This is a genomic window from Legionella sp. 227 (assembly GCF_043161935.1).
In the GTDB taxonomy this organism is placed as follows: domain Bacteria; phylum Pseudomonadota; class Gammaproteobacteria; order Legionellales; family Legionellaceae; genus Legionella; species Legionella sheltonii.
The window spans coordinates 1,444,730-1,612,500 of sequence record NZ_CP171154.1 but is presented as its reverse complement, the minus strand read 5'-3'; the positions used below and the strand labels follow the sequence as shown (position 1 = coordinate 1,612,500).

Genomic DNA, 167,771 nt, shown 5'->3' with positions numbered 1-167,771 from the left:
TGTTCCAGAAACAGAAACTCAGAACCTAGCCAATAATGGTGTTGCTTCCGACGTTCAAGATGTTCAAGAAGAAAAGAAAAACACGCCAGAGCAGACGAATCATGAAGATAAAGATTGGGCCCATATTATCCCTCATCTGAAACTTACTGGTTTAGCACTCAATGCGGCAGAAAATGCGGAATTAATTGCAAAGGATGGACGAGAAATCACGTTACGTGTGGCCAAAGGACATCAGTCCTTATTTACTCCAACGGTGTTCTCACGCCTTGAAGCAGCTCTAGGTCAATATTACCAGAATCCAATAAAAATTATTTTAAACAGTGATGAGTCGGTGCAAGCCTCTCCTGCTCAGCAGAAAGAGCAAGCAGCCCAACAAAAACAGCACAAAGCGGAAGTAGCATTGAACAATGATCCGATGTTCCAGCAACTTCAGCAAGAATTTTCAGCGAAACTGGTCAAAAATTCTATTGTCCCGCTAAAAGATGACTTATAATATAATGAATTTTTAAACCTAAACATATGAGGCCTTAATAATGGATATGAATCAAAATCTTGGCAACCTGATGAAAGAAGCGCAAAAAATGCAACAACGTATGCAAGAAGCGCAACAACAACTAAGTCAATTAGTAGTCACTGGTGAAGCTGGTGGTGGGATGGTTGTTATTAAAATGAATGGCCGACATGATGCTACCGAAGTGAAAATCAAACCTACAATGATGGAAGAAGATGTAGAAATGTTGGAAGATTTAGTTGCTGCTGCAATTAACGATGCCGTACGAAAAATTGAAAAAGCATCTAAAGAAAAAATCAGTCAATTGACCGCTGGTCTAAACATCCCAACTGACTTAATGGGCGGCGATAAGGAATAGTCCTAACGATGGATATGCTAAACCGCCTGGTAGAAGCGCTACGCTGTCTGCCAGGCGTAGGTCCAAAATCAGCACAGCGTATGGTGTTTCATTTACTCCAGCATCAAAGACAGAGAGGGTTACACCTTGCCTCATGTCTAGAGCAAGCGATGAACAACATTCATCATTGTGAACGCTGTGCTAATTATACAGAACAAACAGTTTGTACTCTCTGCCAAAATCCAAATCGGGATTCCTCCTTACTTTGTGTCGTAGAAAGCCCAGCTGATGTATCTGCTATAGAACAAAGCAACGCGTTTCAAGGGAAGTACTTCGTTCTCATGGGAAAAATATCTCCACTCGATGGATTAGGACCAGAAGACATTGGATTACCCCGACTTAAAAACCTTATCATCCAAGAACAAGTTAAAGAAGTGATATTGGCGTTAAGCCCCAGTATAGAAGGACAAACGACCATTCATTTTATTCACCAGCTTTTGCATAATCTGCCAATCAATATTACTCAATTGGCGCATGGTATTCCTTCTGGTGGAGAATTAGAGTTTTTAGATGGCAACACCATAGGGAACGCCCTTCGCAACAGAGCAATAATTCATGTTTAAAACAGTATTCCGCAGTAAATATCTTCTTATATTAATGCTTCTCATATCAGGGTTAGCAAATGCATCTTTTTATAAAAATTTGTGGCCAAAATGGGAAGTAAATAACCCTTTATCAAAAGAAGTGATTTCTCATAAACTTTGGCAAGATTTTCTAAATCGTCGTATCGTTACCAATGAAGAAAATATCAATCTGGTTGATTATGCCCACATGACTCAAACAGACTTAAATTTACTTAAAGACTATTTAAAGAGCATGTCTGAAGTAAATATTGATAATTACAATCGCGATGAACAATTGGCGTATTGGATTAATGTATACAATGCTCTTACGGTGCAAATTATAGCTAATTATTATCCAGTTACTTCAATCCAAGAAATTAATATTTCACCGGGATTATTCAGTATAGGCCCCTGGGGAGCTAATCTAATCACGGTAAGAGACACTTCTTTAACTTTAGATGACATTAATAACCGCATCATCAGAGCGATTTGGAATGATCCTCGCACTCATTATGCCTTAAGTAATGGCACGATTGGCGCACCTAATCTTAGTAGAAAAATCTATCAAGGAAAAATGCTTGAGGAACAATTAAATCAAGCTGCCTCAAATTATATTAACTCACTTAGAGGAGTTAATGTCATTGAGGGAAAACTCATTATCTCTAAATTATACGATTGGTATGAAGAGGATTTTGGTGGAAGCAAAAAAGATGTCATTTTTCATTTAGTACAATTCGCTAAAGAACCTTTACTAAGCCAACTCAAACACATAAACACCATTGACAGTTACATTTATAATTGGCATATAAACAGCCCTTCTCATGATCAGGAATAGATAGACTCACGCCATCTCGAGTATCACAGGGATCTCCCTCCAAACATTGCGCTACTGAGAGAAGATTACTCGTTATACTTGGGATAAGCTAATGTTCAACACGCTAAAATCACATCATTTTGGTCAATCTTACACAGTGCAAATAGCCCTAAAAATCGCAATAAAAATTACTTTAAACTAAGAAAAACAAGAGTATACTCGCTTATTTATCATGAGGAGGTGAACAAATGAATCGTGGTGGATTTTCATGGAAAAGATTGGTTGGCATCTCGGCCCTTAAAGCTAAAATTTCACGAAAAATTGGTATTCCACTGACTCAATCAGGTAGGGAAAAAAAGCTAGGCGCTTTAATCATTAAATATTTGCGTTCATTTCTTTTAGAAGCAAAGAAAAAATAATCAGGCGAATTAATCCTCTAGAACTGTGAAGCCTTCTCAAGATTGAGATCAAATGATGTGGCCTTAGAGCACCGATACACAGTAGATAAAGTATTCGAATATCGGTACTTAAATTGCCTCATTTGCTAAAATATTAGCGTTGCCAACAGGCTTCAATTAATCAGAACATTCAATAGATTGAAATAATTGTTCAATCACATTATCTGGAGTGATGGGAGTTTGTTGATAAATTCTTATTACTCTAAACACTGCATCGCGATTACGATCCCCTACATCGATGTTTGGATTAGCTAAATCATACCTATAAGTTGCAGCAAGCAAATGTCTATTTTTTAATTCGATTCGTAATGCTTCCAGAACACAGCATAAAGCATCGAATACTTTCAGCACCGTAATTCTTTCTTCTGTGTTTAGAATGGGTAACCAGTCGAATGTACTACCTTGTACGATTTTATAAAAAGTATAAAGCAAACAGCAAGTATCCTCATTAGCAAAAAAACCGTATAAATCCAAACACTCTGCAGAAGAACATTGATGGTACAAAATCACCATTTTTTCTCGAAAAATAACGGCACGTTGTTCTTGTTCTATCACTTCGGATAACAGATTTTGCTGTAGCATCATCACGGCATCGATTAAACGATTTGGGTTAAATGAGAATTTATAGGCCCGCTTAAGATCATGTAACCAATCACTAGCCTCAGGTTTTTCCTGACTTAGGCTCACATTTACTCTAAGTTTTTTAACTGCCGCCTGTATCAGTTGCCTGTGCTCTTCATTGATCTCGATGAGGATACCTTGAGGAGGTTCTTCATTATGTAAGAAATAATCAACAGTTGGAGTTAAATCATTTTTTAAGGCAACTCTATATAATTGTTGTTGTATTGATTCAATGTAATGATGCAATACCCCTAAACGCATTTGCACCGAAATGAGCTTTTCCGGATGTATTACATCAGTAAATAATTTGTCCGGGTAGAACTTGTAGAAGAAAATGGCATTAACCAAAGCAGCAAACTCTGGATTAGAAAAATATTCCAATACCATCTGTAGTTGCTCAACATTCCACTCATCAAATAGAGTAGCCCATGTAACCGGCACCTCATCATTTTTATTCAAAAAATCAAGCAATCCTTCCATCCACAAATTAAATTCTCGATTCGAGAATAATTGATGTGCTTCTTGCGACTGAGGATGGACTTGTTTCCGGGCCTGTTCTACAACAAACCAATTTGAAAATGGAGCACTTTTATGATTCATCCTCTCTCCTTGAGCGATGTCTTCAGATAATGAATTTTCTTAGCAGGGGAAAATGTAATGCTCTATTCCTCACAGGAAATATTTTATAATAGAACCGACTTACAGCTGCATAGAAAATCGATGGGCTTTCAGCTACTTTTTCTAGGATAATATCGAAAATAATTGCAAGTCTATATTAATCTTGACAAAATTATAGCGAATAGTGCTTAAAAAATCGGGAATAAATTAATGCCGCAACCCAGTTATCTATTATTTATTGATAACGATCCTGTGAGTGAGGATCTCAAAAAATACTTTGCTCAATTTAATATAAATATCGTGCAGCAACATCAATTAACTCCCATTCAAAACGGGTTAGGGAAAGTTGTTGCCATTTTAATTAGCTGGTCTATTTTAAAAAATAGACCGCAGGCCATTCATCAATTTTATACAGATTATCCAGTACCTTTATTGATTATTAATGATACTCCAGATGAGGAAGCCTGCATCAAAGTACTCGAAGCTGGAGCAGATGATTTTATTGTAAAGCCACTATTACCAAGAGAACTTCATGCACGCGTTAGTGCAATTAATCGACGGGTGTTACGCGCACAACAACAATCGGATCATGAGAAAGAGGTTCTTGTTTTTGCCAATTGGCGGCTTTATCCTGCATCCAGGCAAGTGTTCAGTAATGCGAATGAAGAATTATCATTAAGCGCTGGGGAATATGATTTGCTACTTACTTTTGTGCAACAACCCCAACGAATTTTGGATCGCGAACTCCTCCTGCAGATCACTAAAAACAGTGATTTAAATCCTTTTGATCGCAGAATTGATGTGCAAATAAGCAGGCTTCGCCAAAAGATAGAAGTTGATGCAAAAAAACCCGCCTTAATCAAAACCATTCGCAACGGAGGGTATATGTTCACAGCACAAGTAGTTACCTTAAAACAAAGTGATGAAATATAGCAGGTTAACACATCCACTGAATTACTTTTAAATATACTGTATATATTTTATACTTAGTATACACGGATTGTGAGGTGCTGCAATGGAGAGTACACAAGAACCCATTGATTATAAATCTATTTTTGAGTCTGCTCCTGGACTTTATCTTGTCTTAGATAGAGATTTTAAGATTATTGCTGCCAGCAATAATTATCTGCACGCCACTATGGTAACTAGAGAACAAATTATTGGGAAAAATATATTTGAAGTGTTTCCAGATAATCCAGAAGACCCTCAGGCAACTGGAGTAAGTAATTTAAACGATTCATTAAATAGAGTGTTAAAATATAAAACTCATGACACCATGGCAATCCAAAAATACGATATTCGCCGCCCTACCGAACAAGGCGGAGGATACGAAGAACGTTATTGGAGTCCGATAAATCTACCCGTTTTCGATAGCCATAAGAAAATTAAATATATTATTCATCGAGTCGAAGACGTCACAGAATACATTCAGCTAAAAAAAACTCGCTATGATCAACTAAAAGCAATGGAAGCGTTGCGTACCCGTGCCGGGGAGATGGAGATTGAAATTTATCAACGAGCACAAGAAATTCAAGTCATTAACAAAAAATTACAAGTTGCTAATTACAATTTAGCATCGCTTGATCAACTAAAAACACAATTTTTTGCGAATATTAGTCATGAATTACGTACCCCACTCATGTTAATTTTAGGCCCCATAGATACTTTGTTACGAGATAAAACTTTAGCGCCATCACAAGTCAAAAAAATACAATTAATGAAACAGAATGCACTTCTCTTATTAAAACATGTAAATGATTTATTAGATATTGCAAAATTTGATTCGGGTAGATTACAAATTAATTATTACAACATTGATTTTGTCCACCTTATTAAAAGGATTGTCTCTTTATTTGAGGCAGATATTGAAGCAAAAGGGTTGCATCTTTCTTATTCTCTACCCCCCAAATTATACATTCAAATCGATTATGAAAAAATCGAGCGTGTGATTATCAACTTGCTCTCCAATGCGATAAAATTTAGTCCATTTCATGGCACCATTAATCTGAAGCTCGATAAAATAAATGCGAATGCGGAGTTTTCCATTGAAGATAATGGCCCAGGGATTCCTTCAGAATATAGAGAAGCGATTTTTGAACGTTTCTTTCAAATGGAGGAAAGCATGGGGCATTCTGAAGGTACCGGATTGGGGCTAGCAATTGTAAAAAATTTTATCGAATTGCATCAGGGCAAAATTAAAGTGCAGCAATCAAAATTAGGTGGTGCGCTTTTTATCATGCAAATCCCGTTAAATGCTCCAGCAGATCAATTGGTGCATAGTGAACAACCCATGCACAAAACCATTGAAATCCCTCGCATTGTAAGCCAACGCAAAATAGTGACGAAGCAGCTTAATAGAGAAAATCATGCAAATCTACCTCTTGTTTTAGTGGTAGAAGATAATTTGACCATGAATGAATTTGTGTGTGAACTGTTAAGCAAAGAGTATCGTATCGCTAGTGCGCGAGACGGTAAAGAAGGTTTGGATAAGGCGATCAATTTACATCCTCAAGTAATCATTAGCGATATCATGATGCCCAATATGAACGGAATAGAAATGGTCCATGCAATAAGACAGCATTCGTCACTCCTGTCTACCCCTATTATGATTGTAACGGCGAAAGCAGACGATGAACTTTGTGTGCGCATGCTTCAAGAGGGTGCTCAAGATTATATGATTAAACCCTTCTCTACTGAAGAATTTAAAGCAAGAGTTGCCAATTTAATTTTAGTCAAACATGCAGAAGATGAATTGGAACGTTTTGTTTATTTAGCCGCGCATGATTTAAAATCACCCTTACCGGCAATCGAACATTTAGTTTCTTGGATTGAGGAAGATGTAGGCAATCAATTAACTTCCCAATCTCGAAAATATCTAACCTTCTTACGAAAGCGTGCTTATCGCATGTCTAATTTATTAGACGGGCTATTAAAATACACACAAGCCGGAACCATGCACTCAAAAGTTGAAAAAATTAATTTTCCCGAATTAGTAAACTCTGTCGCCCATAAAGTGGAAGCTGCAAATGACTTTAATATTTGTTGTGAGCATTGTGATTTTACGGTCGTGGCAGAAAGAAAACTATTACAAGAAGTAATATATGAACTGATTGATAATGGAGTAAAACACCACCATCTTCAGAAAGGGCACATTCAAGTGGGTGTTGCGGAAAAAAATGATTATTATGAATTTTTTGTCGCCGATGATGGGCCTGGTATTGAGCGCGCATATCAAGATCGGATTTTCCAACTTTTTCAAACCCTGCAACCCCGTGATGTTTTAGAAAGCTGCGGGGTTGGGCTTAGCATTGCTAAGAAAATTGTTGAAGCTCAAGGAGGAAATATCGGTGTCAAATCAGATAAAAATCAGGGAGCAATATTTCATTTTACTTGGCCTAAACAAATTGGAGGTGCGGCGTGACTCATAGAATAGCAATCCCCCATATCTTGGTTGTTGATGATGATGAAATTGATCGCATCTATTTAGAAAGAGAACTTGGCAAATTAAATTTGCCCCTTACATTGCAAATAGCTCGAAATGGGATTGAAGCCTTAGATATCTTAACGAAGGATAATACTGAAACCCAAGCACTGCCTACGATCATTGTTTTAGATTTAATGATGCCTAAAATGAATGGTTTAGAATTTTTGCAATCTTTTCGCGCCCATGCAAAATTTAATAGTATACGAATTTTTGTTCTTACCACCTCCAATAACAACAAAGATAAGATCGCGACAGAACACTTTAATATTGATGGATATTTTATTAAGGATACACAATTTAAAGAATTTCTTAATCAGTGTAAAAATGTATTGGAACACTTACGAAAATAACTGCACTCAACCACGATCACCTCATCCCGAGAAGATTATGAAGAAGAATAATACCCTTATTTTATCATCATACTCATACCTAATCTCGATCCTGCATCGGCTCGGAATAGCATTCAATGAATAAGGTCATTATTTGCGCTTTTTACTCAATTTAAATACCTTTACACTTTTAATCGTATTATCGCCTACTTTTAATATTTCCATACGATAGTTTTCTATAGCCAAACATGAATCAGCTGGAGGAATATATCCAAGATGTTCTACGATTAGACCACTTAAGGTTTTAGGTCCTATCAAAGGTAAGTGCCATCCCATTAAACGATTTAAATGACGTAGTGTTAGACCGGCATCGACAATAACTGAGCCATCACTTTGGGGCGTAATCCCTCGACTTAATGCAGCGACATCCGTGGTAAACTCGCCTACGATTTCTTCAAGTATATCCTCCATAGTGACTAGACCCTGAATATTTCCATATTCATCCACGACAAAAGAACTACGTCTTTTCATTTTCCTGAAATTTAAAATCTGAAGGTTGAGAGGGGTTGCTTCAGGAATATAGTATGGTTTATCAGCCGCATTCAATAGGCTATTAAGATCCAACTCATTCTCAATAGCCAAATTAAGAACATCACGTACATGAATCATGCCGACCAAATCATCTATCGAATCTCGATATAAGGGCAAGCGGGTATGCTTAGCTGTTTCTAATTGATATAGAATTTCCGACCAAGGCTCCTCTATGTCAATGCCTACGATATCTGATTTAGGAATCATAATATCTTCGACTGTTGCTTGTTCGAGATCCAGAAGGCTAATTAACATACTTTTGTGCTCAACAGGTAGCAAACCTCCTGCTTCATGTACTACGGAACGTAATTCTTCGCCCGTCAATGATTCTTTTTGGATTTTATCGATTGAGACTCGAAATAAACGTAAAACTCCGTTGGACATAAAGCTGGTTATATATACCAGCGGCGCAAGAATCCATTGTAAAATTTGCAAGGGTAACGAAGTAGCAAATGCAACTTGCTGTGGATAAATAGCGGCAAATGTTTTGGGGATCATTTCAGCAAATACTAAAATCACCAGGGTTAAAAAGGCGGTAGCTATGGCAATTCCTGCATCACCATAAATATGTTGGCCGATCAATGTCGCTATTGTTGAAGCAAGAATATTAGCCAGGGTATTACCGATTAACACCACACTCAATAATCGATCAGGTCGAGAGAGTATTTGATTCACTCTTATTGCCTGTTTGTTTTCTTTCTTGACCAAATGTTTTAACTTATAGCGGTTTATCGACATCATACCGATTTCAGTGCCTGAAAAAAAAGCAGCCAAAAAAACTAAAAGAAGCAGTATGATGAACAATGTAGAAAGATGGTATGCCACCGAATTTCCTTAAGCTTTTATCACCCGGAATAAAGTACCATATGGTTTCAAAGAAAGCGAGATAGAGCAAGCAACAAGAGTGATGCAATAATCTAAGTCAGTGTTGGTCTTTGAAGGCATTAAAAAATTTTTAACGCCTTCAGGTACTGCGCTTTATACTCGACACCTTGTATAAAAAAGTTTTTGCGCCCATTCCTCAAAATTTGACTTGTTGCTCATTACGTTTAGCCATTTGTACATAATATCGCCATTTCCTTGGAGGCGGTGATCCATCCCTAATCAGACAACTGGGCCAATTCAGTGATGGATTCCTGCCTTCGCCGGAATGACAATATCTAGACTATACGGCATTACAGGCAATAGATTTTTCGTAAAAAGGAAAACAATTACCTATTTTTTCTCTTTATCGTTAAAACGAGCGACACTAGCCATAATTTCTTCGTAAGCGGCTTCAGGACCAACCCAACCATTCAGCTTAACCCATTTGCCCTCTTCTAAATCTTTATAATGGCTGAAAAAATGCTCTAAAGAGTTTAATAAATGCTGTGGAATGTCTTCATGAGTTTTGATTGCTTCATAAATTTTAGTAAGTTTGTTTGTCGGAACAGCTAAAATTTTAGCGTCCACACCAGACTCATCAGTCATTTTTAACATTCCAACTGGTCGACATGGAATTACTGAACCACCGACTAGAGGCACTGGAGTTACAACGAGGACATCAACAGGATCTCCATCTTCCGATAAGGTGTTAGGAACATAGCCATAATTGACAGGATAAAACATTGGTGTTGATAAAAAGCGGTCAACGAATAAAACCCCAGACTCTTTATTCACTTCATATTTTACAGGTTCACTGTGCATAGGGATTTCAATAATTACATTAATTTCTTTTGGCAAATCACGACCACTGCTAATCTTCATTAAACTCATTTATCCATCTCCCCTCTTGTCGAAGTAAAAATAACTCAGCATTAATTTAGCTTGAAATAAAAGCATAAAATATGTCTTATTAGCGCACTCACTATAAAAGCAATTCTCCTCATACAAAGCGATTTTCATTTTAAAAATGATCATTGCCCACATGTAGAATGACGCTATAAAGCGGCTATTATGCGAAAAAACACATTAAAAGGCAAAGAGAAGCTGTCGCATTATAAGTAATGCAATGTATAATAGCTCTTTTAATTCAAATGAGATTGCCTATGAATTGCTTGTTTTGCAAAATTGCACAAGGTGCAATCCCTGCATCAGTAGTTTATGAAGATAATGAGATAATGGCTTTTCATGATCTCAACCCGCAAGCTCCTAAACATCTGCTGATTATTCCAAAGCAACATATTGCTACACTGAATGAAGCCAGCGATGCGAACCAGGCCCTGTTGGGAAAAATGATTTTAGGGGCAAAAAAAATTGCTCAAACTGAAGGAATAAGTGACGCAGGATATCGATTAGTTTTCAATATTAATCCCGACGGTGGCCAAACAGTATATCATATTCATTTACATTTACTGGGCGGACGTCATATGACTTGGCCCCCAGGCTAGGAATTCACTATGGAAAAACTATATAAAGAACTGCTAACACAATTAGGTGAAGATATAACTCGGCAAGGATTGGTTGACACGCCTGCACGTGCTGCCAATGCTATCCGTTATTTGACCAAAGGCTATCACGAAAATTTAGATGACATCATCAATGATGCCCTTTTTGATTCGGACATGAACGAAATGGTTATCGTGAAGGATATAGAAATGTATTCAATGTGCGAACACCATTTACTCCCATTCCTTGGCAAATGTCATGTGGGATATATTCCTGACGGCAAAGTAATCGGATTATCAAAAATGGCACGCATTGTTGATTACTACGCTCGACGCTTGCAAATTCAGGAGCGCTTAACCACCGAAATTGCAAAATGCCTGGAATCAATTACTGGTGCACGAGGTGTGGCGGTAGTTATTGAAGCCAAGCATCTGTGCATGATGATGCGCGGTGTTGAAAAGCAAAACTCAGTAATGACCACTTCAGTGATGCTAGGTGAAATGCGTAATAACCCAACAAGTCGCGCTGAATTCTTAACGTTGACCCAAAGCAAGTAATCCTGCTTAAATTTCATGTCGAACATTATTCCAGCGGTAAGCATTTACGGAAGATGCTGTACCCTGAGAATATGCGCATTATGATAAAATATGATGCTAAGAGCAGGAGCCCCCTCATCGAAAACGTCTCAGGATAATGGAAGTGTGTAAGAGGTGGATTTAAATATTAGCCTGCAATTGGATTTGATGCGGAATGTCTCCTAACGGCACCGCGCTCTCTTCAATGAAATTAAGCTCTCCAACATCAAGATGTCAGAGAGCTTAGCAATCAAAGGTTACTCTTCTTCGCCTACACGATCACTTACACTGGGCGCGTCTTGATGTACTTCCTCAAGAGGCTCCGCTGCAGCTGATGTAGCTGGAGCGTCTGTTGCTCCTTCTGCTTGCGGCTTATCTTTCCACTCAAGCTTCACACGACCTTGTTTATCGATACCAGCAACAAAGACTTCAATTTCTTGGCCTTCTTGCAGTACAGATTCAACTTTTTGTGATCGATCACTGCAGATTTGAGAAATATGGAGTAAACCGTCTTTTCCAGGTAAAAGATTGATAAAAGCACCAAAATCCACAATCTTACTTACCTTACCCTGATAAGTATGACCAACCTCGATTTCGGCAATTAATGCTTTAATTTGCTTTTGTGCCTCTTCCAATGCATTCATATCTGGAGAAAATAATTGAACTACACCTGTATCATCGATATCTATAGAAACACCAGTGCTATCAATCAATCCTTTAATTGTTGCCCCGCCTTTACCAATAATAGTTCGAATCTTGTCTTCAGCAACTTTCATGGTAGTAATTCGAGGTGCATGTTGCGATAACTCTTCTCTATGCTCTGCTAATGCATTATTCATGACACCAAGAATATGCAGGCGACCAGCTAAAGCTTGATCCAGGGCTTGCTCCATAATTTCACTGGTTATCCCGTGGATTTTAATGTCCATTTGTAATGCTGTAATTCCCTGTTCTGTTCCAGCAACTTTAAAATCCATATCACCTAAATGGTCTTCATCACCTAATATATCCGTTAATACAGCATAGCGGTCACCCTCTTTAATCAAACCCATTGCTACCCCAGCAACAGGGGCTTTCAATGGAACGCCTGCATCCATCAATGCAAGGCTGGTACCACACACTGTAGCCATTGAGCTGGAACCGTTGGATTCAGTGATTTCAGAGACCACTCTTAATACATAAGGAAATTCATTTGCTTCTGGTAATACCGCCATAATAGCTCGTTTGGCTAAACGACCATGCCCAATTTCTCTTCGTTTGGGGCTGCCAACCATACCAGTCTCGCCTACTGAATAGGGAGGGAAATTGTAATGCAGCATAAAGCGATCTTTTGTTTCTCCAATAATATTGTCGAGAAGTTGTGCATCACGCTCATTACCTAAAGTAGCAACAACAATCGCTTGTGTCTCGCCGCGAGTAAATAAAACGGAGCCATGAGTTCTTTCCAAAAGTTTTGTACGAATCGCAATCGGACGAACTGTCTTATGATCACGTCCATCAATTCGTGGCTCGCCATCGAGAATTCGATTGCGCACAGTAGCACGTTCTATTTCAACAAACATAGAACCAATAACATCTGCCTTTAACTCATCATTTTCAGCTTGCAGGGCTGCGATTGTCTGATCTTTCAATTCACCCAAACGTTGGTAGCGCTCTTGTTTGTCTCTAATCAAGTATGCTGCCTCAACATCCTGTTTAACCATATCAGCAACTCGTTGTTGCAAATGGGTATCCACTTCTGGTGGGGTCCATTCCCAACGGGCTTTACCACCTTGCGCTGCCAGTTCTTCGATTGCCTTGATTACGTTCTTCATCATTTCATGACCGAACATAATCGCGCCACGCATAATGTCTTCGCTTAATTCTTTTGCTTCTGACTCTACCATCAAAATAGCATCTTTAGTTCCGGCAACAACTAAATCCAGTCTGGATTGCTCTAAGTCTTTACGACTCGGATTCAATAGGTAAATCCCATCCTTATAACCCACACGTGCAGCGCCAATTGGCCCATTAAAAGGCACGCCAGAAAGTGCTAATGCGGCAGAAGAGGCAACCATTGCCACAATATCTGCGGAAACTTCAGGATTTAAAGAAAGAACTGTCGCGATGACTTGGACTTCGTTACAAAAACCATCAGGGAATAAAGGTCGAATGGGGCGATCGATCAATCGTGAAATTAATGTCTCATTATCAGAGGGCCTACCTTCTCGTTTGTTAAATCCACCGGGGATTTTACCAACAGCATAAAATTTTTCTTGATAATTTACAGTCAGAGGAAAAAAATCATTTCCTTCCGCACCTTCTTTTTTACCAACTACCGTAGCTAATACTTGGGTGCCATTCATACTGGCTAATACTGCTCCATCAGCTTGTCGCGCAATTTCACCTGTTTCCAATATAAGAGTGTGGTCACCAAATGCTATTTCTTTTGTAAACTTAGCCACGTAATCTTCCTCATTAAGTAATTATAACGAAAAAAAGGCGCAGAAAATTGCGCCTTTATTTAAAGTATTTTTTAAAAAGTACATTTCTAAAGAAATGTGTTTGCTCATCAATCAATAAGAATCTCTCAGTTCCAGACTTTGGATTAATGTTTGATAGCGAGCTTCATCGTTTCGCTTTAAATATTTTAACAGCTTACGACGCTTATTAACGAGTTCTTGTAGTCCACGACGAGAATGGAAATCTTTTTTGTGCTCTTTAAAATGGTCAGTTAAATATTTAATGCGGCTTGTAATGATAGAAACCTGAACTTCAGGCGAACCAGTATCTTTATCGGAACGCTTGTATTCTTTAACGATTGCTGCTTTATCCGCGCTGCTTAGCGACATTATACACTCCCGGAACTACTAAGTATTCATTTAAAGGCGAACATTCTACCAAGGCATGTCCAACGAAACAAGTACTGAAAATTATTTTTGTGCAAAAAATTTCATATTTAACCGCGATTGTTTCTTTTATCACGTGATTACGACTAAAAAGAAAGCAATCGTTTCGCTTTAATATCACCTTGTGTATTTCGTTCACCTAACCCAATAAATTGTGCATTCTCATCATAAAGACGTACACAATCAGCTTCTCCAACATCTATTTTATTTGTTACTGTTCTGCCTTGACGGATAGTAACTACCTCGTCATCCAAAAGAGTTACTTGCTGTAAATGCTTTACTGCGATATCCATAGGAATTAAGCAATCCATTCTTTCGGACACAGACATTGCCTCTAATGCATCGAGCGAGTACATGGGCATATTATCTAAACCTGATGTATACACTCTATGTAATCGAGTCACATGAGCCCCTACACCTAAAACGTCACCTATATCCTCAACTAAGTTACGAATATAAGTTCCTTTGCTACAAGCCACTGTTAAAGAGAAGTGAACTCCATCGAAAGCAGTAAGCTGTAAATTACTAATCAGGATCTCTCGTGCTTTCCTCTCAATATTGATCCCTTCTCGAGCCAAACGATAAAGAGGGGTCCCATTGTGTTTTAAAGCGGAAAACATCGAAGGAATCTGCTTTATATGTCCCGTGTGTTGCTCCAATACATCCAATAATTGCGCTTCAGAAATAGTAAATGCATCCACACGCGCAGTCACTTCTCCTGTAGCATCAGCAGTATTCGTTTTAACACCCAGCAGTCCCGTAGTTTGGTAACATTTATCTGCATCAAGTAAAAACTGACATACTTTCGTCGCTTCACCGAAACAAAGTGGTAACATACCGGTAGCTAATGGATCTAAACTTCCCGTATGCCCTGCTTTTTGCGCCCCTAGCAGCCTTTTTGCTTTCTGTAAGGCAGTATTAGAGGTCATTCCTTCCGGTTTGTTCAGCAATAAAATTCCATCTATTGCTAAAGATTTATTCGCTTTCATTATCTTCTGAAGTCGGCGGATTTACTTCATCAATGAGTCGACTTAAACGTTGCCCGTACTCTATTGATTCGTCATATACAAAATGCAATTGAGGAACTGTGCGCAAGGTAATACTACGTGCTAAAGCGCTGCGCAAATAACTGGCAGCAGCATTTAAAATAGCTGTAACCATTTTTTTATCATCATTAAGCACGGTAAAATATACTTTGGCATGCCCTAAATCAGCAGCCACTTTGACTGCTGATATAGTCACAAATCCGGTTAAGCGCGGATCTTTTACTTCCATAGGTATTATCTGAGCTAGCTTCCGCTGAATCATTTCAGCGACACGATCTGTACGTTTAAAATTATGACCCATCTTTATAAATCACGCTTAATTTCTACTGTTTCATATACTTCTATTAGATCGCCTGGTTTTACATCATTGTAATTTTTGACGCCAATACCACATTCAAACCCTTGACGGACTTCAACCACATCATCTTTAAATCTTCTTAGTGATTCCAAAGTCCCCTCATAGATGACCACGTTAGCACGTAGTACACGAATAGGATTATTGCGCTTAATAACACCTTCAACGACCATACAACCTGCAATTGCACCAATTTTTGGTGATTTAAACACATCTCGAACTTCGGCAATACCAATAATTTCTTCTTTAAATTGTGGCGCAAGCATGCCTGTCAAAGCACCCTTGATCTGATCAACGATATCGTAAATAACACTATAATAATGCAGCGGCACTGATTCATGCTCTGCCAATTTCTTCGCGCTGCTATCGGCTCTGACATTAAAACCAACTAGAAGCGCATTAGAGGCTATAGCCAAATGCACATCCGATTCAGTGATACCGCCTACACCACTCGAAATAACTTCAACTTTAACTTCATCAGTAGATAATTTCACTAAAGCATCTGAAATTGCTTCAAGGGAACCTTGAACATCCGCTTTAAGAACTACATTTAGAACCTTAGATTCTCCGGCAGCCATGTTTTTCATGATGCCTTCAATGGTTGATTTTTGGCGTCTGGCAAGTTTTACATCACGGAATTTACCTTGACGGAATAAAGCCACTTCCCGTGCTTTTTTCTCGTCGGGAACAACAACCGCTTCATCTCCAGCATGAGGAATTGCTGATAGACCAAGAACTTCAACTGGAATTGATGGGCCAGCAGTATCAACCATATCCCCATTATCACCAACAAGAGCCCGTACTCGACCATACTGAAAACCAGCAAGTAAAATATCCCCTTTGTGTAAGGTTCCACTTTGTACCAGCACTGTTGCTACAGGTCCTCTACCTTTATCCAAGCGTGATTCAATCACTACGCCTTTAGCGGCACCATCAGTAACCGCGGTCAACTCTAGAACTTCCGATTGCAATAATATTGCATCAAGTAACTCATCAATACCCATACCTGATTTGGCTGAGATGTTGATAAACATCGTATCACCACCCCATGCTTCTGGAATTACTTCATGCACAGTTAATTCATTCATGACGCGATCAGGATCAGCATCTGGTTTATCCATTTTATTAATGGCAACGATGATCGGTACCTTGGCCGCTTTCGCATGTTGAATCGCTTCTACTGTTTGTGGCTTAACGCCATCATCGGCAGCTACGATCAAGATAACGATATCGGTGACTTTTGCTCCTCGAGCTCTCATTGCCGTAAATGCAGCATGGCCTGGAGTGTCTAAGAAAGTAATATCCCCTTTAGGCGTGCTCACATGGTAAGCACCAATATGTTGGGTAATACCACCGGCTTCACCAATAGCAACTTTCGTCCGACGGATATAATCCAGTAAAGAGGTTTTACCATGGTCCACATGTCCCATAATTGTAACTACTGGGGCTCTGGATTCGGTACGACTCCCCTTAGTAATCGACTCTCCTAGACCGACTTCAATTGCATCTTCTTTAATTACATGCGCCTTATGTCCCATCTCTTCAACAACAATGACTGCTGTTTCTTGATCAATAACCTGGTTTATGGTTGCCATTGCCCCAAGGGACATCATTATCTTAATGACTTCGGCAGCTTTTACAGACATTCTTTTTGCCAGCTCAGCTACAGTAACGGTTTCTGGGATTAAAACTTCTCTTACTACGGGTGCTGTAGGCAAGGCAAAGCCATGCGTTAATGACTCTTCGGCCTCTCTGAGTTTGTCTGATTTCTCAATACCCTTGCGCTTTTTAAATTTACTGCGTCCGCCGCGTCTATGTCCTTCTTGCTCTTCATCATCTCGTTCATAAGATGCTTGATATTTTGGTTTTTTCTTAACTTTTCTAAAATCTGATGCCTCTGATTCGGGGCCTTGATCAATATGCTTCTTTTTCGATTGTTTTTCTAATCGATGTTCTTCTTTGACTGCTATCGCTTCAATATCTTCAGGAGCAGTTGTATTTTCAACAGCTTCTGTAGCCAAGGGTTCCAAGAGATTATCAGTATTTTCTTCCTGTGGCGTTGCTTCCGACTCAAGTTCTTCCTGCATGTGCACCGGGGTCTCAGTAGCTTCAGCAGCTTGTTCAACTGCCTCAGCAGGAGCTTCAGATAAAACCTCTGGCGCAACTTCAGCTGGATGCTGTTCGGTAGCGATTTGATTTTCTTCAGGCAAAACCTCGGGTTCTTCAACCTCATGCTGCTCTATGATTGGAGCTCGCTTTACAAATACTTTTTTCTTACGAACTTCAACATTTACAGTTTTTCCACTATGAGCATCATGGCCAACCGTGACTTGTGATAAACTTTTTCGTCGTAAAGTAATTCTTTCAGGTGAAGCATTCACGTCACGCAGCGAAGCCCTCTTCAAATGATTGAGTAGGATTCGCTTTTGCTCTTCATTCACAGTCTGTTGGTCATCGGTAAAAGATAACCCTGCTTCCTGTAACTGGTTCAATAAGCGTTCAACCGGAATACCAACGACTTGAGCTAATTGTTTAACCGTCACATCCGCCATATTTTGATCCCCTTTCAGCAGTTCTATTCATCTTCAAAGACAGAGCTGCATAATTGCACTACATTAATTTATAATAAATCCATAGTCTCATAAAAACCATGGTTCTCTGGCCTTCATAATTAAAGCTCCGGCCTTTTCTTCTGTTATCCCATCAATTTCTAACAACTCATCTACAGATTGCTCCGCTAAATCTTCCATAGAGGTAATTCCCTTCGCAGCTAATTTATTAGCTAGCTCTTCAGTCATGCCTTCCATTGAGAGTAGTGATTCGTCAGGTGAACCAGATAGCTCTTTACCCGAAGAAAGAGCCATAGTGAGTAATTTATCGTTTGCTCGATTTCTTAGTTCTTCAACAATTTCTTCATCGAATTCATCAATTGCAAGCAACTCTTCTTTGGGAACATAAGCGATTTCCTCAAGCGAAGAAAAGCCATGTGCTACTAATAATGTAGCAATTTCTTCATCAATTTCCAGTGTAGTTGTAAATAACTTCACTATTTTACTGGACTCTTCCAAATTCTTATTTTCAAATTCGTCCGTAGTCATTACATTCAAAGTCCATCCTGTTAATTGGCTTGCCAATCGAACGTTTTGACCATTGCGACCAATTGCCTGAGATAATTGATCTTTTTCTACAGCTAAATCCATTGTATGAGTGTCTTCATCAACCACAATTGAAGAAATCTCTGCTGGAGCCATCGCATTAATGACTAATTGCGCAGGATTGTCATCCCATAAAATAATGTCTACACGCTCACCACCGAGTTCACTAGAAACAGCTTGAACACGTGCCCCACGCATACCAACACAGGCGCCTACAGGGTCAATCCGTCCGTCGTTAGTTTTTACTGCAATCTTGGCTCGGTTTCCTGGATCACGAGCAGCCGCTTTAACCTCAATAACGTTCTCACCAATTTCGGGTACTTCAATCCGGAAAAGCTCAATAAGCATTTCATTACGAGTACGGCTTACAAATAACTGCGGACCACGCGCTTGCGGGGTTATCTCATATAAATAAGCACGCACTCTATCATTCGGACGGAACATTTCATGAGGAAGCATCTCCGTGCGAGGTAAAAAAGCCTCTGCTTTACCACCTAAGTCAATGATAATATTATCTCGTGTTACTTTTTTAACAGTACCATAAATCAACTGGCCTAATTTGCTTCTAAATTGGTCAATGACGAGCTCACGCTCAGCTTCTCTAACCTTTTGCATGATCACTTGGCGGGCTGCCTGAGCTTCAATTCTGCCAAATTCAATTGAAGGGATCGATTCTTCGATACGATCTCCAATTTTTGCTGTCGGATTACGTTCTTTTGCTTGTTCGAGAGTTAATTGGCGGTCAGTATGTTCTAACTCATCATCATTCACTACATCCCAATACCGAAACGTTTCATAGTCACCTGTACGGGGATCTAGTTTAATTCGCACGCCTATATCTAAACCAAAGATCTTGCGAGTTGCAGACTCCAGTGCGGCCTGAATGGCAAGTATAATTACATCTTTACTTACACCTCTTTCGTTTGATAACGCCTCTGCAACTAGTAACAATTCTTTGCTCATTGTTCGCCTCTCTATACTGTCAAACTTGCTTTCACAATATTTGAAAAAAGTAATTCTTGATCTTCGTTATTTACATTAAGTACCAAAGAACTCTCAGATACTGAGACAATAGTACCTGTAAATTTACGCTTACCATCAACTGGTTTAAAAGTTTTTACTTGTATTTCATTCCCTATATAACGTTGATATTGCCAACTTTTAAATAGAGGTCTTGGAATGCCAGGTGATGATACTTCCAAGCTGTAATTCCCAGGAATTGGATCTTCAACATCAAGCAAAGCACTAACTTGATGACTCACCGCTTCACAGTCATCAATTCCTATTCCATCGGCCTTATCAATGTATATTCGCAATAAAGAATGCTTACCTTGCGAAAGATATTCACATCCCCAAAGTTCATAGCCCATATCATTGATTGCAGGCTCTAATATGTGTTCCAATTCATCTTGTATCATAGTATTAACAAACCAAAAAAGGGTACATGCCTAATACAAATACAATATAGTAACCTAAGTTCAGGGAAGGACTTAACTCTAGAAAGTGATTGTTGATAAAACTATGTTTCCGAGTACGGGCCTTGACTTTACTGGGCTACTACTATTTTTTTAGTGCAGTTACAAATTATACATAATAAAAAACCCCATGAATGGGGTTCTTAATAAGTGGTAGCGGGGGCAGGATTTGAACCTACGACCTTCGGGTTATGAGCCCGACGAGCTACCAGGCTGCTCCACCCCGCGTCAACTGATGGGAAGTATACTGAGAGTCGGCACTCTTAGCAAGTACTTTCGTACAGATTACAAATAAATATTGTTCTGCATTACAAAAAACGAGATTTTTCTAATGCAGAAGCGGATTATTTGTTATTCAGGAACCAAAAGCATTAATACACGCAACAATTAATGCGCCTGGAAAAATACCTAAATAAAGAAGTGATAAACAATTTAAAGAAAATACTAAAGTATTTCCCTTATTCATAATAACGGGTTCAACCTGTGTTGGTTTATCAAAATACATGATTTTAACAATTCTTAAGTAATAATAAGCACCAATTACTGTAAAGAATAAACCGACTACGGCTATCCAAGTCATTTGTGCATCGACCAATGCTTTAAGTACCAGTAATTTAGCAAAGAAACCAACGGTTGGAGGAACTCCTGCCAAAGAAAACATAATGATTAACATCATAAATGCTAACCATGGGCTTCTTTTGTTGAGGCCTTTCAAATCGTCAACACTATCAATTTCCATTCCTTGACTGGACATTAAAACAATCAAGCCAAAAGATGCTGCGGAAGTTATTGCATAAATCAAAATATAATAAAGTGCGGCAGAATAACCTGAGGCAGTCGCAGCTAAAATACCAAACAAAGCATATCCCATATGCGATATAGCTGAATAGGCTAGCAGCCGTTTAATACTGTTTTGTACAATCGCAAATAAATTCCCTAAGCCAGTTGAAAGCAGCGTCATGACTAATAAGATTTGCTGCCATTGCGTACTGAGATCTACCAAGCCAATAGTTAATAATCTAAAGGTCATACCCACAGCAGCAATTTTTGGTGCAGCACTGATAAATAAGGTAACTGATGTTGGAGCTCCTTGATATACATCTGGAACCCACATATGAAAGGGAACTGCCGCTAATTTAAATGCAATTCCAGATAAGATAAACACTAAAGCAAAAACAAGTAAGGTACTTTGCTGTTGCCAATTCGCGGCGATTGCATTAGCAACCTCCATTAAGTCAAGTTTTCCTGTCGCACCATAAATTAGGGAAATACCATATAAAAGCATTGCAGATGCAATTGAGCCCATTACAAAGTACTTCATTGCAGCTTCAGAAGCATCACTATCAGTTCGACGAATGGCTGTCATGGCATATAAAGGCAATGACAATAATTCCAAACCAAGGAAAATAGTCAACAGAGAATGTGCCGAAACAAGAAGCATCATCCCTAAAGTAGAAAACATTCCCAAAATATAGTAATCCCCTGAAGGCATTTGACGCTCATCGATATAATTTTTGGAATAGATAAAGCTCAACAATACCGTCAGATAAATAAAGAATTTCATTAAATTGGCAACATCATCGCTAATAAATAGACCATGTAGAGTAATGACTTTATACATGCCAATATAAAGGAAACTAACAACAGCAGCTAAAACCAAACCAATACACGATATAATATAGGCAATTGATTTATACCGATGCCGTAAAAATAAATCGGCAAGCAGCGCAATACACGCTGCAACCAACACGATCATTTCCGGAAGGGCTACATGGATATTTTCAAGTAATGCTGTCATATTGATTAACCTTGATTACAATTTTGATTGACTTGCTAATGCTAGAGTATGGCTTACTGTTTGATGTATGTACTCTAACAATGGCTTAGGATAAACCCCCATAGCGATTACCATCAAAGCAAGTAGAACATAAGCACTTAACTCAAAGCCCGAGAGGTCTTTTAATGCAGCAACCTTTTCATTTGCTACGGGACCGAAAATGACTCGTTTGTACATCCAAAGATTATAGCCGGCTGCAGTAATTAGAGTCGTAGCAGCCCAAAATGTTATCCAAAACCCGGCCTTCATTGACCCTAAAATCACCATGAATTCACCGACAAAACCGGAGGTGCCTGGCAAACCGGCATTTGCCATACAAAACAGCATAAAGAAAGAGGCAAATATCGGCATAGTATTCACTATTCCGCCCATGTCTGCTAAACGTCGAGTATGCATACGGTCATAAATGTAACCTACACCAGCAAAAAGTGCACTTGAGACAAAGGCGTGGGAAATCATGACTACAATCGCACCTTCTAATATTAGGCCCGCAGCACTTAATCCTGTTTGCTTGGCTATAGCAAAGATGGCAAAAGAACCTAATGTTACAAATCCCATATGCGAGATAGAGGAATATGCAATGAGTCGCTTCATATCTTTTTGAATAATTGCGACTAGCGCAATATAGACTATTGCAATTAAAGACAAGGCAATCATGACCCCTGCATAGCGATTGCATGCGTCTGGAACTATTGGCAGAGAAAAACGAATGAATCCGTAAGCACCGAGCTTTAATAATATTGCTGCCAGTACCACTGAGCCGCCTGCAGGGGCTTCGGTATGTGCATCCGGCAACCATGTATGAACTGGGAACATTGGGATTTTAATTGCAAACCCAAGAAAAAAAGCAATGAAAATCAGTGTTTGTGCAGTCATTCCTAACTTAATGGAATAGAGCGCTTCGATATTAAACGTGCCTGCTATATAGCCCATATACAAAAAGCTAGCTAACATAAGCACTGATCCCAAGAAGGTATATAGGAAAAATTTTATGGCGGCATAAACACGGTTATCGGACCCCCATATTCCAATAATCAGGTACATCGGGATAAGTGTTGCTTCCCAGAAGACATAGAATAAAATTGCATCTAGAGCTGAGAACACACCGACTAATAAACCTTGCATAATTAAAAATGCAGCTAAATATTGCGCAACTCTATTGGTAATACTTTCCCAGGTTGCCAAGATCACTACTAAATTTGTAAAAATACTCAGTACGATTAAGAGTAAGGACATCCCATCGATACCCAAGCTGTAGCTAATCCCTAAGGCAGGCATCCATGGAAATTCCTCCAAATATTGCATTCCCAATACTTTGGTGTCAAAACCTGCAACCAACGGGATACAAAGCAGCAAACAAAGTATTACAGTAAATAATGCCAAATAACGGGAAATATTCGGGCTTCGATCATCTCCAGCGAGAAGAACAAAAACACCGCCTATTACTGGCAACCAAATTAGTAAATTGAGCAAATAATGCATACCTTCACCCTATATTCAGCCGAGTATTAACCAGCATAAAAATCCAAGCAATCCAAAAACCATTACTGCTGCATAATGATACAGATAACCACTTTGTATAGCGCGACCTTTAGCTGAAAACCATCTAACAAGTCGACTGCTGCCGTTAACAAACATTCCATCGATGAGCTTTTGATCACCCACACTGTAAAATACAGTTCCTATACCCTTAGAACCTTTCACAAAGAATAAGTTGTTAAATGCATCAAATCCATATTTATTAACAAGTATCTTATAAATGAATGAAAATTTGCGTGCTAGATAACCTGGAATTGAGGGAACAGCGATATAACAAATCCATGCGATAGCTATCCCCGCTAAAGTTATCCAAAGGGTAAGTGAGTACACAGAATGCAACATACTTTCAAAAGGAGAAGTAACTTCATGTGCAAGCGCCGCCAAAACATTATGCTGAGGAAGAACAAACAAGGACGAACCTAAGATAGTCGGATTATCATAAAGCATAGGCATATACAGTATGTAACCCAAGATAATTGAAGGAATAGCAAGAAGCACGAGTGGCAACCATACAACCCATGGTGACTCATGAACATGACTCAAGGTATGTTCATCCATTCGTGGTTTGCCATGGAAGGTCATAAATAAAGACCTAAAGGTATATAATGCGGTTACACCTGCTCCAAGAAGTACACAGAAATAGGCATAGCCACTTCCAGGTATATGGGATAACTGTGCCGCTTCAATAATAGTATCTTTTGAATAAAACCCTGCCAATGGCGGTAGGGCACAGAGTGCCAGTGAGCCAATAACATAAGTTATATAAGTGATAGGCATTTTGTTCCATAAGCCCCCCATTTTTCGCATATCCTGTTCGTGATGCATTCCAATAATTACTGAACCGGCACCAAGGAATAAGAGAGCCTTGAAACATGCGTGAGTTAGAAGGTGAAACATTCCTGCACTATATGCAGAAGCACCCATTCCAACCATCATATAACCCAATTGAGACAATGTTGAATAAGCCACTACTCGCTTAATATCATTCATTACCAATGCTAAAATGCCGGTAAACAGTGCACCTGTTGCACCAATCACCAACACTACGCTTAACGCAGTAGTAGAAAATTCAATTAAGGGTGAAATACGCGCAATCATAAATACGCCTGCAGTAACCATGGTTGCAGCGTGAATAAGTGCAGAAATAGGTGTTGGACCTTCCATTGACTCAGGTAACCATACATGCAGAGGGACTTGTGCAGACTTACCCATAGCACCTACGTATAAAGCCAAACAGATCACGGTGACTAAAGACCAGGGGTGTCCATGAAATAACTCAATGCTTTGGCTTGATAAATAATTTACGCTTTTAAACACGGTTTCATAATCGACACTACCGGTATATGCGAAAACCAGAGCAATACCTATGAGAAAACCGAAATCACCAACTCGGTTCACAATAAATGCTTTAAGGCTACCTTCAATTGCTGACTCTTTTTGATACCAGAAGCCGATAAGTAGATATGAAACAAGACCTACACCTTCCCAACCAAAGAACAATTGCAAAAAGTTATTTGCGCTTACCAGCATCAGCATCATAAAGGTAAATAAAGAGATGTAACTAAAAAAGCGTTGATATCCGTCATCATCTGCCATATAGCCAATACTGTAGATATGCACCAGCAACGAGACAAAATTAACAGTCACCAGCATAACAACACTTAGGGGGTCAATCAAAAAACCTATGTTAAATTCAAAAGGAAGGATTAAGCCACCGCTGGCCCAATGATAAAGAACTGTGCTTTCAGTTGGAACGGCACCAGAAAACAGTTGCCAAGCAACATACAAAGAGACGACAAAAGAAATGGTGACACCAAGAATAGTAGCACTATGGGCCCCGGCTCGTCCTATTTGATTACGGAAGAAGCCAGCAATTATGGAGCCTGCCAAGGGAGCTAAAACAATTATTAAACAAAGTTGTTGGATACTCACAATGTTAACCTTTTAAATGATTCATCTTATCTACGTCAATATTGCCTCTATTTCTATAAAGCAACATCACTATCGCTAATCCTATTGCAGCTTCTGCAGCGGCAACTGTTAAAATAAAAAAGACAAAAACCTGACCACTAATCTCACTATAATAATGAGAAAATGCAATAAAATTAGTATTCACTGCAAGTAACATTAATTCGATACATACCAGCAATAAGATGATGTTCCTACGATTCATCATTATGCCAATAAGACCAAACCCGAATAAAATCGCACCTAAAATTAGGTAATTATTAACCGGTATCATATAGAATTCCCCAACATTATTTTTCTGCTTTCATATTAATTAATTCAACCCGTTCATTTCGACTTGTCAGAATCTGTTGTTTCACATTCTGTCTCTTCGACTTTCTCGGACCTCTATGCACCAGGGTAATTGCAGAAATAATTGCAATAAGCAACAATGCAGCGGCAATCTCAAAAGCCAGTAAATAATCGGTGTACAGAACCATACCTAAGGCTTCGGTATTTGATAATGGCTGTCCTGCAGGATTGTTTTGTGCCACATCAAAAAACTGGGTACTTAGGGGCGCTTGATTTTGTGTTTCAACATTCGACTTAAATGTACCTGCAGGTATAGATACCATTAAAAGTCCTGTTAATAACGCAACCAGAATCAAGCCAAAAGGTAAATAACGTTTGTAATGGTTTTTAATTACTTCAATATCAATATTGAGCATCATGACCACGAAGAGAAACAGTGTCATCACTGCCCCCACATAAACCAGTACCAGAATCAAGGCAAGAAATTCTGCTTCTGCAAGTATCCATAAAATGGCACTGGCAAAAAAAGTAAGTACAAGGAATAAAACACTACGCACAGGGTTGTCTTGTATGATCACCATAAAAGCAGCACCGACTGCTATAGCCGCAAAAATATAAAAAATAATTGGAACTAATAATTCATGCATACTGTACCCCGTTATCGATATTTTTCGTCAGCAGCTCGATCTGCTGCAAGTCTTGGCTCCAGCAAATCACCAAGCGCCAGGAGCTTTTCCTTAGTCATAATATTCTGACCACGTTCGCTAATATGGTAGTGAAGTACCGGTGTAACTACTATGGAATCTACAGGGCAAGATTCTTCACATAAACCACAATTAATGCATTTAAAAACATCGATATCATATCTCGTAGTTCGTCGAGACCCATCTTCACGAGGTTCTGCTTCGATAGTAATTGCCAATGCAGGACAAACAGCTTCACATAATTTGCAGGCGATACAGCGCTCTTCCCCATTAGGATAGCGGCGTAGGGCTAGCGCTCCTCTAAAGCGAGGAGATATGGGTGTTTGCTCTTCAGGGAATTGAACTGTGGTCTTTTTCTTAAAGAAATATTTACCAGTTAATTTTAAACCCTGCAATAATTCTATTAAAAGAAAACTGCGTACGTAGTATTTAATATATTGATATGCTTTTTTCATCGGCTTCTCTATTAACCATTAAAACCAAGGTTTAACATGTGTAACCACCATTAGCGCAGTTACAATAATCCAAACAATGGTGACCGGAATGAGTACTTTCCAACCTAAGCGCATAAGTTGGTCATAACGATAACGAGGAAAAGTAGCTCTTATCCATAAATACACATATAGGAAAAAGCTCACTTTTACGAGTAACCAAACAAAGCCAGGTACAACAAAAAATATATTTTCTAAGAAGGGAATTCCTTCAAAAGGTGACATCCATCCACCCATAAACATAATGCTGAGCAGTACAGAGACAAGAATCATGCTTGCATATTCTGACAAGAAGAATAGTGCGAATCCTATCCCTGAATACTCGACATGGAAACCAGCAACGATTTCAGATTCGCCTTCTGCCAGATCGAATGGCGCTCTATTGGTTTCAGCAATTCCAGCAATCCAGAATACAAAAAATAATGGAAGAAGAGGAATAAACCACCAGTGTAAAATCCCACCTCTTTGTGAATTAACAATATCTGTGAAATTCATGCTTCCGGCAGCTAATAGTACGCCCACTAAAGCAAAACCCATAGCAATTTCATAAGATACAGTTTGCGCTGTACTCCTTAAGGCACCAAACATTGCATATTTAGAGTTGGATGCCCAACCTGCGATCAGAACACCGTACACTCCCAGTGAACTCATAGCAAAAACGTAAAGTACCCCTGCATTAATATTGGCGAGAACCATACCTTCTTGAAAAGGAACCACCGCCCAACCAGCCAAAGCCGGAACCAATGCGAATAAGGGTGCGGCTATAAAAAGATATTTATTGGAACGGGTAGGGATAATAATTTCTTTAGTGATTAATTTAATTAAATCCGCAATGGGTTGGAGCAACCCCCTTAACCCAACACGATTCGGTCCTATACGTGTTTGTATATACCCAATAACCTTACGCTCTGCGTATATTAAATATGCAACACATAGTAGCAAAGGTACTACGATTACTAATATTTTAATGATGACCCAAATTAATATGCTAATATCTTGCAGCATTTTCTTACCTGCCTAGCGCTTAATAGTTATTGCAGCAAATGAATGACCCAAATCTACTGTTTCAGGCATCGCGTTTGCTACCCATACAACATCTGCCGCAATGCGTTCATCACGTTTTAGCGGCAATGTTATCTCAATATCTCCCTGAGATACAGTAGCAACATCTTCCAATTTCAATCGATCTGCTGTTAGAGGATTGATACGTATGCATGCTTGCTCAGCAGCTGCGCATAATTGCAGTTCTTTACTATTTCTGACAATTGCATCGCTGCGATAGAGTGGCCACTCTCCTACTCGAACTAACGATTGATTCATCATAGGTAGGCTCTCAGGATAATATGGTTTATATTCTTGCTCCATTGTGATTGCAACACTATTTTTAATTTCAGACAAAATATCTTCTGTTGACAAATAATCAAAGCCATCACAATGCAATAAATTACCTAATACTCTTAATATCTTCCATGCTGGTCTTGACTCGCCATACGGAGTCAAGGCTCCCTTGACAGTTTGCCAAGTATTATCAACATTAATGTAGGTTCCTGAGGTTTCAGCATAAGGAGCCATCGGTAAAATAACATCCGCATAGTCATGCATTGATTCATGATTGTAAGCAGACATTAATACTACAAACTCGGAAGCAAGCATCGATTGTCTTGCACCATAAGGATTAGCAAAATCAAACCCTGGCTCTACTCCCATTAGAAAATATCCTTTAAGTTTGGCATTTAACGCAGCCTGTACATCCATGCCTGGAGTAGAATCAGCCTTCCCAGCAGTTGTACGATGTGGAACCATGCCCGCCATCCAAGCACCAGCTGTATTGGCACCATGAGTAAGCCGGAGCACTTTGGCACCGCTTAATTTTTCAATATGGGAAATTAAAGTACGCAGTAACGCAGCTTCAGGGTGATTTTCACAGAGAGCACCCGTAATTAAGCACGCCTTCTCGTTCTTCAATGCTTTGGCAACTTTTTGAGTTGCCTTGTCTGGTTCAAGGCCTATTAATAATTTTTGTACTGGCGCGGGTAGCGTCTTGAGATCATCAGTAAGCGCTAAAGCAAGCTTGGCAAGTTGCATTGGCATTTCTAATGGTGAGACAATGAAACGCTCGCTTAGATCGAAACGATATTCAAAATCTACTGGGTTTATGGCATAAATGTCGGCACCATTACGATAAGCCTTACGCACCCTCACCCCTGCAAGCGGGACTTCACGATCAATATTACATCCGATCAATACAATCGTATTTTGTTGTTCTACTTCTGCATAAGTCAATGAACTTTTTGGAGTCGTTGCCTGAGTTTCTTGATCTCTAAAATCTACTTGTTGCAATCGGTGATCTAAATTATGAACACCTATTGCACGCATTAATTTTTGAAGCAAGTACAGTTCTTCTAATGTAGAAGAGCTTGATGCAAATGCTGCCACCTGTTCTGGGCCATTTTGTTTTATGACTCGTGCTAAGCCTTCTGCTGTAAATTTTAAAGCAGTTTCCCAATCTACGATTTCCCATTGGCCATTACGTTTAATTTGTGGCTGGCTTGCTCTTAGTGAACTCGTTAGTCCAAGGTAGCTAAATCGGTCGCGATCGGATAACCATGTTTCATTAATTACTTCATTCTCTTTAGGAACAACTCGCATTAACTGATTGCGGCGTGTATGTATATAGATATTAGAACCCAGACAGTCATGGGGCGCGACACCATCATGCTGGGTAAGTTCCCAAGCTCTCGCTGTAAAACGGTATGGTTTTGACGTTAAAGCGCCTACCGGGCACAAATCGATAATATTGCCAGAGACTTCTGATTTCATACTGTGCTGGACATAAGTTCCAATTTTCATGTGTTCGCCACGACCGGTTGCACCCAACTCTCTTAATCCCGCAATTTCCTCGCCAAAACGAACACAACGAGTACAATGGATGCAGCGAGTCATTTCTGTTGAAATCAGCTCACCTAAATTATCATCATCTACTGAACGTTTTGTTTCAGTATATTCTGATGCATCTGCGCCATATCCCATAGATACATCTTGCAGCTCGCACTCACCGCCTTGATCGCAAATAGGACAATCCAATGGGTGATTTATCAGGAGAAATTCCATAACCACTTTTTGAGAATGTAAGGCTTCTTTTGATTTGGTAAACACCTTCATTCCGTCAGTAATTGGAGTAGCACAGGCAGGAACTGGCTTGCGGCCATTTTCTACTTCAACTAGGCACATGCGGCAGTTTGCAGCCACAGATAATTTTTTATGATAACAAAAACGTGGAATATGAATGCCTGCTTCATCGGCAACTTCAATAATCATTTTACCGTTTTCTGCTTCAAATGTTTTACCGTCGATTTCAATAGTAGTAGTCATGGTCAAACCTTTTAATTATGCTGCGACAATTGAGCGTTTATGCTTAACGAAATATTCAAATTCATCGCGGAAATGCTTAACAAAACTTTGTACAGGCCAAGCTGCTGCCTCACCTAATGCACAAATAGTGCGTCCTTCGATATTATTCGCAACATTGATTAATTTCTCTACATCTCCAGGTTCTCCATGACCTTCTTTAATACGATGTAATAATCGGACTAACCAGCCGGTACCTTCGCGGCACGGCGTGCATTGACCGCAAGACTCATCCATATAGAATTCAGAAATACGATATAAGGCGTCAACCATACAGGTTGTTTCATCCATAATTATTACAGCACCTGAACCTAAGCCTGAGCCTGCTTTTTGAATGCTGTCATAATCCATATCGAGTTCCATCATGACATCACCAGGTAAAACTCGCATGGAGGTACCGCCAGGAATTACTGCTTTAATTTTTCGGCCTTTTATAACGCCACCAGCCAACTCAAGCAGTGTTTTAAATGGTGTTCCCAAAGGAATTTCATAATTACCAGGTTTATTAACATGGCCACTCACACTAAAACACTTAGTGCCGCCATTATTTGGCTTACCTAATTTTAGAAACCACTCACCGCCTTTTTCCATAATCACCGGTACAGAGGCAAAAGTTTCTGTATTATTAATCGTTGTAGGTTTGCCATATAAACCATAATTCGCTGGAAATGGCGGTTTAAATCTTGGCTGACCTTTTTTTCCTTCTAAAGAGTTGAGCAGTGCCGTTTCTTCCCCGCAAATATACGCACCGGCTCCCAAATGATTATACAAATCAAAATCAATACCCGAACCTAAAATATTCTTACCGAGTAAACCGGCTGCATAAGCTTCTTTTAATGCAGCTTCTGTACGCTCATAAGGCAACCAGAATTCGCCGCGAATGTAGTTATAGCCTACAGTGGAACCCATGGTATATCCGGCTATTGCCATTCCTTCGATGAGTTGGTGTGGATTTAAGGTAAGTATTTCTCGGTCCTTACATGTACCTGGCTCACCTTCGTCGGAATTACAGACTACATATTTTTGCACAGGAGTGTTACGGTTCATAAAACTCCATTTTAATCCTGTAGGGAATCCGGCACCGCCTCGTCCACGCAAAGCAGAAGTTTTTAATTCATCAATAATCGATTGTGGAGAAGTTTGCTCTTTTAATATTTTTCTCCATGCGCTGTATCCGCCAACACTTTCATAAGCAGATAGTGTCCAGGGCTCTGGTAGATGAAATGTTCGATAACAAACTTGATTTAGTTCAACCACGGCAACCACCTCTATCTTTTTATTGGTATTGTTCCAATACTTTATCTATAGATTCAGGAGTCAGATTCTCATGATAATCCTTGTCCACTTGCATCATTGGTGCGTTAACACAAGCACCTAAGCATTCAACAGATCTTAAGGTAAAGCGCCCATCATCTGTTGTTTGACCTAATTTAATGCCTAATTTTTTTTCTAAATGCTCAACAACTGCAGCTGAGTCACGCAGCATACATGAAATATTTGTACAAACATTAATTGAATGTCTGCCGACTTGTTTGAGTTCATACATCGTATAGAAACTGGCAACCTCGTAAACAGCAATAGGCGGCATATCAAGATAATCAGCTACAGCATCCATTAGTTCGGTGCTTAGGTGGCCATGTTCTTCTTGGACGATTCTCAATGCGCTCATTACCGCAGATTGCTTTTGATCCTGTGGATATTTTGCTACCCAATGATCTATGTCCTTTATTCTTTGAGCTGACACCAATTGATTTAATATTTTTGCTGAATTATCAGACATTTCTAAAAACCTTTTTAAATTGTAATTTTCTGGAACATCTTTTAACAATTATCAAAAATGATATCCCACAAATTAACGATCGATTTCACCAAATACTATATCCTGGCTCGCCAAAATTGCGACACCATCAGCGATCATATGTCCTCTTGTCATCGCATCGTAGCTGGACAGATGCGCAAATCCAGGAGCACGAATTTTCATTCTATAGGGTTTATTAGCACCATCAGATACCATATAAATACCAAATTCACCTTTAGGTGCCTCAACAGCGCTATACACTTCCCCAGCTGGCAAACAAAAACCTTCAGTAAACAGTTTAAAGTGATGGATTAAGGCTTCCATATCTTCTTTCATTTCAACGCGGCGCGGCGGGGTAATCTTATGATCATCAATGCGAACCGGACCGGGATTTGCTTTAAGCCATTCAATACATTGTCTCACGATGCGATTAGATTGCCTTAACTCTTCTACGCGAACTAAATAGCGATCATAGCAGTCACCAGTTTTACCTACTGGAATATCAAAATCCACACGATCATATACAGCATAACTCTGTTTCTTGCGCAGATCCCACGCAATTCCAGAACCACGAAGCATTGGGCCAGTAAAACCCCATTGCAAGGCTTCTTCCGGGGAAACAATACCGATATCTACAGTACGTTGTTTCCATATTCTATTGTCAGTTAACAAGGTTTCATATTCATCAACACAATGAGAAAAACGCTCAGTAAATGCCCATAGAAAATCAAGCAAAGTTCCGCTTCGATCTTCATTTAGTTTTTCAATTTCACGATCATTATGCCATCTTGATGCTTTATATTGAGGCATGGTGTCTGGCAGATCACGAGCAACGCCGCCAGGTCGATAATATTTAGCATGCATACGAGCCCCTGATACGGCTTCATAGCAATCAAAAAGGTCTTCGCGCTCTCTGAAACAATACAAAAATACAGTCATTGCTCCAATATCTAATGCAATAGCACCTAACCATAACAGGTGATTCAAAATTCGGGTTATTTCATCAAACATGGTACGAATGTATTGAGCACGAAGTGGGGCCTCAATACCTAAAAGCTTCTCTATAGCTCGTACGTAGGCGTGCTCATTACACATCATAGACACATAATCCAGTCGGTCCATGTAACCAATAGATTGAAGATAAGGCTTTGTCTCTGCCAATTTTTCTGTTGCACGATGAAGTAATCCTATATGTGGATCTGCGCGAACAATCGTCTCTCCTTCAAGTTCAAGAACCAAGCGCAATACACCATGTGCTGCTGGATGTTGTGGACCAAAGTTTAGAGTGTAATTCTTCAATTCAATCATTTTTTGCCCCTTTTATCACCAATATACCGGTTATCTTCGCGGATAACCTTGGGCACCAAAATTCTGGGCTCGATATCTACAGGTTCATAGATAACTTTTTCGAGTTTTGCGTCATAGCGCATTTCAACATGACCACTGAGTGGGAAATCTTTACGGAATGGGTGTCCGATAAATCCATAATCAGTCAATATGCGTCTTAAATCAGGATGTCCTTCAAACAAAATACCAAATAAGTCATAAGCTTCACGCTCAAACCAATTCGCGCCTTTCCACAAATGATGTACAGAAGGAACAATTAAATGAGACTCATCTACAAATACTTTAACGCGTAAACGATGATTTTTTTTGGTTGAAAGTAAATGGTAAACTACAGCAAAACGGGGTCTATCCAAAGTATACGCTTTAGCTTCTTGGCGTTCCACGCCTCGAGAGAAACCACTTTCTGTTGCTGATTCTGTTTCCCAATCATATTCACCATAGAGCAGGTAATCTACAGCACAAAGATCGATAAGTTGATCAAAAGAAAATGCGTCGAGATCACGCAATTCCAACATCATTGCTTTTAAATTTGATATACCACACTCAATAGTTACTTCATCATAAGCGACAGTAATATCATTAATATGGCTTGATAGTTCACTTTTGAGTTGTTCAACCAAAGAATCATTTTTTGTCATCTATTTGCACCTTTGATGATCTTAAGCTTCTAAGACTTTTTTATGCCTGATTTTGTTCTGCAATTGAATAATGCCATACAGCAATGCTTCCGCAGTTGGAGGACAACCTGGCACGTATACATCTACTGGGACAATACGATCACACCCTCGAACTACCGAGTAAGAGTAATGATAATATCCTCCACCGTTCGCACAAGAACCCATAGAAATAACCCATCGAGGGTCGGGCATTTGATCATACACTTTACGTAAAGCAGGAGCCATTTTATTGCATAAGGTACCGGCAACTATCATTACATCGGATTGACGTGGACTAGGACGGAAAATAATACCGAATCGATCCAGGTCATAACGTGCCGCACCAACGTGCATCATTTCTACTGCACAACATGCTAATCCAAAAGTCATAGGCCACATAGAACCACTACGTGCCCATCCGAGAAGTTTCTCGACTGAAGTCGTTACAAAGCCACTTTTTTGCAATTCTGCAACCGCCATAGCTAGCCTCTAAGCAGATAAATATTAATAAAAAATCACCTCTGACTGCTTCTTCTTGTTCGAAGTTGCGTTCAGAAGTGAATTTGGAACCTGTTTACAACGCTAGTGTCTTGGTCATCGTCCATCGATTTTTAAATATGCTTCTATTTATTCAAAAATCAGGCAATAGGCTCAATCTAGCGTATTGTCAACAAGCTCTACTTCGCACTCTTATTATCTATTCCCACTCGAGTGCGCCTCGTTTCCATTCATAAATAAAACCAATAACCAATAATCCTAAAAATAACATCATTCCAGCAAAACCAAACCAGCCAATTTTGCGTAAAACTAAGGCCCATGGAAAGAAAAATGCTGTTTCCAAATCAAAAATAATAAATAATATGGCTACAAGATAAAAACGAACATCAAATGGAATGTGTGAATTTTCAAAAGCTCCAAAGCCACATTCATAGGGAGAATTCTTGGCACTATCAGGCTTATGCTTTGAAAATAAGGCGCCTGCCCCAATCATTGCGATACCTAATGCCAATCCGACAATTATGAAAATGAGAACAGGTAAATATTGAGATAGCATTTTTTCACCTTGCACGGATTAAAATGGTGCCGAAGGCCGGACTCGAACCGGCACGGCTTTCGCCACCGCCCCCTCAAGACGGCGTGTCTACCAATTCCACCACTTCGGCATATTCTTTTTTGGACTGTTTACAGTTCTACTTCTTGACTTATCTGCCTTAATTTCTGCACTTCACTATCCTAAAATCAAGTCTTTTAAGTCAAGCAAGCCTAACGTGAACAAGCTCCATTAATTCTATTTTTAAGCCTTGGGGTACGCTCTTCAACGCAACTCAAGGAATCTTATTTATTCTTTTTACTGTTATCTACTGGCACTGGAATTGAATTCGCAGGTGCACTAGTTTGCTGAGGAATTACTTGTTGCTCTGTTTTTTGATATTGTACAGACACCAAGTAAGATAACAATAAACTGGTGACAAAAAAGGTCAATGCTAAGCCACCTGTTAACTTAAATAAAAACCCACCTGTTCCTTGGCTTCCAAATAATGTATTTGAAGCCCCAGATCCAAAAGCTGCACCGATATCAGCGCCTTTGCCATGTTGGATAAGAACCAAGCCTATTAAAACCACAGCAACGATTACATGAATCATTAATATCAATTGATACATTTCACAATTTCCACAAACTGTTTCGCGTTCAACGATGCACCGCCTACCAAACCACCATCTACATCTGGCATGGTAAATAATGCCCTGGCATTGTTTTCATTTACACTACCTCCATAGAGAAGTGATAAACGTTCGGCATCGCTATGATTAATCTCTGCAACCCGTCTTCTAATAAACTGATGTACTTCCTGCGCTTGTTCCGGTGATGCAGTTTTTCCTGTACCTATCGCCCAAACGGGTTCATAAGCTACAACACAATCACGAAAGCAATTTTTATCGTGTTCGCTTATTGCGAGCAATTGCTTGGCAATTACTTGCTCTGTTTGTCCTGCTTCACGTTCTTTTAGCGTTTCACCGACGCAAAGAACCGGTATCATACCATGTTCTTTTACATGGTGGAATTTTTGCGCTACAAAATTTTCATCTTCGTGAAAACAGTGTCTTCTCTCAGAATGTCCAACCAATACATAGCGACAGTTGAAATCCTTTAGCATAGGTGCTGATATCTCCCCAGTATACGCCCCAAAATCTTTTGGATAGATATTCTGGGCACCTATCTCAATTTTACAATCAGCAAGTATATCTCGAACCTTCGGGATATAAATAGCTGGTGGCATGACAATAACTTGGACATCATTAGTAGAATTTAGTAATTCTCTAAGCTCTTTACTTAGTTGAATCACCTGCTGCAGCTGACCATTCATCTTCCAGTTGCCAGCAACTATCTTATGTCTCATCTATGCCCCCACGCTTTCAATTGCGGACTATACCCAAAGTCATTGCTGATGTGTAGCCCTAAAGCGATTTTTTTATTTAAAGGTTTAGTAGATAAAAAGTCTATCCGACCTCTTTTATTACTGAAAACCCAAATTTCTCTCAATTTGGCTTATATCCTCACAGAGCTTCTGTGCATGCTGTCTCACTATAGATTCATTCATGCCTTCTACCATAACACGTAATAAGGGCTCGGTACCTGAAGGCCTGAGTAGCACTCTTCCTTCACCATTTAAGCTTGACTCTAAAGCCCTAACTACTTCGATCACTTGCGTATGTTCTGCAAGTAAGGTGGCGTAGTTGGTTTTTAAATTCACTAAGCTTTGCGGTAATAAATTAATCCCTTCAATGAGCTGCTGCAGGGATTTCCCCTGTTTTACCATAATCGAAAGTACTTGTAAGGCCGCCACGATGCCATCGCCTGTAGTGGTTTTATCCAAACAAACGATATGACCCGATGTTTCACCACCAATTTTCCAATCTTTTTCTCGCAAAGCCTCTAACACATATCGGTCGCCGACCCGTGTTCTTACGAAAGGAATACCTAAACTTTTAATCGCGATTTCTAGGCCATAGTTGCTCATTTGAGTACCAACTACACCGCCATTTAAGACACCACGCTGATGCCTATCTTTAGCAATAATATAAAGGATCTGATCTCCATCAATTAAACGACCATTAGCGTCGATTAATACCACACGATCCCCATCGCCATCTAAGCCAATGCCAATATCTGCACCCGTGCTTACAACTTTTTGCCTTAAAAGCTCAGGAGACGTTGAGCCGCAATCTTCATTGATATTAAAACCATCAGGACGATTGCCTATGGAAATAACTTGCGCACCAAGCTCTGAAAAAACATTAGGTGCAATGTGATAGGTCGCCCCATTTGCACAATCAACTACAATTTTTAAACCAGATAGTCTTGTTAAAGATGGAATAGTGGATTTGCAAAATTCGATGTAACGTCCGCTTGCATCGTTTATTCGCGTTGCCTTACCTAAATTTTGTGAGGGTACTGTCTGCATTTTCTTTTCGAGTTCTGCTTCAATTGCCAACTCAACACTATCGGGTAGTTTCCCCCCCTCTGAAGAAAAAAACTTGATTCCATTATCTTCAAAAAGGTTATGAGATGCACTGATCACAATCCCTGCATTGGCTCTAAGTGTTTGAGTCAGATAAGCGATAGCAGGCGTTGGCATAGGTCCTAATAAAGCAACATCGACGCCAGCAGCTGAGAGTCCTGCTTCTAAAGCAGACTCTAACATGTAACCTGATACCCTTGTATCTTTCCCAATAACTACTTTTTTGCGATGACCATTAGCCAGTACGCGGCCAACCGCCCAGCCTAATTTCAACACAAATTCAGGGTTAATATTGGATAAACCCACATGCCCCCGTATCCCATCAGTACCAAAATATTTACGTTGACTCATCCTTAACCACCTTCTTATTAAGAATTTATAGCTCGCGTGAGCTGCTAAACGTCCGCCTTACCAATCATGGTGATCATATGCAACGCTTGATTTGTTTCATCTACATCATGCGTTCTTATGATACTCGCACCTTTCAATGCTGCATAAACTGCGACCGCTATACTTCCTATCAACCGCTCACCCACCTCTTTAGCAAGTACTGCCCCAATTGTGCTTTTACGTGAAACCCCTAAAAGCAGCGGCATTGCAAATGTTGCAAAGCTATCAAGATTTTTGACTAAGAGCAAATTATCTTGTACTTGTTTTCCAAATCCAAAGCCTGGATCTAGGATTATATTTCTTTTTTTGATCCCCACACGCTCACACTCAGCAATACGTTCTGAAAAAAACTGCGTCACTTCTGTAAGCACACCATGTGGATAATAGGGCTGGTGTTGCATATTGTGAGGCTCTCCTTGCATGTGCATCAAACAAACTGGAACTGCAAGTTTCGCAGCCATTTCAAGCGCTCCTTGACTACGTAAAGCATAAACATCATTAATTAGGTTAGCGCCTGCGGATACTGCAGCCTCCATTACTTCGGGTTTATTTGTATCAATTGAGATGCAAACATCTGAATGAGCACGAATTTGTTCGATAACAGGAATAACACGCTTTAATTCAGCATCTATTGGAACAGACTGCGCTCCAGGTCGAGTAGATTGTCCCCCAATATCAATTAAATCAGCTCCCTGGCTAATTAAGTGAAATGCATGCTCACAAGCCCTGCCCATGGATAAAAATTTGCCTCCATCAGAAAAAGAGTCTGGAGTGACATTTAATATACCCATAATGAGTGGTTTTTCTGGGGAATTTTTTAAAATAGGTTGGCGTTCAAGCCAACCTGAAAATTGCTTTATGTTCACCTGCTTCTCTCACTAATAGTATCAGTGCTCTTCAGCAGGATTTACAATGACTTCATGCTCTGATGGTTTTTCTGGCGAGTTATTTACCACTTCGGCACCATCTAAAGGTTTTGATGAACCCCAATCTTCCGGAGGAGAAGGCTCTTTACCGGACATAATCTCTTGTATTTGCTTGAAGTCTATAGTTTCGTATTTAATTAGGCTTTGAGCCATTAAGTGCAATTTATCCATATTCGAAACCAGAATTTCCTTGGCACGCTTATAATTTCTATCAATGATTGCACGTACTTCATCATCAATTTGTTGCGCCGTTCTATCTGACATTTCCTTATGTTTATTCATTGAGCGACCTAAAAATACTTCTTCTTCTTCTTCGCCAAAAGTAAGTGGCCCCAAAGTTGATAAGCCCCAAGTTGTGACCATTTTACGCGCGATTTCAGTGGAACGCATAATGTCATTCGATGCACCGGTGGTCACGCTATCGACACCAAAGATAAGCTCTTCTGCAATTCGGCCACCAAATAAACTGGATAATTGGCTTTCCAGACGTCGTTTACTGTGACTGTATCTATCTTGTTCTGGTAAGAACATCGTCACACCCAGAGCACGGCCTCGTGGAATTATAGAGACTTTATAAACAGGATCATGCTCTGGGACACTTAAACCTACAATCGCATGACCGGCTTCATGGTAAGCAGTCAATTTTTTCTCATTATCATCCATCACCATAGAGCGCCGTTCAGCCCCCATCATGATTTTATCTTTTGCTTTATCCAGCTCTATCATGCTGACTTTACGTTTATTAGCACGAGCGGCAAATAAAGCGGCTTCGTTCACAAGATTTGCTAAATCTGCTCCTGAGAATCCTGGGGTACCTCGAGCAATCGCCATAATATCGACATTGCCATCAACTGGAACCTTTTGCAAATGCACTCTTAATATTTGTTCCCGACCTCGAATATCCGGTAAAGGAACTACAACCTGGCGATCAAAGCGGCCTGGACGTAATAATGCAGGGTCCAAAACATCCGGACGGTTTGTTGCTGCAACAACAATAACCCCTTCACTGCCTTCAAAACCATCCATCTCAACCAGCAATTGGTTTAGCGTTTGTTCACGTTCATCATGACCTCCGCCAAGACCAGCACCACGGTGGCGACCTACGGCATCAATTTCATCAATGAAAATAATGCAGGGCGCGTGTTTTTTAGCTTGTTCAAACATATCACGAACACGAGATGCACCAACACCAACAAACATTTCAACAAAATCTGAACCTGAAATGGTAAAGAATGGTACCTTAGCTTCACCAGCAACAGCTCGGGCTAAAAGAGTTTTACCAGTTCCAGGAGAACCAACTAATAATACACCGCGCGGAATACGTCCACCCAGATTTTGGAATTTGGTCGGGTCGCGTAAAAAATCAACTAATTCTTTCACTTCTTCTTTCGCTTCGTCGACTCCAGCTACATCCGCAAAAGTTACTTTAACTTGATCTTCACCAAGCAAGCGTGCACGTGAACGGCCAAAAGACATTGCCCCTCGGCCACCCCCGCCTTGCATCTGGCGCATGAAAAAAACCCATACCCCAATTAAAAGCAGCATAGGGAACCAGTTGATAAATAAATGGAGAAGGAAGCTTTCTTGTTGCTTTTCTTGGCCACTTACATCGACTTTGCTTTTCAATAATTCACCAAGCAATGCGTTATCTTGCATCGGCATGTATGTAACAAAACGTTTGTTATTTTTCGTCATCCCTTTGATGATTTTATCATCCTCAATGGTGACTGAATTAACCATACCTTGATCGACTTCTTTCAAAAACTGGCTGTAAGAGAGTTTCTCAGCGACCGAGTTTCGAGGGCCGAAATTACTGAAAACTGAAACAAGCACAATTGCTATAATCAGCCATAAAAATAAATTCTTAACCATGTCGTTCAAAGTATTAACCTCGTTAGTGACGTACAGCTTTATTTTATGATCGAATTCCTTTAGATCATAAAGTTACTATAAATTGTATCCCTTTGCCAGCAAATAGGTTTCTTTTGAGCGAGCTCGCGAAGCTGAAGGCTTCCGAATCACGACTTTCTCAAAAGAAGCTCTCGCCTGTTTTACTAAATCATCAAAGCCAACTCCATGAAAGATTTTAATAAGCATGGACCCACCAGGCTTTAACATTTTCTCCGCAAAATCAAAAGCCAGTTCCACCAAATACATGGCCCGGGGAATATCAATTGCTGCGGAGCCACTCATATTTGGGGCCATATCTGATAATAACAAGTCAACACTGCGCTCTGGAATTAGATCCATCAGTTTTTGCAACACTTCATCTTCTCGAAAATCACCGAGAATAACATCGACATCAGGTAAAGCATCCATAGGCAATATATCCAAAGCGACGATGCGGCCGCGTCCTTGTAACCGTTCAGATACATACTGAGTCCACCCTCCAGGGGCCGCCCCTAGATCAACTACAGTCATCCCAGGTTTAAGCAAAGACTCTTTCTCGTCTACCTCTTTTAATTTGTATACGGCACGGCTACGATAGCCTTCTGCTTGTGCTTTTTTTACATAAACATCATCAAAGTGCTCTTGCAACCACCGTTTACTGCTTTTCGTACGCTTCATAAATTTATTTATGAGTATCAGTTAAATCTATGATACTGAATTTCACTACCTTTTCCCAGCAAAACGTGCAATAATTTGCCATTTTATCAATCAACCTCCAAAATAATTGAATTATTGGAGGGTATTAAGGAAACGTTACAGTGGATACCGCACTCAAAAAAGCGCTTAAAGCCCAAGCACATCACTTAAAACCTGTCGTACTTCTTGGAGCCAAAGGATTAACTGAAGCAGTGATTGCAGAAACAGATGTTGCATTGCTTTCGCACGAATTAATTAAGGTAAAAATTAACGGTGCAGAAAAAGAAGACCGACTGATTATGGCAGGTGAGCTATGCCAGCAACTGCATGCAGAACTGATACAAATGATAGGTAATACCGTGATTATGTACCGTAAAAATGAAGAGAAACATAAGTGACAGAACTGCGAGTATTGTATACACTAGATTATTGTTTAGCAAAACACATATTCCCTTCAAAATCCAATCCCTAAATTAATTGTGAAAGGTGCGGGCAAATAAGGGTTATTAAATTATCGTATGGCCTATGATATTAAAATACATTCCAAATGCTCTGACTTTATTACGTCTCCTATTAATTGGGCCTTTTATATTTTATTTATACCATCATGAGTACACGATTGCTTTTTATTTATTTATATTTGCTGGATTAAGTGATGGTTTGGATGGCTTTTTAGCCCGAAGTTTTAACTGGCAAAGTTTTTTTGGTTCGTTCATTGATCCGCTCGCTGATAAATTATTAATTGCCACCAGCTTCATCTCTTTAGCCTTAATTGGCGTTTTGCCTTGGTGGCTAGTCATTTTAGTTTTCTTCAGAGATTTGACAATTTCCTTAGGGGTCCTGGCTTGGTATCAATTTATTCGCCGCAAACTGGACTTTCAACCCACATTACTCAGTAAGATTAATACAGCATTACAATTAACGCTTGTTACCTCGTGTTTATTTGAATTAGCTTATTTTGAATTTCCTCCCTACCTCCTTAATGTCTTGATCCTTTTAACGACGTTTACTACAGCAATTACTTATATTGATTATATCTGGACATGGGGCAGAAAAGCTTGGCCCAAAAAAGAACCATCATAATGAATAAGCAATTAGCACTGGCTATAAAATTAAATGATGAATCAACCCTAGCTGATTTCAATTGGGGTTCGAATAAACTCCTGCAGCAACAATTACATAACATGCTCACGCATAGAGAAGATCGGTTACTTTATCTGTGGGGCAATAAAGGTAGTGGAAAAACTCACTTATTGCAGGCATGTTGTCAAGCCGTTAATTCCACTCAAACCGCCATCTATCTCCCATTGACCCTTCTTAAAGAATGGGGACCGCAAACCATAGAAGGTGTGGAAGAACAAGAATTAATCTGTATCGATGATATAGACATGATTGCCAAAAATCCTGAATGGGAAGAAGCTTTATTCCATTTATACAATAAAATTAAAGACATGGAAAAAAGTACTTTAATCATTTCGGGAAATCAATCACCAACCACAATCCCCATCCAGTTAGCTGACTTACGCTCTAGATTAAGCTGGGGTTTGGTCATCCAGTTAATGGAATTAAACGATGAAGATAAAATTAATACCTTAAAACTGCATGCTTTAAAACGCGGATTTGATTTACCCAATAGTGTAGGGCAATTCCTCCTGAATCGATGTTCGCGAAACATGCATGATTTGCAAAATTTGCTTAATCGTTTGGATGATGCTTCCCTTGCCGCGCAACGAAAAATAACCATTCCTTTTGTAAAAGATATCTTAAATATATAACTTCAAAAAGCAGACCAAATTCCAATGAATGGATTGCTTGTATCGAATGTCAACAAGCTCTAGATGCAAAAACACAGGGTCTTATCTAAATTTTCCTGCTCACTGGAAATAGGCGGTAATAAATCCGGAGATTTAAGGAAGGAATAATAATTTGTGCTTGCTTTTATTTTAATGGCTGCCCGCTCCACCGTAGGCTCATCCTCGTTAACGCCAACACGGTCCCCTAACTGAGCCAGTCTATTTGCTAATCTGGATGCATTAATTATTTTTTTCTCTAAATTGGCGAGCTTTTTTGTTTCCTTTATTATCAAATCCTGATCACATAATTTCTGCACATTTTCTTCATTCAGGCCAAACCAGCTGCTCATTAACTTATTTAGTCCAGGGCGCTCAACATACCAATAAAGACTTAATGCGGCTATTCCAACTAGAGTACTAAAAATAATTACCGGCCAAAAAGTCGGAATTATTGAAGTGACAAAGAGACTGGATATGAAAAGTGCTACTGATTGGCCTGCAAAAAAACCGCCGCCAAAAAAAAGGACTGCGGACGCTCCTGAAATTAGAGTCTTGGCCATTTGCATGTCGTCACTATGAAGCGCCTGATCAAATTGCTTACTTGCCTCTGTCAGCGATTTAAAACGTGTTTGCAACATGGAAATTATTTTTTTTAATTGTTGTAAATCACTCGGAGACAACTCTGAATCTGAAAAATCGTATCTCTCGATTTTTTTTCTGATGGATTTAATCAACTGCAATTGCGACAAGTAGGCATCTAATAATTTATAAGCTTCGCTAAGCTTAACTCCCAAGGCATTTGATACTTTGACTAAATCAAACCCACAAAAAACGATTACAGAAAGAAATGAAAATACAAATCCAGCAGCAAGAATCACTGACGAGGACAACTCGAAAATGCTCAACATGGTAACAATACCATCAAATCCCTGACAAGCAGCGACCAAAATGCCTGCCGCGGTAAGTAATGCAAACTTGATTTTGTCTGTCACCGACTCGTCTTTATCTTCTTTGGGCAATTTGATGTCATCCCCTTTCATAGCTGCAAATAAATCGTGCAACAGCTCCTTTCTTAGGGAGACCATAATAAATTCGATTTTTTGTTGCTCTGCTTTTGACTTATTGGAATGACTTGGCTGTTCTTTTTTTAGCCAGCTCATCAACGTGGTCAGATCAACAGACGACGTAATAGAAGGAAGTTCATCGCGTTGGGCACCAGATGCTACCCAATACTTCCTTATCAATTTTTGAGAACGTAGGCTAATTAAGATGTTCATTTCTTTCTCATTATCGCAGTTGGGTGAAGACAAACTCAGTGCTTTAAAAAATCTTGTCTACGTCCCGTGCCTTGTTCCCAGGAGCCAGTGATGTTGGATTATTCTTGGATTCCGAGGACTGGCCACAGAACGTAGAAGTGGAATAAGCTTAGCGTTCCCTCAATTTAATGGCAGTAAACGATAGCCCCAGGGTCTAATATGGAATCTGGACGTTACCACGCTTCACCTCGATTACAACTTTTCAACTTTATTACCTAGTACTGCACAATAGTACAATAGAATCCATCCATATGAACACAGTTTATCCAATTTATCTTAAAAACTCCTTGATAAATATGGGGTTCTCAGCAATAAGATTGCAAATTATATAACTTCTTTGATTAACATATGGGCATGCAGTATAATTAATGTACGAACATTGACTAAGGAAGCGAACATGAAAAAACTTGTTATCGCAGCACTAGTGTTTGTACCTACACTCCTATTAAGTGGTTGTTATGTTTCCACTTATCCCGGAGGCTACTATTATTCTGGCTATTATCCAAGTTACTACTCAAGCTACTATTATCCAAGTGGTGGTTACTACTATTCTGGCTGGGGTCATCGAGGAAACTGGGGTTATTGGGGTGGTCGTGGCTGGTATGGTGGTCACGGTTGGCACGGTGGTGGCTGGCATGGCGGCTGGCATGGTTGGCACGGCGGCCACGGCCACTGGAGATAAGATTGAATCAGTTAACCTAAATTCGCGAGTGAATTTAGGTTAACATTATTCTTCCAAATTGGGACCTTGATTAAAATCATGGTGCTAGTCTGTTATTCTTTGTTCATGAAATGACTCAGCTCATGGTTCTACCATAAAGCACTTAGACACAGAGAACTCTACTTGTTGTGCTTCTTGGTGTAAGTCTGTCTTTTTCAACGCAATATAGCGACTTAATCGCGGCGATAATAACCACATCAGCAATGCAATAATTAAGGTGACAAGACCAATATAGGCAAATACATGGGTATAAATCATCAATGAGTCTACCCCAGGTTTAATGTGTTCGGGAAGTGCTGTATAAGAAGCGACGGTGGCACCAATAAATCCTGCTATCGCGGAAGTTAAAAACCACATCCCCATCACAAAACCGACGATTTGCGTGGGTACTAATTCTGCAACCATCGCGACACCCAGTGCAGATACCAACAATTCACCAAGACTTTGAAACAAATAACTTATGATTAACCACCAAGAAGAAACCATGCCCTGGTCTGTATAAAAATAACGTGCAAAAAAGAGCATTAAAAAGCTCACCCCACACATGGTCATCCCTAAAGAAAATTTATAAGGAATAGAAAACTGGATGCCTTTCTTATTGAGCAGATCATAAAAATAGGCCAAAACAGGACTCATTAATACAATCCAGATGGGATTTAATGCCTGAAAACTTTGTGCATCAATAGTGATGCCAAAGAAAACGGGGATTACATTATGTACTGCAAATAAATTTAACGAAGTTGGCATCTGTTGATATAAAGTAAAGAAAATGATTGCTTCCAACATCAAGGCCAAGGCGACCAGCATGCGTCTCCGGACAATTTTACTTTCTTTACGGGTCATAAAAAGATAATAAGCAATGACCGCAATGGTAATAAACCAAAATAAATTTTTAGCCAGCATCACATGTTGTAATAAATAAGCAGAACAGTCAGTAAGAATGAATATCCCAATTAATATCATCAGCCATTGAGAAAAGGATATTTTCCGTTTGTCAGCATCTGTATTGATGTGCTCAATGAATTGACGTTGCAGCCAATAGTTAGCCAATCCAATTAACAAACCGATTGCACTCATCAAATAAGCATATGAATAACCATAGCGACTCGCTATGGCTGGGCCTGCAAATAACGCAATCATACTGCCTAAGTTGATGGCCATATAGTATAAGGTAAAGCCGCCGTGCAAGCGGGGATCATTTTCTTGATAACACTTTGCCAGCAAATTCGATGGATTTGCTTTAAATAAGCCATTGCCAACACAAATTAGACCCAGCGCAAAGAAAACATGGGCTTTATCAGTAATCGCTAAAGAAAAATAACCTGCAGCCAAAACAACAAGACCAAGAACGATGGTGCGCTTGGTACCTAATAGCCTATCGCCCAAATAGCCGCCGACAACCACCATACCGTAAACTAAAGCTGAATAAGCACCGAACGTATAATAAGAAATCGTATCGTTGTAACCCAAATAACGAATAAAAAATAAAGTCAAAATCCCTTGTACAGTATAAAACCCAAACCGCTCCCATAACTCCAACATAAAAATCATGTGGAATGCACGAGGTTGCTCGCGAAGTATATTCACCATGAGTTTTCTTCCTTTGAGGGGTATGTTTTTAAATTAAAGGAGTTTTTAATTTTTTGCAATGCGCTTTAGTCTAAAAAAATAGATAAACAAAAATACATCAATATAATGGTTATCGGTTGAAAAAGTTAAGACAAGCCATTCATATTGGGTTGATACCCACTGATGATTGAAGGGTCAGCAGCGTTCTTTCCAGTTTGAAATAGTGGTGCTGTACTCGTTAATGAATAATCGATATCTTGGGGCGGCGCTATTTTGAAAATATCATGCGCATTTTCTTTGCTGCCCCAAAAACGCTCTAACATCAAATCCGTTGAAAGTTCATGATCAAGTTCATACGTATCAGCGTGCTCACTTTTTGCGGCATTGGAGTTGAACGTACTACGAATCCATCCACTTATAAATTGCGACAACGGTATTGCCAAACGAACCACAACAAAGGCAAGTGAAATAGCGGATACTGCAGTTAGTATTCCTAAACCTGCTAGCGGGGAAAATAGAGAGACAATCAAACCAATCAAGCCCAGTGCAGATAAACTAAAAGCAACGCTTTTAGTCATTACTTGCATCAAATTGGCATTCTCTAGTTTATTATTTAAATCGAATTCTTTTAACTTAAGTTCAAGTAAGTGTCTTTTTTGTGCCGCAAAAGCTTCTTGAAGCACTCCAATTTCAGTACATAGCGAAATCAACTCAAACTTAGTGCCCACTTCTTTTAATGCAATTGTCAATCCAACTGCCTTCTTCTGAATCTCTTCCATTTCAATTTCAGCACTGGCAAGCAATTTTCTAATTGCCCTTCTTTCTTTACTTACTTGATAGTATTCATGAAGGGTCTTCGCCAATAAAAACAAACTCAAAGCTAAGGAGATTGAAACTGTTGTAAAGGCAATGCCTACGGCTATGGCAGGGACAGCAATCGACGTGATGGCCAGGGCAAACAATACCCCAGAAATAAACCACTTCGCATTATTCTCCCGGGTTACCGGAATTTTTGTATTGAGTAGATAACAAGAAAGATAAATAAAAGGAATGAGTAGAAAATCTAATACAGCCACAATAATTGAGCCGGCACTCAATCCGCTAGTCAGTGATTCTGTTGGTGGAATATTCTGAAAGGTTCTAGCGGAAGAACCAATCTGCATCATTGCTTTGCTTGAATCACCTGTAGCTTTGATAATCTGTGAGATCAATACTACTTTTTTTGAGACTTTGTCAGAGTCGAACGTAGAAATCGAAAGTTCTGCATCATAATCGACTGAGCGCTGTATCTCCTTAAGAATTACAGCTGCTTCATGTATCGTATTCGCAATCTCAGACTCTATCATGCTCAGTAATAGCTCATTATGACGAAAAGATATAATATCCGATTTCGCTGCACTTGTGTAAATTTTTTTCACACTAAAAATGAGAACTTGCTAATCCAGCGTAAGTTCAACTATATTTCAGATAGATACTAAATAAATGCGATAAAAATAATCATTATGTCTAAAAAAGCCCTTTATTTGGCAGGTGGCGGCGCTCGAGGCGCCTATCAAGCAGGTGTTTTGAAAGCAATTGGCCATATTTTACAAGTAAAAACATTACCTTTTGAAATGGTGAGTGGGGTTAGTGTCGGGAGTATGAATGCGGCAGTACTTGCAGAAAACGCCGATGACTTCCCAACTGCACTTGATAAACTGGAGACCATTTGGAGTGAAATTCATTGCCAACAAGTATACCGAGCCAGTAATTTAGCATTAAGCAAATCTGTTGTGCGCAATATGAGCACAATGATGATTAAACAACGACAGGCGGCTCATCTACTGGACACGACGCCACTGAGAGAAATGATTGCTGATGGACTTGATTTCAACAAGATCGCGCAAAATATAAATAATGGATACCTCGATACTTTAGAAATAATCAGTAACTGTTATGAGACACGTCAAACTGTTTCTTTTTATGAACACAACCGTCCTGAGTTCGTAGACTGGAATTATCCACGACATGGAAGCAAACGGGTTAGTTTCCAGGCAGAACATATTTTAGCATCCAGTGCCTTGCCTTTATTTTTTCCCACAGTTTTGCTTGATGGCTTTCATTATGGAGATGGGAGTGTAGGCTTGGCTGCCCCTCTTCGTGGCTCCATTCGTTTCGAAGTAGATAAAATTCTAATTTTAGGAACTCGAGCACTGCCTACATTTGTTGAACAAGAAAATTTACGCAATCATGACGACATTCCCTTTTCTCATATTTTTGGAAACATGTTAAATGCGCTTTTTTTGGACAATCTTGACCGTGACATTGAAATGGTCAATCGCATGAACGAAATTGCCATGCTGCTGTCAATATGGAAAAAGCGCCGCTCCCCATGGCGTCCGATTACCACATTGCATTTACGTCCTAGTAAAGACCTTGCTCCTTTAGCACAAGCACACTTTAAAGCATTACCGACATTGCTTCGGTATCTTCTCAATTTCTTAGGAGAAAAAAAACATTCCGGCGATCTTTTAAGTTTTGTACTGTTTGAACGAGACTACACACGAGAATTGCTTGAGCTAGGATTCCAAGATACGATTAATAATGCCAAAGAAGTTATTGCCTTTTTTGAGTAACTCGCTCTAGGGCCCCGGGTTACGGCTTCATCTAACCCAGGCCACACATGTATCACAGCTGAGTTGATGTACGTAAAAACGTCAGGACCTCTTTGGTTTCCGGCATAATCTTATGCCAAATAAAAAAAGCCTCTGCAGCCTGTTCAACCAACATTCCTAAACCATCTGCCGCATCACAATTAAGTGCTCTAGCGTATTGAACAAAAGCAGTTGTGCTGTGTTGTTTGTAGGACAAATCATAACAAAATGGCTTGGCTGACATGCACTCATCAGGTAAAGCTATAAATTCCCCGGCCAAACTAGCGGAAGTTGCGTTAATCACTAAATCAAAGTGCCCTTTAATCTCATTAAAACCCACACATTTTGTTTGTGGAAAAGCTCGTTGAAATTCTTCCGCCTTAGCTAAGCTACGATTGGCAATAATCAGTTCCTTAGGACTATTTTCCAATAAGGGATGCACTATCCCACGTGCGGCCCCTCCAGCACCTAATATCAAGATACGCTTGCCTTCCACAGAAATATAATGATTCAGATCACGAATAAGCCCAATACCATCGGTATTATCTGCATGCAATTGGTTGCCTTCCATCCATAAGGTATTCGCTGCTCCAGCTTGATTACAACGAAAACTACGCTGCAGCGCCATTTCAAAAGCTCGTTGTTTGAAAGGTAAAGTAATATTGAGTCCCTTACCCTCTTGAGCAAAAAAATCAGATACTAACCGTTCAAAGGATGGGTCATCGGCCTTAATCTTTTCATAAGTCAGTTGTATGTTCACTTGTTTAGCAAAACATTGATGAATAACCGGAGATAAACTATGTGCAATAGGATTACCAATAACTGCAAAACGTTGAGACACCTTATCCTCCTATTATGGTTCAATGGAGATACCAAGCTATTGTAGCCTGGTTCGAAGCCGTATTGATTTTGAGATAGGAAATGAAGCTTCTAGCCTGGGTTACGGCTTCGCATAACTCAGGCTCTAGCACCAATCGATTCGCTAGCCTACCAGCAAACTTTTAGAAACAACCTCCGCTAAATCACGTGATAACTCCAGCTTTGCCAATTGTTGCAGTTGCTCTCGCATCAGCTCTTGTCTGGATTGGTCATAACGTTTCCAGCGCGTAAATGGATTGGCTAAACGGGCGGCAATTTGTGGGTTAATTTTATCCAGCGTCACTAACATTTCAGTTAGAAAACGATAGCCACTTCCATCTAAGGCATGAAAGTTTCGGGGATTTCCCATACAAAATGCGCCGATCAATGCGCGGACTTTATTTGGATTCTTAATACAAAAAGCAGAATGTTTGAGTAACACCTTAACATGGGTTAATGTTTCGGGGAGCTCACTCATCGCTTGAATGGCAAACCATTTATCTAATACCAGATCATTTTTAGACCATTGCTTATAAAAATCTTCAATGACCTGTTCACGCAACCCTTGATTGGTGGAATTAACCAGTAAAGAAAAACTGGCGATTTGATCAGTCATAGTTTGTGCGGCTATAAACTGCTGCTCACACCGTTCTAAAGTGGCAGCTTCTTTAGCTTTCATCATGAGCCATAAGCACACATTACGCAATTTTCTGCGCCCATAAGCAAGGCCATTCATGCGATGATCTTCAATTTGCCATAACTGTTGGTAGAGTGATTGGGCTGTTTCATATAAATACCATCCTAATTGCTGATGGAAAAAATCACGAACATTTTCCACGGCACTCACATCCACACTATCTAATTGCGTAGCAACGTCCTCAAAACCAGGGGGTGTGAGTAATTCTGCCCGTAAATCAGCATCCAGAGAATCATCAAGCAATACATGCTGCAAAGCAGAAATTAAAGCAGAAGGGATTTTCCATGTGTTAGCGGGTTGAGCCAAACATTCTTTTATGCTATTTAGAATCAGATTTTGCGCTGCATCCCACTTGGCAAACCCATCGGTTTCATAACGTAATAAAAAGAGTAGCTCGTCTTGACTCAAATCCTGTTTTAATTTAATCGGCGCAGAAAATTCACGTAATAATGAAATGACGGGTTTTTCCTTCAAGTCCGTAAAAGTAAAACTTTGTTCTTTTTCCTTTAATTCCAAAATATCTTTATCGACTGCTATCTGATGACCATGAGCATCAAATAGTGCAAACCGAATGGGGATATGAAATGGTTTTTTATCGTGGCACTCAGGAGTTGGCGGGCAATTTTGTTGCATCTTGATGGTTAGCTGTCCTTGCGCATATTCACTGCTCACAAGTACTTCTGGGGTTCCCGCTTGACTATACCATCGTTTAAATTGAGTTAAATCAAAGTGATTGGCATCTTCCATCGCCGCAACAAAATCATCAATAGTGACTGCCTGACCATCGTGACGTTTAAAATATAAATCCATACCCCGTCGAAAACCGTCTTTTCCAAGTAATGTATGCTGCATACGAATAACTTCAGCACCTTTATTATAAACGGTTGCGGTATAAAAATTATTGATTTCTTGATAAGACTCTGGTCGGACAGGATGCGCCATAGCACTCGCATCCTCAGGAAATTGCGCACTTCGTAACGCCCTAACATCCATAATCCGGTTAACATCTCGAGAATTCATATCTCGAGAAAACTCCTGATCCCGAAAAACAGTCAAGCCTTCTTTCAAACTTAACTGAAACCAATCGCGGCAGGTGACCCGATTGCCGGTCCAATTATGGAAATATTCATGGGCAACAACCCCTTCAACATCAGCGAAATCCTGATCCGTTGCGGTATCGGGTCGGGCGAGAATGTATTTAGAGTTAAAAATATTTAATCCTTTGTTCTCCATAGCACCCATATTAAAATCGCTGACTGCGACAATCATAAAAATATCGAGGTCATATTCACGACCATAGACCTCTTCATCCCAGCGCATGGATTTTTTCAATGATTCCATCGCGTGCATGCACTTATCTTCATTTCCTGGCTCAACATAAATACGTAAATCAATGGTACGCCCAGAGCTGGTCACGAATTTATCGCATATCCAAGCTAAATCACCTGCAACTAAAGCAAACAAATAGGATGGTTTTTTAAAGGGATCCTGCCAAATCACCCAATGACGCCCATCCGCAGTCGCCCCGGTGTCGATCAAATTTCCATTAGATAATAAAATTGGATACTGCTTTTTATCCGCTGAAATACGAGTTGTATAAGTCGTAAGTACATCTGGACGGTCAAGAAAATAAGTAATGCGGCGAAACCCCTCTGCCTCACATTGGGTACAAAACAAATGATTGGAACGATAAAGTCCAGATAATTGGGTGTTGTTTTGTGGGTAAATACGCGTGACTATCTTTAATGTAAACTCATCCGGACAATTTTCAATAATGAGTGCATCAGGTTGCAGGACATAGTTGGAGGGCTCCAGTTTTTGACCATTCATATGCACACTAACCAATTCCAGCTCATCACCATATAAGTGCAAAGAACCTTCATGTTGTCGAATTAATTTAAGTTCATTACTGACTAAAGCATGATCATCATAGAGGTCAAAATTTAAATTTACAGTCTCAATTGCAAAAAAAGGGGGCTGGTAGTTTTTTAAATAAACGGTCGTGTCAGGCATGATTAGTACATCCTTTGAAAAAAGCGATTAAGTTTATTGAGTTATATAACAATTTTCTTAGTTTAGCCTATAATGATTATAAAGGGGTAACTTCTTAGGTCAATCTTTATAAGTATTACGAAGTTAGCTGAAAATTTCACTTATTGCTTTTACCAATAAAATGCAATAAATGTAAAGAAACACAAGATATCCTTCATAAGGATAAAAGGGGATGGCATATGAATACTCAAGACTTTTTAACCAGCTATACCAAACGCTTTGTAGATAACAAAGAAGAAGAGATGAGTTTGGAGGAATACCTGGAATTGTGTAAAAATGACCCGTCTGCCTATGCCAATCCAGCGGAGCGCTTGCTCATGGCTATAGGCGAGCCTGAAATGATTGATACACGCCATGATCCTATTTTATCAAGAATTTTTTCCAATAAGATCATCCCACGATATACGGTATTCCAAGATTTTTATGGTATGGAAGAACCCATAGAGCAAATTGTCGGTTTTCTAAAGCACGCTGCTCAAGGCCTGGAAGAGACCAAACAAGTACTTTATCTTTTAGGACCTGTAGGAGGCGGTAAATCGTCTATTGCTGAAAAATTAAAAGATTTAATGGAGAAAATACCTTTTTATGCCATAAAAGGTTCACCTGTATTTGAATCGCCATTGTCTTTATTTAATCCAACTGAAGATGCCGAGTTACTCCAAGAACGTTTTGGAATCCCTTCTCGATACTTGCGTTACTTGATGTCACCTTGGGCAGTTAAAAGATTACATGAATACAATGGGGATATTAGTCAATTTAGAGTAGTTAAAGTCAGACCTTCGCGTTTAAAACAAATCGCTGTATCCAAAACAGAGCCTGGTGATGAAAACAATCAGGATATTTCATCTTTAGTAGGTAAAGTTGATATTCGTAAATTAGAAAACTTTTCCCAAGACGATCCTGATGCATACAGCTACTCTGGTGGACTGTGTCGCGCAAACCGTGGTCTTTTAGAATTTGTCGAAATGTTCAAAGCGCCAATCAAAGTATTGCATCCCTTATTAACGGCAACGCAGGAAGGCAATTACAATGCGACTGAAGGTTTATCTTCCATTCCATTCGAGGGAATTATTTTAGCGCATTCGAATGAATCTGAATGGCAATCATTTAGAAACAATAAAAACAATGAAGCATTTATAGATCGTATTAATATAGTGAAAGTGCCTTATTGTCTCCGAGTTTCTGAAGAAATTAAAATTTATCAAAAACTTATTGATAACAGTTCGCTAACTCATGCGCAATGCGCTCCAGGAACTTTGGACATGTTAGCGCAATTTTCAGTCTTAACTCGCTTAAAAGAACCTCAAAACTCCAGCATTTATTCTAAAATGCGTGTGTACAATGGAGAAAGCTTAAAAGATACTGATCCCAAAGCAAAATCATATCAAGAATATCGTGATTTTGCCGGCGTTGATGAAGGAATGAGTGGGGTATCCACTCGCTTTGCTTTCAAAATTCTTTCCAAGGTGTTCAATTTTGATCACAGTGAAGTTGCTGCAAACCCTGTCCATTTAATGTATGTATTAGAACGCCAAATTGAGCAAGAGCAATTTCCCCAGGAAGTACAGGAATCTTACTTAGGTTTCATCAAAGAATATTTGGCACCCAAGTATGTCGAATTTATTGGTAAGGAAATTCAAACAGCCTACTTAGAATCCTATTCTGAATACGGACAAAATATCTTTGACCGTTACATCACCTATGCTGATTTCTGGATTCAAGATCAGGATTATCGAGATCCTGATACCGGAGAAATATTTGACCGTGCTTTATTAAATCAAGAACTCGAAAAAATAGAAAAACCCGCAGGAATATCTAATCCGAAAGATTTTCGTAATGAAGTCGTAAACTTTGTTTTACGTGCTCGTGCCAATAATCGTGGTAAGAACCCAGTGTGGAATAGTTATGAAAAATTAAGATCCGTCATTGAGAAAAAGATGTTTACCAATACTGAGGATTTATTACCAGTAATTTCCTTCAATGCCAAAGCATCAGAAGATGATAAGAAAAAACATGAAGAGTTTATTTCTCGAATGATTGATAAAGGGTATACACGCAAACAAGTACGCTTGCTTTGTGAATGGTATTTGCGAGTACGTAAGTCACAATAATAAAACGCTTTCACTCCCATGAGAGAAAGCCAAGGGGTACTGCTATTTGTAGTTGAGAATCTACGTGATGACGCTTACTTGAGTAGGCTCTTACCCTTACTCAACTACAAATAGGTGTAAGATAAAAGATTATTTGGGGCTAAATTATGTCGCAATTGATTGATAGACGACAAAATGCAGGGAAAAAAAGTACGGTTAATCGCCAACGCTTTCTTCGTCGTTATAAAAATCAGATCAAACGAGCCGTCTCCGATGCTGTGGGCAAACGAAGTATCACCGAAATTGATCAAGGTGAGCAAATAACGATTCCAGCCAAAGATATTTCTGAGCCTATATTTCACCGGGGCCAAGGTGGACATATAGAACGAGTGCTCCCAGGAAATGATAATTTTATTACCGGCGATAGAATTAGAAGACCCAGTGGCAGCTCGGGTAGTGGCGGAGATGGTTCTAATGCCAGCGACAGTGGTGAAGGCGAAGATAATTTTGTTTTTGAATTGTCTCGGGAGGAATTTCTCGATCTGTACTTTGAAGATCTGGAATTACCCGATTTAATTAAGAAAGAATTGGCCCGCGTTAGCACCTTCAAAACAGTACGGGCAGGTGTAACCACCAGCGGTATTCCAAACAATATTAATGTGCTTCGTTCAATGAAACAAGCAACTGGGCGCCGAGTTGCCTTAGCCTCACCCTATAAAAGACAATTAAAAGAAGCGATAGAAGAATTAGAGCAACTGCAAGCACAACCCATTCAAGACACTGAACTCCTGAAAGACCTGCACAAAAAAATTGAATTCCTGAAAAGGAAAATACAAACCGTGCCGTTTATCGATACCATCGACCTACGCTACAACTTTCGGGTTCGTGTGCCTTCACCATCCACTCAAGCTGTCATGTTTTGTGTTATGGACGTATCAGGCTCCATGGATGAAGCGAAAAAAGACATCGCAAAACGCTTTTTTATTCTGCTTTACATGTTCCTTACCAAAAATTATGAAAAAATAGAATTGGTATTTATTCGGCACCATACATCCGCTAAAGAAGTGAATGAAGAAGAGTTTTTTTATTCTCGCGAAACAGGAGGCACTGTAGTTTCCAGTGCCTTGGAGCTTTTGAGTACGATTATTGAGACACGTTATCCTCCAGAGGCTTGGAATATTTATGTAGCCCAAGCATCGGATGGGGATAATTGGAATGCAGATTCCCCCTATTGCCAGGAATTACTGCAAGATAAAATTATGCCTTTATTACAATATTTTGCATACATAGAAATCATGCCACGCCATCATCAAAGTTTATGGGAAGTCTATCAACTGGTGAAAGAGTGCTACCCTAATTTTGCTATGGAGAACATTGATACGGTCGCAGACATCTATCCCGTATTTCATGAGCTATTTAAAAGGAAAACTGCATGAAAAAGAAGAAGCCATTATCCACTGGTGCAGAATGGACCTTTGAATTAATTCAAGACTACGATCGCGAAATTGCGCGCATTGCTAAAGATTTTAAGTTGGATACCTATCCCAATCAAATAGAAGTGATTACTGCTGAACAAATGATGGATGCTTACGCTTCCGTAGGCATGCCTATTGGTTATCATCATTGGTCTTTTGGCAAACATTTTGTCGGTGTTGAAAAAAGTTATAAACGGGGGCAAATGGGTTTGGCCTATGAACTCGTGATTAATTCAAATCCATGTATTTCTTATCTCATGGAAGAAAATACTATGGCCATGCAAGCTTTAGTGATTGCTCATGCTTGTTATGGCCATAACTCTTTTTTTAAAAATAATTATTTGTTTAAGATGTGGACCTCTGCAGATGCGATCATTGATTATTTAGTATTTGCACGAAAATACATCAGTGATTGCGAACAACGCTATGGCATCAATGAAGTGGAAGCAATTCTGGATGCCTGTCATGCACTGATGAACTATGGTGTGGATCGTTACAAGCACCCTGCTCCTTTATCCATACAGGAAGAAAAAATTCGCCAACAAAACCGCGAAATTTACATGCAATCCCAAGTCAATGAATTATGGCGAACTATCCCACAAAGTAGACAAGTCGCCGAAGAGACAAAGAAAAAACGCTTCCCTGAAGAACCACAAGAAAATATTTTATATTTTATTGAAAAAAATGCGCCCTTGTTAGAACCATGGCAAAGAGAGATCGTGCGTATCGTACGCAAGATGGCCCAATATTTTTATCCACAAGGCCAAACCAAGGTGATGAATGAAGGATGGGCCTGCTTTTGGCACTATACCATTTTACACGCACTGTATGATGAAGGGTTGGTTACCGATGAGTTTATGTTGGAAATCTTACAAAGCCATACCAACGTCATAATGCAACCGTCTTATAACAGTCCTTATTATAGTGGCATTAATCCCTACACTTTGGGATATCATATGATGCAGGACATCAAACGGATTTGTGAAAATCCTACAGAAGAGGATAAAGCATGGTTCCCTTATTTAGCCAATACCGATTGGCTAAGCAGCCTGGATAACGCCATGCGTCATTTCAAGGATGAAAGTTTTATTGCCCAATATTTATCACCTAAATTAATTCGCGATTTAAAATTATTTCATATCGTAGATGATGATCGCAGCCCGGATTTGTATGTTAATGCAATTCATAATGAGATAGGGTATCAAAAAATAAGAGAAGCATTATCACGGCAATACAATTTAGGTTACTTAGAACCTGATATTCAAGTTTATTCTGTTGACTTGCAAGGTGATCGCTCAATGACCTTACGATACACTCAGCAAAACAGAGTGCCTCTAGGTAATACTACCGTGGATGTGCTGAAGCATCTTTATTCCTTATGGAAATTTCCCATCGTTTTGCAAGCAGTCAACCCGGAAAATGAGATCACTGAAGAATATCATTGTCCACCATTGGCTAATGCACCAATTTAAACAGACAACAAATCCTTCGTGCTGAGCTAGTCATCCCGAACAAAGCGAGGGATCTCAGGGGTGCGGCATATACGTTATGGACAAATACTGTACTCTATTGAGGAGCCCCTTCGTCCTAAACTCCTCTGGATGACATGCTTTTGAAGCCCCCTGGGCTATTACATCTGTAAATAGGGCGTGGATGGCTGCGCTTCAGTAGCCTGGACACCCTCACTTGCCGGTTTCGAGAGTTTAGACAATTCATCTTGCCTTTGAACATCATGAACATTGTCTAGTAAACATTGCAAGCAATGTTGCGATGTAGGTCCTCGCACTTTGTTCTGGGCAGACTCTAACTCCTCTTCTGCGGCTTTGAAATTGGGGGGAGTCTCATTTAATGCCTCAGTAACTTTGTCTAACGCTATATCTATATTTATTTTATTATGACTACCCATTCTATACTTAGAAAACCATTGTCCCTTTATGTGGACAGCATAGGCTTCTTTTACACCTATAACAGCTTCTTTCAGGGTATTCAAATCTCTCTGCACTTTATCGGTTCCCCCTATTTCCAGATTCTTTACTGAATCAGGGAGAACTTCTCTCATCGCCCTCAAAGGATGAGCCGCAAGCGTATTTTTATCTGTACGAAAAGAATAGGTGTTCCCATAATATTGTCTAACGGGCTGAATAAAATAGCGTTGCGTCGAGGTTCGACTTACTGTGTCAGTTTCCAGCCTATAGTTACAAAATTGATTAAAAACAGACGCGGAAGAACTGCTATACAACCTTCGACCGTGAAATGAATCGACAGGTGCGGTATTAAACGTTCGAACATGTAAACGCCTTGTTTTTTTCAAGTCTGAATCTTGGTCATACGCTCGAGCTCCTACATATTGAGCCAAGTGTCCTCCTAGAGAATGTCCTACCAGGATTATTTCTCTGTTTGGATATTTTTCTTTTGTTTTTGTATAAAATGAAAAAGCCTCTTCCTGTAATTTTTTTCCTACGGTACCTGTCAACATTAAATTCATATTAGCAATCACATCTCTCATAGAGTCCGTCCCTCTAAAAGAAATGATAATAGGTGATTCGTTATCTTTTGGTTCAAGACGAACTGCAGTTAAGCCATTAGAATTTTTTACCTGGGCATTTGTTTTAACAGCTATTTCATAGCCTGATTTAGCAATATCATCTGTTAATTGCTTGGTAGAGACATACCCCTCACGAGGCTCTTCCCGCAAATCATTATTTTCCCCCACAACACGATAAACAAGATGTGCAGCGCTGAGTAATAATCCAAGATTACATTTGGGCATAGCAAATTCCTAAATACATACGGTCATTAGTTTACTGGACAAAATGAAAGCCAACTGTTTTTTATATATTCTATCACAATAATATTATTAATATATTAAGCGTTAGGCAAGTTTGTGGTTGGCTTTTTTAGGTGCGTAACGCATTGAAGGGATTTAGACTGCTGCCTCTTGAGCCAAGATGTGCTCAAGAGGCAGGGGCTTGGAAAATTGCCATCTGAAAATCCAGGTTACGGCTTCGCCTAACCCAGACTACAAAAATACTTAATTAGTTTTAACTTCTTCAGGAATTTCAGTACTCGCATACACCTTAATAGCCCCCTCCAGATAAGGATCCAGATTAAGCACAGCCCCGAAGGCTTTAGCGGCTACTTCATTTGTATAGAGATACCAATCACTGAGATCATCAGAATAATATTGAACAATCATCGGCTTAAAGAGTGCAAATGCAGCCTCATCGAAGTATCTTGTGCCAACGCCTGCTCTCACAAAATATTTGTTCCCTTTGAGTGCTTGATTAAGCAACTCTGCAGCTTCATCTGGAGAACTGGGTGCATTTGCTTCGACAGGCACAGAATCAGATGAATAAACCTTTACAGTAACTGCTAATTTATCCCCATATTCATGAACACGATTGATGAAAGAGGCTAATGCATGTGCTTTATCCTCATTACAAACAGTGACTTTGATTTCCATTTCAAGCCCATCACCAGTTAAATCACTCACCTTCACACATGGATCAGCATTTAAGGTCGCACTTAACTGATTATTTAATAGGTACCAGGGAGGAAGAAGCTTACCCGCACTTGCGGTGAACGTCATACTGCTTAATATGATACCCAGAAATAGCCCTAGTTTATTTACTGCTCGATTCATCATTACATCTCACATGTTATTAAAGAAAAAAACCACCTCATGCATTCATCTGTTTCTCAATCACTGCTGCCTACACCCCTCAACTTGTTCGTGGGTCTCATATTTAACACAGCATTCGGATCCCGCGGACAAGCCGCGGGACGCCGGAACAAAGTTACTCAGAAGCCATTTCAATCGCAAAAGCCAAGGCTAATTTAGAGAAATTAGTCATGTGCTCAAGGCTTAATCGGTCCATAGTATCTTGTGAACTATGAATGTAAGGATTGTGGTCTTCAAAATTAGACTCACAGGGGAACGCGGCTGGAATTCCCACCTCATCCCAAGAAGCATGGTCGCTGCAACCATAACCACATTCTGAATAAGCAACTGGAACCTGAACATAGGTGCTAATTAATTCGGCCACAAAATTGCTTAAGCTCTGGTCGGTGTAATCGGTAAATACCCACATGGTTGGATCTTTAGGATTTACACGATAGCCGGTCATATCAAACTGAATCGCGGCTTTTACTGGGATGGAGTTATCCATAAAGTGTTCGACGACATATTGGGAGCCGACTAAACCTCGTTCCTCAGCAGCATACCAAATAATGTAAATCGGACGTTTAAAGTTGGTATTTGACGATAATAAAACCCGTGTCATTTCCATAATTGATGAGGAACCACTTCCATCATCTCCAGCACCCGGCATACGACCATCAAGTGTATCCATATGGGCACCAATCACCACAGCAGGCGCATTGATGTCTTTACCGATGACCGTCACTAAAGAGGGTTGCTTATAATAACTGCCTGTTTTCACGAAAAATGAGCTTGTATCGGTACGACCACTCGCTTCAGCCATATCATCAAAGGTTTTTTTCAACCATTTTGCTGCATCGACGCCCGTATCCTTGGTCGCTGAACGGTTATGAAATGAAGTCAGGCGTATTAAAGTATTCCAGATATTAGATGGCAGCACATTCTGTAATGCCGCATTAACTTCATCTTGATGTTTGATTTCATAAACAGTGCTTGATGGTTGCGCTACTTTAATGGTTTTTTTCTGGAGGATTCGTTGTGCGGATTGCTTTTTTGCCGGCAGTAAAGAACCGATGATGTGGTGGCTTACATTCACAAAACGGCCACAATTCGCTTGATCGGCCAGATGAGTTAGCGCATTTACATCAGCTGCAGAAATATCAATAATCTTAAATTGTTTATTTTCTGCCAAGACTTCATAAGGAGTAGTAATTTTTGCTGCAAGACATTGAGGGACTTGCAACTGTTCATGAACAGGGGGTTTTGCTGCTAAAACAGGGGTACTAGCAAGCACCGATCCCACCGCAATATAAGTCATCCATTGATTCAAACGCATTTCTACTCCTAGGTTAAATTAAATTCTTAAAGGTGATTTTATCGTAAAAATCCACTTTACCTAAATTCCGCAGTTGGATCTACTGTTTAATTTACGTTTTCTTCAATAAAAAAATAACCACATGACTTATTTTTAATCTTATCGCTATTGATAATCATTTTCATTTGAGATACAGTTTTAAGCCCAATCCATTAGCTGAGCAAATAAATGGCAGTAAATAAAAAAAAGTTGAAAAAAATTCCTCGTTACCTTGCTCTGGGTTCCCTTACTGTAGGAGCTAGTTTAATTCTTGGCTTTTTAAGTTTTGGAGGGATGTATGCATTATATCCTGCTTTATTTTTAGCATTTGCTACTTTTGGCCTTTCAGTAGCCTATGAGGGTGAAATATATTTACAAAATATTAAGGGGGCTTTTAAAAAGTTATTTAAACAAAATTACTTAGAGAATCACCTGGCCAAAGAATATTTGCTGGAGCATTTCCCTCAACATCTTGATTCTAAGGAAACCCCTCAATTTTTCAGAGATTATGATATCCAACTCAAACTGCTCAGTGAGTTTAATCATAAACCACTCAATAAAGAGAGCAGAAAACGCAAAAAACAAATAGAAAAAACACTCGCGGATATGGAAAAATGGTTCGCCTTGCAATTATTTACAACCAAAGAAAAGAAAAAACAATCGGCTTACACTGAAGAATTAAGTCAATGGCTTAAAGACCATGAACAAAATGAATGGCAAGCACGTTTACAAAAACGCCAGTCCACATTTCAGATAGTTAAAGGGTTTAGTCTTCTCGCTGCAACATTTATGGGACTTGGTAGCACCTACCTCATTGTTGAAGCCTTTAGCGTGATTCCTTTGATAGCCGCCATTCCCTTTGCTTTTTGGCCCATTTTCATTGTGCCCATGGCTATCGTTGCTGGGGCTGCTTATGGAATGTTGATTTATAATACAGTTACCGATCTCATTAACAATGATACCCTCAACAAATGGTATACACGACTTCGCAATGATTTGAGCCAAGGCCTAACAGTTCGTAATCTATTTATGACTGCTATGGCTGTTCTTTTAGTAAGCTTAGCCATTGCACTTACTGTTTGTACCGCAGGTACCTGGTGGACTGTAGCGACCAGTGCACGTCCTTTATTTGAGTGGATGAAAAGAATGCCCAGTTTTGTTATGGGCGTGATTAATCCCATCATTACTGGATTATCCGCTATATTTTTTAACATACAAAACTCATTAGAATCCCTGGAAATGGTCTATGAGGCCACCGCTCCAGATGCAGATACGGATGCCAAAAAAAATACCAATATATTCCAGCGCACATACCAGGGAATCGCTGATGTATTCGCCCAGGTATGGAATACTGAGAATTGGTTGCAGCTACTTAACCCATTCCGCCTCCTATTAAAATTAACGATTACACCACTACGTATCCTGCTTTTTCTGGGGCATTTAGTGAGTGTTGCACTCACTTCAGATCGCATGCCCGGGGTGCCTCAAATAGTGTCTGCACTTGTAGCAATTATCTGTGAGGGATTCGAAGATGCTCATTATTTTGTTGGCGTGAATCAAAAAGCAAAAACATTATTGGAAGAGCGCCTAGGTTCTGAAGCAGACCATCAAAACGCAGATATTCCAACTTTTCTGCTCAAAGTTCTGGCTTCACCTTTGTATTTTCTCGCAGCAGGTTGGGATTGTTTGGCAAGTAAAATGAATCCTTCCGTCTCTGGCGATGCTTCCTCCTCGCAACCGAAGATACTTACTCTGGCAGAAGCATTGAATAAACAATTAGGTATTGAAAAAGAAGTAGAAGTCAAATTAGCCCAAGATGTAGAACGTCCATCGGCAGAATGGCAGGCTGAACATACTGTTTCTCTGATTGAAAAATATCAAAGAAAACATTTAGATACGATTTGGCTTGGCGATGAAATTGCTGGAGAGAAAAAAGCAGCACTCGAGAACTTGAAAACAGAAATTCGCCAAACAAATGGTTCCTCATTAGCGAGCGTACTTGCGAAGGCAAAAATGAATCCTGTTTATAATCAACATCGATTATTTGCGCTACAAGAAGATGAGCTCACTGCAACACAAGAATTTATTGCAGACTTACCAGAGCGCGTTAATGCAATTTAATGCATTTTCTTTCTTTAAAAATCCCTATCAACTCAATTGGTAGGGATGGCAATTTGAGTCACATTCCTTACTTTCATTTTTTTATTCTACAAAACAACCCACTGGATTTTCTATAGGGACGACGGCAACTCGAACTGAATTATCCTATTCAATCGAGGAAAACAAAGGCATCAAAATCTTAGGTGTCAGTTAAACCCACAATTTAATTTGGCTATAAAGCAAATGACTTGTGTTCTTATATAAGCAATAATGCACTAAAATTGAGATCGTTCAATTCATTGTCTAAGTCATTTATACACTATGAATTGAATATGATGTTGTTAGCTCAAATAAGCTTTTGGAGGAATCTGTTGCAAAAAATTCTACCTCACAGTATCGCTTTATTTTTTCTATTTATTGGTATTTGCTGTGCACAACAACGTGACATTGTAATTACCATTGATGACTTGCCTCTTGTTGATGCGCCCCCCCAGGCCATTGAACAGATGGTCCATAGCCTTGTGAAACATAAAGTTCCTGCAATCGCGTTTATCATTGGCAACCGAGTCAACCAAGAAACAGTAGCGCAATTTAAACTGTTTCAACGAAATGGATTAGAGTTGGGAAATCATACTTATTCCCATTTGAATTTAAAGCATGTTTCTTGCGAAAAATACATTGATGATTTGATTAAAGCAGATGTAATTCTTACCCATTATATGTCAAAGCCTAAATACTTTCGTTACCCATACCTTTCTGAAGGTAAATTGTGGCGGAAAAGTGTTATTCGTCACTATCTCAATGAGAATCATTATATTGTTGCCCCAGTCACAATTGACAGTAGAGACTTTGAGTTTAACGAAGAATTAGTTACACGCCTCAAACAAAATCCATCTGCCTCGATAACTGATTTTAAAACACGTTATCTTGAATATGTTTGGCAACGGACATTAACTGCTGAAAAAAATACTCCTGGCAAACAAGTCTTACTCATACATGCTAATTTACTGAACAGTTATTTTTTAGATGACTTATTGCAGATGTTTGAAGTGCATGGCTATCATTTTATTTCACTGGGTGAAGCATTAAAACCGCAATAAAATAGAGCTTAAGCTCGCTGCAAAACGCCCTATTCTTACCTTAGAAAAAGTCATGCCATTAAAGCAGGCTTCCTGAAGATTTGTGTTCTGTTGCCATTTCATTAGGCCCTATAACAATGTGGTAATTTCATTGTTATAGGCGCATCGGGGATGGATAAAGCACGGGGCACTTTAGCCAAGGCGTAATTTTGCATCACCTAGAATATGTAGCATATCTATCGCAACGGTGGCACCTACTAAAGCAGTTGTTTGAGCTACATCATAGGGCGGAGATACCTCAACAACATCCCCGCCAACCATGTTCAATCCCACTAGGCCCCATAAAATTTCTCGCTGCATTGCAGAGGATAATCCACCGGGCATGGGAGTTCCTGTACCAGGGGTGAATGCAGGATCCATGCAATCCACATCAAGGCTTATATAACATTTTCGATCGCCAACTATTTTTTTTATTTGTTCTACTACACCTTGGCTCCCCATTTGGAAACATTGATTTGCAGTAATTACATGTAATTTGGGGGTTTCTGGAACACTGGTACGAATGCCAATTTGAACAGAAGACTCAGGATCGATAAGTCCCTCTTTAGCTGCGTAATAAAACATGCTTCCATGAGTCAAATGAGGCATTTGAACTGTATCGGTATGTGCATCAAAATGGATTAATGATAGCTTTCCATGCTGACCTGCCAGCGCTTTTATAGCGGGATAAGCAACTAAGTGATCACCCCCCAATCCCAAGGTAAAAACACCGTGTGAGCACAGTTCACTGATAGCGGCTTCAACGTTTTCCAACATATGATTAATTTGACCAGGAAAAAAGCCAATATCCCCATAATCAATAATTTTAAATTTTTCATTTAATCGATAGGTATGGGGCCAACAAGTCCCAAGTATACTTAGATAGCATGAAAGATCTCGAATGCTTCGAGGTCCAAATCGTGCACCTGAGCGATTGAAAGTACTTAAATCAAAGGGGACTCCATAAACGGCAAGATCTACACCTTGGATAGTTCGTGTGTACTCCGATCTGAAGAATGTAGTAATACCTTCATAGGGTACTGATTTCGTTAGTATTGGTTTCTGTGAAGCAGGATCATTATGAGACATAATCAATTCATTCCATGTTATTTGATAGCGGGCGTGCTTATAACTTATAAATAGACTACGCAGTAAATTATAGACCAAATAGAATTGGATATCGCAAGAGGATGATAACTAATAACCAGTCATTTTTAAGAATATAATCCACTATAAACTATTGACCTGATCCCATAATTCATCAGAGATTTGCCGGCATTTTCTTGTGTTGCTCACCAGTGCCTAAACGCTATTTGGCTGAGTCTGGTTTATGTTATTCATCATAAAGCCAGCTGTTCACATCATTGGCCTTTAGGCAAATAACAGCCCTATATCATGCGCGCCTGCTTGTCAAAAACTCAGCATGGATGGTTACAAAAAGAGTTGGCATCGAAATCAAATGAAATCAATTTCTGCAAAGTCACATTAGTTGTAGTTACAAACTCTTTTATTTATGTCAAGATTCTTTCAGTGAAAACTCCCTAGTAATTACTTAATGCTGAGAAAGTAGCTATGCGAAAAAACTGAATGGGACCAACTACTTTTTAACTCAACTTATAGTTTATGGATTAACTGATGATGATAAAATATTTAAGGGATATAGTCGTTGCGTTTGCATTGATGGGGTGTCACATCGTTTACTCTGGAGGGAGTACGTTTTTTAATGTTTCTGCGACAGGGATTCCAGCCCAAGTGAATCTTACCCTATGCTTAAACGGAAAAAGAGCTGTTTCGTGTCAAAATTATAATGTTTCAGCCTTAACATTAAGTATTCTTACAACCATACCCAATCATACTTATCCACAAGCTGGGATCAAAATAAATACACCAGGCTATGCGCTCTCAGGTTGTCAATTGCAAGGCAATGGATATTGCCTCTTTTCGGTGAGTAACACGAAAGCAGCAATTATTCCGCTGACACCGCCGACATGCCAAGCGGATGTAATTGCTTTTACGCCTACAGTAACCCAAGTTAACAATCCTATTGGTAATACCCCAAACCCTTCACAGCAATTTACAATCAGTATGACCATGTGTAATTCGCAAGGAAAGCCAATTATTCCCAGCGAGAGCAACCCAATCCATGTGGATGTTTATGGTGCACCAGACGGAGTCATTGCGCCAACATCAACAACGACAAGCACTGGATCAGTAACTTTTGCCTACAGTGGCCAAGCATTTCCGAACAACATTTCGATCAATGCTTGGATTAGTGATAGTACCAATAATGGTGCCGCGCTTGGAGTAACCCAGGTGCTACAACAAAATACGCCGCCGTGTACTTATGGCAATACAAGTTATCAAGTACCATTAGTACAAACACTACCTAATGCCTTACAGGTAATGGCTGATGTAGGCTACAATGTGACGTCGGCAACAGATACTCTTACTCATTTCACGATTGATACGGGCTCTTTGGGAGTTATTGTTCCGAGCGATGAGCTTCCTAGAAATCCTAGCGTAATCGGTCCAGGGGCACCGGGTGTTAAATATTATGATAGCAGTGGCAATACTTATTCAGGAAATTACTACCTTGCACCGGTAAGAGTAAAAACTGTCAATGGAACCGTACAAACTTACCCTATTATGGTTCTTGGAATTGACAAAGCCTACTGTAGTGGCCCCACCACCAGGTCGTGCTATTCAAACCCACCCTTGCCCGATCTGCATTACCTGGGTGTTGGTTTTAACCGAAACAGTACTACCGCTGGAGATTTATTTAACTCGCCTACGGCTAATGCTTTTCTTCATTTAACCAATGCACAAAATGGAACCAATCTAAGTCCAGGTTATTACCTCACCCCAAATGATGGTATGACCGCTACAGGATTAGCTCTGGGTATTACTACCAATAATCAATACAATGTGGTCCAATTAACAGCTAACCCAAGCGTGCCGGGTGACTTTTATCCTCAGGCCGGGTGTTACAGTTTTCCCAACTCTCCGCTACCCAATCAGTTCTGTGGTACAGCGCTTCTCGATGTCGGCATTGACTCGATGTTCATAGACTTACCCAAAGCCCAATGGCCAGCAGGAACTTATAACTCAAGAGATGAGGTGCCTGCAGGAATAAATATGGCGATTTTAATGGGGGCATTAACTACACCAGCAATGCAATACCATTTTAGCGCAGTTGACGGTAATCCCCCGAGCAATAGTGCAACCCCTACTGTAGTGCAATGGATTGATAGTACGACGAGCGGCCAAATCTTCGTGAATACCGGTCGACGACCATTGTACCTTTACGACTATTTCTACAACGGCCAGTGTGGGCAGGTGGGCTTTAAACAGTTACCATAAATTTGGGGACGCACGAAAATAAATGTGTGCAAAAAGAAATGAAAATTCCGAAGACTCACGCCGATCTGCAGAGAATGCCCCTGAACACGTATTTCTGCAAACGGAGCAACATCTTCGGAATATCATTGAAAATGCCCCCACCGGCATTGTAACTATGTCTATTAACGGGGAGCTATTGCAAGTTAACCCCGCTTACTGTGAGATTACTGGTTATTTCAAGGAAGAGTTAGAAGGCATGAATTATAGAGTATTGAGCTTGGATGATGATCTCGCAGTAGATAACTATAATGTGCAGCAATTACTTGAAGGAAAAATCAACTCCTATAAGCTTGAAAAACTTTACCTCCGAAAAGATAGTAAAATTATATGGGTACAAGTCACTCGCTCACTCCTAAGAGATGATTCTACGGATAATCCACTTTATTTTATTGCCCAAGTAGAAGACATTACCTTGCGTAAAGAGGCTGAAAATACCCTAAAAACCAATGAAGCTTATCTCAGAAACATAGTCAAGTATGCGCCAGTAGGGATTGTAACTACATCACTTGATGGTCAATTATTAGACATTAATCCTGCTTATTGCAGAATTACGGGTTACGATAAAGAAGAGCTTGAACGGATGAATTATAAACAGCTCACTTATGTTGAAGATTTTTCAATTGATGCATTAAAAGTACAAGAATTGCTGGCTGGCAAAATTGCTTCTTATCAACTTGAAAAACGTTACGTACGTAGAGATCAAACGATTATTTGGGTATTAGCAATTCGCTCACTTGTTCGTGATAGCGACACCGATGACCCGTTATATTTTATTGCGCAAGTTGTAGATATTACTGAGCGCAAAAAAGCAGAGCACATGCTAAGAGAAAGTGAAGCACTATTCCGCTCCATTATAGACAACGCACCAATAGGTATGGCTATTCAATCGTTAGATGGTCAATTTTTACAAGTAAACCGTGCACTTTGTGAGCTCACCGGCTATAAAAAGGAAGCGTTAGAAAAATTAAGCCTGGATGATATTGTCTATCCTGATGACTTAGTAAACGAGAGTAATCCAATACAGCGCCTGATTGAAGGCAAAGATCGTTATTATCAAATTGAAAAACGCATCCGTAACAATGGGAGCTTTGCCTGGGTAGAAATTACCCGATCTATTTTGCGCAATACCCACACGGGTGCCCCATTATATTTTATTGTTCAAGTAGAAGACATCAATGAACAGATACTAAACAGGGAGAAAATTCGCTATCTCGCTTATCATGATATCTTAACGGGTTTACCCAACCGTCAGCTTTTGTATGAACAATTAATAAAGACACTTGCTCTTGCTAAACGGTATGAGCGCATTTTTGCGATTCTGTTTATTGATCTTGATAAGTTCAAAAATATTAATGATACATTTGGTCATGATGTAGGCGATAATCTGCTTAAAGAAGTGACATCAAGATTAAATAAATCCTTTCGTGCTAGTGATCTGCTTGCACGTACAGGAGGCGATGAGTTCATTCTGGTGCTTACAGAAATCAAAGCACCTCAAGACGCAGGGATTGTTGCGGAGAAAACCCTGAAAATCATCAGGAAGCCCATCATTATTTGCAACCAATCCATGCAAATTGGAGCCAGTATTGGCATTGTTACCTATCCTAAACATGGGCATGATATTACTGAGTTAATGAAAAAAGCGGATAGTGCAATGTATACCGCTAAATATGCGGGTGGAAATCAATATCATTTTTATTAAAAATTATTAAGTTGACTTATTGAAGCCTGGGATCTGCGACGCTATCCCCAGGCGACAAGGCAGATCGATTTATAATGAATTAATTACTCTGTAGTAATAATTCCTTAGCATGAGAACGCGTTTGCTCTGTTATGGTCAAGCCTCCCAACATACGCGCAATTTCATCAACTTTTTCAGCAGACTGTAACAAGGAAATCCTGGTAAAGGTTTCTTTATTATCGCTTCGCTTTTCAACCATAAAATGGTTATGCGCTGAGGCGGCAACCTGTGGTTGGTGTGTGACACAAAATACTTGTAACCGTTCACCCAATTTACGAAGCATCTGACCTACTAGGGCGGCTGTAGCACCACCAATACCTACATCCACTTCATCAAACAATAAAGTAGGTGTTGTCCCTTGTTGGGCAGTAATCATTTGTATGGACAAGCTAATTCGAGAAAGTTCACCGCCTGAAGCTACTTTACTGAGCGAATCGAGCTCCATACCCGGATTAGTGCATACTTTATATTCCACTTTATCCATTCCATGAACCTGCATTTTTTCTAGTGGAGTGATTTCGATTTCTACCCAGCCTTTAGGCATACCAAGCTGCTGAATGCTGCCTGTAATTTCCTTAGCCAATTTTTTTGCTTGTCCTTGCCGTTCTTTTCTTAATTTAAGGGCAGCAGCTTCATAGGCGGCAACCAGCTGACGATGTTCAATTTTTAATTGGGCCAACCTGCTCTCGCTGTCTTGCAAAGTATCTAACTCTTTTTGCAAGTTCGATGCATGCTCATGAAGTTGGCTGCTATCAATATGATATTTACGAGCGAGCTGGTGGAGTACACTCATCCGCGTTTCTATTTCATGCAACCGTTCAGGATCCAGATGGACACGATCCACAAATTGCTGCATTTCATCGATTGCTTCTTCGCATTGAATCAATGCACCATTAATTAATTCAAATGTATTTTTAATCGGTGCTTGTTCTGTTGGTAATTGACTTAGGAGCTGCAGAATCTGATTTAAGCCAGTACAAAGGTTAGGCTCATCTTCGGAATTCAATAATCCATGTATTTGCTGACTTTTTTGCAAATACTCTTTTGCGTGATGCAGCATTTGATGTTCTTGATACAACGTTTCAATTTCATTTTCATGCAAATTCAACGCTGATAATTCTTCAATTTGGAATTGTAATAATGCGATCCTATCCGCTTGCTGTTCCTGCCCCTGCAATACATCAATTTCTTGCTGAATTTTTTGACATTGTTTATAGAGCCGAGCCACCTCATCCAGCAAGAGCTGGTTCTTACCATATTGATCTAACTGTTGACGATGTGTTGTATGATGCATCAATGTTTGATGCTGGTGTTGTCCGTGAATATGGACCAGTTTTTCACTTAACTCTTTTACCTTTTGTAATGGAAAAGGTTGGCCGTTAATATAAGATTTGGATCGGCCTTCGGCATAAATCACTCGCCGTAAATAAATTTCACCATCACCGCATGGAACATCATGCTCTTCTAACCATAGGGCCGGTTCAGAACCTTGCCCCACAAAAAATCCTGCAGTGATGTCACATTTTTCTTGACCAGGCCGAATCACTGAAGCATCTGCTCTATCCCCTAATGCCAACATCAACGCATCGATCATAATCGACTTACCCGCTCCGGTTTCACCAGTGAAAGCGGTCATCCCTTGAGTAAAATCTAACTCCAGGTGCTGCACAATCGCAAACTGTTCAATGCACAAAGTAGTGAGCATGTTCTATCCTTGATGTTTGGATTCCCAACCAAGCTTTGATCGTAATGTATCATAATAATGATAATCAAGAGGATGCAACAGGCGTAATTGGTGACCATTTTTTTGAATCATGACCTTTTGTCCAGGTTTGACCATTCTTGACTCATGACCATCACAACTTACTCGCAAATCAGATTCGTTAAACTGGCTGATATGCAGTTCAATATTAGCCTCTCCATCGATAACCAATGGACGTGAACTCAAGCTATGGGAAAACATAGGCACCAAAACGATGGCATTCAAATGTGGATGCATGATTGGACCACCTGCAGATAAAGCATAGGCTGTAGATCCTGTGGGTGTTGATAAAATCATCCCATCAGAACGATAATGACTGACCAATTGTTGATTGATGTATACGGAAAATTCTACGAGATGTGTTTCCTTTCCACGACCTAAAACAACATCATTGAGGGCATCACCCTCAAAATAAGTATGGTCTTCATCGTATATCCGCGTATGGAGAAGAAAGCGTTTTTCTTCCTCATAAGAACCGGTTAAAACTGCACTCAGCTGGGACTCCAACTCATGAGGCAAAATATCGGTGAGGAATCCTAAACGCCCTCGGTTAATCCCAATGACTGGTGTATCGACCTTAATCGCCATCCGTGCGGCTGAAAGCAAACTTCCATCACCGCCAACTACGATAATCAAATCATTTTTTTCACCCATATCTTCTCTGGCTAAAACAGGGATTTTCACATCAAATCCCGTAGCCGTATCGATATCTTGATAGACTTGAACATTTTGCTTTTGCAAAAAATCAATCAAACGATATAAGGTTTCATTCACCCCTTGATTCGCCCTATGCTGGCGTGCATACAAGATGGTCCGTTTGAATTGAACTTTATTCTTCAATATTTGCTGTTCTTGATGCTTTTTTTCGTTCATGTTCTTTCAATGATTTTTTTCGTAACCGGATAGAATCAGGAGTTACCTCAACTAATTCATCGTCATCAATAAATTCCAAAGCCTGCTCTAAAGTTAACTTGACTGCAGGAGTCAATATAATGTTTTCGTCAGAACCGGAGGCACGGATATTGGTTAATTGTTTTTCTTTTGTAACATTCACCACCAAATCATTATCACGAGCATGAATTCCAACGATCATCCCTTCATAACACACGGTTTGCGGTTCAACAAATAATCTACCGCGCTCTTGCAGATTAAATAACGCAAAACCTCGAGCCATTCCTTGACAATTAGCAATCAGCACCCCGTTAGCTCGCTTTCCTATGCGTCCTTTAATCGCTGGACCATAATGATCGTAAACATGGTACATTAGCCCGGTACCAGAGGTAGAGGACAAAAATTCATTATGAAAACCGATAAGACCGCGCGTAGGAATCATATAGTCAAGACGTACGCGACCTTTGCCATCGGGAACCATATTTTGTAATTCACCACGGCGCTCACCCAATTTTTCCATAATGGAGCCTTGGTGATTTTCTTCCACATCTACAGTTAGATGTTCGTAAGGTTCTTGTTGTTCCCCATCGACTTCACGAATAATTACTTCTGGTTTACTGATCGCTAATTCATATCCCTCACGACGCATTGTTTCAATCAGAATAGATAAATGCAATTCGCCACGACCAGAAACACGAAACTTGTCTGGATCATCACAATCTTCAACCCGTAACGCCACATTATGTAATAATTCCGTTTCCAAACGTTCCCGAATTTTGCGCGAAGTAACAAATTTTCCTTCTTGACCAGCAAAAGGTGAATCATTTACTTGGAAGGTCATGCTAATTGTTGGCTCATCAACCGAAAGCACGGGTAATCCTTCAACAATATTAGGATCACAAATCGTATCGGAAATTTTGATGCCCTCAATACCGGTAATCGCAATAATATTACCAGCACTGGCTTCTTCCACTTCAACTCGTTCAAGCCCTTTAAAGCCTAATAATTGCAATAAGCGACCTGAGCGAATATTGCCATCTTTATCAATAATCTTCACTGCAGATTTCGCTTTGATTTGTCCGCGAGTGATGCGGCCTATACCAATTGTCCCTACATAAGAGGAATAATCTAAAGAACTGATTTGCATTTGGAAAGGACCATCCGCATCCACTTTAGGCGCTTCTACTTTATCGATAATTGTCTGCAATAAAGCACTCATATCGGTCGCTTCATCTTCCAAATTTAATTTAGCATAACCGTTTAAGGCAGAAGTATAAACAACAGGAAAATCCAATTGGGCATCTGTGGCACCCAAATTATCGAAAAGATCAAAAACCTGATCCATAACCCAATGAGGCCGTGCTCCGGGACGATCGATTTTATTAATCACAACAATAGGATTTAATCCCCGCGCAAAAGCTTTCTGGGTCACGAACCGTGTTTGAGGCATTGGTCCATCCACGGCATCAACCAACAACAATACACTGTCAACCATTGATAAGATACGCTCTACTTCGCCACCAAAGTCAGCATGTCCCGGGGTATCAACAATATTAATTTGATGATTTTTCCAATACACACAAGTATTTTTTGCAAGAATGGTAATGCCCCGCTCCTTTTCTAAAGCATTGGAGTCCATCACGCGTTCAACTTTAGGTGCTCTCTCATTAAGCGTACCTGTTTGTTGCAGTAATTTATCTACTAGCGTGGTTTTACCATGGTCAACGTGGGCGATAATGGCGATATTGCGAATCTGATCAATCATAAATAACCTTTGAAGGAAAAAGCTGAGTGTTTGTTCATAGATTTGACATTATACATCAATAAGCAGCTAAAACCTATCTGCTTATTGTATTTTAGCAGTAAACTACACTTATATCCTGGCTATTACCGCTGTCCATCGATCTTTGCCTGGATCCCGCAGGGTGTGGTTTTCATCGCAACTCCCTTGCGTCCTGAGATAAACCTGAGAACTGATTTTCGAGATGTATCGAAGATTCAGCGGTTTACACGTAACCAGGCTATAACTGATAACGCTACAAATTACTGCTCTTTAATCTACCAATTATTTTTTAACTGCTAAAATAATAATGAGGGGTTAAAAATAGGGAGTAATTATGAAAAAACTAATTTTACATCCCACTGATATTAGCCAATGGCATGCATTGGTTAATGAGGCGCAAGCCGCAACTCAATTGATACTAACTGAGAATACTGAAAGTTATTTGGTATTTTTATTAATGCGTTTCGCTCAAGGGCCTAAATTGATTGAATCGGTTGTTGCCCTTGATTTTCTTGAGTCCATGCATCGACCAAGAAACTTACAAATGGAATTGTTACGGGATGTGGGTGATAAAAGCTTACTTTTTTGTGGGCTATTCCCAGGAATTGCCAAGAGACGCCATGTCAGCCTTGAGTATTTCTCTGGAATGGGGCAAGCAGCTTACCTCACTATCAGTGAGTTAGAAGGAAAGCATACGGCAGATTTGTTTATTCAACTTAGTGAACAATTCCTTACATTGCAACACGTATTACAAGCCATGCGTGGAGAGGGTGTCGATCTGATTCAATCAGAGCAGGGGATATTATCTTCGATAAGATATACATTACAATAAAAATTTTTGTAGCTGAGGGATACAACTCCCAGTCTACACTGGCTGTAATCCTCGCAACTTTTACCTCAAGTGTCTTTGCATGGCATCACCATAAACACAGTACTTGTTGGGCTAGTGTTGTTCCCCTTAAAAAACTATCCACCTACTCAATTTATTCCCAAATGCAAGGGTTCAAATCCTTTTGTAAGCTGAGTATTGAATCTAGTGTTTATGTCGATGATGAATATCCGGGAAATGGGGATGAGTATGATATAACGGCTTATGTTTATGCCAATGAGTATGAGGTTCACCAGATGGATCTGTGGGTTGATGCTCATGTTGATGATGCTCATCATGTGTATGTCGATGCTCATGTTCCATTACTTCATGTTGATGAGCATGTGAATGATGCTCTGAAAGGTGCAACCAAATTCCAATCCCCATGAAAAGGAATGCAAGAATCAGTTGCAAGCTCACTGACTCATTTAAGAAAATAATTGCAAATCCGGCACCAACAAACGGTGCCATTGCAAAATAAGCTCCAGTCCTGGCCGTACCAATATGGCGTAATCCTAGAATGAACAATAATAAGCTGACTCCATAGCCTAAAAACCCCACTATTCCTGCAGAAATTATAAACACCGATGCGGGTAGTATCGCTCCGTAAACCATAGCAATTGTTGTATTGGTTAATCCAGCAATTAGACTTTTGATCATTGCGATTTGCAAGGGATTAGCGGCAGAGATTTTTCTTGTTAGGTTATTGTCCATTGCCCAACACATACACGCTCCGGCGATCAGTAAAGGACCTGAAAAACCTTGATAAGTTAAACTCCCTTTCCATGACAGCATAAAGCTTCCAATCACAATAGACATCATGCCTAAAGCTATATTGCGATCAACATGTTCTTTAAATGCAAACCATGCAATTATGGCTGTAAATACCGATTCGAGATTTAACAATAATGAGGCAGATGCTGCAGGAAGTCTCACTAATCCTAACATCAAAAAAACAGGCCCCAAAATCCCTCCAAGCACTACGGCACTACTAAGCCAGAGTATGTCACTGGATCTTAAAGATGCCTCGTTTGCTTTTGATTTAGTTACGTATCGTTGAAAGAAAAATATGATGAATAAACCCACTGCAGACCCAAGATAAAGTAATCCCGCCAGCAATAATGGAGGAATCTTGTCTAATAAAAATTTAGCAGCTGGTGTCGCCGCACCAAACAGTACAGCAGAAAGAATGGCATACCCGTATCCTGGATTGGTATTCGTTTTATGGTTCATAATCTTTATCATAGCTTATATAACAGCACGCTGATTGCTTGCTGGTTCCTAATGCTGAGTTCCGAAATGTTTCTCTAACAACACCATCAATCTAGGGTCTAAATGGAGTAAGGATATGGTTTTAAATGGACTATGGTTGTCTATTTCTGATAAGCGAGTAGTACCTGTAATTGACCAGTCCATTATCCATGTCATCGCAAATAGTATATGACGTATTGAGATACCCGATGCCTCAATATCAAGAATATTATCGGTATCTAAATTTAATGTCGCTAAATCGATTTGGGGAAAGAAGTACTCACGAGTTTTACCATTCATTTCGAAATTTAAAGTAATATCATGAAACAATTTAATATTTTTAAGGGGATTATACTCATCTGAGAACGTACTCATAAATATGGACCAACACTTTTGTCCATATTCATTGTCTAACACCTCCAGTTCCTGTTCAGTATGTGTACCGTTTGCGGCAAGTTGTGCCAGATCAACAAGTTGTTGTAATTCCATTTTCATATTCTGCTGAAGTGCGATGAGTGTCTTCAAAATAGCCCGACCATCTTCTGCGTGCATTATCGTTAGGCGACTCATTTCATTTACGCTCGGATGCTGCAAAACCTGTGGCTTGGTGAATTTATTTAATTGATTCATTGACGTATCAGAGGGCAACAAACTCTCTATCTGTTGGATGAGTACGGCTAACTGATTCATCGCGTTATTTGCACTATTTACAGAGCGAATATTACCTAGCAGCAAGACAGAAAAATCGATTGACGGCACGTCAAACATTAGATGATTTCCAAATCCATCCTCTTTAATTTCAATACCTATTTCATAACGAAAAAGTGGGGGCATCAATATCCTGGATTTGTACAACACCTGCGCTATTTCCTGTTTTTTCGCTTGGAATTTCAAATTAAGATAATCGAAATCTGTGGAAGGAGAACTGGCTTCTGTGATTGATTTCATGGCCAAATTTAATAGTTTATCAAGTGGCTTATCCAGATGCGTAATTGTTTTATATGCGGAGTAAACAATCGACTTCGCAGGATTGTTAAACGTAATAACCGCCGCGGGCTCAACTTCGCTATTTTTCCCAGCAAAACTTAACGAAAAAAAAGCGAATAAGAAACTTGCCCCTATCCATTTGAATGTTCTATTTAACAACAAGCTTGCATCCTCCATAATGAAAAAAGCCCTGCCTCCATGCATCAACAACGTGCGTTCAATTTGTCCTCAAGCGTTTATGATGAGCTCTCTATACTGTTTTTCGTCAAAGCCCAATGCGATCGTTTTGCCATTTTGTACCAAAACCGGTCTCTTGATGAGTGACGGATTTGCGATAATAAAATCCACTTTTTCCGCCATATTCAATGCCTCATAATCGTCTTTACATTTTCGGTAAGTCGTTCCTTTTTTGTTGACAGGAAGTTCACCTAAATACTCACCCCATGCTTGTATTTGAGCTTTGGTGGGTGGAATTTTTTTGAAATCAATAAACTCATAAGCAATTTTATTGTTTTCTAAAAACGTACGTGCTTTTTTTACCGTATCACAATTGGGAATTGCAAACATTGAAATCATTTTTGCCCACAGGATTGGCTACTCGACAGAACTACATCTTATAATGGTGCATTAAATTTTTCTAGACAAAACATAAGGAAAAGAGCATGAGATAGAATTATTGATAACATCAATCATTCTGGGAAATAGCGATAATTGAAGACAAGAGTTATTTGATTTGATACAACAATAACAATGAATCAAAATGAAAGCATTCAAATGAGGGAAAATAAATATCCCTTGGTTTTACCTTATTTTTCAATTACAACCAACTTATGGAAAAATAAATACCATGCATCCTGCATTCAAAACACAAGACATAGTTGGGTATAAAGAAAGTCATTTTATTCTCCCTAAGTATGCTTTTAAAAATGGCCAAACATTAACTCATCTTCGCCTCCATTATATTATTGCGGGCACCCCCCAAAAAAACAGTCAAGGCGAAATAACGAATGCGGTTTTATTTTTGCATTGGACCGGTGGCAGTGGTAGTGAATTGTTTGCGCGTTTTAAACAGGCATTATTGGCACCAGGAAAACCTTTTGATGCAAACAAATATTTCTTAATTTTTCCAGACAACATTGGCCAAGGACAATCAAGTAAACCCAGTGATGGCTTACGGATGCAATTCCCCAATTATAATTATCAGGACATGGTCGAACTGCAGCATCAGTTAGTCTCTGACCATTTAAAAATTTCCCATTTAAAAATGATTGTCGGTACTTCTATGGGAGGCATGCACAGCTGGATATGGAGTCAATTATATCCTGAATTTATGGATGGGATTATGCCTATTGTATGCCTCCCGCGAATCATTGATGGACGAAATTTGCTTTGGCGACAAATCGTCATTAACAGCATAAAAAATGACCCCTCTTGGAACAATGGAAATTATAAGACTCCTCCTTATGGAGTAAAAGCTATTTGGCCATTAGTTGCGATGATGGTTGACGGGGTAGCTCATATGCAGCAGATTATCCCTACTGTGAAGGAAGCAACTCATTACATCCATTCAGCAATCATGGAGAGCACGAAAAAAGACGCGAACGACATCATTTATGTGATGTCAGCCTCCAGAGACTATAATCCAGAACCTTTGTTATCTATGATTAAAACAAAGGTATTTGCTCTAGATTTCACTGATGATGCTTTAAATTCACCTGAATTTTATCGTATGCCCGCTTTAATGAAGCAAGTAAAACACGGGCGATGGATTTTGCAAAAGGGAACAGCGTCTTCACATGGCCATTTTACATTACTCTATCCCGAGTTATGGATTAAGCAGGCAAAACGCTTTGTAACATGGGCTAACCGTTCGGAAAGTTAAAATTAAACCTTTCATTCTGAACGAAACAGCATGAGGTGTCCTTCATGCTGTCTCTTTACTAAAAATTAGAATCTACTTACACGTTGGATACTTGAATGAGGTAATCTGAGTACTCCAGTTTCTACTTCCCGATGTCTGCAGAAACTCATTGGTATACCAAAACGTGCAATCATCACTCGGGTCAATGGCCATACTGCTGTAATCCCCCCAACGGTTACTCCTACCTGCTATAGACGGTAATTGATGTCCACCGCCGTTCATAATGATCTGTTCACCACGCATCATACCCCGTGGGTCGTAATGTCTACGCCCAGTATAATGAATGGAGGGGAACAGTGCGGGGCCAGAGATGCTAAAGCCTAATGCCATATTTCCCTGTTTATCCATTGCAATGCTACCCATCCATCGCCCATTACCATCAGGTTGAGTATAAGTGCCTTGCTGATGAACAATTAAGTTGCCTTTATGATTTACCCTGAGTTCATACCAACGAGTGGCCGCAATTTGATTTCCAACTTGAACAACGTGATTAAAAACCAACGATTGATGCGTGACAAAATTACGATAAGCCAATCGATACATCGGTCGGTCGGATACCACCTCAAGTCTCGCATTCGTTCCTTGTTGCACGGCGCAATCACCATCTACATTATCAGGGGTTTTATTACATATCATTGGGTTGAACGGTTTCACTCTCAGTGCAGTAGGCCCCTCAAAACGGCTGTTATTCGGATTTTGCCAATCCACATGGAACTTCCATACTGCGAGGTGGTTACGCGATGTAACCCCATTTGCATCTTGAAGCAGCCCGACAAAATAGTTGGGCTGGCCTTGGTGAGGAAGTGTTTTCCCATCTAGATCGGAGGGGAGGAAGATCCCTGCCTCTGGCTGGGGTTGAAAACATTGCATCGTTGCTGGAGCACCAACTAACATGCTTGAACGATCAAATGCACAGGCAGCAGGCCCTGACTGAGTAGGTATCGTAGGGCTAAGATCTTCAAGAGGTTCGTTGGGAAACATGACAAACATCATATAATAAGCATCTGGCCAAACGCCCAACTTCCCATAATCATTAAAGTTGGTGCCAAAATCAAATGCATAGCGATAATATGGCCCCGTCGCATCCGCTGTGGTGGAAACTGCAATGCATTGCGTCTGATGTTGTTTGTCTTGAATTGCAAATTGGGTCATAACCCAGCGATTAGCGAGTTGGTCATATTTTACAATAGGGTCACCACTATTCTGATTTTGACATGCACCACCAAACCCAGCCCATAATGCATTCCCTGCCGTTGGCCCCATAATAAGGTTTCCGGAAGCTTTATCAAAAATAGCAAAACTGGTATTAACCCACTGCACAACTTGCGTCAATCCAACTGAGGCATTAGGATCTGGAGGAGACACTTGAGGTTGAAAGTTTGAAAAGCCCGCCCCTAAACCTAAAAAACTAAGACCAGGGCTTGTCACTAGAGGCAACTCTGTATTAGGTTGAATCGCCTCGTCTACAAAATTAGCTTCTATAGGCTTAAGTTTTAGTGGTTTTCTATACATAGGAACGATGTAGCGTGATGGTTGAACTGTTAGGACAGTGGAAGCCATACTTTTTAATGGTTCCGAAACATCGTGTTTCACTTCCGAGATCACCAATTTTACTGGCTCAACGGCTAATGAACCCCCAGAAAAAATACTTATAATCAATCCAAATGCGATGTTAAATCGTTTCACGACCGTTAAACTCCTTGTAAAAAATGTTTTGCAATGACTCCCTTGGTGAAATGTTTCACGATCTCGTTTTAAAGAATGGGCTCCCAAAACGATTGCATATAAGCATCCATACCAATAGTTAAGATCATGTTATCACAATCAATAAAGCACTTAAAATCAATGAGCATAAGAGCTTTATCGTGGAGCTTTAGCCAATTTTTTGTTTGCACCAGAGCAGAATTGCAGAATTAAAAAACCTATTGCCAAAGCAAATTATTTTAATTAAAGGATTACCGCTAATATATTGAAAATGATGTATTATCCTGCTCTAATACTTCTAATTGCAGCATCCAGGGCTACAGCTGAAACTCAAAACCACTTCATTTAATGGACAAATTTATTTCTAAAGCAATCAACATGACTATTTCATAAAAGGACAAAAATTATGTCAGCAAGGAGCTTTTATTTTAGCTTGGCCAGTTGCCTCGCACTCTCTTCTCTTGCCAGCGCCGGCAGCATGGGCTCAATACCCCCAGCCCAAGGTTTCCATCCAGTCTTTACTCTCTTTGGCGGTGTTGCCGGCCTTGATGTGAAAACAAATTCGACTCAATCTTTTAGCGGAACGGATGACGAGCAGTTCATTTATTTCAGCAAAAAACATAATCAAACCACGGGTTTCGTGGGGGGATTTCTTGGCACTGAATATCAGCTTCCCCACCAAGGTCTTTTTCTGCAAGCGGGTATTGAATACGACTACTTCGGTAATGTGCGCATCAAGGGTCTAAATGCGGCAGGTATCGAGCCAGATACCAGTACGTTGTACAACTACTCTTGGCGTATTCAAACACAACAAGTAATGGCTGTAGCGAAACTCTTTACTACCACCGAGCTGACCTTAGGGACCCCGCATCAGTTCTTTCCTTACCTTTCTGTTGGATTAGGGGCTGCTTTTAATAACGCCAATGAATTTAGCACCACCACCGAAGAAACAGGCAGCATCAATATCACCCCCACTTTTAATGATCATACCCAATCCGCTTTTTCTTACACTTTGGGTATTGGGGTCGATACCTCAATCAACCAACAAATGCGCTTTGGTGTGGGATATCGTTTCTCCGATTTCGGTAAAGCTTCTCTTGATGAAGGGCAAGTGGTGTTCAAACAATACCAAGCCCCGGTAGATTTTGCATTAAGTACAGCACACACTTATGCCAATCAATTCATTGTACAGCTGTCTTACGTGGCTTAATTTATCTAATGACTCATGAAACAGAGGACGTTTTTTATGAACAACAAATACCATCTTAAGCACTTATCGCTGGCGTTAGCCCTATGCAGTGCCCTGCCTGCTTCACACGTTTATGCTGCAGCAAATTTTAGCATCACGCCCATGAACGGTCCTGTATTCCCAAGCTCTATTTATTCTGGCGAGACGGTTTATGCCTATTACACCATTACCAATAAGACCTCATCCACGCGTGCAGGTTATATGATACAAGGACTGCCTGCATCGGTGATTCAAGTCACAAATTCAGCGAACCCAGCCTATTGCCAAAATCAAATTACCTTAACAGCCGGTAGTAGTTGTACTCTGCTACTTAGCATTTCAAAACCGGTGAAGTCTTCTTTCGCTTTGTGTAAAGGAAATAGCTGTACCACTGCTGATACCCCTTTAAATGTAAAACAATCCACTTTTTTACCCCCTGAAGTGGCTGGAGGACAATATTCCGATGGTGCCATCCTTTACCCCTTGTTAGCCAACAGCCAAAATGGCGGCTCCACTTGGACTTACGTGATTGAGAAGAACAATAACTTGCCTTCAGGGTTTACTAATTTAGGTGCTTTTTTCACTACGAGCTGCTCAGGATTAAATTGTATCGCGGGAGGCAATTATGTCGACGGCTCTATCTTTTACCCCTTATTAGCCTACAGTCCAAATGGCGGGGAAACCTGGACTTATTCGGTGGATAAGAACTCGACTCTGCCTTCAGGATTTTCTGGATTCGCTAATTTTGAAAGTATAAGTTGCTCTGGGTTAAATTGTAACGCCGTGGGCCAATATTTCGGCAGTTCTTCTAAGCTTTTTCCCTTATTAGCCAACAGCCAAAATGGCGGGGCCACCTGGACTTACGTGATTGACGATAGCAAAAGCTTACCTTCTGGATTTTCTGATTTTAGTAATCTTGGCACGGTGAGTTGCTCAGGATTAAACTGTGTCGCAGGAGGGTTTTATACCGATAACCTTCTGACTCAATACCCTATGTTGGCCAATAGCCAGAATGGAGGAACTAGCTGGACTTACGTGATTGACAAGAGCAAAACCTTACCTACAGGCTATACTGGTTCCGGTGTTTTTTACGGTGTGAGTTGTTCTGGATTACATTGTGTTGCAGGCGGACAATATGTTGGCAGCTCTATTAAATATCCCTTATTAGCCTATAGCCAGAACGGGGGATCCAGTTGGACTTACGTGATTGACAAGAGCAAAACCTTACCTACAGGCTATACTGGTTCCGGTATTTTTTACGGTGTGAGCTGCTCGGGATTAACTTGTGTCGCAGGAGGGCAATACTCCGATGGCCTTGCTATATATCCCTTATTAGCCTCCAGCCAAGATGGTGGCACGACTTGGACTTACACGATTGAGAAAGGTAAGAATTTGCCTGCAGGTTTTGCTGATGGCGGTCTCTTTTTCAGTGTGAACTGCTCGGGGTTAAATTGTGTCGCGGGGGGACAATATTCCGACGGTTCTATCCTTTATCCTTTATTAGCCTCCAGCCTAGATGGGGGGACCACCTGGACTTACACAATTGCAAAGAACAAGAACGTACCTTCAGGATTTACTGATAGGGGTACTTTTCTTCATGTGAATTGCTCTGGATCACGCTGTATTGCAAGCGGGTTATATTTCGACAACTCGATTCAATATCCCCTAGTAACCAATAGCCAAGATGGCGGCGCAACCTGGATTTACTCCATCGATGCGAGTAAGACTTTACCCTTAGATTTTAGTACTGGTGGCTTTATTAATAGTGGTGTTGTTTCATCATTACTTCCGGAATCAGTTGCTTTGACTTATCAAGTACCCGAAAATTATCACTCAATGAAAATACCAAATTGGCGTTAAATTAGGCCTGCAACAAAGTAATCTTGCTGCAGGTAACACTAGCTGGATTCCTTGCTGTACAAGCAGGAGTCCAGCCAGTGAACATTGCCAACATAAAATCGATCCCCATATTGGGATGACTGATTTACTTATGAGAGTAGAATGAAACACTAGATACCCATAGCTTGGCGGCTATGGATGAACAAGGAGTGTCAATCATGCCAGTAACACGTATTGAAAAAGACAGTATGGGTGAAATTGCCGTAGAAGCAGATAAGTTGTGGGGAGCACAAACACAACGTTCTCTACAGCATTTTAGTATTGGTCATGATTTAATCCCCCGAGAAATGATAACTGCCTATGCCATTTTGAAAAAAGCTGCAGCATTAGCGAATCATGCCAGTGCTCGTTTGGATGCCAAACAAAAAAAATTAATTGTAGAGGTCTGCGATGAAATTTTGTCAGGCCAACATCACGATATGTTCCCATTGCACGTGTGGATGACTGGGAGTGGGACCCAATTTAATATGAATGTTAATGAAGTGATTGCCAATCGTTGCAGTCAGATTGCAGGCTCCCCATTAGGCAGTAAAACGCCGGTGCATCCGAATGATCATGTGAATATGGCACAATCTTCTAATGATTCTTTTCCTTCAGCAATGTACATCGCTTCCGCAGTACAAATGAAACAGCGATTGATTCCTGCATTAGAGGCATTATCGAAAGCGATGCAGGTTAAAGCTAAAGACTGGAAAGACATTGTCAAAATTGGACGCACCCATATGCAAGATGCAACGCCCCTGACGCTTGGGCAGGAATGGTCTGGCTATGTAGGAATGCTTACCGATAATCTGCACCTTCTCGAGTCTTCCCTAACCAATGTGTATCATTTGGCCTTAGGTGGAACAGCAGTGGGTACAGGATTAAACTCTGCACCAGATTTCGCAGAAAAAGCGGCAGAAGCCATTGCCAAACTCACGGGTTTACCTTTTATCAGTGCCCCCAATAAGTTCACCGTCCAAGGTGCACATGATGCGCTGGTACAATTATCAGGCACCTTACGTACTCTTGCTGTTTCTTTATATAAAATCGCGAATGACATTCGCATCCTGTCTTGTGGCCCACGTGCCGGGTTCGCTGAACTTAAGCTCCCTGCCAATGAGCCAGGATCCTCCATCATGCCAGGCAAAGTCAATCCTACACAATGTGAGGCACTGACCATGATTTGTGTTCAGGTGATGGCAAATGATGTGGCTGTTGGTTTTGGAGGGGCAGGAGGATATCTGGAAATGAATGTCTATAAGCCACTCATCATTTACAATCTCATGCAATCAATTACCTTACTCACAGATGGGATGACCAATTTTCGCCAATTCTTAATCGAAGGTACGGAGCCCAATTTGCAACAAATTCAAGCCTTCGTAGATCGCTCTCTCATGCTGGTCACCGCTTTGTCACCAGTGATTGGCTACGATAAAGCCTCGGCGATCGCCCATTATGCAATGGACCATGATCTTTCTTTGAAAGAAGCTGCATTGCAATTAAAGTATATTAGCGAGGCAGAATTTGATCGTATTGTTGATCCGAAGAAAATGGTAGAACCATATGTCTCAAAAAAATGATCCTTCAGCAGGCACGCAATCACTCACTCTTGCAAAACAAGCGGAGATCATTTTGGCTTTCGCTAAAGTGCTTTTTGTTAATGGACAAACAACAACGCAAGTAATTCGCGAAGTAAAAAAAATAGCGCATGTATTGCATCTGAATGTCTTACTTGGAACACGATGGGGCGAATTATGGTTACATGTGACGGAACCCAGCGGAGCCCGATTTGAGTGTATTGTCGTCACAGAACCAGCCAGTGTTCATATGGGTAAGGTTATTGCCGCGCGCCAAACCTTAGATGCCTTTTATCAAGGAGCGACCACCTTAGAACAGGCTTATGAAGCGCTTTTACAAATTAATCGTCACCCCCCCTCTAAAACGTGGTTATTTACCTTAGCAGCAGCCATGGGGGCAGTAGCATTGGGTGTGATTTTTGGCCTAAATGAATGGTCAGCTGCGTGTTTGATCTTCTTAAGTGCTGCTTTAGGTGCAGTAACACGACGTTATTTGCTAACGATTACACCCAATTTGTTTGTTCAACCTCTAGTAGCCGCCGGAATTGCAGGGATTGTTGGAGCGATGGCAGTCCATTATCATTTAAGCTCTTCATTACGTCTCGTCGCATTATGCCCCTGCATGGTATTAGTCCCAGGCCCACACTTCCTCAATAGCGCCTTAGATTTTATTCATAGTCGTTTGCACCTGGGAATCGCGCGTTTGACTTTAGCCGGATTAATCTGTGTGAGCATTTCTCTTGGGGTATTACTGGGAACGACATTGCTGGGAGCAAGTTTACCTGTAGAGCCGATTACGCACCATATAGTCCCTCTTTGGCAAGATATGATCGCAGCGGGAATTGCTATCGTAGCGTACAGCATTTTTTTCTCTACTCCTTTAAAATTAATTGTCTGGCCAATGATAGTTGGAGTACTTGCGCATATGTTGCGCTGGCAGGCTTTAGTGAGTTTTGGTGCCAGTATTGCGGCAGCCTCTTTCTTGGCTTGCTTTTTAGTAGGTATCGTGCTGACATTGGTTGCTTATAAACAGCGGATGCCTTTCGCTGCGTTGGCCTTCGCTGCCGTTGTTTCTATGATCCCTGGTGTCTATTTATTTCGGATGGCCAGTGGGATTGTGGCATTAACTAATAGCCAACACATTACTTTTACTTTACTCAGCCAAACAATTTATGATGGCTTAAATGCTCTGGTTATTACCGTTGCCATCAGCATAGGACTGCTTGGCCCCAAAGTAATTTTGGATAAAATGGTAACAAAACATCCTCAATGGTTACAAACGAACTTGTAGCTGGTTATTTCTTGAGTGTTTTCTCAATTTGTTTCTGTGCTTCGTGCAATGCATTAGATGTATCTCGTGCTGTTTTAGGTAAAATGTTAAAGAAACGAAGCAGTTGTGTTCTCCATGAATCCTCATGGTTGTATTTTTTTAGAATTGATTTATCCGCCTCACTTACTGCAACTGACTCTTGAAAAGAACGAATGCTTTTTCTCCATGTTTTTTCTAAAGTTGAACGGAGTACCTCATAAGGTAATGTATTACAGTCTTTATTAATGTCCTCTTTAATTTTATCAACGCTTGTATGTAACTGATTAACCATTCGTTCAATGATTACTTTTTTTTCTGGGTTATCAGGATACTCTTGCGCAAGTCGCTGCACGATAGCATGCAATTTACCCTCAAGCTTCTCTAATGCATTAATAATGAGGGTCATCTTTTTATGAAAAAGCTCGATGATTTTATCAAGATGAGGGCGGGAGTTTATTGTTCTCAGGTATTCCGTATTGTGCCATGGAATAGGACTAAGTTTATGTCGCCTGTTGTCAAACTTTTCAACGCAATTAGAATAATCTCCATTATGGATTACTTCATAAAAATTTTTTGTCTGGGCTAAATACTCCGAAGCAGGATAAACCTCATTGGACCATGGGTCACAAATAACGGCGTCCTCACCCCAAGTTTCCGGTTGTTTCGGATGGCTATTTTTTTTTCTCCCCACAACTAGAAAGGCATGGTCGCCTCCTTCAATTTCATAAACTTCTGCATTAACCGATGGGGAAGCATGTTGAAGCACATAATCAAGAGCCATGAGTGCCATTTCATAACAATTTCCAAGAGAAAATTTTTTGCACTGTTGAATTGTAAAATGAAACTCCTGATACACCTCATTAATTTCTAAACGATAACCCGGATACTCACTACAAAGTGCTCTCAAATCGAGGATGGCTCTAAATAGCGACACTCGCTGCGCTTGGTCATAAGTATTATTAACGAGTTGTGATGATCCTTTTAAGATAAACGATCGGGAATAAGCACAGGCTGCTTTTGCAATCATTTCGGGAGTAGTTGATCCACGTGCTTCGCCAGCAACCCCATTATTACTCGTTTCTAGTTTAGAGTCTGTCATCGCTCTGTTTTATATTAAAAAATACAATGTCCAATTATAGGCCAACCAGCTCAAATAAGTATTAACAAGGGATTAACAGAGTATTAATTTCTAGTCTAATCTTAGCTAGAAGCCCCCCAAAATCCTTCATGTACTTTAATCGCCTCGTGCTCAAAATAAGGACCATTTACCCGCACGGTCCTTTTTCCTTGCTTCAATATCTTTTGACTTGGAATAACGAATCCTCCATGCGCAAGTGCTTCTAGTGCTTGCGCGGAACACCCATAAACAACGCGAGGTACTCCTGACCAATAAATGGCTCCAGAACACATCGCACAAGGCTCTGTGCTGGTATAAAGGATTGAGTGTTTTAAAATTTTTTTAGAAAATTTTTGGGAAGCTTTTCTTAAAAGCACCATTTCAGCATGTGCTGTTACGTCATGAGAGGATATGACCAAGTTTTCTGCAGTTAAAATTACCCGTCCTCGATACACTAATATCGCTCCAAAAGGATGATTTCCTTTTTGACGAGCCAATCGTGCCAGTTGAAATGTTTTGTCCAAAAAAAGTTTATGTGGTTCAGGAGACTCAGCCGCAAATCCCTGTAACGATAATCCAACCAATAACAGAGCTTTAAGATAATTAAAACCAGTTATTTTCCTAACCTGTTTGTATTGAGGCATGCTCATGGCTCCTATTGAGTCAACAATAAAAGCCATCACCAAAAATCTGCTTAAGACAGGTCGGTCAGGATGACTTAAAGAGTACCGAACCCTAACGATTTTCTTAATGTGAATTAAATCAAGTTGAACTCAACATGTCAAACAAGATAAATCGGGTTTTTTTGTATATTTTTTTATCTTTCCTATACTTTAAATTAAATACATAACTTAAGGATGTAGTTATGCCTAATCGAATCCAACCTGGGGATAAAATTGGACCCAACAACGCAGGAAAGATGATTCTGCGTGGCTGTTTTATGAATGTTTCAGAAGATTGGCTAAAAAATTCTTCTATCGAAGTGGGAGGATTACTCACTCGATACCTTAATAATCGACACAACGAGGCTACTGCTATTACGCTACAGTATGGGGACCGTGTTCCCGAAGGGCGTGAAATGGGGCCGCATAGATTAGATGTCGAATTTATGGCAAATGTAACGTACCAATTAAGAAAGTTCGAAAAAAGCGGGATAGACCTTCTGGAGGCGAGCTCAGATGATATTTTTGATCAAGTAAGCGAGCAAGTGATACTACTTCGGCAATCAATCCAAAATTATGAGGATAAATGCGCGGAAGAAGGTATAGAACCGATGTTTACTGGGGTTCCGTCTGTTATCATTAATAACGTTCTTAGCCGGGACGCAGTCACCCATGCTCAAAGCTTATTGTGGGAAGTTAGAGCAGAGCCAGTAGTAGCTGCTCAAGCTGCCCCGCTCAATTTATTCGAGGGATTAACGATGCACGTCAGTCCAGGCTCAAAATAAGCAGCCTGGGTATGCTATCCCTTCATTAAGCCTCCGAGTTACTGCTTAAAAGCCCCACACTAAATTTTCTAAATCCTTCAAGCTTCTTACTTTATCCTTCCAATTTGGAATTCTTACCTGAATATTCAAATTGCTGTATTGATGGAGCAGCATTAATGCGGTCAGTTGATGACTCAACATGTGCGTCAACTCATTTGGTAAATAGCCATAAGCCATTAAAAACGTGCGTAGTAATTGCTTGTCACCTTGTATAAGAAAGGCACCTGGGCCAAGCAAATCATACTCTGGTAAGCCTAACATCGCATCTCCAAAGTCAATCAATCCACTAATGTGCCAAATGCCATCCACTTGCTGAACTAAAAAATTCATCGGGGTATATTCCCCTGTTAAGATAACTGGCTTTTTGATCTCAGGTAAGGCTTCTTTGATTGAGTCAAGGTAAGCAGGCAGCTGTTGCAATAAAGGCATTGAAAGTCCTTTAGTTCGATGTTGCTCCACGCAATGCGCTATTTGTTTTTCCAGAAATTGCGGCCAATAACAATCAATAGCCTCAAGTCCATCTGTGGGTAAAGCATGAACTTCTCGAATGAGTTCTCCTAATTCGCGAAGGATGATCAGTTTATTATTGTGGGGCATTGTTTCCCACAGGGTTTCCAAAAGAGTCCCTTCAAGTTTGCTGATGATTAGATAAGGCCAGCCCAAAAGTTCCCCTTCATACTCAACAGTGGGGGTTTTTATCGAAAGCTTGCCAGCCACATGCTTTAATACTAATCGCTCACTTTCAAATTGACTTTGATGAAATGGCGGGAAAATTTTAATCACGTGACTATCCCCGTACGAAAAGACAATATTTGTCCCTTCAGAAAATAGCGTTAATGATTGCGCTGCTAATTGGTGTCTATGAATAATCGCTCTAGCCAGATCTTCTTCAATATGTTGCTTGAGCTGCTCATAGTCTTCGAAGGTATGGATGGTAGAGAGTGTTTGATTTAAAGTTGCGTTATCCATCAATTCATTCCTGACATGTTTCATTTTAAATTCATGTTGTTTTTTTTGACCAATTGTAACACTTTATTAACAATAATCTAATTTTCTATCACCAAGTGTCGCTTGGTTGCTCGCCAATCCAGAATTTAATATCCTTTATTTCTCTGCTTTGGGTAAATCCTGGTTGAAGCAACAACACTACGATTGCTTTAGAATAACGAAGTTTGTTAGTTTAACGCGCCATACCATTGGAAAAAAATTTTCAGCAAATTCAACATGAGAAAATTCTAAGATTCTTGGATAACTAATTTCGATTCCATAGTTCGAATTCTTTCATAATCTAATAAAATCAACTCTCGATCTCCAGCCAATCCAACAATTCCAATACTTGTGAGATAATCTACTGTTTGTGGAACATGGTCACCATTTTTAAACCAAATATGCTGATTAAAAAATGTATGCAATTTAGAAATGTCAGCAAGGGCTTCGACATTCACTATATTCCCTTGAGCGGGTGATTTCAAAAAAACAGGCATAACCGTTTTTTTGAATATCATTGTTTTTGTTACCACATCGCCTTCGGTATAGATCTCAACTAATTTATCTGCTTGACTACTACCCGTAGCCTCTCGAGCGAAGCCAACCACTGGGCCGCCACACATTCTGGTCCCTGTTTCTATGAGACGAGGCCCGTCCTTAGTAAGCATTATTTCATTATGAGCCGCTCCCCATCGAATCCCCAGAGCATCTAATGCTTTTTGAGTATAAGCAAATAATTCACCATACATTTCTTCACTATAAGGTACAAACTCAACATAGTCGTAAACCGTTTTGCGACTGTTAAACAAGGTCTTATTGTATTTAATTAAATGCGCTAAATAATGTTTTCCATGGGCACTCACTGTACCTACAGCAAATTCAGTTCCAATAGCCTGCTCCTGCACAACAACGGATTCATTCATTTTCCCAGTCAGTTTAGATGGTTCAGATAAAACGCAGTTAAATGCCTTTTTCCAATCACCTCTTGCTTGAATGTGAAAGACCTTATCGCTGCCAGCAGAAGCTGGAGGTTTAATTATCAGTGGCGAGTGAATCAATCCGTTTGTCTTAATCCAAGTTTCCGCTTCATCTTCCGATGAGGTATTGAACGTCTTGAGGGCTGGAACTCCGGCTTCCTGCAACGCTTTTTGCATTAGAGCCTTGTGCAATCTGTGCGCTGATTTTTTGGGATCATTGGCGAAATGAGGGGTTAAAGCGCTAGCCAAAGCGTCCGCAAGGGGAACTCCTTCCTCAGCACCGGGAATAATGGCAAGTGGGTTGTACTTTCTAAGCACCTCAACTAAATTGGGTTGCTCTGGAATGATTTCGATAAAATCATTGGTCCGAATTTTTGTACCAAATCCATCCCAATCTACTGGCTTATGCATGATGGCAATAGCAGGTATCCCGCGTGCTTTAAAAGCAGGAGCCAACTCTATTCCTGATGAGAGTGGATCGACAATTACTACGGGCCTATTCATGGACTATGCTCCTTATCAACTCCAATAAGGACTCAATTTTATCGAGTGGCGCGGAGGATTGAATATAAGAATCAGGTCTTACTAAAATTGCTAGGTTTTTATATTGCATGTTATTTGTCCAAAAATGGTTATGACATGGTTTCAGATAAATTGGAATGACGTTTACAACTTCTGGCACCTTGAGATCCAGTTCATAAGAACCAAAGATGAGTAAGGTAAATTTCCTGTAGTCCAAAAGAGAGTAAAGTCGTGTTTTGACGAGGCCATTAAAAATTTCAAAATCAAAGAGTCGAGAGCCACGAAGTTCTAGACCCCCATAACGAATCCCCATGCCCGTAATATTCCCAGCACGTTTTTGTATAATCGTTACATAGTCTTCGGCATGGGTCCCCTTAGCTGAATACTTAGTCGAACGGACAAGTTCCCCAGAAGTCTTGATCACCTCGCAAGCGACTGGTTTGCGCTCCGCTTCATAACTTAGTAACAGTTCTTTGGGGGCAGCGAAACGCATGACCATGTTTAACTTCCACATGAGATTAAATGCATCTGCAAGACCGGTATTAAGCCCTTGCCCGCCATTTACTGAATGAATATGACATGCATCACCGGCTAGAAAAATACGATCCTGCACGAAGAAATTTTCGGCGACAGACTCCTTAACCGAAAATTGTGAAAACCAAACAATCTCCTTAAAATATAAGGTATGAGGCTGCATTGCTTGATTAATTTTGCCGATGGCTTCATGCAAGGTAAAGTCTTGAGTATCCATTCTGACGTAAAACCTGTCGATTTTCCCCTCCCTTGGTATCCACGCCACATCAGAGGTTTCGGCCTGAAATACGATGATTTCAGGAACTTTTGGAAAATCTGTGGCGATAATGCCATCAATTACGGCCCATACCATTTGTGGGCGGATGATCTCAAAAGGTATTGCAAAGTGATTGCGGACAAACGAATGGGCGCCATCTGCGCCAATGACGTAACGTGACTGAATACGCGCTCCATTGGCAAGGGTGGTGAGACATCCCGCTTGATTAAGCTCAATATTGACTAGGGTTGTTGAACGTTTTACTGCTGCAGCAATCTCTTGAAGTTTCTTATCTAACAGTTTTTCTATATAAGACTGCCCCAGCATCAAGAAATGTTTATGCAAACACCCTTCCAGCTCCTCCCACCATAACGATTGCCGGGAAATAAATTTTCCCTCTGCCCACACCGAGCTGGTGTTGCAGGTCTTTCCTAAAGGATAGAGTTCATCAAATAAATCGACTAACTCCAGAAGCTGTAACGTGCGTGCATTCAGTGCATCCGCTCTACCAACTTCCAAAGGACCATCCGATTTATCAATGATAATCGTATGGATACCAGAAAGTTGTCCGAGGTAGGCACACATAAGCCCTACCGGACCAGCCCCCACAATCACAACATCTGCAACTTGGGCATTCATTCGTAAGACTCCAGTCCCGGGTTATCAAAGGGAGGATGACTCAACACATGGACGCGTTGAATATGGCGAGGAGACTTAGAGACAAATCCTTCTCGACCATGTAATAGTGAAAAATTATCTGCAATGACGATGTCTCCAGTTTGCCACTCGTGGGCATAGAAATTATCGGGTGAATAAAGTGCTGTTTTTATACTTCGATGGAAGCGCTCTAACTCTCCCTGGTTAATACCAGTAAATTGAAGATCAGGTGGATTTACAAAATGACCTTTATCTGCAGAGGGAGGTTCATTGTAGCGAATAACGAAGTAATCCTTTTGAGGATGCTTGGTGATAATTGGCGATACCGTCTTACTGTTATAAAATTCCATTGTTCGTTGATAGATACCCGTCACTTTCGTCCAAAATTCTTTGACTTCAGGAGACGCAAACTTTAACGCTAAAATGGTGTTTGAAAAGGTTGTCCTTCCCCCTTGTCCAGGCAAAGGCGCTTTGACACAATGAAAAATCTGATATTCCGGGACTTGGGGTCGATACATGCCATCCCAATGGAGCGGCATATAACTGTGATCAAAAATATGATCTTCCGGCTCTTCTTGCTCAATTAACTCAAGTACCTTGCCAAATGGCCAAAGACTTACTTCGCCCCAAAATTCACAATAGCTGGAAAAATCCTCGCCATTTTGAAATGTTTCAAACCCTCTTAAGACCACGAGTTGATTCTCCCTAAATAAATGACGTAAGTTCTCTATATCCAACTCGTTCACTTTCGTTTTTTCACTTACAGATTCTATGAGTACACCAAAAGGTTTTAGATCAGTCACTTTATAATTCATATTACACCTCGGCCATTAATTGATAATGACTGTGCCGTCCATCAGCAGCATAAATCAATTTTGCCCCTAAAGCCTCGGCTTCCGAGCGCTTCAGCAAGACATACCCTTTCTTGCTTTCAACCGCAACGCCATGCCAAGGGGTCATCCAGTTTTCCTTTCCTATTAAGCGAATTCCTAATTTTTTTGAGCCACATGATTGCGGATGAATGGACAATCGAACTGCCTGAGGAAAACGCTCAGAGATTAGGTTACTCCAAGCATTACTTCTTCTGATCACCTCATAGGCTTTAGAGCGAGACTCTTTTTGGATCGCCGAGCGACTTTTTATTCGCCCTTTATGCATGGCGTCTTCAAATAAAAAACGGGTGATTCCACTGTACATACGATTTGCTTCTTGCTCATCTGGACTTGCTGACGATTTAGCGCCATTGCGAATCTTGAGCTTAAGCGCGTCCAAGGACTGTCCATAGCGTTGGATCAGTTCCTCACGCATTTGCACAAAATGCAGATTCTTATAAAAGTCATCCAGATTAAACATTGATAGGTCTGAAAGGCACATTTCCTTTATTAGTCCATCCAGTTCAACTTGGTAGGCAGTCACATTACTTTCTTTCATTCCAATCACATCACTAAAAACCCTTCCATCGGAACACAAAATAATTTTAATTCCTGGGATATAAAAATTTTTTATTCGCTGACAGAGTGTGCCCAAAAAGCTAAGAGAAAGTCGTTCAGCATAATCTGGCAGGGGACCCAGAACTTTTTCAGGATTAGGAGACTTGCCTGGAAAAGCTGGTAATATAAACGTAACGGGTTCATTGTTTTCAACTGCAGTGATGATTTTTGGCAAGTGAGGCGAAGCACACTTTTGACAATCCCCAGGACATAAGCGAATCATTTCTGGGACACGACGATAAATCATTAGTTCGGCTAATATTCTTTGGGCAATTCCTTTGGCGCCAAGATTCTCTGTAATTAAAGTAAATGCGGTATTGTTCATTTTCCTTCTCTCATCAAATGATTTTGTTGACTAAATTGCTTGGAAAATAAAATTTTTGCCAAACTGAATATTTGTCACTCTGCAGAGGCAGGAATCGACACACGAATGTGACATGGTGCCTGATTGATGGATGTAATTCCGCTTTCGCGGGAATGACAGACACTTTTTCAACAAAGCCCCTCAACTAGAGAGTAACGATCCTCAATAAATAATTAAAATGATTTATTTTAATGGTTGTGATAAATTTTACTTATGGCAGGTGTTCCCTTGATAATTCATGTCTCTATTATTGGATGATATAAAATATTTTATCGCGGCTAGTGATACCCTCAATGTGACCCGAGCATCCGAAATTATCGGGATATCTCAACCTGCACTTAGTTATTCCATAAAGAGACTAGAAAACAAACTGGGTGGACTGCTCTTTATCAGGCTTAAAAATGGGATTCAACTAACGAAACTTGGAGAGGAGTTTAAGCAACGCGCTCATCGACTCGTATATGAATGGGAGCAGGTTCAAAACATCGCCAATCCTGAATCTGGGCTTGTACAAGGAAATTATACCATTGCCCTTCACCCTTCAGTTGCTCTTTACGCGCTCCAGTACTTTATGCCAAAACTTCAAGTTGACTTTCCAAAGCTTGGCTTTAATTTTATTCATGGCCATTCAAGAGAAATGACTGAAAAAGTAATCAGTTGGGAAGCCGATTTTGGTATAGTTGTTAACCCCATACAACATCCTGATCTCGTTATCATCAAGCTATCTACTGATGAAGTCTCAATCTTCTACGCCAACAATGCCCAAAATAAACTTATTTTTGATAAAAAGCTTGCTCAATCACAATATATACTGAAGCAAATTGATAAAAAGACCGCTTTTAATGGTGTGATTAACTCGACCAGTCTGGAGGTGATAGCCAAGCTAACAGCCTTAGGTCTTGGATATGGTATTCTCCCTTCAAGGGTCACCCATCAATACAAACATCTTAAACGATTAGACAATGCGCCTGTATTTAGAGATGAGATTTGTTTAGTCTACAGACCAGAAAAACATAGCAATCCTGTAAGTAAAAAAATTATTCAAATTATTAGGTCAGCTCTAAGCAGTGATAACGTTTAGATTTAAAATTCATGCAACTTTCTAGCTACCTCGTATCAAAGGAGGTAGCTAGAAAGTTGTGGTCAACACTCTATTTTTTGAGCTCAAAAGTGGTGATTCGAGTATCGCCTGTTGATAATTTTACTTCAACCTTATAGGTACCTGCCGGCCAGTTACCCGCAGCATCATTAAACTTAAACGCTTTAGCTATATTGCCACTGATACTGGCAACATTTTCACCATGTTCGTGAATATTTTTTGATGGATTGATTATAAACACCTGTACCTTAAGTCCAGCTATTGCATGGAAAATCTGCACTGTAACGTATATCACTTGGGTTGGTGGTAAAGTCGCTTTGCCTTGGCTCACATAACCGTCGCTATTCCCTACATCACTAATCAAAATACCTGCAATCCGCGGTGCTCCAGTCTCAGATTTTGTGACAACCCGATCACCTTGAGCAATCGCCTGATTCATAATCAATGATAACAACAGAGTTATAAAAGTATTTACCACAAGGTGTATGGATTTAGTCCGATCCTGAACTGTATGTTTCATCATGACTCTTCCTGAGTAGTACTTTTAATTAGCATAGTCCGTCGTTGCTCATTTAGCCAATATCTGTGATTGCTGCGGGGGGAGAATAACAGACAAGGTTTCAGCAAAGCGCCTCAAATGGAGAGTACCGACCCGCAACAAATAATTAAAATGCGATAGTTTTTATTTATGATTAATGTTCAATTGATGATTCATCTCATCATTGTTTAATTAAGACCCCTTCATGGATTAAAGAGCTAGGATAAAGAATTACCTCATCTCCAGCCTTCAAACCTTTTTCTATTACCGCCAAATCTGGATTATGATGTTCTATAACTATTCTCTGCTTATAAGCTCTATGCTTCTTGACAACAAAAACAGCCCAATTGTCTTCATCTCTAAATAAAGCACTCATCGGCACCACAAGAGAATGAGCCGATTCAAAAAGAATGATTTCTACATCTACCCTATATCCATCTCCAAGGTTCTTCCATAATTCATGGGGTGTAATGATATCAATAATCACATTGACTCGTTGTTCCTCGACTCCAAGCGCTGATATTTTCGTATAACCACTGGGTTCAACAACTCGCACACGACCTTCCAAGGGATAAGAACCACCCCATCGTTTTATAATTACTCGTGCATAAGGAGGAATTTTTGCTGCATCCTCGCTTAATATATCAGCGACGACTTCAAGACCCACAACATTAGCAATGTCCATAATTTTTGTACCAGGCACAACAGTAGTCTCGCTTTTTTCAATAACTCTTAAAACGGAGCCAGCAACAGGAGAATGAATCTCAACCTTATCTTGCGGATTCTTTTCATTATCAACTGTACCGGAGAGTGATGCTTTAACTTTTAAAATATAATGCTCTGCTGCATGCAGTTTTCGCAATGCAGCATTGTATTCTTTTTGTCTTAATTGATATTCCAATTGGGTATGTTCTAACTCTGTTTCCGAAACAAATCCTTTTTTTACCAACGGTTGCTTTCTTTTTAAATCCGACTCAGCAGTCTTAAGTGCTGCTTCAGCACGAATCGACTCTGCATTAGCCTGCTCATATAACGCTTCGGCAGTACCCAACTCTTGCTCTAATTCTTGCTTTGTCCGAACATCAAGCAAGGTTGGGATTTTCGGTTTGATGATCGCAATGACTTCGTCTTTATTTACTTTATCACCCTCAGTGAGATTAATGCGTACTAGTTCGCCAGAAACCGGAGAAACAATAGTATAGATTTTTATAGCACGTGTTTTTGCATCATCTTCAATGTACTGAACAAAGTGCTCATACTTTGCCTTCGCTGTTTCAACGTCAATACCCTTATGAGAAAAGAACCAAAGAATAACAACAAAAACTACAATGATTACAAGCGAATACCACACTAGTTTTTTCAGATTCAGGTTCGTTATCTTCATCAGTCTGCTACCTTTAATACAGAGGTTAAATTGAGATGACCGGCTTTACGCTGAATAATATAAAAACTAATTAAACTAGAAAAAAATATAACCATAATGGAGATAATATAAGTTCTAGGCTCAATAACAAAAGGAATTTTAAACCAATCTGTTTGCATTAATTGCAGTATAGACCAGGACAAAAAATACCCAATAATTAATCCTAAAGGGGTAGAGAGTATTATCTCAAATAGGTGATTTAAAAAAAGTAAAGTAGATACCTCTCCCTGAGTAAATCCTAAAACTTGTAGTGTCGTTAACTCTCGGGCTCGTTCCGCCAAGGTAATGCTCGCATTATTATAAACAACGCTAACCGCAATAATGATGGCAAAACTTGCAAGAATAGTGGTAAAAACAAGGATATGCTTCGCAAAAGTTTCTTCAAATGTCTTAATAATCGATGTCTTAAAAGTAATAGTACCTATCTTAGGTATTTCTTTTACTTCTTTATATAAATTTTTGACATGTTTTGTGTCTACAGTAATGGCTGCTGAGTTGATTAACCAATCTTCATTTAATAAACGGTTAAGTGCCTCAATTTCAATATAAGCGAACATTCCTACATAGTCATTTATAATTCCTTGTACTTTCAATTGCGTTTTCGCTTTGTTCCCTTCAAGCAGTTCAATATCCAGTCGATCGCCAACAGCCAAATGCAATCGTTCTGCTAACCCCTCACTGATTAACAGCGCATGTTTGGGGATAGTCATGCGATGAAGATTTTTGTCTAATAATACTTTTAATTTTGCACTTTCAGAGATACCAAACAGCGAAGACAGTTCGCTTCGATGTTGATAAGTAAATCGGGTGGGTACAATACGATAACCTTCACTGTTCGTGATCCCGATAATTTGATTCAATTCCATTAAAGCTATTTTATTGATGGGATTAATAAAGCTAACAACAGCATGTTCCCGTTGAGCCATAATAAATTGGGTATTTATGAGATAACGTATCGCATCTTGCCAAAATAATCCGAGGATTACGATGGCCATGGCTAATGCAATACCCACACAGGTTAATATCGTGCGTAAAAAATGGCGGAAAATATAGCGATACACCATTTTCACACTGCTGGGAAGTCTGGAAAAAAATTTGATTTTTTCAATCATAGTGGCTCGATACATCATAGGGATTGGCGGTTTCATCGCTACTGCGGGCATAAGACTTATTACTTGATGAATCGCTCGCAATGCCCCCAAAATGGCCGCTAAAAAGCAAATTAAGATTCCAATGATGGCTGCAAGATATGAAAAAATATAGGGAAACTTTGGGAATATAAAATATTCGGTATATAAATGGGTCATTAAATTACCAAACCATGCTCCTAATGACACCCCACCAAGTGCTCCAATGAAAATAATAACCAGAATTATTTTAATATAGTGATATGCAATGGCTAGGTCACGATAGCCTAGGGCCTTTAAAGTAGCTATTTGCTCGCGCTCTTTACTTATCATACGTCCTATAACTAAATTCAATAAAAATGCTGCCACGATTAAGAAAACAGGAGGAATATAGGTCGCAATAATTTTTTGTTGTTTTATTTCATTCGTTACAAATCGATCAGATATTTGATCTTTTCGTGTATAGCTAATCGTCAAACCATAAGAATGAAAAATTCTTTCTAATTGGGTCATTACAAATTGTTCTGAGGCATTAGGCGCAAGCTTAATATTAATGTCATTAAAAGCATCCTCCATTCCAAATGCAGCACTTAGTGCCTTTCGATTCATCCAAAATACGCCGAAATGGCGATTGTCAGGCAGCAAATCTTCCCCACGAATGGCATATACATATTCAGGTGATAAAACAATACCAACAATTTTTAGCTTTTCTCTATAGCCATTTAATAACGCAAAAATACTATCACCAGGTTTTAAATTATGACTCTTTGCAAAACTTTCATTGACTAATATTTCATCCTGGCGATTAGCCTCGGGCAGTCTTCCCTGGCGCAAAAATAATTGATTAAGACCTGATGTATGCTTATCCGATATTGATATAAAACGTCCTACTGCAGGCTCTGGCATCCAAGGTAAGTCAAGCACAACATCCTCTACAATTCGAGTTTCTACTTGGGCCACCCCTGAAATTTCTGTTATTCGCTTTTCTAAATAATTCGGCGCTCTTTTCAGTGAAGCAAATACATCGGCAAAATGATAATTGGAATAAAATTCCTGTTGCGCATTTTTTAAAGATGCATAGGTATTAACTGATGCGATTAAAACACTAACTCCACTGCAAACGACCAATGCGATGGTAATAATTTGGCTTTTGAGTGTTATAACATCACGCCACAATTTTTTGTTTAATACGGTTACCATTGCAATTCTTCTGGTTTTCGTTTGTATTTATTTTTTAATATCTTGCTTATTGAACCATCGGCTATATGAATTACTCGATCGGCCATCTCACTGATCACTATATTATGGGTAATAATGACTACGGTGGTATTCAACTTCTTGTTCGCCAGAGCAAGTGTTCCTAAAACAATTTTACCGGTTTCGCAATCAAGTGCTCCTGTAGGTTCATCACATAAAAGGACATCTGGACTCTTAGCTATAGCACGAGCTATTGCAACGCGTTGTTGCTCTCCCCCAGATAACTGCGAAGGGAAATGATTCATACGACTTTCTAAGCCAAGTAATTTAATTGCATCCTCAGGACGCATTGGATTATCTGCAATTTCGGTAACGATGGAGACATTCTCTAAAGCAGTAAGGTTGGAAATCAGATTATAAAATTGGAAAACAAATCCTACATGCTCGCGTCGATAGCGGGTTAAATCATGTTGGCTCGATGAAGTAATCATATGATCTTTATAAATGACTTCACCAGATGAAGGCACATCCAATCCGCCTATTATATTTAAGAGTGTAGACTTACCACTTCCAGATGGCCCTAAAAATACAACAAGTTCCCCTTGATATAAGTCAAGGCTAACGGATCGCAAAGCATGAATTACCACCTCGCCCATTAAATACGTTTTAGTCAAATTTCGAATAATAAATGCTGGAATTTGTGGCATTACAAAATCCATTTATAAATTAATATGCTTTGTAGTCCATATTTATTGAATGCATTATGGATGCATTCAACAACCGTAAAACAATCTCTGAAGAATTAATAGAATGAGCTTTTCTTAATTACCGTAATAAACTTAGTTTAGATCAAAAATAATCTTTAAGCCCTATATTTTATTTCTTTAAGATTAATGTAGTTTCGCAGTATCAATTAATGGTTTATTGAGTTTATTAAAATTTATTCTATTATAAAAATAATAGCTTATTTAGACTTTCTTTTATGTGCTGACATTCTGGGGCTTGTCTATAGAATTTTGAGCTTATTCAGAATGACCCATTAAATTGGAGAATAAGCATGGACGCACCTAAATTTTGTAAACATTGCGGAAATAACCTCATATCAGATGCTTCGTTCTGTAGTCATTGCGGCGCAAAAATAGAAACAGATTCATTTTCTCAGATACAAAAATCATATTCCACCCAAGCAAACCATCAGAAATCCCCTGCCGTTGTTCTTATTTTCGGATTATTTTTAGGAGTTTTAGGGGTTCACCGAATTTATGTAGGAAAAATATATACCGGTTTATTAATGCTCATTACCGGAGGAGGATTTGGTATTTGGTATTTAGTCGATTTAATCCTATTAGTGACGAACAAATTTGAAGATAAAAACGGCAACTTGATTCAACTGACTCAAAATCCATCCCCATTTAAAAAAGTAATGTTGGTGATAGGAGCCGTTTTTGCCTGGTTGTTACTCTATGTGGGAACGATATTTATCATCATATTCCTCTTGATGAGTGGCTTGACTTACCCTATTAATCAACAACTCAGTGCATTAAAATCTGGAGACATTGAAAAAGCATACTCCTATACCTCAAAAGATTTCCAGAAAGCGACTTCTCTTACTGATTTTAAAAAATTTATAAATCAGTATCCTTCGTTAAAAAATAATGCGAGTGCTTTTTTTAACGAGCGAATCATTGAAAATAATATAGGCATTGTGAAAGGGACTCTGACTGCACAAGATGGTGCAAAAACACCGATTGAATATCGCTTAATATGGGAAGATGGAGCATGGAAGATTTTAAATATTAAGCTAAGTTCTACGGGAGCAGGAATAAAGGTAGCTCTTAACTCCTTCGCTTTATTAAACGATCCGACACCGCAGGAATCTGCATGGATTAATTTTGAGAATAAAGGGAATAAATACGCTCTTAAATATCCAAGTACCTGGGAATATATTAAAACAGGGAAAGGAACGGTCGTCTTTAGAGGTAAAAAGGATACTAATCATACAACGATTACTATCCAAACTCTTTTGACCAAAAAAAATAAGGGTCAATACTCAACCGTTCAAGAACTGAAAGATGACTTAAAATCACAAATTTTTGCGAATACCACCGAACCCAAATTATTAGCTCAAGGGGAGATGGAGCTGCCTCAAAATCCCAAGAGATTTCATGGAGAATATTTAATATTTACTTATAAATATAAGAATAACGAATACAAGCAAATGTATGTAATCATTTTAAGGGACGATGAGTTAGCTTTTTATACTTGGAGCTATGCATCGTTAATAAATCAATATGAAGCCGATCTTCCTATTGCTAAGGGTATGTATGAATCATGGACTATTTACTAAATCACAGTCTATCGTTTTACCATGCATTTTATAATGTAAGCTGATGAATAGATTTCAAAATCAATATATTGGATTTTATGAGGACTTATATCAGGAGATGACTAATGGAGTTTTGGCGACGCAAAAGAATATTTCTCTTGATAATCGCAGTCCTGATTTGTCTTTACTTAATTCTAATGCCAAAAAAATTATCAAAAGAGCCTAAAATAAACCCGCAATCGAAACCTCCAATTGAAATAAAACTACCTAAACCTGCATACACCAGTCATATCTCAATTGAGGAAGCATTGAAAAAACGTCGTTCAGTAAGACAGTATAAAAATGAAGCAATAACACTACAGCACGTTGCACAATTACTCTGGGCTTCACAAGGGGTAACCTCTAATAATGGCTTGCGTACAGCTCCTTCAGCAGGAGCTCTCTATCCATTGGAAGTATATTTAGTGAGTGGAAACATAGAAAAATTACCCGCAGGCATATACCACTACATACCGGCAAAGCATCTTTTGCAAAAGTTAAAAGAAGAGGATGTACGGAATCAACTTGCTAAAGCAGCCTGGGGACAAAAGGCTATCCAATTAGGGGCTGTCGATATTGTTATAACAGCTGAATTTTCTCGAACAATAAATAAATATGGTGATAAAGGAACATCCTTTGTTTTTATGGAAGCAGGCCATGCAGCACAAAATATTTATTTGCAATCTGTATCATTAAATCTTGGGACTGTATCCATAGGCGCATTTGATGGAAATCAAGTTAAAACAATCTTGGGTATCCAAGAAGAACCTTTGTATATTTTGCCAATCGGGAAAATTTAAAGGGCAGGGCCACGTTTACTAGACTCTCCTAGGGAGTAAAGGGATTCTGTTCTAAATCTAGCTCTTTAACCATCAAGGCAAACTCAGACACACTGTGTGGCTCCGACCAAAAATGCAAGAGATTTCTTTTCATTGCGCAAACATCACGAATATCAGCAACATATTGGTTTATATCAGTATACTGCGGGTCTTCTTTTTTAAGCCTATTTTCTATAGCAACAAATAAGTTGATTTTCCATTCACTATTTCTGATAGTTTGACGACCATTTTGTTGCATTGATATATTATTTTTAAGTTTATTGATGATCGTTAATAATTTCTCGTTATTATTACCCCTCTCTGATATGTTTTGCGGTGCCGCTGTAAACTGGGGTTCCCGATTCTTTTTTTCTTCATACTCCGAAAGAACCGGAGCAGAATTATCATGAGACATCACCGCTGGTTGGATATTTTCATGGCAAACAGCTTCTGAATGTATTTCTATAATTTGATGAATTTTTTCAATACACACTCTTCCTGGAACATGATTATCGATAGGCATCATCGTTGGTTGGAAACTTCCAAAGCAAACTGTGCTGCCAAAACAATGATTAATAAGACCTTCAATCAAGTCGAGTTTGCTGACATTAAAATACTGACCAAAAAAATTGTGGCCGTGAGATGCATCTGTGAGAGGAACTAAAATATTCCACTCCAAGTAATACAAAGGTTCTCTTTCAACGATACATAGCTCTTGTTCCATTTGACTGAGACAATCTTCGATTTCACTCACCTCAAAACTAAGTTTAAGGGGGCCTTCTTTATTTATTTTAAAGGGTTGTCCTGTATTTTTAATCTGTTGAATAAAAGCATGCACTCGTTCAATAATAATTTTTCTGGCCGTTTCTACCTGTTTTTTGTCGAAATTTATAAGGCTGTATTGTACAAATTCAGTTGATGGTGATTCACTCAATTTATTTGCATTAGGTTCGGTGATTAATTTGGTTTCCATTAGATAACCCAGAAAAGAGATGATGGTGGCATCTTATAGGAAATTAGCAAAGTGCTCTATATTTTTATTATCTGTATAAAGACCCAAGTAAAGTATAGGGTCATGAAACAGCATGGAATGTTGCATTTCATCATAGAACGCCTCCATGAGTTCATCGCTTTGTTATCCTAATAACAAACATGATATGTTATTTTTTAATACAAATGACGTTATTAATGAACAAGTGCTATTATTTTAATAAGTAGCCCTAATCAAAAAATACCCGATGAAAGACACTGTAAGTTTTTTTTTCTTAGGCACCGACTGTCATCGCAGCAAATATCAAGATGTACTGACTGCTTTTCATAATGCTGCTGCAGCAGCAGAAAAGGCTGGAGCCAAGGTTGCAACACATCTGTTCGATGGCGTGGGTTCAGAGCCTGATCCAACGTGTACCGATCATCCAACTCCTGGGCGATATATTTATGACGCCGTTCAAAAAGCAAAAGTTAAAGCCTCAGATGAAATACTTTCGGGTGTAAAAGACCTTATGCAGTTGGTCACCGGCCGCTTGCTTGGTGATGGGATGGATGAACAATTATTTGAAGCGACTTTATTTTTACGACAACTTATCCTTGATAATGGTGGGGAAATGCCTAAAACGGTCAATTTGCATGGTTACAGCCGCGGCGCTGATGCCTGTGTGAGGTTGGCTAATTTACTGGATAATTTGTACCCTGATGTCAAAGTAAATTTATTTTTGGTTGACCATGTACCAGGTGCCGGGAGGGCCGATGATCCTAATTCCTACATTATTCCTAAAAACGTACAAAGACTCGAGGCAGCAGTAATGTTGCATGAATATAAACCTGGTTTTGATCCTCAAGATAGAAGCAGGTACGTTTTTGCAAGCCCGCATACCACAAAAGTCGCTATAAAAGTATACCCTGGTTGGCATGGTAAAGCGATGTTGTTAACTCCTGAGGAAAAAACGAATCATGTCCCCAAATTATTACATGATGATTTGTATCGCTTTTGTCAGGAAACAGGTAGTTTGGCCAAAAACGCACTCCGCCCACCCTATAAGATGGTCATGAATAATCAATGGACAGAATTTAAAGATATTCCAGCTGAGTCCTTATCCCGGCAGAAACGTTTTGAATATTACAATGAGATGCGGGATTGCTGGTGGCTCTACTCGAAAGGCACTGCCTTCCACGCTCGACGAGTTCTAAGTCACCATAGGCATTATAGTCAGGATCATCGTTTATTTGTGAATCAGGAACATGGAGAGTTGTTCCAGGAACTGTATCCTAAGCTATACCAATGGTTCTATGAAGGAAAGACTATTGATGCAACAGACGTACGCACGGAATTAAATCAATTGCGTAAGGAACACGAAGAGTTTTACCAAAAATTTTGCAAAATTAATCATATTAAAGAGAAGAGCCCTTTACCTCAACCACGAAAAGTAACACTCTATTTTCGTCGTCCATTGGGGGCCACTTTAGTCGATGATGAGCGTTCTTTTCTTGAGCAAGCAATAATTTCGGTAACTAATTATGAAAAACATCTCAAGGAAAATAATTCAGTCCCCATCAAATTTGCCTTAGACCGTCTACAGAACTGTTTGGATAAAACCGCCAATATGGATGACAAAGGTGCAACGCCAATTTTAAAAAATGAACTAATGAGGGTTGTTCTGTTTTTAAAAAATTACAATCAGCAAGAATCTTATTTATATCGCCAGTTACGTAAAGTGTGTCACTCATTTCAATATATTGATGAGGTCATTGATTTGCTTAATGCTCATTTAGACAATAATCGTACACTTCATCCTGCTCAACGAGATTATATTACAGATCTCAAAACAGAACTGAATGCAATCAAAGATGATCCTAAACTAAATTATATGGAAAAAATGAAATTAGCTAAATCTAAAGTCAGTAGCCTTTCATTACACCTGCAATCTTCTGATGATCAAGAGTTCAGGTATAATTTATCTGCAGAAAACTTTTTTACTAATGAAAAATACACCATTCCCATACTATTAAAATCGTTAAATAAGTTAAATGCCCCAGGCTTTTCTGAAATGAGTGTAGCGAGCGACATTGCGAAGAAATTTGAAGCTTATTATTTGCGCAATCAGTTTTGGGATGCTGTTCATAAACTCTTATCTAATGTAATTACTCTTCCACCATTTTTTTCATCAAAAAAATCAGAGTTAGCACATAACATTTATTTGGGATTAAGAGAACTCGATGAGGCTGGTCACGGGAATGAGTTAGGGCAAATTTCAAAAATACTTGCCCAAGGGCAAAAAGAATTACACGAAAACTATAGGGAAGAAGGAAAACCTTTTTTAGGTGAGTTCGACAAAATTATGATTCAAGCACATGGTCAACTTAATCTGGAAATAAATGCTTTTCCTTTTACCGATGTTAACCCTGAAATCCCTCAAAATAGATGATATTGCTCATATTCTATTAGAGGTCTTAAAAAAAAGTGATCATTTTTGGAAAATTCGGCTTGTTTTAAAGACCGTACCTAACCAGATCCACTAACGATGATGATTCAAAATTTTTTGCTGATCTATTTTACTTTATCAAGCAACCAAAAAAGAACAAATTGATTAAAATAAGATCATGAAATATACTAACATTATACAAAACCAACTACATTGGGTTATCTTTGATGCCAGAGAATGATCATTATGACACCCCCGCATGTCATTATAATATTGACCGCAAAGAAGCTGAAAAGCGTCTCATGAATATGCCCTTTGGAACCTTTTTATTGCGGCCCAGTAGTCAACAAGATGCCGTTGCTGCATTGAGTATTGTGATAAGAGGAAAATCCTCGGAAATTAAGGTGCTCCATTTGTTAGTCACCCAAAATCCAGCTGATGAGCAAACGCTTACCCTACAAAATTACCCAGGCAATTTCCAAGATCTCAAAACGATGGTGTTACGACTTACCAGGGAGAGAAATTGGATTCCCTTTAATCAAATTGAAGCGGTGAAAGGAATGGACTGTCTGCGAGGCTCTTCTTTGCTGTCAATGACGTGGAAACAATTGGATTTGAATGAACAGCAAATTGAAAAAGCTCTGAACTCTAAGCCAATTGGAACATTTATTTTTTCCCTTGGAAAAGTAAATAGCTCGCATTCTTGGGTGATGTCTCTAAAAATTAGTAAGTCTACAAATTTGAATATTGGGCTTTATATTAACAAGAATGGTTTTTGTGAAAAATCTTTAGTATCAGAAAATAGTAGGCCAGTAATTGCAATTCCCAAATCAGTTAATGAAATTATAAGTTTGAATGGTGGCCAATATTTTGCAGATGAATGTAGTTATAAATATTCTAAGGGAGAACTTATAAGCCAGCCAATATTTATCGAACCATTAAAACTGAAGAAATCAACTATTGAAAGTTATATTAAGTCAATCGAAGAAGGTAATGTAGCGGAAATTAAAAGCCTCTTTAAAAATCTATCTAAAGTACAAAAGCGGGCGTTACTTAAGCTCCCTTTCTACATTCACCCCTATACTCAAGATAGAGATTTTAGCCAAGGCTACACCTCAAAACCAATTGATTTGGCAACTGGCCAGGAAATGAAGGATTTTCTAAGTAAAGAAGAAGAGAAACTCAATAATTTGACCCAACATGCACTTATGGGACTGTTTAAGGGAAATGCGTTGTCAAAAGATGTTGCTCGCATCATTGCGAGCTATTTGGATTTTACTGATGGCTTGCATATTTCGCAAACAAGTAAAGAAATGCATAAAGACGCAACCTCTGATCCAGATGAGAATAAACCTAAGTGTTAAGGCAGAACTTCATCATCAGTTCTAAAAAAATTTGGAACTCGAACCGGCCCCCTTTTTTTCCTTTGGGGAAAGAAATTTTATTGCAAAAACCATCGGAATAAAAACCTACGCTGTCTTTATAATGTCTTGAGTCCTTTTTCAATGATAGAAAGTCCAATTTCCAAATCGTTTACATCAGTAGAAAGCGGCATGAGAAGGCGAATCACATTTCCATATCCTCCACAGCTAAGAATTACCAGTCCATGCTCCAAACAAAATCGTGTTAATCGGTCTGCTGCTACTTTATTTGGTTCTTTAGTGGTTTTATCTTCCACAAGTTCAATGGCTTGCATAACACCCAAACCACGAAAATCACCTACTATTTTATATTTTTCTTTAAATCCAGAAAGCTTAGTATGAAGTACTTTTGAAAGATGCGTGACATTTTTCAAAAGCGCTCCTTCTTCAAAGATTTTGAATACTTCTAGAGCCGCCGCACAACTCAGTGGATTTCCTCCGAAGGTTCCTCCCAATCCACCCACCATTGCAGCATCCATCATTTCCGCTTTGCCGGTTACCGCAGCGAGCACTGTTCCACCCCCAAGCCCTTTTGCTGAGACAGTAAGGTCAGGCTCCACTCCCATGGTCTTCATCGCAAATAGATTGCCAGTACGTCCGAAACCCGATTGAATTTCATCAGCAATCAACACAATGTTGTTCGCCGTGCAAAACTCTCGAAGTTTTTCTAAAAAAGAGGCTGGAAATTGTATAAATCCTCCCTCACCCAGCACGGGCTCTAAAATCACTGCCGCAACATTTTCAACACCCACTCGAAAATTAACGAGCTCAGAAAAATCATGAAAACACTCTTCGACACAATTTGCTCCCTGCCATCGATACTCATAAGGAATGGGTGCCCGATGAATTTCTGAAAGAAATGGACCAAATCCATGCTTGTAGGGTTTATTCTTTGCGGTAAGTGCCATCGCCATGTAAGTACGGCCATGATATGCATGATCAAAACAAATCACCGCTTGTTTTCCAGTATAGGACCGCGCTACTTTAATCGCATTTTCTACCGCTTCAGCACCTGAATTCAACAGGATGGATTTTTTTTCAAAATTCCCCGGAGCGTGATAGTTTAATTTTTCACACACCTTAATATACCCTTCATAAGGAAGAATATTAAAACTCGTGTGCATGAATTTATCAGCCTGGGCCTTGAGTGCATTGACCACCGTATCAGGACAGTGTCCTGTATTCACCACACCAATTCCAGATGAGAAATCCAAAAATACATTTCCATCGACATCTTCTACAAACGAGCCTTTTGCTCGTTCCACAAAGATGGGAGTCGCGTGAAATGGACCTCGCGCAACATGTTTATGGCGTTGCTCCATCAACATTTGAGATTTTGGTCCTGGTATTTGTGTTTTAATATTAATTTGATTCATTAGTACCACCCAATTGGCGCATCCTCTAGATTAATATTCACCTGCTTGACTTCAAGATAACTTTCAATTCCATATAGACCTAACTCACGGCCTGCTCCACTTTGTTTGTATCCACCCCAGGGCATTTCATTATGGGTTGGATGGTAGTGATTGACCCAAAGAATGCCAGCACGAATTTGAGAAGTCACGCGATGAGCACGAGTAAGATCCTTAGTCCACACGGCTGCTGCTAAACCATACTCCGTATCGTTTGCAATTTGAATGGCTTCCTCTTCCGTATCAAAGGGGATGACGGCAAGTACTGGACCAAAAATTTCCTCTCGAGCGATGCGCATGGCGGGCGTCACCTCATCAAAAATAGTTGGTTCTAGAAAATTTCCTTTTGCAAAAGCTTCACCAGTAGGACGTTTGCCGCCACAAATCAATTTTGCGCCTTCATCAATTCCTATCTTGATATACTGTTCTACTTTTTCGCGGTGAGCACTGGAAACCAGTGGCCCCATTTTTACTCCACCCTCTAAACCATGCCCCAACTTGATATTGGGAATTTTTTTCAACATCCCATCTACGATTTTTTTGTGAATGGAACGCTCAACAATCAAGCGGGAACCAGCAGAGCATACCTCGCCTTGATTAGCGAAAGCCCCAAAAAGTGCCCCATCAATTGCCATCTCAAGATCGCAGTCTGCAAATACGATATTGGGATTTTTTCCTCCAAGTTCTAATGTTATTCGCTTCAAATTTCCCGTAGCAGCTTGCATTATTTTTTTTCCGGTTACTGTCCCGCCGGTGAATGCCACTTTATCCACCATCGAATTGATTGCTAATTCCTCACCTACTCCCGCACCTGGACCAGTAATGAGATTCACAACGCCAGCAGGAAATCCACATTGATCAATCAGCTTAAATAACTCAAGCGCAGTGATCGGTGTCAGTTCTGATGGTTTTAATATTACGGTATTTCCTGCTGCTAGTGCTGGGGCAAGCTTCCAAGCGGCCATGAGTAGTGGGAAATTCCAGGGAATAATTTGCCCACACACCCCGATAGGCTCCCGTACCACATAACTAAAAGAATTCGCAGGAACCGACATTGTTTCGCCATGAATTTTAGTAGCGAGTCCCGCGTAAAATTCAAAACAATTGGCTGCATCGGTTACATCATACTCTGCTTCGGCCAAAGGCTTGCCGCAGTTTCGTGTTTCCAGCTCGGCTAACATTTTTGCATTGGCACGGATCATATCGGCAACCTTGAATAAAAGTTTGCTTCGATCAAGCGCTGACGTATTTTTCCATCCACCTTCATCGAAGGCCTTACGTGCCACTTTGATTGCGAGCACAACATCTTCTTTGCCACTTTCTGGAACTGTTGCAATCAATTGGCCATTACCGGGATCAATAATATCGCGAGTAGCTCCGCTTTTGGCTGAAGTAAATTGTCCATCAATATACATTTCATAATTTTTCATCTATTGAATCCCTTTTTATGGAGTGCGATAAGTTCATTGCCACTTGATTTGATTCGGTCGTAAAAGCGCTTCATCAAATATATTACAGATAGGCGAAGACTGTAAATTAACTCCCTGTATTTATAAATAAATAAGAAACTGCGACAAATTACGATTTCACTTAATGGATTATTTCAGCGGCTATTCGTATTCAAGTAAAATTTAGAATGAGATTATCTTTGTGAGCTATACTTAAAATTACAATGACGTAGCTGAATGAAATTCTTTGAAATTTGTACCTCTAATAACTAAAAATAGATAACTCTATTTGGGGGAATTATGGATAAATCAGCAACTCAAATAGTATTTAATAATAAAATTCTAATTCTTGGCTTTGGAAGTATTGGTCAAGCCGTATTACCGCTTTTATTTCAATGTATTAAACTAGACCCATCTCAAATTCACATTCTATCAAAACATACTTTCGGTGCCGATGTGGCCAACCATTATCGCGTCACATTCGATGAACGTGCGGTTAAAGAAAATAATTACCGAGAACTTTTATCCTCTATCCTCAAGCCCGGTGATTTTTTGTTAAATTTATCCGTCGGAGTATCCACTATTGATTTAATCCAATATTGCCAAGCAAATAAAATACTCTATTTGGATGCTGCCGCTGAACCTTGGGAAGAAAGGCATAATGAAAAGAATCCTCTGCTCTCTAATTATGCTTTACGTGATGCGACCTTACAGCATAAAAAGAAAGGACCCACCGCTGTTTTAACCCATGGGGCGAATCCTGGATTGGTATCTCACTTTCTGAAACAAGCCTTATGGAATTTGGCGAAAGATAATAAGTGGAATGGCGATCGACCCAAAAAATCTGTGGAATGGGCTCAATTGGCCCATGATCTTGAGATAAAAACGATTCACATTTCGGAACATGATACGCAAATTTCCTCTCAAACAAAAAAAACGGATGAATTTATAAATACCTGGTCAGTCGATGGCTTAATCTCTGAAGCGCTTAGACCTGCTGAACTAGGCTGGGGAAGCCATGAACGTCATTGGCCTTATGATGCCAATCATCACCACTTTGGCTCGAAGTGTGGCATATATCTTAGTCAGCCAGGAGCAGAGACTCAAGTGCGTACTTGGACCCCCAACTCTGGCCCTATTAATGGTTTTTTAATTACTCACGCTGAATCTTTATCTATCGCCGAATATTTAACTTTAAAAAAAGAGGATACAGTATATTACAGACCAACTGTTCATTATGCCTATCAGCCCTGTCCTGATGCAATTTTGTCTTTAAAAGAGCTTGTGCAAAGAAAATATGTACCTCAAAAAGAGAAACGAATTATGTTAAAAGAAATTGTTGATGGTACGGATGAACTCGGGGTTTTATTAATGGGAAATAAAAATGGAGCTTATTGGTATGGCTCTCATCTGTCCATACATGAAGCGAGAAAAATAGTTAGCCATAATAGTGCGACAAGCCTACAAGTTGCAGCTGGAGTTTTATCGGGGGTGATTTGGGCTATTAAAAATCCAGAACATGGAATTATAGAACCCGAAGATATGGACCATGAATATATTTTGAGTATAGCCCTCCCTTATCTTGGTAAAGTCGATGGTTATTATACCGATTGGACTCCTCTAAAGGACAGGAGCCATGCAGATAATAAGTATATGGATCAAAGTGACCCCTGGCAGTTTGTTAATATTCGAATTGATGCAGGATAGGAACGCTTTTAGGATAAATCATAAATGATGAGAAAATCCGCTTCAAATTCCAGTTTAGCCTTATTGAGCTTTTCAGCCTTGGGTATTGTTTTTGGCGATATTGGCACAAGTCCGCTTTATACCTTCAAAACCGTGTTAACCCTCATGGGGGGTACGCTCGACACCAATGCAATCCTGGGCTCTCTTTCGCTTATAGTATGGACACTGATCATGGTGACCACAATTAAATATGTCTATTTTGCCATGCGTATTGATAACGATGGCGAAGGAGGCATTTTAGCATTAATGTCATTGTTGGGTGTAAAGCTTCGTACCAGACCCCTCATTATTGCAGTGGGATTATTTGGGGCGGCACTTATCTATGGGGATGGTGCCATTACGCCAGCAATCTCTGTCCTATCCGCGCTAGAAGGTTTAAATATAATTACACCGTCCTTTACTCCATATGTGCTTCCATTATCGATTGCCATTCTCATTGCGCTGTTCGCCATCCAGTTCAAAGGAACAGCTAAGATTGGGAAAGTCTTTGGGCCGGTGATGGGAGCATGGTTCCTCACTCTTGGGATTTTAGGATTATGGGGTATTATTCAGCATCCTTCAGTACTGAAAGCGCTTAATCCCTCTTACGGTCTTGACTATCTACTTTCTCATGGCCTCAAAGGATTTCTAGTGTTAGGTGGCGTATTTTTATGTGTTACCGGAGCGGAAGCCCTCTATGCAGACATGGGACATTTTGGGGCGACACCAATCCGTCTTGCATGGTTGGGACTTGTATTTCCAAGTCTTGTGCTTAATTATGCGGGACAAGCTGCATTGGTTTTAGAAGGAGTGCCATTATCCGATAATATTTTCTATCGCCTATGTCCTCCCATCGCGATGATCCCCCTTGTTATATTAGCAACGATTGCCACCATTATTGCCAGTCAATCGATCATTAGCGGGACATTTTCTATGACTCGTCAAGCGATTCAGTTGGGATGGCTGCCAAGATTACGTATCACCCAAACCTCCTCTGAAGGATATGGACAGATCTATATTGGCGTTGCAAACTGGTTACTTATGATCGCAACAGTTGGTCTAATTATAGGGTTTAAAAAGTCAGATAATCTGGCGTCAGCTTATGGCGTAGCGGTATCCGCAACAATGCTTGCCACATCCGCGCTGTTGTTCATCGCTTTTCGTGAAGTATGGAATTGGAGTCTTCTGAGAACAGGAATAATTATCGGTATCTTTTTAATAATTGATAGCGCATTTTTCGCTGCTAATTTGTCAAAATTTATGGAAGGTGGCTATGTGCCGGTTATTTTCGCTATTTTTGTATATGGGATTATGCTCATTTGGCATTCAGGAACAAAAGCTGTGTCACAACGGCTGGGTGAAGCAGTAGTTCCTATCAAAGCCTTTATGAAGCATATCGCAGAAGAACAAATTGCCCGCGTGCCAGGGACCGCTGTTTTCCTAACACGGACATCCGAGGATGCGCCTTCGGCATTGATCTGGCATGTCAGACAAAATCGTGCTTTGCAGAAAAAAGTTTTTATTTTAAAGATAGACACCAAGTCAATTCCTTGGGTCAAAAGCACGGAACGAATCACCTTAAAGAAAATTTATCCTAATGTCTGGCGAATTGTTGCTTCCTATGGATTTATGGAGCGTCCTAACGTACCCAGAGTGATGAGACAAGTCATGAGCAAAAATGATCTGGTCCTTAATAACATTATCTACTATGTGGGACATGCACGAATTATCTCCCGTGAGAAGGGAAAAAATAGATTGCCAACATGGGTGGGTAAGCTTTACGCCTTTATGCAGCGTAATGCATTACATGAAAGTGAATATTTTCAGCTTTCTCCGGATGCAGTTGTGGAAATTGGTAGGCAAGTGGATGTTTAGACAAAGTAGTGTTGGATTAACGAATTAAAATCCGCGAGTAAGCAGATGCTTTGGCTTTAACTGTTAGATTCGGCTGCCATCAGGAAGCGTATTGAGGCAAAGCCCCCTGCCACCTTCCTTGGTGCAGGAAATAGACTATAAATTGAAATTTAGAAAGCCCAAGGAAAATAATCTCTGGGTTCTTCTGCTTGTTCTTTTTTTGGAGCATCATCAAGATAGTGATGTTTCACTTGTTTTGAAAAAAAGCCCAGCTCCGCTCGTGCTGCTTTTTCATCTTTTGATTTTAATTGAGCAGCGTCTTTCAGTCGTTGCGCATATTTAAGTTCCACAAAGTATGCAATATCGGGATCTGAAAAATGATTTACATCAAGTTGAGCTTGAAATGCTTGTTCTTTTATCTCTCTCATTTTTTCTTGTCGTGCATCCTCACACGCACTGATGACCGCTTCAGGATGATGTTGTAAGCCCACGGTATAATATTTCCCTGTTCTTTTTTCAACACTTTCTACTAATCTATCGAACTTACCACGTCCTGATATAAGCAGACTGGAATTGTCCTGACTTTCCTCTACATGTTGATGATGCAGGCAAGTGACGTTATATTCTATACTACTTCTATCCCTAGGCTTCAGCTTATAGTGTAACGCATTATACAATTGACTTCCTTCTCCAACGACTACTCTACTGTTATAGGTAGCATCTTGGGTTGCTTCAAAAACGGTATCAAAATGCTCATAATGGGGTTGGTGCTCCTGCTCATCTTCAGGGATATCTGCTATTTTGTAACCATGATGATGCCCGACTGTTTGTTGTCCCCGACATATGCCTAAAAGAGGAATATCTCGTTTTTGGGCTAATTCCGTAAGCTCACCTTCCAGTCTCATACGCGGATCACTGGGATCATGTACTGGAACATTGGGGCCACCGGGTAAATAGATGCCATTTACCTTACCGCTAAAAACGGGATGATTTAACCCGTCCTGGGGTGTAACCGGAACCACTTCAAGCCCTTTCCTTTGCAAGTACTCAATCGTAAGGTCACAATAGCTAGTACCGCCTGATTTATCATAAAGTGCAATAACTTTTGGCTTTTCGTCCGCTTGCTTTAATTGCTCTTTTTTTTCCTTGTCTAAAGCGTATTCAAATTTTGGCTTTTCTTCGCTGATACTTTGTGCCTTGTTAACAGACCTGATACCCGATAAAAATTCAGACAGTTTTTGAAACATGATAGTGTACCTCAATTTAAATTTAGACAATGAGCTAAATAGGATCATTGAATATCTAAATTGTACTCTTAATGGCTTAACTAACTATTATTAGTACATATAATTTTTATTATATGCTTATAAATTTTATATAGGCTTGTTCTTTACATGGGCTCAAACAAGATAGACACTCTCTGCGCGGTACTTGAAGATGGAACAACCAAAGGAAATTCCATGGAGACCAAGATCCCCTGCCACCTTCCTTGGTGCAGGAAATAAACTATAAATTGAACATTAGAAAGCACAAGGAAAATAATGACTGGGTTCTTGTGCTTGTTCTTTTTTGGGAGCATCATCAAGAAAGTGATGTTTCACTTGTTTTGAAAAAAAGCCCAGCTCCGCTCGTGCTGCTTTTTCATCTTTTGATTTTAAATGCACTTCTCTAAGTTTTTGAGTATATTGGATCTCTGCAATCATAGCCGCATCTGGCTCGAAAAAATTCGCAGTAAATCGGGCTTCTTCAGCTTCTTTTTCTACCTCTTTAATTTTTTCTTGTCTTGCCTCTTTACATAGGCTGATTACCGATTCAGGATGATGTTGTAAGCCCACGGTATAATATTTCCCGGTCCTTTTTTCAACACTTTCAACTGTTCCATCAAATTTACCACGTCCTGATACAAGAAGACTGGGATTGTTCTGACTGTCTTCTACATGTTGATGATGCAGGCAAGTGACGTTATATTCTATACTACTTCTACCCTTGGGCTTCATCTTATAACGTAACGCATTATATAACTGACTTCCCTCTTCAACGACCACTCTGTTATTGAGGTTAGGATCTTGAGTTTTCTCATATATTTCATAGGAATGCTCATAATGCCTATCATATCTTGGGATGTCTGTGACAGTATATCCATGATGATGTGCGACTGTTTGTTGTCCCCGACATATGCCTAAAAGAGGAATATCCCTTTTTTGGGCTAGTTCTGTAAGTTCCCCTTCAAGCCTTTTACGCGGATCACTGGGATCATGTACAGGCACATTTGGGCCCCCGGGTAAATAGATGCCATTGATTTTACCGCTAAAAACGGGATGACTTAACCCTTCCTCGGGTGTAACCGGAATCACGTCAAGCTCTTTAGTTCTAAAATACTCAATCGTCAGGTCACAATAGCTAGTACCGCCTGATTTATCATAAAGTGCAATAATTTTTGGCTTTTCGTCCGCTTGCTTTAATTGTTCTTTTTCATCCCTATCCAAAGCGTATTCAAATTTTGGCGTCTGTTCGCTGGTGCTTTGTGCATTGTTAGGAGTCCTGAAACCCGATAAAAATTCAGAAAATTTTTGAAACATGATAGTGTACCTCAATTTAAATTTAGACAATGAGCGCAACAGAGTCATTGAATATCCAAATTGTATTCTTATTAGCTTAACCAGCCATTATTAGCACATATAATTTTTATTATAAGCTTATAAATTTTATATAGGCTTGTTCTTTGCATGGGGTCAAAACAAGATAGGCACTCTTTAGGCGGTACCTGAAGATGGAAAAACCAATAGAGGACGAGCTTTTATTAATTAACTGAAATTTAATCAAAATTAATGACGAATCGGGCGGTACTATTCTCTATCCGCTCTTTGCCTTCCCTGGCATAAGAGGTAGAGGGTTAGAATGACTTTAGCCCCAGAGCTCAAATACAGGGGAATGCTGCGTGCTATCTACATCACAAGGCTGTGTTTCTTTTTGTTGTGCCTTGTGTTCAAGAAAGCGTTTTTTAACTTGTTTTGTAAAAAAACCCATCTCTGCCCTGGCAGCTCGTTCATCTCTTGATTGCTCATGCGCTTCTCTTAGTTTTTGAGCATACTGGAGCTCTGCAATGAGCGCCGTATCTGGCTCGAAAAAATTAGAAGTAAATCGGGCTTCTTCAGCTTCTTTTTCTACCTGGGTAATTTTTTCTTTTCTTTTATCCTCACAAGAACTTATTAGCACTTCGGGATGATGTTGTACACCAAATGAAAAATATTTTCCCGTTTTTATCTCAATGCTCTCAATTGTATTATCAAATTTATTGCGTCCTGTGACTTGTATGTCAGTATGACTTGGACTTTCGGGTATATGTTGATGATGAAGGCATGTGACAGGATACTCCAGGGGCCCATTATTTTTTTCCTTAAATTCATTTTGTAATGCGGCAAACAATTGACTTCCTTTTTCTACAACAACTGTATTATTTGCATCTGGAGTACTTCCGTTATTCGCGCCGCCATAATGCTGCTCATAGTCGGGCAAATCCTCCACCGCCAAACGATTATGATGCCCAATAGCTTGTTCACCGCGACAGATACCAATGAGAGGAATATCTTTAGCGCGTGCGAGTTGGGTTAGTTGGCCTTCAAACCTTTTACGCGGATCACTTTCATCCTGAACAGGAATATCCGAACCACCAGGCAAATAAATACCGTCAATAGAATTACTTGAAAAAGTAGGATGACTTAATCCCTCTTCTGGAGAAACTCTGACAACGTCTAATCCATCTTTTTCAAAGTGCTGAATTGCCAGATCGGCGTTCACTGCCCCATCATGTTCCGCATAAAGCGCAACAATTTTAGGTTTATCTTCTGAATGTCTTAGCTGTTTCTGTTCCTCATCATTGAGTTCATATTGAAATTTCGATTTTTCTTCCTGCTTGGTTTCTGAAAATATAGAACTAATTGACGACAAACCTGATGAAATCATTCGTGAAAACATAATACACTCTCTCCATGTAATACAATTATTTTTGCAGAGAAGCTATAAATTAGCCTTTCTGCGCACAATATTAAATCATATTGAGTATAATTTCAAAAAGGAAAGCGCATTAGAGATAATCCGAAACATACAAAAACAATCCTAGGATTCTGAATTTAAAACATTTTTATTATGACTTATGCTTCAATATTGCTAATCCAAAATCCAAGGACCTCACCTTAAAGACGGCTGATTCCCGCACTGTTTGGTGAATGAGCAGGGTTTGCGCAAGGCGTTTCATCCTCTGCCTTATCTGCTGTAATGGGCAAGCCAAAAAACCGATTCTGTGCACTGTTTTTATTTGACCCATACGAACCACTACCAGCCATAATGCCACCATCAATATTATATTGGGAACCGGTGATAAACAAAGAATCATCAGACGCTAGAAAAACAGCAAGTTTGGCGACTTCACTTGCTTTCCCCATACGCTTTAATGGAATGGTATTGGTGTATTCCTCAATCCGCCGAGAGCGTTCTTCATCCTGGCCAAATTCAGAGTCCCACATTTCAGTCAAAATGGCAGCAGGCACAATGACATTGCAGCGAATCGTGTACTCCATTTTGGCACAATGCATGGCTATCGTTCTTGTAAGATTTAAAATGGCAGCCTTACTCGATGCGTAGGCAACATGAGAAGGAATTCCTACCAGCCCCGACCGAGAACCCATATTGATAATTGACGCATTGGCGCTTTTTTTCAAAAGTGGCATCAGCGTTTTACATCCAAGAAATGTTCCGTCCAAGTTAACCGCATGCACCATTCGCCAATCCTCAAGAGAGCAATTTTCTATATCTTGGGATTTATCCGATTTGGGAGCACAATCGATACCGGCATTATTCACTAAAACATCAAGCCTTTGATATTTTTTTCCAATAAAAGTTGCAACCTCTTGCCAATTTTGTTCAGAACAAACATCCAGGGTTAGATAATCGCTTGCCCCTATTGATTGGGCAAATTTCTCTCCCTCCCCGGTTACGAGTCTGCCGGTAACAATGACTGTGGCACCTTTCTTACAAAATAGCTCAGCAATTGCAAGACCAATTGATTTGGTGCTGCCAGTAATTAAGACAATTTTATTCTTTAATTTTCCCATCACGCTCATTCCATAATTGGTTTTATTAGGTGTACAACTTATTAACGATAGAACATTGACTCCTCAACCACAATACAAAGGGATCCCTGGCATTTGCTGCCCCCCTCTCAACTCCAGTGTATTTGGTTGAATTTAAAAAAATGAGGTATATTGTTCCATCATTTCAATAAAAAAAATATCCGTTTAAAAGGTGCTTTGATGAACATTACGGAGATTCAGATTGCGCAATTGACTATTCCATTAACACGCCCATTTATCACAGCCGTAAGACGTACCGAATGTGTTGAGGATGTGGTGGTAATCATTAAAACCGATAAGGGCAATCTGGGTTATGGTTCAGCTGCGTCAACTCCAGCCATCACTGGAGACAGTACGAAATCAATTATTAGTGCAATTAAAACCATTCTTGGTCCGCAGTTAATTGGACGAGGTGTTTCTGAATTGAATTTATTACTTCAAATGAATCAACAGGCCATCCCAGGTAATACTTCTGCAAAGGCGGCCATTGACATTGCCTTGCATGATTTGTTTGCTCAATCTTGCGGCTTACCCCTTTATAGATTGCTGGGGGGAAATACGAACAGCATGAACTCATGTATTACTATAAGCGTTAAAGAAGTTGACGCGATGGTGCATGATGCAATCGACCTGGTCAATCAAGGGCACCAAACTATAAAAATAAAATTAGGATTAAATCCACTTGAAGACATCCGACGCGTTCATGCGATTCGCCAGGCTGTAGGCGACTCGATCACATTACTTGTCGATGCCAATCAGGGATGGTCTTATGAAGATGCCATCAAGGTTATTGACTCATTGAAACAGCAGCATTTGAATATCCCTTTGATAGAACAACCAATTAATGCCCAGGATCTCGTGCACTTAAAGGCCCTTAGCGAACAGGTTGATTGTCTTATTATTGCCGACGAGGCGTGTTTTTCCCCCGAAGATACACTGAATATTGCAAAAATGAATGCCTGTGATGGCATCAACATTAAGTTGATGAAATCGGGAGGTATTGAGAATGCCCAAGCGATTTACTCTATTGCAAAAACGGCACACATGAAAATAATGGTCGGATGTATGCTGGAATCCCCTATTGGCGTTGCAGCGATAACCAGTTTTGCTTTAAGTAAACCGGATATCTCCTATGCAGACCTTGATCCGATTTATTTGATTCGTGACAATTATATTGCAGGCGGGGCACAGCGCCTTGGTAATAAAATTATTTTGTCAGATAAACCAGGTTTGGGAATTGAAGGGATTACCCAAGGCTTAAATAAGATTGGAGTGATCCGTTAATGTCTTATTCCATTCAGTTGGCCAGTTTATCCATTATTATCCTTTATGTTGTGATGTTATTTCGCAATGTTAATCCTTTAATCGCAACGGCACTCTGTGTGGGATTGGGCTATTTGTGGAATCTGAGCAGCCCAATTGCTATCGGGAATTCTCTGGCTGGTGCGTTAGGATCATTCATGGCGTTAGTTGGTTTTATTATCATGCTAGGCCATGGCCTAGGCGAGATCTTAACGCATACTCAGGTCAGTCATACTTTGGTGCACCAAATTGTTTATGGGATTGGAATCAATACTCAGCGACGGGCTAAAATTGGCATTGTGCTTTCCTCTTTTATCATTGTAGGCTTACTTGGCACCTTGGCAGGAGGATTAGCTATCTTAGCCCCCAGTTTACGTCCTATTGCAGGTTCAGTTGGATTATCGCGCCCCAGTTTGGCTGTATTAATGCAGGCTTCGGCTGAAGAAGCGTTAATTATTGGGCCTTTTGCCCCTCCAGTAGTGGCTTTACTGGGTATTACCGGGCTCAACTATGCGTCTGTACTTATTTATGCATCGCTTCCCATCGCCATGATTACTTTAATTACTACTTGGGTAATGGCGAATCGATTGCAACGACAGTATGCGAATGAATCGTGCGAAGAAGAGGATACCTCAGAACCATTTGCCCCCAATAAACGACAAAAGCGCAGCACTTCGCTTTTTTTGATCTCCTTTATACTTTGTGTCGTGTATGGATTATTGACTCAAGCAAAAACTCCCTACGTTATTTTTGTCATGTTATTTCTGGCACTTATTACTGGATTGACAAGCAAATTAAGCTTAAATCAAATTTTTAAATTGTTAATTACTGGAATGCAAAAAAGCCTGCATCTCTTCTTTTTGTTTATTTTATTTGATCCCTTTATGGTTTTGATTCATCAGGCGGGAGGATTTAGTGCCTTAACCGAACTATTAACCCCATTAATTCATTTAGGTGGAAAACCAGTATTAACGATGTTAATTGGTTTCACTGGGGCTTTTGGCATGCCTGGCGCTGCTGAAGCAACCATTAAAATGCTGCATCAGCTTTTTTTTCCCAGTGTGCTTCAGATGCAATTACCCATGATCACATTCGCTTTAGCGATGATCTTCGCCACCCGTGTTACTAATTATGCCTATCCTGGTGCGAATATGTTTGCCGCAATGGGTTTTGCTGGGAGCGAGAATATCAAAGCAATGATACAAAACGGACTCATCGTAACCGCAGTACAAATCTTATTCCTGATTGGGTATAGTTTATTTCTATAATTTTGTACACAAATGGTCAGAGCTGACCTTTTAAATTTAAAACTCTTATTATAATTTTTACTATTTTAGGGTTTATCAAGACTCAGCTGGAATGATTTTTAATTTTTCTGAGAGCAACTATTTTCTTTTTATTCAATGTGTTCTCTCCCAAAACATTACCTCAAAAGTGTCAAACCCTCACTTTAGAAGAAACTCTTCGACTAGGGTAAAACCGCATTAAGTTTCGGATAGAGTAAAATGATGAGATAAAAAATTCATCAGAAAATTCTGCTCCATGCTAGATATAAGCATAGCCTTCATATAAGGGCTACTTTCAAAGTGAATTGCATTCGCTTGTTAAATCCTCCATCAGCATAGTTATAATCAATTTGATTTATCGCGTTCATCAGATTTATTAAAAGGTTACTTGCTGATTGTTTCTCTCTCCTGTTCCTATGCAGATAGCAGCGCATTAATTTAAACATTGGGGTCTATTTTAAATCAAATTGACCAAAATTAATTAAGCGATTATAATAATGTCGTTTAACGATAAGGTGTAGTTGTGTTTAGTCAATTTGAAAAAGAAACTCATCGTCCTCCTCCTCGTAAGTTATTTATTAGAACAGATAATTTAACCGCTATCTCTCCAAAACATTTTGAAAAATATAATGTAAGTCCAGCTATTCATTTGAATTTATTGTCTCATGATCTGAATGGATATATAGATTCAGGTTATTTGAGCACCTTTGAATACAGCAAAGGAATGGGGTTGGCAACAGTACTGGCTTATGGAGGGAAATACATTCATTTTATTTTTTTACATTCTGAAATTGCTGAGATTATTCATTTAAGCGGAGGAACAAACGGACTAACCCACGACGGGGAACAAACAGATATCAAGGTGAAAGAAGGAACGGTATGGGATGTTCCTTATTTTCAGCACGAGTTTCCGCAAATTTTTTATACCCATGGAGTTGAGGTGGAGCTAGGACAGTTAAATTTTCGCACGAATACTGAAGTGCTCCTTGGTGGGAATTGGCTTGATTACGCCGAAATTATCAGCATTCAGCCTAAGCTTGCCGAAATAATATTAAGGAAAAATGTTAAAACAGAGGAAGAGCTCTATGAACTGTTGCGCAAATTTGCATCTCCTTATACCCTTGCCAAGGTTGGGCTTCAGCAACAGTGGCATTCTGCTTTAGAGAAAGCCAGCTTAATAAACTGGTGGAATCAATTATCCATTGCCAAGAAAGATGAATTAAGAACTCTCTATGAACTCCTGCATCAGCAGCATAAAGATCCTGAACCAAAATATCCTGAACCAAACGATTTTGTTCTTATGAAAGAACTGCATCAATTGCATTCGCTAAACAATCAATTAAAACAAAAATACCCTGAAATAACGAAGTATTTTACTCTTATAGGGACTGCTCTCGACAAATTTCATATGCTTTGTCAAATCGATCCGATGAATGATAGTTCACGACAAAGATTTATCCAAATTGGGCTAAGGGATATTTTTGAAGATAAGTGGGAACTCCCGGTAGCACCAAATACTTTACATCAATTATGCATATCTATTGAAACTTTTATCGAATATTTAATGCTTGAAGCTGAGTTTCGCCAGCTTATCCGAGAAATTAATTGTTTAAAGCTCAGTTCAGAAGAATTGGTAGAGCACTTCCCAAGACTAGCGGGAATAGGAGTTGTACTTGATTCCAATTGTAAAAAGCCCATGGGAAATGTTAGTGAGTTTATCGATAATTACATTAAAAATATGGCCGAAATTAAAGAATACCTCCCTGAAATAAAAGACCAGCTCAAAGCATTTAATTATCGTAAACATTATGATAACAACCTCAGTGTTTATTATTTTTGTTCTCATATACAACAAACACATCTCCCTACGGCGGTATTAGCAGAGTGGTTACTTGATCTATATGAAGAGCTAAAAGATATTTTTAAATCAAATGATGATTATAAAAAAATCATTCGGAATGGTGTATTGCTGGACTCATTATTTGATAATCTAAAAAAATTACACGATTCTATAGTTCAAGTTAATAACCAAGGAGAAATAAGTAAATCATTAAAACAACGTGTAATGAACGAGATGCAAAGTAACATCGAGTATGCATTAGTTCACTTAAGCAAATCAAAGGAGTTGGATCGTTACGCTGATGCCCAGTTTATGCTCACCAAAATTAAAGATTCATCTAATCAGGTTGCTGTTCTAGCTATGGAACAATCTAAGGTGACCTTTTTCCCGTCTTCATCCCGAGTATTTTATGATAGATCTTATGTCCGTAAAGAAAGTGAGTTATCTCAACATGATTCGCAACACCTAGAGGACCAACCTCCACCGAGCCAGAAAAAATTGCGTAGCTAATTGTTATGAGTTTATAGTACAAGCCATCGGAACACCATTGTATTGGCAAGTCACATTGCTCGTTGAGAGCAAGTATGCCGGAAAAAGGATTTAGTTCGCAGAACCAATCTTTTGTCGCAATAGCCAGTCAAGGCTGGGTTACAAAACCCAGTGTCCGATTTTGATGCATTAACTCGAAATGAATGGATTAGAATAAGTCATTAAACCTGGCAAAAACATCGATTAAGTCTTGGTTCTTAAGTGATTCTTGAATGTTTTTGCGTATCGCTTTTAAAAAAGCGATCAAAATAGCTGCTTACCACTCGGGTTATCTGTCTCGCTTTGGGGTGGATTTGAATAACATAATCGTTAATTTGCACCAGTCCATCTTTGACTAAATTATCTAGCGAGCGAAGCTCACTAGCAAAATAATCCGGCGGATAATTAAACTCAGTACATCTTTTTTTGAGATCGACTTCCAGATAACACATAATATCGTTAATAATCGATTTCCTTAATTGATCTTCTCCTGTAATTTCGATTCCGCGCACAATGGGTAAGACCTGATTTAAAATATCGGTTTTATATTGCCTTAACTCCGAGGTATTTTGCACGTATCGATTGCGGAGCTGAGTGATGGATGATGTCCCTAGCCCAATCAAATGCGAGGCACTGTCAACACTGTATCCTTGAAAATTTCGGTTGAGCGTTTTTGCATTTAACGCGAGTACCATAGAGTCTGTGGGTTTAGCAAAATGATCTAACCCAACAGCACAATATCCTTTTTGTTTTAACAGTTCGGAAGCCAAAGCAAACATTTCTATGCGCTCCGCGGCATTGGGGAGATCCTTTTCCTGAATGAGTTGCATGTGCTTTTTCATCCAATGGACATGGGCATAGGCAAAAAAAGCAATCCGGTCTGGATCTAATGAAGAAACAGCTTCTATATTATTTTTAATACTTGATTTGGTTTGTTTGGGTAATCCATAAATCAAATCAAGGTTTATCTTGTTCATGCCGTACTGTTTAAAAAGATTGATGGATGATTGAACCAATTCGAATGGCTGCACGCGATTGATCGCGAGCTGCACCTCCGGATTAAAATCTTGGGCACCAATACTGATTCGGTTCACGAGGGCGATAGCATAAGCGTTTATTTTTTCTTCATTGACGGTACGAGGGTCGACCTCTATAGCGATTTCTGCATCAGGAGCTACATTAAAGGCTTCACGAAGATTGTTTATTAAATGCAAAAATAACTGAGGGGGTAAGATCGTTGGTGAGCCGCCACCAAAATGAATATGAGTGACATAGGGGTTCTGGGGAGATAGTCGTTTTGCAACCAATGCAATTTCTTGCGTCAATACTTTAACATACTCTTCAATAGAGTTTTGTCTGTTATTAATTTTCGTAGCGCATCCGCAATACCAACACAATTGTTGGCAGAATGGAATATGAATATATAAGGACAGAGTGTCCTGCTCTGGGATCTCACCAAGCCACTGCGAATAAGTTGCCGCGTTAATTCCCGTAGAAAAATGAGGGGCAGTTGGATAGCTCGTATACCGTGGAAACTGCCCTTCGTAATTTAATATTAAGTGCTCAGATACATTATTTAAAAACATGAACCAACCTTTTCGATAAGCGAAGTAATAGGGCTTGCCCTGCCGGCCAAATAATCCATAATAATCCCTTTAAAAGGCAATAAATCCTGATTTGCGAGTCTTAAGGTACACTGACTGAGCAGCTGGGCAAAAAGCGTATCGTTGGTGAATAAACTGACTATCCAATTCGTGCCATGATACATTAGCTTTGTCGCTTGCCTATGCTCGGCCTGATAACGCTCCAAGATTTCTTTCGACCCAATATCTTTATTTTGTGCCACTGCCCAGCAGATTTCCTTTGCCAATGATTCTGCGCCCTTCAATCCCAAATTAAAACCATGGGCTGTCACAGGATGCATTCCCACTGCGGCATCACCGATTAATGCAAAGCGTTTTTCGATAAACCGTTGGGAATAAACACCGACTAATGGATAAAAAAAACGCTGGCCAACTGTTTTTATCTTGCCAAACTGTTTCTCAAACTGATTGGCAAGATTTGAAATAAATTGTTGCTCATTAAGCCTTTTTATATCGTTGGCCTTGTCGGAAGAAACCGTCAGCACCAGTGATGATGCATGGGGAGACATGGGTAAAAAAGCAACGACTTTGTCGGTATTAAAATACTCATAAGCACAATGATGGTGTTCTCGTTCATGTTCTATTTTGCAAAGAATCATCACCTTAGAGAAATCACGGGTATTAGATGCAATCCCTACTTTTCTACGAGACTCGGAGAAGCGATTATCAGCTGCGATGACAAGAGGGGCCTCAATAACTGACTGATTGGATAAATGGACTGAGCGTGTGCTCTGGTGCTCTTGAATTGCATCAACGGCAGTATCCGGCATCACTTCAATATTCGAATAAGAACAGACTACCTCATACAATGCTTTCCTAATTAAATGATTTGAAACCAAATACCCTAAAAGAGTGCCCGCATCGTTAAAATTTAATGCATAAGATTCGCCTCCACTGAGGACTTTTGCTTGTTTTATTGGAAAAATAAATTCCGAATTAATTTTGTCCCATGCATTAAGTTTTTTTAGACTATTGATAGTCGGAACGGTTAGGGCAATTTCTCGGCCATCATAATCCGGGTTTTGCAAGGACTCGACGGGTAACTTATCTAATAAGACTATTTTCAAAGAAGTATGGGCAAGGGAAGCTGCAAGGCTTAAACCCGTTGGACCAGCACCGATGATGACAATATCTTTTTTTATATGCATTTTATTACTCTGCCCTTTCCCTTACTACCCGAGCTAATTTTGGATTCTTACTTTTTTTTATCGGCATCCCGTAGTTCCAGCCACATGGCGTTTAATATGGCAAATGAACAAGCAAGTCCAGTTCCAAGAATCCAAGAGAAATACCACATTTTTTTTCTCCTTAGTGTTAATATGAAGACATTTGTTCTTTAATTGTTTTTTCGTTAACCTTTCCACGAAGGACACGATAAACCCATCCGGTGTATGCAAGAACAATAGGAAGAAAAATTACCGTCGCAATGAGCATAATAAATAAAGTCGTTTGACTCGATGAACTATCCCAGACCATCAAACTGTGTTTGGGATGAGTGGATGAAGGCAGAATGAATGGAAACATACTGATGCCTACTGTGGCTATTAATGAGCCAACGCTGAGGCTACTTAAAATAAAAGCAATCAATGCCTTATTCGCTAGAAAGATAGCCAGCCAGGCACAGAGAATACTTAAAAACGGAACCAATTGCGAAATCGGCATATCCCTGTAGTTAATGAACCAAGCGCCCATTTGCCTGCCCACCTCTTTGTGTAAAGGATTAGATGGGCCATCATGGAGCATGGCCTGGTTCAAGGCATAGCCATCAATGAAATGAGTCCAAAAGCCCATCAAGATGAATAACAGCGTCATCAAGAAAGCAGCATAACGCGCCCCTCTTCTTGCTTTTTGTTGCAATACACCTTCTGTTTTTACCTGGAGAAAAAAAGCACCCTGCATCGCAAGCATTAACACTGAAAGTACACCACTGCACAAGGCATAGGGATTAAGTAGCTGAAAAAACGTTCCTGTATACATCACTCTTAGACTGTCATCATAATAAAAGGGAACGCCTTGTAAAACATTACCTACAGCCACTCCAAAAATGAGCGCTGGTACAAATCCGCCGATAAAAAGCAGCCAGTCCCAGATGGATCTCCAGAGCGCATTTTCCAGTTTAGACCGGTATTTAAATCCTACAGGTCTTAAAATTAATGACAGCAACACAACCAGCATCGCTAAATAAAACCCGGAAAATGAGAGCGCATAGAGATCTGGCCACGCTGCAAAAATTGCCCCGCCGCCCAGAATAAACCATACCTGATTACCCTCCCAAGTAGGTCCCACCGTATTAATTAAAATACGACGTTCGGTGTCTGTCTTAGCAAACCAGGGTAACCACATGGCAACCCCCAGATCAAAGCCATCCATAATCGCAAAACCAATTAATAAAACGCCTAGTAATAGCCACCAAATTACTCTTAAGGTTTCATAATCTAAAATCATTGTACACTCCATAATGAAGGTGGGTGATTCACTTTAATCTTCTCGACCCCTAATCGATAAAGAAAAAGATACCGATGTCTAATGGGTAAGGATCTCCTCTGGGCCCAATCGAATGTACTTAACCATGAGGTACAGCTCTACGATTGCCAGCACGGTATAAAATAATACAAACCCAGTTAACGAAGTCAGCACTTGCGCGATTGATAAAGAAGAGGCGCCCATAAAGGTCGGCAACACCCCTTGAACAACCCAGGGCTGTCGCCCATACTCAGCAACTACCCAGCCCAATTCAGCCGCGATCCAAGGCAATGGCAAGGAATAAAATGCCATCCGATGGTACCATGGTGTAGCATGCAGTTTATTTTTAGCAGAAAGGTAAAAACCTACAGCAAACAAAAGGATGAAATAAAAGCCACAGGCAACCATCACCCGGAATGAAAAAAAGAGGGGGGCTACCTTCGGTTTCAAGTCATGGGCCGCTTGATTAATTTGCTCTTCAGTTGCCTCAGAGAGATTTGCCGTATATTTTTTCAGCAAAAGGGCATAACCTAAGTTTTTAACATGGTTTTGTAAGTGCTCTTTCGCCTCTTTGTTATCAGGATCACGTTGTAAGATGCTTAATGCATTATAGGCTAACAGGCCGTCTTTAATTCGCTCCTTACCCTCCTCAATTAGCTCATTAATCCCTAACAAAGGAGTGTTAAATGAGCGGGTCGCAATAATTCCCAAAGCATATGGAATTTTAATCGCATATTTTGTAGTTTTTGTTTGCTCATCGGGAATACCCAAAAGAGTTAAGCTGGCAGGAGTCTTCTCAGTTTCCCACATCGATTCCATGGCAGCGACTTTCATTTTCTGATCGTCATTGGCAAGATAGCCGCTCTCATCACCGAGGACAACAACCGATAACGCCGAGGCTAAACCAAATGATACAGCAACAGTCATTGATCGTTTTGCGAAATCCTTGTTGCGATTTCTTAACAGGAAATAAGCGCTGATGGATAAAACGAAGATCGAACCGGTAACATACCCAGCGCTAATGGTATGGACGAATTTTGCTTGTGCCACTGGATTAAATAAAATATCAAAAAAGCTGCTCACCTCCATGCGCATGGTTTGATAATCAAAATAAGCACCCACAGGATTTTGCATCCAGCCGTTTGCGATTAAAATCCACAACGCTGATAAATTAGTACCTAAAGCGAGTAACCAGGTACACACCAAGTGTTGGAATTTGGATAAGCGCTCCCAACCAAAGAAAAATAATCCTACAAAAGTTGCTTCCAGAAAGAAGGCCATGAGTCCTTCTATGGCTAATGGAGCTCCAAATACATCCCCAACATAGCGCGAATAATAGGACCAGTTCGTTCCAAACTCAAATTCCATTGTTAAACCGGTAGCTACACCTAAAACAAAATTTATTCCAAATAAAACGCCCCAATATTTAACCATTTGACGCCAAATCTCTTTACCGGTCATGACATACACGGTTTCCATAATTGCCAATAAGACAGAAAATCCAAGGGTCAAAGGGACAAATAAAAAATGGTATAATGCAGTTAAAGCGAACTGTAATCGAGACAAATCAACTACATCAGTTGCAGGAATCATTTAATCACCTCTTAATTACTTGCTGAGAGAGCGTTTGCTCTTGTGGGCCGAGTAGCCACATATCACTTTCTTCAAGCCGGGGATGTATTGTGCGAATACAAACCCACCACAACACAAAGAGAAGGAGGAGTTTGATCACTAAAGTCAAAGAAATATCACGTGTAATCGGCTTGATCATAATACTTATTAAAAAATGCCAAGGTTAAACGCTACTAACTCCATCGATAGCCTACGCCTAAACCAAATACCCAAGGATCAATATGTACTTTGGTTTCTAATTGAGCGATAGGTGTATCAACGGTCACGCTGGATTTAATCCAGATTTTTTTTACATCGGCATTGAGGTACCAATTATCATTAATTGCGACATCAACACCTGCTTGTAATGCGGGACCTACACTTGAACCATAATCGATGTCGGTTGCTACTGGACCGCTGTTCACATTATAAAAATAAGTGTAGTTAATACCTGCGCCCACATAAGGCTTAAGGAGGGAATTAAAATCCCAATGATATTGTGCTGTAAGCGTTGGAGGTAATACGCTGACTTTGCCTAAATCGACACTACCAAGCGCGGTGTGCGTCGCCTCAACACTATGACGTGTAGTAGCCAAAATCAGTTCAAGAGCAATCTGTTGGGTAAAGAAATAACTCAAATCAAGCTCAGGCATCACTTGATTGCTAATTTGGGTGACTTCCCCGCCAATGAGACTAATGGTTGAGCTTGAGGCACTCGGCAATACATCGATTGCGCGTAATCGAACGAGCCATGGTGAATCGGCCATTACGGGGGTAGCTAACGAGAGGATCGTTCCAGAAATTAAAGCTTTAGTTAATTTATTCATTGTGTTCTCGCACTTGTTTTCATCGAATCCACGCTATCAATCACATGGTACATTTATATTTGTGATTTTTTTATTCACTTTGCCGCATTGTATCTAGGTTATCCCCTCAAATACCTTGATCTAGGTCATGGAAAAATACAAAAAAGTCTCAAAACAAGATAAACTATGTGATTTAGCACTCCGTAATCTCTGATGAGCGACAAAGTGAATAAAACTCACCCCTGTTCCAACTGCGGATTTTTCCCTTTTTGTACTCTCGAAGAAGGCAGCCCTCACTGGATAAATCAAATTAGTTCGGCTGTAAAACAGCATCATATTCTTAAAAAGAAGCAGGCATTGTATTTTCCTCAAAATACATTCCATAGCCTTTATGCAATCAAATCAGGAAATTTAAAAACTTTTGAAGTGGATAGTGAAGGAAATGAATTAATTCGGGGGTTTTATTTTGCGGGAGAAATTCTAGGATTTGAAGCGATTGCCTCTGGTACTTATCTTTTCTCTGCGGTTGCCCTTTCTGAGACTGTCGTGTGTGAAATTCCCTATAATCATTTTATTGAATTATTAAATTCTAATTCCAGTTTGCAAAAACATATTTTGTATTTAATCAGTCAAAAATTAACCGTTGGTTCTTACTTAAATTTTGTCACAGCAGAGCAACGTTTAGCCGCTTTTCTTATCGACTTATTTAAACGGCTGCATGGGTGTGAACAGCATATGGAATTGGTTTTACCCATGTCTCGTCAGGATATTGGAAACTACCTGGGATTAACAGCAGAAACAGTTAGCCGCTTATTTTCCCAGTTTAAAAAAGAGAAAATGATCTCCATCGAACAGAAGAAAGTTCAATTTCTGCAATTAGACCAGCTCAAGTTAATTGCCGGGATAGCGAATTAGTTCGCTTCGGTTTCTGTGCCCTGTACTTTTACCCAATTGGAAACTTTAATAATCATTCCATGATCTAAATCAAGGTTTTCTGCTAAAAAACAGTTACAATATGCTCAAAAATAAATCTTATTCATAAGAAAGTATTCTGTATGTTTTAATCCTTCTTAAGGAGTATTTATGAGCTTGAACCCCAAAAATTCATGGAAGGATGTGAAGTTAATAAAATCATCTGTTGCACGTACAGTGATTCCTCCAGCCTGTTATAAGCGCTCTTATGTTAAAACATTTTTTTGGTATTTTTTGGACTTATTTCTTTTCCTATTTGGATTAAGTCTTATTTTTTCATCGTTTAATTTAAAACTGCAGGTGGTCGGAAGTTTAATTTCAGGACTCTCTACGGCGATGCTTTTTGTTTGGGCCCATGATGCGGCACATGGGGCACTTTTTAAAAACAGTACCGTCGCTGAAGTCCTGGGAACCATAGCAATGCTCCCCTCTTTGAACGTGTATCGGATGTGGAGTTTTGGCCATAATAAAGTCCATCATGGGTTTGCTTCTTTTTCTCCTATTGATTGGATATGGCGCCCTTTAACCTCCGAAGAATATCGAGCACTCTCCCTAATGCAACGGGCCATGTATCGACTTGAACGTTGTTTCTTTACCAGCGCTTTTCATTATTTACGCAGGATTTGGTGGGAACAAATGTTGTGTTTCAACCCTGGGAAAAACAAAAAAGAACGAGGGTATTATAAAAAAGGAAAAATAATGGTGCTCTTATACACACTTATCTTGTCAATTTTGTCCTATTTTTTTGCGGGAGGGGTAATGGGGATAGTACTTTCCATTATCGTACCGTTTATTGTTTTTAATTATTTTATTGCCATTATCGTCTATTTACATCATACCCATCCTAATATTCCTTTTTTTGATGTGAAAAACGAGTGGTCTCATTCTATCGGTGCTTTATATTGCAGTACCATTATCCATTGCTCCAAAATATCAAGGCTCTTACTGCACAATATCATGGTCCATGTTCCACATCATTTGGATCCGCGTATTCCGTTTTATAATCTGCCTCAGGCACATCTTGCTTTAAAAGAAAAATATGGAATCTATTTTCACGAGTATCGTTTTAAATTGAGTGTCGTGCTGAGTATTTTTAAACAATGTAAACTGTATGATTTCGAAAAAAAGTTATGGATGACGTTTAAGGAGGTGATGCAACCCGATGAAGCCAAAGCCATTTAGATGGCTCAGATTTTTGAGATTTTAGAATTCGCTTGTTGCCCATAGTGTTAGTCAAAACCCTTTTCGAGGATTCGATGATTCTGGGTCAGGAGACTCAGAATCTATTGATGTCGATACTTGTGCTCCTGCGGCAGTTTGAGCTGCTGCGTCATATTTTTTGACTTGTCGCCAATGAGTAGGCTCTCCTTGCTGAAAAGTTCTACTAAGAAAGCTTCCCTTGTATTGATTTGCAGAATTTTTCTCAAGATGCAGTTTTAAAATTGATTTATATTTCACAAGAGACGCATATTTATCATCGCATTGCTCAATTTCTTGCACTATGGCGGTTTTTATTTGTTGCCATAATTCCTTGTTTTCTCCTTCGCGCGCTCTTAGCATCATATCTTTTAATTGGGCAGGATTATTAAATGGAATATCCTGCTGTGCCAATTTAAATGGCATATCCTTCACTTGAGAAAAGTCTTTATCGAAATGGATTTTCTCCAGGGTTTGAATGTCCTTTTGTAATTCATCCCATCGTTGCTTATCACCGCGTAAACGCGCCAAATGAAGCAAATAGCGCAGTTGCGGTAGATTGGTGGGGGAATCGCTGTAATTGACACAAGCCTCTCTTGAATTCAAGTTCCCTTTAGCAATGAGACCATGGCAATTTATAAATTCACCATATTTACCATTAAAATTTATCCCGAAACTAAAGCCTGACTCGTCTAAATTTCGACCACTTCCCTCACAAAGATACAGATTAGTCAGTTGAAATCCTAACTCGGTAAGTTGTTGATCAAGGACATCTAAAATTTCCATATCATCATACAAGCCGTTTGGATAGTGTGACCTATTGAATCCTATTACCGCGTCAATTTCAGCACCCTCAGGCGCATGAGCCACCATTGCCATAATGACCTCTTTTCCCACTTTGGATTCTAAAGTAGCACTCGAAATACCTCCTGGGAAATGAATCATAGACAGACGCTTAACTTCGTTATTTTCTTTAATAAAAAAAGCAAAAGAAACACATTCAGTCATGCCGGAGGTGAAAATTCCATGAGCTTGGCCTGGTTCAATATTTACCACGTTTCTTGAATCGCACTCCGCATAGAAAGGTGCGTATTTATAGGAAATAACATCGTCATCGATCGGATCTATGTACATAATTAACCTCACACAGGTAATTATAGCACTTTATAAATAGCCTACTGCAGCAAGTCGAATAGTTGCCTCGTGCACCTTTTTAGTTGATTGGGTCAACCCAACTCCTCAATTGATTGGTGAAACATACTTATCTAAGGTAGCACCCTGTTCAATAAGTCATTTACTTTGTTCTAAATCACAGAACGAGGCAGTAAGATGGATTAATGATTGACCAGAAAATTATGTTCTTTTTTAATACATAATTTCTAATATTAATACTTATTTAATATTCAAATGATAAGATTAGCTATGGGTTTGAGTTATTTTTGCACTAATTCGTTCTGATTAAAATTCGAATAAGTACGGGAGCTGCTTGAATGGCTAAATTTAAATCCTGTTTATCATAAGGATATTATTATGCATCGTTTAGAAAATCATATAGAAAGTTCATATATTAGGGCAATTATTTCTTACCCTGTGGGCCAATGCGGTACAGTAGGCCCAAGATTTGTAATTCAAGATACGAATTGGAATCATAAAGAATTACCTGTTGCACAATTGGCTGAGTTTTTAAATGATGCAACAGGAATTAATGGTGGTAAGCAGCTAATTGATAAACATGTTGAAAATGAGCTCGTAAGTCATTTTTCAAATGTTATATCGTTTAAAAACGGTCAATATGTCTATAGTGGACCCGAATATGACCGGCCAAGTGGTTTTTTTTCAGCAAATTACCAAGAGAGCAAGCTGGAATTCGAAAAAGAAATCAGACTATTAGCACTGGTAAACTCTGCAAATAGCAAGAGACCGACAAGAGGAAATTTCTCATCGACAGAGGGGTATGCTGTTTTACAACATGAAATTGGAATTACTAATAATACAAGCTTAAAACCCATTTTAGGCTCGTATGGCGCAGGACCTTGCTTCATTATTGCAATTTGGAATGCTACTACTAAAACTGCTTTATTAGCACATGTTGATGCGCTCACCTCTTTAAGCTCAGTGGAGTCATTATTTAAAAGGATATCCAGCGATGATAATGACATTTTAGAGGTTCATTTGCACGGTGGCGACTCGAGCTCTAAAAAACAAGCAGCACAAATTATAGAACTTGTGGAAAACCATGAAAACGCAAAGATTCTCTCAGCCGATGTGTGTCATGACGGTCATTCTAAATCACTTGCTATTGACAGTAGGAATGGGGAAGTTTTTAACGAGTTGTCACCTACACAACTTGAGCATGGCCGAAATTCTGAGGATCAGCTAAAAATAGTTGCATTCAGATTAATCGAAAGTCCCTTGGAATTAAGTTTTGACGGAAGACAAAGAAAACATCAAACAGAACATCAAGTTGATTCGCGCTGTATAATTATATAACAGTCAGTTAATAGTCTGATATAGGAGTTAATCTTCTTTTTAGTATCAATTTCCAGTAACTGAGATCGGACGCTGGGCTTTGTAGCCATCCTCCACTAGATATGCTTGCTAAAATTGCAAAAGAAAATAGCAAACTAATCGAATTTTTACCCCATTGATTTCTATCCTATTTTTTTCAAATGCATTACAATCGCCCAATCTGTTTCTTTTAAGAGATTAAAATTATGGCTGTTGAAGTAGTTGTTTTTGGTGGTAAGAATTCAGGTCAAACTACACTTTGCCAATTGCTGACGGGTAAACCCGTTGACGTATCGTCGAAATCAACCTCTAATTACGATAGTTTCCGTTCAAAAGAATGGGATATATGGAAAACTAAAAATCTTTCAAAAAAAGGGAAACTAAATTCTCAACTTATATCAAATGCAAAAATAGCACTCTTTTGTGTTGATTTATCCGAAGACTATGATATACAAGAGATAAAAGAAAAAATTGCTCAATTTAGAGAGCACAATCCAAACGCTCCCCTCATTTTAGTGGGTACAAAACACGACCGATGTGTTGACGACCAATGTCTCATCTCTATTTTTCAACAATTACACTACGAACTTCCTGAAAACATAAAAGGTTTTGCAGAATGTATTGTCTTTTCAGCTCAAGATAAAGGGGAGAGTTTAGCCAATCTCTCACAACGAATGAAGGCCCTGGGCCCCGGTTCCTCTTATCCTTTACAACAAGCCAGGAATAAATTAAATCCCAACTCGCTTCTCTATCAAGCCATAGATGATTTTATTACTGCCGCCGAAAAATTTAATTTATCGGATGAGCAATTTATTCAACTTGGCGGACAAACAGACCTCTTAATCACTTATCTGAGGAGTGCACGTGGAGATAAAGAGGAGCTTATCAAGATGTGCATAGAGGAATGCAAAAGAATTTTGAATGATCAGCCGGTAACTCTTAAAGATGCGTTTGCTGGTATTGTTACAGCGGTTATTACCAGTCTGCTGGTATTTACCATTGGTTTTGTCATAGGATGTGCCTCTAGTGCGTGGACAGGCCCTTTTGCCTTGCTAGCAGGTATTGCAACCGGCTCTACAGCTGACTTGCTTTTTTTCAGTGGAAGCTGTGGGGTCACGGTAGGTGCTTTAACCTGCTTTGGCTTCTTTAAAAGTGCCTCAATTGGCGCAGCCGAAATTGAGCGTATAGAATCTGCAGCAAAAGCCGAACAACACATGCTTGAGTTCAGACTCACTTAATTTTAAAAAATTCATTAAGAATGATTAAGCATTTTTTTGAGGTTCTTTCATTGAGCGTAGCGCCGGCTAGGCTGCAAAGCCCGGCCTATGCAAATCTTATACTCGCAAAGCGGCCTTTGTATCAATTAAAAACTACAAAGGCCTATGGCATTTTATTTAATTTTTTGACTACTAAACTCTTGTTCCAAGTCCTTTTCTAATTCTACGCTTTTCAGTTCCTTCTTGAATAGAGAATAATAATTTTGAGCTGATTTTGACGATTTAAAAGAAATTTCCTTTTTATTCCCTTTTTCCAGAAATTCTGCTTTAGCAGCTACAAAGTCTCCAGTTTGACGCGCTTGCCTGATAATTTCTAATTGTTCTGCGACCGTTGCCGGTATTTTCTTAGTTTTACCATCAACCGTAATGGTATGTTTCTTCCATTGCAATCCCACATCCCAATTTTTATTTCGAATATATTCCTCCGCTTTATCCAAAAAGAGCATGGCGTTATATTGCTTCGAATTTTCGATTTGGTCTATACGTGATGTTATTTGTTTGGATAATGCAGTAAGTTGTTGTTCATAAAATTCTTCAGGTTCTCCTTTTAAATTATCAACAACTTTTTGATGAGGAAGAACTGATTCTAAACCCTTACAAATTTCCTGTGCGGCAAGCAACTGTTTACGTACTTCGATAAATTTTTTTCCGCTTAGGTCATTGAAATCTAAAGATTTAAAGTCTTCTTGAAGAACTTTTAAAAGTTGAACCGGAGAAATAGAAATTTCATCTTCTTCGACCTTCACCCTCAACAAAGACCATTCATCATCTTTTTCTATAAATGGAGCATAAGCGGCTATGAGGGGTCGCATAGATTTCATTTGTTGGGAGATGGTTAATTCATATTGTTGGGTGATAAATTTTTTATCAAAAAGTTCCAACTCTTGCAAGACGGGATCAATCTTGAACTGATAAATATCCGGTTTATGTTTTATGGAAACGGTATACTGGGCTGATTTTAATTCCTCATGCTTTTCCTTCAACCTCACTTTATTTTGATCTACTGTCAAGTCACTGAAATTCCCGGAAAAAATACTTCTAACTATCATGGTTCTTAAGATCTGAGCTTCTGGAGCTAAGAAAGTAGGTGAAATGGATTGTGCAAACTTCTCATCCATAGCTATGATTTTATCAGCTTGAGCTTTTAACTTAGTGAGTTCTTCACGAAAACTAGCTTTATTTGCAGGGGGATTAGTGACTAATTCACGAAGTTTACTGTTGATAGCTTCTAAAGATTTATGCGCATCACGATAGTAGGATTGTACAAAATCTTTTTTAATTTCTGGGGACATCTCGGAATAGCGTTCAAGTCCTGCCAAAAGGAATTGCTCTTTATAGCGTTTTTGCACGTCTTCTTTTTTACTCAATTCGGGCAATTTAGCAAGTATCACTGACATTTTTACATCGATGACAATTGGAGAATGTTTAAATTCATGGGCTTTAAAATTAGGGATTATGGGCAAATAGGATTCAAAAGCATTTCTTTTGCCAACACCATAATAGGCAGGAGCTCTTTCCTCATCGCCATTTAAGTAAGCAATAACTCCATTATAAGCGCCTAACTCATAGTTAAAATCGACTAAGTATCGGGAGGAATCCTCTTTATCCGGACTTACTTTTACAGTGCGATAATTACTTTGATCACGAGTTTGTTGAATAATATTTTCATTATCATCTAAGAATACAACATCCTCCTCTCTTAAGGTTTCCTCTCGTTCCAGAGATAGTTTATGCGCAGCGAGCCGGCTTTGATAAAATGAGTCGATTTGCGCTATATTAAAATAATCTTTGTTGTCATGAATCAGTTTCACTTTATTTTCTGTATTCCACTGTTCCTGAAGTTTTCTTTTTTCCTCCTTAAAAAGCTCCTTATCTTTAATGTGTTGTAACGATTCATTCCATTTTTGCTCGAATCCATATTTCTTTTGTAAACGTTCGGGTTTATCAGAATCAAAAATAATATCTTTTAAAGTTGTTTCTATTGATGGTTTTGGTGAGCCTATGTTTTTTCTTAACTTCTCTGCTAAAGCTAACAAAGCCGTCCATGCTTCTTTCTTCGGTTCGGACTCATCAATTGCTAAAGCTTTTCTTCGTTCAGTTGATTTAAAATCATCAAATATTTTGTTTTGTATTTCCTCATAACCTTGAGGCTTTTTCAAATCATGATAATGCCTTCGGATAGAATCCAAATGATTGAATTTCCCAGATGCCAATCGATTGGCTCGCTTTTGAAGCGAGTCGATTTCTGATTGTATCTTGTCTATTTGTTCTCGCGTTTCTTGCTTAATTTCTTCTGGCTGATGAGGTGCTTGAACGAGTTGTTTGGATAATTCCTCTTTTTGCTGTTTTAATTTATTTATTTTTTCATCAAAATAACTAAGGGTTAAGGATTTCTCATGTCGTAATGTTGGAGTATCCAGAAATGTAAGCATCGATGGAATATCTATTCCAGTTTCTTTTAGAATCATTTCTTTTAATTGGGCGACAGATGTCCCTTTCTCTGTTGAACCTTCGTCTTTATCCAAGCCTGGGGTCCGATTGGTAGCAATCGCAACACGTATGCTATTCGTGGCTGCATACTTTAGAATAGTTATCAGTTCTTCTGCCCGTTTAAGTTTATTCTTTTCTAAATCAAGAAGCGTTTCGTCAACATCGAAGACGATAAGTTTTGGACGCTCAGGATATTTACCCCTTTGCTTTTTAGGTTCAACTATCGATTCAAAATGGTCAATTTCTTCTTGAGTTTCTCGATGGGCCACTGATTGGGAGGCATCACTCAATTCTTTGATTCTTATAGCATTTTCCATAGATAACTTATGTTGCTCTTCCGTTTCCTGCTTCGATTTTAAGTACTCCGCATTGAAATCTACAAGACCCTTTAATTTAAGATTAAACTCAGAAATCATAGAATTGAGAACTTCATCATCTTGCTTAGGTTTTTCTTTTTTGTATTCTGCAATCAGCTCATCAAATTGTTTTTGTAATTCAAAAAACTCTGGAGTCCTTAATTGGATATTACGCTCAAGACGCATATAGTCTTTTTGTAAATTTTCGAGCCTTATTTTTAAATCGGATGTAAGTTCAAGACCAGAAGTGGCTTTTGAAATAAGTTCAACGACTTCCTTTCGTGCTTTTTCATAATCTTCTGGGCTGGGATTGCCAGGTTTCTGAGGTTTCTCATCTAAACGAATAACCCCATCTCCAGGAGAGACTACGCGATAAGACCTAGCTAGGTTACCGATATCTTCTAGTAATTTGTTAATTATCTGCTCATGAATTCCATCGTGATCCTCACCAAGATACTCAGGCGGAAGTTTTTCTAATAAAGCAGAGCCTAGATCTTCTACAAAGGCTGACAATTCTTGTTCTTTTTTGGGTTCAACCTTTTTAACTTCACTAATTAATTGAATCGAAGGGATATAGGTATTTTCTCTTTTGCCTTGGAAAAGATTCTCTAACCGGGTTTGAATTTGAGGGTGGGGATCCTCGGAAGCTTTGGTAAATTCCAGTATAGTTTTAAGGGCTTTAAATTGAGCGTTTAAGTCCTTCCACTTAGTCGGATCGAGTTCATTAGCAGCACGATATTCCCCTAACTGTTGATATAGACCCTCCATTTTTAAAGCGATTTGAGAAGGCTCTAAGGCAAATCGATCATAGCCTAAAAAAAATATTTGCTCTGCCAGATTACTGTATTGATTAAATTCAGTAATCATTGATTGCTGGTCTTGATCACTTTTATCACTGGATTTTTCAAGTAGACCAATCAAAGGTTTGTACTGATGATATTCTTTTTCTAATTTCTCAAATTGTTCTTTGGTGAGTGGGACATCAGAACTAAAGGCCTTCATCATTGCATCCAGCTTTTCTGAAATACTATTGCTCACATCAATACGTAATTGTGCTTTACTGGGCAATGATAAATTCTCTGAATTTTTTAAGTAGGCCTCTTGAATATGGGTTATAAAAGAAAAAGTGGATTTTTCTATCTTCTCCCGTTCCCTTTGAGCATCGTCTGAAGAGATTTGGGATGCTATTTCCCTTGAATCCACCTCCTTTAATAGGTTGCCTTTCTCATCATTTATTTTGGCTATGAGTTCAACATAATTGTCATCATTAGTTTGCAAGCGAATGAATAACTGCAGGTCATCCCAATTTTTATCGGTGGCAGCATTTTCCTTAAATTCACGAACTAAATAATCGGTAGTATTTTTTATTTCTGCAAACGAAGCTTTTGTTTTTTCAGATAAAAGTGGATTACTACATACTTTTTCAATCCACTGCGGCAATTGCTCCCTGGGAGTGGCGCTTAATTCTTGGTATCTCTCCATTAATTCATGAAGCGCCTTATGTTCTCCTCTCATTAGATTTTTATCATGGGGGAGGCCAATTAGCTTTATCGTTTGATCAATTTCTTGTTTTAATAGGGTTCCATAAATAACGTAGGGGCCAATATCTCCATTATCTGATGCTTCAAAATCAATGTGATCTTGAAAGAGATAGCCAGTGTCTTCAATATATTGTTCTTGAATAGGGGTTTCTACAAATTCTCTTGTAGATTGAGGTGTTTTTTCGGAACGCATTTGGGCCAGTCTTTCTTGATGAGAAAGCTGACTGTATTTCGGGTTCAAAGATGCTAAAAGATAAGCAACTTGAGCACTACGCCCTTTTCCTCCACGACAATGCGTATGGATATTTTGTTCCGGAGGAGTGGTTTTACCTATTTCTTGAAGATAAGCTAATTCTTCTGCAGTAAATTCTAAAGGTTGTTTATCACGCATTGGAAAGTGGTGAACTTGGATGGGTTGACTCCCATTAATGCTGATTTCATAAGTTATAAATCTTCCGACTTTTTTAATTGGATGTGAATTGACTTGGAGGTGCATCAGTTCAGGAAGATCAGGAAGTCTGACCTTGCCATTCTCATCAGGGATAAAATAATTAATAAAATCTTCTTCTAAAACTCGATCATTATATACTTTTCTTTCCTCAAAGCCATCTTGGGGAAAATAGGGGAACGTCCTACCCATAGCAAATACATGGGCTACTTTATTTATGCGTAAGTTGTCTAAAAATACAGCGATATCTCTTTTAGGATCGTAGAGTTCTGGATCAGATTCAGGCGTAGTAGCACGACTCGAGTGAGGTCCTGGAGAGATAGACACATTAGTGTCTTTAAAACGGTAATACCCTCCTCCAATCATTTGTTGCGCTGGACCTGAAAGCTCCATACTTAATGGGTTTTTTAATTTAATCTCCCTAGGCGGCCAAAAATCGGCAAAGACCTCTTTATCTAACCCTTTATCAGGTTGATGCGAACGTATTAGTTCTAGTTCAGCCTCTAGCTGCAATTTTCTCTTTTTTGAACGCTCATCATTTTTGCCGGCTAAAGAGCCTATTTCATCTTCAACTGACATTAATTTCATATAACTTAAAGAGGAGAGATCAATGGCGACGGTAGAGATTGCTGATTCAAAAATAATTTTTTCTCTCATCGTGAGATGCTTGAATGATCCATAACCATCCAACCTGGTTGCAATTCGCTGTTTATCAAATTCAATCCCGAATTTATCAGCAACGGTTTGATTTATTGAGCCATCGGGTTTAAATACTCCGTATGCGTCCAGTTCATATAGGGATAAAACTTGTTTTCCACTTGGTGTGGCTACCCAAGCAAGTTGTCTATCTAAAACAGATTGACTTATCTTTTCAGGATCGGCAAAAACTTGGGATAACCTAATTAAAAAATCTCGTTTTTCAGCATCAGTAAACATCATTTTTTCTCAAGTTAAGAAATAGATTTATTTACATTATAGAACATGCACATTAATAGATTATTAAATGTACTGCTGTTATTTCTTAAATTCTTTATGATTTTTTATTTTACAAGAGGAGTTATATAATTCTGAGCTTAATTTAGTTATCTACATTATGAAAACAATTGAATTAATCAAAGTTAAACCTTTACGATATTCAGGTAAATCAATTAGCTAGCGCGGGCTGCGCTGCGAAGCCTCAATTAATTACTATCTCTTTTTGAGTCATAAATTTATTCCAAAATATGAAAACCTGACCATTTTTGTATTGTTCTGCATTAAACGCATTAAAAAAAAACATAATCGATCAATTTAAATCTAATTGATTATATTTTGATCTTTGCGTATCATGCTTCGATATTTTGTCTTTATAATTTTTGAGGTTAATCATGCGAGATTTAAGTCAATTGCCCATTTTTAAAAACTCTGAGTCTATTTTAGCCGATCTCAAAGAATATCAAGATAAACCTGAAATGCAGGAAGGCTCCAAGAGCTTAGTTAATGCATTGCATAAAGCAGAAATGTCTTCCTCGGTTTTTTTTCATGATGACCTTCCTAAGTATGCATTAATTGCACTTCAAGACGAAGAGATAAATGAAGCACAATTTATTTCCATGTTACTGATTTGGGCTGCGTTTAAAGACTATCTCCAAAAAGGGCAAGTTTCGTGTCAGGCCTATCAATTAACGGAAGAGGATCAAGGTACAAAACAGAAGTTAAACGAATTTCTGAGTATTCAGCATGTGGGGGATAATTTATTTGGGCATGAGATATTAAATGATGAAATGGATGATAAGTCAAAGGAACGGTTATTTGAATCCTTATTTAACAAAGATGTTCCAGAATCAGAGCGTTGCTTTTATACCTTTACAGTTGAAAATCCTGGTGAACAATTTGGAATTTTTGAAGCGATTGCTCGAACTGGTTTTGATTTATTTATGCCAAAGAAAAAATCTGATGGGGAATACGAATTTATTATTCCTTCAATGACAATGATTCAGTCTACTCTCAATGTATTAGCACAAAAACCAAAGCAACTCGTCGCACGAATTGGTGATGATGATTTTGATGAGGTTTATGAGATGCATAAGCAGGATGCTCATCCATTTGGTCTAAGTTTTCCTGGCAAATATGAGAAAACAGAGGCGGATAACCTTAAGTCGGGTCGTTTTGGCTTCGCATTGCATGATCTCTATCATGTGGTGCTCTTATCTTTTACCTCCGAAGCACATAAAGCAGTATTTAATTCAATGATTGATTTAGGAAAGAAACTACACGCTACTGCAAATAATCAACATAAAAGAAGCTATAGCGAAGCAGTTGGGTCTTTAATCGATAATGAATTTCGGCATTTTGTTAGAGGTTATACTCTAGGCCAAGCGACCACAGAGCAGCAAAAAAAGCTTTTAAAAAGTAATGAATTTGCTGTGATTACTGGAATGGTTAGTGTTTTAGTTAAATCAACATACTATTCTAATCGGATAAATGAGTTTTATTTAGAGGCTGATAAAGAGAGCGCCGAGGAAGAAGAAGGTCTTATCAAAAAACTCGAACAAATTAACCCCAAGCATTCACTCGCTGAAAAATTACAGTTTTGCCGCGAGCTATTTGCGCAAATTTTTCAATCCAATGGAATGTTAAACCAACAACAGGTTCAGCTAAATCTTTTAGTTGATATTTTATTTACAGAAGACGCCGTTGCAAAGACTTTTGAACTCGATAAATTAAATGTCCTGGATTTTACTGGTTTTATGGATGCTTATAAAATTACTTTTGGTGTAGTCCAACAACAAATGCGACGTTGTCTGCAGGATCCTGAAAATCAAAAGAATTATTCTTGGCTGAAAAATTATTTTGGTATTGCTAAACAGTTTCAAGAAGCCGTCCAAGGCAATGATGTTGAGCAAATTAAGAAGCTGCTTTCGGATAAAGAATACCTTAAATATTATATAAGCATTGACAGAATTCATGGTGTAGAACCTTCGCTGGTAGAACAAGCGGTGCAATTAGGCCATATGGATATTGTCCGATTACTTCATTCCACTGGGGCATCATTAAATAGTCTCATGCTCATTCAGGCGGTGAAAAATAAAGATCTTAAAATGTTGCGTTATCTTTTAGAGGAGGGCGCGAATCCCTTCCAAACCGATGAGAAAGGACTAACCGCTGTAGATTATTGTCTCGAGTCAGGTGATATCGAAGGATTAAAAGCGGTTTTAGCTTACGCCAGCTTAGGACGACATCATTTGGAATACTTGCGGACGAAGGGATTGAAAATACATCCAGATTGTCTTCCAGTATTGGCACGTTATGACCAATTTAAGAACTCTCTATATGACATAAGGGATTGTTTTGACGCAGATAAAAGAAAGTTGCTGCTTGAAGAGCTGGTACAATCTAATACCGATGGCTTCTCATACCTAACTCAAACGGAATTTGATCGTTCGCCTAAAGAAATATCTTCAAGTCATCCCGAATTCTACCAATCTCCCAGTTCACATATGTACCGAAATGTTTTGAGCCGTTTAGAAGTTGAAGAGATTTGCTTTTTAAATAAGCATCAAAAACTGAACTTCAATCAAATTGATGAAGTGGATAATTCAGTATTCATTAACTTGATTACAGAAAGTACGAGCTATGATGAAAAAAAAGAAATTGAGAGGTATCGACTTCTTGTTATGCTTGGAGCAGATGTAAACTATGTTAATCCAAAAGGAGAGTCGGCCCTCAGCCAAGTATTCAAAGAGAATAAGTTTCATCTTGTTGAACATTTAGTTCAAGATGGCGCTAAGTTTCATTTTGAAGCGGCTGGTTCTATGTATCTCAATTCATTACTCAGTTATCTGGCGAACCATCCTGAAGGTAGCCCAGCGTTTAAGGATGCATTGACATTAATGTTAGCTCATGGATTTGATCTCAACAAGAAAGAAGCGATTGCTATTTCGAAAGGATGGTTCGATTTAAACCCGACGGTTAAAATTGTTAGCCCATGGGCCCTAATGCGAGACAATAACCTCCAAAAGGTAAATGTATCTCCCAGCCTGCGCATGTTCTGCGTCGAAAATGGAGCAGACCCAAATGAATTGAGCTTTAGTGGCAACCTGGAATTGAATGTGGCCATCAACAATGGATGGGATGACTATGTAATGCTTCTATTGAGCAATGGGGCTGACCCAAATAAAACCGATAGTAATGGCTTAACTCCCTTGCATGCGGCGGCAAAAAAAGGAAATGAAAAAATGATGAGCTTGCTAAAAAGTTTTGGTGCTGAATCGACTGTCAATTGGCGAGGCAAAACACCAGAAGCAATATTAGAAGAAACTCGATCAGAACCACACGTTTCAACTCTTAGTCTATTTAAACCTGTAAGTGTTGATGTCTCTGAGCAACGGGTGAACCCTAAAGCCTCTTTAAATTAAGCACTTCATTGCGTATATGGGGTCAGGCCTTGAATCTTGAATTGCAACTCAATCAAAATAGTTATTCAAGGTTCAAAGCCCCCCAATGTTCATTATGGAAACTCATTAGATAATTTCTTAAAAAAATTGTAATCATCAAGATGATTGTCGGCATTTTTCAAGATTATCTATGGCAAGTAGCGTGGGTAGACCCAACAAGAACCCACTCCCCATAGAACTCTATACTCAAATCAACTCGATAAGCCCAATTTTGGGCAAAACTCATTTCAGATTAACGTATTCTATCGGCACAATAAATTATCAAATACCGAGACTCTATTATTTAAAATAAATTATCAATAAGCTGGCTATGACAAGAACGGTTACTCCTGTGCGCATCTTAAAATAAGAGCGGTCCTCATATTGGTGTTTTAACAACCAATAATCTAAACACCAAAGAAGCAGGTAAATGGGGACTAAAAATGCCGGATAAGTCAATGCCTTACTACTGCCCCATAGAACCCACAGGATCAACACGATTAGAACACTTGCAAGAAGAATCAGGCTGTGAGATGAATTGGAGCGCACCACATATCCCCAAATAGTTCCGGCCATAAAACCAGCAATAAGTGTTGCATAGGAGTTAAGCCATGGTTGAGTGACACCTAGATAGGGAAGCTCGGTGATTCCTAGAAGAGAACAAAATGCAGCAATAAGAAAAGGGAGGGCTCCTAAATAGGTTAAATAGATAACGAGACTGTTTTTTTGTACCATTGGATTGCCCTCTCTCAGCTATTGACTCGTAGAAATATTTTAATTCAATAATCTTGATTACATCTCAATAAATAGATTGTTCGTCTCAATGTAACAAAAAATCTTTGATCACGTAAGTTCTATGCTTTTATGAATTCCTTTAATTCCTTAGCAGCGAATTTATCTGCTATGAAATTTAGTGGTTTTTCGATGAAAAATATTGAACTTTTAAACTTCATCAAGCATAGTGAATTCAACTTTCTTTTTTTGCGACATTTCACGATGGGTCATTATTTGGTTATTGCAGCAAGCAGTGCAATAGGGCAATCGGTTACTACTTTGTTGACCCAGCGTGGCGATAAAGTATTCACCACTGCACGGGATAATCATAAGATTAATCCTGACTTTCTACTCGATGCCAGCAATTTTGATGCGGTTACCGAAGTTTTTCATCAAGTCGGTAGCATTGATGGTGTTGTAAATTGTGCCGGTTCATTACTCTTGAAAAGTGCCCATGCGACAACATTTGAAGACTTCCAGGCCTGCATTAATGCTTCGTTAACCACCTCATTTGCAACAATTCGTGCTGCAGGTTTGATGATGAAAAAAGGCGGTTCCGTCGTATTGATCTCATCAGCAGCCGCATTAGTTGGACTCGCAAATCACGAGGCGATTGCCGCCGCAAAAGCGGGCGTTATAGGTCTTGCTCAAGCAGCAGCAGCAACTTATGCCTCCAATAATTTAAGAGTCAATGTGGTAGCGCCAGGCATGGTCTCGAGCCCATTGACTTCTCCTTTGTTAAATAATCAATTAGCTCATAATGCATCCAAAGCAATGCACCCTTTAGGACGTATTGGGACACCAGAAGATATTGCCCAAGCGATTATATTTTTACTTAGTCCAGAAAATAGCTGGATAACCGGGCAAGTTCTTGCTGTGGATGGAGGCTTAAGCCATGTCCGCCCCAAGATGAAAATTTAACTCACGAATAAAAGAACTATTTATGACCAAACTCTGCTTTATTTTAGGCGATCAATTGAGTGAAACTTTGCCTGCACTGAGCGACATAAATAGGCATGATGATATTGTACTGATGTGTGAAGTTAAAGAAGAAGCAACTTATGTCAGTCATCATCCTAAAAAAATTGCATTTTTGTTCTCTGCAATGCGTCATTTTGCGCAAACACTTAAAGATAAAGGGTATTTTGTTCACTACATCAAGTTTGATGATCCAGATAATCAGGGAAGTCTGAGCAAAGAACTCATGCGAGCCATTGAACAATTCAAGCCTTCCGCAATACATCTTACTGAGCCTGGGGAATGGCGCATTCTTCAAATGTTTGTGGATTTGCAAAGTAAGTTCCCGGTTCCATTAAGAATTTACGAAGACAATCGCTTTTTATGCCCAATCAATGAATTTAAAGATTGGGCCAAAGGAAAAAAACAACTGCGCATGGAATTTTTTTACCGGATGATGCGTCAAAAATATCGGATTTTAATCGATGACAAGGGCAATCCAATCGGGGGCTCATGGAATTATGATCTGCAAAATCGTAATCCTGCAAAACATATTCCCTCATTTCCAGCACGCCTGGATTATCCAGAAGATGAGATTACCACCGAAGTTTTGGAAGTGGTGAAAAAACATTTTTCAAAACATTTCGGTCAATTATATCCCTTTAATTTGGCAGTGACTCGTGCGGATGCATTATCAGAAGCACATTATTTTATTGAGCATTGCCTCATCTCTTTTGGCAACTATCAGGATGCCATGCTAACCAATGAAACCACTTTGTATCATTCAAAACTGTCGTTTTATCTCAATGTCGGGCTTTTGTTACCTTTAGAATTATGCCATATGGCAGAACAAGCGTACCGAGAACAAAAAGCGCCTCTTAATTCAGTAGAAGGATTCATACGTCAAATTCTGGGCTGGCGGGAATACATTCGTGGTATTTATTGGCAATTTATGCCTGCCTACAAAGAAATGAATTACTTTCAAGCGACCAGAGATTTACCTGCTTTTTTCTGGGGAGCAAATACTAAAATGTTCTGTATTAAGGAAGTAGTCCGCCAAACTTCCGTTGAGGCTTATTCGCATCATATCCAACGACTCATGATCACCGGTAATTTTGCATTACTTGCAGGCATCAATCCCCAACAAGTCTGTGAATGGTATCTTGCTGTTTATGCGGATGCGTATGAGTGGGTAGAACTCCCCAATACCCTAGGCATGGCACTATATGCCGATGGGGGGGTAATGGCAAGCAAGCCCTATGCTGCCAGTGGCAAATACATTCAGCGCATGAGTAATTTTTGTGAATCATGCTCCTATAATCCAAATCTTTTATTGGGAGAAAAAGCCTGCCCATTTAATGCATTATATTGGAATTTTCTGAAACAAAATGAAGACAAGCTGAAACATAATCCTCGACTTCATTATGCTTACATGAATTGGCAAAAAATGGCCCCTGATAAAAAAGAAGCCATACATACTCAGGCACAAGAAATATTATCTTCTCTAGATTCAGGCCGTCTTTAGGCTTGGGTATTAAGAGTCCAAATGATTCCATTGAGATAACTTGCAAAAATAAGCCAGAAAAAATAGGGGGTTAGGAGTAAGGTTATTTCTTTGTCCTTATTTTTCATGGTAATTAAAATGATGGCGGCATTTAAAGCCACCATAACTACTATCCATAAAAAACTAAATCCCAACCAATGCAGTTGAAAAAAAAGTGGTGTCCATATCCAATTCATCATCAGTTGAATTAGATAAAGACGAAGCACTGTTTTATTTTGCGGCTGATGTCGATTTTGCCACAAGGTAAAACCAACAACTGCAAGAAATGCATATAAGATTGACCACACAAGTGAAAATACCCACCCAGGAGGAGTTAGAATTGATTTATGTAGCCCTTCATACCAAGAATGAATATTCTCTTGGGTCAATAAACCTAAGAAAAATCCAATTACCTCAAACAATAAAATCCAAACAATCAGTTTAATTCCGCTTTCTTTACTCAAAATGCTCTCTCCATAGTTGCATTAATCCCTCCCGAAATGAAGGATAGTGCAAAACAATATTCAGTTCTTTTTTTATTTTTAAATTAGATACACGACGATTGCTCAAATAGAACTCTTGCTCTCTTGGTGATAATGAAGCTTCTTCAAACGGAATTAAAGGCAATGGCGATTGGTTCAATAACGAAGCAGCATAAGCATCAACCTCATGCGATGCAGCTGGCTCATCATCAGCGACATTGTAGGTAGATAAAGGATGAGGGTTCTTTATTGAAGCAAGAATCACGGACACAATATCATCAACATGAATACGCGAAAAGACCTGGCCTTCTTTAAAAATACTGTACTTTTTCCCCGATATAATTCGCGCAAGTGGATTTCTTTGCGGTCCATAAATGCCTGCCAGCCTGAAAATATGTAAAGGGAGTTGATTGCTTTCTGCATAAGAAAACCATGCTTTTTCTGCTTCCAAACGTAAAATTCCAGAAGCGCTCTTTGCTCTACAAACGCTTTCTTCATCAACCCAATTTCCTTGATAATCACCGTAGACACCCGTAGAAGAAAGATAGCCTAACCATTGAATATGCGCCCTATTCCCTTTAATCAATTCTGAATAATAAGACAACACGAGATCACCTATATGCGCATCAGGTGGGACGCTAATCAGTAGATGAGTGGATTGGCTAAGGTAGTAGTCTATATCTGCGGCCTGAAAATCGATCAGGGTGATTTTTGCAGGATGAGTCATCGCTTTTTGGGTTTCTTGGCGTGTTGTTCCAACGACGTTAAAACCGAGTTGAATCAATCGCTGAGCGAGTCGATTCGCGGTATAGCCAAAACCAAAGATAAAGAAAGATGGTGTCATTTGAGATCCTTCTTTTTTAACTGATTGTAATAATTTAAAGCCCTCGTCCTGGCCTCATGGTGATTAATAATTGGCATCGGATAGTTTGTAGTTCGATAAATCTTCTCAGAATCAATAGATTCCCAAGGCGCATGGATTGATTGACTTTTTAACTGCGAAAGCTCCGGAACCCATTGACGAATATAGCTTCCATCCGCATCAAATTTCTGACTTTGTAACACCGGATTGAAAATCCGAAAATAAGGTGCGGCATCAGCACCTGAGCCGGCCACCCATTGCCAACTCGCACTATTATTTGCTAAATCTGCATCGACAAGAGTATCTAAAAACCAATCGGCGCCCAAACGCCAATCAATGAGCAAACCTTTGGTTAAGAATGAGGCAGCAATCATGCGGACACGATTGTGCATGTAGCCTGTTGCCCATAACTCCCTCATCCCGGCATCGATTATTGGATAACCGGTCAAACCTTTTTGCCAGCAAGCCAACAATTTCTCATCGTTGTGCCACGGAAATGCGTCAAACTCATTCCGGAAATTTTCTGATGGAAGCGTTGGGAAATGAAACAGTAAATACACTGAAAACTCTCGCCATCCCAGTTCTGAGAGAAAATGGTCCGCTGATGATAAATCACATTTCGGTTCGAGTTTTGCCAGTTCAATGGCCCGTACAATTGTCCAGGGGCTGATTTCACCAAAATGTAGGTGTGGTGATAAACGTGAAGTTGCATTTTTTATGGGAAAATCTCGATTTTTTTTATAATCATTCAGTTGATGTTCTATAAACTCAAGTAATTTTTGTTGCGCCCCCTCTTCTCCTGGAGTCCAATATTCTTTAAATCGCGCAGCCCAATTGATGGTAGGTAATAATTTCCACTCCCAAAGCTTATCGCTATCGACTTCAATTCCAGCAGGTCGATGTTCTAAATGCATCGCCGCTTGAATATTAAGATTTTGTTTACAGTGGTTCCAATAGGGCGTAAACACTTTAAAGTAATCACCGTTTTTATTTTTAATTGTCCAAGGTTCATGAAGCACACTGCCGTTAAAACTTAGGACTTCGATACCCTGTTCCAGCAAAGTTGCTTTAATCTTTTTATCACGCAAAATAGAAGCGGGATCATAACAGCGATTCCAATATACTGAGCTCACCGAGAATTTTTTTATCAAGTCTAAAATAATCTCCAGAGGCTCGCCCTTGCGAAGAATAAGATTTAATCCAAGTTGTGCAAGGGAGTTACTTAAGGAGGTAAGACTATGATGAAGCCACCAAGCTTGCGCTCCTCCTAAGACACTATTTTTTTCATCATAAATATACAGCGGAATCACAAACTGATGCCGAGAACAAGCCTCGATAAACGCAGGATTATCGTTTAATCTTAAATCGCGGCGAAACCAGACTAATGCAATAGTCATATAAATCTCAAACAGAAAACGATAATTTCAAATGTATCAATTTATCTAATAAATTAATAGAAATACGCAGAACCTTAAATCAATATCAACAATGTATTACTAGAATAAGATAAAAGAACCGGTATGAGTTTGAAAAGTTCATAATGAAAATCGCTAGTGTAAAACCCATCACAACCAAATTACATTGAATTGGATTAGAGTCCAACCAGCGACATTCAGAAATTGATCAATGCGACTTCTCTAGCCTAAAATTTCTCGTCATGACGCCCCATAAGCGCATCGCTAAAGCTGTAATTCACTCGAGTGCATGGGCTCAATATCCCAATTGGCCTGGTGTTGTATCAATCCTTTTTCAAGTGCTGGCGCAAGAAACTGGAATAAATGGTTTTCCTTATAGTATTTTATGAAACGAGAAGCGTAAGCAAATCGTTCAATATCAGATATTTTTTCATCACTAAGATGCTTAATTGCTTCCGTGCTTGCAGTACTGGAAAAAAACCAATTCAACTTTAATAGGCCCGATAAGCCGCAGCATCTTGATGATTTGTACTGATAATAATCTTTAATTACAGGAGCGATCTCAGCAAGTGACAGTTTAGGATAATTCTCTTTGCTGTTATACATGCAGCACTCACCCTGTTGTGCTTGTTCTCTAAATAATTCTAATTTTGTTTTTTTGGTTCGGTCCGTTTGATGGAAATTAGCTTTCTCTGGTAGGTTATTAGAGAGGAATTGAAGCCTAATTGCTCCGTTTTCGTGTTCTTTGTACTTTTTAAGTGAGTTTAAAAATGAGTGAGTCATGATGGATGCTTCTTTTCTGTTTGCATCAAGATAAATAAGGTTAATCTGTAACCTCCCTTTAAAGTCATCAAGCAAGCCATCTTCTTTCATTTTATCAGCAACTTCAGGGACTAATATTGAGTTGTTACTTTCATCTGTGACCCTTAGGTGCAAAGACAAATTTTCAAAAAATCTTAATGTTTCAGTTTTTACCTGCTCAAGCCCATGAAGAAGAGACTTTTTACCAGGCTTACCCGAAAATAGTACAGAAACTTTGCTGTTGCTTGGTAGTTGGCATAATTTTTTCTCACCATGGTAACAGACTAGAACGTCATGATTTTGCTTTGCCTCTAATAACAACCATTCATCGATGATTTTTTTTAGGTTTGGCGGAACTGCTTTCTTTTTAAAAGGAACATATAAATAATGACTCACTAAAACCACCTCTTCAAATGTATCATTTAAGTAAAGTTTTGTAATAATTATACTAAAACTCAAAACAAATGAACAGTATTTGATCGTCATGAAACAAAGATAGGCAATTATGTTCGGCGTGAACCCTACCTTATGCCTTATTTGAAAAAGGCTTTGGCACGGTTTGGCTGCATTACTGTTACAGTATTCACTCTGATTTTGAGATAATTTGGGTTGCTAAATCCTCAATCCTAAGAATATCAGTTCACCACCTAAAACCATGTGCCAATTACTACAGCGTAATACACACCTTGTGCGCCTTTGATGGGTGATTTTTCGAGGTGATTTAAATAACCTCTGCTTTGCTGCTGCGTTCACGAATTTTCTCGGTCACTTCGCTCACTACGTGATGCATTCTTCTCTGCTCTGGTAAAAATTGACTCATAATTCGAGCAAAAAGATGAGTATCGACTTGTCCTTAGCGCTCCTTTCCATCAATTGGCATCAATTAAAATACTTCCTGTATTTTCGATTTTACTTTTCCAAATTCGTTGAGGAAAAGAAACGTGCCAAATCTTTTAACTCTTCCTGTTGCACTTGAGCATTTATCCAATTCAGTTTCACCTGGGTAGTTAATTGCTCTCGTTGATTCACAAGGAACAATGTACTGTCCCCTTCAGTGAATTTTTTTGTCTCTCCCTGTTGCACCTTTAGTGCCAAAGAATATTCTTTTTTTAAGAAAGCGACTTGTTGACGCATTCTTCTTATCCCAATATAAAGATTGGTGAGTTCATTTCTAAGCTGCTCATACATAAACTTTTTTTCCGCGCGTATTTGCTCCAGCTCACTTTGGGTACGAATTAATTTTCCTTTGGCTTCTCGTCGTAATACAGGAAATTTGAAAGAAACTCCGATAAAAGCTGCCTGAGGAATTAACGCAGGATATCCGCCACTACCGTTTTGCTTAAAAGTAGATGCAGTAGCATCCAAATTGGGGAGCAACTCATTTTTCGCTAAATCACGCTTCAGTCTTATTATTTTTGAGTAGTTTCGCAGTTTCTGTAATGCAGGATGGCGAATTAACTGAGGGAATCCTTGGGCTAATTGACGTTGCTGCATCCAAATCTGGGAAGGCAGACTGTGTTCCGATGGAGTTTTGGGGTTCCCTCGTTCATCTCGATAATACAAAGATAAATTTATTGCAGCTTGTTCGAATATCATTCTCCCTTGATTAAGCAACTGCTCTCTTTGGACTATTTGTTGTGTGTTTTCAGTGATTGCAAGTCGCGCGAGATCGCCCTGATTTGCTTGCTGCTCAATGGCAACTTGTCGCTTTCGCGCTAATTTTAATAACTCTTTAAAGGTTTTTAATTGCCACCCTGCTTCTACCCATTGCCAATAGGCTTTAATCGTTTCCTGATATATCTTAATTTTTATTGCTTCCATGTCGTGTTTTTTCAACTCAATGGACTCAGCGGTAGTTAATAAATCGGTTCGCTCCTTATCAATCAATCGATCTCGAAGTAAAGGTAATGATAAACCAGCTCGGTATTCTCCACCTGAATTCGTTAAGTAATTTTGATAATAAATAGGCCAGTTTCCATTGCCATTTCGATACCCAGCAAATAATTGGACTCCATTATAAAAAGTAGGAACACTAATCTGGGTATCTCCGTAATTATTGATATAACCACCCGCTGGCTGGGATCGAGTGCTTGCATCAAGAGAGGGATCGAACTTTCCCAACGCACTCAAATGTGCGCCTTGAGCCTTTGTAATTTCCAAACGTGCTATTTTAATTTTGGGATAATACTCAGTCACGCTCTGAAGCACCTTATCTAGGGTTAATTGAGGGTCTTCACTTGCCACACTGACAACCGAGGGAAAACAACACATCAAACCTAGAATGAGCTGATATTTAAAACCAGTATGAGTAAAAAATCGAATCATGACGGATTCTTCCCTGGAGTACTTAACGAATTCTTCTCGGGAGTACTTTCGGGCGGAAAGCCATTAAATTGGCGCCACAATTCATACCATAAAGGGACTTCGCCTAATTGAACCCAACCATGAACACGCACGCCTTGCCTTAAAAATCGAGGTTGAGGCCAAGGCTCATCTGGGACAATGACGGCACGAAATAGCCCCATTCCATTGTCTGTGGGATCTATAAAGGCTACCGTACCACCAAAGGTACCTACAGCAATTTCTGGCCAACCTCTAAATTGGATTGCAGGCCATCCTTCAAACTGTAATCGCGCTTTTTGATGAAGTTGAACAAACGGAATATCATTGCCATCAATCCATAACTCCACTGCGCGCGATTGTGTGTCGGGAATAATTTGCGCTAAAACATCCCCTGCTTTAATGACGACACTCTCTTGACCTGTCAACCGTTTAAAAATTACTCCCGCGACATGTGCTTTTATGAGTTGTGTTTGCTGACGGGCAATTCGCACATCAACATCGACTAGATCAATATTTGCTTGTGCTAACTCACTTTGGTATTTCGAATATTCAATTTGTGCCAATTCAAACTGACGCTTTGAATTAATTCCTTGCTGATACAATCTTTTTTGACGTTCTAGATTGGCTTTTCCGGCTATTATGGATTGCTGTGCTGCCTGTATCCGCAATTCGATAGCTTTTTTTTCTAATTCCAATCGCTTTAATAATTGAGGATCAATATCGCTGATTTCAACGATAAGATCACCAGGCTGTACCTTCATTCCCTCATCAACATACCATTTTTTAATGCGTCCATTGATTGGCGAGTTCAATGTATGAAGTCGCTCAGTGGGGGAATAAGCAATCACTTTTCCATTGCCAAGAGCAAACTGTTGCCAGGGGGTAAAAATTAAAAATAAAATGAGAATCAAAGCAATAAGAACAATGATTTTGGCGATTTTTTGGGGCTTGGGGAGTTTGGCGATCATCGTATAGGCATGTAATTTCATGGAAGCACCGCGTAATTTGATATTTCTTTAAATTCATGAGTTTGGCTAACTAAAATCATCAGGGTATTTTTTAAGTTCAGCAATGGTGCCATGAGCAAGTCAATTTTATCGCGCTCCAATCCATCAAAAGTACGGTCAATAATCAGTAACTGAGGCTCAAGCAAGATAATTCGTACGATCATGAGTGCAATAAGCTCAAACTCGGTAAATTCATTTTGCCAATCATAAATAACCGCTTTTAAACCTAAAGGTTGATGTACTATTTTTTCAGAAAGTCCGAAATGATTGAGCTGCTCCATAACCTGTTTAGGAGAGATACTCTTATGGTTTAGTACTAAGTTGTCATAAATGCTGCCTACAAACCATTCAGGTCTTCGTAACAATAAACTGTATTCTCGAAGTGCTGCTCGATGCTTTTCATTGCATAATTGTTGATTGACTTGAACGTGCATTTCATATTTTTTCCCAAATCCTAGCAGTGATTCAGAAAATGTTTTACAACTCTGTGCATCCTGAGAATAAATAAATAGAGGTTTATTCAAAGAAGCAATTGCTTGACTCTTATTTGGGAATTTTATTTCTATGGTTTGGATAGGCACCAATAAAGCATTGAGATCGATTTTAATTTCTTCTAAGGGTAAATTGAGGACTACATCAATCTTATTCTTGGAGGCAATTAAATCATAATAATTCTCAAGAAGAACACCAAATCGTTTAAATGCATAAATCAATGCACCAAGAACAATTTCAGCAGCTACCAGTTGTCCTAAACTCAATTGATTTTTAATCACAAGATATCCTCCTAATCCCAAAAGGAGGCTACTTGAAAAGGCCGCCAGCAGATAAAAACCAATTTGATGCTTAATCAGTTGTTTAAAATGAGTTTTCCTTGCATTTAAAAAAGAAACCAAATGCTTGTCGGATTGTAACGTGGCGTAGTGATTATAATTACTAAACCGGAATAAAAATCGATTGATTAGAAGTTCTTCAAGCCAGGCACCCACTTGATGTTTTTCGGCACATTCTTTTTTTGCACTTTCTAATCCCTTACGAAAGGGGATAAAAATAATTAACAAGAGACTGAGAATGATAGCTACGTCAAAAATGATAAATAGGGGATGGTAAATGAGGAGAAGTAATAACCCCAAAAAAAGCTGTAATCCTAAATTAACCCCATAAAGCAAAAGACTGGAAAGTGATTTATTGATGGTAGCCACTTCAAAAAAACGATTGACCAGCTCAGGACCATGATGCGTTGAAAAACTATCAAGTGACAGACGGGTAAAATGATTGGTGAGGTTTAGACTTATTTTTACCATCAATTTTTGCTGAATGACTTCAAGAATTACAGTTTGCCAAACATTTAAGGCACCCAGTGCCGCCATTAAGATGAACACAATCAGACTCAAGGTCACTACGGGCTGCATTAATTTACCAAAAGCAATTAAATTGATTAATGTCTGTGCAGCAATCGGAATACTTAATGTGAATAAGCTTGCTATTAAGCTAATGAGTGCAATCGATATCAGTGTTGGTCTATCTAAAACATCAGTAATTGAATTCATTTCTTTACTACTATCCTTTTTTAATCGTAAAAAACTAGTGCTTTAATTTTTTCAATAAAAAAAACTCAAGGGACTCGATTGCTTTATTGGGCTCTTTCTTTTTTAGCAAGGAGACATGAATGTCGTTTAATTTAGGTAAAAAATCCTCATCAAGTCGGTCAAGATCATTGGGAATCATGCTGCGTTGTATGGCAGTAATGCCTAACCCTGCGCGCACTGCAGCCATTTTTCCAGTATAGCTTTGACTGCTGAACACCAGACGCCAGTTTAAATGATGATTCTCTAGAGAATGAATCACGTTTCCACGATAAACACAAGGTGTTGGTGAGAGCACCAGCGGAATTGGTGTGTTTTTATTGAGTTGAGTGAGAAGCTCTCTCTTACCCACCCAATCCACTGACTCATTCCACACATCTACACCCTCAGCAATTTGATTTCTTTGATTGGTTTTAATTAATATCAAATCAAAATCGCCGTGATTAAAACGTTCGATTAAATTAAGAGTCAGTTCGCACTCAACATTCAGCATCACCCGTGGATGCAGTCGTGAAAACTCCACCAACACATCCGATAAAAACATTGACGCAAAATCCTCAGGCAAACCAAATCGAAGTTCCCCATGAAGTTCTGGTGCTTTAAATCGGTCGAGTGATTCGCGATGCAGTTCATAAATTCTTTTGGCATAGCCTAAAAAAAGCTCGCCATCAGGGGTCAGAGACAACTCCCGTCCACGAAGAATTAATGGTTTTTCAATCAACTGCTCGAGTTTTGCAATCTGCTGACTCACTGCGGATTGAGTGCGTCCCACCCGAACAGCTGCTTTTGTAAAACTTTGGGTTTCAGCAACCGCCAAAAAGCATTGCAAGGTTACGGTATCAAGACTCATTAGAAATCCTAATTAAAGTTATAAAAATTATTAATTTTACTAATATAAGTTTATCTTATATATTTTCATTGTAGCAAAACATTTTCTAATGAGGAATGCTGTGAATACAATAATACTTCTTTTATGTGGGGCGCTTCTGGCATGTCCAACCCTCGCCCTGTTCATTAACTGTTTTAGTGGCAGGAAAAGAGCTGCCTCTGCCGCTCGCTGGGCAGGTGTATTGATTGGTTTTGGATTTGTAATCGGCGTTATTTTGTTAAGCTGCTTGCGCTTTTCGGAAATGCCGATGATTTATCTACTCACCAGCCTTAATACCTTAGCCCTGTTATTATGTACTTTAGTTTTATTGGTGAGCTTTATTGTTCATCGATTTTCACTAAGGTACATGGATGGCGACCGACTCTATTCGCGTTATTTTTGCACTCTCTCAGCGATTACGCTTAGTGCTGTAGTTATGGTTCTTGCCGATAATCTTTTTCTGTTTTGGTGCTCCTGGTCGCTAAGTAACCTGCTATTAATTGCTTTAATGGTTCATAAGAGCGAATGGACTGCGGCAAAAAATTCAGGTCGGCTTACCTTCAATACTTTATTAGTAGGAAGTATCAGCTTGTTAGCCGCTTTTATCTTAATCACCTTAAGTACTGACACTGCATCCATTCAAGCTATAAATCAGAACGATATAGCAAGCTCCGCCGTGTTCATGCCAGCGATGACGTTGATGACACTCACGGCATTGACTCAATCTGCCATTTGGCCGTTTCATCGCTGGTTGATTAGCTCTTTAAATTCACCAACCCCGGTTTCCGCACTGATGCATGCAGGTCTTGTCAATGGCGGTGGCATCCTGATTGTCAAATTTGCCCCGCTCTTTGCAGCATCGAGTCACTTACTAATGACTGTATTCATTCTTGGAACCCTCTCAGCATTTTTAGGAACCTTTTGGAAGCTCATGCAGCATGACATCAAGAAAATGCTGGCGTGCTCTACCTTAGCGCAAATGGGATTTATGATGATGCAATGCGGTTTAGGATTATTTGCCGCCGCGGTGGCTCACTTGTGTTGGCATGGTTTATTTAAAGCCTATTTGTTCCTAAATTCGGGCTCTGTCATTGCTCAAAAAACCAATGAACCTAAAGCCCCTGCATACAAACCGCTTCTCTTTTTAATTGCGTGCAGTGGCGGCTTCTTAGGCATGCTTGGTTTTGCATTCATGACGAATAAGCCAATCCTGTCTTTGCAGGCAACCTCGTTCTTACTGGTATTTGCATTCATTGCAGGAGTACAACTGATGCTCACCGTGATGAACAATCGCTTGTCCATCATTAACATGACACTTGGCCTCTTGATTTCTTCCTTAGCTGGCTTGATATACGGAGCAAGCATTCATCTGATTGAAGCACTTCTTCCTAACTTAACTCAGTATTACTTACCCAAGCTATCAATACTGCATCTGATTGCTTTAGTTCTGCTTGTACTCCCCTGGCTGCTATTTAACCTTGGGTTTACGAGAAAAATTAAAGAATCAAATTTCTGGTGCTGGCTCTACATGAACTTATTCAATCAAAGCCAACCCGCCCCACAAACGGTAACCACATTACGGTCTGATTATAAATACTAATTATCCTGAGGAGTAACCATGAGCAGAGCAAAAGCAATGGCGAATGAAGAAAAAATAAATGAGCAGCCTTTGAAAACAACGGCTTCAGTCAAAACTCCAAACAAGAGACTCGAAGTCCGTGCATTAGTGGATAACGCTGCCCAACGGATTGCCCCGGTTTGGCCGCTAGAAACGTTTATCGCATGCAACCCCTTACAAGGATTTGAAGCGCAAAGTTTTGAAGAGGCTTTAGCACAAGGCGGATTTCGACGAAAGGAAGTTTCCCGCAATCGGGCTTTAGAAAACGTCAACCTGCAGATGATTAAATGGTGTGGCGGTTTTTTTGATGCTGGACAAGGTGCTATTGAAATGCCCTATCGAGACAAAGGGTTCTATTTTGGATTTTTGAAACTAGCGTGTTTTGATAAAAAACTTCATGAGAATAAGAAAGAGGCAAAACAATGGCTAATGAGCTTGCCTGAATCTGCTGAAGAGGCAATTATTCATTGCCTGAAAAAACTTAATGTACCCAAAGAAAAAGCAGAAGAATTCATTACTCAAACCTTTCTTTATCTGCCAGGTTGGGCGGGTTTTGTGAAATGGAAAACTCACTGGCACCATCCAACAACAGCAGACAAAATACCGGTTACACTCACTGACTTTCTTGCGGTGCGCCTGGTTATTACCTGTTTGCTCTGGCCTGATGCAGGTCTGGAAAAAAAAAGCGAAGGAGATGGCTCTTTGGTTCAGGACGCTCTTAAAAAAATAAAACGCAATGAAAAACACTACGAGCAGGAATTGCTAAAAGCACTACTACCTGCAGTCAATCAGCGGACAACCAAGACTCAAAGAGCAGATGCGCAACTGGTGTTTTGTATCGATGTCCGCTCCGAACCAATTCGCCGGGCTATAGAGAAACTGGGAAATTATGAAACTTTAGGATTTGCCGGCTTTTTTGGTATACCTATTCGTGTGCAAGAGTTTGAGAGTGGCAAAACAAAAGACTGTTGCCCAGTATTATTAAAGCCCCGTTATCGTGTTGATGAAAAACCAAGCGCAGCAAATAAGGCCTTTATTGAACAACACCAACAGGGCAAGACGGTTAAGACCACTCTTGGCAAGGTCTATCAAGAATTAAAATATAATTTTGCAACGCCTTTTGCTTTGGTTGAAACCCTTGGGGCTTGGTGTGGCCTGAAGATGGTGCTGCAATCGTTAGCTCCTAACTATACCAAGAAAACAAGTCAAGCCTTGAATCATTTAATTGTCCCCCAAATCCAAACAGAGCCCTCGTTTGAATTAAATGAGGCTAATTTGGAGCAAGGCATCGCTTTAAGCGAGCAGATTGACTATGCCGAAACGGTATTACGCCTCATGGGGCTCTCTTCAGGTTTTGCAAAAGTGATTGTTCTTTGCGGTCATGGAAGTTCCACCGAAAATAATCCCTATGCATCGGCTCTAGATTGTGGTGCCTGTGGCGGGAATCATGGGGGCATTAACGCCAAACTATTGGCAGCAATTCTAAATAAAACGGAAGTAAGAAGGGGTTTAGAGGATAAAGGAATTCACATTCCAATCGATACTGTGTTTTATGGTGCTCTTCACAACACCACAACGGACTCTATTGAGCTTTATAACCTAAAATCAAGTAAGGTCATTTATCCAGCGCTGCTCAATCAGTTACTTGCCGATTTGGAGGAAGCAAAATCGAGCAATAATTTAGAACGAGGTCGCAAATTAAATTCAAAACATGCAGAGCAAGACATTCAGCGAAGGAGTCAGGATTGGTCTGAAACGCGCCCTGAATGGGGTCTTGCGCGCAATGCAGCGTTTATTGTGGCGCCCCGTTCTTTAACCAAAAACATCCATCTTGATGGCCGATGCTTTTTACATTCCTATGACTGGGAACAAGACCCCGAAGGAAGTTTCCTGGAAACAATCCTCACTGCACCCATGGTGGTTGCTCAATGGATTAATACCCAGTATTTATTTTCAACCCTCGATAATGTTGCTTACGGCAGTGGCAGCAAAATAACCCACAATGTCACAGGTAAAATGGGCATCATGCAGGGCAATGGCAGTGATTTAATGCATGGACTTCCTTTGCAATCAGTGATGAGAAGTGATGAAACCCCTTACCATCAGCCACAACGCCTGTTGACTGTAGTTCATGCACCCAAAGCACTCGTATCAAGCATCATTGAGCGTCAAGCGGTTTTAAAAACATTGTTCTTCAATGAATGGGTTCATCTCATCATCATTGAACCAAGTGATGGTCAAGCCTACAAACTGAATCAAAATGGCAGTTGGATTTTAGCTCGCTAATGAGGAGAAAAAAATGAAGGTGATTAAAGTTCAAGAACGAAAGGATATTGGGATTAATCTCCACCCAATGAAAAAAATAGAAATAATCGTTTCTGGTGAGCATGAACAGCTCATCAGCTCGATGATGGAAGAGGCAAAAGTCACAGGGTTTACCTTGCTTCGCAACATCTCAGGTAAAGGCCATAATGGATTTCATGAAGGAAAAATATTATTCAACGACCGAGCGTCACTGATTATGTTTCTTGCCGTAGCTCCTGAGGAAGTCATAGCAACCCTTGCTTTAGGAATGAAAACCTTATTGCAGCAGAATTCGGGGGTCATGTTTGTTTCCGATGTTGATGTAGCCCGAGTGGATTATTTCCACTCAACCGCGGGAGCTTAATCATGCATTATCGCAATCAGTCGGTTTTGCTTGCCTCAAAACATGAGAAAGAAAAAGCAATTGCGAAAGTATTTTCTGATAAACTGTCGTGCAAACTGGATGTACACGATTTCGATACTGACCAATTTGGGACCTTTACTGGTGAAATAGCAAGGACATTAAGTTCCTATGATACCTGTATTTTAAAAGCAAGACATGCTGCAGAGCGCTACGGTTATGAATTAGCAGTTGCTAGCGAAGGAAGTTTTGGTCCGCATCCTGCATTTCCCTTTATTCCCAGCGACCATGAAATCATGGTGTTTTTAGATCGCAAAAACAATTGGGTGATTGCAGAGCAATACACAACAACCAAAACAAATTATCGCATGATGACCATTACCCCACAAACAGAGCTTGACGATTTTTTAGAAAAAGCAGGTTTTCCCGAGCATGCTCTAACCTTGCAAACCAACAAAGAGAAAACGGTTATTGCCAAAGGAATTAGAGACATTGAGGCGCTCAAGACTGCATTATCTCTTGGCTTCCAACAAGAAAAAGAACTCTTTCTTGCAACGGATATGAGAGCCATGATGAATCCATTGAGGATGCAGGCGATTTCTGAACTCGCAGAAAAACTAGCTCATCGAATTCAATGTTGTTGCCCTAATTGTTGTGCTCCTGGTTTTGGGTTTAAAGAAACCTCAGGCAGTCTTCCTTGCAATGAGTGCACATCACCCACCTCCTTCTACCTTCACGAAGTTTGGGGCTGTATTCAATGTGATTATCAGGAGACTCACCCAAGAAAAGACGGGTTAGAAGCAGCTGAGCCACAATATTGTGATTATTGTAACCCTTAAAAAAGTAACCCCATTAGGAGTATATTGAAATGCAAGAAAAACCTTTAGTTGGCATCATTATGGGATCTCAAAGTGATTGGCCAATACTTTCTGAGAGCGCAAAAACATTAGAGGGCTTAAAGATTTCTTTTGAGGCAGAAATTGTATCGGCGCATCGGACACCAGACAAACTCTGTGACTATGCGCGAAACGCTGCAGAACGCGGAATACAGATTATTATCGCGGGTGCTGGAGGTGCGGCACATCTTCCAGGAATGATGGCCGCAATGACCAGACTTCCTGTTTTGGGTGTCCCAATACCTTCTTCCTTACTTAATGGCCTGGACTCACTGCTTTCCATAGTACAAATGCCAGCAGGTATACCGGTTGGTACATTAGCAGTCGGCAAAGCAGGCGCAATTAATGCAGCACTGTTAGCCGCCGCAATCCTTGCCAACAATAACCCGGAGATTTGCGAACGCTTGAATCAATACCGGGCGCAACAAACCCAAAAGGTTCTTGATAACAATAAACCCCAATTGGAGTCATTATGAAACTCGGTATTTTAGGTGGTGGGCAACTCGCAAAAATGCTGGTTTTGGCTGCCCACTCGTTAGGAATTAGTACGGTATGCCTATCACCCGATCCTAGTCCCTGTGTGCGCCATTTAACGCGCCTCATTTCAGCATCATTTGATGACGAGAAAGCACTTACTGCGTTTTGCAATGAAGTCGATTGCGTCACTTTTGAAACAGAAAACATACCCTTGGCTTGTGCTGAGTTCATTGCCAAAAAAGTTCCATTTTATCCCTCTACTGAAGCGCTGCAAATCACTCAAGATCGCTTTTTGGAAAAATCATTTTTAAACTCGTTAAAAATAAAAACAGCTCGTTTTACTGCGATTGAAACGCTAAAGGAACTGCAGAATGCCTTTATAAGTTGGAATAGCTCTGCCATTTTGAAAACAAGACGATTAGGCTACGATGGCAAAGGACAATATGTTCTTCATGAGTTGTCTGACTTAGCAACAGCCTGGGAATTGATGCAGTCAGGTGATTTGATTTTGGAGCAGTTTGTTCCTTTTGAGGAGGAGCTATCGCTTATTGCGGTGAGAAATCAGCAAGAAGAGATTCAATTTTATCCGCTCATTAGAAATCAACATCATCATGGCATCCTTCAATGGTCCGAAGCCCCGTTAGATAATAATTTATTGCAACAAAAAGCCCAAAACATTGCCAGCAAGGTTATGGATTCTTTAAGCTATGTCGGAGTTATAACCATCGAATTTTTTCACCATAATGGCGAGCTGATAGTCAATGAAATGGCTCCAAGAGTCCATAATTCTGGGCATCTAACCATTGAAGGGGCAATAACCAGTCAGTTTGAAAATCATTTACGTGCGATTTTTTCTCTACCCTTAGGCCTTACGGAGCTTATGAGCAAGTGCTTGTTAGTCAACTGTCTTGGCAAGATGTTCCCCATCCAATCATGCCTTGAGATACCGGGTGCCCATTATCATGATTATGGTAAAAAATCTCATCCTAAGCGCAAGGTTGGACATATTACTTTAGTCGATAAAAATCGTGACCGATACCAGGACAGCAAGCTTAAGCTCATCAAAATGCAACATGAGTACGCCATTGCTGCGGATAATTTATAACAGGTAAAGTCAACGGGCAAAATAATCTTCATCAACAAAAAAGTCTCAGAAAAAACTTTGCAATAAGGAGGTGTTATATCATAAAAAATTTGATTCGTACTGATAGTAAATGTTTATTAAAACCAGGCTTAATTTAAGGACTATTTGAAATGGCTTCAATCAGAAAATAGTCTAATCTTCAAATAATGTTAAAAACGCATAAGGATATTAATATGAAATTAATCAAACAGTTGTTCTTAGTTGCACTCATTTCCCTGTACAGCATCGCAGCAAGTGCAAACGATACAATAGTTAACGTTGCTGAAGGCAACAAAGATTTTTCAACTCTTGTTTCCTTACTTAAAAAAGCGGGGCTTGTCAGTGCACTTGAAGGTAAAGGACCTTTCACGGTTTTTGCACCAACCAATGAGGCTTTTGCCAGTGTTCCAAAAGCTGATTTAGATGCCCTTCTCGCAAATCCTGAGAAGCTGAAGGCTGTTTTACTTTATCATGTCGTCAGTGGAGACATTACTTCTGATAAAATTAAACCAGGAATGGTTAAAACACTGAGCGGACAAGATGTTGATGTGACGGTTAAAGAGGGTAAAGTTTTTGTCAATAATGTCGAGGTTATAAAAGCGGATGTGAAAGCGTCTAATGGCGTGATTCATGTCATCGATCACGTTTTAATTCCTAAAGAGTAGTTGCTTTGAGATGGCACTCATTTTCTTTGATTGCCATCTCATCAAAATACGATAATTTTTATGCATCCTAAAAATAAATCACTGTAAAATTATCGTTTGCATGGCCTTACGATTCAAAGACCCATTGAAGTGAAAAGAAAAGAGAGTATCGGAAAGTGACTCGGCTGTTGATAGGGGCAGGATATGAACGCGTTAT

General features: G+C 39.5%; 135 protein-coding genes, 2 tRNA genes and 2 pseudogenes (1 of these 139 cut by a window edge). 54 read left to right on the top strand and 85 right to left on the bottom strand.

Going from position 1 to position 167,771, the window contains the following annotated elements; translation table 11 throughout:
- The 5 genes from dnaX to ACF8MK_RS06900 all read left to right on the top strand — a co-directional run.
- On the top strand, nucleotides 1-493 hold the 3' end of the coding sequence (gene dnaX, locus ACF8MK_RS06920; protein ID WP_392538710.1) for a DNA polymerase III subunit gamma/tau. It extends 1,169 nt beyond the left edge of the window; 493 of the gene's 1,662 nt are visible here — the last part of the coding sequence; the start codon falls outside the window, past its left edge; its stop codon occupies nucleotides 491-493.
- Between the two features lie 40 nt (nucleotides 494-533).
- Nucleotides 534-869, top strand: a complete 336-nt coding sequence (locus ACF8MK_RS06915) for a YbaB/EbfC family nucleoid-associated protein (RefSeq protein ID WP_028381768.1) — start codon at nucleotides 534-536, stop codon at nucleotides 867-869.
- An 8-nt stretch (nucleotides 870-877) separates the two neighbouring features.
- On the top strand, nucleotides 878-1,471 hold the full coding sequence (recR, locus tag ACF8MK_RS06910) for a recombination mediator RecR (protein ID WP_265703479.1): 594 nt from the start codon (nucleotides 878-880) through the stop codon (nucleotides 1,469-1,471).
- Nucleotides 1,464-2,306, top strand: coding sequence for a DUF547 domain-containing protein (locus ACF8MK_RS06905; protein ID WP_392538709.1), 843 nt, complete (start codon nucleotides 1,464-1,466; stop codon nucleotides 2,304-2,306). Before recR ends, ACF8MK_RS06905 begins: the two co-directional genes overlap by 8 nt.
- Nucleotides 2,307-2,533: 227 nt before the next feature.
- On the top strand, nucleotides 2,534-2,704 hold the full coding sequence (locus ACF8MK_RS06900) for a hypothetical protein (protein ID WP_392538708.1): 171 nt from the start codon (nucleotides 2,534-2,536) through the stop codon (nucleotides 2,702-2,704).
- Between the two features lie 156 nt (nucleotides 2,705-2,860).
- Here the strand turns inward: ACF8MK_RS06900 and ACF8MK_RS06895 are convergent, their stop codons facing one another.
- Complete coding sequence (locus tag ACF8MK_RS06895) at nucleotides 2,861-3,964, bottom strand: hypothetical protein (protein ID WP_392538707.1); 1,104 nt, start codon at nucleotides 3,962-3,964, stop codon at nucleotides 2,861-2,863.
- Nucleotides 3,965-4,192: 228 nt separating this feature from the next.
- On the opposite strand from ACF8MK_RS06895, the gene ACF8MK_RS06890 reads away from it, so the two are divergent.
- From ACF8MK_RS06890 to ACF8MK_RS06880, 3 genes are all read left to right on the top strand, one after another.
- A complete protein-coding gene (locus ACF8MK_RS06890; protein ID WP_265703486.1) occupies nucleotides 4,193-4,915 on the top strand; it encodes a winged helix-turn-helix domain-containing protein in 723 nt (240 codons plus the stop codon).
- 82 nt (nucleotides 4,916-4,997) lie between these two features.
- Nucleotides 4,998-7,403, top strand: coding sequence for an ATP-binding protein (locus tag ACF8MK_RS06885; protein WP_392538706.1), 2,406 nt, complete (start codon nucleotides 4,998-5,000; stop codon nucleotides 7,401-7,403).
- Nucleotides 7,400-7,816 carry a response regulator gene (locus ACF8MK_RS06880; RefSeq protein ID WP_392538705.1) on the top strand — a complete coding sequence of 139 codons (417 nt, stop codon included), beginning with the start codon at nucleotides 7,400-7,402 and terminating at the stop codon, nucleotides 7,814-7,816. The genes ACF8MK_RS06885 and ACF8MK_RS06880 overlap by 4 nt, the downstream gene beginning before the upstream one ends.
- A gap of 129 nt (nucleotides 7,817-7,945) precedes the next feature.
- On the opposite strand, the gene ACF8MK_RS06875 is transcribed toward ACF8MK_RS06880, so the two are convergent.
- Entirely contained in the window at nucleotides 7,946-9,211 is a 1,266-nt protein-coding gene (locus ACF8MK_RS06875; protein WP_392538704.1) for an HlyC/CorC family transporter, read from the bottom strand.
- Nucleotides 9,212-9,601: 390 nt separating this feature from the next.
- The gene (ppa, locus tag ACF8MK_RS06870; RefSeq protein ID WP_392538703.1) at nucleotides 9,602-10,141 is read right to left on the bottom strand and encodes an inorganic diphosphatase; all 540 of its coding nucleotides are present in this window, start codon (nucleotides 10,139-10,141) and stop codon (nucleotides 9,602-9,604) included.
- Between the two features lie 272 nt (nucleotides 10,142-10,413).
- Here ppa and ACF8MK_RS06865 point away from each other — a divergent pair, with 272 nt between their 5' ends.
- Together ACF8MK_RS06865 and folE are read left to right on the top strand one after the other, a co-directional pair.
- Nucleotides 10,414-10,755, top strand: coding sequence for a histidine triad nucleotide-binding protein (locus ACF8MK_RS06865; protein WP_392538702.1), 342 nt, complete (start codon nucleotides 10,414-10,416; stop codon nucleotides 10,753-10,755).
- 9 nt (nucleotides 10,756-10,764) lie between these two features.
- On the top strand, nucleotides 10,765-11,310 hold the full coding sequence (gene folE / locus ACF8MK_RS06860; protein WP_265703492.1) for a GTP cyclohydrolase I FolE: 546 nt from the start codon (nucleotides 10,765-10,767) through the stop codon (nucleotides 11,308-11,310).
- A gap of 275 nt (nucleotides 11,311-11,585) precedes the next feature.
- Here folE and pnp read toward each other — a convergent pair whose 3' ends face one another.
- From pnp to rlmE, 30 genes and pseudogenes are all read right to left on the bottom strand, one after another.
- Nucleotides 11,586-13,772 carry a polyribonucleotide nucleotidyltransferase gene (gene pnp / locus ACF8MK_RS06855; protein ID WP_392538701.1) on the bottom strand — a complete coding sequence of 729 codons (2,187 nt, stop codon included), beginning with the start codon at nucleotides 13,770-13,772 and terminating at the stop codon, nucleotides 11,586-11,588.
- 111 nt (nucleotides 13,773-13,883) lie between these two features.
- Entirely contained in the window at nucleotides 13,884-14,159 is a 276-nt protein-coding gene (gene rpsO / locus ACF8MK_RS06850) for a 30S ribosomal protein S15 (protein WP_028381756.1), read from the bottom strand.
- A 143-nt stretch (nucleotides 14,160-14,302) separates the two neighbouring features.
- Nucleotides 14,303-15,205 carry a tRNA pseudouridine(55) synthase TruB gene (gene truB, locus ACF8MK_RS06845; protein WP_392538700.1) on the bottom strand — a complete coding sequence of 301 codons (903 nt, stop codon included), beginning with the start codon at nucleotides 15,203-15,205 and terminating at the stop codon, nucleotides 14,303-14,305.
- Complete coding sequence (gene rbfA, locus ACF8MK_RS06840) at nucleotides 15,192-15,563, bottom strand: 30S ribosome-binding factor RbfA (RefSeq protein ID WP_265703495.1); 372 nt, start codon at nucleotides 15,561-15,563, stop codon at nucleotides 15,192-15,194. Before rbfA ends, truB begins: the two co-directional genes overlap by 14 nt.
- A gap of 2 nt (nucleotides 15,564-15,565) precedes the next feature.
- A pseudogene (gene infB / locus ACF8MK_RS06835) lies at nucleotides 15,566-17,581 on the bottom strand (translation initiation factor IF-2); the annotation flags it as partial.
- 239 nt (nucleotides 17,582-17,820) lie between these two features.
- Nucleotides 17,821-18,169 (bottom strand): annotated as a pseudogene (locus tag ACF8MK_RS06830) (translation initiation factor IF-2 associated domain-containing protein); the annotation flags it as partial.
- A gap of 87 nt (nucleotides 18,170-18,256) precedes the next feature.
- The gene (gene nusA, locus ACF8MK_RS06825; RefSeq protein ID WP_392538699.1) at nucleotides 18,257-19,735 is read right to left on the bottom strand and encodes a transcription termination factor NusA; all 1,479 of its coding nucleotides are present in this window, start codon (nucleotides 19,733-19,735) and stop codon (nucleotides 18,257-18,259) included.
- An 11-nt stretch (nucleotides 19,736-19,746) separates the two neighbouring features.
- Nucleotides 19,747-20,190 (bottom strand): ribosome maturation factor RimP, encoded by a 444-nt coding sequence (rimP, locus tag ACF8MK_RS06820; protein WP_392538698.1) that lies wholly within the window; start codon nucleotides 20,188-20,190, stop codon nucleotides 19,747-19,749.
- A 208-nt stretch (nucleotides 20,191-20,398) separates the two neighbouring features.
- Nucleotides 20,399-20,475, bottom strand: a tRNA-Met gene (locus tag ACF8MK_RS06815).
- A 127-nt stretch (nucleotides 20,476-20,602) separates the two neighbouring features.
- A complete protein-coding gene (nuoN, locus tag ACF8MK_RS06810; RefSeq protein WP_392538697.1) occupies nucleotides 20,603-22,045 on the bottom strand; it encodes an NADH-quinone oxidoreductase subunit NuoN in 1,443 nt (480 codons plus the stop codon).
- Between the two features lie 15 nt (nucleotides 22,046-22,060).
- Nucleotides 22,061-23,566 carry a NuoM family protein gene (locus ACF8MK_RS06805; protein ID WP_392538696.1) on the bottom strand — a complete coding sequence of 502 codons (1,506 nt, stop codon included), beginning with the start codon at nucleotides 23,564-23,566 and terminating at the stop codon, nucleotides 22,061-22,063.
- A gap of 15 nt (nucleotides 23,567-23,581) precedes the next feature.
- Nucleotides 23,582-25,555 carry an NADH-quinone oxidoreductase subunit L gene (gene nuoL, locus ACF8MK_RS06800; protein ID WP_392538695.1) on the bottom strand — a complete coding sequence of 658 codons (1,974 nt, stop codon included), beginning with the start codon at nucleotides 25,553-25,555 and terminating at the stop codon, nucleotides 23,582-23,584.
- Nucleotides 25,556-25,559: 4 nt separating this feature from the next.
- Nucleotides 25,560-25,865, bottom strand: a complete 306-nt coding sequence (gene nuoK, locus ACF8MK_RS06795; RefSeq protein ID WP_028381747.1) for an NADH-quinone oxidoreductase subunit NuoK — start codon at nucleotides 25,863-25,865, stop codon at nucleotides 25,560-25,562.
- Between the two features lie 16 nt (nucleotides 25,866-25,881).
- Nucleotides 25,882-26,529, bottom strand: coding sequence for an NADH-quinone oxidoreductase subunit J (locus ACF8MK_RS06790; RefSeq protein WP_392538694.1), 648 nt, complete (start codon nucleotides 26,527-26,529; stop codon nucleotides 25,882-25,884).
- Nucleotides 26,530-26,540: 11 nt separating this feature from the next.
- Complete coding sequence (nuoI, locus tag ACF8MK_RS06785) at nucleotides 26,541-27,041, bottom strand: NADH-quinone oxidoreductase subunit NuoI (RefSeq protein ID WP_265703503.1); 501 nt, start codon at nucleotides 27,039-27,041, stop codon at nucleotides 26,541-26,543.
- A gap of 18 nt (nucleotides 27,042-27,059) precedes the next feature.
- Nucleotides 27,060-28,082, bottom strand: a complete 1,023-nt coding sequence (nuoH, locus tag ACF8MK_RS06780) for an NADH-quinone oxidoreductase subunit NuoH (protein WP_028381744.1) — start codon at nucleotides 28,080-28,082, stop codon at nucleotides 27,060-27,062.
- Between the two features lie 12 nt (nucleotides 28,083-28,094).
- Nucleotides 28,095-30,449, bottom strand: a complete 2,355-nt coding sequence (gene nuoG, locus ACF8MK_RS06775; RefSeq protein ID WP_392538693.1) for an NADH-quinone oxidoreductase subunit NuoG — start codon at nucleotides 30,447-30,449, stop codon at nucleotides 28,095-28,097.
- A 15-nt stretch (nucleotides 30,450-30,464) separates the two neighbouring features.
- Nucleotides 30,465-31,742, bottom strand: coding sequence for an NADH-quinone oxidoreductase subunit NuoF (nuoF, locus tag ACF8MK_RS06770; protein ID WP_392538692.1), 1,278 nt, complete (start codon nucleotides 31,740-31,742; stop codon nucleotides 30,465-30,467).
- 19 nt (nucleotides 31,743-31,761) lie between these two features.
- Complete coding sequence (gene nuoE, locus ACF8MK_RS06765; RefSeq protein ID WP_265703506.1) at nucleotides 31,762-32,265, bottom strand: NADH-quinone oxidoreductase subunit NuoE; 504 nt, start codon at nucleotides 32,263-32,265, stop codon at nucleotides 31,762-31,764.
- Between the two features lie 72 nt (nucleotides 32,266-32,337).
- Nucleotides 32,338-33,591: an NADH-quinone oxidoreductase subunit D gene (locus ACF8MK_RS06760; RefSeq protein ID WP_392538691.1), complete on the bottom strand. Its 1,254-nt coding sequence runs from the start codon at nucleotides 33,589-33,591 to the stop codon at nucleotides 32,338-32,340.
- Nucleotides 33,588-34,268: an NADH-quinone oxidoreductase subunit C gene (locus ACF8MK_RS06755; RefSeq protein WP_265703508.1), complete on the bottom strand. Its 681-nt coding sequence runs from the start codon at nucleotides 34,266-34,268 to the stop codon at nucleotides 33,588-33,590. The genes ACF8MK_RS06760 and ACF8MK_RS06755 overlap by 4 nt, the downstream gene beginning before the upstream one ends.
- A 21-nt stretch (nucleotides 34,269-34,289) precedes the next feature.
- A complete protein-coding gene (locus ACF8MK_RS06750; protein WP_028381738.1) occupies nucleotides 34,290-34,766 on the bottom strand; it encodes an NADH-quinone oxidoreductase subunit B family protein in 477 nt (158 codons plus the stop codon).
- Between the two features lie 217 nt (nucleotides 34,767-34,983).
- On the bottom strand, nucleotides 34,984-35,340 hold the full coding sequence (locus tag ACF8MK_RS06745) for an NADH-quinone oxidoreductase subunit A (protein WP_028381737.1): 357 nt from the start codon (nucleotides 35,338-35,340) through the stop codon (nucleotides 34,984-34,986).
- A 24-nt stretch (nucleotides 35,341-35,364) separates the two neighbouring features.
- Nucleotides 35,365-35,449, bottom strand: a tRNA-Leu gene (locus tag ACF8MK_RS06740).
- A 172-nt stretch (nucleotides 35,450-35,621) separates the two neighbouring features.
- On the bottom strand, nucleotides 35,622-35,948 hold the full coding sequence (secG, locus tag ACF8MK_RS06735) for a preprotein translocase subunit SecG (protein WP_265703509.1): 327 nt from the start codon (nucleotides 35,946-35,948) through the stop codon (nucleotides 35,622-35,624).
- Nucleotides 35,936-36,685, bottom strand: a complete 750-nt coding sequence (tpiA, locus tag ACF8MK_RS06730) for a triose-phosphate isomerase (protein ID WP_392538690.1) — start codon at nucleotides 36,683-36,685, stop codon at nucleotides 35,936-35,938. The genes secG and tpiA overlap by 13 nt, the downstream gene beginning before the upstream one ends.
- A 117-nt stretch (nucleotides 36,686-36,802) precedes the next feature.
- Entirely contained in the window at nucleotides 36,803-38,158 is a 1,356-nt protein-coding gene (gene glmM, locus ACF8MK_RS06725; protein ID WP_392538689.1) for a phosphoglucosamine mutase, read from the bottom strand.
- A 44-nt stretch (nucleotides 38,159-38,202) separates the two neighbouring features.
- Nucleotides 38,203-39,063, bottom strand: coding sequence for a dihydropteroate synthase (gene folP / locus ACF8MK_RS06720; RefSeq protein WP_265703512.1), 861 nt, complete (start codon nucleotides 39,061-39,063; stop codon nucleotides 38,203-38,205).
- A 21-nt stretch (nucleotides 39,064-39,084) separates the two neighbouring features.
- The gene (gene ftsH / locus ACF8MK_RS06715; RefSeq protein ID WP_265703655.1) at nucleotides 39,085-40,995 is read right to left on the bottom strand and encodes an ATP-dependent zinc metalloprotease FtsH; all 1,911 of its coding nucleotides are present in this window, start codon (nucleotides 40,993-40,995) and stop codon (nucleotides 39,085-39,087) included.
- Nucleotides 40,996-41,070: 75 nt separating this feature from the next.
- Entirely contained in the window at nucleotides 41,071-41,691 is a 621-nt protein-coding gene (gene rlmE / locus ACF8MK_RS06710) for a 23S rRNA (uridine(2552)-2'-O)-methyltransferase RlmE (RefSeq protein ID WP_028381731.1), read from the bottom strand.
- Between the two features lie 140 nt (nucleotides 41,692-41,831).
- On the opposite strand from rlmE, the gene yhbY reads away from it, so the two are divergent.
- The 3 genes from yhbY (at nucleotide 41,832) to hda (ending at nucleotide 43,484) form a co-directional block, all read left to right on the top strand.
- Complete coding sequence (gene yhbY, locus ACF8MK_RS06705; RefSeq protein WP_392538688.1) at nucleotides 41,832-42,107, top strand: ribosome assembly RNA-binding protein YhbY; 276 nt, start codon at nucleotides 41,832-41,834, stop codon at nucleotides 42,105-42,107.
- Between the two features lie 127 nt (nucleotides 42,108-42,234).
- A complete protein-coding gene (locus tag ACF8MK_RS06700) occupies nucleotides 42,235-42,792 on the top strand; it encodes a CDP-alcohol phosphatidyltransferase family protein (RefSeq protein ID WP_265703514.1) in 558 nt (185 codons plus the stop codon).
- Nucleotides 42,792-43,484: a DnaA regulatory inactivator Hda gene (gene hda, locus ACF8MK_RS06695; protein ID WP_265703515.1), complete on the top strand. Its 693-nt coding sequence runs from the start codon at nucleotides 42,792-42,794 to the stop codon at nucleotides 43,482-43,484. Before ACF8MK_RS06700 ends, hda begins: the two co-directional genes overlap by 1 nt.
- A gap of 59 nt (nucleotides 43,485-43,543) precedes the next feature.
- Here the strand turns inward: hda and ACF8MK_RS06690 are convergent, their stop codons facing one another.
- Nucleotides 43,544-44,779 (bottom strand): hypothetical protein, encoded by a 1,236-nt coding sequence (locus ACF8MK_RS06690; RefSeq protein WP_392538687.1) that lies wholly within the window; start codon nucleotides 44,777-44,779, stop codon nucleotides 43,544-43,546.
- A gap of 376 nt (nucleotides 44,780-45,155) precedes the next feature.
- Between ACF8MK_RS06690 and ACF8MK_RS06685 the strand changes: the two genes are divergently transcribed.
- Entirely contained in the window at nucleotides 45,156-45,500 is a 345-nt protein-coding gene (locus ACF8MK_RS06685; protein ID WP_392538686.1) for a hypothetical protein, read from the top strand.
- 120 nt (nucleotides 45,501-45,620) lie between these two features.
- On the opposite strand, the gene ACF8MK_RS06680 is transcribed toward ACF8MK_RS06685, so the two are convergent.
- Together ACF8MK_RS06680 and ACF8MK_RS06675 are read right to left on the bottom strand one after the other, a co-directional pair.
- Entirely contained in the window at nucleotides 45,621-47,129 is a 1,509-nt protein-coding gene (locus ACF8MK_RS06680) for an oligopeptide:H+ symporter (protein WP_392538685.1), read from the bottom strand.
- Nucleotides 47,130-47,254: 125 nt separating this feature from the next.
- Nucleotides 47,255-48,454: a hypothetical protein gene (locus ACF8MK_RS06675; protein ID WP_392538684.1), complete on the bottom strand. Its 1,200-nt coding sequence runs from the start codon at nucleotides 48,452-48,454 to the stop codon at nucleotides 47,255-47,257.
- A 156-nt stretch (nucleotides 48,455-48,610) separates the two neighbouring features.
- On the opposite strand from ACF8MK_RS06675, the gene ACF8MK_RS06670 reads away from it, so the two are divergent.
- Entirely contained in the window at nucleotides 48,611-49,723 is a 1,113-nt protein-coding gene (locus ACF8MK_RS06670; RefSeq protein WP_392538683.1) for a patatin-like phospholipase family protein, read from the top strand.
- A 52-nt stretch (nucleotides 49,724-49,775) separates the two neighbouring features.
- Here the strand turns inward: ACF8MK_RS06670 and aroE are convergent, their stop codons facing one another.
- Together aroE and pepN are read right to left on the bottom strand one after the other, a co-directional pair.
- The gene (aroE, locus tag ACF8MK_RS06665; RefSeq protein ID WP_392538682.1) at nucleotides 49,776-50,582 is read right to left on the bottom strand and encodes a shikimate dehydrogenase; all 807 of its coding nucleotides are present in this window, start codon (nucleotides 50,580-50,582) and stop codon (nucleotides 49,776-49,778) included.
- A 141-nt stretch (nucleotides 50,583-50,723) separates the two neighbouring features.
- On the bottom strand, nucleotides 50,724-53,309 hold the full coding sequence (pepN, locus tag ACF8MK_RS06660; RefSeq protein WP_392538681.1) for an aminopeptidase N: 2,586 nt from the start codon (nucleotides 53,307-53,309) through the stop codon (nucleotides 50,724-50,726).
- 218 nt (nucleotides 53,310-53,527) lie between these two features.
- Here pepN and ACF8MK_RS06655 point away from each other — a divergent pair, with 218 nt between their 5' ends.
- From ACF8MK_RS06655 to ACF8MK_RS06645, 3 genes are all read left to right on the top strand, one after another.
- Entirely contained in the window at nucleotides 53,528-55,459 is a 1,932-nt protein-coding gene (locus tag ACF8MK_RS06655; protein ID WP_392538680.1) for a PrkA family serine protein kinase, read from the top strand.
- 146 nt (nucleotides 55,460-55,605) lie between these two features.
- Nucleotides 55,606-56,874, top strand: a complete 1,269-nt coding sequence (locus ACF8MK_RS06650) for a YeaH/YhbH family protein (protein ID WP_265703524.1) — start codon at nucleotides 55,606-55,608, stop codon at nucleotides 56,872-56,874.
- Entirely contained in the window at nucleotides 56,871-58,385 is a 1,515-nt protein-coding gene (locus tag ACF8MK_RS06645) for a SpoVR family protein (protein ID WP_265703525.1), read from the top strand. The genes ACF8MK_RS06650 and ACF8MK_RS06645 overlap by 4 nt, the downstream gene beginning before the upstream one ends.
- Before the next feature lie 158 nt (nucleotides 58,386-58,543).
- Here the strand turns inward: ACF8MK_RS06645 and ACF8MK_RS06640 are convergent, their stop codons facing one another.
- The 3 genes from ACF8MK_RS06640 to lapA all read right to left on the bottom strand — a co-directional run bounded on the left by ACF8MK_RS06640 (nucleotide 58,544) and on the right by lapA (nucleotide 61,910).
- On the bottom strand, nucleotides 58,544-59,683 hold the full coding sequence (locus ACF8MK_RS06640; protein WP_392538679.1) for an Mbeg1-like protein: 1,140 nt from the start codon (nucleotides 59,681-59,683) through the stop codon (nucleotides 58,544-58,546).
- A 261-nt stretch (nucleotides 59,684-59,944) separates the two neighbouring features.
- Nucleotides 59,945-60,559, bottom strand: coding sequence for a group-specific protein (locus ACF8MK_RS06635; protein ID WP_392538678.1), 615 nt, complete (start codon nucleotides 60,557-60,559; stop codon nucleotides 59,945-59,947).
- 151 nt (nucleotides 60,560-60,710) lie between these two features.
- Complete coding sequence (gene lapA / locus ACF8MK_RS06630; protein ID WP_392538677.1) at nucleotides 60,711-61,910, bottom strand: aminopeptidase LapA; 1,200 nt, start codon at nucleotides 61,908-61,910, stop codon at nucleotides 60,711-60,713.
- A 207-nt stretch (nucleotides 61,911-62,117) separates the two neighbouring features.
- Between lapA and ACF8MK_RS06625 the strand changes: the two genes are divergently transcribed.
- Nucleotides 62,118-64,049, top strand: coding sequence for a hypothetical protein (locus tag ACF8MK_RS06625; protein ID WP_392538676.1), 1,932 nt, complete (start codon nucleotides 62,118-62,120; stop codon nucleotides 64,047-64,049).
- A gap of 350 nt (nucleotides 64,050-64,399) precedes the next feature.
- Nucleotides 64,400-65,128 (top strand): polysaccharide deacetylase family protein, encoded by a 729-nt coding sequence (locus tag ACF8MK_RS06620; RefSeq protein WP_392538675.1) that lies wholly within the window; start codon nucleotides 64,400-64,402, stop codon nucleotides 65,126-65,128.
- 171 nt (nucleotides 65,129-65,299) lie between these two features.
- On the opposite strand, the gene speB is transcribed toward ACF8MK_RS06620, so the two are convergent.
- Nucleotides 65,300-66,235 carry an agmatinase gene (speB, locus tag ACF8MK_RS06615; RefSeq protein WP_392538674.1) on the bottom strand — a complete coding sequence of 312 codons (936 nt, stop codon included), beginning with the start codon at nucleotides 66,233-66,235 and terminating at the stop codon, nucleotides 65,300-65,302.
- Nucleotides 66,236-66,781: 546 nt separating this feature from the next.
- Between speB and ACF8MK_RS06610 the strand changes: the two genes are divergently transcribed.
- On the top strand, nucleotides 66,782-68,506 hold the full coding sequence (locus tag ACF8MK_RS06610; protein WP_392538673.1) for a hypothetical protein: 1,725 nt from the start codon (nucleotides 66,782-66,784) through the stop codon (nucleotides 68,504-68,506).
- 22 nt (nucleotides 68,507-68,528) lie between these two features.
- Nucleotides 68,529-70,247: a PAS domain S-box protein gene (locus ACF8MK_RS06605; protein ID WP_392538672.1), complete on the top strand. Its 1,719-nt coding sequence runs from the start codon at nucleotides 68,529-68,531 to the stop codon at nucleotides 70,245-70,247.
- A 79-nt stretch (nucleotides 70,248-70,326) separates the two neighbouring features.
- Here the strand turns inward: ACF8MK_RS06605 and recN are convergent, their stop codons facing one another.
- The 3 genes from recN to typA are packed head-to-tail and all read right to left on the bottom strand — an operon-like array spanning nucleotide 70,327 to nucleotide 74,704.
- Nucleotides 70,327-71,991 carry a DNA repair protein RecN gene (gene recN, locus ACF8MK_RS06600; protein WP_392538671.1) on the bottom strand — a complete coding sequence of 555 codons (1,665 nt, stop codon included), beginning with the start codon at nucleotides 71,989-71,991 and terminating at the stop codon, nucleotides 70,327-70,329.
- Nucleotides 71,992-71,994: 3 nt separating this feature from the next.
- Nucleotides 71,995-72,921 carry an NAD(+) kinase gene (locus ACF8MK_RS06595; RefSeq protein WP_392538670.1) on the bottom strand — a complete coding sequence of 309 codons (927 nt, stop codon included), beginning with the start codon at nucleotides 72,919-72,921 and terminating at the stop codon, nucleotides 71,995-71,997.
- On the bottom strand, nucleotides 72,878-74,704 hold the full coding sequence (gene typA, locus ACF8MK_RS06590; RefSeq protein WP_265703536.1) for a translational GTPase TypA: 1,827 nt from the start codon (nucleotides 74,702-74,704) through the stop codon (nucleotides 72,878-72,880). Before typA ends, ACF8MK_RS06595 begins: the two co-directional genes overlap by 44 nt.
- A 352-nt stretch (nucleotides 74,705-75,056) precedes the next feature.
- Here typA and ACF8MK_RS06585 point away from each other — a divergent pair, with 352 nt between their 5' ends.
- A complete protein-coding gene (locus ACF8MK_RS06585) occupies nucleotides 75,057-75,554 on the top strand; it encodes a hypothetical protein (protein WP_392538669.1) in 498 nt (165 codons plus the stop codon).
- A 201-nt stretch (nucleotides 75,555-75,755) separates the two neighbouring features.
- Here ACF8MK_RS06585 and ACF8MK_RS06580 read toward each other — a convergent pair whose 3' ends face one another.
- The 3 genes from ACF8MK_RS06580 to ACF8MK_RS06570 all read right to left on the bottom strand — a co-directional run bounded on the left by ACF8MK_RS06580 (nucleotide 75,756) and on the right by ACF8MK_RS06570 (nucleotide 78,404).
- Entirely contained in the window at nucleotides 75,756-76,823 is a 1,068-nt protein-coding gene (locus ACF8MK_RS06580; RefSeq protein ID WP_392538668.1) for a DMT family transporter, read from the bottom strand.
- 48 nt (nucleotides 76,824-76,871) lie between these two features.
- Nucleotides 76,872-77,990 carry a hypothetical protein gene (locus tag ACF8MK_RS06575; RefSeq protein ID WP_392538667.1) on the bottom strand — a complete coding sequence of 373 codons (1,119 nt, stop codon included), beginning with the start codon at nucleotides 77,988-77,990 and terminating at the stop codon, nucleotides 76,872-76,874.
- Nucleotides 77,991-78,056: 66 nt separating this feature from the next.
- Nucleotides 78,057-78,404: an arsenate reductase family protein gene (locus tag ACF8MK_RS06570; protein ID WP_392538666.1), complete on the bottom strand. Its 348-nt coding sequence runs from the start codon at nucleotides 78,402-78,404 to the stop codon at nucleotides 78,057-78,059.
- A gap of 271 nt (nucleotides 78,405-78,675) precedes the next feature.
- Between ACF8MK_RS06570 and ACF8MK_RS06565 the strand changes: the two genes are divergently transcribed.
- The gene (locus ACF8MK_RS06565; protein WP_392538665.1) at nucleotides 78,676-79,710 is read left to right on the top strand and encodes an alpha/beta fold hydrolase; all 1,035 of its coding nucleotides are present in this window, start codon (nucleotides 78,676-78,678) and stop codon (nucleotides 79,708-79,710) included.
- Between the two features lie 72 nt (nucleotides 79,711-79,782).
- Here the strand turns inward: ACF8MK_RS06565 and ACF8MK_RS06560 are convergent, their stop codons facing one another.
- A complete protein-coding gene (locus tag ACF8MK_RS06560) occupies nucleotides 79,783-81,435 on the bottom strand; it encodes a hypothetical protein (protein WP_392538664.1) in 1,653 nt (550 codons plus the stop codon).
- Nucleotides 81,436-81,859: 424 nt separating this feature from the next.
- On the opposite strand from ACF8MK_RS06560, the gene ACF8MK_RS06555 reads away from it, so the two are divergent.
- From ACF8MK_RS06555 to ACF8MK_RS06540, 4 genes are all read left to right on the top strand, one after another.
- Complete coding sequence (locus ACF8MK_RS06555; RefSeq protein ID WP_392538663.1) at nucleotides 81,860-82,663, top strand: outer membrane protein; 804 nt, start codon at nucleotides 81,860-81,862, stop codon at nucleotides 82,661-82,663.
- A gap of 36 nt (nucleotides 82,664-82,699) precedes the next feature.
- A complete protein-coding gene (locus tag ACF8MK_RS06550; RefSeq protein WP_392538662.1) occupies nucleotides 82,700-84,541 on the top strand; it encodes a hypothetical protein in 1,842 nt (613 codons plus the stop codon).
- A 197-nt stretch (nucleotides 84,542-84,738) separates the two neighbouring features.
- Nucleotides 84,739-86,142 (top strand): class II fumarate hydratase, encoded by a 1,404-nt coding sequence (gene fumC, locus ACF8MK_RS06545; protein WP_392538661.1) that lies wholly within the window; start codon nucleotides 84,739-84,741, stop codon nucleotides 86,140-86,142.
- Nucleotides 86,126-87,430, top strand: a complete 1,305-nt coding sequence (locus ACF8MK_RS06540; protein ID WP_392538660.1) for a threonine/serine exporter ThrE family protein — start codon at nucleotides 86,126-86,128, stop codon at nucleotides 87,428-87,430. The genes fumC and ACF8MK_RS06540 overlap by 17 nt, the downstream gene beginning before the upstream one ends.
- A gap of 4 nt (nucleotides 87,431-87,434) precedes the next feature.
- Here the strand turns inward: ACF8MK_RS06540 and ACF8MK_RS06535 are convergent, their stop codons facing one another.
- Both ACF8MK_RS06535 and ACF8MK_RS06530 read right to left on the bottom strand, forming a co-directional pair.
- Entirely contained in the window at nucleotides 87,435-88,547 is a 1,113-nt protein-coding gene (locus ACF8MK_RS06535; protein ID WP_392538659.1) for a hypothetical protein, read from the bottom strand.
- Nucleotides 88,548-88,648: 101 nt separating this feature from the next.
- The gene (locus tag ACF8MK_RS06530; RefSeq protein ID WP_392538658.1) at nucleotides 88,649-89,209 is read right to left on the bottom strand and encodes a nucleoside deaminase; all 561 of its coding nucleotides are present in this window, start codon (nucleotides 89,207-89,209) and stop codon (nucleotides 88,649-88,651) included.
- A 221-nt stretch (nucleotides 89,210-89,430) separates the two neighbouring features.
- Between ACF8MK_RS06530 and ACF8MK_RS06525 the strand changes: the two genes are divergently transcribed.
- Nucleotides 89,431-90,012, top strand: a complete 582-nt coding sequence (locus ACF8MK_RS06525; RefSeq protein ID WP_392538657.1) for a hypothetical protein — start codon at nucleotides 89,431-89,433, stop codon at nucleotides 90,010-90,012.
- Nucleotides 90,013-90,057: 45 nt separating this feature from the next.
- Here the strand turns inward: ACF8MK_RS06525 and ACF8MK_RS06520 are convergent, their stop codons facing one another.
- The 5 genes from ACF8MK_RS06520 to ACF8MK_RS06500 form a co-directional block, all read right to left on the bottom strand.
- Nucleotides 90,058-91,020 (bottom strand): phosphotransferase family protein, encoded by a 963-nt coding sequence (locus ACF8MK_RS06520; protein ID WP_392538656.1) that lies wholly within the window; start codon nucleotides 91,018-91,020, stop codon nucleotides 90,058-90,060.
- Nucleotides 91,021-91,286: 266 nt separating this feature from the next.
- The gene (locus ACF8MK_RS06515; protein WP_392538655.1) at nucleotides 91,287-92,519 is read right to left on the bottom strand and encodes an ATP-grasp domain-containing protein; all 1,233 of its coding nucleotides are present in this window, start codon (nucleotides 92,517-92,519) and stop codon (nucleotides 91,287-91,289) included.
- A complete protein-coding gene (locus ACF8MK_RS06510) occupies nucleotides 92,512-93,966 on the bottom strand; it encodes an FAD-binding protein (RefSeq protein WP_392538654.1) in 1,455 nt (484 codons plus the stop codon). Before ACF8MK_RS06510 ends, ACF8MK_RS06515 begins: the two co-directional genes overlap by 8 nt.
- Nucleotides 93,963-94,799 carry a TauD/TfdA family dioxygenase gene (locus ACF8MK_RS06505; RefSeq protein WP_392538653.1) on the bottom strand — a complete coding sequence of 279 codons (837 nt, stop codon included), beginning with the start codon at nucleotides 94,797-94,799 and terminating at the stop codon, nucleotides 93,963-93,965. The genes ACF8MK_RS06510 and ACF8MK_RS06505 overlap by 4 nt, the downstream gene beginning before the upstream one ends.
- A gap of 1 nt (nucleotide 94,800) precedes the next feature.
- A complete protein-coding gene (locus ACF8MK_RS06500) occupies nucleotides 94,801-95,799 on the bottom strand; it encodes an L-tyrosine/L-tryptophan isonitrile synthase family protein (RefSeq protein ID WP_392538652.1) in 999 nt (332 codons plus the stop codon).
- Nucleotides 95,800-96,076: 277 nt separating this feature from the next.
- Here ACF8MK_RS06500 and ACF8MK_RS06495 point away from each other — a divergent pair, with 277 nt between their 5' ends.
- Nucleotides 96,077-96,919, top strand: coding sequence for a LysR family transcriptional regulator (locus ACF8MK_RS06495; protein WP_392538651.1), 843 nt, complete (start codon nucleotides 96,077-96,079; stop codon nucleotides 96,917-96,919).
- Nucleotides 96,920-96,989: 70 nt separating this feature from the next.
- On the opposite strand, the gene ACF8MK_RS06490 is transcribed toward ACF8MK_RS06495, so the two are convergent.
- The 4 genes from ACF8MK_RS06490 to ACF8MK_RS06475 all read right to left on the bottom strand — a co-directional run bounded on the left by ACF8MK_RS06490 (nucleotide 96,990) and on the right by ACF8MK_RS06475 (nucleotide 101,929).
- Nucleotides 96,990-97,460, bottom strand: a complete 471-nt coding sequence (locus ACF8MK_RS06490; protein WP_392538650.1) for an ABC transporter permease — start codon at nucleotides 97,458-97,460, stop codon at nucleotides 96,990-96,992.
- A 196-nt stretch (nucleotides 97,461-97,656) separates the two neighbouring features.
- Nucleotides 97,657-98,859: an efflux RND transporter periplasmic adaptor subunit gene (locus tag ACF8MK_RS06485; protein ID WP_392538649.1), complete on the bottom strand. Its 1,203-nt coding sequence runs from the start codon at nucleotides 98,857-98,859 to the stop codon at nucleotides 97,657-97,659.
- Complete coding sequence (locus tag ACF8MK_RS06480; RefSeq protein WP_392538648.1) at nucleotides 98,859-101,225, bottom strand: ABC transporter permease; 2,367 nt, start codon at nucleotides 101,223-101,225, stop codon at nucleotides 98,859-98,861. The genes ACF8MK_RS06485 and ACF8MK_RS06480 overlap by 1 nt, the downstream gene beginning before the upstream one ends.
- Nucleotides 101,219-101,929: an ABC transporter ATP-binding protein gene (locus tag ACF8MK_RS06475; protein ID WP_392538647.1), complete on the bottom strand. Its 711-nt coding sequence runs from the start codon at nucleotides 101,927-101,929 to the stop codon at nucleotides 101,219-101,221. The genes ACF8MK_RS06480 and ACF8MK_RS06475 overlap by 7 nt, the downstream gene beginning before the upstream one ends.
- 350 nt (nucleotides 101,930-102,279) lie before the next feature.
- On the opposite strand from ACF8MK_RS06475, the gene ACF8MK_RS06470 reads away from it, so the two are divergent.
- From ACF8MK_RS06470 to ACF8MK_RS06460, 3 genes are read left to right on the top strand one after another with little or no spacing between them, the layout of a single operon-like run.
- Nucleotides 102,280-103,569 (top strand): DUF4864 domain-containing protein, encoded by a 1,290-nt coding sequence (locus ACF8MK_RS06470; protein WP_392538646.1) that lies wholly within the window; start codon nucleotides 102,280-102,282, stop codon nucleotides 103,567-103,569.
- Between the two features lie 43 nt (nucleotides 103,570-103,612).
- Nucleotides 103,613-103,774, top strand: coding sequence for a hypothetical protein (locus ACF8MK_RS06465; protein ID WP_392538645.1), 162 nt, complete (start codon nucleotides 103,613-103,615; stop codon nucleotides 103,772-103,774).
- Entirely contained in the window at nucleotides 103,746-104,387 is a 642-nt protein-coding gene (locus ACF8MK_RS06460; RefSeq protein WP_392538644.1) for a SagB/ThcOx family dehydrogenase, read from the top strand. Before ACF8MK_RS06465 ends, ACF8MK_RS06460 begins: the two co-directional genes overlap by 29 nt.
- 28 nt (nucleotides 104,388-104,415) lie before the next feature.
- On the opposite strand, the gene ACF8MK_RS06455 is transcribed toward ACF8MK_RS06460, so the two are convergent.
- Nucleotides 104,416-105,378, bottom strand: coding sequence for a hypothetical protein (locus ACF8MK_RS06455; RefSeq protein WP_392538643.1), 963 nt, complete (start codon nucleotides 105,376-105,378; stop codon nucleotides 104,416-104,418).
- Between the two features lie 265 nt (nucleotides 105,379-105,643).
- On the opposite strand from ACF8MK_RS06455, the gene ACF8MK_RS06450 reads away from it, so the two are divergent.
- Nucleotides 105,644-107,827 (top strand): DUF5621 domain-containing protein, encoded by a 2,184-nt coding sequence (locus tag ACF8MK_RS06450; RefSeq protein WP_392538642.1) that lies wholly within the window; start codon nucleotides 105,644-105,646, stop codon nucleotides 107,825-107,827.
- A gap of 224 nt (nucleotides 107,828-108,051) precedes the next feature.
- A complete protein-coding gene (locus ACF8MK_RS06445; protein ID WP_392538641.1) occupies nucleotides 108,052-109,188 on the top strand; it encodes an SH2 domain-containing protein in 1,137 nt (378 codons plus the stop codon).
- Nucleotides 109,189-109,304: 116 nt separating this feature from the next.
- Here the strand turns inward: ACF8MK_RS06445 and gabT are convergent, their stop codons facing one another.
- Nucleotides 109,305-110,621: a 4-aminobutyrate--2-oxoglutarate transaminase gene (gene gabT / locus ACF8MK_RS06440; protein ID WP_392538640.1), complete on the bottom strand. Its 1,317-nt coding sequence runs from the start codon at nucleotides 110,619-110,621 to the stop codon at nucleotides 109,305-109,307.
- Nucleotides 110,621-112,087, bottom strand: coding sequence for an aldehyde dehydrogenase family protein (locus tag ACF8MK_RS06435; RefSeq protein WP_392538639.1), 1,467 nt, complete (start codon nucleotides 112,085-112,087; stop codon nucleotides 110,621-110,623). Before ACF8MK_RS06435 ends, gabT begins: the two co-directional genes overlap by 1 nt.
- 318 nt (nucleotides 112,088-112,405) lie before the next feature.
- Here ACF8MK_RS06435 and ACF8MK_RS06430 point away from each other — a divergent pair, with 318 nt between their 5' ends.
- Nucleotides 112,406-113,812, top strand: a complete 1,407-nt coding sequence (locus tag ACF8MK_RS06430) for a saccharopine dehydrogenase C-terminal domain-containing protein (protein WP_392538638.1) — start codon at nucleotides 112,406-112,408, stop codon at nucleotides 113,810-113,812.
- A 24-nt stretch (nucleotides 113,813-113,836) separates the two neighbouring features.
- The gene (locus ACF8MK_RS06425; protein WP_392538637.1) at nucleotides 113,837-115,705 is read left to right on the top strand and encodes a potassium transporter Kup; all 1,869 of its coding nucleotides are present in this window, start codon (nucleotides 113,837-113,839) and stop codon (nucleotides 115,703-115,705) included.
- A gap of 149 nt (nucleotides 115,706-115,854) precedes the next feature.
- Here ACF8MK_RS06425 and ACF8MK_RS06420 read toward each other — a convergent pair whose 3' ends face one another.
- The 4 genes from ACF8MK_RS06420 to ACF8MK_RS06405 form a co-directional block, all read right to left on the bottom strand.
- The gene (locus ACF8MK_RS06420; protein ID WP_392538636.1) at nucleotides 115,855-116,931 is read right to left on the bottom strand and encodes a gamma-glutamyl-gamma-aminobutyrate hydrolase family protein; all 1,077 of its coding nucleotides are present in this window, start codon (nucleotides 116,929-116,931) and stop codon (nucleotides 115,855-115,857) included.
- A gap of 273 nt (nucleotides 116,932-117,204) precedes the next feature.
- Complete coding sequence (locus ACF8MK_RS06415; protein ID WP_392538635.1) at nucleotides 117,205-118,263, bottom strand: gamma-glutamyl-gamma-aminobutyrate hydrolase family protein; 1,059 nt, start codon at nucleotides 118,261-118,263, stop codon at nucleotides 117,205-117,207.
- Between the two features lie 325 nt (nucleotides 118,264-118,588).
- Nucleotides 118,589-119,659 (bottom strand): gamma-glutamyl-gamma-aminobutyrate hydrolase family protein, encoded by a 1,071-nt coding sequence (locus ACF8MK_RS06410; protein WP_392538634.1) that lies wholly within the window; start codon nucleotides 119,657-119,659, stop codon nucleotides 118,589-118,591.
- A 218-nt stretch (nucleotides 119,660-119,877) separates the two neighbouring features.
- Nucleotides 119,878-120,795 carry an SDR family NAD(P)-dependent oxidoreductase gene (locus ACF8MK_RS06405; RefSeq protein WP_392538633.1) on the bottom strand — a complete coding sequence of 306 codons (918 nt, stop codon included), beginning with the start codon at nucleotides 120,793-120,795 and terminating at the stop codon, nucleotides 119,878-119,880.
- Between the two features lie 198 nt (nucleotides 120,796-120,993).
- Between ACF8MK_RS06405 and ACF8MK_RS06400 the strand changes: the two genes are divergently transcribed.
- The 3 genes from ACF8MK_RS06400 (at nucleotide 120,994) to ACF8MK_RS06390 (ending at nucleotide 125,751) form a co-directional block, all read left to right on the top strand.
- Nucleotides 120,994-122,097 carry a dipeptide epimerase gene (locus ACF8MK_RS06400; RefSeq protein WP_392538632.1) on the top strand — a complete coding sequence of 368 codons (1,104 nt, stop codon included), beginning with the start codon at nucleotides 120,994-120,996 and terminating at the stop codon, nucleotides 122,095-122,097.
- Complete coding sequence (locus ACF8MK_RS06395; RefSeq protein ID WP_392538631.1) at nucleotides 122,097-123,383, top strand: TRAP transporter large permease subunit; 1,287 nt, start codon at nucleotides 122,097-122,099, stop codon at nucleotides 123,381-123,383. Before ACF8MK_RS06400 ends, ACF8MK_RS06395 begins: the two co-directional genes overlap by 1 nt.
- Before the next feature lie 541 nt (nucleotides 123,384-123,924).
- Complete coding sequence (locus tag ACF8MK_RS06390) at nucleotides 123,925-125,751, top strand: hypothetical protein (RefSeq protein WP_392538630.1); 1,827 nt, start codon at nucleotides 123,925-123,927, stop codon at nucleotides 125,749-125,751.
- 236 nt (nucleotides 125,752-125,987) lie between these two features.
- On the opposite strand, the gene hemN is transcribed toward ACF8MK_RS06390, so the two are convergent.
- The 7 genes from hemN to ACF8MK_RS06355 all read right to left on the bottom strand — a co-directional run bounded on the left by hemN (nucleotide 125,988) and on the right by ACF8MK_RS06355 (nucleotide 132,313).
- The gene (hemN, locus tag ACF8MK_RS06385) at nucleotides 125,988-127,355 is read right to left on the bottom strand and encodes an oxygen-independent coproporphyrinogen III oxidase (protein ID WP_392538629.1); all 1,368 of its coding nucleotides are present in this window, start codon (nucleotides 127,353-127,355) and stop codon (nucleotides 125,988-125,990) included.
- On the bottom strand, nucleotides 127,346-128,560 hold the full coding sequence (gene ubiM / locus ACF8MK_RS06380; protein WP_392538628.1) for a 5-demethoxyubiquinol-8 5-hydroxylase UbiM: 1,215 nt from the start codon (nucleotides 128,558-128,560) through the stop codon (nucleotides 127,346-127,348). The genes hemN and ubiM overlap by 10 nt, the downstream gene beginning before the upstream one ends.
- A gap of 47 nt (nucleotides 128,561-128,607) precedes the next feature.
- Nucleotides 128,608-128,709 carry a cytochrome bd-I oxidase subunit CydX gene (cydX, locus tag ACF8MK_RS06375; protein ID WP_265703581.1) on the bottom strand — a complete coding sequence of 34 codons (102 nt, stop codon included), beginning with the start codon at nucleotides 128,707-128,709 and terminating at the stop codon, nucleotides 128,608-128,610.
- A 17-nt stretch (nucleotides 128,710-128,726) separates the two neighbouring features.
- Nucleotides 128,727-129,857, bottom strand: a complete 1,131-nt coding sequence (cydB, locus tag ACF8MK_RS06370; RefSeq protein WP_392538627.1) for a cytochrome d ubiquinol oxidase subunit II — start codon at nucleotides 129,855-129,857, stop codon at nucleotides 128,727-128,729.
- A gap of 78 nt (nucleotides 129,858-129,935) precedes the next feature.
- Nucleotides 129,936-131,468, bottom strand: a complete 1,533-nt coding sequence (locus ACF8MK_RS06365; protein ID WP_392538626.1) for a cytochrome ubiquinol oxidase subunit I — start codon at nucleotides 131,466-131,468, stop codon at nucleotides 129,936-129,938.
- 4 nt (nucleotides 131,469-131,472) lie between these two features.
- Nucleotides 131,473-131,646, bottom strand: coding sequence for a cytochrome oxidase putative small subunit CydP (gene cydP, locus ACF8MK_RS06360; RefSeq protein WP_392538625.1), 174 nt, complete (start codon nucleotides 131,644-131,646; stop codon nucleotides 131,473-131,475).
- Nucleotides 131,647-131,680: 34 nt separating this feature from the next.
- On the bottom strand, nucleotides 131,681-132,313 hold the full coding sequence (locus ACF8MK_RS06355; protein WP_392538624.1) for an OmpW family protein: 633 nt from the start codon (nucleotides 132,311-132,313) through the stop codon (nucleotides 131,681-131,683).
- Between the two features lie 204 nt (nucleotides 132,314-132,517).
- On the opposite strand from ACF8MK_RS06355, the gene ACF8MK_RS06350 reads away from it, so the two are divergent.
- On the top strand, nucleotides 132,518-133,207 hold the full coding sequence (locus tag ACF8MK_RS06350; protein WP_392538623.1) for a Crp/Fnr family transcriptional regulator: 690 nt from the start codon (nucleotides 132,518-132,520) through the stop codon (nucleotides 133,205-133,207).
- A 168-nt stretch (nucleotides 133,208-133,375) separates the two neighbouring features.
- Nucleotides 133,376-134,446, top strand: a complete 1,071-nt coding sequence (locus ACF8MK_RS06345) for a fatty acid desaturase (RefSeq protein WP_392538622.1) — start codon at nucleotides 133,376-133,378, stop codon at nucleotides 134,444-134,446.
- 51 nt (nucleotides 134,447-134,497) lie between these two features.
- On the opposite strand, the gene ACF8MK_RS06340 is transcribed toward ACF8MK_RS06345, so the two are convergent.
- On the bottom strand, nucleotides 134,498-135,595 hold the full coding sequence (locus tag ACF8MK_RS06340) for a hypothetical protein (protein WP_392538621.1): 1,098 nt from the start codon (nucleotides 135,593-135,595) through the stop codon (nucleotides 134,498-134,500).
- A 396-nt stretch (nucleotides 135,596-135,991) separates the two neighbouring features.
- On the opposite strand from ACF8MK_RS06340, the gene ACF8MK_RS06335 reads away from it, so the two are divergent.
- On the top strand, nucleotides 135,992-136,951 hold the full coding sequence (locus ACF8MK_RS06335; protein WP_392538620.1) for a hypothetical protein: 960 nt from the start codon (nucleotides 135,992-135,994) through the stop codon (nucleotides 136,949-136,951).
- Between the two features lie 224 nt (nucleotides 136,952-137,175).
- Complete coding sequence (locus tag ACF8MK_RS06330; protein ID WP_392538619.1) at nucleotides 137,176-138,207, top strand: GTPase domain-containing protein; 1,032 nt, start codon at nucleotides 137,176-137,178, stop codon at nucleotides 138,205-138,207.
- 152 nt (nucleotides 138,208-138,359) lie between these two features.
- Here the strand turns inward: ACF8MK_RS06330 and ACF8MK_RS06325 are convergent, their stop codons facing one another.
- Nucleotides 138,360-144,020 carry a hypothetical protein gene (locus ACF8MK_RS06325; RefSeq protein ID WP_392538618.1) on the bottom strand — a complete coding sequence of 1,887 codons (5,661 nt, stop codon included), beginning with the start codon at nucleotides 144,018-144,020 and terminating at the stop codon, nucleotides 138,360-138,362.
- Nucleotides 144,021-144,448: 428 nt separating this feature from the next.
- Here ACF8MK_RS06325 and ACF8MK_RS06320 point away from each other — a divergent pair, with 428 nt between their 5' ends.
- A complete protein-coding gene (locus ACF8MK_RS06320) occupies nucleotides 144,449-147,478 on the top strand; it encodes an ankyrin repeat domain-containing protein (protein ID WP_392538617.1) in 3,030 nt (1,009 codons plus the stop codon).
- Between the two features lie 318 nt (nucleotides 147,479-147,796).
- Here the strand turns inward: ACF8MK_RS06320 and ACF8MK_RS06315 are convergent, their stop codons facing one another.
- Nucleotides 147,797-148,231 (bottom strand): DUF3429 domain-containing protein, encoded by a 435-nt coding sequence (locus tag ACF8MK_RS06315; protein WP_392538616.1) that lies wholly within the window; start codon nucleotides 148,229-148,231, stop codon nucleotides 147,797-147,799.
- A 261-nt stretch (nucleotides 148,232-148,492) separates the two neighbouring features.
- Between ACF8MK_RS06315 and ACF8MK_RS06310 the strand changes: the two genes are divergently transcribed.
- Nucleotides 148,493-149,191, top strand: a complete 699-nt coding sequence (locus tag ACF8MK_RS06310) for an SDR family NAD(P)-dependent oxidoreductase (RefSeq protein WP_392538929.1) — start codon at nucleotides 148,493-148,495, stop codon at nucleotides 149,189-149,191.
- 22 nt (nucleotides 149,192-149,213) lie between these two features.
- The gene (locus ACF8MK_RS06305) at nucleotides 149,214-150,752 is read left to right on the top strand and encodes a cryptochrome/photolyase family protein (protein WP_392538615.1); all 1,539 of its coding nucleotides are present in this window, start codon (nucleotides 149,214-149,216) and stop codon (nucleotides 150,750-150,752) included.
- Here ACF8MK_RS06305 and ACF8MK_RS06300 read toward each other — a convergent pair.
- The 8 genes from ACF8MK_RS06300 to ACF8MK_RS06265 all read right to left on the bottom strand — a co-directional run bounded on the left by ACF8MK_RS06300 (nucleotide 150,749) and on the right by ACF8MK_RS06265 (nucleotide 160,113).
- Nucleotides 150,749-151,234 (bottom strand): TspO/MBR family protein, encoded by a 486-nt coding sequence (locus ACF8MK_RS06300; protein WP_392538614.1) that lies wholly within the window; start codon nucleotides 151,232-151,234, stop codon nucleotides 150,749-150,751. The genes ACF8MK_RS06305 and ACF8MK_RS06300 overlap by 4 nt on opposite strands.
- Nucleotides 151,227-152,096, bottom strand: coding sequence for an SDR family oxidoreductase (locus ACF8MK_RS06295; RefSeq protein ID WP_392538613.1), 870 nt, complete (start codon nucleotides 152,094-152,096; stop codon nucleotides 151,227-151,229). The genes ACF8MK_RS06300 and ACF8MK_RS06295 overlap by 8 nt, the downstream gene beginning before the upstream one ends.
- Nucleotides 152,093-153,511: a cryptochrome/photolyase family protein gene (locus ACF8MK_RS06290; protein ID WP_392538612.1), complete on the bottom strand. Its 1,419-nt coding sequence runs from the start codon at nucleotides 153,509-153,511 to the stop codon at nucleotides 152,093-152,095. Before ACF8MK_RS06290 ends, ACF8MK_RS06295 begins: the two co-directional genes overlap by 4 nt.
- 282 nt (nucleotides 153,512-153,793) lie before the next feature.
- Nucleotides 153,794-154,726, bottom strand: coding sequence for a hypothetical protein (locus ACF8MK_RS06285; protein WP_392538611.1), 933 nt, complete (start codon nucleotides 154,724-154,726; stop codon nucleotides 153,794-153,796).
- Nucleotides 154,727-155,239: 513 nt separating this feature from the next.
- Complete coding sequence (locus ACF8MK_RS06280; RefSeq protein WP_392538928.1) at nucleotides 155,240-156,601, bottom strand: TolC family protein; 1,362 nt, start codon at nucleotides 156,599-156,601, stop codon at nucleotides 155,240-155,242.
- A gap of 50 nt (nucleotides 156,602-156,651) precedes the next feature.
- A complete protein-coding gene (locus ACF8MK_RS06275; protein WP_028381659.1) occupies nucleotides 156,652-157,662 on the bottom strand; it encodes an HlyD family secretion protein in 1,011 nt (336 codons plus the stop codon).
- Nucleotides 157,659-159,227, bottom strand: a complete 1,569-nt coding sequence (locus ACF8MK_RS06270) for an ABC transporter transmembrane domain-containing protein (RefSeq protein WP_392538610.1) — start codon at nucleotides 159,225-159,227, stop codon at nucleotides 157,659-157,661. Before ACF8MK_RS06270 ends, ACF8MK_RS06275 begins: the two co-directional genes overlap by 4 nt.
- Nucleotides 159,228-159,261: 34 nt before the next feature.
- Nucleotides 159,262-160,113 (bottom strand): LysR substrate-binding domain-containing protein, encoded by an 852-nt coding sequence (locus ACF8MK_RS06265; RefSeq protein WP_392538609.1) that lies wholly within the window; start codon nucleotides 160,111-160,113, stop codon nucleotides 159,262-159,264.
- A gap of 100 nt (nucleotides 160,114-160,213) precedes the next feature.
- Here ACF8MK_RS06265 and ACF8MK_RS06260 point away from each other — a divergent pair, with 100 nt between their 5' ends.
- The 7 genes from ACF8MK_RS06260 (at nucleotide 160,214) to ACF8MK_RS06230 (ending at nucleotide 167,575) form a co-directional block, all read left to right on the top strand.
- Nucleotides 160,214-161,731: a proton-conducting transporter membrane subunit gene (locus ACF8MK_RS06260; protein WP_392538608.1), complete on the top strand. Its 1,518-nt coding sequence runs from the start codon at nucleotides 160,214-160,216 to the stop codon at nucleotides 161,729-161,731.
- Between the two features lie 18 nt (nucleotides 161,732-161,749).
- Nucleotides 161,750-164,035, top strand: a complete 2,286-nt coding sequence (locus tag ACF8MK_RS06255; protein WP_392538607.1) for a DUF2309 domain-containing protein — start codon at nucleotides 161,750-161,752, stop codon at nucleotides 164,033-164,035.
- Between the two features lie 13 nt (nucleotides 164,036-164,048).
- Entirely contained in the window at nucleotides 164,049-164,417 is a 369-nt protein-coding gene (locus tag ACF8MK_RS06250) for a P-II family nitrogen regulator (RefSeq protein WP_392538606.1), read from the top strand.
- 2 nt (nucleotides 164,418-164,419) lie between these two features.
- A complete protein-coding gene (locus ACF8MK_RS06245) occupies nucleotides 164,420-165,253 on the top strand; it encodes a DUF6671 family protein (RefSeq protein WP_392538605.1) in 834 nt (277 codons plus the stop codon).
- Between the two features lie 29 nt (nucleotides 165,254-165,282).
- The gene (purE, locus tag ACF8MK_RS06240) at nucleotides 165,283-165,786 is read left to right on the top strand and encodes a 5-(carboxyamino)imidazole ribonucleotide mutase (RefSeq protein WP_392538604.1); all 504 of its coding nucleotides are present in this window, start codon (nucleotides 165,283-165,285) and stop codon (nucleotides 165,784-165,786) included.
- The gene (locus ACF8MK_RS06235; protein ID WP_392538603.1) at nucleotides 165,783-166,892 is read left to right on the top strand and encodes a 5-(carboxyamino)imidazole ribonucleotide synthase; all 1,110 of its coding nucleotides are present in this window, start codon (nucleotides 165,783-165,785) and stop codon (nucleotides 166,890-166,892) included. The genes purE and ACF8MK_RS06235 overlap by 4 nt, the downstream gene beginning before the upstream one ends.
- 212 nt (nucleotides 166,893-167,104) lie before the next feature.
- Entirely contained in the window at nucleotides 167,105-167,575 is a 471-nt protein-coding gene (locus tag ACF8MK_RS06230) for a fasciclin domain-containing protein (protein ID WP_392538602.1), read from the top strand.
- The last annotated feature ends 196 nt before the right edge of the window (nucleotides 167,576-167,771 follow it).

Bases quoted from the DNA above. Each gene is read 5' to 3' on its own strand.
- ACF8MK_RS06235 (WP_392538603.1), top strand. From the start codon at position 165,783: ATGAAACTCGGTATTTTAGGTGGTGGGCAACTCGCAAAAATGCTGGTT.
- ACF8MK_RS06885 (WP_392538706.1), top strand. From the start codon at position 4,998: ATGGAGAGTACACAAGAACCCATTGATTATAAATCTATTTTTGAGTCT.
- ACF8MK_RS06790 (WP_392538694.1), bottom strand. From the start codon at position 26,529: ATGCATGAATTATTAGTTCCAATTATTTTTTATATTTTTGCGGCTATA.
- ACF8MK_RS06400 (WP_392538632.1), top strand. From the start codon at position 120,994: ATGAACATTACGGAGATTCAGATTGCGCAATTGACTATTCCATTAACA.
- ACF8MK_RS06265 (WP_392538609.1), bottom strand. From the start codon at position 160,113: ATGAGTCTTGATACCGTAACCTTGCAATGCTTTTTGGCGGTTGCTGAA.
- ACF8MK_RS06565 (WP_392538665.1), top strand. From the start codon at position 78,676: ATGCATCCTGCATTCAAAACACAAGACATAGTTGGGTATAAAGAAAGT.
- ACF8MK_RS06250 (WP_392538606.1), top strand. From the start codon at position 164,049: ATGAAGGTGATTAAAGTTCAAGAACGAAAGGATATTGGGATTAATCTC.
- ACF8MK_RS06435 (WP_392538639.1), bottom strand. From the start codon at position 112,087: ATGAAAAATTATGAAATGTATATTGATGGACAATTTACTTCAGCCAAA.
- ACF8MK_RS06425 (WP_392538637.1), top strand. From the start codon at position 113,837: ATGATGAGAAAATCCGCTTCAAATTCCAGTTTAGCCTTATTGAGCTTT.
- rimP (WP_392538698.1), bottom strand. From the start codon at position 20,190: ATGATACAAGATGAATTGGAACACATATTAGAGCCTGCAATCAATGAT.
- rlmE (WP_028381731.1), bottom strand. From the start codon at position 41,691: ATGAAGCGTACGAAAAGCAGTAAACGGTGGTTGCAAGAGCACTTTGAT.
- ACF8MK_RS06890 (WP_265703486.1), top strand. From the start codon at position 4,193: ATGCCGCAACCCAGTTATCTATTATTTATTGATAACGATCCTGTGAGT.
- ACF8MK_RS06460 (WP_392538644.1), top strand. From the start codon at position 103,746: ATGCCAAAAAAATTATCAAAAGAGCCTAAAATAAACCCGCAATCGAAA.
- ACF8MK_RS06490 (WP_392538650.1), bottom strand. From the start codon at position 97,460: ATGATGAAACATACAGTTCAGGATCGGACTAAATCCATACACCTTGTG.
- ACF8MK_RS06555 (WP_392538663.1), top strand. From the start codon at position 81,860: ATGTCAGCAAGGAGCTTTTATTTTAGCTTGGCCAGTTGCCTCGCACTC.
- ACF8MK_RS06500 (WP_392538652.1), bottom strand. From the start codon at position 95,799: ATGAACAATACCGCATTTACTTTAATTACAGAGAATCTTGGCGCCAAA.
- ppa (WP_392538703.1), bottom strand. From the start codon at position 10,141: ATGAGTTTAATGAAGATTAGCAGTGGTCGTGATTTGCCAAAAGAAATT.
- folE (WP_265703492.1), top strand. From the start codon at position 10,765: ATGGAAAAACTATATAAAGAACTGCTAACACAATTAGGTGAAGATATA.
- ACF8MK_RS06535 (WP_392538659.1), bottom strand. From the start codon at position 88,547: ATGACAGACTCTAAACTAGAAACGAGTAATAATGGGGTTGCTGGCGAA.
- ACF8MK_RS06700 (WP_265703514.1), top strand. From the start codon at position 42,235: ATGATATTAAAATACATTCCAAATGCTCTGACTTTATTACGTCTCCTA.
- ACF8MK_RS06480 (WP_392538648.1), bottom strand. From the start codon at position 101,225: ATGGTAACCGTATTAAACAAAAAATTGTGGCGTGATGTTATAACACTC.
- ACF8MK_RS06865 (WP_392538702.1), top strand. From the start codon at position 10,414: ATGAATTGCTTGTTTTGCAAAATTGCACAAGGTGCAATCCCTGCATCA.
- cydB (WP_392538627.1), bottom strand. From the start codon at position 129,857: ATGATTTTAGATTATGAAACCTTAAGAGTAATTTGGTGGCTATTACTA.
- ACF8MK_RS06415 (WP_392538635.1), bottom strand. From the start codon at position 118,263: ATGTTTCAAAAATTTTCTGAATTTTTATCGGGTTTCAGGACTCCTAAC.
- ACF8MK_RS06270 (WP_392538610.1), bottom strand. From the start codon at position 159,227: ATGAATTCAATTACTGATGTTTTAGATAGACCAACACTGATATCGATT.
- pepN (WP_392538681.1), bottom strand. From the start codon at position 53,309: ATGCCTGACACGACCGTTTATTTAAAAAACTACCAGCCCCCTTTTTTT.
- cydX (WP_265703581.1), bottom strand. From the start codon at position 128,709: ATGTGGTATTTCTCTTGGATTCTTGGAACTGGACTTGCTTGTTCATTT.
- speB (WP_392538674.1), bottom strand. From the start codon at position 66,235: ATGTCTCATAATGATCCTGCTTCACAGAAACCAATACTAACGAAATCA.
- ACF8MK_RS06465 (WP_392538645.1), top strand. From the start codon at position 103,613: ATGAATAGATTTCAAAATCAATATATTGGATTTTATGAGGACTTATAT.
- ACF8MK_RS06450 (WP_392538642.1), top strand. From the start codon at position 105,644: ATGAAAGACACTGTAAGTTTTTTTTTCTTAGGCACCGACTGTCATCGC.
- nuoI (WP_265703503.1), bottom strand. From the start codon at position 27,041: ATGAAAAAAGCATATCAATATATTAAATACTACGTACGCAGTTTTCTT.
- ACF8MK_RS06255 (WP_392538607.1), top strand. From the start codon at position 161,750: ATGAGCAGAGCAAAAGCAATGGCGAATGAAGAAAAAATAAATGAGCAG.
- recN (WP_392538671.1), bottom strand. From the start codon at position 71,991: ATGCTCACTACTTTGTGCATTGAACAGTTTGCGATTGTGCAGCACCTG.
- ACF8MK_RS06420 (WP_392538636.1), bottom strand. From the start codon at position 116,931: ATGTTTCAAAAACTGTCTGAATTTTTATCGGGTATCAGGTCTGTTAAC.
- ACF8MK_RS06295 (WP_392538613.1), bottom strand. From the start codon at position 152,096: ATGACACCATCTTTCTTTATCTTTGGTTTTGGCTATACCGCGAATCGA.
- tpiA (WP_392538690.1), bottom strand. From the start codon at position 36,685: ATGAGACATAAGATAGTTGCTGGCAACTGGAAGATGAATGGTCAGCTG.
- ACF8MK_RS06505 (WP_392538653.1), bottom strand. From the start codon at position 94,799: ATGAATTATAAAGTGACTGATCTAAAACCTTTTGGTGTACTCATAGAA.
- ACF8MK_RS06365 (WP_392538626.1), bottom strand. From the start codon at position 131,468: ATGATTCCTGCAACTGATGTAGTTGATTTGTCTCGATTACAGTTCGCT.
- ACF8MK_RS06335 (WP_392538620.1), top strand. From the start codon at position 135,992: ATGCATCGTTTAGAAAATCATATAGAAAGTTCATATATTAGGGCAATT.
- ACF8MK_RS06570 (WP_392538666.1), bottom strand. From the start codon at position 78,404: ATGATTTCAATGTTTGCAATTCCCAATTGTGATACGGTAAAAAAAGCA.
- ACF8MK_RS06510 (WP_392538654.1), bottom strand. From the start codon at position 93,966: ATGAATGCCCAAGTTGCAGATGTTGTGATTGTGGGGGCTGGTCCGGTA.
- ACF8MK_RS06655 (WP_392538680.1), top strand. From the start codon at position 53,528: ATGAATACTCAAGACTTTTTAACCAGCTATACCAAACGCTTTGTAGAT.
- ACF8MK_RS06345 (WP_392538622.1), top strand. From the start codon at position 133,376: ATGAGCTTGAACCCCAAAAATTCATGGAAGGATGTGAAGTTAATAAAA.
- ACF8MK_RS06495 (WP_392538651.1), top strand. From the start codon at position 96,077: ATGTCTCTATTATTGGATGATATAAAATATTTTATCGCGGCTAGTGAT.
- hemN (WP_392538629.1), bottom strand. From the start codon at position 127,355: ATGTTTTTAAATAATGTATCTGAGCACTTAATATTAAATTACGAAGGG.
- ACF8MK_RS06640 (WP_392538679.1), bottom strand. From the start codon at position 59,683: ATGCCCAAATGTAATCTTGGATTATTACTCAGCGCTGCACATCTTGTT.
- ACF8MK_RS06290 (WP_392538612.1), bottom strand. From the start codon at position 153,511: ATGACTATTGCATTAGTCTGGTTTCGCCGCGATTTAAGATTAAACGAT.
- ACF8MK_RS06395 (WP_392538631.1), top strand. From the start codon at position 122,097: ATGTCTTATTCCATTCAGTTGGCCAGTTTATCCATTATTATCCTTTAT.
- ACF8MK_RS06650 (WP_265703524.1), top strand. From the start codon at position 55,606: ATGTCGCAATTGATTGATAGACGACAAAATGCAGGGAAAAAAAGTACG.
- ACF8MK_RS06755 (WP_265703508.1), bottom strand. From the start codon at position 34,268: ATGACAAAAAATGATTCTTTGGTTGAACAACTCAAAAGTGAACTATCA.
- ACF8MK_RS06455 (WP_392538643.1), bottom strand. From the start codon at position 105,378: ATGGAAACCAAATTAATCACCGAACCTAATGCAAATAAATTGAGTGAA.
- ACF8MK_RS06675 (WP_392538684.1), bottom strand. From the start codon at position 48,454: ATGATAGAGTCTGAGATTGCGAATACGATACATGAAGCAGCTGTAATT.
- nuoG (WP_392538693.1), bottom strand. From the start codon at position 30,449: ATGACTACTACTATTGAAATCGACGGTAAAACATTTGAAGCAGAAAAC.
- ACF8MK_RS06915 (WP_028381768.1), top strand. From the start codon at position 534: ATGGATATGAATCAAAATCTTGGCAACCTGATGAAAGAAGCGCAAAAA.
- secG (WP_265703509.1), bottom strand. From the start codon at position 35,948: ATGTATCAATTGATATTAATGATTCATGTAATCGTTGCTGTGGTTTTA.
- ACF8MK_RS06315 (WP_392538616.1), bottom strand. From the start codon at position 148,231: ATGGTACAAAAAAACAGTCTCGTTATCTATTTAACCTATTTAGGAGCC.
- ACF8MK_RS06610 (WP_392538673.1), top strand. From the start codon at position 66,782: ATGATGATAAAATATTTAAGGGATATAGTCGTTGCGTTTGCATTGATG.
- ACF8MK_RS06330 (WP_392538619.1), top strand. From the start codon at position 137,176: ATGGCTGTTGAAGTAGTTGTTTTTGGTGGTAAGAATTCAGGTCAAACT.
- ACF8MK_RS06405 (WP_392538633.1), bottom strand. From the start codon at position 120,795: ATGGGAAAATTAAAGAATAAAATTGTCTTAATTACTGGCAGCACCAAA.
- ACF8MK_RS06340 (WP_392538621.1), bottom strand. From the start codon at position 135,595: ATGTACATAGATCCGATCGATGACGATGTTATTTCCTATAAATACGCA.
- fumC (WP_392538661.1), top strand. From the start codon at position 84,739: ATGCCAGTAACACGTATTGAAAAAGACAGTATGGGTGAAATTGCCGTA.
- ACF8MK_RS06580 (WP_392538668.1), bottom strand. From the start codon at position 76,823: ATGAACCATAAAACGAATACCAATCCAGGATACGGGTATGCCATTCTT.
- nuoK (WP_028381747.1), bottom strand. From the start codon at position 25,865: ATGATACCGGTTAATAATTACCTAATTTTAGGTGCGATTTTATTCGGG.
- cydP (WP_392538625.1), bottom strand. From the start codon at position 131,646: ATGATCAAGCCGATTACACGTGATATTTCTTTGACTTTAGTGATCAAA.
- truB (WP_392538700.1), bottom strand. From the start codon at position 15,205: ATGAAAGCGAATAAATCTTTAGCAATAGATGGAATTTTATTGCTGAAC.
- rbfA (WP_265703495.1), bottom strand. From the start codon at position 15,563: ATGGGTCATAATTTTAAACGTACAGATCGTGTCGCTGAAATGATTCAG.
- ACF8MK_RS06485 (WP_392538649.1), bottom strand. From the start codon at position 98,859: ATGAAGATAACGAACCTGAATCTGAAAAAACTAGTGTGGTATTCGCTT.
- ACF8MK_RS06900 (WP_392538708.1), top strand. From the start codon at position 2,534: ATGAATCGTGGTGGATTTTCATGGAAAAGATTGGTTGGCATCTCGGCC.
- ftsH (WP_265703655.1), bottom strand. From the start codon at position 40,995: ATGGTTAAGAATTTATTTTTATGGCTGATTATAGCAATTGTGCTTGTT.
- ACF8MK_RS06230 (WP_392538602.1), top strand. From the start codon at position 167,105: ATGAAATTAATCAAACAGTTGTTCTTAGTTGCACTCATTTCCCTGTAC.
- lapA (WP_392538677.1), bottom strand. From the start codon at position 61,910: ATGCGTTTGAATCAATGGATGACTTATATTGCGGTGGGATCGGTGCTT.
- gabT (WP_392538640.1), bottom strand. From the start codon at position 110,621: ATGAATCAAATTAATATTAAAACACAAATACCAGGACCAAAATCTCAA.
- purE (WP_392538604.1), top strand. From the start codon at position 165,283: ATGCAAGAAAAACCTTTAGTTGGCATCATTATGGGATCTCAAAGTGAT.
- ACF8MK_RS06540 (WP_392538660.1), top strand. From the start codon at position 86,126: ATGTCTCAAAAAAATGATCCTTCAGCAGGCACGCAATCACTCACTCTT.
- ubiM (WP_392538628.1), bottom strand. From the start codon at position 128,560: ATGCATATAAAAAAAGATATTGTCATCATCGGTGCTGGTCCAACGGGT.
- ACF8MK_RS06525 (WP_392538657.1), top strand. From the start codon at position 89,431: ATGCCTAATCGAATCCAACCTGGGGATAAAATTGGACCCAACAACGCA.
- typA (WP_265703536.1), bottom strand. From the start codon at position 74,704: ATGATTGATCAGATTCGCAATATCGCCATTATCGCCCACGTTGACCAT.
- ACF8MK_RS06470 (WP_392538646.1), top strand. From the start codon at position 102,280: ATGGACGCACCTAAATTTTGTAAACATTGCGGAAATAACCTCATATCA.
- ACF8MK_RS06550 (WP_392538662.1), top strand. From the start codon at position 82,700: ATGAACAACAAATACCATCTTAAGCACTTATCGCTGGCGTTAGCCCTA.
- ACF8MK_RS06305 (WP_392538615.1), top strand. From the start codon at position 149,214: ATGACCAAACTCTGCTTTATTTTAGGCGATCAATTGAGTGAAACTTTG.
- nuoH (WP_028381744.1), bottom strand. From the start codon at position 28,082: ATGCTGCAAGATATTAGCATATTAATTTGGGTCATCATTAAAATATTA.
- ACF8MK_RS06625 (WP_392538676.1), top strand. From the start codon at position 62,118: ATGGCAGTAAATAAAAAAAAGTTGAAAAAAATTCCTCGTTACCTTGCT.
- glmM (WP_392538689.1), bottom strand. From the start codon at position 38,158: ATGAGTCAACGTAAATATTTTGGTACTGATGGGATACGGGGGCATGTG.
- ACF8MK_RS06635 (WP_392538678.1), bottom strand. From the start codon at position 60,559: ATGATGAATCGAGCAGTAAATAAACTAGGGCTATTTCTGGGTATCATA.
- ACF8MK_RS06745 (WP_028381737.1), bottom strand. From the start codon at position 35,340: ATGCTATCTCAATATTTACCTGTTCTCATTTTCATAATTGTCGGATTG.
- ACF8MK_RS06245 (WP_392538605.1), top strand. From the start codon at position 164,420: ATGCATTATCGCAATCAGTCGGTTTTGCTTGCCTCAAAACATGAGAAA.
- nuoN (WP_392538697.1), bottom strand. From the start codon at position 22,045: ATGACAGCATTACTTGAAAATATCCATGTAGCCCTTCCGGAAATGATC.
- ACF8MK_RS06680 (WP_392538685.1), bottom strand. From the start codon at position 47,129: ATGGTGAATATACTTCGCGAGCAACCTCGTGCATTCCACATGATTTTT.
- ACF8MK_RS06585 (WP_392538669.1), top strand. From the start codon at position 75,057: ATGAAAAAACTAATTTTACATCCCACTGATATTAGCCAATGGCATGCA.
- nuoE (WP_265703506.1), bottom strand. From the start codon at position 32,265: ATGTCTGATAATTCAGCAAAAATATTAAATCAATTGGTGTCAGCTCAA.
- ACF8MK_RS06430 (WP_392538638.1), top strand. From the start codon at position 112,406: ATGGATAAATCAGCAACTCAAATAGTATTTAATAATAAAATTCTAATT.
- ACF8MK_RS06310 (WP_392538929.1), top strand. From the start codon at position 148,493: ATGGGTCATTATTTGGTTATTGCAGCAAGCAGTGCAATAGGGCAATCG.
- ACF8MK_RS06670 (WP_392538683.1), top strand. From the start codon at position 48,611: ATGTCTAAAAAAGCCCTTTATTTGGCAGGTGGCGGCGCTCGAGGCGCC.
- ACF8MK_RS06520 (WP_392538656.1), bottom strand. From the start codon at position 91,020: ATGGATAACGCAACTTTAAATCAAACACTCTCTACCATCCATACCTTC.
- ACF8MK_RS06895 (WP_392538707.1), bottom strand. From the start codon at position 3,964: ATGAATCATAAAAGTGCTCCATTTTCAAATTGGTTTGTTGTAGAACAG.
- ACF8MK_RS06325 (WP_392538618.1), bottom strand. From the start codon at position 144,020: ATGATGTTTACTGATGCTGAAAAACGAGATTTTTTAATTAGGTTATCC.
- ACF8MK_RS06690 (WP_392538687.1), bottom strand. From the start codon at position 44,779: ATGAACATCTTAATTAGCCTACGTTCTCAAAAATTGATAAGGAAGTAT.
- ACF8MK_RS06905 (WP_392538709.1), top strand. From the start codon at position 1,464: ATGTTTAAAACAGTATTCCGCAGTAAATATCTTCTTATATTAATGCTT.
- ACF8MK_RS06760 (WP_392538691.1), bottom strand. From the start codon at position 33,591: ATGATTGAATTGAAGAATTACACTCTAAACTTTGGTCCACAACATCCA.
- recR (WP_265703479.1), top strand. From the start codon at position 878: ATGGATATGCTAAACCGCCTGGTAGAAGCGCTACGCTGTCTGCCAGGC.
- nusA (WP_392538699.1), bottom strand. From the start codon at position 19,735: ATGAGCAAAGAATTGTTACTAGTTGCAGAGGCGTTATCAAACGAAAGA.
- ACF8MK_RS06275 (WP_028381659.1), bottom strand. From the start codon at position 157,662: ATGAAATTACATGCCTATACGATGATCGCCAAACTCCCCAAGCCCCAA.
- hda (WP_265703515.1), top strand. From the start codon at position 42,792: ATGAATAAGCAATTAGCACTGGCTATAAAATTAAATGATGAATCAACC.
- ACF8MK_RS06805 (WP_392538696.1), bottom strand. From the start codon at position 23,566: ATGCATTATTTGCTCAATTTACTAATTTGGTTGCCAGTAATAGGCGGT.
- ACF8MK_RS06280 (WP_392538928.1), bottom strand. From the start codon at position 156,601: ATGTGTTGTTTTCCCTCGGTTGTCAGTGTGGCAAGTGAAGACCCTCAA.
- ACF8MK_RS06445 (WP_392538641.1), top strand. From the start codon at position 108,052: ATGCCAGAGAATGATCATTATGACACCCCCGCATGTCATTATAATATT.
- ACF8MK_RS06750 (WP_028381738.1), bottom strand. From the start codon at position 34,766: ATGGCGGTTGCAGAATTGCAAAAAAGTGGCTTTGTAACGACTTCAGTC.
- ACF8MK_RS06595 (WP_392538670.1), bottom strand. From the start codon at position 72,921: ATGAACGAAAAAAAGCATCAAGAACAGCAAATATTGAAGAATAAAGTT.
- rpsO (WP_028381756.1), bottom strand. From the start codon at position 14,159: ATGTCGCTAAGCAGCGCGGATAAAGCAGCAATCGTTAAAGAATACAAG.
- ACF8MK_RS06605 (WP_392538672.1), top strand. From the start codon at position 68,529: ATGTGTGCAAAAAGAAATGAAAATTCCGAAGACTCACGCCGATCTGCA.
- ACF8MK_RS06475 (WP_392538647.1), bottom strand. From the start codon at position 101,929: ATGCCACAAATTCCAGCATTTATTATTCGAAATTTGACTAAAACGTAT.
- ACF8MK_RS06355 (WP_392538624.1), bottom strand. From the start codon at position 132,313: ATGAATAAATTAACTAAAGCTTTAATTTCTGGAACGATCCTCTCGTTA.
- ACF8MK_RS06515 (WP_392538655.1), bottom strand. From the start codon at position 92,519: ATGAATAGGCCCGTAGTAATTGTCGATCCACTCTCATCAGGAATAGAG.
- ACF8MK_RS06320 (WP_392538617.1), top strand. From the start codon at position 144,449: ATGCGAGATTTAAGTCAATTGCCCATTTTTAAAAACTCTGAGTCTATT.
- ACF8MK_RS06410 (WP_392538634.1), bottom strand. From the start codon at position 119,659: ATGTTTTCACGAATGATTTCATCAGGTTTGTCGTCAATTAGTTCTATA.
- ACF8MK_RS06530 (WP_392538658.1), bottom strand. From the start codon at position 89,209: ATGCCTCAATACAAACAGGTTAGGAAAATAACTGGTTTTAATTATCTT.
- ACF8MK_RS06645 (WP_265703525.1), top strand. From the start codon at position 56,871: ATGAAAAAGAAGAAGCCATTATCCACTGGTGCAGAATGGACCTTTGAA.